The following is a 225,036-nucleotide window of genomic DNA, read 5'->3' on the forward strand; positions in this document are numbered from 1 at the left end:
GGAAGTCCAGGGTCTTCGAATAGGCCGAGAACCCGGCGATGATCATCTTCGGCTTGTGCTCGACCGCCAGGCGCTCGACTTCGTCGTAGTCGATCAGGCCCGTGGTGGTGTCGATGCCGTACTGCACGGCGTTGTAGAGCTTGCCGGAAAAGCTCACCTTGGCGCCGTGGGTCAGGTGACCGCCGTGGGCCAGGCTCATGCCCAGCACGGTGTCGCCGGCTTGCAGCAGGGCCAGATAAACCGCAGCGTTGGCCTGGCTGCCGGAGTGTGGCTGGACGTTGGCGTAATCGGCGCCAAACAGCTGTTTGGCGCGATCGATAGCCAGTTGCTCGACCACGTCGACGTGCTCGCAACCGCCGTAGTAACGCTTGCCCGGATACCCTTCGGCGTACTTGTTGGTCAGGCCGCTGCCTTGTGCCTCCATCACCCGCTGGCTGGTGTAGTTTTCCGAGGCGATCAGTTCGATATGGTGTTCCTGCCGCGCATCTTCGGCGTTCATCGCCGCCAGCAGTTCGTCGTCATAGCCGTTGATCTGGTCGTGCTTGCTGAACATGGTGTGGTCCTTTTTCGGATTCGGGAAATGCCCAGGGGGCTTCAAGCGTCGGCGTGTTCTGCGGTCAGGCGTTCATAGGCGTCTTGATCCAGTAGATCGCTCAACGCCTGGACATCGACCGGTTTGAAGCGAAAGAACCAGCCTTCGCCCAAGGGGTCTTCGTTGACCAGTTCCGGGGTGCTCTCCAGTGTCGCGTTGATCTCGACCACTTCACCGTCCAGCGGCATGCCGATACTGCTGGCGGCCTTCACCGACTCCAGCACCGATACTTCCGTGCCTGCATCGAAGGCGCCCAGTTCAGGCACTTGAACGAACACCACATCCCCCAGCGCCTGCTGGGCAAACGCCGTGATGCCGACGGTGACCAGGCCATTGCTCTCAAGGCGCAACCATTCGTGATCGACGGTAAAACGCAACTGGCTCATATCAACTCCTTATTGTTTTAAGGCTCGAGGCGGGGCGACGAGCGGGTTGCAGGAGTGAAAGCAAGGTCGGTGCCAATGTTGATTAGTTGTTTTAAATCAATGGCTTGTCGTGATTTTGTGAAGTGCGAGAGATTTCATCCGTATTGAAATCAGTACGGACAAGCAGGGCTGTGGGCGCAGACGCCGTAAATGCAGGTGGGAAAGGTTTTGTCTTGATTTCGCTACGCTGTATCGATTTGCAGACGAAGAGTTCAACTACAACACTGATCCCCTGTAGGAGTGAGCCTGCTCGCGATGAGGGCGTGTCAGTCGAAATCTATGTTGACTGTGAGGCCGCTATCGCGAGCAGGCTCGCTCCTACAGGGGGGGGCAGTGTTGTCAGTGGGATTGGGTGGCGGCAGGGAGTTCAGGGCTTGCCGGGAATCCCGTACTTGCGCAAGCGAATCGCAATGGCGCTATGGGAAGTCTGCAACCGCGCCGCCAGCAACCGGCTGGACGGATAGCTGCGATACAGCTGTTCCAGCAGGTTCTTCTCAAAGTCGCCAACCGCCTCTTCCAGGCTGCCGACTTCGCCGTCGTTCTGCCGCTCCACCGCCGTGCGGGCGATGTCGAGGTCGTCGATGTCCACCAGCGGGTTTTCGCAAATCGCCGCCGCGCGAAAGATCACGTTTTGCAGTTGCCGCACGTTGCCCGGCCAGCGGTTGCCGAGCAGGGCGCTGAAGGTGCTCGGTGCCAGACGACACGGCGGTCGCTGGATCTGCGCGCAGGCCTGTTGCATGAAGTGATTGGCCATCAGCAGGATGTCGTGACCGCGTTCGCGCAGCGGCGGCACTTGCAGGTTGAGCACGTTCAGGCGGTAGAACAGGTCTTCGCGAAAACGCCCTTCGGCGACCATTTTTTCCAGGTCGCGGTGGGTGGCGCTGAGCACCCGCACATTGACCCGGACTTCCTTGTCGCCACCGACCCGGCGGAAGCACCCATCGCTCAAAAAACGCAGCAACTTGGCTTGCAGGTACGGCGACATTTCCCCCACTTCATCGAGGAACACCGTGCCCTGATCGGCCAGTTCCAGCAGGCCGAGCTTGCCGCCCCGTTGCGCGCCGGTGAAGGCGCCGGGGGCGTAGCCGAACAACTCGCTTTCGGCGAGGCTCTCCGGCAGTGCCGCGCAGTTCAGGGCCAGGAACGGCGCATCGTGCCGTGGGCTGATGGCATGACAGGCACGGGCCACCAGCTCCTTGCCGGTGCCGGTTTCACCCTGGATCAGCAACGGCGCATCGAGGGCCGCCACCCGTTGCGCACGGGCCTTGAGCGCACGGATCGGCGGCGATTCACCGAGCAGCGCATCGAAGCCTTCGGCATGATCATGGTGCAGCGCCGACAGGCGTTCGCCGATGCGGTTGGGTTGGTACAGGGTGAGCAGGGCGCCGGCGTCGGTGATCGGCATCGCATCGAGCAGCAAGGTCTGGCCACCGAGGCTGACCTCGTGCATCGGCAGGCGGAAATGCTGAGCGATCAGGGTGCGTTGCAAATCGGCATCGTCGAACAACGCGGTCAGCGATTCACCGGCCGGTTCGCGCCCGCACAGGGCGATCAGCGCCGGGTTAGCCAGCAGCACATGGCCGCGATCATCCACCGCCAGCACCGGGTCGGAACTGGCGGCCAGCAGTGCGTCCAGTTGCAGGCGCCGGCGTTGTCCCGGAAGGATGTCGACCATGGTCACCGCTTGCACGCCGCGCACGTCGAAAAGCGCCTCGCGCAACTCCTCCAGCACCTCGGCGCCGAGGGTCGGCGCATCGATGTAGACGTTCGGCGGCACCATCTCCACGGCGTCCAGGTTGAAACTGCGTCCACCGAGCAGGGCCAGCACTTCCTGGGTGATGCCGACGCGGTCGATGAAGGTGACGTGGATGCGCATGACGGGCCTGCAAGGTTGGCGAACTAAAATCAGTATGCCCGGCAAAATTTGAATTTGGCGAGTGTCACTTCACGGCTTGCCGGTTTTACGGGTGCTGGCGGCCAGGTCCTCGAGGAATGCCTGGAGGATCGGTGGCGGTGCCGTGCCGCGTCGGGTGATCACGTCGAACGGCGATTTCAAACGCAGACTTGCGGGTGCCAGTTGGTGCATCTCGCCGCTCTTGACCCACTGGGCGGCGAAGTGCTCAGGCAGAAAACCCAGATAGGCGCCGGAAATGATCAGGATCGCCGTGGCTTCGATGTTGTCCACGGTGGCGGCCGCCTTGCTCACGCCCAAGTGTTCGAGGTCGTATTGCTGCATGTAGCCGCGCACGACGATGCGCCCGGCAGCGACTTCTTCGAGCAGCTCCTCACCTTCGGCGTGGCTGCCGTACAACGGGTGACGCCGCCCGCAATACAAGCCCAGGGCTTCCTGGTACAGCGGTGATTGCAGCAACCCAGGCACATGGATCGGAAAGTGCCCGATGGCCAGGTGCAGGCGACCGTCGAGCACCCGCTCTTCGAGTTCCGCCGGGGTGCCGACGTACACGTTCAGGTGCACGTCATGGCCCCGGGAAACGAAGCGCTGGGTGGTGCGCGGGATCGGCGAATCCGGGTCGGTGATCGTGGTGTCGATGATCCCCAGGTTGAGCTTGCCGCTGATGTGCTGCTTGAGCACGTCGGCGTCCATGCAGAAGTTTTCCACCGCCGACAGCAGGCGCTGGGTGGCTTCATGAATCGCCACGCCTTGTTCGGTCAGGCGAAAGCCGCTGCGCCCGCGCTGGCAGAGTTTGACCCCGAGGCGGGTTTCCAGGTGGGTCATCTGTTCGCTGATGGTCGACTGCCCGGCATTGAGCGCTGCCTGCGCGGCCGAGAAACCACCGCAGCGCACAATCGTGGCAAACACCCTGAGCAGTTTCAGGTCGACATCGTGCAGCTGGATCATCTTGGGCCTCCGGCATGGGGATGCATCGGGAATACCGATATGAGTATCTGATGTTTAGCATTTTTTCCACGAAAACCTGCGCCCATAGTCTTTCCAACGGCGGTCGCCTTGCAGTCCGTCAAGCCGATAACAAGAAGTGGAGAGGCTAGAAATGTCGAACAACGGTTATGAATCCGGTCGCCTGAACCTGCCATTCGTGGGTCATTGCACCTTTGGCAAATCCCCGGTGTGCACCGATTGGGATGCACTGGATGCCGACGTCGCGGTGCTCGGCGTGCCCAACGACATGGGCACCCAGTGGCGCTCCGGCGCACGCTTCGGACCACGCGGGATTCGCGAAGCATCGACGCTGTTTTCCTTCGGCCACGCTGGCGCCTACGACCACGAAGATGACGTGATGTACCTCACTGCATCGGACGTGCGCATGGTCGACGTCGGTGATGCCGACATCGTCCACACCGACATGGCCACCAGCAACAAGAACACCGAATACGCCGTACGCAAGATCCTCGACGCCGGCGTGATGCCGGTGGTACTCGGTGGCGACCACTCGGTGCACGCACCAGTGATCAAGGCCTTCGAAGGCCGCGGCCCGATCCACATCATTCACTTCGATGCGCACCTGGATTTCGTCGACGAACGCCACGGTGTTCGCTACGGCCACGGCAACCCGCTGCGCCGCGCTTCGGAGATGAACCACATTGTCGGCATGACCCAGATGGGCATCCGCAACGTCTCGTCGTCCAACCGCGATGACTACGAAGCGGCCCATGAAGCCGGTTCAAAAATCCTCTCGGTGCGTGACGTGCGTCGCCTTGGCGTCGAAGGTGTTTTGGCGCTGATCCCGCAGAACATCAACTACTACATCACCATCGACATCGACGGTTTCGACCCGTCCATCGCTCCTGGCACCGGCACCCCGAGCCACGGCGGCTTCCTCTACTACGAAGTGCTGGAAATCATCCAGGCCCTGGCCAAGCGCAGCAAAGGCAACATCGTCGGCATGGACCTGGTGGAAGTGGCGCCGGTCTACGACCCGACCGGCATGACCTCGATCCTGGCCGCGCAACTGCTGCTCAACAGCATCGGTTTCATCTTCCACGAGCGTGGCAAGGTGCGGGCGGCCGCCGAGAGCGAAACCGCATCAGCCTGATCATCGAAACCAGTGACCCGGCAGGCTCTGACTGCCGGGCAGAGAGAATAAAAATGGACACGATCGTCAAAAGTTACCTGCAAAAATTCGGCGTCAGCGAAGCCACCCAGACCTTCTTCGGCAAGGTCCAGAAAATGTTCATCGGCGGCGCCTGGGTCGAAGCCAGCGATGGCCAGACCTCCGATGTGATCGAACCTTCGACCGAAGGCCTGATCACCCGCATTCCCATGGGCACCACCGATGACCTGGACCGCGCCGTGCAAGCCGCCCGCGCGCAGTTCGACGGCGGCGCCTGGCGTCAGGCCAAACCGGCGGAACGCGAGCGCATGATGCAGCGCCTGGCCGACCTGATCGAGCAGAACGCCGCGGAGCTGGCGGAAATCGAATCCATCGACATGGGCAAATCGGTTGCCTTCGCCAAGGACGTGGACATCCAGGGCACCGTCGATACCCTGCGTTACTTCGCCGGCTGGGCCACCAAGCTGCACGGCCGTACCGTCGAACCTTCGCTGCCGGGCAATTACCTGGCCTATACCCGCAAGGAAGCGGTGGGCGTAGTCGGCGCCATCGTGCCGTGGAACTTCCCGCTGCAAACCATGGCCTGGAAGCTCGGCGCGGCGCTGGCGACCGGTTGCACCGTGGTGGTCAAGCCCGCCGAGCTGACCTCGTTGTCGGCCCTGCGTTTCGCTGAACTGGTGCAGGAAGCGGGCATTCCCGATGGCGTGATCAACATCGTCACCGGGCGCGGCAGCGTGGTCGGTGCGGCCATGGCCACCCACCCGGGCATCGACAAACTGACCTTCACCGGCTCGACCCCGGTCGGCCAGACTGTCGGCCGCGCAGCGCTGGATGACATGAAGCGCCTGACCCTCGAACTCGGTGGTAAATCACCGGTCATCGTCTGCGCCGACGCCGACATCCCGGCCGCCGCCCAAGCGGTCGCCAACGGCGTGTTTTTCAACTCCGGGCAGGTATGCGACGCCGGTACACGGGCCTATATTCATAGCAGTGTCTACGACGAATTCCTGCGTGAACTGATCGCCTATACGCGCACCCTGAAAATCGCCCCGGGCCTGGATCCTGACTGCTTCATCGGTCCGCTGGTTTCGGCCCTGCAAAAGCAGCGTGTGACCGAGTACATCGAAACCGGCAAGGCCGAAGGCGCCGAACTGGTCTACGGCGGTCAACCGATCGATGGCCCTGGCTTCTTCGTCGAGCCGACCATCTTCGCCAATTGCCGCAATGACATGCGCATTGTCCAGGAAGAGATCTTCGGCCCGGTGCTGGTCACCGCACCGTTCGACGACGAGGAAGAAGCGCTGGCCCTGGCCAACGACTCGCCTTACGGCCTGGCGGCGGCACTGTATTCCAACGACCTGGGCAAGGTGCACAGCCTGATTCCACGCTTGAAAGCAGGTTCGGTCTACGTCAACGCCCACGGCACCCTCGACCCGTCGATGCCGTTCGGTGGCTACAAACAGTCCGGATTCGGCAAGGACCTGGGCGCCGAGCAGCTCGACTACCTGCTCGAAACCAAGGCGGTGTGGATCACGCTGCCAAGCTGACACGCCCCTTGTAGGAGCGAGCCTGCTCGCGATAGCGGTTTTTCAGCTGAAAGTGATGTGTCTGACACACCGCTATCGCGAGCAGGCTCGCTCCTACAGGTTTTGGTTTTTCCAATAAGGCATCTGCAACAACGCCAGGTAGGCACGGGTAACACTGGACCTGTGGCCCTTGCCACAGGGGAGTCGTTCACCCGAAAGAACGCGGTTATCTCGTCATGATCTTCCAACAATAAGAGTCCATCATGAACACTAACGCCAAGTCCGCCACGAGCGTGTCCAGCCTCGACGAAAAATCCGTCGTCGAGGGGCATTCGATTGATTTCATCCCCGAGAACGAGCGCACCGACAAGCTGTCGAGCCAAGGCCCGTTCTGGTTCCTCGGCAATTTCACCTTCTTCACCATGACCATCGGCTTCGTCGGCCCAAGCGTCGGCCTGACCGCGCTCTGGACTACGCTCGCCGGCACGCTGGGCATCATGTTCGGCACACTGTTTATGGCGTTTCATGGCTCGCAAGGCCCGCACCTTGGCTTGCCGCAGATGATCCAGTCCCGTGCGCAGTTCGGTTATCGCGGGGTGATCCTGGTGCTGCTGGCGACGCTGTTCGTGTTCGCCGGCTTCAACATCGTCAACCTGGTGCTGATGATGCAGGGGCTGCACACGTTGTTCGGGTTCAACCCGGCGGTGATCGCGGTGGCGGTGACCATACCGGCGGCAGTGCTGGCGATTCTCGGCCATGACTGGATGCACCGCAGCTTCAAATGGGCGCTGTACCTGTCGTTGCCGCTGTATGGCCTGGTGACCCTGGGGGTGGTGATGGGCTGGGTGCCGGATGCAGTGCTGCCGGCACTCGCGGAAGGCGAAGTGGCCCGCGAGCCGCTGGGTTTCAACTGGACCGGTTTCATCGCGCAGTTCGCGGCGGCCGCCAGCTACAACATCGCCTATGCGCCGTACGTGTCGGACTACTCGCGCTACCTGCCGAAAAATACCTCCAGCGGCAAACTGATCGCCGTGGTGTTCCTCGGGGCTTCGTTGTCCGGTGCATGGATGATATCCGTGGGTGGCTGGCTGGCCGATCACCTGCACTCCACTGACGTGCTGGTGGCCCTGGGGCAAGTCGGCAACACCGTGTCGCCGCTGGTGGGCACTGCGGTGGTAGTGGTCACCATCCTGGCGTTCCTGCCGGTGATCGCGATGAACATCTACAGCGCCAAGCTGACCACGCTGACCTGCGTCGACTCGATCAAGCACATCGAACCCACGCGCAAGGCACGCATCCTGGCCATCGGCTTCGTGATCCTGCTGCAACTGGGCGTGGCCCTGAGCATTCAGAGTTCCGGCAAAGGCCTGTCGGTGCTGGGGATCTACCTGGTGGTGATGCTGTACTTCCTGGTGCCCTGGACCTCGGTCAACCTCACCGACTACTTCTTCGTGCGCAAGGGCCGCTACGCCATCCCGCACTTCTTCATGCCCCACGGCAACATCTACGGCAGCTGGGGACTGCGCGGCATCGCCGCCTATGCCATCGGCTTTATCTCGATGATCCCGTTCTTCTACATCTTCGACGGCGTTGAACAACGCGAGGTGTATGTCGGCCCGCTCGCCAAGGCGCTGGGCAGCATCGACATCGCCTGGCTGGTCGGGCTGATCGTGTCGGGCGTGGCGTACTACTGGCTGAGCCGCTCGATCGACCTCAAGCGCGAAGAGGCGGTGATCCAGCAGATCGAGAAAAACTCCCCGCAATACACCACCGGCGACACGCTGACCCACAAACAGCAGCCACTGCCGGTTTTCACTGAATCGACGGTCGGGAGATGACCATGGTTACGCAAAAATACGACTACATCATCATTGGCGCAGGCTCGGCGGGTTGTGTGTTGGCCAACCGCCTGAGCGAAGACCCGGCCACCTCGGTGCTGGTCCTGGAATTCGGCGGCAGTGACAAGAGCGTAGTGATCCAGATGCCGAGCGCATTCTCGATCCCGATGAACACCAAGAAGTACAACTGGCGCTACGAGACCGAGCCGGAGACCCACCTCAACGGCCGACGCATCCACTGCCCACGGGGCAAGGTGCTGGGCGGCTCGTCGTCGATCAACGGCCTGGTGTACATCCGTGGCCACGCGCTGGACTTTGACGAGTGGGAATCCCTGGGTGCCGAAGGCTGGGGCTATCGCAACTGCCTGCCGTACTTCAAGCGCGCCGAGAGCTACGAGTCGGGCGGCGACAGCTATCGCGGGCAGACCGGGCCGCTGCACACCACCAACGGCAACCACATGAAAAACCCGCTGTACGGTGCCTGGGTCGAAGCCGGTGCCGAAGCGGGCTACATCAAGACCGAAGACTGCAACGGCTACATGCAGGAAGGTTTCGGTGCCATGCACATGACCGTGAAAAACGGCGTGCGTTGTTCCACGGCCAACGCCTACCTGCGCCCGGCCATGGGCCGTCCGAACCTGACGGTGGTCACCCATGCAATGACCCGCCAGATCATTCTCGAAGGCAAGCGTGCGGTGGGGGTCATGTATGACCACGGTGGCCAGACCCACCAGGTGTACTGCAACCGCGAAGTGCTGATCTCGTCGGGGCCAATCGGCTCGCCGCACCTGCTGCAACGCTCGGGCATCGGTCCGGCGGACGTCCTGCGCAAGGCCGGGATCGGCGTACGTCATGACCTGCCGGGAGTAGGGGAGAACCTGCAGGATCACGCCGAGGTGTACATCCAGTTCGGCTGCAAGGAGCCAGTGACCCTCAACAGCAAGATGGACCCGCTGAGCAAACTGATGATCGGTCTGCGCTGGCTGCTGTTCAAGGATGGCCTGGGCGCCACCAACCACTTCGAAGCCGGTGGTTTCATCCGCTCCGAGAAGGGCCTGCGCTGGCCGGACATTCAGTTCCACTTTCTGCCGGCGGCGATGCGATACGACGGCAACAAGCCGATCAAGGGCCATGGCTTCATGGTGCTGACCGGGCCGAACAAACCGAAAAGCCGTGGTTATGTGCGCGTGCGCTCGGCCGACCCGTACGAGCATCCGGAAATCCGCTTCAACTATCTGGAGCGGGAAGAGGACCGCGAAGGCTTCCGCCGCTGCATTCGCCTGACCCGCGAGATCATCGGCCAGAAAGCCATGGACCGCTTCCGCGACGGCGAAATCGCCCCGGGCGCCCAGGTGACCAGTGATGAAGACCTCGACGCCTTCGTGCGCGACAACCTGGAAAGCACCTACCATCCGTGTGGTTCGTGCCGCATGGGCGAGGACGACATGGCGGTGGTCGACTCCGAATTGCGCGTGCGTGGCATCGCCGGTCTGCGGGTGATCGATTCGTCGGTGTTCCCGACCGAGCCGAACGGCAACCTCAATGCGCCGACCATCATGCTTGCCGAGCGGGCCTCCGATCTGGTGCGTGGGGTGAAGATGCTGCCGTCAGCGGACGTGCCGGTGGGGTTGGTCGAGGGCTGGGAAAGCAGCCAGCGTACTTCGCTGCCAGGTCGTAACGTCCGCGTCTGACCGCAACCCGCAATCCAATGTGGAAATCTGAATCTAATGTGGGAGCGAGCCTGCTCGCGAATGCGATCTTCCCGTCAATACCTATGTTGAATGTGAAACCGCCTTCGCGAGCAGGCTCGCTCCCACAGGGATCTCGGTGCTTTCGGGAAAATAGTGCGTCGCTATTCCGTGGCCATTGCTAGTCTGTAATTCCTTGAGACCGCAATGGAGCACCCTCATGGCTATTCAGGCCCTGCGCGCCGACGCCTCGCACATCGACCAGATCGCCCCTTTGTTTGACGCCTACCGGATGTTCTACCAGCAGCCGTCAAACCTTTCGCAATCGCGCGCCTTCATCGCCGAGCGCATCGCCCGGGATGAATCGGTGATATTTCTTGCCCAGGACACCGTTGGTGAAAACCTCGGCTTCGTCCAGCTGTTCCCGACCTTTTCCTCGATCGACGCCCATCGCACCTGGCTGCTCGGTGATCTGTTCACCACGCCCGCCGCCCGGGGCAAAGGCGTCGGCACACTGCTGATGAACACCGCCCGGGATTTTGCGAAGCTGGCCGGCGGCAAAGGCATGACCCTGGAAACCGCCACCGACAACCTCACCGCCCAGCACCTGTATGAATCCCTGGGCTGGGTGCGCGACCCCGGTTACTACACCTACTGCCTGGATCTGAAAAAAGACTGAGTCAGCGATCCTGTTCGCCAAACACCGGCCGCATGAATGAACGCTCGTAGCTGAGGATGAATTTCCTGTCTTCGGCGTACTTGAACGCGGCGATGCACTCAGGATCGTTCATCGATTGCTGCCGGTAATGCTCGTACGTGGCCAGACTGGGGAAGGTGAACAGCGCCAGGGCGATATTGTTGGCGCCCTCCGAGGGCAAAAAGTAGCCGTGGTGCTGGCCGCCGAATTTTTCCACCAGGGGAATCCACAACTTGCCGTAGTGCTCGAATGCGTCGAGCTGGTAGGGATCGAGCACGTATTTCAGGTAGCAGGTCACCATTGTTTCGTTCCTTGATCAGGTTTTGAGGGCAGTCGCCACTGTAATCAACCGTGGGCGCCCGGCACAGCCGCTTATTCGACATTGACCGGTAAGTTTGCGCCAGAGGCATGCGCTGGCGCCGCTGCACTATTGGTTCAGTCAATAGTCACCATCAAGAATCGCAAGTTCTGTTTTTTGCGCAAAGGCGGAAAATTGCCTGCATTGAACACGCTGCTCAAGGAACCTGCGCGATGAAGATCTTGACCCGACTGGCTGTGATTGCCCTGTTGCTGGGCAGTGTTGCATCCACCGCATCGGCCTTTGCCGAAGACGCACGCACCTGCCATCTGTCGCCCATCACCGCTAGCCAGGGTGGGCTGCAATACGGGCAGACGGTCGGGGTGTTGTACAGCGAAAACACCGTGGAAAACCTGCAATACCTTGAGCAATACCACTCGGTGGCCGTCAACGGTGCGAAGAACGCACTGGATGCGCGGATTCGCCAGGCGTTCGTCGACAGCTCCGATCCGGACCTGGCCATCGAATGGCTGATGGGTTCGCTGCACCACACCTTTCTATCGGTGACCGTCTACGACAACCTCGATGCCCTGGTGCAGGCCCATCCCGATGTGGTGGTGATGCTCGATACTCATAACCAGTTGCTGACCCAGCGCAACGACCGGGTCGAGGCGCGTTTCGCCGCACGGTTCTACGACGCCAACCTGCAGTACATCGGCAAGGCCGAAGGCGCGGTGGAGAAACAACTGCCGTCGGTGTGGGTGCATGACAAGGCCGCGTCCGAGATCGCCGCGCAAATCGAACAGCAACGCGACCTGCAACTGACCGCGCTGAAACAGTTCGATGCGTCGTTGAAGGCGCTGGTAACCGCCGGATTGACCGCAGCAACAAATTAATCAGCCCGACGCCCATTGAGCGGCGGGCAAGCCGATCCACCGTTGATTTCTTTTCAGGACCTGATTCATGCGCACTGTTTTTGCCCCGACCCTGGCCTTCGTCTCACTGCTGCTGGCTGGTTGTGCCACGCCGAACGATCCGACGCTGACCTTGCAGACCAGCAAGTCACCCGAGGAGTACACCCATTGCGTGGTGCCGAAGTTGCAGCACGATGCGCTCTACCCAACGGTGTCGCAGACCCAGCGCAGCTACCGGATCGTCGTCCCGAGCAAAGTGGCGGCAGACAATGTGCTGGAAACCTATAAAGCCTCGAGCGGCGGCAAGGTGTTCCTGTACGAGCGCAAGCTGCTGGCCTCGGCGTTCGTGCCATCGACGTTCGAACGTGCGGCGCAGGAGTGTTTGTAAGCGCAGTTTCAGGCAAAAAAAAGCTGCCGGGACTGGCAGCAGAAAGATAAAGCACGCATTGGATGGCCTGAGTATGGCGTCAGCTTCATGACGATACGATGACAGGTAAGCAATGTTGAGCCTTGGGGTGCCATCAGTCAGCAGCGCTCAAAAAAATCTTCGAACACCGTCTACCCTCATCGGTCACAACCATCATGATGAGGGTGCAGACGGTGATGAAAACGGACAAGGTTGAAACAAACGAAGCCTCGGCGCTGATCGACGAGCGAATCCGGGAACTGGCCGACTGGCGCGGCGAAACCCTGGCCCACGTCCGCAAGATCATCCGCCAGGCCGACCCCGAAGTGATTGAAGAGTGGAAGTGGCGGGGTGTGCCGGTGTGGGCCCATGCCGGCATCATTTGCACCGGTGAGACCTACAAGCAAGTGGTGAAACTGACCTTCGCCAAGGGTGCTTCACTGGACGATCCGTCGAAGCTGTTCAATGCAAGCCTTGAAGGCAATACCCGGCGTGCCATCGATATCCGCGAGGGTGAGCTGATCGATGAAGTGGCGCTGGCGGCGTTGATTCAGGCGGCCATAGAGCTCAATACATCCCGAACCCAATCCAAAAAGTAAGCCAGTACACAGAACCCCTGTGGGAGCGAGCTTGCTCGCGATGAGGGAGTGTCAGTCGACATCGAAGGTGTCTGACAGATCGCTTTCGCGAGCAAGCCCGCAGTGAACCGTGCTCACCTGAGCTCTTGGGATATCTTCGGCTGTCATGTTCCAATAGCCGGCAATGTAAAACTGGAAACGTAACATGAAGAAAATCGCCACCCTGACCCTCAGCCTGGCGTTCACCGCAGGCCTGTTCAGCGCGCCTGCCTTTGCGGCCGGCGATGTCCAGGCCGGGGAGAAAGTGTACAAGCGCCTCTGCAGCGGCTGCCACCAGATCGGCGAATCGGCTCGCGCCTTTTTCGGCCCGCAACTCAATGGCGTGATCGGTCGCCAATCTGCCGTGACCACGGACTACGTGTATTCCGATGCGATGAAATCCGCCAACCTGGTCTGGAACCGCGAAACCCTGATCGCTTACCTCGAAGCACCGAAGAAAGTCGTGCCCGGCACCCGCATGATTTTCTGGGGCCTCAGTGATCCGGAAAAAATCGAAGACCTGCTGGCCTTCCTGCAAACCTTCCCGGCGCAATGATCACGCTGTGGTCTGCTGCTCGGCCGCCAGGTTGTCCACCAGCCACTCGGTGAAAGCTCGCACCATCGCGATGTTTTCGCTGTCACGGTGGGTCAGCAGCGCCAAAGCCGGTTCAGCAAAGACAATCAGGACTTCGCCGCCGGCTACATCAACTACTTCGTGATCAACGGCGCAATCATCGCCCCGCAATTCGGTGACAGGAAAGCGGATGCCAAAGCCTTCGACCTGCTGTCCGAACTCTACCCGGACCGCGAAGTGGTGCAGCTCGACATCGACGCGATCTCTGCCGGTGGTGGAGGGATTCACTGCGTGACCCGTCATCAGCCGATGGTGTGATGGCTACATGTGTACGTAGAACCTGTCCCTGTACCTGTAGGAGCGAGCTCGCTCGCGATGGACTAAAGAGCGCCGCGATTATCCAGATTCCCCGCGTATTCGTTAACGACCATCGCGAGCAGGCTCGCTCCTACAAAGGGGCATGACGTCAGGCTTTCGTGGCCTTCAGATAAGCCCCGAGGCGCCGCCCCATTTCCTCACCCAACGCCTGCAAGCCACTGAGCGGTCGCACCATCACTTCAAACTCGACAATCCTGCCCTGTTCGTTGAAGCGGATCATGTCGATGCCCTTCAGCTCTTTCCCGCCGACCCTGGCGCTGAATTCGAGAATCACGTTCAAACCATCCGCCGTCGCCAGCTCGCGGTGATAGGCAAAGTCCTCGAACACGTTCATGACCGTGTTGAGGATCATCGACACCACCGGCGCCCCCGGATACGGCGTGTGCGCCATCGGCGAACGGAACACCGCCTGCGGATCGAGCAGTTCGGGCAAGGCGCTCAAGTCGCGGCTGCCGATCATCGCGTGCCACTGCTTCAGGGACGCTGCGACGTTGTGGTTCAGGTTCAGCTCGGACATCTTCAACTCCTGTTTTTTATTGTGGTGGTGCGAAAGCGTTGGTCGATGACCCTGGCGGCATCGTCGGCCCACTGGCGGTAGAGCATCGGCCCCGGATGAAAACCATCGCTGGCCATCAGGCCCGGCTCGGGCGCCAGCGGGGTAGTCAGCATCGTACATTGATCCAGGCATGCGGCCAGATCCGCCAAATGTGCATTGAAACGCCGCGCCCTGAAACCCAGGAACCAGCGCAAGGGCTGCGGCAGCGCGGGGAACAGATGCATCGGCGGAAGCGGCGACACCACGATCTGCCTCACCGCGAACTTGTCACACAGCAGCGCCATCAAGCGCCGTTGCCGAGCGAGCCACTGATCCAGGGTGAGTGAGCTGGTGACATCGTTGACGCCGATCGACAACAGCGCCACATCGAACGGCTCGGGGTCGTGCTGCTCGAGCAGCTCCAGCAACCCTTGGGAATCCAGACCCGAGCGCGCCCAGAGTTTCCACGAAACCTGGTAATCATCGGCCAGGCGCGCGACCAGTCGACCGCAGAGGGCTTCATCCTGAGTCAATGCGCCCACACCCGCAGCGGCGCTGTCGCCGACAATCAACAAGCGTAGAACCTCGCCGCTGCCGGATTCGCCGTGGCGTTCACCTTCGGCCTCCGGCAACTTCGGCGTCACGCGCCGCGTGTACAGACCCTGCGCCAGCAACAACGGGCCGAGCAGGATTTTGGCGAGGGTTTCAGTGTGGCTCATTAGAGGTTATCGCCCCACAACGCACAACTCCCCGGTCGCACGAATCATCGCCTGGCCATGCAGGTAATCCTTGATCAGCGCGGAGCGTTCGGTGGCCAGCCATTGCGGGCAGTTCGGGTCATTGCGGTAGGGCAGGAACGCGGAGTACTGCGTGAGCAGCTGGTTTTGCAGAGTGTCGAGCTTGGGCCGGATGTCGTTAACGAGGTCCGGCCGTGGCGTGTCCGGCGCCTTGTGCGCCGCTTGCCATTGTGCGATTCGGCCGTATTGCACCAATTTGCTGGCTTCGATCTGGGCGGCGATCAGGTCGGCGACATCGTCGGGGTCAAGCTGGTGCTGGGCTGCCTGCTTCCTGGCGTTGGCGATGACTTGCGCTTCCCGGGCGTTGTCCTGGACCGGTTTACCGCTGTCCCACTTGGTCAGCGCCACCAGCTCGCTGATGTTCAACCGCTCATTCATCGTTGCCAGCAAGGGTTGCAAGGCATCGGGCGCCGGGGGCGTCGTGCCGGCCTGGGCGCCGCCAGCGAACAAGCCGAGCAGGGCGCAGGCCAGCCAGTGCGGCAAGCATGGGGAACGGTGCATGGGCAGAACCTCCTTGGACGTAAAAACACTCCGGCTTGTGTATCACAAGTGCGGCCAGGGAACGACAGGTTGCGAAGGATTCAGGTTAGCAGCCGTTCAATCTGCGCCAGCTCCCAGGTGCTGAGCAGACTCACCGGGTCGGTGCCGAAGCGCTGCCCGTTGTCGAACACATATTCACGGCCATCGGGGCTTTGGCCGTGCAGGCAGTGGCGCAAGTGGCCGGCGTCGACCTCCAGTGTCAATTGCCAGCCGTCGATCTCGACCCGTACCTCGCCAGACTCGCCAGCGTCGTCGACTCGCTGGAAGGTGCAAATGCCTTGGGCGGCATCGCGCAACGGCTGGTAAACCTCGCGGGCGGTGAGGGCGGGCACAGGTGTCTCCGGGGTGAAATCGGGGAGGCACAGAATAGATCATCGGTCCGCAAAAAAAACCGATTGATGAAGCCGGGATTTGACGCGGGGAGCTGCCCCGCAACAAAGAGATAGCCCGGTATTTCGTCTAGACCACCTGCACATTCCGAGCTGTGCCCGCCACGGCATGACAACCGCAGGCCAGGAGATGGCCCTGCAATACGACGGGAATGCCGTTCATACGCCGGCGCGGATGCCCTTCGACGAAGGCAAACTTGCCCAGATGAAGTGGGCATGTAGCCTTGTCGCCCAGCACCGCCGGTGTTTTTCCATTGAGGGTGTGTGTGCCTTCGAGCTGGCAGGAGACGACGGTGCCGCCACTGCTGGTGGCATCGCCCAGGCAAATGGGATGGCTCATGGTTTATTTCCCGGCATGCGAAACCTGAACGGGTCGGCGCCGTGGGTTTGCTGGTTTTTCGTTTTGCGGGCTTCGTCCGGCGGGCGGACCATTTGTACGGTGACGCTGCCGTCTTCGCCGGTGTACACCACCGCGCTGACACCACCCTCTTGATAGCTGGCAATCGTGGCGAGGTTGATTTTGACCAGGGCGCTACTGACGCCGGTGTTGCCCAGGCGCCGACCGATGTCGTAACCCTCGTCGACATTGCCCAACGCCAAGCCGGATCCATCGTTGTTCAGGCTGTGCAGCGCGAGGGTCAGGGCGACTTCGCCAGCAGTGTTGTCGGTGCTGTCGTAAAACACCCGTGCCGGTTTTTCACCCTCGGGCAGGGTTTGCAGTGCCTGTAGCCAGCCTGCTTGCAGCGCCTTGGCCTCTAACGCAGGCTTGAGCGGTTTGCCGTTGTCGTCGTGCATCGAGACTTTGATCGGGCGGTGCAGGTAGCCCAGGACCGGGGCTTTATCGAACTCTTTGACTTGATGCTCGGCCCAGCGCACCGGTAGCCATGCAGAGGGTTCGAAATGGCCGGGGCCTCGGTTGCTCAGGGTTTGCCAGAGGGTGGGGAGTTGGGATTGCCAGTAGGTGGAGGACATGGTGCTGGGGGCATTTGGTTCTTCCACACCTCTTGCCCGCTCAGCATTTTCATACCAATCGATGAATGCAGCATCACGATTCCAGTAGTACGCCCACAATTTGCCCATGTCGGTATTTTTGTTCTGGTTGTCCTCTGAGTCCTGGGTGGCAAAGGGGCGGATGTAACGGTCTACTCGATCAGAACGGGTGACCAGCAGACCTGTCGTGCTTCCGAAAACAGTTGGAACGGCCTGGACGCTTTGCAAGCCGGGTGTACCTTGCTTTCGGTACAAATTTCGGGACACATCGCCATCTTTGCTAACGATCAGTGCCTGCGGGACCTGTGGGTTGTCGTCAAAAAAAACAAAGAGTCGTTCGATTATTGCTTGTGCGTGGGTAGTGTTTTCGCTGTCCTGCCAGAGGAACTGCGTAACACCCAGAGTCGCAGCATTGCGACCAGAGTTGATCAGATCAGCAGCTTCGTAGCCTTTTTCATATGGATTTGGTGGCCCCAACGCAAACACCGGGATTGGCCAGTAGGCCACTGAGTCGCTGGCCGAATATTGGAACGCGGCCCGGGTGCCAAGACGACTGGAGTTCCCTCTGGATGTTAATGAGGCCTTGTAATCCTTAGAGTCCTTCGAAAAAATCGAAGCAAAGTTGTCTGCTTTTTTCTCGATTTTTTGCCACACCGATGATTGATACCAGCCTTGCACAGCGAGCCCTACTCCCCGTATTTCCAACGCATAGGTGCGCTCCTGGGTAGCGATGTGCTCAGCTCTTTCGGCCATGACTTTTGATTTGTAGGTCGCGAGTTCTGCCTCTTCATAGGCTACGACCTTACCAAACCAGTGCCCGCTATAGGCCAACACTAGCGCGCCAAAAATACTCGCCACTCCCCAACGCATAATGGCTCCCATGTCCCTGAGCTCCCTGTTTTCAGCCTGTGCTGTGTAGATAATGACGAGTAAAAAACCAAGCCAAATAGCTATCAGTATCCCCGCAGCCCAGAGATAGCCCTTCAGCTTTGGCCGCATTGATTTGTCCTGCTGGCGATCCCTCATGCACCTTTTCCCTTCGAGCTGATAATTAGTGCAGGCGGTGTCAGCGAAACCAGCTCAGTTGAGGGAAACTTACCCTTGTCGTAATACTGATAGCTGGCCTGTACCAACGCCCGCGCCTTTGCACTAAGTCGAGACCAACCCAGAAAACTGCTGACTTCTTTAAAGCGCTCTTTATCGATTCTCCAATCCGCAATCGCCACCAACACTTCCCGCATCACTGGGTCATCCAGGCACCTGGCCTGCCCAATCGCAACATCCATCGCCGTGACCCAGCGATGGTTCTCCGGGCTGCGCAATACTGCCGAGTGATAGCTGTTGTCAGTCCATTCCTTCTGGTCAACCTGCATGCGCGCACGGATTTCGTTAGGGGTTTCCTCGCGGTAGATGCGGTAGTGGTCCTTACGATTGAGCATCGGGTTGCCGGACACTGGCGTCTGGCGCAGGGCCCGGGTCTGGTCGTCCGGCTCTTTGCCGTGATTCCAGCGAATAAGCCCTTCGTCCAGGTCGAGTCGCTGGTCAATGTTGGTCACATAAATCCATTTGAACGAGGCACCGGGGTTGCCCAATGCAGCGTTCTGCGACACCGCATCCGGTCGATCCTTTCCTGCCTCATGGGTAGACCCGGTCACGGCTTCGCCGCCAAACATCTGCGGCGCATGGGGTGGGTGCAGTTGTTCGGCATTGATGTTGCGCGTCTGGCCTTCACTGATCCCGGCTTGCGAGGCTATCGCGGCCACTGACCAGCCACCGGGATAGCGCGGCTCCCCCTCGGCGCGCGTGAAGTCCGGTTGCGGGGCTTTGCCCACGAGGACCGGTTCGCCGTTGCGCAAGCGCTTGGTCCACAGGCGCTGGTAGAAACGCATGGATTGCAACGCGGTCATGGCCGGCTCGCCTTGGGGCAGCTCGTCCGGCACGCCGTAGGTGCCGATGCCTTGCACATCATCCAGTGCCACGGTGGTGTCGTCCGGGCAGAAATACAGGTACACCTTGCCGCGGTTGTCGCGTTCGGGAAACACCAGGGTTTTCCCGTCGGCCCCCAAGCGCTGGCCTTGTTCGGGTGACCAGCGCGGCCCCGTGCGACCGCCATAACCCGGCAGGCCACAGCGCAGGGCACTGAGGGGTGGTTGCGCATGGGGGGATTGGGTGGTGTGTTGCACGATGTCGATCAGGGTTTGCAGGGTTCGCAAATTTTTCGGCGTCGCGTCAGGCAGTACCGAATAGGGCGAGGCCACCATGATGGCGCAGTCGGCGCAGCGTTCACCGCGATCCACCAGCATGGCCTGGGCGAGCAAGGTGATCAGCGTGCCCTGGCTGTGCCCCATGATGGTGATGGTTTCATCGGGGGACACGCGGCGAATCTCGCTGACCAGCATGGCCAGCCGGGTCGCCGCGAGCACGAAGTAACGCCGGTTCGGCGCCTTGCCCATGTACAGGGAATTGGGCATGGTGGGTTGAACCCAATGGCGCAACCATTTGGCGAAACCCTCTTCGTACATCTCCAGCAGATTGTTGGTGGCGTTAGCAAAAAATCCGCCACCCTTGGCGAAATGTCGGTCCAGACGGTTGTCGAACCGGTCCTGGAATTGATTGCGTAGCCGGGCCGGGTCGCCATTTTTGTCGCGTTTGATTTCGCCGGGTTCGGCCCGGTAGCCCCAATAAAACGGAATCATCAGGCTGCGGGTCTTGGGGGCGTTTGTATCGCGCTGGTAGAGGTAAGTGTCCGGATCATCGAGCGCAGCCTTGTGCTCATCCTCCCGCAACTCAGGTGGTAACGCTTCAGCCGCACTGTAATCAGCCCCATACCGCCCCGCCTTCAAATCCGGCCGATCCAGCCGCTCGTTAACCCCCTGGCACAACCCGGTTTCCACCGACTCATAGGACGCCCCGGGATCATTCACGCCGTGCAGGAAAATCACCACGCCGGGCAGGTCTCGCGGCACAGCGACGTTGCGATCCGTGGATCGATTCGGCAGCAAACGACTCCTGCTTGTCGCGATCACAGTGTTGTCCATGTAGTTCATGTGTTCCACATCCTTCTGAAATCTTGCTCTTCCCGCCAAGCCATAGAGGAGCACTATCCTTTTATCGAGAGACTTCAAAGTCCTCAGTTTTCGTCGCTATTGGCGTCCGTCCCTTTGCTGCTCGATCCGGGGTTCGCGGTCTGGGGCGATTCACTGCGAAATACCTCGAGACCGGCGAATTGCATATCTGTTCGCTGAAGCAACTCGGTGAGGCCATCAGTACCCGTGATGCCTTGCACCAGGCTGCCGTCTTCCAATGCGACTTTGTAAGCTTGGCCTTGAGCAATTGCGGTTGGATCACCTTCATAGTGCAGTCGATGCCGTTGGTCAGCGCCGTCCCGTCCGAAAACAGGAATGGCGGCACTGTCGGTCTTCGGCCCCACCCAGTCATGCTCGCCGGCATGCACAATGGCCTTGCCCTGCGTCCCGATCTCGACCCCGCCGCCGATCCTGATGTAGCTGCCGTCATCGGCCACCAGGCGGATGGTCGGGGCGGTGACGAGCACCTCGCCTTCGGCCGCCGACAGGTGCAGGTTCTTTTGTGCGTTGAGCACCATGTCGTCGTCCTGGGCTTGCACCCGCACCTGGCCGCGATTGGCGATGGCGCTGATGCCCTCGTCCTGGGCGAAGGCGCTGATCCCTTTGCCGGCGTGCAGACGCATGGCCGCGCCGCTGGTCAACTGCAGGTGGTCCTGGGCGGTGGTGTCGTGGTTTTCACCGGCGTAATGCACCTGCGAACGCGGTGTGGCGCTGGCAATGCCGGCTTCAGCCGCCACTGCGACCACCGGCTCGCCCGGACTGTTGCTCTCGGGCGCCGGCCATTGACTCAACGACTGGCGTAACGCCTCGATGCCCTGGGTGTCGACCTGCCGACTGCCACGGGCAGCGGCGGTCTGGCCGAGGGACTGGAACAGCTCGCCGCACTCGGCCAAGAGCGTGAGCAGTTCTTCGCGGTCCAGCTGTGAGCCCTGCGCATCGCGGCGAGCGTAGGTGGTCAACAACATCCCTTGGGCCGCCCGCAGGGCAATCGCGGCATCGCTGCGCAATTCGGCGCCCTGGCCGCGCGCCTGGGCCTGTCCATCGGTTCGCGGGGTGACGAGTTTGCCCAGATTCAGCGCCGTGGCCTGATGGGTCGTGGCCAGTCGGGCGCGCAGCGCGCCGGGGGTATCGTCGAAGAGCAGTTCGTTGAAGCCCCTGCCCTGATGTTCGCGGGTCTGGATCCCGGATAAGGTGCGATTGCCCGGCAACCCCGTGGCGTTGCTGAAGTGCGGCGGAACATGGTCGGCGTTGTAGAGCACCGACGTCACCAGGGGGCGGTCGATGTCGCCACCGAGGAACGTGACCAGCACTTCCTGACCGATGCGCGGCAAAAACTGATGGCCGAAGCCGGTGCCGCCACTGGGCATGGCGACCCTCAGCCAGGTCGTGCCTTGCGCCGCATCCTGCTCCCGCTGCCAATGAAAGCGCACTTGCACGCGGGCCATCTCGTCGGTAAACACCTCCTCGCCTTTCGGGCCCACCACAATGGCGGTGAGCGGCCCGGAAATCGTCGGCCGGGGCGTCATGATCGGTGGGCGATACGCAATCTTGTGGCGGATGCAGACGAAGGTGTTGTCGTAGCTCGCCGGTTGATCCGTCAGGTAGTTGTTGCGGCCTCGGTGCTCCACCTTGAGCAGGAGGAACTGGCGATCATCCACGGGATCACGGTCGTGATCGAAGTGCTCGGTCAGTTCGAAGGTGTAACCGGGCAGCATGGCGCGACAGTTGCTGGCGCCCTGAAATGTCTTGGCCTGTACCTCCAGGGCTTCGAGTCGATGACGCACCAGTGCTTCGCCATCGGCGGGTATCCCGTGGCTGTAGTGACCGGGAAAGTCGTAGATTTCGTAGGCGGGGACCTCACCTTGGGCGTTGAGGCTGGGCATGCTCACCGGCAGCGGGTTGCGCGGCTGGCGGTAGTCGAACGTCTGGATGGCCATCTTGCCGGATTGCAACTCCCGGTGGCTGCTCCATTGGGTGATCGAGTCGGCGGTCTCGGTGACCGAAGCGCTGTGGTAGCGGATCCGTGGTTGCCGGGCCAGCGGCTCAAGGTGGCGGGAGTGATCGGTGATGATCAGGCGGTGTTCTTCCTTCGAATGATCGAAGTAGAAAAACAGACCCTCACGTTCCAGCAGGCGCAAGACGAAATCCAGATCGCTCTCGCGGTATTGCGTGATGTAGCTGTGGGACCTGAGCGGCTGCTCCAGACGGAACTCGAACCCGGGCAGCACGCCATAGTGGGCGAACACCGTGCGCAGGATGTCTTCGACGGTTTGCTCTTGAAAGATCCGCGAGTCGAAGCGGCGCGACAGCATCCACAGCCAGGGGCTCAAGGTGGCCGAATAGTAAGCCAGGCCACCGTCACTGTTCTGCAGGCTGAAGCGACTGATGTAACCGTGAATGTAGCGCGCCTCGCCGCACGCCAGTTCAATCTCGAGCGACGCCGGTTGCCCCATCAGAGACTTGAGCTCCAGCCGGGCGTCCTGACTGATCAGTGACAACTCGAAACTGAACAAGGTCGACAGACCTTCGGAACCGTAAAACTCCTCAAGCAGAAGTTCCTGATGGTCTTTGAACGGGGAGATGAAGCTGATCAGGCGGCGGTTTTGTGGCGAGAATATTTTTGTCAGTTCCATTAACAAGCTTCCTGCGACATAAGCAACCCGTGTTCGCCCCCCAGGATTTGTTATGTCCTTGCTCCTGGGGAAACACTGAAACGGGCATTTAAGGCGCTTATGCAATAGCTCGTATGTAGGATCTGTCCTGTTTTAGGTGCGGAAATTTCGCCGCTATGTTCCCGTCTTGAAAGAAGTGATTGTCTGGTCCTGAAACCGAAATAGGCCGATTTCCGGACCAGACGAACGTGCACAGCTGTAATCAGCTCCCCGCAGGCTTGTCCAGCGCCGCCTCCGCCGCGGCAATTTCCGCCTGGCGCTTGACGATCATGTCGCCCACCGGCGGCCCCTGGAAGCGCCGCGCTTCAAATCCGAACCAGACGATGGCCGTCAGCACCAGAAAGCCGATGGTGATGTACAGCGCCCAATCGTTCGGTGGCTGGATGCCGATGACGAAAATGATGATCATCGACAGGATCGAGAGAATGGCGAACACCGAGTACCAGAAACGCCCCATGTTCCACGGCCCCATGGTCGACCACTTCGACGTCCCGAAGGTAAACAGGCCGAGCGCGATGGGAATGGCGAAGGAGAAGAACAGGAAGATCACCGTGCAGGACACCACGATCGTATAGACCGGCGTTGCCCCGACCGAGATCACCGACGATCCCCAGTCGAACAACACCGCGAGAGTGGCACCGGTCCAGATGGCCGCGACCGGGCTGCGATGGGTCGATGAGACCGAGGACAGCGCTTTTGAGCAGGGCAGGCCACCGTCCCGGGAGAACGCGAAGATCATCCGTGAAACCGAGGTAACGGTGGCCAGCCCGCAGAGCACCTGCGAAATGAAGATCGCCACGAAAAGCACCAGTTTCAGTGTCGGGTTGACCTGGGTGTTCATGGCCCAGAAAAACACGTTCCAGCCTTGCTTGGCCGCCTCGTCCATGTTCGGCAGCATCAGCACGAACGCGCTGAGCATCAGCCAGCCGAACAGCAACGACCAGACCACCGACATGACCATGCCGCGCGGCACCGACATGGCCGCGTTGCGGGTTTCCTCGGAGGTATGCGCGGAGGCGTCATAGCCGGTGATGGTGTAGATCGGCAACAGCAGGCCGAGCATGAAAACCCAGCCGTTGGAGACCTGCGGCCAGACGCTGCCGCCCGCCTCGCCGGAATAGTTGCCGAAGGTCCACAGCCGCGCGAATTCATAGCTGGGTGCCGACATCAGGCAGACGATGGTCAGGGCCAGCGCCGTGGCGAAGATCAGGTAGCCGGAGAAGTCAGTGAGTTTGGCCGTCAGGCCGATGCCCAGGTGGTTGCACAAGGCCTGCAGGCCGGTGAGGATCGCCAGGAAAATCACCCGGACCGTGGTCGTGTCCTCCATGCCCAGTGCCGGTCCGAAGGCCCCGAAAAAGAAGTAATAGGTGCCGACATTGATTGCGCCCAGCACGGTGACCAGCCCCAGCAGGTTGAACCACGCAGTCAGCCAGCCGGTGAAGCGGTTACCGAGAATCGAGCCCCAGTGGTACAGGCCGCCGGCGGTGGGGTAGGCCGAGGAAATCTGTGCCATGGCCATGGCGAATACCCCGGAGATCAGGCAACCGATCGGCCAGCCGATGCCGATGGAGATGCCACCCGCGCCGGAGGTGCCCTGGGCCAGTGAGTTGATGCCACCCGAGAGGATGCAGATGATCGAAAAGGAAATGGCGAAGTTTGAGAAAACCCCCATTCGTCGTGAGAGTTGCTGGGCATAGCCCATGCTGTGCAGCACCTTGACGTCATTGTCTTGCGCTTCGGTGCCCGGCTGGCTTGCTGGGTTCATGATGTGTGCCCCTTCAGGTTTTGGACAGGCCGAACTGAGCCGCCGTAGGCTCGACCTTGGTTTTCTGTAGGAGCGAGCCTGCTCGCGATAGACTTGAGGATGACGCGGGGTATCAGGCTCCCCGCGTCATCGTTAACGTCCATCGCGAGCGAGCTCGCTCCTACAGACGGCCGTGAAACGCCGCGTCGAAAATCTTTGCCACGCCGTCCCGGGTCAACGGCAGTGGGTTGCCGCCAGCGGAGGGGTCGACAATCGCCATGTCCGCGATCAGGTCGGCCTGCCGGTCATCCACGCCCAGTTCAACCAGGGTGTGGGGCACGCCGATGTCCTTGCGCAGCTTGAGGACGAAGGCCAGGAAGCTGTCGAACCCCGGGGAGGGCAGGCGCAGGTACGCGGCCAGGCGGGTGATGCGTTCCTCGATGGCCGAGCGATTGAACAGCAGCACATAGGGCATGAAGGTGGCATTGGTCATGCCGTGATGGGTGTCGTACAGCGCACCCACCGGATGGGACAGCGCATGCATCCCGCCCAGGCCTTTCTGGAATGCCGTGGCGCCCATGGCCGCCGCTGCGAGCATTTGCGCGCGGGCCTCAAGGTCCGACGGAGTGTGTACCGCCTTCACCAGTGAGTTGGCCACCAGGCGCATGCCTTCCACGGCAATGCCATCGGCCAAGGGATGAAAGCCGGGGGCGCAGTACGCTTCCAGGCAATGGGATAACGCATCCATGCCAGTGCCGGCGGTGATTTTCGCCGGCATGCCGACAGTAAGGGCCGGATCGCTGATCACCACGCGGGGCATCATTTTCGGGTGGAAGATGATGCGTTTGGTGTGGGTGCGCTCGTCGATGATCACCGCCGCGCGACCGACTTCGGAACCGGTGCCCGCCGTGGTCGGCACGGCAATGACCGGGGCGATGCGGCTGTCGTCCGCGCGGGTCCAGTAGTCGCCGATGTCTTCGAAGTCCCAGACCGGGCGGGTCTGGCCGCTCATGAAGGCAATGAGCTTGCCCATGTCCAGGCCACTGCCACCGCCGAAAGCGATCACGCCGTCGTGCTGGCCGGCACGCCAGGCATCGAGCCCTCCGGCCAGGTTGGCTTCCACCGGATTGGGCTTGAGGTCACAAAACAGCGCCACGCCAAGACCGGCGGCGCGCAATGCGTCCAGCGCCGCCGTGGTGATCGGCGCGCGTGCCAGGCCGCTATCGGTCACCAGCAAGGGGCGCTGGATGCCCTGGCTGCGACAGACCTCGGCCAGTTCGGCGATGCGCCCGACACCGAAACGAACGCTCGTGGGGTAGTTCCAGTTTCCTGTCAGGTTCATGGTCTACACCTCGTGACGCAGATGAAAGGATTTGGCCCGGGTCAGGTGTTCGTAGCCCAGTGACGACAGGGTGACGCCGCGCCCGCTGTTCTTCACGCCGGTCCAGGCCAGTGCCGGGTCCAGGTAATCGCAGCGGTTCATGAACACCGTGCCGGTGGCGATCTCGTTGCCCAGGCGTTCGGCCGCGGCGAGGTCCCGGGTCCAGATGGACGCGCTGAGCCCGAACTCACTGTCGTTCATCAAGGCGATGGCTTCTTCATCGCTGGCCACCGGCATGATGCCGACCACCGGGCCAAAGCTTTCGTCGCGCATGACCGACATTTGATGGGTCACGTCCACCAGCACTTGCGGTGCCAGGTAGGCGCTGCCCGGCACGTCGGCGGGAAAGGACTTCGGATCGATCAGCGCTGTCGCGCCCTGGGCCTGCGCTTCGGCGATCTGGCCGCGAACGAAGAAGGCGGCGCCCGGCGTCACCAACGGACCGAGGGTGGTGGCTTCGTCCAACGGGTTGCCCAGCACATACTGGCGGGTCAGTTCGGCGAAGCGCTCGACAAACACCGGGTAGATTTTCTGATCGACGTAGATGCGTTCCACGGCGCAGCAACTCTGCCCGGAATTGAAGAAACTGCCGTCCACCAGATTTTCCACCGCGTGTTCAAGGTTGGCGTCTGCCCGGACATAGGCCGGGTCCTTTCCGCCGAGCTCCAGGCCCATGCCGAGAAATTGTCCGCTGGCGGCGCTTTCCATGACTTTGCCAGCTTCCACGGAACCGGTGAAGTTCACCTGCTGCACGCGCCCGGCAGCAATGATCGCCCCGGTCGACACATGGTCGAGCAGCAGATTCTGGAACAACCCCTCGGGCAGCTTTGCGCGACGCATGGCCTCGGCAAAACGCTCGCCCACCAGCAGGGTTTGCGATGCATGTTTGAGGATCACACTGTTGCCGGCCATCAGCGCGGGGATGATCGTGTTCACCGCCGTCAGATAGGGGTAATTCCACGGAGCGACCACCAGCACCGTGCCCAGCGGCTCGCGTTTGATATAGCGCTGGAAACCCGCCTTGGGCTCCGGCTCTATAGCGGCCAGGGCCTGCGGTGCGATGGCGATCATGTGCCGGGCACGTTCGGCAAAACCGCGCAGTTCGCCGGTACCGTAACGCACCGGGCGACCCATCTGCCAGGCCAGCTCCGGCACGATGTCGACCTGCATCGACAGCATCGCGTCCACCGCAGCGCTGCAAAATGCCGCGCGTTCGCTCAGTGATCGGCGTTGCCATGACGCCTGTGCGCTGGCAGCCGCCGTCAGCGCTTGCTCGACTTGCGTCGCATCGGCAAGATCGCGTTCGACGTACACCCGGCCATCGACAGGGGAGATCAGTTGCACCTTCGCAGTCATGATGTTCTCAGTAGCGCTCGAAACCGCGCTGCAATTCCCAATCGGTGATTCGCCGGTCGTACTCTTTCTGCTCCCACTCGGCGGTATGCACGTAATGCTCGACCACCTCATCGCCGAACGCCTCGCGCAACATGCCGGAGGCCTTGAGGGCGGCGCTTGCCTCGCGCAGGGTCTTGGACACTTCCGGCAGATGCTCATCGAGGTAGGCGTCGCCTTCGAACGGTGGCGCCAGATCGAGCTTCTCGTCGATACCCGCCAGACCCGCCGCGATTAGTGCGGCAAAAGCCAGATAAGGGTTGAGATCGGCGCCGCCGATGCGGCATTCGATGCGGATGGACTTGCTGTCCTCGGCACACAGGCGAAAGCCGGCGGTGCGATTGTCGCGGCTCCAGACCGCCCGCGTGGGCGCAAAGGTGCCAGCCTGGAAGCGCTTGTAGGAGTTGATATAAGGCGCGAGAAAACAGGTGATGTCGTTGGCGTACTTGAGCTGCCCGGCGACCCAGGCCCGCATCAGTTTCGACATGCCGAACTCGGCTTTCGCGTCGAAGAACAGCGGCTTTTTGGCGTTCTTGTCCCACAGCGAGTTATGGATATGGCTGCTGGAACCGGCGGCGTCGTAGCGCCACTTGGCCATGAACGTGATCGCCTTGCCCTGCAGCTGCGCGATCTCCTTGCAGGCGTGCTTGATGATGACGTGGTGGTCGGCCATGGTCATGGCGTCGGCGTAGCGGATATTGATCTCTTCCTGCCCCGGGCCCCATTCCCCCTTGGAGTTTTCCACGGGAATGCCCGATGCCTGCAAATGCTTGCGAATCGCCCGCAGCACCGGCTCTTCGCGGGTGGTCTGGAGGATGTTGTAGTCCTCGATGTAATGACCGGCGGTTTTCGGTTTGTGATAGTTGCGCTGGTGGATCGCCTCGTAGCTCTCATCGAACAGATAGAACTCCAGTTCCGAGGCAAACATGCCGGTATAACCACGCTCGCGCAGACGCTCGACCTGCTTTTTCAGAATCGCCCGAGGGCTGTGAGGCAGGTCCTGGCGATGGTGATGGTCGAGCACGTCGCACAGCACCAGCGCCGTGCACTCAAGCCAGGGCACGCGCCGCAGGGTGGACATGTCTGGCTTGAGCACGAAGTCGCCATAACCCTTGCTCCAGCTGGCCGCGGCGTAACCCGGCACCGGCTCCATGTCGATGTCGTCGGCCAGCAGGTAGTTGCAACAGTGGGTTTCTTCATGACCGCTGTCGATGAAAAACTCGACCTGGAAGCGCTTGCCGACCAGGCGTCCCTGCATGTCGACCATGCAGACCAGTACGGTATCGATTTCGCCGGCAGCCGCGGCGCGCTTGAGTGCATCAAAGCTGAGGAGGGGCTCGGTCATCACGGCAATCCTGCGTGAAAGGTTTGGGCCAGTCTGGGATAGCTGTTGCAGACGCTCTCCAGAAAAACCCAAAACCTGCAGAACCGAGCATCGTGAGCAACGAGTTGATCAAAGCTTAGCCTACTGTTGCAATGTGTGAATTTTGCCCCCCTGTAGGAGCGAGCCTGCTCGCGATGGTCGCTAACGATTACGCGTGACTACTGGCTAAACGCGGCGCACTTGAGTCCTTCGCGAGCAGGCTCGCTCCCACAGGGTAAGGTGGGCCGCCTTTACTCCGGCAAGCCAGCCAGTCGCAGTCCATCGACGAAGCGGGCGAAGTCTTCAGGCCGCTGGATTGGCAGCCAATCCTTGAGGGTACCCAGGCGCAAGGAGGGATCGAGCTTTTGCAGACGCTGCATCGCCAGGTTCGCTTTATCCATTCGACCGCCGAGCGCATGACTGGCCGCCACCAGTGCCGCCGCGATAAGCAGACTGGGCAGGTTGCCCAGTGCCTTTTCCGCCCAGTGCGCAGCGGCATCGAAGTGCCCGGCGAAGAAATGTGAGAGCGCCATCCCGACCTGCATCCTGAACATTTCCGGATCCAGCGGACTCAAGCGAACGGCATGGTTCAAATGCTCGATGGCGGCGTCTGTTTCACCGTGCAACGCCCGCAGGATGCCACCCAGGAACCACGCGGGGGCGAGGTTGGGATTGAGCAGGCGCGCCCTGTCGAGCAGTGCAATGCCGGCGTCGACTTCACCGGCCAGATGAGCCAGCGCATGTCCGCCCCGGGTCAACGCGACGGCATCATCGCGGCCGAGGGTCACCGCCAGGCGCGCCAGCCGTATGCCCTCGGCGATTTCCGCGGGCCGATCGTCCATCCAGCCATTGAGCTTGCGCCAGAAGTGGCACCAGGCGGCCATGCCATAGGCCGAAGCAAATTCCGGGTCGAGTTCGATGGCCTGGTAGAACATCGGCAGCGCCTGCTCGATGGCTTCCCGGCTGCCGCTGTGCAGTTTTGCCATGGCCCGAAGGTAATAGTCGTAGGCGTCCAGGCTTTCTGTCGGCTTGCGTTTGGCGCGTTCGATTTCTGCCCGTTCCAGTTGCGGCGCGATAGCACCGACGACGCTTTCGGTGATTTGGTCCTGCAGCTCGAAGATGTCATCGAGCAGGCCTTCGAAGCGCTCCGCCCAGATGTGCGTCCCGCTCGTCGCATCGATCAGTTGCCCGGTAATGCGCAGCCTGTTGCCGCTCTTGCGCACACTGCCTTCGAGTACGTAACGCACACCCAACGCCTGGCCGACGCCCTGGGCGTCCACGGTTTGGCCCTTGTAGGTGAAGCTCGAATTGCGCGAGATCACGAACAGCCAGCGGATACGCGACAGGGCGGCGATGATGTCCTCCACCACGCCATCGGCGAAATATTCCTGCTCCGGATCGCCGCTCAGGTTCTGGAAGGGCAGGACGGTGATCGAGGGTTTGTCCGGCAGGATCAGCGTAGAGGAGGGGATTTGCTTCGGGGCAGCGCTCGGGCGTTCATCGCTATCGGGCTGTCGCGCTTCCCCGGTCATGGCGCCGTTGATCCGGCCAACGAAGCGGTAGCCCTTGCGGGCGACGGTGCGCACAAGACGCTGCTCCTCACCGGTATCACCGATGGCCTTGCGCACCGCATTGATGTGGCTGGTGATCGTCGACTCCGAAACGATCCGGTCGCCCCACACCGACTTGAGCAACTCGTCCTTGCTGACGACGCGATCGGGATTGTTGACGAACAGCAGCAACAAGTCGAAGACCTGCGGGCCGACGGCCACGACCTGCCCGCGCAAGGTCAGCTCACGGCGGTCCTGATCGAGTACGTAATCTTCAAACGCGAATGACAAGATGAGCATCCCCTGCGAAGCGCCCTCAACTCCGTGTCCCAGGCGGCTGGCGGTTGGTAACTGGGGGAAGATGATACGGCAGCTCGACACCCGCTGCACCGTCCGCGCCAGGGAATGCTGGACGAACAGCCTCTGCGTTGGACATAAATCCAAGCGTTCGCCAAGGCAAACCCAAGCCCGGAACAAGGACTTGCCTGGTGCGCGCAGGCAATCTCTCTACACCGACGCAATGGTTGCAGTCGACAAGTGGAGAAAAGTCATGAAGATCGTCGTCATCGGAGGCTCCGGCCTCATCGGATCGAAACTTGTGAACACCCTGCGCGAGCGCGGCCATGACGCGCTCGCCGCCAGCCCCAGCTCGGGCGTGAACAGCATCACCCGCGAAGGCCTGGCCGCAGCGATGGATGGCGCTGATGTCGTTGTCGACGTGGCGAACGCGCCATCGTGGGAGGACCAGGCCGTTCTCGATTTCTTTGAAACGTCGAGCCGTAACCTGCTGGCCGCCGAAGCCGCTGCCGGGGTTGGTCATCATGTTGCCTTGTCGATTGTCGGCAGCGAACGGCTACCCGATACCGGCTATTTCCGGGCCAAGGTCGCGCAGGAGGCCCTTATCAAGGCGTCCGGCATGCCTTACACCATTGTGCGTGCCACGCAGTTCTCCGAGTTTGCCGGCGGCATTGTCCAGTCGTTCGCCGTTGGCGAGGAAATCCATGCTTCGCCAGCGCTGATCCAGCCGGTTGCGTCCGACGACGTGGTGGCGGCGTTGGCCGATGTCGTGCTGGCGGCTCCGCTCAATGGCACCGTTGAAGTCGGCGGCCCGGAAACCATGCCGATCGACGAACTGGCCAGACGCTATCTGCGGGCGACCCAGGACAACCGCAAGGTCGTGCCGGACGTGCATGCGCGCTACTTCGGCGCCGTGCTCAACGATCAATCGCTGGTCACCGGCAAGAACGCACGCCTGGGGGCGATCCGCTTCGACGACTGGCTGGCCCGGTCGACGGCGCAGTAACGGATCGCACCCTCACATTTCCCTACCAATCCAGGAGAAATCCCATGGTTACCCGATTGCTAATGGCCGCTGTCTTCGTAGCGCTCTCGATCAGCGCCGCATCGGCCGCCGAGCCGCCCCCCGGCAAGGTGACGGTGGTCTTCGACCGTCCCATCCCCAACATTCCTGGCAAGAGCATGAGGGGTGTGGTCGTCGAGTATGGGCCGGGTGCCGCGTCGCCGGCCCACACCCATCCGAAAACGGCCTTCATCTATGCAACAGTGCTGGAGGGCTCGTTTCGCATCAAGGTTAAAGGCGAACCGGAAAAGATCTACAACGTCGGTGAAAACTTCGTAGAGGAGCCGGGTTCCGTGCATCTGGTCAGCGCCAACGCCAGCGACACCCAGCCGGCACGCCTGTTGGCGGTGTTCGTCCTCGACACTGAGGAAAAGGTACTCGTCACACCCATCAAACAGTGAGCCACGAAAAAGCCCGGCTGTTGAGGCCGGGCTTTTCGTTGAGTCCTGCGGTCAAGCACTGCATTCAGACAGCGCGGCTTTCGATCAGACGATCCGAACCGCCTTCAGCGACGCGGTTTTGCAGAAGCTTGTCGGAGCCGCCTTCAGCGACGCGGTTTTGCAGAAGCTTGTCGGAGCCGCCTTCGGCAACACGTTTTTCCAGCAGGCGATCCGAGCCACCTTCGGCCACACGATTCTCGATCAGGCGATCGGAACCACCCTCGGCCACACGGCTTTCAATCAGACGGTCCGAGCCGCCTTCAGCGACCGCAGGTTGAGCAGAAGTTGCAGCGAAAGCGTTAACTGCGAAAACCGAGAAAGCGATGCTGAGGAGGGTTTGGCGTTTCATGATGGTGTGCTCCGGGGTGCTTATGGGTTGGTATGGAGCAGATGTTACGCCGGGGATTTTTTAAGAGAACTTCATTGAAATGATGGTGACTATCGATGCAGTCAATGGATCGAACACCGCGCCTGCAAGCACCATGTTTTTGTGGCGAGGCAATCAGGCTTGGCTGATCTGGCTCACGCTGGTGATCTGCCCATTCCAGACCATCTCGTAATGCGCCGCCTGCACAATCGACGAAACCGGCCTCGGCGTCATCAACGCCCAGCAATGACTGCCCGGCATCCGCACCGAGTGATAACGCAAACCGGGACAACCGGCATCCCGCACCGCGCGCCCCAGCACACGGGAATGGCTGTAGTCGTCCGGGGCGTACACCGGATCACTCATCGGCAGGGCCGTAGCGTCTTTCATCCCGCCATCGCCAAAAGCACAGGCCAACCCACGAAACACAAACCGCTCATAGCTCAGGCTCGGCACCCTCGACCAATACAGCGCCTGGTGATGCCGCACCTCGGCCAGCGCCGCTTCCATCGAGTCCGCCAGGTACAACACGCCAAAACGCCCGTCGCTGAAACGCGAACCCGCCAGGTTGACGTGGGTAAAGGGCGCGATGGCGTAGGAGCAACCGGGAATGCCGAACGGAATCTCGCTGCGCGCAATCAACTCCAGCTGGCCCACCTCATTCTTCAACCGCGGATTGGTCAATGCCTGAATCTCGAACAACACCTCGAACTCGTCCGCATCCGCCACATCATCAAACAACGCAATGGGCGGAAACTTCGAATTGACCAGGCGATAAGCCTGCAACGACTGACCGGCAAACACCGCCAACTCACTCGCCATCACCATTGCGCACCCCGCAGCATGTCGATGCGGCGGAAGGTTTCATACAGCGAAATCATGTCGCCCTGGGCCATGATCTCCAGCGGCGAACGCCCGTTGAAAAACTCGTTGTCATTGGCCATCGAGGCAAAGCCATAGACGTTGTCCGGGTTGTCGAACACCAGCCGCAACGTCGCGTGAATGTTCAGCACAAAGCTGATGCGCTGCATCTGATCCGCATCCAGCGCCACCGCCCAATCCGGGTCACGCTGACGGGCGCGGGTATAGGTACTGCGGGAAATACGCAGGATGCGACAGGCCTGGTCGCTGGTGGCTTTCCACTTTTCCAGAATGCTCACGGCGGCGCGCAGGCCGGTGACGCATTGGTTTTTGCTGAAGGATTGGGGTTGGATGGGGACGGCCATGTTTGTGTCCTTTGGTTGCATCTATAGATTCAAATGTAGATTTAATGGGTCTGTAGAGCAATGTTGGTGCGACGGGTGGACCTGGCGTTCCAACGCATGGGGTCGCGATCTTGCTGAGGCTATGTGTTACTGAAACCGTCGATGTAGGTCTGGAAAAACATCCTGTGCAAACCAGGCGGGCAGGCCGGGGGTCACGATTCTGGATTTTGGCGTCCGGCTTTCTACCAGGCCGACTTTTATAAGCCTGGATAACTCGTCGATTGCCGGGCGCGGTGTCAGGCCTGTGAACGTCTTGATTTCATTGCGCGGCAAGCTGCCTTGGGTGATTAACGCAATGATCGCGGGCGCACTTTCCGGACGGATACCTTGCTGTAGAAGTCTCTCGTTGTAGCGAAACGCGCGTATTACGCGTTCACGCAATTGGGATGGGTCTACCGCGGCAATCATGTAGTCGACCTGGTCGTGACAAACCTGCAGCATGAACTCAATGAATTCGAAATAACGTCGCTGGGACAATTGTCCCCGTCCGTCCAAATCACCTTCTCGTGGGCGGTCGGCCATGGTCAGGGCGCTGTAGTAGTCCTGATGCCGTCGTGCAAGGCCGCGTGACAGTGACCAGAGGGTAGGCTCCAGCCCCAGATGTACCAACTGCAAATGAGTGATCAGCCGTGCAACCCGTCCATTGCCGTCGGTAAAGGGGTGAACCCAGGCGAGCCTATGGTGGTAGGCAAGCGAAGAAATCAGCTGGCGGCGAGGGTCCGTCTGCCGGCCAAACCCTGACTGAAGGTGTCGTAGCATCGCCTCGACAACTGAAGCGTCCGGCGCATCATGATTGCCGACGATTACGTTTTGATCCGTGACCGACCGAAGTATGCCGGGCTGCATTATTGAGCCATCTGACAGCGTACGTTCTGCGTCACTGGCTCCACGAAAAAGCCGGTTATGCATAGCGCTCACGAACTCGGGTGCGAACATGTCGCCCCAGCTAAAAGGGCCCCGCTGGCGCAACGTCCGCTCAAACAAGGCTTGCACCGCCATTTGTTCAACCGCCAGGCTTTTGAGTCGCTTGCGATCTTTGACCGGCGCCGTTTGTGCTTTCTGCATATCGGCAGGCTCGGTGTATTGCCCTTCGATCAGGTTCGAGTAGTACGTATTGGTGATTTGCAGGAGACGGCCGAGCCGTGCAGCGGTTTCAGGCGGTAGTCGCCCGGCTAGAAACCGGGTCTTTCTGGGCAACGCATCCGCAAGATCAATGATCGATGGGGGTAACGACTCAGGGAGAACCGGGTCCAGCCAGGATTTCGATGTGATTAAGGACATGGCAGTTCGTGTCGTCAGAAATTGTCTTCACAATTTATTTCACATAGGTGATCGTTTAACAAGCCTTATTTTGTTGGGTTTTATGTGAGTTTGTGAGGATTTTTAATTGAACGTACTTCACATTTTATTTCACAATTTTTTTGAAAAAACTCCAGGGTTCTGGAATGCCAATCGCCAGCGAATACAAATACGGCGCCTATTAGGTGCTCGTATTCAATTACTTCGCTGCGGCGCCCTCAAGTAGCGCCTGCAACTTGCCTGGCCTGCGGGTTACCCGCCATTTTTCCCATTGGGAATAAACACCGCGCCTACGGCTGCATCACTGATGAAACGTGCGTCCCAACGCATCCAGCCGAGTGGCAATCGGCGGCAACTGTCGACTGCTCAGCGCCAGCGTCTCCACATCATCCGCCGTGTTCTGCGCAATGCTCTGCACCGACTGCAAGCGCCCGACAATCTCGAAACTCGCCGAGGACTGTTCACGGGTTGTCGTGACAATTCGCCCATTGAGTTCATCGATCTGCGAGATGTCGCTGCCGACAGCCTGCAACATCGCCGCCGCCAACTGACTGTCCTCGACGCAGCGCTCCACACCTTCGCGACTGTCCTGCATGGCCTCCACGGCTTTGCGGCTGCCTTGCTGCAAGGCCTCGATGATGGTCCTGATTTCCTTGGTGGACACCGCCGTGCGCTGCGCCAGGCTGCGCACTTCATCGGCCACCACCGCAAAACCCCGGCCTTGCTCGCCGGCGCGGGCGGCTTCGATAGCGGCGTTGAGCGCCAGCAAGTTGGTCTGATCGGCAATGCTGCTGATCACCTCCAGCACCGTACCGATCTGCTGCGCCTGCCCGGCCAGTACCTGCACGGTCTGGTTGGTGCCTTCCAGGCGCGAGGCCAGCTGGGTAATTTCCTGCCGCGCACGGTTCACGCTTTCCTGCCCTCGGGTGACTTGCGCGCTGGCCTGGCCGGCATGTTCAACGGCATGCTCGACATGCACCACGATGTGCTCCATCGCAGCGCCCATGCGCTGCATCGACCCGGTCATCTGCGCGATTTCCGTCAACTGATGCTTGGCGCCTTTCTCCAGCGTATTGCTCGCCTTGGCCAACTCCTGGCCCAACTGACCCAGACCCTGAGAGTCACGCACCACACCGTCCACCAGCGCGGTGATCTGCCCCAGGAACTGATCGAAGCGCTGCGCCAGCGACACATGCACCTGCATCTTGTCACCCTGGCCGTCACCAGCGGTGAACTGGGACGTGGTGGCGAGCATTTTGTCCAGCATGTCCTGGCTCTCCACCGCATCGGTCTGACTGTGCAGCGCCAGATAGAGCAGCGCGACCGTCTCCATCACCACGTAAAAGGCGTGAACGAACACCATTGTCCAGCCACCGTGATGGGCCATCACAAACACCGGAAAACCCTGATGCTGCAGCACATGAAACACCACGTGATGCAGCGCAATCGTCACCGCCGCCACCAGGATCGGCAGCCAGTCCCGATAAAACGTCAACACCGCCAACAACGCAAAAATCCCGAAGTGCGACTCAATGACCCCCCCGGCCTGATTGATATGCAACGCCGCCATCACCATCAAGCCAACGCCCAGCAAACAGCGCATCAACCGTGACCCGCCGATTGCGCGATACAACAGCGTCAACAGCACACTGGTGCCGCCACCCACCAGTAACGCTTGCTTGAACGTGTCGTGCCAGAGCGCCAGGCCCACCGCGAAAGCGAACATCAGCCAGACCAGGCCCAGCATGATGCGGTCGGCTTTGCGGTAGTGGTCGAGGAAACGAGGGGGGAAGGGCATGTACGCTTACTCCATGTAAATGAGCCAGAAAAAAGCAGGGTTTATGGCAACACGGGACATCGCGAAGGCTTGGATGCGTTGTTAAAGGAGCAGACGTTTTCAGAGTCAGGGATGTGAATCTGTTGGCGACATGGTCGAGGTGTATTTGAGATGCCGTGGAGAGCGTAGCCCTTGGCCATCATTCCGGACAGGTACGACGTCGCTTGTGGAAAACAATGTCCGATATAGAGGCAAGTAATGCCGAAGTGACGGGAGTACGACAGGCTCCGTTGCAAAGCCTGTCGTATTCCCGAGGGCATTACGACTTCTTCGGCGGATAGTTACCGCGCAAGCCACCGGACTTGTTGCCGGTTTTGCTCGGCAGGTTCGGCACTAGCGGGCGGGATCTGGGCTGGGGGTTGGAACGGCTTTGGGGTTGAGGTTGCTTGCTCATGTTCGCCTCCTGAGGTTCAGGGTTTCGCGAAGTGGTTTACTCATGAAGTTTAGCTAATCGATTGTGGGCGGGGTCGATTGGCACTTGAGGTGGAGCAATCAGCTTTTCTTTTTCGCCCTCATTCTCGGATTTTGCCTACAACTTCGGCAGGAGCAACCCGCTATTCCAACAGTGAAAAACGGGAAATACTAACCGGGTAAAAAGGGAGGATCACCGGCCGTTCGGGGAGAACCTTTTGAACAGCAAGCCCGAAGGGATGAGCCATGCTACAAAACGACCGTGACAATCTGGAGCTCGATAAACTGCAAGTCGAAATCCGAAGGTCCATGGCCGAAACCCGAAAACTCACGGCAGAAGAACGCAAGCTCAGGCAAGAGACCTTCTGGTACCCGATCGCGGTGGGGGCTGGTATGGTGACCGCTATCGTCGCCGCTGTCAGCCTTTGGGCGAAGTTTTGAGCATTCGTACTTGCCACAGCAAATACGACTCGTGACCCACACAGGAAGTAGCAGCATGTCCACACAACCTACGAATCAATCCAGCATTGAACAACTGCACCGCGACGTTGCAGCTTTTGCCGAAGAGATGCGTAGTCCCGCCCCGAACGCGATCCGCTCTACTGTGGTGCCGTTCAGCATCGGTGCCGCCCTGGCGCTGGCAATCTTTGCCGTCGCCGCCATAGTCGTCCGACTGATCTAGTCTTTTGTCCCTCCGCCGATGGCTGGGGCGTCTTGTTGTTTCATGCGAATTGAATCGAGTAGACGAAAAAAAGCCCGCGATGGGGAGTGCGGGCTGGAAAACACAAAAGGAGCTGGATCCACCGTATGCCAATGGTTGTGAAAATACTGTGATGGATGGCTGATGACTGGCTCGCGCAGAAATTGGTTTTTCGGCTGGCGAATGTCGTTTTGGAAGTTGCTCGCAGTCAAATCGCCAAGCGTTGGAAGGTTCGGTGCTGTTCCTGGCCAATCTGGTGCGAGCTTGAGTTGTCGTGTCACTTGGGGCAGCAGTGAGCTGCGCCGACCCGCTTGGTGCCTTAGAAGCGATACTTCGCTGAAGCTGTGATACTGCGCGGTGCGCCGTACGTGAGGGCACCATAGGCATCGAAGATGTCGAAGTACTTCTCGTCGGTGACATTGTCAGCATTCACCTGCGCCGAGAGGTTTTCGGTGATCTCGTAGCGAGCCATCAGGTTGACCAGGGCATAGGCATCCTGCTGGATCTTCTCGGAGTTGCCTGCCGGGTTGGTGGCGTAGGTGTAGATCGAGTCCTGCCAGTTAACCCCGCCGCCAATGGTCAGCTTGTTGAAAGCACCGGGCAGACGGTAGGTGGTAAAGGTACGCAGCAATTTGGTCGGGTACAGGGTGTTCACGCCGTTGCCCTTGGCATCTTCGGCGGTGAACTGGGTGTAACCCACTGTTGCATTCCAGTCGGTCGCCAGCTCGCCGGACACTTCCAGCTCGAAGCCCTTGCTGGTTGCGCCTTCACTGGCCTCGTAGGCATAACCGCCGACCGGGTTCGAAGGATCGATCAGCACGCCGGTGCTTTGGCCCAGATTGTCCTGCTTGATCTGGAAGATCGCCGCGGAGGCGTTCAAACGGCCACCGAAGTACTCACCCTTCAAACCGATTTCACTGCTCTCGCCAACGATGGGCTCCAATTGCTGGCCACTGCTGTCGCGTACCGACTGCGGCAGGAAGATTTCCGTGTAGCTGGCATAGGCCGAGAGGTTATCGGTGAGGGCGTAGACGACGCCTGCATAAGGGGTCAGTTCATGATCGACATCGATCTTGCTCACTTCCGAGTAGATGTCATCGCTGGTCTTCTCGTACCAGCTCTCACGCGCGCCAAGAATCACTTTCAAATCGTCGGTCACGTTCAAGCGCGTGGCGGCGTAAAGCCCTTTCTGCCTGGTTTCGCTATAGCCGTAGTCTGTCCGCGGGCCCCAGATCGGTTCCGGAAAATCGCCGTTGTAGGCATCGAAGTTGGCAACACCGTCAAAGCCGGTTTGCGCATTGAGTGCGTCGGCATCGAATTTCTGCTTGCTGTCTACATAACCGAAGGCCGCTTCATGCTCACGGCCCAGCAGCGAGAACGGGCCATTGAAGCGGATGCCGTAGTCGTCCTGGGTGGTCTTGGTCTTGTAGGTCGCCGGGAACGAAGACATGCCGGAACTGCCGTTCTGGCCTGGATTGCCAGAGAGGTACAGCAGGGAAGAGTCACCGGTTCGCTCGCCACGGTTGTAGCTGAGGTTGACCTGCCAGTCGTTGGCGAAGGTGTGGTCGAGATTGATGAAGTAGGTATCGTAGGTGGTGTCCCACTTGCTCCATTTGGCGGAGGTTGTCTTCGAGCGTCTCCAGTTTGTGCGGCTACCGTCTGCGTACCAGACCGGCAGGCCACCCCACATCGGCGAGTCGGCGTTGTTTTCCTGGTGGCTCAAACTGAACCACAGCGTGGTGTCGGGCGTCAGGTCGATGTCCATCGTGCCGTAGAGGGTCTGGCGCTTGTTGGAGTTCATGTCGATCCAGGTATCGCCCTCGTTGGCTTCCCCGACCAGCCGCGCACGAATGGTGCCTTCCTCGTTCAACGCAGTGGACACATCGGCCTCGACGCCATAGGTGTCCCATGTGCCGGCGCTCAGTTCTACCGAACCCTTCAGGTCAGTGCTGTAGGCGCGCTTGCGTACCATGTTGAGGGACGCGGAAGGGTCGCCCGCACCGGTCATCAAGCCGTTGGCGCCACGGACCACTTCAACGCGGTCGTACATGGCCAGGCTGCTGAAAATCTCTCCCGAACTCCAGGGTTGCTCGAAGATGGTCGGTACACCGTCGATCATCAGCGAGTTGAGCTCAAATCCGCGGGCATTGAACTGTGCCCGGCTGGTCTCGTAGCGGTTGACCGACACACCCGTGGCATTGTTGACCACGTCGAGGATCGTACGCAGATCCTGGTCTTGAATGCGTTGCTGGGTGACGACACTGACCGACTGCGGAGTTTCGCGCAGCGACATGCTCAACGGTGTCGCCGTGCGCGCAGCGTCAGTGGTGTAAGAGTGGGTGTCTTCAGTGACGCCGATTCGCTCTTGAGTGGCTGTCTCCGTGATAGCGATAGGCGCCAGGGTCAAAGAACTTCCAGTGTCGGCCTGATCAGTCTGTTCCGCCGCTTGTAGAGATGGAGCAGCGACAGTGATACCGACTGCAAGCATGTGCACTGCGAGGGCCAGAGGCCGGAGCGGCAGGGGCGAGCGCGGGGTAACAGTATTTTGTGCACACAGGAGAGCTAGGGCGGACATGCGGACTCACATATGATCTGGTTTTATTGATAGTGATTATCATACGCAAGTGTCTCTAAATCTGTAATGAGTATTATACGCATTTGATATTGACTATCAAATGTGGTGGCGTCCGGCACATCCCTGACAAGATCGTTCCCCGCTGATGGCCTCCTGTAAATCCCTGATACTGAACCGGGCAAGGCTGCCGGTATTTGTCAGGAGCTGGAAATACTGTCCAATGCGCTAGACGACCTGCCGGAGAAATACCGCGCAGTGTTTCTGCTCTCCCGTTGCGAGGGATTCACCATGCGAGAGATCGCTGTGCAGCTGGATATCAAGGAAGGAACCATCGAAAAGCAGATCGCCAAAGGCATGCGGCACTGTCGTAGGCGGCTGGAGCAGTCAATTCATAGCGCCGGCGGATAGATTCAACACAATCGGTCGAGGGGCTTGCGCAGCGATCAGGTCGCTGTCCGTGAAGATCTCGGGAATGACCAGAAAACGGGTAACTCAGGCAAGCGTTACATTGCGAGCCCAGAAGATCTTTTAGTGGAAAACAGCGAGGCGTCCCTCAACGCCCCTCAAGCCCAATGATAGAATCCTGTTTTGAAAAAGGAGTTTCATCTGTGGAGGCTGGAAACAAGAGTTGCCCATATTGCGCGGAAGTCATCATGGCTGAAGCCATCTTATGCAAACACTGCCAATCTGACCTCAGGCAAAAAATACGAATCCCACCCAGGTGGCCACTACCGTCAGAAAAGAGAATGGGCCTGGATAGCAAGATCGTCGTGGGAATCATTATCGCCATCACCTTGTACCTGGCTTTCGGCTTTTATGTCAGCAACACATCGGAAGGCAAGGAAAGAACGCAGGCCCGAGAGGCCGCCGAACGATGCCGCGAGGAAGTAAACAGCTACTCCGGCCCGGCAGTCGGGAAAAACGTTATCGCAGAAGTTTGTCGAAAGCTGGAGATCGAATTCCGCAAGAGTTTGGGCCCCGCGCCATAGGAAAAGCCGATTACGAAGCCCGCCATTGAGCGGGCTTTTTTGCCCTTGGCATCAGGCAGCAATCGGCCGTTCTCTGCCGGTCATGACTGGCCCTCACCACAACCGTGCCTCTGCCTCGTCATATTTACTGGCGACTTTCAAAAAGGTTTCCGCCCACCCACTACTGAGACTGAGCTCTTGCAGCGGACCTGTTGGCGCAAAAAGTACAGCAAAGTGGGTTCTTGCGGGCAGCACCCCAGCTCTAAGCGACTTGATCAACCCCTCCAGTTCTGCTTTTGCTTCATCGCTGTCAGCCCAAAAACACCAGCAGAAGTCATTCTCAGGAAGCGAAATCAATTCGAGGGATGCCTTCAGCACATGGATGAGGAGCTCAAGAGGATTGTTGTGTTGAGTTGATCCACGGACTAACTGCTTTGTACGGTTCATCTCCATAAGGCATCCAAACGTCAAACCGACGGAAAAAAGATAAAGCCTGGCGCGCTTCGCCAGGATCGAGCCTCAGAACAAGTAAATCACTTTTCTCGTCAGACAAAAAACGGGCACCTTTGATGCCCGTTTTACTTTACTCAGAAGCCTGCGCCCGTAACCGCCGCCCAATCACATCTATCAAGTCACAACACATCGTGTAACGGAATGGCCAACTGTGAGGATTTTGCTGGAAGCCGCAGAGGTTGTTTGGGTCTAATGCTATTTTTCGCGCGATGCATGCAGTAAATATTGAAGTATTGAAATTGCTACGTTGTTGCGGCATAACTTTTGTTCTGTCTATTTTATGGAATTAATATTGTTGCATGGAGTGCTATATGCAAAATCCAATTACACATTATTCACCTTCAATAACGTCTGGGTCTCTGCCGGTTCAAGCTGCGCAAGCCTCAGTTTTTCCTTCAAGCTTCGATAGTATTTTGTTTTGGGATGGGAATGTTCCGGCGGTTACTACGCCGCATAGTATTGAGGGCGTCAAAAAAACCAGAAACGAATACCAACAATTAGTGGCGATATTTCTTTCGGCGCACGATCAGATAACGAATGTTTTTTCGGGTGGTGCACCGAATATTCGAGATTATCTAGAGAAACGCATAGCCGCAGGCATTGACTCCCAAGAGTTAAATGCGCTGGAAGCTGCCTTAAAAAAGAAAGTGATCATCGTTGAGCTTTTGCAAAGGGTCACAATGCACGGAAGTTGGCACGATGCAATATTGCATATTGGCGTGGACGCATTGTCGCTAGACAGAGAAACAATTGCCGAGTTTTTTGCAAGTGATGTGGAGTCAGAAAGAGATGATGAAGTACGACTAAGTTTTTATGAAGAATTCCTGTTGTCGCTAACTGCCGCCTACGTTAAACGAATCCTTATCGAGGCCGTTCGCATTTTGGAGGACGCTTCCGCAACTGCAGACGCTGAAATCCATCGCGCCTTGGCGAGGGGCGAAGTCGCCTACACCTACAGGTTGCCCATTGGTCATGGCGAAGAGGCAGGAACCGTGGCGGGTGCCATTGCCATCCATTTCGCCGACGGTTGGACCTTCGGGGCGCGAATCCAGGGAGGCATTAGGTTATTGGCAGGGTTGGGGGAAGCACTAATCAGTCGGGCCACTGCTGTTGGGATCGGAGCCTTGTTCTATTCACCTGCTCTTGCTAACGGCGAACGCTTTCCTCAAACAGCTCTCAAACTACCCGGTACCACTTTTTTACCAAAGCTGCCGTCAAACCTGAATGAAATCGCCGCTGCCGAAGGAACCATTGACCTTCCTTATCGGATTTATGGCGACCTTAACCAATACACACTCGTTGCAACCCCGGCTGGAGGGAGCGTCTCGGAAAAAGTGCCAGTACGAGCATTGGCATTCGATCCAACGACCAGCAGCTACAGTTTCACGTCAAACGATACACCGCCCATTATCCTCAGTTTTCCAATTATTCACTTGGGAAACGGTTCGACAACTTCGCCTGCCCGACCTGCGCAAGTACCGACTTACACTGGAGTTACGCTGTCGCCATTGCTTGTGCAGCCTGAAACCTTGCCCGCGGTCGAATTGCCTGATTTCAGGGATTGCATTTACTGCTTTCCGATTGAAAGCGGTCTACCGCCAATCTACGTTGTGTTTAATAGTCCTTATGAAGGAGCAACCACAAGGGGAAAATACAGCGGTCGACTTTTCAATCCCGCCAAAGCCGGGGGGCCAATACTCGATCTCGATTGGACAAGTGCTTCCGTGATCCAGGCGGGTATTGACCTGGTAAAATTACATACTGGACGCTTTGGTCCTTCGGACGCCAATGCCATTATGATTTTTCGCTTGAAAAAAATTCTGCTGGGTGAATTGGTAATCACAGATGCTGACAAACGCTTCTATACTCATGAACTCAGAGAGCTGGAACGTTTCAGAGCATTAGGTGTGGTTGACGGTGTAAACCCGAATGACGACGGTGTTATTTGGAACAATACTCACGCCGCGACGCTGGAAGACTACAAGCTAAAAGATGATTTTGAATTACTCTACACGCCCGAGGCTATAGAGGCAGACAACAAACAAACGGACAGAGAGTCCAAGCAAATTGGAGGAATAAAACGATGAACGTCATAAAAAACATCGTACTAAACGAGAAGCCTGAAGAGGTAATTCTATTTCTTACCAAAAATGAATTGGGCATCTCCTTTCCTCGGCTTGATGGCCTTTATAATCGGGCTAACTGGGCGCATGTGGAGAACAACATAGGGCTATTGAACCTTGTCAAGAAAATGTGTGATGCCGGTTTTATAAAAAATAATGGGTGCATAGTAGTGAGAGGGCCCAACTGGAGAGAGCCGGCATTCATGCTCGAAGGCAAATATACCTTTGATTGACAGCACCAAGTGCCTGAACGCAGGTGCCAGAGAACGGTGGCAGTAGCCATCATTTCGTGGTCATCCGGTTCCCTTGTCCAGTTGTTTAAATCATCGAAGGTTTCCCAGGTTGAGCCGCTGTCGCAGCGGCTCTTCTCTTTGTTACGTGCATATTGCTACTCCGCAGCCTGCGCCCGCAACCGCCGCCCAATCACATCCATCAAATCACACCCATCGCGCAACGGAATGACCAGCAACTTGGAAAAGTCCTCCAACACCACCGTGTCGCAACCGAGTTCGGATCGGTAGGCGATGTTTTCCAGCACCTGTGTGACTGTCCGAATACGGTAGTCGGCCATGGCTTGCAGAACGTCGAGTGGGGCTTGGGTGTCGATGAGCAGGGAAGCCGGAACCAGGTCAATTCCGGTGAGAGGCATATATCGATTCATTTTGAATGATCTCTGTTTGTTAGGCTCAAGGCCGTCAGTTGGTCATTCTCTGTTGTCAGGTCGCCAAACCCGAATCGCCATTTGGGCGACGGCGCCGACTATAAGCCGCATAAGATCAGCGCGGGAAGGTGAGACATTCCGAGCTTCATGTAGGACCCGCGACGATGAAACTTCAGACCTTTCACATAACGTCACTGGAAATATAAATGCAGACCTGAGATGTTCACGGCCCCTTGGATTCAGCCGCCCACGCTATCCTTACTCATCGCTCACGCCGTCGAGATGGACCTTCACGAATGCAAACCCCAAACATCCAACGCCCCCTCTGGAAAACCTACCTGTTTTTCCTCGCCCCGATGGTTCTGTCGAACTTCCTGCAATCCATGTCCGGCACGGTCAACAGCATCTACATCGGCCAGATGCTCGGCACCCAGGCGCTGGCGGCGGTGTCGGGGATGTTCCCCATTGTGTTTTTCTTCATCGCCCTGGTGATCGGCCTTGGTGCCGGCGCGGGTGTGTTGATCGGGCAGGCGTGGGGTGCGCGTGAGATGCATCTGGTGAAGGCCATCGCCGGGGCGACCTTGTTGTTGGGGGTGTTGATCGGCTTGGTGGCGGCGGTGGTGGGGAGTGTGTTTGCGCGGTCGGCGTTGGTGGGGTTGGGGACGCCGGCGGATGTGCTGGACGATGCGGTGGCGTATGCCCATGTGATGTTGTGGATCATGCCGTCGTTGCTGGTGTTTGTGTTGTTCACGCAGTTGTTGCGTGGAGTGAGCGATACCTTGTCGCCGTTGTTGGCGCTGGTGGTGTCGACCATTGTGGGGCTGGCGCTGACGCCGGCGTTGATTCGCGGGTGGTTGGGTTTTGCGCCGATGGGGATTCAGAGTGCGGCGATTGCCGGGCTGGTGGGTAACCTGGTGGCGATGGGGTTGCTGGCGTGGCGCTTGCTTGGCAAGGGCCATCCGTTGGCGCCGGACCGTGAGTTCTTTGCGGCGATGAAGCTGGACATGGCGATCCTCGGCAAGGTGCTGCGCATCGGGTTGCCCACCGGGTTGCAGATGGTGGTGTTGTCGTTGTCGGAACTGGTGATTCTGGCGCTGGTGAACCAGCACGGTTCCCAGGCGACGGCGGCGTATGGGGCGGTGACGCAGATCGTCAATTACGTGCAGTTTCCGGCGCTGTCGATTGCGATTACCGCGTCGATTCTTGGGGCGCAGGCGATCGGGGCGGGGCGCATCGAGCGCATCGGGCCGATCCTGAAGACCGGGCTGATGATCAATGTGTGTCTGACCGGTGGCCTGGTGGTGCTCGGGTATTTGTTGTCGAGCTGGTTGCTGGCGTCGTTCCTCACCGAAGAGGCGACGCTCAACATGGCTGAGCACCTGTTGCACATCATGCTCTGGAGCCTGTTGGTGTTTGGTTTCCAGGCGATTATCGGCGGGATCATGCGCGCCAGCGGCGCGGTGATGGTGCCGGTGGCGATTTCCATTGTGTGCGTGGTCGGTGTGCAGTTGCCGGCGGCGTATCTGCTGGATGCGAAGTTCGGGCTGCAAGGGGTGTGGATGGCGTTTCCGGTGGCGTATCTGGGGATGCTGGTGTTGCAGACGTTGTATTACAAAGTGGTGTGGCAGCATCAGAAGATTGAGCGGTTGGTGTAGGCGGTTTTTTTGATTGCCTGTTCGCGATAGCGGTGGTTCAGTGGTGTAGATGTTGACTGTGCTGACGCTTTCGCGAGCAGGCTCGCTCCCACAGGGGGAGTGGTGTTAGTAGTACTTGTGCATGACAGGCATGCCTGCCTGGGGAGGTTTTAAATGAACCCCTTGTCCCATTCCATCCTGCAAGACCGGCCCGCGGCCGGGCGGCGTTTGGTAGAGCCGCTGCTGCCTTACGCTAACCGTCCCGACGTGATCGTTCTTGCCTTGCCCCGTGGCGGAGTGCCGGTGGCGTATGAGGTGGCCACGGCGCTGAAGGTTCGCCTGGACCTGATGCTGGTGCGCAAACTCGGCGTGCCGTCCCACCCGGAGTACGCCATGGGCGCGATTGCCAGCGGCGGCATCCAGATTCGTAATGAAGAGGCACTGCGGGTGCATCCGATTGCCAAGGCTGCATTCGACGCCGTGGTCGAACGGGAAAGCCGCGAGCTGTTGCGCCGCGAGCAGGTCTATCGGGGCAAGCGGCCGGCGGTGCAGATCAAGGATCAGATGGTGATCCTGATTGACGACGGCCTGGCCACCGGCGCTTCGATGAGGGCGGCGATCCAGGCGCTGCGGGTACAGGCGCCATCGCGGATCGTGGTGGCGGTGCCAGTGGCGCCAATCGAAACGGTGCAGGCGCTGCGCAGAGAGGTGGATGAGTTGATCTGCCCGCTGATGCCCGAGTGGTTCATGTCGATTGGCCATTGGTACATGGATTTTTCCCAGACCTCGGATGCCGAGGTGATCGACCTGTTGCGGCGGGCGTGGCTGCGCGAGGGGGGCGGGTAGCGCGGGCAGGTGGTCGCAAATCAACGGTCGAGGTGGAATAAACGCCGGTTGTTTGCTTTAGTCCAACTGATGCCATCCGATCTGTGCGGCACGCCAACTCAAGACGGGAACCCTCCCGGAGAGTGCCATGAACCTTCGATCCGCGCGTTGCGTCGCTCTGGCCGGCACGTTGGTGTTCGGCCTGGTGCCGTTTGCTGGAGCCGTGGAATACAAGGATGTGAACGCCAGGGCCAGCACCTTGAGTTTCACCTATGAGCAGATGGGTTCGAAAGCTTACGGCACCTTTGGCAAGTTCAAGGCCAAACTCGACTTCGACACCGATAACCCCGGCGCCGCCCATGCCGTGCTGACCATCGACCTGAAAAGCATCGATGCCGGCAGCAGCGACGCCAACACCGAGCTGCAAAAAACGGCGTGGTTCGACACCGCGACTTATCCGGTGGCGACCTTCGAGTCGACGTCCATCAAGGCCCAGGGCGACAACCGCTACACCATCACCGGCAAGCTTTCCCTGCGCGGGCTCACTCGGGAAGTGAGTGTGCCGGTGTTGCTGAAATCGGAGAGCGCCATCGGCATCTTTGAGGGCCAACTGGTGCTCAAGCGTGACGACTTCAAGATAGGCGAGGGCGAGTGGGCGGACAGTGTGGTGTCCAACGATATCAATATCCGCTTTCGGATGGTGGCACCGCAGCGGTGAGTCGGGCTGAACGTTAACTTCCGGTCAACGACATTCCTGTTGTGGGAGCGAGCCTGCTCGCGAAGGCGGCGAACCTGTTGTAGAGATGTCGCCTGACACTCCGCTTTCGCGAGCAGGCTCGCTCCCACATTGGAAGTTTGGTGAATGTAAAATCCGAGTACGCTGCACAAAAGAAAAACGCCCGATCCACGTTGCATGGACCGGGCGTCGATCAACCCGCTCTAGTTCGCCTTTATCGGCACCGTCACGGTTTTGCCGAAGGCCGATTTGATGGTCGCTGTCGGGCTAGGCGACGGGCCACTGCCGGCGGTCGTCACCGCTATGTTCCAGCGCGCGCCTGTCGGTGTCTGCGTCAGGACGGCGGCGCCAAGGTTCACCGTACCGGTCGTGGTCGTGGCGGTCGCCGTGATCTTATTGCCCGTGAAACGCGACGTGGTGCCGGACAGGACCCAATACCAGCGGCTGTTGCTGCGGGCGGTGACGGTAGCGGTGGTGACGATCAGGCTCTCGTTGATCGCTGCCGAGACCGCCACGGACACCGTCGCCGGTTCCGACTCCGCACCCTTGGCATCGGCGGCCCTATAGGTAAAGGTCGCGGTAAACGGCGCGGGGACTGTGGTCGGTGGTGTGTAGGTCACACGCGTACCATCGGTACTGACCACGCCCTTGCCGGAGTCCGGTTGCTCCAGCCCCACCACTTTGAGTGGCACGTTAGCGTCAGGGTCGGTGTCGTTGGCCAGCACGTTGATGATCACCGGTTGGCCGGTATTACTGATGGCGCTGTCGGGGTTGGCGATCGGTTTTTGGTTATCGCCATCGTCATTATCACGTGTATCTCCAGTGCGGAAGGTCGGCAGCGCGGCGGAGTTGACGTAGGTGACGCCGTCCCAGCCGGGCAGGGGGGTTGGCATCAACTGGAACTGGCCAGGGTTCTCGACATCCCAGCGCAGCAGCATGGAGGTGTCCTCGTGCTGGGTGTTGTGGCAGTGCTCCATGTAGGTCCCGGCGAATTCACGGAAGCGGATCGCCATTTCCACATCCACCGAGCTGTCGATGCCCGCGCCGATGCGATAGACGTCCTTGCGTGCCCATTTTTCCCATTCCGGCGGCGCCTTGCCGTCGCGGTGGAGGATGATGCCTTCTTCGAAGTGCACGTGCACCGGATGGTTCCAGCCGTTGCCACCGTTCCTGATTTTCCACACTTCCAGGGTGCCGTCGCCGGAGAACCCGGCAGGGGTCGGGCCGTTGGCCAGTTGCGGAGCGGCGCTGATGATCCGAGGGTCCATCTGGAAGCCTAGACCACCGTCGGTCTTGATCGTCCAGGGGGCTTCGTCGGTGCCGTCGGAGCGACCGAAGATGAACTCGCGGTGCCGCGCCACCTTGAGCTTGGCCTGCATCGCGGGGTCGTCGCGGTTGATGGTCAGCGGGATCATGCTCTTGCCGGCCGGTTTGCCCGGTTTGGCGGGCTCGTAGTCGGCGGGGTTCATGCTCACGTCCTGGCCCGCATAAGGCTGAACCACCATCTGCATGAATTTGCCCACCACCGGGTCGCCGGCGTCCCATTGCAGCCCGTTACTACCGAGCTTGAGCACCGCCTTGTACCTGCCGGACAGGACATCGGCCAGACTCAGCAGTGTAGCCTCCGGACCCTTGCCGTCGTGGTGCTCCATCAGGTTGACGAAGTACAGCTTGTCGCCGGTGCTGATCCCGTTTTTCGCGAAGTTGACGATGATGTCGTAACGCTCGGCGATACCCATGGTGGGCAGGATGGCGTTGTGGTTCTGCGGATCGCCGTCGGCGTCCAGGTCCATGCTGCCGTCGAACGGCACGGCGTGTTCCATGAGGTTGCCGTCGTTGGCGATCAAGTGGAACGGCACGCGGGTATAGGACAGGCCGGAACCTGCCGGGCCGGGGTATTCACCACCGGTGCCGACGACTTCACGCACCAGCGCGATCCTGAAGTAGCGCGACACCGAGCCATTGAGGATGCGGAAGCGATAGCTGCGCGCACGCACGTTCAGGCGCGGCTGGTACTGCCAGTTGACCAGGAGCTGATCGCCGAGGAAACCGTCGGTGTTGAACGGGTTGAACCACAGTTGGCCATTGGCGTCCCAGGCCTTGTCGGCCAGCATCAGGTTGACGTCATAGTCGCGGTTGCCCCAGGGCAATGCCGAACCGCTGGGCAGGCGCAGGTTGACGCCGTCTTGCAGCGCTTCGTTGCCACGATCCATGGCGCTGTAGTAGTTCATCATCACCGCGTTGCCCTTGTAGACGTTCTGCGCGGTGAAATCGAGCATGTGGTCGTGGAACCAGTGGGTGCTCATGGTTTCGCGCCAGTCGCCACGGATCTTGATGCTGCCGTTGTTGCAGGTCTTGAGGCCCGGCGTGGCATCGTTGACGAACAGGGTTTCGCCCGGGGCGCAGGGGAACGCCGCGCGCGGATCCTGAGCGCTGGTGTTGATGGTGTCGTAACCGGCCAACTGGATCGGCCAGCGATAGTCGTAGTACTGCCCCGGAAAGAAAAACGCATTGGAAAAGCCGTCGCTTTCGGCCGGGGAGTGGCCGTTGTGTTCGTGGGTGCTGAGGGTGTGCAGGCCGAAACCCATGTTGGCCGACGGATCGATCGGCAGGGCGTTGTAGTGGCGCATCAGCACGGGTTGGCCGTACCGCACCATCAGCAGTTTTGGCGGAAAGGTGCCGTCGAAGGTCCAGAGCGCCTTGTGGTTCTGAATCGGCATGTTGGGGTGAAAACGGGTGTCGATGCCTTTGGTGGTGCCCGTTATGACCGGGGTGTCCGAAGTCTGGTTGTAGAGCCCGCCAGGCCCGAACTCGCCGGCGGCATAGTTGTGCAACTGGCGGCGGTCGCGCATGCCGCCATTGAGCTTGGCGCCCGCTTGAGCGGTCTTGAAGGCGACCTGTGGGTAGAACTCGTTCCAGCGCTGGTGCGACCAGCCTTTTCCTGGCGGACGACCTTCGGCCGGCGAGCCGACCGGATGGCGGTTGAGGAAGGCTTCGATCTGCGCTTTCCATGGGTTGCGGTCCAGTACATTGGAATACTGCGACGGAAACGGGTACAGCCCCGGTTGACGCATGAAAGCTTCCAGCGCCGTGGCCGAAGGGCCGCTGCGGGCGATGTTGTTCGGGTCCTGGGTGGGTGCCGGGCCGACGATCGGAACCGGGAAGGTCAGGGTGGGCGGCGGCAGTGTCGGGTCGAGTTTTTCCGTGCCGAATTCTTCGAACAGCAGCAACTGCTGAGTGTACGGTTGGGCCCCGAACAATGGGCTGGGCTTGCCATTGGTGGGGATCTTGAAGGATGTCTGCAGGGCTGGCGGCAGCACGTTGTCGGTCGTTGGCGTGGTGCGGGTGCCAAACACGCCATTGGGCAAGGCGATGGCGCCCTGATTGGCGGGCGGCATGGCCTTTATGACATCCAGCGCGGCCTTGAAGTCGGTCGGCGGGTTGCTATACGCCGAAGGATCTGTTGGCGGCGGCGGGCTGACATCGTCAAGCGGCGCAGCGTTGACGGTACCGAGGCTGAAGTTGATCAGCATCACAGCGGCGATGCCCGGTTTGCTGAGAAAGCCGAACGGTTTGAGGTCAGGCATTTTTTTCATGTTGTTCCCCTCGGGGCGCGCCGGTGTTGGCTGACGTTGGCCATTGGCCTGCTGCAAGAGGTGCGCCAATCGCGGGGGAATCCGGGGGGAGAAAAAAACCTGATTGATATCAAAAGGCTGGCGGTTTGGGTTTTAGTTCTGGTGGCGCAGTGGGTGGGAATCCTCAAAGTTGGGGCCTTGACCCACCCATTCTTCCCCACTCACACCCCTATCCGGTGTGGTGGACGCTTTCGCGAGCAGACGAGCTCCCACAGAAGATCGAGGAGTGGGCAAAACCGCAGTCCCCTGAGGGAGCGGGCCTGATCGCGAAGTGGCCAGTTTATCCAGCACAATGTGTGCCGGACTCACTGGCGTCAGGCTCGAAAGCGCAGCCAGGCGTTCGCCGGTGATGCGCATGACCCATCAATGGGGGGATGTCTGTCCATCACCCTTCGGACCACCAGTGTCAGGCGCGCTATGATAGGCGGCCCTCGACCCCCGGAGCCTGTCACCGCAATGCCCCTGATCAGCCACTTCAAGACCCCGTGCCCCGAGCACATCAATAGCCAGATCCTGCAGATGGTGGTCGACAACCTGACTGACATCAGCATGGTCGCGATCCCGCCCAGCAACCTGCTGTACAACCTCTATCAATACGCGATCGGCTATGAGGTGCACCTGTACCTGGAGGCGCTGAACGGTGAAAAAGGCATTGCCGTGGAGTTGATCGTCGCCACGGACGAAGACGACCCGCAAAAGGTGACTGGCTTTGTGCTGTACCTGCCGGTGCAGGACGACCCCGAGGCCTGCGGCGTGGCGTACATGGCGGTGCAGGCCGAGTATCGGCGCCAGGGCGTGGCCCGGCGGATGCTGCGGGAAATGGTCGGCCGCTATCCCCATGCCGAGTTGACCTGCGCGGTGGCCAAGGTGCCGTATTTCGAGGCGATGGGCTTTGAGGTGGTGGGCGTACGTGCGACCCAGGTGTTGATGAATACCCGCGACCACGGCACCGATGGCTTGATGGCGCTGCTGGATGTGGCGTCGATCTACAGCTCGCTCGAAGTGCGGCAGATTCATACCTACCTGCTGCAAAAGCATGGCAAGCGAGCCATGACCGACGCGGAAAAACAGCGCGACCGGCATCTGGACCAGTTGACGCACAAGGCCCAGGCGTTTGTGCGGGGGCGGTTGGGTGACGATGCGGTGCCGGCTGCCGGCCCTCGATTGCGCCTGGTCTGACCACAAATCACCCTGTGGGAGCGAGCCTGCTCGCGAAGGCGTAGTGTCAGTCGCCATAAATGTTGGCTGAAACACCGCTATCGCGAGCAGGCTCGCTCCCACCTTTAACTGCGGTCAGTCTTCAAGCCAGCTTCACATTCATGGTGATCCGCGCCGTGAACACCTTCTTGCCCTCGACATCGTGAATGTCCACCGGCACGATCTTGTCGCCTTCGGTGGTCCAGTCCACCGCATCCCCCTCGGCCACCGCCGTCACATCGCTCTTGGCCTTGGCCAGGTATTCCACGGTCATGCCTTTGGGGATCCAGCGTGCGCCGGCAGGAATGGAAACGTCGGTCATCATCCCGGCGGCCAGCTCGGCGGCGTTGCACATCGCAATCGCATGCACCGTACCCAAATGATTGGTGATCTCCCGGGCAAACGGCACGTGCACGGTGGCGCTGCCTTTGCGCAAATCCTTGACCAACGGGTTGATGGTGGAGAAGTAGGGCGCCACCTGGCAGGCCATTTTGCTGAACGCTTGCGGGCCTGCGCTGCTGAACATGCTGAGGAACTGACTCATTTTGATGCCTCTTGTGGATGACATTTCACGGAATATTATTCCGCAACAGAATATTGTTCTGTAGCGGAACAGTATTCTGTCGAAGGGAAATCTGTCAACCTAGCGCCACTTGTTCGCTGGCAACCGCCAGCCTCCACCGATGACTTTTCTGGACTGTCTTTGCGCATGGAAACCGCCGATCTGCTCGAACGCTGCTACCCAGGACGACGCGCCGAACTCAAGCGCGACATCTTCAGAAAGGCCCTCGCCCTGTTCAACGAACAGGGGATCGAGGCCACCACCATCGAAATGATCCGCGCCGAATGCGATACCAGTGTCGGTGCGATCTATCACCATTTCGGCAACAAGGAAGGCCTGGTGGCGGCGCTGTTTTTTACCGCCCTCGATGATCAGGCCCGCTTGCGTGACAGTTACCTGGCCGGGGCCAAAACCACTCAGGCAGGGGTGCATGCGCTGGTGCACAGCTATGTGGACTGGGTCGATAGCCAGCCGGAATGGGCGCGGTTCCAGTACCACGCGCGGTTTGCCGTCACCAAGGGGCCGTTCAAGGACGAACTCGCTACCCGCAACAAGACGCGCAACAGGCAGTTGCTGGAATGGCTGGGGGCGCAGGGTAATGAACTGGGGAGTCTTCCGGCGGAGTTGATCCCGTCGCTGATCGTCGGCCAGGCAGACAGTTACTGCCGCGCCTGGTTGTCGGGCCGGGTCAAGGGCAGCCCGAAGGCCTATCGGGACGTGCTGGCGGAGGCGGCATGGCGGTCGTTGTGCACCACCGAAACACAATGACTTTCCCCTGTGGGAGTGAGCGTGCTCGCGAAGACGGTGTCACATCCAACATCAATGCTGCCTGACACACCGCTTTCGCGAGCAGGCTCGCTCCTGCAATGAGATGTGTTGGTTTTCGGAGGTTAAAAAAGAGCCTCAAAGCTCTTGATGGGGAGGAAGTGGAGCCGAGAGGCTCAAGATGCGCGTGAAGCAGGCGGTGAGCTTGGTAGGGGTTCAGTGCACTCACCACCTACGCAGCGGCTTGCGCTAGCAAGCGACTGCGTAAGTTCATCCTAAAAAGACCGAGTGTTTCACTCAAGTACCGCTAGTCGCGTCCCCCGGCCAGCCGGCGCGGCGCAACGCCTTGAGCAGGGTCTCGGCATCCAGCCCCTGCACCCCGTGCCCGTTGCCTTCGGCCGTTTCGGCGGCGAGCAGGGCATTGATGATGGCTTCTTCCACGGCTTCGGTGGCGGCCAGGAACAGCTCGCTGATGTGGTCGTTGTTGACCATGCTCAGGTTGTGGGTGGTCGGTGCTTTCTTGCTCTCGTAGGCGGCCGGCGGCACGTGATCGTTACCGGTGGCGAAGGCGATGAAGATGTCGCCGCTGTGGTCTTCATTGCCACCGCCGGTGCGGGCCAGGCCGAGGCTGGCGCGCTGGGCCAGGCGGGTGCACTGGTGTGGCAGCAGCGGCGCATCGGTGGCCAGGCAGACCACGATCGAACCCATGCCCGGATGGGGCAGCGAGGCCTTGAGGAACGGCGAATCGACCTGTTCCATGTAGCGTCCGACCGGGTAGCCATCGACGCGCAATTCATTGCGAATGCCGTGGTTGGCCTGGACGATCGCCCCCACCGTCCAGCCGCCCTGGGCGCTGTTCAAACGGCGCGACGCAGTGCCGATGCCGCCCTTGAACTCGTGGCAGATCATGCCGCTGCCACCGCCGACATTGCCTTCGGCCACCGGGCCGCCCGCCGCCGAATGCAGGGCTTGAGCCACGTGTTCAGGTTTCACGTGAAAGCCGTTGATGTCGTTGAGCAGGCCGTCGAAGGTTTCCAGCACCACCGGCATGTTCCAGTACAGGCGCCCGTCATCCGGCTGCTGCTCACGGTCGAGCACGATCAGCGCATCGCGTACCACGCCCAGGCTGTGGGTGTTGGTGAAGGCAATGGGGCTGGTCAGCAAGCCTGCTTCGCGAATCCACTCCAGCCCCGTGGCATCGCCGTTGCCGTTGAGCACATGCACACCGGCAAAGCACGGTTGCTGGCTGGTGGAACCGGCACGGGGTTCGATGACGGTGACGCCGGTGAGGATGTCGCGGCCATTGGCAGTGCGGCCTCGTACATTGCTGTGGCCGACCCGTACGCCGGGGACGTCAGTGATCGCATTGAGCGGGCCGGGTTGCAGTTGGCCGATTGGAATGTTCAGGTCACGGGCGCGTGGTTTCATGGTTTTCTCATCTTCGAATCGTGGCAGAAAAAAGAATATTTGTTGGGCACCACAGGGGCATGTGGTGTTCTTATTGACCGTTTTTGACCTTGCTCCAGATCCGCGTGCGCACGCGCTCGGTAGCCGGCGGCAAAGGCTGAAGGGTGAACAAGGTGGCCATGGCTTCGGCGGGCGGATAAACGGCCGGGTTGCTGCGGGTCGCTTCGGCCACCAGCGTGGTGGCGCTGCGGTTGCCGTTGGGGTAGTTGAGATGGTCACTGACCGGGGCGATGACCTCGGCGCGCATCAGGTAGTCGATGAAGGCCATGCCTTGTTCCGGGTGCGGGGCGTCCTTGAGCAGTACCAGGGTGTCGAACCACACTGGCGCGCCTTCCTTGGGCAGGCTGTAGGCGATCTTCACGCCGTTGCCGGCCTGCTCGGCGGTGTTCCTGGCTTCGAGCATCGCGCCGGACCAGCCGACCGCCACGCAGATGTTGCCGTTGGACAGGTCGCTGATGAACTTCGACGAATTGAAGTAGGCGATATGCGGGCGCAGCTTGAGCAGCAGCGCTTCGGCCTTCTTGTAGTCCTCGGGGTTGGTGCTGTTGGGCGGCAGGCCGAGGTAGTGCAGGGCCACCGGCAGCATCTCCGCCGGCGAGTCGAGCATGGCCACGCCGCATTCGCCGAGTTTGGCCAGGTTCTCTTCCTTGAACACCAGGTCCCAGGAATCCACCGGCGCCTTGTCACCCAGCGCAGCGCGCACTTTGTCGACGTTGTAGCCGATGCCGTTGGTGCCCCACAGGTAGGGCACGGCGTACTGGTTGCCCGGATCGTTGTTGGCCAGTTTCGCCAACAGTTCGGTGTCCATGTTCTTGAAGTCCGGCATCTGCGCGCGGGGCAGGGGGGCGAGGGCGCCGGCCTTGATCAGCGTGGGCAGACTGAAGTTGCTGGCCACCACCACGTCGTAGCCGCTGCGGCTGGTGAGCAACTTGCCTTCCAGCACTTCGGCGCTGTCGAAGGTGTCGTAGACCGGCACAATCCCGGTGTCACGCTTGAAGTCCTGCAAGGTGGTGGGGCCGATGTAGTCGTACCAGTTGTACACGTGCACCGTCGGGGCTTCGACTGCAAAAGCCGACAGCGAAACCGCCAGACAGGCGCCAAACCCCAGATTGAAATACAAGCGGTGACGACTCATGATGCGGCACTCCTGGCCTGTGGCGGCCGGTGGTAATCAGGAGTTTGCAGCGTATCGACCGGGGTGGCCTTCACCCATTCCCATCATGGGTTACTCAAAAGGGGTAGTGCGTGGACGCGTTGTTGAAAGAGTTACCGGTGCACCAGGGGCTGGCTCGGGTCTTCACGGCGGTGGGGCAGGACGGTTTCTGGCGTGCGCTGGTCGATACCCTGCGCTTGCTGGTGCCGCTGGATAACGCGCTGGTGGCGCTGATGCGCCCGGGCCACGTGCCGCGACTGCTGATCGATTTCGACGCCAAGGGCAGTACCGAAGAGCATGAAGAACTGGCGGACTACCGCGCCGGCATGTACCTGCTCGATCCGTTCTATCAAGCCGCCTGCGCGGGCATCGCCGACGGTTTGCACAGCCTCGAATCGGTGGCCCCCGACCAGTTTCAGCACAGCGAGTACTACCTGAGTTACTTCAGAAGGGTGGTCGGTGGCGACGAATTACAGTTCATGGTCAACGTCGACGGCGCCGTGCTTGGCCTGTCCCTGGGGCGTTCGACACGCTTCAGCCTCGAGGAACAGGGCCGCTTGCTGTGCGTGCGTGACTGGGTGCTGGCGGCGATGTGTCGACACCTGGATTTACTGCCGCCGGAAGGGCCGGTCGCCGAACCACCGGCCGGGGACCTGGCGACCTTGCTCGATCGCTTCGACGCACGCCTGACCCTGCGGGAAATCGAAACCGCACGCCTGATTCTCCAGGGCTTCTCAAGCAAGGCCATCGCCCAGCAAATGGGCATCTCCCCGGAAACGGTGAAAGTGCACCGGCGCAATCTCTATCACAAGCTCAACGTGAACGGGCATGGCGAGTTGTTTGCGTTGGTGTTGCGGCCGCGATAAGTCCGTTGACTCTGGTGACCATACCGACGTCTTCGCGAGCAGGCTCGCTCCCACAGGTGTTGTGAATGCCGCCAATCCAATGTGGGAGCAGGCTTGCTCGCGAAGGGCGCGACTCGGTGTTACTGCCGAAACACCAAGGCCTTCAACCCACACTCGACATCGGCATCCGGAAACTCCGGCGGGTTCTCCAGCCGCTGTTCGAACCGCAGGCTCGGGGCTTCGCGGGTCACGCCATCGATCAGGAAATCGGCGCCAAAGGCCGGGTCGTTCATGCACGCCAGTACGGTACCTTGAGGGCTGAGCAATTCCGGTAGACGGCGCAGTACGCGCTGGTAGTCCTTGGTCAGCAGGAAGCTGCCTTTCTGGAACGACGGCGGGTCGATGATCACCAGGTCGTACGGCCCCTTGCCGATCACCTTGCCCCAGGATTTGAACAGGTCGTGGCCGAGGAAACTGACCTTGCTCATGTCGTGGCCGTTGAGCCGGTGGTTGTCACGGCCACGGTTCAAGGCCGGGCTCGACATGTCGAGGTTGACCACGTGGTTCGCGCCGCCTTCGATGGCCGCCACCGAGAAACCGCAGGTGTAGGCGAACAGATTCAGCACCCGCTTGCCCTCGGCATTGGCGCGGACCCAATCGCGGCCGTAGCGCATGTCGAGGAACAGCCCGGTGTTCTGTTTGCGGCCCAGATCGACCCGATACTTCAGGCCACCCTCGGTGATGGTCATTTCCTCGATGACGTCCCCCAGCAGCCACTCGGTGGTGCTTTGCAGCAGGTAGCGATGTTGCAAAAGCAGCGTGTGGGCACCGGACTGGGCCCATTGCGCGGACTCGGTGATCGCCATCAGCACCTGCTTCAGGTCTTCCAGTTGCGCAACCTCCGGCTCCTTGAACAGCGCCACCAGCACCACGCCCTGCAACCAGTCCACGGTCACCTGCTCCAGCCCCGGCCAGCAGCGCCCACGCCCGTGGAACAGGCGGCGGGTTTCGGCGGGGGCGGTTGCCAGGGCGGTCAGCAGGTGCTGGTTGAGGATGGCGAGGGCTTCAGGGTTCATTGGATCGGGTCGATGGCGTGGAAAGGGGCGGCATTTAACCATAAATGCCCATCTTGCGGTCTACACAAAACCTTGTAGGAGCGAGCCTGCTCGCGATGGTGTAACAGGCACCGTTGTGTCGTCTGACACACCATCGCGAGCAGGCTCGCTCCTACAGGTTTTGCGGTGGCCTTGAGGGCCAGTTATCACGTTTAATTTAACTTTACGTGAGGATTTGGCGATCTTCCGGCTCCCATACTCGGCTCCAACGAACAACAACGAACGGGAGCCGGACATGTCGCAGAGCACTGCTTCACCCAAGTCCAGTCATCCACGCTGGCTACGCTTGACCCATTGGCTCAACGCCCTGGCGGTGCTGGTGATGGTCACCAGTGGCTGGCGCATCTACAACGCCTCGCCGATCTACGAATTCAGTTTTCCCAAGTCGATCACCCTCGGCGGCTGGCTGGGTGGCGCGCTGCAATGGCATTTCGCAGCGATGTGGTTCCTGGCGATCAACGGCCTGATCTACCTGGCCTTCAACCTGTTCAGCGGGCGCCTGAAGCGACGTTTCTTCCCGGTTTCGCCCAAAGGCGTGCTGCACGATCTGTGGGCCGCCTTGCGCGGAAAACTCGGGCACACCGATCTCAGTCATTACAACCAGGTGCAACGTTTTGCATACCTGTTCGTGATGGTCGACATCCTCCTGCTGGTGCTCTCCGGGCTGGTGCTGTGGAAGTCGGTGCAGTTCCCGCTGTTGCGTGAATTGCTGTTCGGCTACGAGGGCGCACGCCGCGTGCACTTCTTCACCATGGCGCTGTTGGTGGCCTTTGTGGCGGTGCATCTGGTGATGGTTGCGCTGGTTCCGAAAACGCTGTTGGCCATGATTGTCGGCCGCAAGGAGCAGGTATGAAAAAGCGCATCCAGATCCCCGGGCTGGACGAGACTTCGATCCTCACCGATGCCCGCAAGATCCTCGCCCCGCAGATCGAAGACCGCTCGCGCCGCTCGTTCCTGCTGCGTGGTCTGACCCTCGGCGGCGTGGCGATGTTGTCCGGCTGCAACATCACCGACAACGAAAGCGTCGAGACCGCGCTGTCGTCCATGTCGCGCTTCAACGATCGGGTGCAGGGCTGGTTGTTCAACCCCAACGCGATGGCGCCGACCTATCCCGAATCGATGATCACCCGGCCGTTTCCCTTCAATGCCTTTTACGGCATCGACGAAGCGCCGACGGTGGAGGAGGAGGGCTATCGCCTGGAAGTCACCGGCCTGGTCGCCGACAAACGCAGCTGGCGCCTCGAAGAACTGCGGGCCATGGCCCAGACCGAGCAGATCACCCGGCACATTTGCGTCGAAGGCTGGAGTGCGATCGGGCGTTGGGGCGGTGTGCGCTTCAGCGACTTCCTCAAGCGCATCGGCGCCGACACCGACGCCAAATACGTCGGCTTCAAATGCGCCGACGACTACTACACCAGCATCGACATGGCCACCGCACTGCATGCGCAAACCCTGTTGACGCTGACTTATGACGGCGCGGTGCTGCCGCGCGAATACGGCTTCCCGATGAAGCTGCGCATGCCCACCAAGCTTGGCTACAAGAACCCCAAACACATTCAGGCGATTTTCGTCAGCAACACCTACAGCGGCGGCTACTGGGAAGACCAGGGCTACAACTGGTTCGGTGGCAGCTGATGAACGTCCCAAACATTCACCGTCCGTAAACCCACGCTCCAAGGAGTTTCATCATGAAAAAACTGACCACTGTTGTTCTGTCCATGTGCCTGGCCGTTGGTGCTGCCTCTGTGTTCGCTGCTGACACGATGAGTAATGACAGCATGAGCAAGGATTCAATGTCCAAGGACGCCATGTCCAAGGATGCGATGAAGAAGACCGATTCGATGTCAAAGGACGCGATGTCCAAAGACAGCATGTCCAAGGATGCAATGTCCAAGGACGCGATGAAAAAAGACGCCATGTCCAAGGATGCGATGAAAAAAAGCGAAATGTCGCAGTAAGCCCGGCCACCGCGGTCCATGTGGGAGCGAGCCTGCTCGCGAAGACGTAGTGTCAGTCGCTATCGATGTTGGCTGAACTACCGCATTCGCGAGCAGGCTCGCTCCCACAGGTTTTTTCCGCAGGGCTCAGGGATAGCGTGCCGCCTGATGGGCAAAATTGATCAGTACGCTTGTTACCGGTCACCTGGCTGCAACAAAAATGAATTTCCGCCGAGTCCGCTGCTCATACCTTTTAAGTGGCGGGTCAGAATCCGCGAAATCATTGTGGCAATCAGAGAGCGGCACGGTCATGAGTCGAGTACCGACGGCGGGCGGGGATCTTCCCGGCGGATTGATTCTGGTGGTTGAGGACGACCCGCTGATCCTGGAGTTTCTCTGTGAGATTCTTCAGGAGGAAGGCTTTGTCGTCGAGCCGAAAATCAGTGCGGACGCGGCAGCGATCTATCTGGAACAGCATGCTCCGGATGTCGGTATGCTGCTGACAGATATCACCATGCCCGGCACGCTCAACGGCGCGGACCTGGCCAACCAGTTCGGCGATCGCTGGCCGGACAAGCCGATCATGATCATGTCCGGTTTCGAAACCCCTGAAAGCGCAGGCGTGCGGCACGCGGTCTCGTTCATCAAGAAACCCTGGATGATTGGCGGGCTGCTCGATTGCGTGGGCCAGACCTTCAAGTCCAAACGACTCAACTGACCTGCGCGCAGATGCTACATTGCCGGGCAAATCCGTCCGGCACCCGCGAGGTTCTTTTCCTTGTCCGATCACTCTGTTTTCAACTCGACCTACCGTGCTTTCCTGTTCGACATGGACGGCACCGTCCTGACCTCCATTGCCGCCGCCGAGCGGGTCTGGACCACCTGGGCGGTGCGCCATGGTGTCGATGTCGATAGCTTCCTGCCGACCATTCACGGCGCCCGCGCCATCGACACCATCAGGCGCCTGGGCTTGCCCGGGGTGGATGCCGAGGCCGAAGCCGCGTGGATTACCGAAGCGGAAATCGTCGACGTCGACGGGGTATTGGAAGTGGCTGGCGCGGGGAAATTCCTGCGGTCCTTGCCTGCCAGCCAGTGGGCCATCGTCACTTCCGCCCCGCGGGAACTGGCGTTGCGGCGGTTGGCGGCGGCGGGGATTCCCGAGCCTGCTGTCATGATCACCGCCGAGGATGTGACTGCTGGCAAACCGGATCCCGCCGGTTACCGCCTCGCGGCCCGTCGCCTGGGTGTCGAGGCCGGGCAGTGCCTGGTTTTTGAAGATGCCACGGTGGGGATTCTGGCGGCCGAGGCGGCGGGGGCGAACTTGATGATTGTCACGGCGACCCATGAGCAGCCGATCGAGACGTTGCATGGGACGTTGGCCAGTTATGATTCGGTTCGGGTTCTGGTGGATGCCGCAGGTCTGCGTCTGCAAGCGGTCTAATGTGTGCGAGCCTGCTCGCTCCCACAGGGGATCATTGTTCCAGTCAGTAAACCCCGGGGATCAGCCGCCAGCTGCGTGCGCAATAGGCCTCGTATTCACTGCCGAACTGCGCCCTGAGCAAGGCCTCTTCCGAGTGAATGCGCGCGATCAGCGGGACCAGCGTCAGCGCCACCAATATCAGCCCGACACCAGAGCGAAAGGCCAGTGCCCAACCGGTGCCGATGACCATCATCCCCAGGTAACTGGGGTTGCGCAGGTTGCGGTAAATCCCCTCGGTGACCAGTCGATGCCCCGGTTGAATGGCCACCAGCCCGCTGAAGCGCTTGCCCAGCACAAACACCGGCCACAACCGCAGCGCGCCACCCAGGATAAACAACAGCGCGCCGAGCCAGCGCACGCCTTCACCGCCAAAAGTCCAGAAATCGATGCGGTCGGTATAGGCCGGCAGAAAGCCGCTCAGCAAACCGATCACGCCGAAGGCCGGAATGACCCAGCGGTTGGCCCGGTCTTCGCGTTCCCCCGAACTCAGGTTGACCTCGGTGAACAAAGAAGCGACAGCCATGATCAGGGTGACCAGGGCAACGACGACCAGTGAACCGTGGCTGAAGTAAGTCGCGAAACCACCCAGCCCCCAGATCGCCAGGGTGAGGTAGGCGAGGGTGCTGACGACGGCGAAAAACGCCAATTTGGCGGAGATTTTCATGGTGCCTCCACGAACAGGCTTAATTTTAAGTGTAGATACCGTCTTGTCCCCTCGCATTGCGCAGCCCGGCGCCGGACCGCTGAGACGGTCACCCCGAGGCCGGGTGAACTAAACTTGCATCAGAGGACCGTTCACCGCTGGCTCGTTGACCTGTTCGGCGAGCCGGTGGCGTGTAACAGGAACCGACATGCTGCACATCCGCACGCCTTTGATCCTGCACCCTGGCCTGTCGACCCCGACCCGCCGTATCTGGCTGAAACTGGAAAACCTGCAACCTGGCGGCTCGTTCAAAATACGCGGCATTGGCTTGCTGTGCAGCCGGGCGGCGCAGCAGGGCAAGCGCAAGGTGGTCTGTCCCTCCGGCGGTAACGCGGGACTCGCCACGGCCATGGCCGCTGCATGCCTGGGGCTCAAGGCATGCATCGTGGTGCCGCACACCACCCCGCAAAGCACCCGGGCGCGGATCAGCAATACCGGCGCCGAGGTGATCGTGCACGGCAAGGTCTGGGACGACGCCAATCAACGGGCACGGGAACTCGCCCAGGATCCACGCTGTGAATTTGTGCCGGCCTTTGACCATCCGGTGTTGTGGGAAGGGCACAGCACCATGGTCGATGAAATCCTTGAAGACTGCCCGCCAGTGGATGTGCTGGTGACATCGGTGGGCGGCGGAGGTTTACTGGCGGGGCTGCTCACCGGACTGATTCGTCATCGGCACACCGATTGCCGCATCGTAGCCTGCGAAACCGAAGGCGCGGCGTCGTTCGCCGCGGCGGTGGCGGCCGGGCACCCGGTCAAATTGCCGAAAATCGACACGGTCGCCACCTCCCTGGGCGCCGCGCAAGTGGCCGCCTGGCCGGTCAAGCACATCGGCGATTTCTCCCATGAGTGCGTGGTGCTCAGTGATGATGAGGCGATCATGGGCGTGGTGCGTTACGCCAATGATTTGCGTCAGCTGGTCGAACCGGCGTGCGGGGTTTCATTGGCGATTGCCTACCTGGATCACCCGGCGATTGCCGACGCCAATGACGTGGTAATCGTGGTGTGCGGCGGGGTGAGTATCAACGCGCAGCTCGTGGCCGGGTGGGCACGCTTGTCCACTGGCACGCACGCCAGGTAGGGCCGGAAACGCTATCCCGGTGTCACAAGCCCCACCGCTGGCGATGACGATCTTCAGTGATCGGTGGCAACGCCTTCCTGGACGAGAATGGCGCGGGCCAGGTCCTCGTCGCTTGCGTTGTTGAGGGCGGGATTGTCCTGGCGGACCTTTTTCAACAGCGCCTCCAGGTAAGCACCACGAATTGCACCGCCGCTGGCGACGAAGCTGGAAGCGTCATCCCGGGCGGGAATCATGAGTTTGTCGTCTTTGAACGTCGAGTACAGCGACGCGGAAACCCCGGCGGAAGTGGCGACGTCACCCGCATCCACTTTGGCCAGAGCCGAGCCGAAGGGTAAACAAAGTACCAGCGAAGAAAGGATAAACATGCGGCGCATGACGGTGTCCTCCGACAGCATAAGGGAAGTACCACATAGTTTAGGATGCGTGGCGGTCGCCGAGAGTTCCCTGGCATTGGCGAGGAACGGGGTGAGAGGGAGGCTGGGTCGTTGAACATCGATATTCAAAGCGTGGTGATCGGGGCCGGCGTGGTCGGGCTGGCGGTGGCCAGGGCCCTGGCCATGAGCGGGCGCGACGTGCTGGTGGTCGAGGCGGGTGAGGGCATCGGCACGGGCATCAGCTCGCGTAACTCTGAAGTGATTCATGCCGGCATCTATTACCCTGGTGCCAGTCTCAAGGCGCGGTTGTGCGTGGAGGGCAAGCAGCGCCTCTACGCCTATTGCGACGAACACGGTGTCGATTACCAGCGCGTGGGCAAGTTGATCGTGGCCACCGATGAGCAGCAGCGCGCAGCTTTGCAGCGTCTGTTGCAGCAGGGGGGTGCCAATGGTGTCGATGACCTGCAATGGCTGGATGGCCCGCAGGCCCGGGTGCTTGAACCGGCGTTGTCCTGCGTCGCGGCGTTGTGGTCGCCGTCAACCGGCATTGTCGACTCCCACGGGCTGATGTTGGCGCTTCAGGGCGATGCCCAGAGGTTTGGCGCGACGCTGGCCTTGCACACGCCGTTGCTGTCAGCCCATTGCATCGATCAGGGTTTTGAGTTGCACATGGGCGGCAGTCAACCCATGACGCTGTGCAGCCGCGAATTGATCAACTGCGCGGGGCTGTCCGCGCCCGAGGTGGCGAGCAGCATCGTCGGTCTGCCTGGACCATTCATTCCCCGGGCGCATCTGTGCAAGGGCAGTTATTTCAGTCTCAATGGCCGGGTGCCGTTTCGCCACTTGGTGTATCCGGCCCCGGAGAGCGCGGGACTGGGTGTGCACATGACGCTGGACCTGGGCGGGCAGGCACGCTTCGGGCCGGATGTCGAATGGGTCGAGCACATTGATTACCGCGTCGAGTCCCGCCGGGCCGAGGGGTTCTATCAGGCGATCCGGCGCTATTGGCCGGGTTTGCCGGACAACAGCCTGCAACCGGCCTACAGCGGCATTCGCCCGAAAATCAGCGGGCCGACCGAGCCGGCCGCCGACTTTCTCATCAGTGGTCGGGCCGAACATGGGGTGGCGGGGCTGGTCAATCTGTTCGGCATCGAATCACCGGGGTTGACCAGTTGCCTGGCACTCGCCGAACTCGTGGTGAAACGCCTGGACGACCGATGATCAGGGCTGGCACTGCTTGGCGCCCATCGGGTCTATGCTGGAAGGTGCGCTTACCGCCATCGGAGAACTCTGATGATCACCGTACGCACGGCCTGCCTGCTGGCCGATTACAAACGCTGGGCCAATCAGCGCCTTTTTGACAGCCTCGCGGCGCTCCCACCGGGCGAAGTCAAGAAAGAACGGGTGTCGGTGTTCAAAAACATGATCGGCACCCTCAATCACGTGTATGTGGTCGATTGCATCTGGCAGGCGCACCTCGAAGGCCGGGGGCATGGCTTCAAGACCTCGCACGACCTGTTGCATGCCGATCTGTCCGAACTGCGCATGGCGCAAAAAACCATCGATCGCTGGTACTGCGACTGGAGCGCCCGGCAAACCGATGCCTCCCTGGACAAACTCCTGGAATTCACCTTTGTCTCGGGCGAAAGCGGCACCATGAGCGCCGGCGCGATGCTGATGCACGTGGTCAACCACGCCAGCTATCACCGTGGCTGGGTGGTGCAGATGTATTTCGAGATTCCGGCCATGCCACCAGTGACCGACATGCCGGTGTACCTGCGCGAGTCTGAACCGATGTTTCTGCAGTCGATCAATGCCCCGATAGTGGCGCTGCCATGTGCTGTGCAATTTTCGAGCGCAACCAGCGTTCTGCCGGATCGTTATCGTTGACCCCGTTCCAGACCATCGACAGTTCGGACAGGTTGATATCAAAGGGCGCATCGTCCGCCCGTAACTGGCTGCTGCCTTCGATCAACGCACTGGCCGCGTAATCCGGCACGGTGGCGAGCAGGTCAGTACCCGCCAGCAAGGCCCGCAACCCCGCGAACTGAGGCACCGCCAGCACCACCCGGCGCGAACGGCCGATCCGGGCCAGATCGTTGTCGATGGCACCGCTCAGGTCCCCGGAAAACGACACCAGTGCGTGAGGGCGTTCGCAGAACTCGTCCAGGGTCAACGGGCCGGGGCGGTCATCGCCGCGCAGGATTTTCACGCTCAAGTCGCGCAATTTCTTGCGCTTGGCGTTGGCCGGCAATTCTGTGGTGTAGCTGATGCCGACGGAAATCTCGCCACTGGCCAGCATCGATGGCATCAGCAGGAAATTCACCCGGCGCACCACCACCACAACGTTCTGCGCCTCTTCACGAATCTGCTTGAGTAGCGGCGGAAACAGCCCGAACTCGGCGTCGTCCGACAGACCGATACGAAACACGTCGCGGCTGGTGGAGGGATCGAAATCCTTGGCCCGGCTGACCGCACCGGAAATGGTGTCCATCGCCGGCTGCAATTCCTTGAGTATCTGCAACGCCCGCAGGGTCGGCTCCAGGGTGCGTCCGTTGCGCACCAGCAACGGGTCGTCGAACAGATCGCGCAATTTGGCCAGCGACGCGCTGACGGCAGGCTGGCCGAGGAACAGCTTTTCCCCGGCCCGGGTCAGGTTCTTCTCGAACATCAGGGTTTCGAAAATCACCAGCAGGTTCATGTCCACGCGGCGCAGATCGTTGCGGTTCATGCCGGGGTTCTCGGTGGGTTTATGAGGGTTTTTTCAGTAAAGCACCAAACCCTGCGGAATCTAGCGTTCGCTGAATACCTGTGGGAGCGAGTCTTGCTCGCGATAGCGGTCTATCGGGCAAAAAGGATGTCGTCTGACACTCCGTCATCGCGAGCAGGCTCGCTCCCACACTGGATTTTCAGCGAGCACAAATGCTGCCGCTACACTCTTCTCGACCATGATCGTGCCTTGCAGCGTCTGATGGACGCTGCCCTGGCGCAGAACGTCGAAATCGTGGTCGGTGGCCCATACAGCTCGGGCATCCTCGCCGGTGGTGCGCACTTCGAATACCAGAAGGCCAGCCCGGCGATCATCAACAAGGTCGAGCAGATCAAACGCATTGCGGCGGCCTATGGTGTCGACATCAAAGCGGCGGCGTTGCGGTTCTCGTTGGCCAACCCGGCAGTGGCCGCTGCATTCTGGCAGGCAATGCGTGAGGCGAAGCTGGTTTCCGAGCGCGCACCCTTGCCCTTCATTGGAGATTTGGCATGAAAATCGATTTGAGCGGAAAGCTCGCAATCGTCAGCGGCAGCACCGCCGGCATTGGCCTGGGCATCAGCCAGGCACTGGCCGAGGCGGGCGCCATGGTGGTGGTGATCGGCCGCGACGCGGCCAAGGTCGAGCAGGCAATGGCGAACATTCGCCAGCGTGTTCCTGCTGCGCAATTGCGCGGCGTGACCGCCGACCTCGGCACCGCCGAAGGCGCCGCAACATTGTTCGCCGCCGAACCTCGGGCGGACATCCTGGTGAACAATCTCGGGATCTTCAACACCGTGGATTTCTTCGACGCCCCGGACAGTGAGTGGACACGCTTCTACGAGGTCAACGTGATCTCCGGCGTGCGCCTGTCCCGGCATTACACGCCGGACATGGTCAAGCAGGGCTGGGGGCGGGTGATCTTCCTGTCTTCGGAGTCCGGCGTGGCGACCCCGGCGGACATGATCAACTATGGCGTGACCAAAAGCGCCAACCTGGCCGTGTCCCATGGCCTGGCCAAACGCCTGGCCGGCACCGGCGTGACGGTCAATGCGATCCTGCCCGGCCCGACCTTTACCGATGGCCTGGAAGACATGCTCAAGGACGCCACCGCAGAATCCGGGCGCAGCGCCCGGGACGAAGCCGATGCGTTCGTGCGCAAGGCCCGGCCGACGTCGATCATCCAGCGCGTGGCGGACGTCGAGGAGGTCGCCAATCTGGTGGCCTACGTCGCTTCGCCGCTATCTTCGGCCACTACCGGGGCTGCCTTGCGGGTCGACGGCGGTGTCGTCGACAGCCTGGCCATTTGAACCTTTTAGATTAGAGAGAACATTTCATGGCAACTGCATCGGCCTTCATCGATATCCCGGCTTCGGCCGATCAGGTCTGGCAATTGATTGGCGGTTTCAACTCGCTGCCGGACTGGCTGCCGTTCATTCCCAAGAGCGAGCTGAGCGAAGGCGGGCGCGTGCGTAGCCTGCAAACGGCTGACGGCGCCGTGGTGATCGAACGCCTGCAAGCGTTCGACAACGCGAGCCAAACCTACAGCTACTCGATTTTGCAGGCACCTTTTCCGGCGACTGATTATCTGGCGACGATCAAGGTTCAAGCGCAAGGCGAGGGCGCGCGGGTGACCTGGTCCGGGCGGTTCGAGCCGGTGGGTGTGAGCAACGAGGAGGTGGAGGCGTTGTTTACAGGCATCTATCAGGGCGGGCTTGAAGCGCTACGGGCCAATTACCCGGCTTGATAAACGCCAGCAATCCCTTGTAGGAGCGAGCCTGCTCGCGATGGACGCAAGGTCGACGCGTCGAATCAGACTGCACGCGTTATCGTTGACGTCCATCGCGAGCAGGCTCGCTCCTACAGGGGATCAATTTCAGGCCGGCGGTATCAAACTCTCCCGACAATCAAGCACCAGTCGCGCGCCACCCAGTTCGCTGTTGCCCACTTCCAGGGTAAATCCGTGCAGGCTGACAATCGCCGCGACGATGGACAGCCCCAGCCCGAAGCCGCTTTTATGATTGCCCGCCTCGGCGCGATAGAAGCGCTGGAACACCGCTTCACGCTCCGCCTCGGGAATGCCCGGACCGGAGTCGAGCACTTCGATTCGCGTGTGCCCGCCATCATTGACCCCGCGCAGGATCACCGCGCCGCCGGGCGGAGTGAATTTGATCGAGTTGCTGAGCAGGTTCGCCACCGCTTCGAACATCAGCGCCCGGTCGCCATTGAGAGGCGGCAATGACGCGGGCAGGTGCAACTGGAACACCAGGCCGTCGTCTTCCGCCAGGGGCAGGTAGAACTCATGCAGTTCTTGCAACAACGCCACCGGGTCCAGTTGCACGAAACCGGAGCGACGCTGGCGGTCTTCCAGTTCGGAGATCCGCAACAAGCCACGGAAACGCGCCATCAGCGTATCGGCCTCGGCCAGCACCAGGTCCAGTTGCATGGCCTGCGGCGAGCCTTCGCCGGCTTGCTGTTGCATGCGGTAGAGCTGCGCACGCAGACGGGTCAGGGGCGTGCGCAGGTCATGGGCGATGTTGTCGCACACGCCCTTGACCTCGTTCATCAAGCGCTCGATGCGTTCGAGCATGGCGTTGACGATGGCAGCGAGCATGTCCAGTTCGTCACGCCGATTGGACAGTGGCAAGCGCCGGCTCAGGTCGCCGGCAACGATCGCTTCGGCACTGGCCTGAATCCCGCGAATGCGCCGCAATGGGCGTCGGCGCAGCAAATACCAGCCGACAATGCCCGGCACGATGGTCAGGGTCATACCCCAGAACAAGGCGTGAAGAATGATCCGGGTCACGGCGAACAGCGAGCCATTGTCGCGCACCAGCACCAGCCAGCGGCCGTCCAGGGTGCGGGTCGCCACGGCGTCGCAGCTGTCGGCGGGCAGCATCTGCTCGTCGCTGTCGTCGGAGGCATCGCAATCGCGCAGCATGTGGATCTTGCCATCGAGCGGCAAGCCGTTCGGGATGTAGCGCAGGGCGCCGCTGAGGTAACGGTGTTGGGCATCGAACAGGCCGTAGGCGTCGATGCCGCGGATGTCGAAGGTCATGCTGACGGCGAGGGCGTCCACCAGTTGCTCGTCGGAGAAACGCGAAAACAGATGCTGGCGTTGCATCAGCGAATGCTTGGCCAGGTTGTCCAGGTAAGCGGAAACCTCGTAGTACATGACCCCCATGAGGATCCCGCTCCAGATCACGAACAGCGAACTGTAGAGCGCCAGCAGACGGCTGCTGGAAGAGCGCCAGCCTTTAGACGGGTTCGGCAATGACATAACCCGAGCCTCGCACGGTCCGAATCAGTGGGGCATTGCCAGGCGGGTCGATCTTCTTGCGCAGTCGGCCGATGTGTACGTCGATCAGGTTGGTGCCGGGGTCGAAGTGGTAACCCCAGACTTCCTCGAAAATCATCATTCGCGAGAGTATTTGTCCGGTATTGCGCATCAGGAATTCCAGCAGTTTGTATTCGGTGGGCAATAGCGTCAGCAGTTGACCGTCGCGGCTGGCTTCGTGGCTGATCAGGTTCAGCTCCAGATCCGCCACCCGTAGCGTCGTGGCCTCGGCGGTCACGGTATTCTGCCGACGCAGCAGGACTTCGACCCGGGCGGCCATTTCATCGGTGGCGAAGGGTTTGGTCAGGTAGTCGTCGCCACCGGCGCGCAGGCCGCGCACGCGCTCATCGACGTCGGACAGGGCGCTGATCATCAGGATCGGCGTGGCCACGCCCATGGTCCGCAGAGTGGTGACGATCGCCAGGCCATCGAGTTCGGGCAGCATGCGGTCGAGGGTGATCAGGTCGTAGTTGCCGCTGACTGCACGCTCCAGCCCTTCGCGGCCATTGTCGACCCAGTCGACCTCGAGGCCGTGGCTACTCAGTTCGGCGACAATCTCCCGGGCGGTCACGGCGTCGTCTTCGATGGTCAAGATGCGGGTCATAGGGCTGGCCTGATAAGCAGTTCATTACGAAGTTACGAGCATTTTGCCAAGAATTGCCCGCGACTTAATAAATTAACTTTCATCTAGCTCCCACAATGGATTGATGGCGAACACAAACTCCGCGTACGACGCAGATTACTGTGGGAGCGAGCCTGCTCGCGATGACGGCTGTTCAGGCGAAATGAATCTGTCAGTCAATCGGCGTACTGACAAACACTTCAAGCCCTTCGGCATACTTCGTGAACGCTGCGATCCGCGGAAACTGCGCCGCACTCACCTGGTCCGGAACCACCAGGTTGGTGAAGCTCCAGGCCACGGCCAGCGTGATGCCATCCTGCGCAATCGAACCGTCAGTCTCAAGCGGCTGCTTTTCCAGCTCTCGCTCCAGCGCCGAATAGGCTGCCTTCAATTGTCCTTCGACCCGCTGCACCCAGGGCTCGAATTGAATCTCCTCGGGCCGCAGGTTGCGCTCGTAGTAAAGCTGCACGGATTTTTCGCTGGCGGCCAGGGCCAGGCCGATCAGGCGCAACGCGCGCAGGCGCTGACCCGGCTCGACGGGCATCAGGCTGTTGCCGGCCAGGGTTTCCAGATAGTCGATGATCAGTGTCGAGTCCATCAGCACCTCACCGTCATCCAGCACCAGGGTGGGCGCCTTGACCACCGGGTTGATCTGCTGGAATTGTTCGAAGTGGCGGAATACCGAGACCGATCGATGTTCCAGGGCGATTCCCAGGCGTTTGGCAGAAATGGCGGCGCGCCTGACATAGGGCGAATCCAGCATACCGATCAGCTTCATGGTCCTTTCCTTTATATGGCCATTTCGGGAGGGACAACCTTAGCTGAGGTTCACGGCCCTGCAAATGACCGTGAATAATGTCCGGTGCCAGCCGTTTGTCTTCTATATACAGCCGCTCGATTGAATTTCTTGCTATAAACGCACTCCGATTACCGCCTCAAAGCCTGCCTTAGAGCATTTTCAGGGCTTTGTCGGACAAATTCGCAGTCTTTTCAGTTGCTGAGGCCTCAAGTCGGCCGTAGACTGCCGCCCCTCGTAAATTGAGTGCCGGGTGGCGCTTGGAACAAACGGCGCAGTTCCGATAACCTGCCCAGGTCTGCCGGAACGCTCCCTTATTCGCCTTAATGCACGTTTTTTTATAGAGATATCAATGACAAAGGACAAGTTGCTGGCCATGCCGGCGGATGACTACATGAATGCCGAGCAACATGCTTTTTTCTCCGAGCTGTTGCAGAACATGAAAGTCGAAACCCATGAGCGCATCGAACAGAACCGCATCGCCATCGAAAGCCTGGACACCCCGGCCGATCCGGCAGACGCGGCTTCGGTCGAAGAAGAGCGCACCTGGCTGGTGAACGCGATCGATCGCGACCAGCGCATGCTGCCTCAGTTGGAACAAGCCCTTGAGCGCATCAAGGAAGACAGCTTCGGCTGGTGCGACGACAGCGGCGAGGCGATTGGCCTCAAGCGCCTGCTGATCAGCCCGACCACCAAGTACTGCATCGAAGCTCAGGAACGTCACGAGCAAATCGACAAGCACCAGCGTCAGGCATGATTCCGTGAGGCAGTCCATCAAAATGGACTGCCTTTGAAAAGATCGCAGCCTGCGGTAGCGCCTACGCAACTGAAGTAGGGTGCTGCCGCAGGCTGCGATCTTTGTTTTCTGCCGTCTTCGATTTCCCGGTTCTTCTATTGATCTGCTGCAACGTTCGCGACTAAAGGCTCATGGATAATGGCTTTATGGTGGCGTTTAATGCGAAGACAACAATTAGAAGCTTTACGGGGTGACGATGATGACGAGAGACGGATCTCGGGTTGCGGCAGTGCCCGCACCCGTGCTGTTGCCGAAAAACCGCGGGCTGACGCCAACGCTGCAAAGCATCGCCCTGATGCTGTTGTTAAGCGGGATGACGCTGGGCGGATGGTCGCTCTACCTTGGCCTGCCCCTGGCCATATTGATTGTCTGGCTGCCTCGCCTGCGTTCGCGCGCGACCCCGCAGGCGGCTTGCCCCGCCAGCCCCGATGCCATCGGCGAATTGACTCGCGATCTTTCCCACACCACCAGCCATAACGCACTGTCGGCCGCCGGTGTGGCGTTTTCGGTTCGGCAACTGGCGGACAAGCTGCAATCGCAGCTTACGGCGGCGGCACAGATCGTCAGCAATGCCGAGGTCATGATCACCACCGAACAGGCCACCTCGACGCTCAGTCGCCAGGCGCTCAGTGCCGCCAGCGAAGCTCATCAAAGCGGAGTGGTCGGGCGTACGGAATTGATCGAGTCCATTACACGCATGCATCAGCTCAGCCAGCGCGCCAGCAACAGCCGTGAACTGATCGAAGCCTTGAGCCTGCGCAGCGATGATATCCAGCGGGTGACCCTGGTGATTCAGTCCATCGCCAGCCAGACCAACCTGCTGGCGTTGAACGCCGCGATAGAAGCGGCGCGGGCGGGGGAGCACGGTCGCGGGTTTGCAGTGGTGGCCGACGAAGTTCGCGGGCTTGCCGCACGTACGGCGACCGCCACGGGGGAAGTGGGCGAAATGGTGGCCGACATCCAGCAACGCACGGCACAAGTGGTGGAGCAGATCCGGCAATTGTCCAGCGACCTTGACTCCGGCGTCGAGCAGGTAGAGCGGACAGGGCAGCACCTGGAAAGCATTGCCCGTCTGGCGGCCAGTGTCGAGTCCCAGGTCGGGGAGATCGCCCAAGGGGCAGACACCAACCGCGTACAACTCGACAGCCTGTTTCACGCCATCGAACAGATGCGCAGCGATCTGGTGGTCAGCGACCAGCAGACTCAGCGTTTGGCCCAGGCGGCGGTGCAAATGGAAGGGCAGGCCGAAACCATCAGCGAGCGTCTTGCCGAAGTGGGGCTGGATGACTATCACCAGCGAATCTATGACCTGGCACGGGACGCCGCGAGCCAGATTGCCGCGCGTTTCGAAGCGGATATCGATGCCGGTCGAATCAGTCTCGACGATCTGTTCGACCGCAATTACCAGGTCATCCCCGATACCAGCCCGGCCAAGTACCAGACGCGTTTCGACCGTTACACCGATCAGGTTTTGCCAGCGATTCAAGAACCGTTGTTACCGCGTCACGAAGGATTGGTGTTCGCCATCGCCTGCACCCAACAGGGTTATGTGCCGACCCATAACAAGGTGTTCAGCCAGCCGTTGACGGGAGATGCGCAGGTCGATGCCTTGCAGAACCGGACCAAACGCAAGTTCGCTGACCGTACCGGGATCCGCTGCGGCAGCCATCAGAAGGCCGTGCTGCTGCAAACCTATACCCGTGATACCGGCGAGCTGATGCACGATCTTTCGGTGCCGATCATGCTTAAGGGGCGGCATTGGGGTGGCTTACGCCTGGGCTACAAACCGGAAAAACCGCGCTAGAAACTCCGTGCTTTCGGATGGGCGTTCTCCAGCCGCGACGAAGCGCAGGAGTGCAAGGCTGCCTGGCTGGCGCAATTGAGCGCTTAAAGTCCTGGCAGCCTGCATTGAGGTAGTCAGTGGGTCTGGTGCATGCGCAGATTCAGGTCGTCGACCACCCGCGCCCAGTCAGCGTCTTCGCGCAGTTGTTCCTTGAGGAAGCCGGCCTGTTGCGGTGACCAGAACTCGGCGTCGATAAGCTTCTTGTCGTCAGGCAGGAAGTGGCCGGCAATGAAGTCGTCGATCGCTTTCTGGCTGGAGTCCAGGCCGAGCTGGTCGAACAGGCCTTTCAAGTCGTGGGTCGGTGATTCCATCTTCATCTCCTTGCAGGTCATCGGTCGGGTCGGGAAGCAAAGCGCGGTGTCCTGATTTCGAGGGCGCCGCACGGGCAGGGTTCGATCGCGATGTTCAAACGCAACAATGAGCATAGACCGCCAACCCGGTAATCAGGCGTTCAATGCACCCGCATCGACCGCGGCCTTCAGTTCCCTGGCCGATTCCTGTGCCGCGATGGCGGCGACATCCGGGGTTTTGAACCAGCGATCCTTTTCGACCTGATGATAGGTCACGGTCTTGAGCGGTGGTTTGGCGCGCATGACAATCACGGCCTGGAATTCACCCTCGACTTCTCTGGCTTCACCCCGGATAAAAAACTCGCCGATATCAAATTCCGTCACGTTGCAGACTTCCCTTGGAAATACATTGTTGTTGTCAACGCAACCCGATTTTTGCGGATCCGTTTTATTGGGCGGGCAGTATGGCAGTAGTTGCCCGTCGACGGATGAGATAAGTCGGCGGGCAGACGAAACGTCGATAGAAGCGAGCGCGGTGGGATGTCAACCGTGTGATTCAAGAAACCGGGCGAGGGCACAGGCTTCGTTATGATTGGCTCGGAAACCTCTTACACTGCCTGTAGAAATATCCTTGATGTGAAAGAAGGCAATGCCTGCCATTACCACCCGAAATCGCGGGCGGGTCGGGGCATCGGGAGCTGGTTCATGGAGGCCGGGCCGTGTCGGGTGCGGGGTCGGCGCTGTTTCCGAGTCAGGTACGAGGGGATAGGCAAAGTGTGTCAGCGTGCACATATGAAGTCCTTTTCATTGTTTTACCGACGTATGTACGTCGTTTTGGCTAGTCGCCAAGAGCATCGCTGCTCTAGAATCACCCTCACTGGTGGGTGAATGATGTTTATCTAAAGCAATTTTTTGCGGACGATATGTAGGAAAAGTTTTTTTCTTGATGAGATTTTTCCCCGAAGTTGATAGTCCATAATTTTCTGGCAGCACGAAGGGTGTTTTCCTTCAACCTGTGACGAACACCAGTCAGGACGACGCGAGTGACGTTCCAGTAGTCTTCTCAAGCTTCGTGATGAGTGAGTGCACTGCTCATTCAGGACTTCAACCCGGGTTCTTTGGCTACACCTTCGGCATTGCCGCTTTTTTGGCTGTGCGTTCATTTTTCGCGCACGGCACCATTATTCAGATGTGGGGATGTTTCCTTGGCAGTAAGTAATCTCGATATGCATGCTTTGTTCGTGCTGGGTGATTTGCGCGCAAAGCTGGTCAAGCAGTTTCAGTCACGTTTCGTTTACATCACCGAACAGAACGCTGAAGGCATTTACATTGCCGAAATCGACACCGAATCAGCCCTGGTGGTGGACGACAAGCCCGGACTCAAGCTCAAGGTCGGCGACCATTTCAGCGCGTCAGTGCTGCCCAGTCGCGAAGGCGGCAAGCTGGACATCAGGTTCCGCGACATCAAGCTGACGGTTTACGGAATTGGCGACTACGCCTTCGTGACCACGGCCGACGGTCAGGGGATCGTGTTCAAGGAAGGACACAGCGTGGTGATGGTGTTCGCCGCCCATCAACAGTTGCAGGAGGGCCTGACCAAGACCCTCAAGGCCGTGACCGCCAAGGCGGCCAAGTGGCGCAAGGGCGAGCTGGTGACCTTCAAGGCCAGCGAGTGATGAACCAGACCCGCGCCGACTTCCACGAACAGAACCTGGCCAGCGCTCAAGACGAAGCGCGGCGGTTGTTCGGGCAGAAGACCATTCTGCAAGGAGCCTGGCTGAACTGGGTGGCGTCACAGCTTTACCAACTGCAACCGGCGGAGTACGCCAGCATGGTCAGGCGAGCACTGATGCGTTTGCAGGAAACTGGCGAAAACTGACCCACGCACCTCGAAAGCAGGAACCTCTACTACAGTCATTGGACTGAGTATTCAGAGGCTTCGCGGTCTACCGCCAGGCCACCCTGCTATTGCTGTGAACAGCACGAGGTGCAAAAGCATGAACGGATTTCGACGGTTGCTGGCTGCGGTCGTGGCCACTTTCGGTTTGTTGGCGACACCCGTCCCGGTGTCTGCCGCCCAGGCGCCGATCCACTTCGCCGACCTGAACTGGGAAAGCGGCAGCCTGATTACCGATGTCCTGCGCATCATTGTCGAGAAGGGCTACGGCCTGCCGACCGACACCTTGCCGGGCACCACCATCACCCTGGAAACCGCGCTGGCCAATAATGACATCCAGGTCATCGGCGAAGAGTGGGCCGGTCGCAGCCCGGTGTGGGTCAAGGCGGAGGCCGAAGGCAAGGTCGTCAGCCTCGGCGACACGGTCAAGGGCGCTACCGAAGGCTGGTGGGTGCCGGAATATGTGATCAAGGGCGACCCGGCCAAGGGCATCAAGCCGCTGGCGCCGGACCTGCGCAGTGTCAGCGACCTGCCGCGTTACAAAGACGTGTTCAGGGACCCGGAGGCCCCGACCAAGGGACGTTTTCTCAACAGCCCCATCGGCTGGACCTCGGAAGTGGTCAACAAACAGAAGCTCAAGGCGTATGGGCTGGATGACAGCTACGTGAACTTCCGCAGCGGTTCGGGCGCGGCCCTGGATGCCGAGATCAGTTCGTCAATTCATCGTGGCAAGCCGGTGCTGTTTTACTACTGGTCGCCCACGCCGTTACTTGGCCGTTTCAAGCTGATTCAACTCGAAGAGCCACCGTTCGACGCGCAAGCCTGGAAGACCCTGACCGACGCCGACAACCCCAATCCACAGCCGACCCGTTCCCTGGCCTCCAAGCTGTCGATCGGTGTGTCCACCCCCTTCCAGAAGCAATATCCGCACATTGCCGAGTTCTTTACCAAAGTCGATTTTCCGATCGAACCGCTGAACAAAGCGCTGGCCGAGATGAGCGAGAAACATACTCCGCCGCGCCAGGCGGCAGAGGCATTCATGAAGGCCCATCCGGACGTCTGGCGGGCCTGGCTGCCCAAGGACGTGGCGGATAAAGTCTCCGCCGCCCTATAGGCGCTGCCGCAGGTCGGGATCTTTTGATCTTTGTCATAAAAAAGCAAAATCAAAACATCGCAGCCTGCGGTAGCTCCTACAATGTTCGGTTCATATCCCTTTCAAGGATTTCTGAACCATGACCCTGTTGTTGGCTCAGTCGCTGGTGACGATCTTCGCCGCGATCAGTCTGGTGCATGTGTATTGGGCGTTGGGTGGCGAGTGGGCGGCGGTGGCGGTGGTCCCGCAAGTACCGCAGGAGGGCAGTGCGCAGCTGAGGCCGGCGTTCAAGCCGCGAGGCTGGATCACGCTGGTAGTGGCCGGGCTGTTGCTGTCGATTGCCGTGCTGGTGTGCTTGCGGGTGGGTTGGTGGCTGCCACCCTTGCATCACTGGTCGTTGCAGTGGGTGATCAGCACGATCGCGATTTTGCTGTTTGCCCGGGCCATTGGCGATTCAGAACTGGTGGGCTTTTTCAAAGAGGTCAAAGGCTCGAAATTTGCCCGGCTCGACACCTGGGTTTACTCGCCGTTGTGTGTGGTGCTGGGGGCGGGGTTGTTGGCGGTGGCCTGGGTTTGATTTGCCTGCCCAATGGTTTTCGCGAGCAGGCTCGCTCCCACAGGGGATTTTCGGCGAGTAAAGGATTTGTGTACGACAGCGATCAAATGTGGGAGAGAGCCTGCTCGCGAAGAGGCCGGTCCAGGCACTAAAAATCTTTGGTCTAACTACCACTCTCCGTCCGCCGGCTGCTCACCTCGGCCGGCACATCATCTCCGGCCATGCGTTTGCGAAACAGCGCCGCCCGGGCCAGCAGCAGGGTCGTCACCGGCACGGTAATCGCCAGCAGGATCGGGATCAGCCAGGCGTGCAATACCGGCGCGGACTTGAGCGCCGAAAAATAGATGATCGACGCCAATGCCACGCACCAGGTCCCGAGCGTCGAGGCCAGGGCGGGTGGGTGCATGCGCTGGAAGTAGTCCTTCATGCGCAGCAGGCCGGTGGCACCGATCAAGGCAAACAGACTGCCGAGCACCAGCAGGATCGCCACCGGGATCTCCACCCACAACGACAATGGCGTGTTCATTCGATCACCTCGCCACGCAGCAGGAACTTCGCCAGGGCGAACGAGCCGACGAAACCGAACAGTGCGATCAGCAGCGCCGCCTCGAAGTAGGTGTCACTGGCATAGCGAATGCCCAGCGCCAGCATCATCAGCATCGCGACGATGTACAGATAGTCCAGCGCCAGAACCCGGTCCTGGGCCGACGGCCCCTTGAACAGACGGACCAGGGTCAGGATCATCGCCAGGGAAAAGAAGAACAGGCTCAGCAGGATCGCGTTCGACAGCAAGGGGCTCATTCGAAGATCTCCATCAACGGACGCTCGTAGGTCGCCTTGAAGTGCTGGATGAACAGCGCCTCGTCGTCCAGGTCGAAGACGTGCAACAGCAAAATGCTGCGGTCCAGCGCCAGCTCCGACCAGACCGTACCGGGCACCACCGTGGTGATCATCGACAGCGCGGCCAGGCCGTTGGCGTCACGCAGGTCCAGCGGCACCTTGATGAATTGCGAGCGGGGCGGGCGGCGACCGGCATTGAGCACGCTCCAGGCCACGGCGAGGTTGGACACCAACACATCGCGCCCGACCAGCAGGACCAGGCGCAGGATCACCCAGGGGCGACGGATGCGCACCGGCAGCGGACGCAGCCTGCGCATCATCAATGGCGCACAGAACCCCAGCGCGGCACCCAGCAGCAGGTTGCCGGGGCTGATCGACAGGTTCAGCAGCAACCACAGCAGCCACAGGGCCAGCGACAGCAAAGGTGCCGGAAACAGGCGCTTCATGGCTGCACCTCCTGCGGGGCCGCTGCGGCCGACGGGTTCGGTACGACGCGCGTGTCGAGCACTGCCATCACATATTGCTGCGGGTTGTATAAGGCATCGGCGGCGGCCTGGGTGTAGCGCAGCAGCGGATCGGCCTTGACGGTCAGCGCAATGCTCAAGCCCAGCAGGGCGAAGATCGGTATGCATTCAAGGCGTCGCAACAGGGGCGATGGCCGTTCCGCTGGCGTCCAGAAACGCTGGATGCCCAGGCGCGAGAACGCGATCAGAGACGCCAGCCCGGACACAATCAACAACACCAGCAAGCCCCACGCGGCGTTGGAAACCGGTGTGTCGCCGCTGTTGCCCAGGCCGAGCGGATTGAGCAGGGCGCCGATCAACCCGAGTTTGCCGATAAACCCGGAGAGCGGCGGCATGCCGATGATCAGCAAGGCGCAGGCGATGAAACTCAAGCCGAGAAAGGCCATGGTCCAGGGAATCACCTGGCCGACCACGGCTTTCTGGTCGTCGTCGAGGTTGGTGCCTTTGGGCGGATGCAGGGACTCCAGAGGACGGGGCAGCAGTTCGGTTTCATCTTCGAGCAGGATTTCGTTGGCCGAGCGCGAGCGCTCGATCAGTTCGGCCAGCAGGAACAGTGCGCTCAACGCCAGGGTCGAGCTGAACAGATAGAACAGCGCCGCGCCGATCAGGTTCGGCTGGGCGAAACCGATGGTCGACAACAGGATGCCCGCCGACACCAGGATGCTCAGGCTGGCCATGCGCTCCAGGCGTTGTGCGGCGAGGATCGCCATGGCGGCGCAGACGATGGTCGCCATGCCGCCATAGACCAGCCAGTCACCGCCAAAGAACGCCGAAGCCCCGGCCTGGGCGGAGAACAGCAGCGTCCACAGGCGCAGCAAGGTGTAGACGCCGACCTTGGTCATGATCGCGAACATCGCCGCCACCGGCGCACTGGCCGAGGAATAGGCCGGCACCAGCCAGAAGTTCAGCGGCCACATGCCGGCCTTGGCCAGAAACGCGACGGCCAGAATCCCCGCGCCAGCGTGTAGCAAGCCGCGATCGGCTTCGGACACCAGTGGGATTTTTACCGCCAGGTCGGCCATGTTCAGCGTGCCGGTGACCCCATAGATCAGCGCTGCGCCAATCAGGAACAGCGACGAGGCCAGCAGATTGATCGAGATGTAATGCAGCCCCGACGACACCCGCGCCCGGCCCGAGCCGTGGAGCATCAACCCGTAGGACGCCGCCAGCAACACTTCGAAGAACACGAACAGATTGAACAGGTCGGCGGTGAGGAACGCGCCGTAAAGGCCCATCAACTGGATCTGGAACAGCGCGTGAAAACTCGAACCTGCGCTGTCCCAGCGTGCCATGGCGAACAGCAGGGCACTGACGCCGATGATGCCGGTCAGCACCAGCATCAGCGCCGACAGGCGATCGACCACCAGCACCAGGCCGAACGGCACTTGCCAGTTGCTCGGCAGATAGACACCGATGGAACCGGGCACGCCGGTGGTTTGTGTCCATTGCAGCAATGCCACGGCAATGCCCAGCCCGAGCAGGCTGGAGAACAGATTGATCTTCGCCTTGAGCGGGCGGTGCTTCTCGCCGAGCATCAGCATGATCGCGGCAGTCAGCAGCGGCAGCAGAATGGGCGCGACGATCAGGTGAGACATTGCCATCATTCCCTGGGCTCCCGGCCATCCACATGGTCAGTGCCGGTCAGGCCCCGGGAGGCCAGCAGCACCACCAGGAACAACGCGGTCATGGCAAAGCTGATGACGATCGCTGTCAGCACCAGTGCTTGCGGCAGCGGGTCGGTGTAGTGCAACAGGTCCTGCGGCACGCCGTCCTTGATGATCGGTTCCTTGCCGATGAACAGGCTGCCCATGCTGAAGATGAACAGATTGACGCCGTAGGACAGCAGGCACAGGCCCATGACCACCTGGAACGTCCGCGGGCGCAGGATCAGCCAGACGCCGGACGCGGCCAGTACGCCGATGGCGATTGCGATGACTTCTTCCATCAGACGGCTCCTTTGGCGGCAACGGATCTGGGCTGGGCGGCGGTTTTGTGGCCGCGCACCGATTGGTGGGCGAGGGCTGTAAGAATCAACAGGGTCGAGCCGACCACCACGCCGTACACCCCGATGTCGAAGAACAGCGCGCTGGCCAGGTGAATGTCACCCAGCAGCGGCAACGAGAAATGCCAGGTATGGGTGGTCAGGAACGGATAGCCGACCAGCATCGCACCCAGCCCCGTGGCGGTGGCAATCATCAGTCCGGTGCCCATCCAGCGCAGTGGCCGCAGGCTCATTTGCGCCTCGACCCACTGCGTGCCGGCGACCATGTATTGCAGGATGAACGCCACCGACATCACCAGCCCGGCGACAAAGCCGCCGCCCGGTTGATTGTGCCCGCGCATGAACAGGTAGAACGACACCACCAGCGCCACCGGCAACAGCAGGCGCACCAGCACCGCCGGCACCATCATGAAACCGAGCGCGGTGTCGCTGGCGTGACGCGGGTTGACCAGGTCGGTGACCACATCCGGTGCGAGCAAGCGTTGCTGGGCCGGCAGTTGCAGGCTTTCTTTCGGCGGACGGAAGCGGCGTAGCAGGGCGTACACGGTCAGGGCCACGGCCACCAGCACGGTGATTTCCCCGAGGGTGTCGAAACCACGGAAGTCCACCAGCATCACGTTGACCACGTTGCTGCCGCCGCCTTCGGGCAAGGCACGGCTGAGGTAGAAGGAGGAAATATCGTTGGGTGTCTGGCGCGTCAGCATGGCGTAGGCCAGCAGTGCCATGCCGACACCGACCGAGGTCGACAGCAACAAGTCGCGGATACGCCGAACTCGCGCCCGGCGCAGGCTGCCCGGCAACGGCGAGACCTCCTCGATCCGACGTGGCAGCCAGCGCAGGCCCAGCAGGATCAGGACCGTGGTCACCACTTCGACCGCCAGTTGGGTCAGGGCCAGGTCCGGCGCGGAAAACCAGACGAAGGTGACGCAGGTCATCAGGCCGCAGACGCTGACCATGGTCAGGGCCGCGAGCCGGTGGTACTTCGCCTGATAGGCCGCGCCAAGGGCGCAGGCGATGGCCAGCAACCACAAGGTGACGAAGACGATCGACCCCGGGATTTTCGGCCGGTCACCCCAGTGAAGACTGCTGTGCAGCATAGGAATCAGCCCGGCCAGCACGGCGGCGAGCACCACCAGGAATAACTGCATTTGCAGGCGTTTGGTGCCAATCCGCGGTTCCAGGCGGCGGGCCAGGCGCATGAAGGCGACCAGCGCGTATTCGAACAAGTGCTTGCCGTCCAGGCGCCCGATGACGGGCGGACGGTCGAAGCGCCCGCGCTTGAGCTGATTGCGCAGCAGCAGATAAAGCACGGAGCCGCAGGACAAGGCGATCAGGCTCATGATCATCGGCGCGTTCAGGCCGTGCCAGATGGCCAGGCTGTACTCGGGCAGCGTGCCGCCGACCACCGGTTGCGCCGCCGCTGCGAGCAGCGGGCCGACTATCTGGGCCGGGAAGATCCCCACCAGCAGGCAGGCGAACACCAGCAACTCGACCGGTGCGCGCATCCAGCGCGGCGGTTCGTGGGGCGTGTGGGGCAGGTCGGTCGCGGGCGGACCGAAGAACACATCCACGGTGAAACGCAGGGAGTAGGCGACGCTGAAGGTACCGGCAATGGTTGCCACGATCGGCAAGCTCAGTTCGACCCAGCGGGTGGCATTGATGAACACGGTTTCAGCGAAGAACATTTCCTTGGACAGGAAGCCGTTGAGCAACGGCACGCCGGCCATCGAGGCGCTGGCGACCATGGCCAGGGTGGCGGTAAACGGCATCAGCTTGTACAGGCCGCTGAGTTTGCGGATGTCGCGGGTGCCGCTTTCGTGGTCGATGATGCCGGCGGCCATGAACAACGAGGCCTTGAACGTTGCGTGGTTGAGAATGTGGAACACCGCGGCGACGGCGGCCAGCGGGCTGTTCAAGCCGAGCAACAGGGTGATCAGGCCCAGGTGGCTGATGGTCGAGTAGGCCAGCAATCCCTTGAGGTCGTTCTGGAACATCGCGCAGTACGCCCCGAGCAACAGGGTGCAGGCACCGGCGCCGCTGACGATGTAGAACCATTCTTCACTGCCCGACAGCGAGGGCCATAGCCGCGCAAGCAGGAAGACCCCGGCCTTGACCATGGTCGCCGAATGCAAATACGCCGACACGGGCGTCGGCGCGGCCATGGCGTGGGGCAGCCAGAAGTGAAAGGGGAATTGCGCACTTTTGCTCAAAGCGCCGATCAGGATCAGGGGTAATAGAATCGGGTAGAGGGCATGGGCGCGAATCAGGTCGCCGGCGGCCAGGACCTTGTCCAGGTCATAGCTGCCGACCACATGGCCGAGCAGCATGACCCCCGCCAGCAGGCACAAGCCGCCCGCGCCGGTCACCATCAGCGCCATGTAGGCGCCGCGCCGGGCGTCGGCGCGATGGTGCCAGTAGCCAATCAACAGGAACGAGAAGAGGCTGGTCAGCTCCCAGAAAAACACGATCTGGATCAGGTTGCCGGAGATCACCAGGCCCAGCATGGCGCCCATGAAGGCCAGGAAAAACGCGAAGAATCGCGGTACCGGATCGTTCGGCGACATGTAGTAGCGGGCGTACAGCGAAACCAGGGTGCCGATGCCCAGCACCAGCATGGAGAACAGCCAGGCGAAACCGTCCATGCGCAGGACGAAGTTCAGGCCCAGGCTCGGTAGCCATGAAATCTCTTCACGAATGACGCCGCCATCGGCGATCTGTGGGAACAGGAAGGCGACCTGAACGGTGCCGATCAGGGCGATCAGGCCAGCCAGCAGGGATTCGGCGTTACGGGCATTGTGCGGCAACACGGCCGCCAAACAGCTGCCTATGAAAGGCAGAAGCAGTAGAACTATCAGGGACATAGGCTTCTAATCTGCGGAAGTTTGTGAAGCATCATACGTGCCAGCTCCCGGATCACCAAACGCCAAGCTGTCGCAGAATCCTACACGGTAGACGGAAAAGCCCTGATTCACATTGTTTCCGGAAGAGGGGTTTTGCCTGTGCCGGCGCCTTCGCGAGCAGGCTGTCTAACCGGCGGCACAGAATCCGCAGTTTATCGCTGAGTTTCCTGCTCCTGCTCCAGCTCTTCTTCAGCCGCCGCCTTACCCTTGGTCTTCAACTCACTGACGATCACCGCCGCTACAATCAACCCGGCCCCGACCAGGGCAATGGCCGGCAAGCGTTCCCCGGCGATGCGCCCGACAATCCCGGCCCATACCGGCTCGCCGGCATAGATCAGCGTGGCGCGGGTCGGTGACACGCTTTTCTGCGCCCAGTTCATCGCCACCTGAATCGCCGCGCTCGCCGCCCCAAGCCCCAGCGCGCTGCACAGCAACAACCAGGAGAAGTCCGGAATCGCCTCGTTGGTCGGCACTACCATCAGGAACGACAGCGCCGAAGTGACCGCCAGTTGTACCACCGTCACCCGGCGCACATCGACCTGGCCGGCATAGGTGCTGATCAGGATGATCTCCGCCGCAATGGCCACGGCGCTGATCAAGGTGGCGATTTCACCGGGGCTGAAGTTGAACGACGCACCGGACGGCCCGGACAGCAGCATCAACCCGGTAAAGGCCAGCATGATGCCGATGCTCGGCATCAACCCCGGACGCCGCCCCAGCACCAGCCATTGCAACAACGGCACAAACGGGACGTACAGCGCGGTAATGAATGCCGATTGGCTGCTGGGAATGCTCTGCAACCCGACCGTCTGCAAGCCGTAGCCGAGCATGATCGCCACGCCGATAAACGACCCGGCCTTGAGTTCGAACAAGGTCAGGTCACGCAGGTGACGCCAGGAAAACAGGGCAACGATGCTTGCGGCGGCGGCAAAGCGCAGGCCGACGAAAAACATTGGGCCACTGACGGTCATCGCATGCTGTACCAGCAGGAAGGTACCGCCCCAGACCATCGTGATCAGCACCAGCACGCATTCGGCCTTGCTGAACCTTGTAAAACGGGAGGAAGCCTTTGGGGAGTTCACCGACGTCATGACCTTGCACGCTACTGGAGGGGGACGCACAATGCGTCGAATGTTGCGCAGTATACTGCCCAACCCCACTCAGTGAGCAATATAGTGCACAAAGATTCTACCCAACGGGCATCGGTCCTCCAGCACGTCAGTCAAAATGTCCGCCGTTTGCGTCATGCCGCCGACTTGAGCCAGACGGCACTGGCGGAAAAGTCCGGTGTCAGCCGTCGCATGCTGGTGGCGATCGAGGCAGGGGAAAAGAACGTCAGCCTGACCACCCTCGACCGCGTCGCCGAAGCCCTCGACGTCGCCTTCAGTGATTTGATCCAGGCGCCCGACGCCCGGGATCCCAGCCGTATCAACGAGCTGACCTGGACCGGCACGATTCCCGGCAGCCGGGCGGTGTTGCTCTCAAAGGCCCAGGCCAGCCGCGAAGTCGAGCAGTGGGAATGGTGCCTGCAACCGGGTGAGGTGTATCCGTCGGAGCCGGACGCCGATGGCTGGAGCGAACAGATTTATGTCTTCGAAGGTTGCCTGACCGTTATGCTGGGCGACCAGCCGCAGAGTATCGCGGCGGGTGAATTCTTCATGTTCGCCAGCAACCAGCCGCACTGTTATCGCAACGACGGGGCTGTGGCGGCAAAGTTTGTGCGTAATGTGGTGATCTGAACAGGGAGTACACGATGGGCCATAGCTTGACCAATGATGCCGACATCCTGATTGTCGGTGGTGGCCTCAGTGGCGCCATGCTGGCGGCGCAGTTGATGCGCCGGCCGGGCCGGTGCCGGGTGCTGGTGATCGAGCCTCGGGCCGAGTTGGGGCGGGGCGTTGCCTACAGCGCGGTGGAACTGGGCCATACGCTCAACGGCAACGCGGCGCGGGTGAGTGTCGACCCGGACAACGCCGACGACTTTACCCAATGGCTGACCGAGTACATCGAAGCGGGCGGCTGGCCGGAATCGGATCAGCAGCAGGTGCCGGTCGGCGAGCTGTTTCCGCCACGGGGAATTTTCGGCCTGTACGCCCGCCAGCGCCTGGCAGACGCGCAGGCGCTGGGCGCATTGAACGGTTCGACGGTCGAGCATGTGCAGGCCGAAGTGGTCGATTTGCAAGCCGATGCAGACGCCGTGCGGTTGACCTTGAGTGATGGCCGAAGCTTGCAGGGCGCTTTTGCGGTCTTGGCCACCGGGATGTTTCCCGCCGCGTGCACGCCACAAACCCGATCCTGCGGCTTGAACGCTGCAGCCCTTGATCCGTGGGACGTGGCGGCCATGCAGCGACTCGACCCGCAATCGACGGTCATGATCATCGGCTCGGGCCTGACCATGATCGACGCCGTGGTGTCCCTGGATCAGGCCGGGCATCGTGGGCCCATCGAAGTGTTTTCCCGCCATGGCCTGCGACCCCATGTGCGTCGCCAGCCACCGGCCTGGGTGGATTTTCTCGCGCAGGATCAGCACATCCGCACACCTCGCCAGTTGATGCGCGAACTGCGTCGTCACTGTCGGGACGCCATTGCCCAAGGCATCGACTGGCAGGCGCCACTGAACACGGTGCGGCCACATATCGGTCGCTTGTGGCACCAGGCGACGGACGAGCAGCGTCGGCAGTTCGTGCGACATGTGCGGCCGTGGTGGGAAAGCCATCACCACCGCTCGTCACCCCTGAGTGCCGAACTGGTGGAGCGTTTGTATGAAGAAGGGCGGTTACGAATTCACGCCGCTTCGTTCGAGGGGCTTGAGCGCTCGACGGGCGACGGCGTCAGTATCCGCCTTCGGCGGCGCGGCGAGGCACACACCTGTGTCGTCAGCGCTGGCGCCCTGATCAACTCCAGCGGCATCGAATATGACTGGCGCCGGGTCGCGCGGCCGTTGCCCCGGCAACTGCTCGCCCGTGGCCTGGTCCGACCGGGGCCGTTGGCCCTGGGGATTGCCGCGGAGGTCGATGGCGCGGTCCTGAGCGCCGAGGGTCAGCCCGCCAGTCGGCTGTTTGCCATGGGCCCGCCGTTGCGCGGCATGTGGTGGGAAAGTACGGCCGTTTCTGACGTGGTGAGCCAGGCCAAGGCGCTGGCCGGACGACTGGTGCGCTAGTCGTCCATTGCCAACGGGCCCCACCGGCTGTATTGGCCGATGGGGCGAGCGTTTACCGCACGATGACGGTGACGCTGCGCACCGAGCCTCGGGCTGACCGGATGGTTGCCGTCGGGCTTACCGATGGGCGGATCGCGCTGTTGTTGACCGTCAACGTCCACCGCCCGTTATTCGCCACATTGGTGGTGCCCAGGGTGACCAGGCCGGCCGGCGTGGTCACCTGAACAGTGACCGAGTTGCCCAGGATCGCCGAAGAGGTTCCGGCGAAGTTCCAGGTAAAGCGGTTGCCGGAACGGGCAGTGACCGTGGCTGTCGTGACGTTGAAGGTCTCAAGCACCAGTGGCGGCGAGACCTGCACCGTGACCGTGGCCGGTGCCGACAGGGCGCCGAAGCTGTCCCGGGCGACGTAGGTGAAGGTCGTGGTGAATGGCGTCAGGATCACGGCCGGTGGGGTGTAGGTCACTGCCGTGCCGTTGATTGCCACCGTGCCCTGGCCTGTTGCCGGTGGAGTGATGCTGTCGACGGCCAGCGGCACGTTACCTTCCGGATCTGTGTCGTTGGCCAGCACGTTGATCGTGACCGGCACGCCCTGGGTGGCAATGCTGTCGGCGACCGCCACCGGAGGCCGGTTAGGCGCCACCGTGATGGTCACGGTGGCCGGATTGGCCGAGGCCAGGCCTTTGGCGTCTTGAGCCTTGTAGGTGAAGGTCGTGGTCAACGGTGCAGTGACGACCGGCGGCGGGGTATAGACCACGTTGTTGGCGGCCAATGCCACGGTGCCCTGGCCTGCAGCGGGTGGGGTCAACGCCGTGATGCTCAGTGGCGTATTGCCGTCCGGGTCGCTGTCGTTGGCCAGCACATTGAGGGTGAGCGGCACACCGAAGCTGGTGCTGCCAGCGTCGGCAACCGCCAGCGGCCGCTGATTCTGGCCGCTGTCCGGCGCCGTGCCGACCACGACAACGGGCTCGGTGTCACTGCCGCCGGCGGCGGATTTGACCGTCACGGTTGCAGGCGGCTGGGTCAGGTCAGCCACCGTGAGGTGTTGCAGGGTTCCGGTTTTCGACAGCCGTCCGTAACCCTGGGCGACCATGTCCGGTACCACCACTTCGTCCGTGGAGGTGGCCTCGATCAGCAGGCTGTGGTTGCTCCAGCTGTAACGGGCGGTCTGGATTTTCACCACGTCCGAGAGCTTGCTCGACACCGCAGTCGGGCGGGTGGTCCCGGCGGGGTTGGTGGCGGTGACCACCACGACCGGCGGCACCGTCCCGTTGGCCAGCAGATGCTGGGCGAAGAACACGCCATTATTGTCGCCCACCATGTTGGTCTGGCAAGGCGACACAGGCGGGCCGGGGACCAGGGCGATGCTTTCGCGAAAGCACAGGGTCGAGCCGATGGCGGCTTTGGCAAACACTTCGACCCGGGTGTTGTTGCCGCCGGTGCCGGCAATGCGGCGGTAGGTGGCACGGGTCATGTCCACCGCGGTTTGCGCGCGGTTGTCGAGCACCTTGCCGGACAGGGTGAAGAGGTTGGTCTGGAGGGTCCCGGCCGGACCCTGGATGCGCACGAAGTTGGTGTTGTTGGGGCTGCCGGTGACGGCTTCGGTGAGGTTGGGGTCGCCGACGAAGGTTTCGACGGCGCCGGTGTCCGGGTTCACCTCGGTGTAGGGGCCATTGACGCTGAGCAGGAACGGCCCGATCGCACCGTTGACCGCACCGCTGAAAACCCCCGACGCACCGATGCCGACGTCCCGGGTGATGTTGATCGCACGACGGCCTGGGGTGGTGACGTTGACCGTTTCCACGCCATAGGGGTGGGTAATGGTGTAGGTCCCGGCAACGGGAATGTTCACCCGCATACGAATCCGCGCGAAGCTGATCTGGTCGCCATCGAGCGGGTTGCCACCGGCAAATGCGGCCTCGATCCCGGCGACATAGGCGTCCATGCCATACCCGGCGGTGTTGTTGGGGATGCTGGTCTCGGCCAGGAACCAGAAGGCTTCGTCCGGCCAGTTATCCGGGAACACCATCGGCAGGGTGTCGTCGAAAATGCCCTGTGTCGGCAGCAGGGTGCACATGTAGGCCGGTGGCACGCTGGCTGCTACCCGCGAGCTGGCGGCGCGTGACTGGCACAGCTCCATCGACAGCAAATTGTTGTCCTGATACCAGATCGGGAATTTCCCGGTGGCAAAGGTGTAAGGGCCGGGATCGACGGCGGCGAGTTGCGCCAAAGCACCGCCGGTCAGCGATAGAGTCAGTCCCAGGGCGTTGAGCGCCAGGCGTGGCCATTTGTTCATGATGCCTCCTGATGAGGATCCGGGCATGTGGGCGTTCATTGCACGATGACCACTTCTTCGGTATCGCTGCCGCCGTTGGAGGACGACACACGAACCTGGGCTGGCGGAATCGGCGAGATGCCGGTGGCCAGGCTTTTCACGGCGCCGTCACCACTCAGGGCGCCGATGGCGATGCCGGTGCCGGAGGTAGCGGTGAGCACCGGTGGCGATGTTTCATCGCTGGTCGAGGCCACGATGGTGATTTGCCCGGTGCTCAGGCTGTACTCGGCGCGCGAGATCGTCACCAAATCGGTCAGCGGCATGGGCAAGGTGGTCGGCGTGCTGCTGGCGATGGCCAGGTGGTTGTCGGCGGTCACCTGCAAGGTGCTCGGCAGCGTCGGATTGTTCGGCGACTGCGCATACCAGTGGCCGGTGGTGTTCGCCTCGGTGAAGTTCAGCACCGGGTTGTTGCTGTCCAGGGTCACGGTGGCCGGTGGCGGCGGGGCCAGCACGAACACGTCCTGCTGGGCCACCGGGGCGCTGGTGCCGGCCTGTCGCGAGTAGGTGCTGCGCTCGGCGATCACGGGGGTCGGCCGGGCCACATTCGACAACTTGCCGGATACGGCGAAGAGGTTGGTGCGCAAGTCCAGGCCATTGGGGCCTTCGATGCGCACATAGTTGGTGTTGAACGGGCTGCCGGTGACGGCTTCGGTGAGGTTCGGATCACCGACGAATTGTTCGGCCTGGCCAGTGCCCGGGTTGGTCTCGGTGTAGGGGCCATTGACGCTGCGCAGGAACGGCCCGACGTCGCCCTTGAGCGCGCCGTCGTAGGTTTTCGGCGCACCGATGCCGATGTCCCGGGTCATGTTGATCGCCCGCCGGCCGGGAGTGTCGACGTTGAACACTTCGACGCCGTAAGGGTGAGTGATGACATAGGTTCCGGCGGTGGGCACGTCGATGCGAACACGGATGCGGGCGAAGCTGATCTGGTCGCCCTCCAGCGGATCACCGCCACTGAAGGCGGCTTCGAGCGCCGAGACATAGGTCAAATCGATGCCTCGGGCGGCATCGACGATGGAGGTTTCGCCTGTGGCCCAGAACGCTTCGTCGGGGAAATTGGTCGGGAAGACCAACGGTTGGGTGTCATCGAAAATGCCGGGATTAGGGATCAGCGAGCACATGTAAGTCGGGGCGCCCGGCGCGCTGGCAACCCTGGAACTGACAGCCTTCGATAAACACAGGTCAAGGGTTCGGCCGTGGCTGTCTTGATACCAGGCGGCGAAATTGCCATTGGCTGGCAGGTAGGGGCCGGGGTCTACGGCAAACAGCGCTGCCTGGGCAATGCCTTGGGCTAGAGCGGTCACTGCCAGGGCGGTCGCGGTTTTGCACAGTAACGGGTGCATGGGTATTCCCTCTGTCGAAGTACTGCCCCTTGAGGATGGGCAGTTGGCAGGGAGTTCGGCAACTTCCATACCAATCGGCGAAAACGCCCGTGAGAAGCCCGCAGTAAAGGCGTTGGCGCAGTTGCTGGCGGCAGATCGGGAAGTTATGACGGGGGCGGCTGTACCCTACTTTGGGGGGGGCGGGGCCGCGGGGCGGGTGGGGTATCGCAGTCCCCAGGTTCGGGCAAACGGCCCTGAGTGGGCTATAAACCTAGAGGGGGTTTCCGGGAACCGTGTCCATGAACACAATCGCCAAAGTACTTGCGACCGACAGCGAAGTTCGCTTGAACACGCGCAAGGAGCCGTTCAATCTGCTGCGCTGGTTTTCGCTGATCAGCATGGTGGTAATCGGCACGGTGGCGGTGGCGCTGGGGGCGGTGTCCTCGCGGTTCGTGATTACCGAAAGCGTGCAGCGCGATGCGCTACTGACCTCACAATTCATACAGGCGATTGCCTCGACCGAGGTGCGCCAAGTGTCGATTCCCAACGTCCGGACCATGGGCGAGTTGCTCGACCCACGCAAAGACAAGGACTTTCCTGACGTCGACCCGCTGTCCCGTGCCAGTGCCCGTGATGATTTCCTCGACCATATCGCAAATTTGCCGGACGTGATCCTGGCCAACATCTATGCCCCCGACCGCATGGTGATCTGGTCGACCAACCCGGCCTTGATGGGCACTACGATCCATGGCGATGAAGACCTCGATCGGGCATTCAACTCGAAAATTTCCGTGTCGACCAGTTATCACGATGTGGACAAAACCCGCATGGAGCAGAAGTTCCTGGAACCACCCAGATACACCTTCATCGAAAACTACATTCCCCTGTTCGACGCCGATGGCAGCACCGTCACGGCAATGGTCGAGATCTACAAGGAACCGCAGGACCTGATCAACCGCATGGAGCGCGGCCTGGTGCTGATCTGGCTGGCAACCGCCCTGGGCGGCGGTCTGGTTTACCTGGGGCTGTACTGGATCGTGCGGCGGGCGGCGATCCTGCTGGCGACGCAGCAGAAGCAACTGATCACCAACGAAACCTTTGTGGCGCTGGGGGAGGTGTCCTCGGCGGTCGCCCACAGTCTGCGCAATCCGTTGGCGAACATCCGTTCAAGCGCCGAGCTGGCGATAGAGTTCGACAGCGGTCCGGCGCACGGGAACATCAACGACATCATTGGTCAGGTCGATCGCATGTCGACATGGGTACGGGAATTGCTCCAGTCCCTGCGACCGCTCAATGACGAGGCGGAACCGGTGAACCTGGTGGCGGCCCTGCATGACAGCCTGATGGCTTACGAGCATCAGATCAGCAGGGCCAAGGTCAAGGTAGTGTTCGAGCCGGACCAGACGCCCATGGTGCTGAGCCAGCATGTGCAACTGACCCAGATCCTCAACAGCCTGCTGTCCAATGCGGTGGAAGCCATGGACGGCGGCGGCACCCTGACCATCCGGATCGAACCGCGCGATGCCCAGCGCATCAGCGTGAGGGTGAGCGATACCGGCAAAGGCATGAGCGAAGAACAGCGCACCATGGCCTTCCGGCCGTTCTTCACCACCAAGCAGGGCGGGCTGGGAGTCGGGCTGGTGCTGGTCAAGCGGATCATGGAGCGATTTGGCGGTGCGGTGACCCTCGAAAGCCTTGAAGGCGAGGGCACCACGGTGCGTCTGTCGTTTGTTCTGGCTCCCTGAAAACGGGGATGGGCTACCCCCAATAACGGGGGTCAATCCCCGGTCACTTCCCCGGTCATCGCCCATTGATTTTGATAAGTCATTGTTTTGTCGAGTGTTAGTACGTTTTTATAAAAAAACACATGATTGGCGAGGTCCTTGCAAAACCACAATCACCCTCCCTTCACCACATCGAGGCGGCTGGTGATGGAAAAAAAAGAGATGCATTCACCACGCTCACGAGCCTTGGGCATGCACCTGGTGCTGATGCTGGTGACCGGTTTGCTGGCCAGCCAACTGTTGGTCGCCAGCCAGCCGACGTCGACGCCCGCACCTGCTCCGGCATCCGCTGTCGTTGAAGCCGACACCCCGTGGGGTGGCAACTATTTCCCCAACACCCTGCTGACCGACCAGGACGGACAGCAGCTGCGTTTTTTCGATGACTTGATCAAAGACAAGGTGGTGGTGATCAACTTCATCTTCACCTCGTGCAGCGACTCCTGCCCTCTGGAAACCGCGCGCCTGCGCCAAGTTCAGAAACTGCTGGGGGATCGGGTCGGCAAGGACATTTTCTTCTACTCCATCAGCATCGACCCCTTGAGTGACACCCCCGAGGTGCTCAAGGCCTATGCGCAACGCTTCCAGGTCGGGCCCGGGTGGAAATTCCTCACCGGGGAATTCGCCGACGTCACCGACCTGCGCAAAAAACTGGGGCTGTTCATCGACGGCGTCGATAACGGGCGCAACAAAGACCACAACCTGAGCCTGATCGTCGGCAACCAGGCAACGGGCCGCTGGATGAAAGCCTCGCCCTTCGAAAATCCGTGGATTCTGGCCGACCAACTGGCCAATACCCTGCATAACTGGAAACAGCCCAGTGTGGAAGAAAGCTATGCCGATGCACCGGAGATCCGCCCGCCGAGCAATGGCGAAGAGCTGTTTCGCACCCGCTGCGCGTCCTGCCACAGTCTCGGTCCTCTGGACGGGCAGGGCATCGGCCTGCGCAGCATCGGCCCGGACCTCATCGGCGTGACCTATCAGCGCGATCCGGCCTGGCTCAGCCGCTGGATCCGCGAACCTGACCGCATGCTTGCGGAAAAGGACCCGATCGCGATGGAACTGTTCGAGCGCTACAACAGGATCTCGATGCCCAACTTGCGGCTGGATCCGCATTCCGCCCAGTCCATCATCGATTTCCTGAAAGAAGAAACCGACCGTCAGCATCCGCCAGCGGCGCCATTGGTCAGTGGTAACGAGGAGCCTGAATAACGTCATTCGATCGCGCAGCCCGAGACACCCCGGGTGCAATAGTGTCAAAAAAATTACGCGGGCCAGCCAATGGCTATCAATGCCACCTACACTGATTCTGAAAACGGCTGAACAGGCTCGATTTCAAGCACCCAGGACACAGCCATGCAGATACTCGAACAGCAAAAAGTAGCTGCGCCGCAGGCTCCGGTAGCTCAACGCAGGGGGTGGCGGCCGCAGTTCAACTTGCTGCGCTGGTTTTCCCTGGCAAGCTTTTTCATCATTGCCGCGGTGGCGCTGGGGCTGGGTTACATCTCCACGCGCTTTGTGGTCGATGAAAGTATCGAGCGTGATTCGATGTTGACCGCGCAGTTCATCCAGTCCATCGGCGAGGCCGAAATCCGGCATGCCGGAATTGCCCCGGGCCGAACCATGGGTGAAATGCTCGACCCACGCATGGACCATGCCGACTCCGACGTCAACCCAGAATCCCGGGCCGCCGCGCGGGTTGAGTTTCTCGACCATGTGAGGCATCTGCCGGACATCCTGCTGGCGACGGTGTACGCCCTGGACCGCACCGTGGTCTGGTCGACCAACACCGATTTGATTGGCGTGCGCATCGAAGATGACTTTGAGCTGGACGAGTCCTTCGAAATGAAATCGCCGGTGTCCACCAGCTACCACGAAATCGATGAGGAGCGTCCCGAGCAGCGCCTGCTGCGCGAACCGGAATATTTGTTCGTCGAGAACTACATTCCGATGTTCAACGCCGACAGGAGCAAAGTGGTTGCCATGGTGGAAATCTATAAGGAGCCGCTGGATCTTGTGGAACGCATCCAGCGCGGCTTCAAGGCGATCTGGCTGGCCACGCTGATCGGCGGGGCGGCCATTTACCTGGGGTTGTTCTGGATCGTGCGCCGGGCGGCGACGCTGTTGCAGAGCCAGCAGAAACAACTGATCGCCAACGAGACCTTTGTCGCCCTTGGCGAGATGTCCTCGGCGGTGGCCCACAGCTTGCGCAACCCGCTGGCCAATATCCGTTCCAGCGCCGAACTGGCCCAGGACATCGCCAGCCAGACCGCACAGAAAAACATCGGCGACATCATCAATCAGGTCGACCGCATGTCGCGTTGGGTCCGTGAATTGCTGGTGTCGTTGCGACCGATGAATGACGATTGTGAAACGGTCGACCTGGTGCTGGCCCTCGAAGACACCCTGAGTGCCTTTGAGTCCCTGATCAAGCGATCGGACGTCGAAGTGCGATTTTCCTCTGTCAGCGTGCCACCGGTTGTCAGCCAACAAGTGCTGCTTACGCAAATACTCAACAGCCTGTTCGCCAATGCACTGGAAGCAATGCCCAAGGGCGGCGTGCTGACGATCGAGATCGATTCCTCGGTGTCCGGCGACGTGAGCATGACATTGACCGACACCGGCAAGGGCATGTCCAAACAACAGCAGCAAATGGTCTTCAAGCCGTTTTTCACCACCAAACAAGGTGGATTGGGTGTAGGCCTGGCCTTGGTCAAAAGAATAATGGAGCGTTTTGACGGTTCGGTCGAACTGACCAGCCGGGAGCAGGAAGGAACCCGTGTTTGTCTCAATTTCAAAGTGGCAACGGGAGGGGCATATGGAGCACAGCATTCTGCTGGTCGAGGATGACGAAATTCTCGCTGAGAATATTCAGACTTACCTGGAGCGCAAGGACTTCGAGGTCACCGTCTGCCACTCGGCTGAAGATGCACTGGAGCAATTGGGTTCTTTCGCGCCTGACGTGGTACTGACCGACAACTCGTTGCCGGGCATGAGTGGTCACGACCTGATCCAGAAGCTGCGCATCAGCGCGCCGGATCTGAAAGTGATCATGATGACCGGCTACGGCAACGTTGAAGATGCCGTGGTGGCGATGAAAGAGGGCGCCTTTCACTACGTCACCAAACCGGTGGCCCTGCCAGAGCTCAAGCTGCTGCTGGACAAGGCCCTGGCCACCGACCGCATGGAGCGCACGCTGTCGTTTTACCAGGAGCGCGAAGCCCAGAAGTCGGGGGTGCAGGCACTGATTGGCGAGTCGGCACCGATGGCGTACCTCAAGGGCACCATCACCCAGTTGCTCGACGCCGAACGGCGGATGGCCAACAGCGATCTGCCGCCGGTCCTGGTGGAAGGCGAGACAGGCACCGGCAAAGAGCTGGTTGCCCGGGCCTTGCATTTCGATGGCCCGCGCGCCAAAGGCCCGTTCATTGAATTCAACTGTGCTTCGATCCCGTCCAATCTGGTGGAATCGGAACTGTTCGGCCACGAGAAGGGCGCCTTCACCGACGCCAAGGATCGTCGCATGGGGCTGGTGGAAGCGGCCGACGGTGGCACGCTGTTCCTCGATGAAATCGGTGAAATGGACCTGCTGCTGCAAGCCAAGTTGCTGAAGTTGCTGGAAGACCGGACCATTCGCCGGGTTGGTTCGGTGAAGGAGCGCAAGGTCAATCTGCGGGTGATCAGCGCTACCAACTGCAACCTCGAACAGATGGTCCAGCAAGGCAAGTTCCGTCGCGACCTGTTTTTCCGCCTGCGCATCATTTCCATAAAGGTGCCGCGCCTGTATGCCCGTGGCGCCGATATCCTGCTGCTGGCCCGGCACTTCCTGGCGCTACACGGCAAGCGTTACGGCAAACCGAACCTGCATTTCAGCGACCAGGCCGAAGAATTGCTGCTCAGCTACAGCTGGCCGGGCAACGTGCGCGAGTTGCGCAACATGCTGGAGCAAACCGTGTTGCTGGCACAAAGCGACACCATCGCCGTCCATCAGTTGAACGTCTGTCTGAGCCTCATGGATGAGCCAGCGGTGTTTCATCACGAGCCGCCAAATCTCAGCGAACCGCGTCCGTCCTACAACGGCAGTGAATCCATGAACCTGCCGGAAGTGGAGCGCGACATGGTGCGCAAGATGCTCGACAAGACCGACTGGAACGTCACCAAATCGGCACGCCTGCTGGGCCTGAGCCGTGACATGTTGCGCTACCGGATCGAAAAACTCGGCCTCTCCCGTCCGGACAAGCGCCAGTGGTAGGGGGCGTTCTCAATGGGTTTCCCTACCGGTGGGGAAACCAATGAGAATGCCCCCTGGTTCACTGCAATACCGGGCCCTGCCTCAGGCAGGACATCACGCAGCCGGGGTTCTCGACTTCCTGGTTCACGTATACGCCACGCTCCGGATCGTAGGAGCGGATAAACACCCGAACCGTGGCGTCGGCCACTGTCGGCAGGCGCGAGTCCGAGAACACGTGCTCACTGGAAACCGGGATGAATTCCCCGGGTGCGGTCGGGATGTACGAGCCTGGCGGTATGATGTTCATGGACGGTGGTACGGGGTGCGCGAAGGGTTGGTCGGCGCCGTAATAGTTGAATTCGCTGCTGTAGTTGGTGGTGTTTGGCATGTCGTCGGCGTGGACGACAGCGGTTGCACCCAGGCAGACGGCGAGCAACAGCGTCAGGTCGGACTTTTTCATGGCAACACCTGCTAGATCGGTTTAACCACATTCTCCCCAAGGTCTTTAACTATAGCTGGCGCCGTGGACAGCCGTCGGTGCTGCGCGGATTACAAGTTCGCAACACCTGCCAGGATGAGGTTGATCTAGACTCCGGCCGGTCAAATCGACGACCCGGACCCTGGAGCGTGCAATGGAAATGCCGACAAAAGAACAAGCCATCGCCAGTAACCGCGAGGCCTGGAATGACTCCGCCCGTCACCACAAGGACTCCAGCGAATGGCAAGCCTTGTTGAAGGGCGTGGCGCGCGCGGATTTTTCCTGCCTGGACGACACCCTGACCGCTTTGCTGACCCAGACAGGCGTCGATGGCAAGGACGTGGTGCAACTGGGCTGCAACAACGGCCGTGAAAGCCTGTCGTTGTTCGCCCTGGGCGCGCGTAGCGTGGTGGGCGTCGACCAGTCTGAAGCCTTTCTCGGGCAGGCACGGGAACTGGCGTCCCGCTCGCCCCACGCGCCGCAATTCATCGAGGCGGACATCCACCACTTGCCTGCCCGATTGCAGGAGCGCTTTGACCTGGCGCTGATCACCATCGGGGTCTTGAACTGGATGCCGGACATCGGCGAATTCTTCCGCCATGCGGCGCGCACGCTGAAGCCGGGTGGCGCGCTGGTGGTGTACGAAACCCACCCGTTCCTGGAAATGTTCGACCCCGAGGCCGCCGATCCTTATCGCCCGGCCAGCTCATACTTCCGCCGCGAACCGTTCGTGCAACACGAACCGATCGTCTACGAAGGCAAGATCGAACAGCCGGCCGCGCCGTCTTACTGGTTCGTCCATACCCTGGGCGACCTCTTCAGCGCGGCCATTGCGGCAGGGCTGCAGATCCGTCACTTCAGGGAATACCCGCACTCCAACCGCGAAGAACTCTATGACCGCTATCAACAGCAGGTGGCGCAGTTGCCGTTGTGTTTTACGTGGGTGGTGGTGAAGGGCTGATGTACTGAACTCGATAGAGTGTGGGTTCTGCTGGCCCCATCGCGAGCAGGCTCGCTCCCACAGGTGTTCGGTGTCGTACTACGTTCTTGCACACGACAAAATGGGGGGGACGCAAAAACCAAAGGCACCCGTGGCGCACGAGCGTGGTTTTTCATTGACCTTGCCGCGTTCGCCAGGCACCCGGCGCGCACCCCAGCCACCGCAGGCAGGCACGGTTGAAACTTTGCACGTCGCTGTAGCCGAGGCGGTCGGAAATCTCCACCAGCTCCAGGTCTGTCCCCTGCAAAAAGTCTTCGGCCCGGTAGCGGCGGTACTCGTCGAGCAACTCTGAAAAACTCCAGCCCAAGGCCTTCAAGCGTCGGGCGGCGGTGCGCTCGAGCAAGTGCTGGGTGGTACAGAATTGCTGCCAGTTGGCCTCGGCGAGGTCAGCGATCAAATGGTCGCAGACTTGCTCCAGCAAGGTCGGTTCGCTGTTGCGTCGGGTTTGCTCCAGCAGCTCGATCAGCGTGTGTTCCAGTGCATGATTGCCCGGCGTCAGCGGGATGAGGAACAGCTGTGGATCGAGGCGGATCGAGTGCTGCGCCCGCCCCCATTGCACCGGCGCGCGAAAGGCGTGTTGATGTTCCTGCGCATTGGCCGCGCAAGCACCGGCCAGCCCGACGCCCAGAATCGGATCACGCCCCAGGCCACTGGCGAGGAATTTGCGCCGCAACATGCTGCACAGGCTGATGAGGATGTAATCGGTGGTTGCTGCGTGGGTTTTCACACTGCCGCAGTCGAGCAGGTGCAATTCGACGCTGTCGTCGCCGCGCACGATCCGGGCCTGGAAATGTCCGTTGAAAAACGGAAAGAAGCGCACGAAATACTGGCAGGCGCTGTCCAGTGAATCGGCCACGTCGAACAGATACGTCAGGCCATTGGTGGCGGTGGAAACGAAACGCCGGCCGGCCGCCAGGCCGATCAGCGGGTCGCCGGTCTGCTCCAGGGCAAACGCCCAGAAGCGCCGCGACATGAACAGCGGAATGCGCATGAATGGCGTGCGCAACTCGAACAGGCTGCGACGAAACAGGTCTTCGATGCTGTCCCGGTCCACGCCACGGGCCAGCAACTCTTCGATGGCCGGCAGCAGGGTCGGCGCGTAGAACGCATTGGGTATCGATTGATCGCGCAGTGGCTGATCGCTTTTTGTCATGTAGGGCTCACAGCTTGTTCCGCAACACGGGTTAGGCTGCCCGACGTTAAGCGATTTGCCGGAGCAAGACCATGCTTGATTTACGCCACGGAACAGCCGCAGATCCAGGTGTCGAGCCGCCGCGACGGGCTCAGCCCGGTGGACTTGCAGCTTGGCTTGAAAAGACTGAGCCGGAATGTGGCGATGAGCACCCAAAGCACCCTGGCCGCGAAACTCATCGTCGATCGCCAGCCGTTCGGCATCAGCCTGCCAAGCCGGGTCGCCAACGTGCTGGGCCTGCAATACGTGCCGCTGCCCATGGACGAGCCGGTGGAATTGAAATTGGCGCTGTACATCGAGTCGCGCTATCGCTTCGAACGCAGCCGCGAGGAGGCGATGCAGTGCCTGCTGCGCGCCCTCGGTGAACCCCGGGCATTGCAGGCACTGGCGCGGCGTGCGTGATCTGGATGCAACGCCGTCCCCTTGTGGGAGCGAGCCTGCTCGCGAAAGCGGTGTGTCATTCAACATTGATTGTGACTGACACGGCCCCTTCGCGAGCAGGCTCGCTCCCACAAGGATTGCAGCGTTGCAGGCAGACCTTAGTTCGACGCCAGCAAGCGTCGGTCAACCGACAGCACCGCATCGACCATCGCCAGCGCGGCCGGTGTCAGGGAATGCCCGGCACGGCTGACGATGCCGTAGTGCAATTGCAGGCCGGGATCCTCCTTGGGCACATCGGCAAACTCCAGCAGGCGGATCAGACCCTGGTCGACCAGTTCGGCCAAGGCTTCCACGGTGGCGATGCCAACCGCGTCGGAACGCATCACCACGCGGCGGATCGCATCGAATTGCGCGCATTCCACGCTCGGGTTGAAGTCCGCTTGGCCCTGCACGTCGGCGAGGATCTTGCGGATCATCGGCGGTATTCGCGTGCCGACCACCGCGTAGTCGAGCAGGGCACGCAGGCACAGGTTCTGCTGTTGCACCAAGGGATGACCGACACGGCAAAAGAACCGCCCGCGACGAGGGCGCAACAGCTGTACCTGATATTGCGGGTCGTCGGTGAAGTACCGTGCGTCGGCCACGAGGAATTCAATCTGCTGCTCACGAAGCCAGACCGCCAGTTGCTCCCAGTCGCCCTGGTGGAAACTGATGCGGATCGCCGGATGGGCCAGGATGAATTCCGCCAGCGCCTCGGGCACCAGCACCTGTGCCGGGTAAGGGCCGCAGCCGAAGTGCAACTCGCCACCGGTCAGACCGTTGTATTGCGTCAGTTCGTTGTGCAAGGCCTGGCTGCCGGCGAGCAGGCGCCGGGCATGTTGCAGCACCAGTTCACCTTGGCCGGTCAGGCGGAATTCGCGACTGCTGCGTTCTACCAGCGCGCAGTCGAGGTCGCGCTCCAGGGTCTGGATGCTGCGACTGAAGGCGGGCTGGCTGAGGTTGATCGCCTCGGCGGCCCTTCCGAAGTTGCGGTAATCGGCCAGGGCGACAAGGTGGCGGAGTTGTCGTAGGTCCATCATGCGTCTCCTGCATTTTGTGGATGCTTTTAATGCATTGGATCGATAGCATAGAGGCTGGCATAAGTACACGCCTGTCTTCTCGCCGTAACTTGCCATGACCAGCCAACCGTTCATTTCCAGCGCGTTCACCCGCACCATTCTCAGCCATGCCCGGCAGTCCGGACTGTGCCAGGACCAACTGCTGGAACGGGCCGGGATCTGCCTGTCGTTGCTCGACGGGCAGGACCTGCATGTGCCCGCGCACCTGGTCGAACGCCTGTGGAGTGAATGCGAGCGTGCGGGCGCCGGGGTGTCGTTTGGCTGTGATCTGGTCAACGGCATGGCGACCACTACGTTGCGGGGTTTGAACATTCTGCTGGACTCCGCCGCGACCCTGCGTGCGAGCCTGACGTGTTTCACCGATTTCCTGCCACAGGTGACGAATTACGTCATGGCGGAACTGGAGGAGGGTGACGGGCAGGCCCGCTTGCACCTGCGCAGCGTTGACCGGCAGCCGCATTTTTTCGGCCTTGATGCCGCGACCCTGACGTTGGTGCGCAACATCGCCCGACGTTTGGGGCGAGCGCCGGCCGAGGTGTTCGTCGCGGTCCAACTGACGCCGCAACAGGCTGCCGGGCAGTGGTTGCGTAGCGCAGGTGTCGAGGTGCTTTCGGGTTCGCATCCGTGTCTGAGCCTGCCGGCGGCCAGTCTTGATGAGCCTCTGCTGGGGGCCAATGGGTTTTTGCATCAGAGCATGTTGCGGCATTGGCAGACTGCGGCGGTGCAGAATACCCGCAGTGACAGCCTGGAGATGGCGCGGCATTGGTTGACGGCGGGGGATCAGCCGATCGAGCGGATTGCCGAGCGGTTGGGGTATCGGCAGCCGAGTAATTTCATTCGGGCGTTTCGTAAGCAGTTCGGGATTACGCCCAAGCAGTTTCGCCTTGGTTTGTAATTTTGATTGAGTACATATCCGTTTCTGCGGTAACGGATATGTACACTCACAAAACAATCATCGCCTGACACAAAGCCATCGCGAGCAGGCTCGCTCCCACAGGGGAACCGGGTTGTTCACAGCATTTGTGAATGACACCGATCCAGTGTGGGAGCGAGCCTGCTCGCGATGAAGGCGACGCGGTTTCCCGCGTCATCCGGTCAAGGCGTCACGATATTGAACTGCGGCGCAAACGTATCGAGGCTGCTCATCAACTCCCCAAGCTTCTTGCCATTGCCCTGCAGCGTGATCAGGCCTTTCTGCATCGCCGTCGGGATATCCAGTTGCTTGAGGCTGATCTGTTCCAGGGTGGTCTTGGTCATGGTCACGCTGGCGTCCGCCTGGGCATTGAGCCCGGCGCGGTGGCTCAGCACGCCATTGCGCAGGGTCAGGTTGAAGTCCTTGTTCAGGTCATCGAAGGTCCAGTTCAGGGTCAGGTCATGGCCTACGGCCTTTTCACTGTCCAGGCGCACCGCCAGGAAGTCGAAGAACATCTGCGGGCTCATCGCCCGCACCATGTCCACCGATACCGAAGTGCCGGCATTGGGTGGCACGCCGTTGCGCAGTTCCATGGCACCAGTCAGGTACATGTTGCGCCAGGTGGCGTTCTCACTTTGATAGCCCATTTGCTCCAGTGCCTGGGCCTGGGCTTTGCGGGCGTCGCCGTTGTCCGGGTTGGCGAACAGCACCTGATTGCCCAGTTGCGCGGCCCAGCGGTATTCGCCCTTGGCCATCGCCGCTTGCATTTTCCCCAGCACCGCCGCTTCGCCGCCCATGGCTTCGACCGAACGCTTGGCCGCTTCCACCGGCGGTAGCGGATTGAGGTTGGCCGGGTTACCGTCATAGAAACCCATGTAGCGCTGATACACCGCCCGGGTGTTGAAGCTCAGCGAGCCGTAGTAGCCGCGGGTGTACCACTTCTGGTCCAGGCTGCCGGGCAGTTTCTTGATCGAGTCGGCGATTTCCAGCGACGTCAGGCCCTGATTCAGCAAGTGCAGGGTGCGGTCGTTGAGGAAGGCGTACATGTCGCGCTGGTCGGCGAGGAAGGTGCGGATGCGTTCACCGCCCCAGGTCGGCCAGTTGTGCTGGGCGAACAACACGTCGCTCTTGTCGCCGTAACGCGCCAGGCTGCCGTCCAGGTACTCGGCCCAGGCCTTGGCGTCACGCACTTGCGCGCCGCGGGGAGTGAGGATGTTATGCATCATTTGAGTGGCGTTTTCCGCCATGCACAAGGCGCGCAACTGCGGCAGGTACAGGTTCATCTCCGCCGGCGCCTCGGTGCCCGGGGTCAACTGGAACTCCACGTCGAGGCCGGCGATGGTGCGTGTTTCCAGTTCCTTGTCGATCAGGTCGGTGGGCGGGATCAGGGTGACGGTGCCGCCGCTCGGCGTGCTCTTGCCCAGGCCGGCATCGACCTGGCCTTTTTCGCCGCGAGGCAAAAGGCTGCCGAACTGGAACTGCGCGCGGCGGCTCATGGCGTTGCCGGCGTAGACGTTCTCGCTCATCACGTGTTCCATGAACCCGGCGGGGGCGAACACCTTGACCTTGCCGGCCTTGACGTCGGCTTCGTCGATGACCCCGCGCACGCCACCGAAGTGGTCGACGTGGGTGTGGCTGTAGATCACCGCCACCACCGGTTTGTGCGGACGGTTCTGGTAGTACAGGTCCAGCGCCGCTCTGGCGGTTTCGGCCATGGTCAGCGGGTCGATGATGATCAGTCCGTCGTCGCCTTCGATGATGGTCATGTTGGCGAGATCAAGGCCGCGCACTTGATACAGCCGTGGGCTGACTTCGAACAATCCGGCATGGGCGCTGAGCTGGGCCAGGCGCCAAAGGCTCGGGTTGACCGACTCCGGGGCTTTATCCTTGGCGAGGAAGTCATAGGCCTGGATATCCCAGATGACCTTGCCCGAGGCGTCCTTGACCTGGCCCTTGAATGGCGCGATCAGACCCTTGGTGACCGACTCGTAGTCGGTGCGGTCGGTGAAGGGCAGTTGTTGCAGCACGGCGGCGTTACTGGCCGTGGTTTGCGGGCTGGCCGCGACCGGTGCGTCGGCGGCGACCACCGATTGCGTAAGGCAGGCAGCGATCAGGCAAGCGAGCAGCCCACGAGGGCTCAAGGTGAAACGAGGCATGGTGTCTCCGTTTTTTATCGTTATGGTCAGACCAGCTTCGAGAGTAGGGCGATGGTCGGGCAGGACGATGAGCGTCAGCGGACAAAAACCATTCAGGGCCGCTATCCTTGGGCCATGCCAATCCAGCAGGTTGACCCATGCTTGAAGTCCATGGCGTTTTCAAAAGCTACGCCACCCCGCAGGGACCGCTGCCGGTGCTGCAAGGCGTCGACCTGACGCTCAGGCCCGGCAGCAGCCTTGCGCTGATGGGCGAGTCGGGCAGTGGCAAAAGCACCTTGCTGCACCTGATCGCCGGACTGGACAAGGTCGATCGCGGCAGCATCCGCAGTGGCGAACATCGCCTGGAACAGATGAATGAAGGGCAACTGGCGAACTGGCGCCGTACGGAAATCGGCCTGGTGTTCCAGCAATTCAACCTGATCGGCAGCCTGCGGGTCGAAGACAACCTGGCGATTCAGGCGCGGCTGGCGGGGCGTCATGACCCACGCTGGCAGGCGCATCTGGTGCAACGCCTGGGCCTGGGCGAGCTGTTGCGGCGCTACCCGGAGCAACTGTCCGGCGGTCAGCAGCAACGGGTCGCGCTGGGCCGGGCGCTGGCGTCGCGCCCGCCATTGCTGCTGGCCGACGAGCCCACCGGCAGCCTCGATGAAACCACCGGCGCCGAGGTGTTGCAGTTGCTGCTGGAATTGCTCGACGACAGCCCCACCAGCCTGTTGATGGTCACCCACAGTCCCGGCGTGGCGGCGCGGCTGGCGGAAAAAGCATTGCTGAGCGGCGGTCGTCTGGCCGGTGTGGGCGAGCGCTGACATGCGCATCTTTGGCGAAACCCTGCGGGCGCTGCTCAGCCACTGGCGGCAGCACCCGGTGCAGTTTTTCAGTGTGCTGACCGGGTTGTGGCTGGCCACCGGTCTGTTGACCGGCGTCCAGGCACTCAACAGCCAGGCCCGCGACAGCTATGCCCGTGCCAGTCAGTTGATCGGCGGCGAACCCCAGGCCAGCCTCGGTGCGCCCGGTGGCGGCACGTTCTCCCAGCAGTGGTTTATCGACCTGCGGCGCGCAGGGTGGCCGGTGTCACCGGTGCTGCAAGGCCGGGTCACGCTCAAGGGGCACGAAGAGCAGCGCTTGCAGTTGATGGGCATCGAGCCGGTGTCGCTGCCGGCGGGCGCGGCGGTGGCCGGGCAGGCCCTGGCGATTGAACAGGTGGTCGGCTTCTTCAGTCTGCCGGGCAGCACCTGGATATCGCCGCAGACCTTGCAGGCACTGGGTTTGCGCGAAGGTGAGCGGCCACTGAACCTGGCGGGCGTGGCACTGCCGCCGCTGCATGTACAGGCCGACATGGCGCCCGGTGTGCTGCTGGTGGACATCGGTTTTGCCCAGCAGATTCTGGGGTTGCCGGATCAAGTGTCGCGGCTGCTGTTGCCGAAGGATTTCACCGCGCCGTTGCCGGAGCCGCTCAAGGGCCAGTTGCAACTCAAACGCGCCGGTGAAGAAAATAACCTGACGCGCCTGACCGAAAGCTTTCACCTGAACCTCGACGCCTTGGGGGTGCTGTCGTTCGTGGTCGGCCTGTTTATCGTGCACGCCGCCATCGGGCTGGCGCTGGAGCAACGGCGAAGCCTGCTGCGGACCCTGCGTGCCTGCGGTGTGAGTGCGCGGACGCTGATCGCTTGTCTTGCCGTGGAATTGGCTGGATTGGCCCTGATCGGCGGTGTGGCCGGTGTGGTCAGCGGCTACCTGCTGGCCGGCGTGCTGTTGCCGGATGTCGCCGCCAGCCTGCGTGGCTTGTATGGCGCCGAAGTGGCGGGGCAGTTGAGTCTCAGCCTGTCGTGGTGGTTCAGTGGTCTCGGCTTGAGTCTGATCGGCGCATTGCTGGCCGGGGCCAACAGCCTGTTGCGGGCGGCGCGCTTGCCATTGCTGGCGCTGGCCGACCCGCAGGCCTGGCATCAGGCCCACGCACGCTGGTTGCGACGCCAGGGTTGGGTGGCGGCAACGGCCGGGGTGATCGTGCCGCTGGCGTTGATCTTCGGCGACAGCCTGATCAGTGGTTTCGTGTTGATGGCTGCGCTGTTGATCGGTGCCGCGCTGGCCTTGCCGGTGGTGCTCAGTTCTCTGCTCAGTCTCGTTTCGCAGCGCACTCGCTCGGTGCTAGGCCAGTGGTTTGTCGCCGATTGCCGCCAGCAACTGCCAGCGTTGAGCCTGGCCTTGATGGCGCTGCTGTTGGCCATGGCGGCGAACATCGGTGCCGGCAGCATGACCGCGGGGTTTCGCCAGACCTTCAGCGACTGGCTCGAACAACGGCTGACGGCTGAGCTCTACCTCAACCCACAGACCCCGGCCCAGGCCAGGGAACTTCACGGCTGGCTCAACCAGCAGCCGCAACTGGCGGCGGTGCTGCCCAACTGGCAGGTTTCGATCCAGTTGCAGGGCTGGCCGACGGACCTGTCGGGGATCATCGACCACCCGACCTATCGCCGGCATTGGCCACTGCTCGAAGCCTTGGGTGAAAACCCCTGGGAGCGCCTGGCCAAGGATGATGCGGTGATGCTCAGCGAACAACTGGCCCGTCGCCTGCGCGTGCAACCGGGCGATCACCTGACGCTGCCGACCCCCACCGGCCCGTGGTCGCCGCGGATCGTCGGGATCTACGCGGACTACGGCAATCCCAAGGGCCACATTCTGGTGAACATCCACCATCTGATGCGCGGCTGGCCGCAGCTGACACCGAACCGCTTCAACCTGCGCATCGAACCGGCGTCGATCCCGGCGTTCGTCACGGCACTGCAGGCGCGTTTTACCCTGGACGACAGCCGCATCGTCGATCAGGCGCGACTCAAGGGCTGGTCCACTCAAGTCTTCGAACGCACCTTCGCCGCCACCGCCGCGCTCAACAGCCTGACGTTGTGCGTGGCCGGGGTAGCGTTGTTCATCAGCCTGTTGACCCAAAGCCAGAGCCGTCTCGGGCAATTGGCGCCGCTGTGGGCCCTGGGCGTGACGCGTCGGCATCTGATGTTGCTCAACCTCGGGCAAACCTGGCTGCTGGCGATACTGACCCTGGTGCTGGCGTTGCCGCTGGGCATCGCCCTGGCATGGTGCCTGGACACGGTGATCAATGTGCAGGCCTTTGGCTGGCGCCTGCCGTTGCGGGTGTTTCCATGGCAACTGTTGCAATTGATGGGGCTGGCGCTGGTGGCGACGTTACTGGCTTCGGCCTGGCCTTTGTACCGTTTGTACCGCACGCAACCGGCGGACCTGCTGCGGACGTTTGCCCATGAAGATTAAGACCTGTGTGTTGCTCCTGGCGCTGCTGGCGAGCGGTTGCGATCAACCGGCTCCGGTCGAAAAGGGCTTTGCCGGGCTGGGCAACCAGGCCGCTGCGTTCACCCCGGTGGTGCCCGGTCGGGTGTTCAGCTTCCCGGCGGATCACGGCCCGCACGACGGCTTTCGCATCGAATGGTGGTATATCACGGCCAACCTGAAGGACGATCAGGGCAATGAGTTCGGCGCGCAATGGACCTTGTTCCGCAGCGCGTTGAAAGCCAGCCCCGAGGTAGTGGGCTGGCAGAACCAGACGATCTGGCTCGGCCACGCGGCGGTGACGTCGGCGACGGCGCATCACGCGGCCGAACGTTATGCTCGTGGTGGCGTTGGTCAGGCTGGTGTCAGCGCTGCGCCGTTCAATGCGTGGATCGACGACTGGCAATTGCGCAGCCAGACGACTGCCGACGACCCGTTGGCTGACGTGCTACTCAGTGCTCGCGACCGGCGTTTCAACTACCGGCTGCGGTTGACCTCGACAGGGCCGCTGGTGCTTCAGGGAGACCGGGGCTTCAGCCGGAAATCCGCACAGGGTCAGGCTTCTTACTACTACAGTCAGCCGTTTTTTCAGGCCAGCGGCACCCTGGAAATCGACGGCAAGACCTTTCAGGTCAGTGGCCCGGCCTGGCTCGACCGGGAATGGAGCAGCCAGCCCCTGACGAGCAACCAGACCGGTTGGGACTGGTTTTCCCTGCACCTGGACAGTGGCGAGCAGGTGATGCTGTATCGCATGCGGCAAAAGGACGGCGAGCCTTACCTCACCGGCACCTGGATCGACGCCCGGGGGCAGACACAATTGCTGCATGCCGGCGACATCATCCTCACGCCGCAAGACACCGCCCGGGTTGCCGGGCGCGCGATGCCCATTCGCTGGTCGATCAAAATCCCCGCCAGACACCTCGATATCGCCATTACCGCGCTCAATCCCCAGGCCTGGATGGATTTGCGCATTCCTTATTGGGAAGGTCCGGTGCGCCTCATCGGCAGTCATGCAGGGAGTGGCTATCTGGAAATGACCGGGTATTAGGCGCGCCCGTTGCGAAAATCACTTTTCGGTGCGACCACTGGCTCAACAGCGTCTATGCTCACTCGCACACATGGCGTTGAGCCCGGTTTCAACGCCGTCTGTTGCCATCTATCACAGGGAATGTACTGCCTATGAAACGCCATGCACTGACCAAAGCCATCACCCTCGCTACCCTGCTGTCTGCCGCCAGTTTTGGCGCGGTGGCCGCCGATATCCCGTTGTCCGAAGTCGTTGTGGCCGATCAGATCTCCACCAAAGTGGTTTCGGTTGATGCCGCGAATCATTCCGTGGTTCTTAAAGGCCCGCAGGGTAATGAGTTCCCGGTGCAATTGACCGACAAGGCGAAGAACCTCGATAACCTCAAGGCTGGCGATACGGTCGACATCACGGTCACCAGCGCCGTTGCAGCCTACCTCGACACCGATATCGACAAAGGCCTGCCCGGCACCGCCGAAGCCATTGGCGAAATTCGCGCAGCGCCAGGCAGCGCCAACCCGGGCGGCGAAGCTTATCGCCAGGTGAAAGTGCAGCTGAAAATCACCCACATCGACCTGAAGAAAAACCAGGTGACTTTCGAAAACCCGGAAGGCAAGTCCAAGACGGTTGACGTCAAACGACCTGAAGTTCAGGCCAAACTCAAGGACTTGAAAGTCGGGCAAAGCGTTAACGTGGTTTACACCGATGTATTGACGGTGACCAGCCAGCACTGATATCGAATAATGGTTCTATACGGGCTGATTATTTTTGTACAAGTTTTGTATAGGAGTAATCCGCTCGTAATGGTCGAACTGGTGAGTTTGAGATGCCGTGTTGCATAGTATTTAAATCGACATCTTTGTTAAACATTGTGTCGATAAATTTCATCTTTGCAGTACGGACATATTAATTCGCTTCTACTAAAATACTTTCCGTTCGCCCAGTGTCAGGGCTCTTTACCAGTGCATGGATTGCCGAGGCCATTGCACTGGGCGAACACTTTATTTGTTGTATTGAAAGTTTTGGACATAAAAACGGGCGGCCTGCAGGTCGCCCGTTTTTATTGAGTGGTGACAAATCATTCAGTCATGTTTTTTATTGACTTGAGCAACATCGGCCAGCGCGGCGAAACACTGTTCGATCGAACGCCGCTGGCTCTCGGCATACAGTTCCAACTCATCGATCGTCGAACGCCCCAAGGCCTGTTCGAACGCCTGCTGATTGGCATGGGCGCCGTAACGGGTTTGCGCCGCGTCCCCCAGGTTTGACTGAAAGATCCCCGCCGCGCTGACCGGCAGGAAGTCTTCGTACACCAGTGGTTCAACCCGCAGGTAGCCGTCGCTGAGCAGGTCTTCCAGTGCGGCGTTTTTCAGGTCGCCCGCCGCCAGGCCGTTTTCTGTCACGAAGTAGCGAAAGTAAGCCAGGCCCTGTTGGCGCATGCCTTCCCAGGTGTCAGGGAACTCGCTGAAATGCTGCGCCATCAGGGCGTTGTAGCGCGCGGCGTTGGTTTCGTTGGGGAAGTCCTTGAGTTCGTCCCGCGCGGCATTGAGCAAGCGGTCGTAGAGTGCACGGCCTTTGGGCGTGAGGGCGGCACCGCGCTGTTCGATCTCGCCAAACCGGGCGCTGTGGCTGCCGCGCGCCTCGCTTTGATCGGTGAAGGCTATCGGCTCGTCCAGGGCCTTGAAGCTGGTCTGGCGCAGCAGGATCGGGCACTGGCGGCGAGGCGGGCCTTCGATCACCGCTTTGGGGGTGATGCCATGGGCCGGCATCTGCGCCTGCACGATGTCGATGTCCAGGGTCCGCGGTGTCAGGTGGTTGATGTGCGGGCCCTTGAACGCCACTACGTCGGCGATCAGGCGATGCTGGGCGCTGAGCTGTCGATACTGTTCGGCGGTGACGGTGGCGCTGTGGTGCCAGCGAAACGTTTCCAGTGCCTGTTCGACGAATTCCTGGGCTTCCTGCTCGGTCAGGCCACCCCGGGATTCGGCGCGTTCGATAAGCGTGAGGGCCGTGGGGGTGAAGATCGAGCGCTGGTCGAGCATCGACTGGGCGAACGCTCGTAGCTCCAGATCTTCGATCAGTTCCAGGCGCAACAGCGAGGTGAACACCCGGAACGGGCTGACCTGCAGCGACGCTTCATGCACTGCGCGAAATGCCGTGGAATGCACCGGCACGCCGGCCGGTGTCAGGTCGTAGTAACCCACCGGTTGCATGCCCATCACCGCGAACAGGCGGGCGAGGGTCGCCAGTTCACCAGCTGTGCCGACGCGGATCGCCCCATGACGTTCCAGGTCCAGGCGTTCGATTTCGCCGGTGCTGGTGAGTTGCCGCAGGATTTGCCCATCGCTGTCCAGCACGTGACGGTTGGTCTGTTCCACCAGTTCCATCAATGCGCCGTACAACGGCACTTCCTCGCGGTACATGTCGGACATCGCTTTGGAAAAGCGTTGGCGGATCAGGTCAGGGCTGACGAAGTTCGGGTGGTTCATGAACAGGATTCCTGGCGCGGTGACGTAAAGGATGGACGAAAGATCGCAGCCTTGCGCAACGCCGGCAAACGAAGTTTCTGACGAACTTCATTCTTTAAACGACTACATGCCTAGTGCAGTCGTTGATCCTGTGGGCTCTCCGAACGCAGCGATGCCAAAAACTCGCGATACAGGCGCGCCGAACCGTAGGGCGCTTCCACCATGGGCATGTGCCCGATGGCGTCCCAGATATGCACGCGCAGGTCGGCGATGCCCTTGCTCCAGACCGCCACGCTACTGACGTCGATCAACCGGTCCTTGCGCCCCCACAGCAACAGCGCCGGGGCGGCAATGTCGGGCAGGTGCGGTTCCATCGGCGGGCTGGCGCGAAATTCGCGGAAGATTTCTTCCAGTTCCTCGCGGGACTGTTCATAGCGCTGGGCGACGGCATCGAGCACCAGTTTCGGTACCCAGGGCGGCGAAGCCATGGTCATGGCGTAGAAGCGCTGGAATTCTTCCCGCGAATGAATCAGAAACGGGTTATGGCCCTTGGCCAAATGCCGCTCAAGGTCACTGGGCTCGGGCGCGGTGACCCCGGCCGGGTCGATCAGGGCCACGGACACAATGCGTTCCGGATACGTGGCCGCGAGCCAGGCCGCGATGTAGCCGCCCATGGAGTTGCCGATGACATGGACCTTCTCCACGCCGCACACGTCCAGCAGCTGGATCATGCGCTTGGCCTGTAGCGGGATGTCGTAGCCTCCGCCCGCCTTGAAGCCGGTTTCGCCATGGCCGGCGATGTCCGGAATGATCACTCGATGGCTGCCGACAAAGTGCCGGGCGAAACGCAGCCAGAGGTTCTTGTCGGCGCTGAAGCCATGGAGCATCAGCACACTGCTGGTGGCTTCGTACGGCCCGCCTTGCCAGGTCGAGACGGTCATCTCGGGGATGGGCACGACGATCTTGTGCAGCCGGTACAGCTTGGCCTCGGCCGCCATGCTCAAGTCATAGAGCCAGTAGCCGATGGCCGGGTAGGTCAGCCAGCTCCAGGCGACGAACACTGCGAGAACGACGAACAACAAAAGCATCACGCGTCTCCCTTCTATCTGCTCAGGACAAAATGTGATCGGCGGGTTTCAGCGCTCGGGTCAAGCGATGAAAGCTGAAGCTGAATCCCGGAAACATGGCAATCACATGACCGCTCTTGCTTTGATACCAACTGTGGCAACCACCGGATTTCCACACGGTGCGTTCCATTTCCCGGTGGATCTTTTCAGTGTAGGTACGTTCCGCCTCATGGCGAACCTCGATACTGCGTAAACCTTGAGACTTCAAGGTGCGAATGCAGTCGAGGATGTAATTCATCTGGGATTCGATGATGAACAGCGCCGAGGTGTGGCCGATGCCGGTGTTCGGCCCGGTGACGATGAACAGGTTGGGAAAGTCGGGCAGGGCGGTGCCGAGGTAGGCCCGCGGATACTGCGCCCAGACCTCCTTGAGACGGGTGCCGTTTTTGCCTGTTACCGGGTAGGAAATCACCCCGTCGGTGGCATCGTAGCCGGTGGACCAGACGATCAGGTCCAGCTCTATGTGCTGACCGTCCAGGGTCACGATGCCGGTTTCGTCGATGGATGCGATGCCTTGCTCGCGGCTGTACAGTGTCACGTTGTCGCGCGCCAGTGCCGGGTACAAGGTGCTGGACAGGATTACCCGTTTGCAGCCGATGGTGTAGTCCGGCGTCAGCTTGCGCCGTAGCTCGGCGTCCGGCACCTGGCGTTTCAGAAAGCGCAGGGCCTGGCGCTGGACCATGTGTACCGCCGGCTTCGAATACTTGAAGGCAATCACCCGGGTTTCGAATTGCCAGTAGATCCCCCAGCGCAACAGCTTGTAGGCCGGCTTGAACCCCAGCAGCCAGCGCTGGAAACGGCCAAAGCGGCGGTCAGCCCGGGGCAAGACCCAGTGGGGCGTGCGCTGGAACACATGCAAGTGCTCGACGTCCGGGGCGATGGCCGGAATGACCTGGGCCGCACTGGCGCCGCTGCCGACGATGGCCACGCGTTTTTGCCGATAGTCGTAGCTGTGGTCCCAGTTGTTGGTGTGGAACGTCCTGCCCTGGAAGCGTTCCTGTCCATCGAAGCGAGGGACCACCGGTTGGCTCAGGGGCCCGGTCGCGTTGATCAGGAACTGCGCGCAAAACGTGCCTTTGCCGGCGGTGTATACCGTCCAGCGTTTGTGGGTGTCGTCCCATTCGACGCGTTCGACATTGGCGTCCAGTTCCACCTTGTTCCGCAGGCCGAAGCGCTCTACCACGTGGCGGGTGTAGCGGTGCAGTTCGGCCTGTTCGGCGAACATTTGTGTCCAGCGATACGGGGCGAAAGACAGGGAGTACAGCGGCGAGGGCACGTCGACTGCCGCGCCGGGGTAGGTGTTCTGGCACCAGGTGCCGCCGAAGAAATCCCGCCGCTCCAGCAGGCGGAAATCGGCGATGCCGGCCTTGAGCAAATTGATTGCTGCACATTGGCCGCCAAACCCGCTGCCGATGATCAATACTTGAAAGGTCTGCATGGGCCTCCTCTTATGGTCATCGATCAACCCCTTCTTTCATGTATAGCTGTTTCCGGGGTGAGGCCTTTGCTTTTATGTGAGCGTGATGCCGCGATATTCAGCCTGTCAGTCGGTGATGGCTATTTGATCTCGCCCTGATAGACTCCAGCGCACAGGCACAGGCTGTAATCACATTCCGTCGAGTGGCACAGAGGCCCTATGGCAAAAACGGGAGGAAAGGGACTTTCATTGGCCAGGAGGCTCTATACATCACGGATCCTGGGGTTGGCCCTGGGGCTGGTGTGTGTGAGCGCGGCAATGTATCCACTCGATCCGGCGCCCTGGGTCTGGGGATTCATGTGGTTCAATGGCCTGGTCTGGCCGCATCTGGCTTACCAATGGGCGCGCAGGGCCAGGACGCCCTATCATGCCGAACACCGCAATCTGCTGATCGATGCTTTTCTCGGCGGCTTCTGGATTGCCGCGATGCAATTCAATCCACTGCCCAGCGCGACCACCATTTCCATGATGGCCATGAACAACGTGGCCATAGGCGGCTTGCGCTTCCTGCTGGCCGGAACAGCCGTGCAAATCCTGGGCGTGGGCGTTGGCCTGCTGATTTTCGCCCCGGCGTTCATTCCTGCCACCAGCGCGGTGCAGCTCTATGCCTGTTTGCCGTTGCTGTGCCTGTATCCATTGGCGCTGGGCTGGATCTGCTTCCGCCAGGCCCATACCCTCGGCTGTCAGAAGCGTGAACTGCTGGCACTGAGCCGCACCGACAGCCTGACGGGCCTGCTGAACCATGGCACCTGGAAGGACCAGCTGGAGATCGAGTTCCTGCGTTGCAAACGCCAGCAAAAAGGTGGGGCGATCGCCCTGATCGACATCGACCATTTCAAAACCATCAACGATACCTACGGCCATGTTGCCGGCGACATCGTCCTGCGTCAGTTGAGCAAGATGCTCAAGCAGAACCTGCGAGCGACCGATGTGGCAGGGCGCTACGGCGGTGACGAATTCTGCGTGATCCTTCCAGACCTGCCCCTGAACCGCGCCATCGCCGTCATGGATGCCTTGCGCGATCGTTTCGCCACCTTGGGGTACGAGCAGAGTCCGGCGCTGAAAGTCAGCCTGAGCATTGGCCTGGCATCATTCAACCCGGCCCACGCCGACGCGACGCTTTGGCTCAATGACGCCGATCACGCGCTATACGAAGCCAAGACCACCGGGCGTAATCGGGTGATCTGCTGCGGTAACGGGAAACCCTATCGCGAACTGCTCGACTCGGTGTGATTGTCCGCCGCAACACCTGTGGGAGCGAGCCTGCTCGCGATGGCTGAGTGTCTGGCGATCTGGATGTTGGCTGTGGAGGCCTCATCGCGAGCAGGCTCGCTCCCACAGAGGATTTTCGGTGAACACATGATTTGCGTACACCCGCGATCACCTGTGGGAGCGAGCCTGCTCGCGATGGCGATGTGTCGGTTTAAACCGTCATTCCTTCACGCTCATGAACTCTTGCGCGAAGCGGATGTATTCCTCGGGTTGCGTGTAGGTGTGCGTCAGCTCGGTGGCGCTCAGGTCCGATGTCTGGGTCAGGATCTGGCGTTGCTCGCGCAGGCTGTCGTAGGTCGCTTTGATCGCGGCGAAGTACGCGCCATGACCGTCGATGGTCACGCGCACACCCAGTTCGGCCAGGCGCTTGTCATCGCGCAGCAGCGGATTGCCGTAGGTCACCAGCATCAGCGGCACGCTCAGGTGCTCGGCGATCTGCTCCAGATGGTCAAAATCCTTGATACCGACCATGCAGATCCCGTCGGCCCCGGCGTTCTGGTATTGCCGGGTGCGGCTGATGATTTCCTGCACCGGCAGAATCCCGGCGTGGGTGCGGGCGATGATTGCCATTTCCGAATCGCAGCGGGCTTCGAGCGCCGCGCGGATCTTGCCGACGCCTTCGGCGACCGTGATCAGGTCGGTGGATTTGCGGCCAAACTGCGCGGGCAGCAGGGTGTCTTCGATGGTCAGCGCGGCGACCCCGGCCCGTTCGAGTTCGACGATGGTGCGCATGACGTTGAGTGCGTTGCCGTAGCCGTGGTCGGCGTCGGCGATCACCGGCAACTGGGCGACACGGCCGATGCGGGTGGCCTGCTCAGCGAATTCGCTGAGGGTGATCAGGGCAAAGTCGGGGGCGCCCAGCACTTGCAGCGAAGCGACCGACCCCCCGAGAATCCCGACTTCGAAGCCCAGGTCGGCGGCGATGCGGGCCGACATCGGGTCGAACACCGAGGCCGTGTGGTAGCAGGTGTCGGAGGCGAACAGTTGGCGAAAATTGCGGCGCAAATCTTGATGGGAAAGCCTGGACATATGAGTTCCACCAATGGAATGGAAGGGCTTGAGCAAAAGTGTCAACGCCGAAGAAATAAAAGGCTATCACGCGCGCCGGGGGAGAATGATGACGAATTTTCTGGGTTAGGCCGATTGACGTCGCAGCGATCGAACTGATAGTCACGCCGCCACGGCCTGTTGCCGTTGGTCAAGCAGCGGTACGGCTCGCACCGAGTCACCGGGTTGCAGCTGCAAGCGCTTGGCGGTCAGGCGATCGAGCACCAGGCTGTTGCCCACCTGGCGGGCCGGGGCGCAGGTGATGCGGCAGTTTTCCAGGCGGCGATTGTGGATCAGCCAGAGGGGCGCTTTATCGTCCGGCGCGCCGATGGCCAGAAGCAGCGGTTGGCTGTCGCGTACGGTACGGATCCCGGAAACCGGGGCTTCGATGACCGGTCCGCCATCGAAGATATCGATGTAGCCCTTGTGGGCAAAACCTTCGGCGGTGAGGATTTTCAGGGCCGGCTCGGTATTGGGGTGGGCCTTGCCGATCACCGCCCGGGCCTGTTCGGTGAGCAGGCAGGTGTACAGCGGCTGGCGCGGCATCAGTTCGGCGATGAAGGATTTATTGCCCAACCCGGACAAGTGATCGGCGTGACTGAAATCCATTTTGAAAAAGTGCCGGCCAAGGCTGTCCCAGAACGGCGAGCCACCTCGTTCGTCAGCGCTGCCGCGTAATTCGGCGATGAGCCGGTTGCCGAACAACTGGGCAAACTCGGCCACAAACACCAGGCGTGCGAGGGAAAGCAAACGGCCGTTGCTGCCCTGGCGCTGGTCGGGGCGCAGGTACAACGAGCAGACTTCCGATTGCCCGGTCAATTCATTGCTCAGAAACAGGGTCGGGATCTGGCGCTGGATACCCAGGTCCGCCGAAGCGCTGACCGTCAGTCCGACCCGGTAGTTGTACCAGGGCTCACGCAGACCGATGCCACCTGTCAGGGCGCTGACGCCCACGACTTGCTGCTCGTCGTCTTCAAGCACGAACAGGTAATCGGCATCGGCCCGATCGACCTGCCCGGCAAAGGTGCGTTGGGCCCAGCGAATCCGGTGGGCCAGGCGCTCTTCGTCGGCCGGCAGGCTGGTAAGCCCCGGAACGGCCTGACGCACCAGCGTGAGCAGGGCGGGCAGGTCGGTGATCTGGACCGGACGGACAATCATGCGGCGGTTCCTTGTGCGCGTGTACTCGGGCGTTGAATCTGCTGGATATTCACAGGGCCACCAGCCTGATGGGGCTGCCCTCGGTCACCTTCAGCGCCTCGTACATGGCGGCGTCCAGCCTCACGGGTTGCCCGGGGATGTAGTCAAGATCGACGACGATGGCCCGATAATCCTTCAAGGAATCGTTGCTCACCAGAAAACAGCCACGGGCATCGATCACCGGGCCAGGCTGCGTTACGCCGCACTGGCTGTAGGCGATGGAGCGAATGCCCGAGGTGCGCGCGTAAAGTGTCGGGCCGCCATCGAACAGATCGATGTAGCTGTTGGTTTCGAAGCCTTCCCGTTCGAGGATATCGAAGGCCTCCTGGCCATCGGGATGGATGCTGCCGATGCAGTCCTGCGCCGCCTGGCTCAGCATGGGCACGTAGATCGGATACTGCGGCATCAGCTCGGCGAGAAAGGTGCGGCTCTGCAGGCCGCAAAGCCGTTCGGCCTCGACGTAGGGCAAGTCGAAGAAATGCTTGCCCACGGCGTCCCAAAAGGGTGAGTGGCCTTCATCGCTGCTGTAGCCGACGATCTCGGTGATGACCGTGTCGGAAAAACGCCGGGCGTGGGCGGCGATGAACAGCAGGCGCGCCCGCGACAGCAATTCGGAATGCGCACTGCGCACCCGCGCGGCATCGATATGGAAGCCCCGCAGCAAGGTATGGCCACTGAGGTCGTGACACAACGACAAGGCCGGTACGCCGTGCTCGATGTTCAGTTCCCGCGAGGCACTGGTGAAGTGCCGGTTGCGCAGGCTGTAAAACGGCTCGTTGTACCCCGCCGTGGCGAGGATTTCCGAGCAGCCGGCCAGGTGCCCTGTCGTCAGGTCCTCGAGTACAAAAAAATAGTTTTCCGGGCCATGAGTCTCGACGTTCTTTTCGAACGAGGCACAGGAATCGAGGATTTTTCCACGTAACCGTTCGCTATCGTCGGGCAGGGACGTGACGCCCACGAGGCTTTCACGGGCGAGCCTCTGCAACTGGGGCAGGTCGGCCAACTCGACTGGACGCAAGACCAGCATGGAGACACTCCTGTATCAAACGATTCGGCGATTGGAGCCGAACCTGACTATCACTGTCGGTTTTTCCACACATTAAATCGGTGGTCGTCTGAACGTTGTCAGGCGCCACGCTTTTTCTTATCGGGTGTTTCCCGGGATGGACCGCATTAAACGAGGAACGGGTGGTTCGGCCGCAGGCGATGCCTGGCCAGACGCGTTGATCGGGTGTTCGAAAAAAGGCATCCGGGCTCCTGCTGGATAAGCGTGGCAAGTGTTTTAACAGTCCGTTGAAAGGAGTATTTGATCATCGCGTACTGCCTGTCTAGTGAATTTTCGCGTGGTCTGCTCGTGCCCGAAAAAGGGGCGAAATGCCTGTGCTAAAGGGCTACGGCGATGTCGTAAAGTCTTGTAGGTGATTGCCTGCGTTGCGGTCAGCCATGACAGAAAGTCTGGCAGGAAATGACTGTAGGAATCTGTTTCGAGCAGGAAAATTAAACACCACCCGGGCCTGCTTTCTTGCGGCACAATTGCGTGATGGCGCTTACCTGACGCCGCTGTTCCTTTCCATCCCTGGAGTGATTACTGGTGCAGGCAACCCGTTTAACCCTGATTTGCCATGCGCGAACTGTCGCACAGAAATTGGCGCGTTTTCCTCTGGACGAACCTCTGGAGATGGATTGGCAAGCGCTCAGGCTTTCCCGTTGCAACCCGTTCAAGGGCGCTCCACGTCTTGTCTGCGGCCCGGAGTTGCGCACCCGGCAAACCGCGGAACTGTTCGGCAGCGAGTCGGAGATTGTCGACGCGCTGAGGGACTGCGACTTCGGGCGCTGGAGCGGTGTGCGCATCGGTGAGCTGCAAAAAACTGAAGCCCAGGCGCTCCAGGATTGGCTGGAAGACCCGGCTTCGGCGCCCCACGGTGGTGAGTCGCTGGTGCAACTGGAGGAGCGGGTGGGCGCCTGGTTGACAGCGCTGCAGTCGACGCCGGGGCACATCGTTGCCATTACCCATCCCTTTGTCATCCGCGCCGCGCTGACGCAGGTCTTGCAGGGGACTTCGTCCAGCCTGATCGACGTCGAACCTCTCTCGGCTGTCGAGTTACGCTTCCATGGCCGCTGGCGACTGCGCTTGCCGGGCACCGACCCCGAGGACCTGCTGTGATGAAAAAACTCCTGGTCATCGGGATCGGTGCCGGCAACCCCGACTACATCACGATGCAAGCGGTGAAGGCGTTGAATCAGGTCGATGTTTTTTTTCTCATGGACAAGGGCCGGAGCAAAGACACGCTCATCGATCTGCGCCGTGAAATCTGCGAACGCTACATCACCGGCCACGATTACCGTTTTGTCGAAGCCCACAGTCCTGAGCGCGAGCGCGAGCGCGGTGAGGTGGACTACAAGACCAGTGTCGACGACTTGAACCTGGCCAAACAACGGACCTTCGAACGGCTGATCAACGAAGAACTGTCCGACAGCCAGTGTGGTGGTTTTCTGGTGTGGGGCGACCCTGCGCTGTACGACAGCACCATCCGCATCCTTCAGACGATCCAGGCCTCGGGCACCTGTGAGTTCGAGTTCGAGGTGATTCCCGGCATTACCAGCGTCCAGGCGTTGGCGGCCCGACACAAGGTGCCGCTCAACCAGATTGGCCGCTCCGTTGAAATCACCACCGGCCGGCGTCTGGCGGCAGGGCAGGTGAGTGATGCCGACAGCCTGGTGGTGATGCTCGATGCCCAGGATGCTTACCGGCAGGTGGTGGAACAGGACACCGAGATTTACTGGGGGGCCTATCTGGGGACGCCGGATGAAATCCTGATCAGCGGCAGGCTCAAGGATGTCGCGGATGAAATCGAACGGGTGCGCAAGGCTGCAAGGCTGGCCAATGGCTGGATCATGGATACCTATTTATTGCGCAAGCCTTGAGAATTGAGGTGACCGGGCTGACGTCTTCGCGAGCAGGCTCGCACATTTGAAATGCAGTTCCCTGTGGGAGCGGGCTTGCCCGCGAAGAGGCCTTTGAAAACACCTCAAAAACCAGCATTGCCCCCACGCCCAAACCGTTCCCGATACACCGAAGGCGGCACGCCCACCACCGTGCGGAACGCCACCCGAAAGCTTTCCACCGATCGATAACCACAACGCTCGGCAATCTGCTCGGTGTTCTGGTCGCTGCTTTCCAGCAGTTCGCGGGCACGGCCCAGGCGTTCGTGCTGCAACCAGGTTTTTGGTGACTGGCCGCTGGCTTCGGTGAAGCGGCGCAGGAAGGTGCGTTCGCTCATGGCGGCTTCGCTGGCCAGGTCGCGCACCTCCAGCGGCTCGTGCAATCGCTCACGTGCCCACTGCATGACGCGGGAAAGATCGCTGCGCGGTGTGGGACTGACCGGTGTCGGAATGAATTGCGCCTGGCCACCGCTGCGTTGCGGCGACATGACCAGCCTCCGGGCCACGGAATTGGCCACCTGCGTACCGAAATCCCGCGCCACCAGGTGCAGGCAGGCATCAATGCCTGCCGCGCTGCCGGCGGAGGTGATCAATTGGCCGGAATCGACATACAGCACGTCCGGGTCCACCAGGATGCCGGGAAAGCGCTCGGCCAGTTCCGAAGTATAGCGCCAGTGCGTGGTCGCACCGTGGCCGTCGAGCAACCCGGTGGCGGCGAGGACGAAAACACCAGAGCAGATCGACAGCAACCGCGCCCCCCGCGCATGGGCCTGGCGCAGGGCGGCGATCAGTTCTGCGGGCACCGCGGCGCTGCGGTCGCGCCAGCCGGGAATGATGATGGTGCGGGCATCGGCGAGCAATTCCATGCCGCCATCGGCCAGGACCTGGATGCCGCCCATGGCACGCATCGGACCTTGATCGACCGCGACGATACGATGCTCGTACCACGGAAAATCGAATTCAGGTCGTGGCAGGCCGAAGATCTCCACGGCGATGCCGAACTCGAACGTGCACAGGCCGTCGTAGGCCAGAATCGCGACCGTTCCTGGGGTTGGGTGCATTTGGCGGAAAGTTCCCGGTGAGTGTCTTGTGCGCCACTGTAGCCGCAAGCGGCTGGCGGATAAAGTCCTCCCACACCCACCGCTTATTTGGAGTACAGCCCATGACCAGCCTGGTTCGCGAAATTCCCGCCGCCCCCTCGGCCATCGCCCTGATGCATTTCAGCAACCGTCTGACCTTCGAAACCGATTGTTCCGACGTCCACGGCAGCCAGCAGGCTGGCGAAGTCGATTTCATTCTGGTGGATGTTCGTGGTCCGCTGGCGTTCGAACGCGGGCATGTACCGGGAGCGATCAACATTCCCGGGCGCTTGCTGAGCGCCGAAAGCCTGGCGGGTTATCCGAAGAACAGCCTGTTTGTGGTGTACTGCGCCGGGCCGCATTGCAACGGCGCCAACAAGGCGGCAGTGAAACTGGCGGCCCTGGGTTATCCGGTCAAGGAGATGATCGGCGGCGTGACCGGGTGGCTGGATGAAGGGTTTGAGTTGAGTGCCGGGATACAGCGGCAAGCCAGCAGCGTGATCGGTTGCGAATGCTGATACCCAAACCCCCTCGCCAAAGGTCTGTATTTCAGCGACAGGCAGAGGCTGCCCACCACTCATCCAGCGTCGCCTCTAACCACTTGGCGACTGCTGTGTAAGCTTCAGTCTTCTGCGGGCCCCGGGGCAACGGCGACTCATCGCCAAAGTGCGCATTGAGCATGGCCACCGACTCGGCGTTCCACTCCGGATGAAACTGCAACCCCAGCAGCAAAGGCCCGGCGCGGTACATCTGCTGCGCACATTGTTCGCTGCTGGCCAACAGCTGCGCGGCAGGTGGCAGGTCGATGGCGTCTTCGTGCCACTCCAGCACCTTCAGCGCTTGCCCATCGATGAAGGTCACGGTGGTCCATCCGGTTTCGGTCCGGTCCATCCGTCGCACATTCCCGCCCAGGCTCAACGCCAGCAACTGCGCACCCAGGCAAATGGCGAACACGGCCGCGTCCTGATCCAGCGTGCCTCTGAGCCATTGCCGTTCGGCTTCCAGCCAGGCAGGGCCGGCGTTGGATTCATAAGGCCCGCCCAACAGGATCACGGGATCGGCGCTGACGGGCGGCAATTGACCGAGGTCGGCGCGAAACGCCTTCAGCGTCAGCCCTCGGGATTCGGCCCAGGTCGCGATGGCGCCCGGACCTTCGGCGGGGTGGTGCTGGATCAGGTTCAACGTGGGCATCACGCTACTCTCGATGGGACGCAAGGGCGCTCAATGTGCCGCAAATCACCGGGCATCGCCAGTCGTCCCGTTTTGTCGGATTGAGCCGAAAAACCTGTAGGCCTTGTCTGAAATCGCGATATGTCTGACAGACATTGCACCTTCATGGCGCGTTCACCTTGGCGCCTCTATTCAGGTGCCACTTTTCTGTAAATATTTGTCGCCTCGGCGTAATTTGCCCTCCTGTAGCCGCTCTAGACTGCCGGCCACTTCGGTTCCCGCTCATAAAGCAATGACCGAACGCTGCCAATAAAAGCCTCCGCACACAGGAGTTATAAATGAAGAAGCTAGTGATGTTCGGTGCCCTGGCACTGTCGCTGTTGTCCCTGACCGCCGTGGCCGCAGACGCCAAGCCGATCCGCATCGGTATCGAAGCCGGCTACCCGCCATTCTCGATGAAAACCCCTGACGGCAAACTCACCGGTTTCGACGTGGATATCGGCGATGCGCTGTGCGAGCAGATGAAAGTCAAGTGCACCTGGGTCGAGCAAGAGTTCGACGGCCTGATCCCGGCGCTGAAGGTCAAGAAAATCGACGCCATCCTGTCGTCCATGACCATCACTGACGACCGCAAGAAGAACGTCGATTTCACCATCAAGTACTACCACACCCCGGCGCGCTTCGTGATGAAGGAAGGCAGCGACGTCAAGGACCCGCTGACCGAACTCAAGGGCAAGAAAGTCGGTGTTCTGCGCGCCAGTACCCACGACCGCTTCGCCACTGAAGTGCTGCAACCGGCGGGCATTGTCCTGGTGCGCTACGGCTCCCAGCAGGAAGCCAACCTGGACATGGTGTCCGGTCGCATTGACGCGCTGCTGGCCGACTCGGTCAACCTGGACGACGGTTTCCTGAAAACCGACGCCGGTAAAGGTTTCGCTTTCGTCGGCCCTGAATACAACGATCCGAAATACTTCGGTGGCGGCGCAGGCATTGCCGTGCGCAAGGGTGATAAGGAACTGGCGGACAAGTTCAACACTGCCATCACTGAAATCCGCGCCAACGGCAAGTACAAGCAAGTGCAGGACAAGTACTTCAAGTTTGACGTTTACGGCGAGTAATCCAGCCGTTTGGAAAAATGGCAACCGTTGGCGCGGTTGCCATTTTTTTTGTGCTTTCTTTCTATTGAAACGAGATACCTGTGGGAGCGAGCCTGCTCGCGAAGGCGGCGGTACATTCAACATCCATGTTGCCTGACATGACACTTTCGCGAGCAGGCTCGCTCCCACAGGTGATCTCGCCGTTCTGACATCAGGAGTCCCCCCATGCAACGCATCGACCACAAACTGCCCTGGAGCCACCTGGGCAGCGAGCGCACCCTCAGCGTGTTTCGTTATGGCGCGGGCACGCGCAAGGTGTACATCCAGGCCAGCCTGCACGCCGACGAATTGCCGGGCATGCGCACGGCCTGGGAGTTGAAGAAACGCCTGGCCGAACTTGAACAGCAGGGACAATTGAAGGGTGTGATCGAACTGGTGCCGGTGGCCAATCCCATAGGCCTCGACCAGCACGTGCAAGGCAGCCACATGGGGCGTTTCGAGCTCGGCAGCGGCAAGAACTTCAACCGCTCGTTCGTCGAACTCAGTGCACCGGTGGCCGCGTTGATCGGTGATCGTCTCGGCAACGATGCCCAAGCCAACATCGCGCTGATTCGTCAGACCATGGGCCAGGTCCTCGACGGCTTGCCGGCAGCGCCATCGCAGCTGGAAGCCATGCACCGCCTGTTGCTGCGCCATGCCTGCGACGCCGACATCACCCTCGACCTGCATTGCGATTTCGATGCGGCCATTCACATCTACGCATTGCCGCAGCACTGGCCGCAGTGGCAATCCCTGGCGGCGCGCCTGAAGGCCGGCGTGGCGCTATTGTGTGAAGACTCCGGCGGCAGTTCGTTCGATGAATCCTGTTCTTCGCCATGGTTGCGCCTGGCCAGGGCGTTCCCGGCGGCGGCGATTCCACCGGCCAACCTGGCGACCACCCTGGAACTGGGCAGCATGGGCGACACCCGGGTCGACCAGGCCCAGGCCAATTGCGAGGCCATCCTCGGGTTCCTCGCCGAGCAGGGTTTCATCTCCGGCACCTGGCCGGCGGCACCGGCCGAATGCTGTGAGGGCATGCCGTTCGAAGGCACCGAGTACCTGTTCGCCCCGCATCACGGCGTGGTCAGCTTCCTGCGCGAGGCCGGGGAGTGGGTGGAGAAGGGCGATGCACTGTTCGAGGTGGTCGACCCATTGAACGACAAGGTCACCACCGTGCAGGCCGGCACCAGTGGCGTGCTGTTTGCCATCGACCGTGGGCGCTACACCCAGCCGGGCAGCTGGCAGGCGAAAGTCGCCGGGCGCGAGCCGATTCGGGTGGGCAAGTTGATCAACGACTGATCCAGGTACTTCGCTGTCTGTCCTGGCCTCATCGCGAGCAGGCTCGCTCCTACGGTGGAATGCATTTCATATGTAGGAGCGAGCCTGCTCGCGATGACGGCACCCGCCACGCTAGAGATGCCTCTGCCTACTGACCAGTGTTAGGCTCTTCCCCGAATCCTGCATTCAGTGAAGGAAGCCCCATGTTGAAGATGCTCGCGCTGCTCACGCTCTTGCTATCCACCGCCGTCCACGCCCAAACCCCGCTGCAAACCGACCTGCCGCTCAAGTACCTGGCGCAGGCCAGCGCCGATTCGACCCATCAACCCCTGGTGATTTTTCTCCACGGTTACGGCAGTAACGAGCAGGACCTGTTCGATATCAAGGATGGCTTGCCCAAGTCCTACACCTACCTGTCGGTGCGGGCGCCGATGGTGATGCAAGAGGGTAGCTACCAGTGGTTTCGCAAGAAGGGCGAAGGGGCCTACAACGGCGAGACCGATGATCTGAAGTCCAGCGGCCAATTGCTGCTGGATTTCGTCGCACAGGCCACGAAGAAATATCAGACCGAACCCGAGAAGGTGTTCCTGGTCGGTTTCAGCCAGGGCGCGATCATGTCCTACGAAACAGGCTTGCGGCATCCCGAGGCGCTCGGCGGGATCGCTGCGTTGAGCGGGCGGATTCTGCCGGTGCTCAAGTCCGAGCTCCAACCGGATGAAAAACGCCAGTCGCTGGCTATTTTCATCGGTCATGGCGAACAGGACAAACGCTTGCCATTGAGCGACGGCACCGAAGCCAACAGCCTGTTGCAGAGCGTGTCACTCGAGCCCGAGTTTCACGCTTACCCCGGTGTCGGTCACAGCATCAGTGCCGACGAGGTACAGGATCTGAGCGCCTGGTTGCAGCGTCTCAACCCTTGAGCCTCATTTTCCGCTGACGATCTGTTTGACCAGGGTTTCGTGGGCCGCCATGTCGCCTGGGCGGGAAATCACCTGGATCACCGCCATGCGGGTGCCGGATGCCGCCATCAACGTGGTGGTGAGGGTCATGCCACCGCCCTGGGTGGCAGTGCCGTCGATCTGGCGCAGGCCCAGCCCGTTTGTCCGGGTCAGGGCTTTCTCGCTGAGCTTGTTGTAGTCGGGCAGGGATTTGTGTTGCGCCGCATCGAAGTCGGCCACGGTGCCGTCGAGGAACCCGCCGTCGTTGTCCTTGACGCTGATACCGTTGGGCAGGGTGTTTTCAGCGGCAATCACCACGGTCTTGGTGGTCTCGTTGCTGTACAGGGTGCCGCTGGCACCGTCCGGGCTGGCCGGCAGCGGGTTGGCGATGAAACCCTTGGGCAGGTTGAAGGTGAACTTGCTGCCGAGCATCGAGACTTTATGGGCGGGCGTATTGCTGGAAGCGGCCTTGGCGGCCTGCGCATTCAAAGCCCCAAGGCCGGTAGCGACGGCCAACAGAAGGACAAGGGCTTTTTTACTCAACAATGACATCGGGATCTCCAGGGATGGGCGCGCGGTGGGGCGCGATCATCCCATGGAGGTTGCGATGCATTCCAGTGTGCTCTACCCAGCGGTCGCCTTGGCCAAGTATCCACCTATGCTGAGGACAGCCCGATGAGCTGATGCAGCTTAGCGTTTGATGGCTGCTCCTTCAGTGTCAGTCGCCGGGCCCGCCGGCCGCGCCAGCAAACGCTTGGTCACGCCCAGCATGGCCACCGACACCGCGACGCCCAGTACAAAAGCGTTCATTCCCATCGTCGGCAGGGCCAGGGCCAACACCAGGCAGAAGGCGGCGAACGAGTACATGCCGGTGGCGGTGGCGCACAACAGCGCGGCGGTGAAGGCCGGGCCACGGGTTTGCTGGGAGAATACCGCCATCACGCTGCCCAATACCGGGAACACCGCCAGCAGGCCGCTCCAGCGGTCGCCGACGGTGCTGGCCAGCAGAGTCACGATCAGGGTGAGCAACGCACCGGCCACCATGCGCAACAGGAGTTTGTCGGACTTCGGTGCCGGACCACTGAGCACCGGTTGCACGGTGGGGAACAAGTACGGTGCAGCGAGCAGCGCGGTGGCGGCGGAGCACACCGAAAACATCAGGGAGGCCGGGATCAGCGACAGGGCAACCGCCACCAGTGCCCAGACCGACAGTGAGATCAGCAGCGCCAGCGGCCATCCGGCCCGTTGTGCGACTTGGGCGTAAGTCACGCAGAACGCAATCATCGCGAACATGGCCGACAGCGCGGCGGTGGCCGATTGCGCGGCGAACGCCTGGCCTTGTTCGAGGGCGAGGAACAACAGGATCGGTCCGACCACTACCGGCAACCCCGATAACCAACCGGCCACGCTCGGCCCCCAGCGTTTGCCCGCCAGGGAAATCAGTAGCAGGAAGCCTGGGATCACCAGCAATTTGAGGATCAACACGCGCACGTCTCCGACCTGTGTGAAGTGGCAACGGTAACATTGCATCGGGTAGATTGCTTTATTTGTATGTGGATTTTGTATACAAAATCCAAGCCCTTTGAAAATTGTGCGAAAGGTCTTTGCGCATACGTTTTTTGGACATCCCGCGATGGGGTCAATCCGCTATGGTTGAATCTGCAGTTTTTGAGGTGACAGTTCGGGCCTCATCGCGAGCAGGCTCGCTCCCACAGTTAACTTTCTGTGACCACAAATCCCCTGTGTGAGCGAGCCTGCTCGCGAAGAACGATGACTCGGTCCACCTGAAAAAACGCAGGCAAAAAAGAACCCGGTACGACTTGCATCGTACCGGGTGTTTTTCCAGGCGGTCACGGATCTTCGTGGGTCCCCGCGCCGTCTGTTGAACGCTGTTGGCTTACGCCCGTTCGAGCGCCAGTGCCACGCCCTGACCACCACCGATACACAGGGTGGCGAGGCCTTTTTTGGCGTCGCGCTTGAGCATTTCATGCAGCAGGGTCACCAGCACGCGGCAACCCGAGGCACCGATCGGGTGACCCAGGGCGATGGCGCCGCCGTTGACGTTGACCTTGTTCAAGTCCCATTCCAGGTCCTTGGCCACCGCCAGCGATTGCGCGGCGAAGGCTTCGTTGGCTTCAACCAGCTCAAGCTGGTCGATGCTCCAGCCGGCCTTGTCCAGGCAGCGGCGAGTGGCCGACACCGGGCCGATGCCCATGATCGCCGGATCGACGCCTGCGTTGGCGTAGGCAGCGATTTTCGCCAGTACCGGCAGGCCGAGGGCCTTGGCTTTTTCCGCGCTCATCAGGATCACGGCCGCGGCGCCGTCGTTCAGCGACGAAGCGTTGCCGGCGGTCACCGAACCGTCCTTCTTGAAGGCGGCTTTGAGTTTGCCCAAGGATTCGGCGGTGGTGCCGGCCCGTGGTTGCTCGTCGGTGGCGAAGGACAGCGGATCGCCCTTGCGCTGCGGGATCAGGATCGGGGTGATTTCATCGACGAAGCGCCCGGCTTCGATGGCGGCTACGGCTTTCTGCTGCGAGGCGGCGGCGAACGCGTCCTGCTGCTCGCGAGTCAGGCTGTATTTCTCGGCCAGGTTCTCGGCGGTGATGCCCATGTGGTAATCGTTGAACGCATCCCACAGGCCATCGCTGATCATGGTGTCGACGATTTGCCCGTTGCCCATGCGCAGGCCGGTGCGGGCGCCGGGCATGACGTAGTTGGCCAGGCTCATGTTTTCCTGGCCGCCGGCGATGATCACCTCGGCGTCGCCGCAGCGGATCGCCTGGGCGCCCAGGTGCAGGGCTTTAAGACCCGAGCCGCAGACCTTGTTCAGGGTCATGGCCGGTACGGCGAAGGGCAGGCCGGCCTTGATCGCGGCCTGGCGCGCAGGGTTTTGCCCGGCGCCGGCAGTCAGTACCTGGCCCATGATCACTTCATCGACTTGTGCAGGGTCCAGGCCGGTTTGCGCCAGCAGCTGGCGGATCACCGCAGCGCCCAGGTCAACCGCGGACACATTGGCCAGGGATCCCTGGAAGCTGCCGATCGCGGTGCGCGTGGCGGCAACAATGACGACTTCTTGCATGGAATGATTCCTCACTGGGCAGCGAACTGCATTTCCGGTACGTGGTCCGGCACGATCAGTTTACCGGCTGTTTTGGCGACGATCTCTTCGACGCTGACGCCCGGCGCACGTTCTTTGAGAATGAACGCGCCGTTTTCGATTTCCAGATAGGCCAGGTCGGTCAGTACACGCTTGATGCACCCGGCGCCGGTCAGCGGCAGGCTGCATTGGGACAACAGCTTGGACTCACCGTCCTTGGAAGCGTGGGTCATGATGACGATGATGTTGTCGGCGCCGGCCACCAGGTCCATCGCGCCGCCCATGCCCTTGACCAGTTTGCCGGGGATCATCCACGAGGCGATATTGCCTTGCACGTCCACTTCGAACGCGCCCAGCACGGTCAGGTCGACATGACCGCCGCGGATCATCGCGAAGGACTCGGCGGAGGAGAAAATCGACGCGCCGGTGCGTGCGGTCACGGTTTGCTTGCCGGCGTTGATCATGTCGGCATCGATGGTTTCTTCGGTAGGAAACGGACCCATGCCCAGCAGGCCGTTTTCCGACTGCAGCATGACTTCCATGCCTTCGGGGATGTAGTTGGCGACCAGGGTCGGAATGCCGATGCCCAGGTTCACGTAGAAGCCGTCCTGCATTTCGCGGGCGACGCGTTGAGCCATTTGTTCGCGGGAAAGTGCCATTGTCGTTATTCCTTCATTCGGTCCGGGGGCAGGGGATCACTTACGCACGGTGCGCTGTTCGATGCGCTTCTCGAACGTGCCGCAGATGATCCGGTCGACGTAGATGCCAGGGGTGTGGATCTGCGCCGGGTCCAGCTCGCCGGGTTCGACGATTTCTTCGACTTCGACCACGGTGATCTTGCCGGCGGTGGCCGCCAGCGGGTTGAAGTTCTGGGCGGTGTGGCGATAGATCACGTTACCGAAATGGTCGGCTTTCCAGCCTTTGACGATGGCGAAGTCGCCGGTGATGGATTCTTCCATCAGGTACTTGCGGCCATGGAATTCGCGGACTTCCTTGCCTTCGGCGACTGGAGTGCCAACGCCGGTGGCGGTGAAAAAGGCCGGGATGCCGGCGCCGCCTGCGCGCATTTTTTCGGCGAGGGTGCCTTGCGGGGTCAGGGTGACTTCGATTTCGCCCTTGAGCAGTTGCTCTTCGAACAGCTTGTTTTCGCCGACATAGGAGGCCACCACTTTGCTGATCTGGCGGTCGGTCAGCAGTACGCCCAGGCCGAAACCGTCGACGCCGCAGTTATTGGAAACCACGGTGAGATCGCGGGTGCCCTTGCGCTTGATCTCGTTGATCAGGTTCTCCGGGATCCCGCACAGGCCGAAGCCGCCGGCGATCACGGTCATGCCGTCTTCAAGACCTGCCAGTGCTTCCTCGTAGGAACTCACGCGCTTGTCGAAACCTGCCATATGCACCTCTTTTATTCTTTGTGGGCGGCTGGCTAGCCGAATGGGATGGAGTGTCTCGCTGTGAGATTCATTTGTTAAGTTGTTTTTTAGAGCGGATTGATTGATAAAGCTCAATAATGTTTTGTCTCTTCTATTGCAGCTTAGAACCTGAAGCTTACAACCGGAGCATCGCCCCATGACCGTCAAGCAGATCCGCGCCTTTCTGGCCGTGGCCCAGAGCCTGAGCTTTGCCGTGGCCTGCGAGCGCCTGCACCTGTCGCAATCGGCCCTGAGCCTGACCATCAAGGCGCTGGAGGAGGGCTTGGGCGGGCGCTTGTTCACCCGTAACACACGTAACGTGTCGCTCACCGCCGAAGGCGAATCTCTGGTGCCGCTGGCGCGCCGCTTGATCGCCGACTGGGACAATGTCGAGGATGAACTGCGTCAGCGCTTCACCCTGCAGCGCGGTCGCGTGACCCTGGCGGCGATGCCGTCGTTTGCCGGCAACCTGCTGCCGCCGATCCTCAAGACCTTCCGCGCGCGCTATCCGAATGTCAACGTGACGGTCAATGACGTGATCAACGAACAAGTGCTGGAAATGGTCCGTGACCGCCAGGTGGAACTGGGGGTGGCGTTCGAGCCGACCCAGAGCTCGTCGCTGCAATTCACACCGTTGTACATCGACCGATTCGTCGCGGTGGTGCCCCTGGATTCGGCGCTGGCCGAACTCGACGACATCGACTGGCAGACCCTGCTCAAGGAACCCTTCATTACCTTGCAGCGACCGTCGACGGTGCGGGTGATGCTGGAAGAACACTTGCAGGCCCGGGGCATGAAGCTGCCGGTGGAGTTTGAAAGCCATCAACTGGCGACGGTCGGGCGCATGGTCGCCAGCGGCCTGGGCGTGAGCGCGGTGCCGGCCTTGTGCGCCGGGCAGATGCGCGAACTGGGGGCGCGTTGCATTACCTTGCGCAACCCTGTGGTGGAGCGGGCGCTGGGGGTGCTCACGTTGCCGGGGGGAGAGCTGTCGGCGGCGGCGCAGGCGTTGTTTGATGTGCTCAAAGAGGAAAATCTTGGGCAGCGAGTTGCCATGAGCTGATCACAATCCTCTGTAGGAGCGAGCCTGCTCGCGATGGCGGTGTGTCAGTTGACAAAGATGTTGTATGTGCCGGCCCCATCGCGAGCAGGCTCACTCCTACAGGGATCGGGTTTCGTCAGTTGCCAAGTAGCTTCGCCAATACTGGCAACAACCGCTCGCACGACTCCTCGATCTTCAAATCCAGCATCTCATCGGCCCGGGTCTTGCCCAGGTTGATCGCAATCAACGGCTTGCCCTGATCCACCACCGCCCGGCACAAGCGAAACGCCGAATAGGCCATCAACGACGAGCCAATCACCAACAGCCCCGCAGCCTGTTCGACGGCGGCCATCGCCTTGGCCGCCGTGGCCTGTGCGACGTTCTCGCCAAAAAACACCACATCCGGCTTCATCCGTTCCCCGGCGCAATGCGGACAGTGGGGGACCTTGAAACGTTCCTCGAAGGCCGGGTCGAGCAAGGTGTCGCCGTCCGGCGCCTGCATCGCGTCGACGCCGGCCAGGTAGGGGTTCTGTGTTTCCATCAGGTACTGGATCGAATCGCGTTCACTGCGCTGGCCGCAATCCAGGCACAACACCCGGTGCAGACTGCCGTGGAGTTCGATCACGTCACGGCTGCCGGCCTGGTCGTGCAGGGTGTCGACGTTCTGAGTGATCAGCCCGCTGATCTGCCGCGTGCCTTGCAAGCGGGCCAGGGTGTCGTGGGCCACGTTCGGTTGTGCCAGTCGCACCCTTGGCCAGCCGAGCATCGCCCGCGCCCAATAGCGTCGCCGGGACTCCGGGGCCGAGAGAAATTCCTGGTACATCATTGGTTGTCGGCCACGCCGCAGGCCTTGGCTGTCGCGATAATCCGGGATACCCGAGGGCGTGCTGATACCGGCACCGGTCAGCACGGCAAACGGCTGATCCGCCATCAGCTGATGGAGGCGATCGAGTTGGTCACGGGTCTGGCGGTCGAGCATGCCGGGAAACCTGTAGGAGCGAGCTTGCTCGCGATGGAGTGTCAGTCGTCATCAATATAGCTGACACACCATCGTCGGAATGCCGCCCGGACCAAGCTCGCTCCTACAGAGATGGCGGCGGGGACTATTTACGTGCCTCCAGGATCAGGTTGAACGGCGTTTCAGTCGCCCGGCGGAATTGAGTGAAACCCGCTTCGGTGAACACCTTGCGCAACCGCGCTTCACCGGCCTGGGCACCGAGGCCGAGGCCTACTTCCTGGGACAGCGAGTTGGGCGTGCAAATAAAGGTCGACGCCGCGTAAAACAGGCGTCCGACCGGGTTGACGTTGTCGTCGAGCAAGTCGTTGGCGTAGGGCTCGACCAGCAGCACGGTGCCGTCGTCTTTCAATGATTCATAAGCATGCTTGGCCGCGCCCACCGGGTCGCCCATGTCGTGCAGACAGTCGAAGTAGCAGATCAGATCGTAGTCGCTGCCGGGGTAACTTTTGGCCGTGCCCTGGAAGAACCGGGCCCGATCGGACACACCCCCTTCTTCGGCCCGTTGCGTGGCAACGGTAACGGACGGCGCGTGGTAGTCGAAACCGACGAAGCGCGAATCCGGAAACGCCTGGGCCATGATCACCGTCGAGGCGCCATGGCCGCAGCCGATGTCCGCCACTTTGGCCCCTGCCTCCAGTTTGGCCACCACGCCGTCGAGGGCCGGCAACCATTCGGCAACCAAATGGGCTTTGTAGCCGGGGCGGAAGAAGCGTTCGGTCCCGCTGAACATGCACGGATGGTGATCGCCCCAGGGCAGGGCGCCGTCGCCGCGCATCGCTTTGACCAGTTTGTCCTTGTCATGGAAAAACGACGCGACCACGCCGATCCCGCCCGCCACATAAACCGGTGAGTCTTCGTTTGCCAGAGCCATGGCTTGCTCTTCGGGGAGGCGGAACTGGCCGTTGCGATGTTCCATGTAGCCCGAGGCGGCGTGGGCACTGAGCCATTCGCGCAACAGACGGGTGTTGCAGCCGGTTTTCTCGGCAAGGGTTTCGGGGGTGATGGGCTGACTGTCGGCCATCGCCCGGTACAGGCCGAGCTCTTCGCCGAGGATGACGTTGGCGAGCATCGCCGCGCCGCCCATGTCATTCACCAGTTTGCCCATGAAATCGTTAAGTCTGGCCTCGTCCATCATGTGTGCTCCTTCAGCAGGATCACGGTCCAGAGGCATTGTCTGGCGAAGTGCTCGCCGCTGGGCGGTGGTCGTTGGAATGTGCAGGGCGCTGAGCGGGCCCTGTGTGCGTTAAGTTTAGTTCGGGCCTTGTATTGCGTGGTCTGGCGCGACGAAAGCGGCGAGCCTGGCACAACCCTCTGTCGGAGCGAGCTTGCTCGCGAAGGTCGTCAACGATAACGCGCGCTGTCTGGATATACACGGTGTGCTCGGGTTTTTCGCGAGCAAGCTCGCTCCTACAGGGGGTGGCGTTGTGTATTGCAGTGTGTCCAGCCCCGGTTTCGATACATAGCCATCCATTGTCGTGCCCTGTCGAACACAGTCCCGATACACCCCTTCGATTAACTGTGTCTCAAGGCGGGCACCTGCCCGCAATCCTGGACACATGCGAGATCGACACCATGCAGACATCCATCCCCCCCGTAGCCAAGGCCAGCGCAGGGCTTGGCCTGCGTCGCGGTTTACTCAAAGACCTCCAGGCCGCACCGGCAGGCGATTTCGACTTTCTGGAAGTCGCGCCGGAAAACTGGATCGGCATCGGCGGCGCCCACGGCGCGGCATTGGGCGCCCTGGCGGAACGCTATCCGTTGTCCTGTCATGGCCTGTCCCTGTCCCTCGGTGGGCCGTCGCCGCTGGACATCGTTTTTTTGCAGGAAGTCCGGGTTTTTCTCGATCACTACAACGTGCCGCTGTATAGCGAGCATTTGAGCTATTGCAGCGATGACGGCCACCTGTACGACCTGTTGCCGCTGCCGTTTACCGAAGAGGCGGTGCACCACGTCGCCGCGCGTATCCGCCAGGCCCAGGACATTCTCGGGCGACGTCTGGCGGTGGAAAACGTTTCCTATTACGCCGCGCCCCAACAGGACATGGAGGAGGTGACGTTCACCAATGCCGTGCTGTGTGAGGCCGATTGCGACCTGCTGCTGGACGTCAACAACGTCTACGTCAATTCGATCAACCACGGCTTCGATCCGCAGGCGTTTCTGGCGGGCATCGATTCAGGCAGGGTGGTGGCGATGCACATTGCCGGGCATTTCGACGAGTCCGATACTTTGAAGATCGACACCCATGGCGCTTCGGTCAAACCGGCGGTGTGGTCGTTGCTGGCCCAGGCTTATGCCCGGTTTGGCGCGCAACCGACCTTGCTGGAGCGGGATTTCAACTTTCCCGTATTCGCCGAACTGGTGGCGGAACTGCAGACCATTCGCCGCCTGCAACGGGAGGGCGTGAACCGTGGATAAGTCGAGTCTTTTGCATCAACAAACCACCCTGGGCCTGTACCTGCGCGACCCTGAACACAACGCGCCACCCACTGAAATGGACCCGGTGCGGGCACAGGTTTATCGCGATCTGGTGTTCGCCAACCTGTCTTCGCTGCTCAGTGGCACCTTTCCGGTGTTAGTGAAGATTCTGGGGGATGAACGCTGGCGTTCGCTGGTGCGGATCTTTCTGCGGGACTACCGCGCTCGCACGCCGAAATTTGGTGAGATCGCCCAGGAGTTTGTCGAGTTTCTCGCGGCCGGGCCTCAGGCGTTGAGCGATGGGTCGTGGCCGCCGTTCATGGTGGAACTGGCGCATTACGAGTGGGTGGAAATGGCGCTGCAGCAGTCTGACGCCGAGCCTCTGGTTGCCGGTCATGCCGCGTTGCTGCTGGATCGACCCTTGCAGGTGTCGCCGCTGGCCTGGCCGTTGGCGTATGCCTGGCCGGTGCAACGGGTGGGGCCGGATTGTCAGCCTGATGTGGTGCCTGCTCAGCCGACCTTGTTGCTGGTGCGTCGTGCCGAGGACTGGGGAGTGAAGTTTTCTGAACTGAGTCCGTTGGCGTGGCGGTTGTTGCAGCGAATTGGCGAGTTTCCCGAGTTGACCGGGCGTGAGCAGTTGCAGGGATTGGCGGTCGAGGCGGGGATGGTAGGGGCTTCTGAGTTTTTGGAGGGAGGGTTGGCTTTGTTGCGGCAGATGCATGGGGAGGGGGTTGTTGGTGTTGGTTGATCTTCTTTGACCTTGGCGGCCTCTGGGCCGACCAGGCTCTTGGTTGATTGAGTACATATCCGTTTCTGCGGTAACGGCGACTTATGGTTTCGCCCTTACGGCGAGTCCCTTTGGCAAACGCCCCAAAGGAACCAAAGGTCTCGCCCCTTACGTACGGCCCCTCGCTAAGGCTCGGCGTTCCTTCGCTCCAGTATTCATCCGGGGGCATTGCCCTCCGGTCGGCTTCGCTTCGACCTACATGCAATGAGTTCGACTGCGTCGAACGGCGCTGCGCACCAGTCCCCGGATGAACACCTCCACTCAGCCTGCCGATGGGGGCGGGTGGATCAAGATCAAGAGCTGCAGGCGAGCTAACGCTCGGCCTGATGAGTGGTGAAAAGCGGCGCGGTGTACGCCGCTCTGCCTTTGCCTTTCTGTGGGAGATTCTATGGTTGAGGGAAAGTCCTCAACTGGCTTTTGGCTGATATTCGCTTTGCCCTTTCAGCAAGGCGAATACCACCCGAGCAAGCTTGCGAGCCAGCATCACTAGCGCCTGAGTGGTGCTGAACCCCCGAGTTCTTTGTTCTTCGTAATACCCTTTCCAGGCTTTCGTACGGCTAGCCGACATCGCTGCATTGTGCAGAAGTCGGCGGGCCTCGGGGTCACCGTGCTTGCTCAAACTGCGGCGAGCGTCCTTCTGTCCTGATTTCGCCACCCGTAAATCCATGCCCAAGAAGGCGATAAATGCATCCGCGTTTCTAAAATCTCCTCGCTGAAATGCGGTTATCAAGCGGGCCCCAGTCAAAAATCCAATACCCTCAACTTTCAGGCAGCGCTTCAATTGACCGAGCAAACCGGCCTCTTTGAGCTGATCGTTGATCGTCTTTTCGATCAGCGTCTCAAGCTGCTGCATGGACTTCACTTGCTCGGCAAAAGCCGCCTTGAGCAGCGGCTCATTCGACCAGCTCTGCACCAGGCCGACCCTGGCCTGGACCAAGGCTGCGCGACGGCGGAAAAGGCTCAGGAGCTGGCGGTACAGCGGTGAGGGCGGGGTCCAGGGACGCAACTCCTCGGCCTCGTTCTTCAGGTAACGAGCCAGCAGCTTGGCATCCAGTGCGTCGGTTTTGGCGCGGATCTTCACGCCTTCGCGATAATGTTTGAGTTCATAGCCTCCCACCATGTAAATCGTACAACCGGCCTCATAGGCCAGATCAGCGAAGTCCAGGTGGTAGATGTTGGTCGCCTCAATGGCAATGGCCACCGTTCCCGACAACGCCTTCAGCCACTGTTTGATGGATGTCTTGGTGTTGGGAATCTCTTGAAGCGAATCACCATCATACTGATAAATCACCAGCTCATTCTTGGCGACATCCACACCCACGATCGGTTTTGATAGAGAGACCGGCATTGCCACAGGATTTCCTCCGGGATAAGGTTTGAGCACTTGAAGGGCTCACCCAGAGGCGCAGGCTTGTTCCTATCGTCGGTCTAGCCAGATGCATTCTTTATCGGCGCTTGGGTGAAAGGAGGAGGGGTGAAATCTCCCACGGTCTGTACTGCGCTAACAGTCAGAATCGAGCCTTGTCCCTCCTCCTCCCTTCAAGTCCTACCATACAAGCGAGCTTGCTCGCGATGGTGGCCTGCCAGCCGATCGAAATCTTTCGGATGTACTGAGTACCTGTGGGAGCGGCGGTGCGGCGATCCGACTTGCCCGCGAAGGCGTCCTGCCAGCCGAGCAATATCTCGCGGATGTACTGAGTACCTGTGGGAGCGAGCCTGCTCGCGATGACGGCCTGCCAGCCAACCATTCTTTACGGCAAGGCCGATATCCTCACCCTTAAGCCAAACCCTTCTACACCGGCAATCGCAACTCCGCACACAACCCGCCACCCTCGCGATTGCTCAAGGTCAACGACCCTCCAATCGCGACCGCCAGCTGCTGGGCGATCGCCAGCCCCAACCCGGTGCCGCCGGTGCTGCGGTTGCGGGAACTCTCAACGCGATAGAACGGTTCCATCACTTGCTTGAGCTCCTCCTCGGCGATCCCCGGGCCTCGGTCAAGGATCCTGATCGACAGATTGCCATCGGCCCGTTTTTCCACCTGCAATTGAGCAGCACCGGCAAACTTCAATGCGTTGTCCGTCAGGTTGACCAGCACCCGGCGCAAGGCGTGGGGACGGGTGTCGATGACGGCTGCGCTTTTGCCGGTGAGCTGCACGTCCTTGCCCACGTCCTGATAATCGAACACCAGGCTATCGAGGAACGAGTCGAGGTCGGTGCGGCGGCTTTCTTCGGTGGCGCCGTGGATGCTGCGGGCGTAGGCCACGCCTTCGCGGACCAGGTGTTCCATTTCGCCCAGGTCGTTCCACAGTTTGTCTTTTTCACTGGAGTCGTCCATGAACTCGGCACGCAGTTTCATGCGGGTGATCGGGGTTTGCAGGTCGTGGGAAATTGCCGCGAGCAACTGCATGCGTTCCTTCAGGTAGGCCGCGATGCGTGCTTGCATCGAGTTGAAGGCCCTGGCGGCGTGGGCGACTTCGGTCGGGCCTTTTTCGTCCAGGAGTACTGGGTGCGCGTTGGGGTCCAGGGTTTCTACCGCACCGGCGAGGCGGGTGAGGGGGCGGATGGCAATTCTGACCGCCAGCCAGGAGCAGGCCAGCGTCAGCGCCAGTTGCCCGAGCAACACGATGGGCAGCCAGGGCGACAACGGCACCATCGCCGGGCGGACGTCGATGGTCAGCGGGCTGCCATCCGCCAGTTTCAAATGCACTTGAAAATGTTTTTTCGGCCCGGGGATGTCGGTAAAGGTCATCGGGTAATCGTGACCGATGGCGTCCTTGATCGAGGCAATGGCAATGGGCGCATCGGGCATGTCGGTGCGGATGGGCGTGCCCGGCGAACCCTCATTGAGCAGGTAACTGTAATTGCGCCGCTCCAATTGTTTGAGCCACGCGGCTCGCTCATCGACGGGCAAGCGGTCGAGGATGGCAACGGAGGTGGAAACGTCGGTTTCCAGGTTGCCGAGCATGGTGTTTTTCGAGGACTCGTAGCGTTCGTAGTACTGCGCGCCGAAGGACAGCGCCTGGGCAAGGATCAGGCCGATCAGGAAAATCAGCGACAGCCGCGAGGCCAGGGTACGCGGCCAATGCAGCGCCAGGGTCATGATTGATCGCCCAGGATTTCCACCGGCAGGGAAAACACATAGCCTTCGCTGCGCACGGTCTTGATGTAGGCCGGTTCCCGGGCGTCGTCGAGCAAGCGCTGGCGCAGGCGACTGACCAGCAGATCGATGGAACGGTCGAACAGGTCGGCATCGCGGCCTTGGGTCAGGTTGAGCAATTGATCGCGGTTGAGCACCCGTTGCGGATGGTCGAGAAACACCCGCAGCAATCGATATTCGGCGCCACTCAGGGCCACCATGGTGCCGTCTTCATCGAGCAGGTGTCGGGCCGAGGTGTCCAGGCGCCAGCGGCCGAAAGCCAACAGCCGGCTGGCTTCGGTCACCACCAGGTTTGGCGGCAGCATGCGCGTGCGTCGTAGCACCGCGTTGATCCGCGCCAGCAGTTCACGGGCGGCGAACGGCTTGACCAGGTAGTCGTCGGCGCCCATTTCCAGGCCGAGGATGCGATCGGTTTCATCGTTGCGGGCGGTGAGCATCAGCACCGGGGTGGCCTTGTGCTTGCCGGCGCGCAATTCACGGCAGAGCACCAGGCCATCGTCCCCCGGCATCATGATGTCCAGCACGATCAGGTCCACCGGGGTGGTTTCCAGAAAGGCGCGCATCTGCCGTCCATCCGCCACGACCGTGGTGCGCAGGCCGTTCTTCTTCAGGTAGTTGCCAACCAGTTCGCGGATTTCGCGGTCATCGTCAACGATGAGGATGTGATCAACGTGATCCATTGGGCCAAACCTCTGGTAAATGGGGAATGCCACACAGTCTATCGAGCCTGGGCGGGCTCGCCTGCCGCCCTTTGTATTGCAGTGTATCTGGCTTGCCTGCGGATACACACGAAGGCAAAAAAGCCGATTTCCAGCGGTTTTGTATTGCTCTGTATCTGCGCCCGGTTCTGATACGCAGCGATTGATTCACGCTGATTCCCGACACAGACGAGATACCTCGCAGGCTTTTAATGGGTTCCATCGAGGCAAACCAGACCGCCTCGGATCAGCCAACGATCAACCTGTTGAAACCCTGAGGAACTCGCCATGAACACCAAGGCCATCTACGCCGCCTGCCTGTTTGCCGCCCTGAACATCTGCACCCTGTCGGCCCGTGCCGAAGCCGATGTCACTCCCGAAACCTACACCTACGGCACCCAGCTGGATATCCGCAAAGTGGTGTCGCTGAACGAGGACACAACACCTTCCTGCGGCGTGGTGAATGCGCGGCTGACGTACCTCGACTCCCAGTCCCGGACCCAGGTGCTGAATTACAGCAAGTTCGCTGACAACTGCAACTCGGAAAACTGAGTGTCGCGATCAATCACCGCTCAATCCATTTGAAACAGGAAGGACATCATGAACAACATTTCCCGCCACCTGACCGCCATCGTCTTTGCCGTCGCCGGTGCGGCGGCCCATGCCAACGCCGCTGTCGAGCAGAGCGCCTGCGCCGGCAACACCTGCTTCCAGCTCACGCCGGTGGCGCAGAAGGATACCCAGGGCTTCCTGGCGCAGGACGGTTCCAGCCGTACTCCACAGGGGCAGTTGCAGGATGAGCAGACCGCTTGAGAACACCCCCGATCCACTGTAGGAGCGAGCCTGCTCGCGATAGCGATGGTTCAGTCAACGGTGTGTCGCCTGACCGGACGCCATCGCGAGCAGGCTCGCTCCTACAGTGGTGATGTGTTGCCCATTAATTTGCATCAGGTGATCCCATGTTACTCATCGCTTTCCTGGGCGGCCTATTGACCGTTCTCAGCCCGTGCATCCTGCCGGTCGTGCCCTTCCTGTTTGCCGGGGCCGACCGTACACGCTCCTCGATACTGCTGACCCTCGGCGGCATGGTCCTGACCTTTGCCCTGGTCTCCAGCCTGGCCGTGGTCAGCAGCGAGTGGGTGATCCAGGCCAGCAATACCGGCCGCCATGTCGCGCTGGCGGTGATGGTGCTGTTTGCCCTGTCGCTGATCTCCGCCCGGGTCGGTGACTGGCTGGCGCGGCCCTTCGTGCTGCTGGGCAATCGCATCGACCCGAACTCGCGCAAGATGTCCGGGCCGCTGGCGTCGATCATGATCGGTGTCGCCACCGGGCTGCTCTGGGCACCCTGCGCCGGACCGATCCTGGGGGTGATACTCACCAGCGCCATGCTGCAAGGGGCAAATGCCGGCACCAGTCTGCTGCTGGTGGCTTATGGCGCCGGCAGTGCGCTGTCCCTGGGCATCCTGATCTTCGCCGGTCGCGGCCTGGTCAATCGCTTGAAACCGTCGATTCCGGTCACCGGCTGGTTGCGTCGTGGCGCCGGGGTTGCGGTGCTGTCCGGGGCGGCGGTGATTGCAACGGGGGCCAATGACCTGTTGCTGGCCAACACCTCCTCGGAAGGTGTCAGCAGTGTGGAGAAAGGCGTGCTGGAAGCCGTGCCGAAAGTCGTCGATTACCTGGTCAGCAAGGTCAAGGCCGACAGCACCATGGACAACGTCCAGAGCGCCATGCCGTCGCTGTCCGGCGCGGTGGAGTGGCTCAACTCGCCGGCCCTGAGCAACGAGGCCCTGAAAGGCAAAGTGGTGCTGGTGGATTTCTGGACTTTCGACTGCATCAACTGCAAGCACACCCTGCCGTACGTGAAAGACTGGGCGAAGAAGTATGAAAAGGACGGGCTGGTGGTGATCGGCGTGCACACGCCCGAATACGGCTTTGAACGAATCATCGACAACGTCAAGGCCAAGGTGAAGGAGTACGGCATCACCTACCCGGTGGCGATCGACAACAACTACGCAATCTGGCGCAACTTCGATAACCGGTACTGGCCGGCGCACTACCTGATCGATGCCAAGGGGCAGGTGCGGTACACCCACTTCGGCGAAGGCAGCTACGACACTCAAGAACAAATGATTCAGCAGTTACTGAAGGAAGCCAGGGCCGGCGCGCCAGCGGCGTGATCCGCTCGATCGGTGCGCTACGTGGAATCTCCGGACGATCGGGCAGGCCTGGCCGACGATCGGACAGGACGCCAACGCCTATCAGGACGATAGTTTGATCACAGGGTGAGTGCTGCCCTGCCATCCAGAACAATAAAGAGAGGTTGCCATGCCTAAGTTCGTCATTGAACGTGAGATCCAGGGCGCCGGAGGTCTGTCGGAAAGGGACTTGAAAGCTGCTTCGCTCAAGTCCTGCCAGGCGTTGCGTGAGTTGCCGCAGGTGCAGTGGCTGCAGAGCTATGTCACCGCTGACAAGCTCTACTGCGTGTACATTTCGCCGAACGAGGAGCAGATCAGGGAGCACGCCCGGGTGAGCGGGTTTCCCGCCAATCGCATTTCCCAGGTCATGAACATCATCGATCCGACAACGGCGGAGTGAATACCTGGAAATGGTGATCACGCGGCAGTGAGCGACCACAAGTCCAATCTGGGAGCAAGCTCGCTCCCACAGGGGGAGTGGTGATGCCGGCTAAATGACCTTCGCGCCACGCGCTTCCAGCAACTCGCGTAACACCGAACGGTGACAATACGCTTCATCTTCGCAATAACAACCCACCGCCAGGGACGTCTGGTGGGACAACGCGGCCAACAGATCCAGCATCTGACTGGCGGCGGGTTGGCTCATCTCGGCCTTGAATTTGCGCCGGAACATCTCCCAGGCCTTGGCATCTTGCGCAGCCTTGGCTTCGGCCACCAACTCGGCGCTGGGCGACAGCAGTGGCTGCCAGACATCATAAAAGTCCCGACGGGCGAATTCGGTTTTCGGTACACCACGGGGAGGTCGGCGTACCGTGCCCAGGCGCAATCCTTCGTCGGGCCGACGGGGTGATCCGAGTTGAACGATATGGATCGCCATGGCTACTTGAGCCCCGATTCGTCGAACCACTCCAGCGCCGTGCGCCACAGGCAGATGCCCAGGAAGTACGCCGACATCAGCAGCCACAGCCCCATCACCAACGGGTTGATCCGTGGATGGTTGAGCACCAGCGACAGGCTGCACAGCAACCAGATGGCCGTCACCGCAATGTTGATCGGCATGAACCGGCGCACGCGAAACGGGTGCAGGAATTTCATCCGGGTCACGGTCAGCAGGGCCAGGCCGATGACCGTAACGAAGGTGATCCACGGCGACGGGGCGATGATGTACAGGCACAGGGCGACCACGTTCCAGGCGGCGGGGAAGCCCTGGAAGTAGTTGTCGGTGCTCTTCATGTTGACGTTGCAGAAGCAGAACAGCGACGACACCAGAATCAGCGACACGCTCAGCAGCAAGGTGTAGTCCGGCAACGGAATGTAGCGGTAGATGAACAGTGCCGGGATAAACACGTACGTCAGGTAGTCGATCACCAGGTCGAGGATCGAGCCATCGAAGCTCGGCAACACCGACTGGACGTTGACCTTGCGTGCCAGCGCGCCGTCCAGTCCGTCGACGATCAGGGCGACACCCAGCCACAGCAGGCAATGGGTCGGCTGGTTATCCAGCAGGGACAGGGTGGCGAGGAAAGCGGTGACCACGCCAGTGGCGGTAAAACCATGGGCGCCCCATGCTTTGAGCCTGGCGATGTACAGGGTTGAAATCACGGGGGCGTTCTCCAGTGAATGAAGCAAGCCAGTTGTCACTCCGCGTACGGGGCGGTGGCAAACCGGGTCGGGTTGCAGGTATCGACCGGGCATCCGGGAATAAGGTTCACCACTCATGAATCTTAGCTGCGCCGCAAGAAAATACCCCGGACGAATCCGGGATAGCGCAGGCGGGTCAGCCCAACGGCGCTGGCACATTCGTCTGCGGGGGCTATCGTTGCCTGACTGGATAAACGCCCTTCAAGAGGACAAACATCATGAACACCAGCGATCTGCTCGAACAATTACTGCGCGCCGGCCAGGGCTCGATGGCGCAACAGGGTGGCGCTGGCGCGTCGGCCCAGGGCGGGTTCGGCGACCTGGGTGGATTGCTCGGCGGCTTATTGGGCGGTGGCACCGGTGCGGGTGCTGGTGGCGGTGGTGCAGGGTTGGGCGGTTTGCTCGGTGGTTTGCTTGGCGGCGGTCCGCCGATGGGCGGTGCGCCACAAAGCCGTTCCAGTGGTGGCACCAATTATGCCGCCCTGGCGTCCCTGGGCATGATGGCGTTCCAGGCGTATCAGGCCTGGCAGCGCAGTCAGGCGTCGGCTCCGCAAGAAGCGCCACGGACCGTGGACTTGCTGGCCGGCCCTGAGGCCGAAGAGCACAGCCATGCGATTCTGCGGGCAATGATTGCCGCGGCCAAGGCCGATGGCCGCATCGATGAAGCCGAGAAGAAGATGATCAGCACTGAAATCGGCCGTCACACCGACGATCCGCAATTGCAGCAATGGCTGGACGAGGAGGTTGCCAAGCCACTGGACGCCAGTGATGTCGCGCAATCGGCCGCCGACCCCGGCATGGCCTCGGAGATGTACCTGGCCAGCGTGATGCTGGTGGACGACCAGCAGGACGCCGAGCGCAACTATCTGGATGAACTGGCCGCGGCATTGCGGATCGACCCGGCTCTGCAATTGCACCTGGAGCGGCAGGCCAAGGGCACTGCCTGACCCACTGCCATCGCGAGCAAGCTCACTCCCACATTTTTTGATCTCCGCCGAACGCAGATCCTGCGGGCGCTGAAAGTCCCTGGTGGGAGAGAGCCTGCTCGCGATGAGGCCGCTACAGCCAACATCCCTGGCGCCTGACACTCCGCCATCGCGAGCAGGCTCGCTCCCACATTTTTTGATCTCCGCCGAACGCAGATTCTGTGGGCGCTGAAAATACTTGTGGGAGCGAGCTTGCTCGCGATGAGGCCGCTACAGCCAACATCCCTGGCGCCTGACACTCCGCCATCGCGAGCAGGCTCACTCCCACATTTTGATCTCCGCCGAACGCAGATCCTGCGTGCGCTGAAAGTCCCTGTGGGAGCGAGCCTGCTCGCGATGAGGCCGCCACAGCCAACATCCCTGGCGCCTGACCCACCGCCATCGCGAGCAGGCTCACTCCCACATTTTTTGATCCCCGCCGAACGCAGATCCTGTGGGCGCTGAAAATACTTGTGGGAGCGAGCTTGCTCGCGATGAGGCCGCCACAGCCAACATCCCTGGCGCCTGACCCACCGCCATCGCGAGCAAGCTCACTCCCACATTTTTTGATCTCCGCCGAACGCAGATCCTGTGGGCGCTGAAAATCCTTGTGGGAGCGAGCCTGCTCGCGATGAGGCCGCCACAGCCAACATCCCTGGCGCCTGACCCACCGCCATCGCGAGCAGGCTCACTCCCACATTTTTTGATTTCCGCCGAACGCAGATCCTGCGGGCGCTGAAAGTCCCTGGTGGGAGCGAGCCTGCTCGCGATGAGGCCGCTACAGCCAACATCCCTGGCGCCTGACACTCCGCCATCGCGAGCAAGTCGCTCCCACATTTTTTGATTCCCGCCGAACGCAGATCCTGCGTGCGCTGAAAGTCCCTGTGGGAGCGAGTCTGCTCGCGATGAGGCCGCCACAGCCAACATCCCTGGCGCCTGACCCACCGCCATCGCGAGCAGGCTCACTCCCACATTTTTTGATCTCCGCCGAACGCAGATCCTGCGTGCGCTGAAAGTCCCTGTGGGAGCGAGCCTGCTCGCGATGAGGCCGCTACAGCCAACATCCCTGGCGCCTGACACTCCGCCATCGCGAGCAGGCTCGCTCCCACATTTTTTGATCTCCGCCGAACGCAGATCCTGTGGGCGCTGAAAATACTTGTGGGAGCAAGCTTGCTCGCGATGAGGCCGCCACAGCCAACATCCCTGGCGCCTGACCCACCGCCATCGCGAGCAGGCTCACTCCCACATTTTGATCCCCGCCGAACGCAGATCCTGTGGGCGCTGAAAATCCCTGTGAGATCGAGCTTGCTCGCGAAGAACGATGATTCGGTCAACCTGCTGAAACTCCCCCTCCGCTCCAGGCCCGTCCGTCCGGGCAATTTCAACACCGATTGAATTATTACGCCGCAGGCCTGCTCTGCTTGATTAGAAGACATTTGCATTCAACGTCCTGGCGCGAAGCAGGTGAGCCATGCCCCGCAACCTTGTTGACTACAACCGCATGCGTGATTTTTCGGCGACTTCCGAGCCTGCCGCCGACAAGCGTCCACGCAGGAAAACCGCCAGGGATCATGCCTTGCAGTTCTGCATTCAAAAGCATGACGCCTCTCACCTGCATTATGATTTTCGCCTGGAGCTCGAAGGTGCGCTCAAGAGCTGGGCCGTGCCCAAAGGCCCGTCGCTGGATCCGTCGGTCAAGCGTCTGGCGGTGCATGTCGAAGACCATCCGCTGGCGTACGCCACGTTCGAGGGCCGCATTCCCGAGGGACATTACGGCGCCGGCGAGGTGATCGTCTGGGACCGGGGCATCTGGATTCCCCTGGACGATCCGGTGACGGCCTACGCCAAGGGGCGGCTCAAGTTCGAGTTGCAGGGGGAGAAGCTCGGCGGCCTGTGGAACCTGGTGCGTACGCACATGCCGGGCAAGCAGGAACAATGGTTTCTGATCAAGCACCGGGACGGCGCCGCCAGATCGCAAAGTGACTACGACGTGCTCAGCGCCGAGCCGGACAGCGTGCTCAGCAACCGCAGCATCGTCGACAAACCATCAAAAACGGCGGTCAGGTCCAGGCCCACCCGCAAACCATCAGCCAGCTCACACCAGAAAAAATCATCGCCCCTGATCGGTGCGCGCAAAGCCAGATTGCCAGCCCTGCTCAAGCCGGAGCTGGCAACGCTGGTGGAAAAAGTTCCGGATGGCCCGTGGAGCTACGAAATCAAGTTCGACGGCTACCGGATCATGGCCCGCATCGACCACGGCGCAGTGAAGCTGATCACCCGCAATGGCCACGACTGGACCCACAAACTGTCAGGGCAAGCCCGGGCCCTGGCCGCGCTGGGCCTGGAGTCGGCGTGGCTCGACGGTGAGATGGTGGTAACGGACGAACAGGGTGTACCGGACTTTCAGGCGCTGCAAAACGCCTTCGAAGAGGGGCACGGTGACGACATTCTCTACTACCTGTTCGATTTGCCATACCTCAATGGCGTGGACCTGCGCGAGGTGCCGGTCGAAGAACGTCGGGCCGCGCTGGCGACCGTGCTCAAGGCCAGTGCTGAGCCGTTGCTGCGCTTCTCCGAGTCGTTTGACGAGGAGCCCCGCGCCTTGCTCGACTCCGCCTGCCAGATGCACATGGAGGGGTTGATCGGCAAGCGCCTGGGGTCGCCCTATGTCTCTCGGCGCAGCAGCGACTGGATCAAGCTCAAATGCCAGAACCGGCAGGAATTCGTCATTGTTGGTTTCACCGAGCCGAAGGGCTCGCGCCAAGCCTTCGGGGCGTTGCTGCTGGGGCTGCATGACCGCGATGGCGGCCAGTTGCGCTACGCCGGCAAGGTCGGCACCGGGTTCAACGAGGCAACGCTGCGCAGCCTCCATGAACAGCTCAAGCCGTTGCAAGTGAAAACGCCGCCGGTGGTCAATCCACCTGGCGGATCGCTGGCCAGGGATGTGCACTGGCTCCAACCCAAGCTGTTGGCGGAAGTGGCCTTCGCTGAAATGACCAGGGACGGCTCGGTGCGCCATGCCGTGTTCCATGGCCTGCGCAATGACAAACCGGCCCGAGCCATCACCCAGGAGCGCGCGAAAACCGTGAAAACCTCCACTGCGAAAAAAACCGGCACGGCAAGGCCCGCTGCCACGCAAAAGCAAACCGCGCCCGCCCCCTCACAAATCGGGCTGGAGCAGGGCAAGGTACGCATCACTCACCCGGACCGGGTGATCGACCCCGGCGGCGGCACCACCAAACTGCAACTGGCGCAGTACTACGCCAGTGTCGCCGAGTGGATCCTGCCCGAACTCAAGGATCGTCCGGTGGCGCTGGTACGTGCCCCGGACGGCATCGCCGGCGAGTTGTTCTTCCAGAAGAATGCCGAGCACCTGGCGATCCCCGGCATCACCACCCTGGACAAACAACTCACCGGCCAGCCGATGATGCTCATCAACAACGTCGAGGCGCTGGTTGGCGCGGTACAGATGAGTACCGTGGAACTGCATGCCTGGAATGCGACGTCTGACAAACTCGACAAGCCGGACCGTTTTGTCCTCGACCTTGACCCGGACCCGGCGCTGCCATGGAAACGCATGGTCGAGGCCACGCAGCTGACGCTGTCGGTGCTGGATGAACTGGGGCTCAAGGCGTTTCTGAAAACCAGCGGCGGCAAGGGCATTCATGTGGTGGTGCCGTTGACCCGCAAGCTCGGTTGGGATGAGGTCAAGGACTTCAGCCACGCCATTGTCAGCCATATGGCCAAGTTGTTGCCCGAACGATTTTCGGCGGTGTCGGGTCCGAAGAACCGGGTCGGACGGATTTTCATCGATTACCTGCGCAATGGTCTGGGGGCGACCACCATTTGTGCCTACGCCGTACGTACCCGCGAGGGGTTACCGGTGTCGATGCCGATCTGGCGCGAAGAGGTGGCCGAACTCAAGGGCGCCAATCAATGGAACCTGCACAACGTGCATGAACGTCTGGCGCAAGTCGGGGATGGACCCTGGGCGGACATGCCCAAAATCCGGCAAACGATTACTGCCCGGATGCGGCGGCGGGTGGGGATGAAGAAGTGACTGGAAGGGGCGTGTGGCGAGAGAGCAAGCTCCCTCGCCACAAGAGTGTGTTACTTGAGGAACGCCTGGAAGTCGGTACCCAGTTTGTCGATCGCCGCCTTGAAGTCCTTGGCGGTAATCTGCTGGCTTTCGTTTTTCAGTTCGGTGCCGAACACCTTGCGCACCACTTTGGCTACGGTCTGGTTGCTCTTGGCGTCAACGAACTCGGCTTCGATGAACAGGGTGGTGTTCTGGTCACGGTGACCGGTGGCAGCCTGGGTTGCCCCGACTACGGCCGCGATGGGAACCACTTCATACCACTTCATGCCTTCGTTCTCGGCGTTCACCCCGGTGATCGCCGCACGCATGATCAGAGGGCGCGAACCCGCCGGAGCGGATGAGGAAGTGGGTACTACGCGATACTTCTGACCCAGGGAGGCCTTGGCCTTGCTGGTCATATAGTTCTGAATGTCGGCCAGGGTCTGCTGGTTGACCCGTTCATCGGGTTTTGGCGCCGGGTAGAGCTCCAGTTTGTTGAACACCACGGTGTCATAGGCATTCGGGTTCCACGAAGGGCTGACCCAACGCATCGCGGTACCGCCGCTCGGCGTTTCGACTTCCTGCAGGTTGTTGTAGTTGGACAGGAAGCCTGAGTATTGCTCCTTCTCCGTCACTTTCGAGGTGCAACCGCCAAGCAGCAGACTGGCCAGCGTGGCGCCGACGAGCAGTTTTCGGGACAGATTCATAGTGGTGTTTACTCCTTGGAAGAAATCGTCGTTCTTTTGTTTACAAGTCATCAAAATCGCCAGGTCATGTTCCCGCTCAAGGCTTGAATCCAGGCATTGTCGAATTGACCGGAAACTCGATTGCCTGACACGGATTTGGCCTGGTCCACCGGCATGTCGCCGAGCCAGACCATGGCCCAGCTGACGTTGACATCGGTGTCCTGGTTCAGAGCATAGGTGGCGCCTGTGGCAATGCGCCAGGATTCGTTCATCGGCAGGATCACGCTACGGTTGCTGTCCGAGACGGCACTGCTGTCGTAGGCCACGCCGAAGTTCCACAACCACTGCTCGGTGGCCTGGTATTGCGCGCCAAGGGAGAGGTGCCAGGTGTCCTTGAAACCGGCGTCGATCGTTTTCGATTGCGCTCCAAACGCGGTGGTGTCGACTTCTACGCCGATGTCGCCGAACTCCGACCAGTCCTGCCAGTTGGCCGAGGCCAGCAGCGCCCATTGCCGGTCCAGTTGCTGGAACAGGCTCAGGGTGACGGTTTGCGGCACCTTGGTGTCGAGTTCGGTGTTGGTGTTGTTGACGCGCTCGAGCAGTCGACCATCGCCCTTGACGTCGAGCTTGTCTTCGAAGTCCAGGTCGACCTGGCTGGTGTAGGTCAGACCGATACGCGTGCCGGGTTGCGGGGCGTAGATCACGCCGACGTTGGCGCCAAAGCCCCAGTCGTTGTCCCGGTACTTGAATTGGCCGTCAGAGCGATCAGTGAAGCCGAAAGGGGAGCGGTCGATGGCGGTGTCGGCCTTCAACATTCCGTACATGGCCTTGATGCCAAGCCCGACCGACCACTGCTCGTTGAAGCGATACGCCACACTGGGCACCAGCGACAAGCCGAGCAGGCTGTCGTTCTGCACGAAGTAGCGGCCAGACCAGTCGTTGTCGTAATTGAGCGCCAGGCCGAAGTCACCGTACTGGCCGAACCCGACGCTCCAGTGCTCGTCCAGTTCATGGCTGATGAAGAAGCTGCCACCGGGAATCGGATCGAGGGCGTTGCCACTGCCGCTGCCCGGGGTGTTGGTGCCGGAGTCGCGGTCGAAGCTCAGGTCGCCATACAGAACCTGCAAACCGGCGGTGATTTGCGTCCCCGGTAGATAGCTCATGCCTGCGGGGTTGCTGGCGATAGTCGAGGGGCCTTGGGCACGGGCGGCGGCACCGGCGTTGGCCAGGCCGGCGTTATCGGTGCCGATTTCATAGAGCATGATGCCACCGGCCCAGGCTTGCTGGCAGCACAGGGCAAGTAGCGCAGAGGCGGGCAGGGTAGTTGTTTTTATTGGCATTGAAATCCCTCGGCAATTGTCCATTTCGAATACGGGTGGACTTAACTAGCCACCCGTGGATTCGGCTGTTACTTGGCCATCTCTGCTCGAGCCTTGGCGATCTTGGCTTTAACCGAGTCGAGGTTGAAGCTCGCGCCTTTTTGCATCGGTGGGAACTCGATTGCCGTTTCCGCCAGTTTGGCCACCTGCTGCTGGACGAACACGAAACGCCAGAACTGGAACTTGAACCAGTCGAAGTACTGTTGCGAACCCTGCGCGGCCTGGTTTTCCGGCCAGCCCATGCGCTCGAACGGGTCGAGTCGAAGATTGGTCAGGATCGGTACATCCACATCAACTTTAGCCCCCAACCAGCCACCCGGTTGGTCAATGAAGCGATATTTGTAGTCGTCTATGCGCACTGCACCCAAGGCGCTCTCTCCAAAGTAGAAGATTTCATGCCGGCTCGACGGACCTTTTCCGGTGATCATTGGAGTTTGATCATAGCCGTCCAGGTGAACTTTGTAGGTGGTGTCGCCCAATTGTTTGCCTTTGAGCAGTTCGGCGGTGATGTTCGGGTTGCCCGCCGCCGCGACCAGAGTCGGGAACCAGTCCATGCCGGACATGATGCCGTTGGCGACCTGATTGGCCGGCACTTTGCCCGGCCAGCGGATGATTGCTGGCACCCGGAAGCCACCTTCCATGACCGTGCCCTTGCCCATGGCGAACGGCGTTGTGCCGCCATCGGGCCAGGTGAAGTTTTCCGCTCCATTGTCGGTGGTGAAAATGACGATGGTGTTGTCGTCCATGCCGTCTTTCTTCAGCTTCGCCAGGACATCGCCGACGATGTCATCGAGCTGCGCCATGCCGGCTTCCTGTTCCGACCAGCCATTTTGCGAGTTGCGCATGGCCTGGTACTTGTCGGACAGGTGCGTGACGATGTGCATGCGGGTCGGGTTGAGCCAGACGAAGAACGGTTTGTTGTCCTGCTTGGCCTTGTCGATGAAAGAGAACGCCTTGTCGCGAATCTCCTCGTCGACGGTTTTCATTCGCTCCGGATAGAGCGTGCCGACGTCTTCGATTTTCTGCTTGCCGACCTTGCCCCAGCGCGGCATCACGGTCGTATCATCAGTGGTGGAGGCCCAGCTGTGGACCATGTTGCGTGGGCCCACGGTCGCGAGCAGTTCCTGCGGATAATTGGGGTGTGCCGGATCTTCCATGGCGTCGAGGTGATAGAGGTAGCCGAAGAATTCATCGAAACCATGGACGGTGGGCAGGAACTGGTTGAGGTCGCCCAAGTGGTTCTTGCCGAACTGGCCGGTGGCATATCCCATGGCCTTGAGTGCGGTTGCGATGGTGACGGCTTCGGCGGGAATCCCCACGGGCGAGCCGGCCTGGCCGACGGTGGTCATGCCCGTACGAATCGGCAGTTCGCCGGTGATGAAATTGGCGCGTCCGGCGGTGCAGCTGGCTTCGGCGTAGTAATCGGTGAAACGCATGCCTTCATTTGCCAGCTGGTCGAGGTTGGGGGTTCTGCCGGCCATCATGCCCTGGTTGTAGACGCCGATATTCGACCAGCCGATATCGTCGCCCATGATCACCAGGATGTTGGGGGCTTTGTCGGCCGCCAGGGTCTGGCCGGGAAGCGCCATTGCAGACAGCAAAAGGGGTATCGCAAACATCGTGGATAAGGTTTTCCGGTTCATGTCGAGCTCCTGCGTACTAGCGTGAGTACATCGAGACGAGCCCCCAACCATCGTTGAAATTCGTGACCCCCGCGAAGAGCGTAGGTTTGAATTGTGAAATATCCAGTAATGAATAGTCAGAAAGTGAGTGTTTCAGGCACTTTGTTGCGAAATGGCGTTGCGACAATGGCGCCATCGGTGGGGAAGGCAGACGCTTGTGTTACCAGCGAAACATGGGCAGCGGCCGTAGCGGAGAGCGGATGAGCTGCCGGGCTGAAAGCTTCATCAGCATCGAGTGAAAACCGTGATCGGGAAAGGTCGCCTGCACGGTTTTGATGAAGCTGCGGGGCAAGCCGAAACTCACCAGACCCAGGGACACATCCACCAGATCGGCCTGGCGGAAGGGTTCGACATTGTCGGCGTAGGCGCCGCGATACCGGCGCAGTTTGTGATGTTCAAGTATCAATGCGCTGACTTCATCCTTCAGTTCCGGACGTTGCTGGTTGTCCAGGTACTCGGTGGCCAGGGCAATGGACGGCGGCAGGTAGTCGAGGGTGTCATCGGTCCAGATACCCAGGTCATGAAACGCCACCGCGATCTGTACGGCGTCCGGGGGCAAGCCTTCGGCACCGCGCAGGGCGCAATGGAAATTCAGCACCCGGTAAATGTGATTGCGGTAGCCCTGGAGGTCGGCACCGATGGCCAGGGCGAACGAGGTGAGAATCTCGTCGGTGAGGGGGAATTCGAGTAGAGGTTTCATCAGGCGTCACGCAACAGGTCGTTGGCATTGAGCAGTTCGTAGGCGATTTCCGGGCGCTTCTCCATGGCTCGGCGGATGGCGGCCGGGATGCTGGCGCGGGTCTTGCGGCACAGCCCGGGCAGTTCGCTGATCTGGATGCCGATGCCGCGCATGGTGCGCACTTCGTTGAAACCGGGAGCGATGTTCACGCGGATACCCAACTGTTCGAGCATGCGCCGTTGCAGGTGCTCCAGATCGCTCAGGCTCTGCAGGTTCTCCAGCCGTTCGATCAGGCGTTTTTCTTCGTTGCGGGTCAGAAACAGAATGCGCAGGTCCGCCCCTGGAGTTTCCAGCAACGGGTCACGCCCGCAGTCGCAGGCGCCGGGCGGGCAGGGTGAGCGGATCGCAGCGGTGGTGGTCATGGGGATCAATCATAGAGCGCTGTGATCGAGTTTGCCCATAGGGATTTGGGGGAGCGTGCGATTCATTGTAGGAGCGAGCCTGCTCGCGATGGCGGAGTGTCAGACAACAGAGATGTTGGCTGCAAAAACGCTATCGCGAGCAGGCTCGCTCCCACAGGTGTTGCGGTGAACCAGCGTGACTTATTTCAGTACCAGCATCCGATAAACGCCATCTTCGACTTCGATCCCGTGGGTGTCATGGGTGAAGCCGGGGAAGGATTTGTCGAAGGCTTCCAGTGCCTTGAGATACGCCAGCAACGGACCGTCCGCCGGACCTGCGTTCTCACCCGGCATGAGCAGCGGGATGCCGGGTGGATACGGCACGATACCGGTCGCGGCAAGACGCCCGGCGGCTTCGTTGAGCGTCACCAGCTCGATGTCGTTGCGCACCAGTTTTTCGTAGGCCTCCACCGGGCTGAACTCGGCTTTTGGCAGGGTGCCGAAGGCCTGGGACATGTTGGCGGTGGTCTTGTGTTTCTTCATGGCGGCGAAGATTTCGTCGGCCAGATCCTTAAGGCCCATGCCGGCATAGCGATGCTGGTTGGCGTTGTACAGATCGGGCAGGCACAGCTCGAGCTCGGCGTTGTCGTCGTAGTCACGCTTGAAGTCGAGCAGGGCGTTGAGCAGCGTGCCCCACTTGCCTTTGGTGATGCCGATGGAGAACAGGAACAGGATGGTGAAGTCGGTGGTTTTCTCGACCACGATACCCTGACGACCCAGGTACGCCGTGACCACGCAAGCGGGAATACCGGAGGCGAGCAGGCTGCCGTCGTCGCCCATGCCCGGGGCAAGTACCGAAACCTTGATCGGGTCGAGCATGCAGTAACCGTCTTCGATGTCGCCGAAGCCGTGCCAGACCGCGTTCGGGTGCAGGACCCAGCAGTTCGGGTCGGTTTTCAGCGTGGCCGGGTCGACCTCATGGAACGGCACGGTCGCTGCGCCAACCTGTACGGTCGGCGGCTGCCAGCAGGTGAAGAACCAGTCATCCTTGCTCAGCATCTCGTTGTGCATGCGCGAGAGAACCTGGCGGAAGCTGATCGCTTCTTCAATCGACTCGTTGGTGAGGATCTGCCCGCTCGGTGCTTCCATCATCGCCGAACTGACGTCGCAGGACGCCATGATCGCGTAGTTCGGCGAGGTCGAGGCGTGCATCATGTACGACTCGTTGAAGCGCGCATGTTCGATCGGGTTACGCCCGTTACGCACATGGATCATCGAAGCCTGGGACAGGGCGGCCAGCAACTTGTGGGTCGACTGGGTGGCGAACACGGTCGGCTTGGACTTGTCGTGATCGGCCGGGTCGCCGTGCATGGCATGGCGTCCGCTGTACAGCGGGTTGAAACGCGCATAACCGTACCAGGCTTCGTCGAAGTGCAGACGGTCCACGCTTTCGCCCAGCAGCTCTTCGACGCGGGTGACGTTGTAGGTCAGGCCGTCGTAGGTGGAGTTGGTGACAATGGCGTGCACCGGCGTCGGGTCGATGCCTGGCTTGACCAGCGGGTTGTCGGCGATGGCGGCTTTCACGCCTTCGGCGCTCAGGGTCTGCGGCAGGATCGGGCCGATGATGCCGTAGCGGTTGCGGGTCGGCACCAGGTAGGTCGGAATCGCCCCGGACAGGGTCATCGCGTGCTCGGCGGACTTGTGGCAATTGCGGTCGCAGAGGGCGATCTGGTTGCGCGTGACGCTGGCCATGAGGATGACACGGTTGGACATCGACGAGCCGTTGGTCACGTAGTACGTGCGATGGGCGCCGAAGACCTTGGCGGCGTAGCGCTCGCCCTGGCCGATGGGACCACTGTGATCGAGCAGGGAGCCCAGTTCGCCAACCGAGATCGACAGGTCGGAACGCAGCAGGTTCTCGCCGAAGAACTCGTAGAAGGCCCGGCCTGCGGTGCTCTTGAGGAATGCGGTGCCGCCGGCATGGCCGGGGGTGTGCCACGAGTATTCATAGTTGCGGGCAAACTTCACCAGCGCGCCGAACATCGGCGGCAGGGCGGCCTGGCGATAGCGCTCGATGGCCGCCAGGATGCGCCCGCTGAGGAAACGGGAGGTGTCCTCGGGCAGCCAGATGAAGTCGTCGGCGTGTTGCATGACCAGCAATGGAATGCTCGACGCGGTGGTGCGGTCGCTGATCAGGAACACCGGCACCCGGGTGTTGCGCTCGCGCAGCTTGACCAGCAATTTGGTGCAGTCGGCGTGGCCTTCGCTGGTGTCCATTTCCCAGCGGATGAGTACGCATTGAATGGCCGGGTCCGAGCGCAGGATCGAGGCGGCATCGATGAGACTTTCCGAAGCCAGAACACTGACGCCACGTCCCTCTACGTCGTGGACCAGTTGATCCAGGGCGCGGCCAAACACCGTTCGCTTGTCCGGAGGGCTGCTGACCAGTAGCGCCAGCATGCCCAGCGAGTGTTTATATTCCGTCATGCTCGAACCTCCATAGTGGCTTTATTCAGATTGTTCACCGGCACTGGCTCGGCAGTGAGGTGCTGCGCGCTGACGGTTTGCGTCGGTACGCTGTTGTTGAGCGCTTCGAGGCGGATCAGGCGGTTGTTGACGAAGCCGAACAGGGTGTAACCAACGATGGTGGCTACGCCGCCCAGCATCAGTGCCTGTTCACCGGAACTGTACAGCGCCAGGTAGCTGTAGGCCGCTGCGATCAGGGCAATGACGTTGGTGGCCAGTGCCTTGCCTTCCGGCACGTTGGAGACTTTCTGCATGGTCATCAGCGCGGCCATGGACAGGATGTACGGCACAAGGTTGGTGACCACCGCGAGGTTGACCAGGGTGTCGAACTGCTTGCTCAAGTCGGGGCTGATGGTGAGCAGGGCCAGCGCGGTCTGCGCCGCCAGCAGCACCAGCATGCCGACAATCGGCGTTCCCGCTTTGTTGCCCTTGGCAAAGATCGGCAGAAAGTAACCGGTGTCCGCCGAGCTTTTGTACACCTGGGCGATGGTGAACTGCCAACCCAGCAGCGAGCCGATGCAGGCGAGCACCATGGCCGCCATCACGATGTCGCCGACCATTGGGGTGAACATCTTGGCGAACACCAGGCCGAACGGCGCGGTGGACGCAACCAGTTCTTCGTTGCCGACGATGCCGAAGATGACGTTGGTGGAGACGATGTAGATCACCGCCGCGCCCAGAGTGCCACCCAGCACCGCAATCGGTACGTTGCGCTCAGGGTTTTCCACCGCGTCGGTGTTGGCGCAAGCCGACTCCAGGCCGAGGAAGGCCCACAGGGTAATGGCCACCGAGGCGCCTGCCGCTTCGAACCAACCCTTGTCGTGGGGGTTCCAGCCAGCGGCGTATACGCTGCTGTCGAACCAGAACCAGCCCACCGTGGATACCAGTACCACCGGTGCAATCACACCCCAGACCGTGACCGCGCCGATCCGGCCGGTAATGCGCGCGCCGCCAAAGTTGGCGAAGGTGGTGATCCACAGCAGCGCAATGGTCGCCAGGCCTACTTGCAGCGAATCAAGTTTTATCCCGAACAACACCTGGATATAGCCGACCGCGGTAATACTGATCGCCACGTTGGCAATCAACAGCGACAGACCGTAGGTGTAGTTGGTGATGTAGTTACCGGCTTTACCGAAGGTGTATTCGGCATAACCGCCCATGCCGCCGGTCTTGCGGCTGAGCATCCCGCATCGCGCAAAGGCATAGGCCAGAGCGAGGGAGCCGGTGGCCGTTATCAGCCAGGAGAGGATCGAAATCGCACCGACTTCCGCGAGTTTCGTCGGTAGCAGGATAATTCCTGAGCCCAACATGTTGACCGCCGTCAACATTGTCAGTTGCCCCACACTCATTTTCTTTGCGACTGACATTCCGTTGCCTCACTTAGTTGGCGATAGAGAACCTTAGCTATAGCAAAGGTTTGAAATCTCGCAAGAAATTGACGACCCCCATCGCGCTTTTTTCATTTATTTGCAGAAAAGGCAGGATGCTGGCCCCCAAGTTTCAAAGTTCTCTGCAAAATTACTTTGTTTTCAGTCGGTTAGATAGGTCGAAATGCGCAAGATATGGATCGCGTTAATTCCGCTAATAGTTTCGGGAATAGCCAACTCGGCTCAAGCAAAAGAACTGGCAGCCAAAGAACAGTACATGTGCAGTTGGGGCGCGGGTACCGCTGCAAGGGCACAGGAACTCAAGCTTTCAGGCGTTTCCTTGTATGCCGCCCGCCAAAAAATCCAGGTTTATAAGTTCGCCAAGTCCTGGATGCGCATGATGGCTCTTGGCATTACAGAGCAAACTTATGACAGTCCGTCGCGATTCAAACCGGCTGCAGTACGCCAGAGCTTTTATGAGGACTGCGTCAAGTACAAGCTGGCGCGTAAATAAACAAGAAGCGGGCACCGGTCGGATCGACTGCGGCGCGGGGCTGTGACGTCTATATTGATTGACCACCCCCGGCCACCTGACGGGGTGTCGACACCGGTTTCTTACAACTCAATCAGGAGGTCACCATGAGCCAGATCGATAAAGTGTTGTACACCGCCAAAACCCACACCACCGGCGGGCGCGACGGCGCCTCCCGCAGCTCTGACGGAATCCTTGATGTGAAGCTTTCGTCGCCAGGTGCGGGCGGTGGCGGTACTAACCCCGAGCAACTGTTCTCTGCCGGGTGGTCAGCCTGTTTCATCGGCGCCATGCAGGTAGCGGCCAGGGAAATGAAAGTGGCGCTGCCCAAGGATGTAGCTGTCGATGCCGAGGTTGATTTGGGCACCAATGACGGCGGCTACCTGCTGCAGGCGCGGCTCAATGTCAGCCTGCCGGGGCTGGACCGTGAAACCGCACAAAAAATCGTCGACACCGGGCACCAGTACTGCCCGTACTCGAAAGCCACGCGCAACAACATCAACGTCGTGCTCAAGCTCGTTTGAGTTGATGTGAAAAGGTCTTGGCGAACGACACTGGTTGTCGCCAAGACCTGAAAGGATCGCTCCCACAAATATTGTGGCCGGCCGCGGGACTCGCATTCATGAAGATCAAACTGTGGGAGCGAGCTTGCTCGCGATGGCGGTGGGTCAAGCAATATCTCTGTTGGATGTGCCGGCCTCTTCGCGAGCAGGCTCGCTCCCACAGGTTCTGTGTTTTAACTGATGGAGCAATCAGTTCATCTTGCTGTGATCATGCTTCATCGCGCTGTGATCCATGGTGCCGATCGCCTTGGCAACGGCTTCAACCTGAACCGACTCTTTCGTACCCTTGGCGTCTTCCACGGTCAGGGTCAGCGGCACCTTGTCGCCTTCCTTGATCTGGCCGGTGAGGTTCATCAGCATAATGTGATAGCCGTTGGGATCGAAGCTAACCGGCTTGCCGGCCGGCAGTACAACGGACTGCACCTGCTGCATTTTCATCACGTCGTCTTTCATGCTCATTTCATGAATCTGCACCAGCCCGGCAACCGGCGTTTGCACGCTCAGCAGCTTGCTGTCGGCGCTGGCGGTGACGGTCATGAAGGCGCCGCTCGACGGCTGGCCGGCCACGGTGGCGCGGACCCAGGCGTCGTCGACCCGGGTTTGTGCCGACACCTGAAGGGCCAGACCGATCAGGGACAAGCCCAGCGCCAGTTGCTTGCAGCGTTGCGCGAAACGGTTTTTAGCCTGCGGGGCATTCATTTCAGCAAACCTCCATCACGGTGAGCAGGTCTTCTGCGCACTCTTGGGCCGTCAGGGACGTGGACAGTCCCAGGCGCAGAGTGCCCCGGGAGTCGAAGACATAGCTGGTCGCGGTATGGGAGAGGGTATAGGTATCGCCGCTTGGCACCTTCTCAAAGAACACGCCGAATTCCTTGGCGGTGGCGGCGGTTTCTTCCAGGGTGCCATACAGCGCTTCAAAACTCGGGTCGAAGGCTTTTACGTATTTATCGATCATCTCGGGAGTGTCGCGCTCAGGGTCCAGGGTGATGAAGATCACCTGCAGCCTTTCACCATCGCGCCCCATCAACTTTTTGGCCTGGGCCGCACGGGCCAGGGTGGTGGGGCACACGGCCGGGCACTGGGTGAAACCGAAGAACACCATCGGCATCAGGCCGCGATAGCTGCCCAGCATCCGGGTTTCGCCTTGGGCGTTCTTGAGCTTGAAGTTACGCCCCATGATTTTGTCGCTGAGGTCTTTGCCGTACTTGAACGACAGCTTGCTGCTGTCGTCGCAACCGGCGAGCAGGCCCAGGCTCAACAGGCCCATGCCTTGCAGGACAGTCCGGCGGGTATACAAAGTACTCATGAAAAAAGCATCCTGTTGAACAGGCTGAAATGACAGCGTGATGACTATACAGACGAAAAAATCGGGGGGATGTTAACAAACAGTGCCGGTGCCGGAGGGGTGGATACGACCATTGGACCGGAGCACAGGCGTGACATAGTGTCGCGCCACAGGTTCAGCGACGTAGCTCCGCACAATGATCCTGTTGCGGTTGCGCAGCCGTGTACCAGACATAATCCGCACTCTCGGCGGTCACGGACTTGCCCGCTTCGGCCAGGATCAGCACCGCATTCCCTTCACCGGCACCCAAGTCCTTCAGGTGCAGCGGGACCCCGAGATCCTTGCGCACGTGGAAGGTACCGGCCAGCAGCAACGCAGGCGTCGGCGCAGCCATCAGGCGTTCGGCCATGCGCCGGTCACGCTGTTGCTGCACGGCGAGCATGGCGGGCATCTGCGCTTCGGGCAGCAGGCCGCAATGGGATTCGCGGATGTCGTCCAGCAAGGTCGCCTGCACCTGTGGGGTGGTGGACGCTTGCCCCGTGAGTTCCGGGCGCTGTTTGTAAATCTGCATGATCTGCGCGCGGTCCAGGTTCGCCGCCAGCAGCGGATACGGTTGCCGCAGCGCGTAGGTGACAAGTGCGCCATAGACGCTCCAGTCCCAATTGGCCTGCCAGACCAGTGCCTTGAACGCATCGGCCGGTGGCTGGTCTGCGCGGGTTGCGGCCTGCGCGGCATCGACCCTGGCCTGTTGATCGGGATTGAGCATCTCCAGCAACAGGCTGCCCTGGGCCCGTTGGGCCGCCAGTTCGCGCAGCAGCCACAATTGCAGGGCGTGGTGGTCCGGGTTGTCGTGTTGTTCACCGACCAGAACACGTGGGGCAGCGGCCAGGCGTTCGACCAGTGCTTGCGGCGTCAGCGTACGGCCCGTGGCGAGTTCACGGATGACTCCGAGGTCGGTGTGATCACGGCCTTGCGGGGCGATCGACGCCGGCGGTGGTGTGACTTGATGGGTTTGGCAGGCCGCCAACAGGCTGAATGCACAGAGCAACAGAAAGCGCATCGGTTTTCCTTATTGGATAGTTGCCCCCCCTCGATGACAGAGGAGGGGGCGGTATCAGCGCGCGATGATCAATGGGTGGCCGCGTTCCGGATGCTGGTGAATCAGTACCTCCAACCCATAGACCGCTGCCAGCGCTTCGGCGGTCAGCACCTCGGCCGGTGGACCGTAGGCGTGGGGCAGGCCCTGTTGCAACAACAGCAGTTGATCGCAGTAACGTGCGGCCAGGTTGAGGTCGTGCAGGATCACCAGCACCGCGGCGCCGCGCTCGGCGAAGTCACGCACGGCTTGCAAAATGGTGTGCTGGTGCAGCGGATCGAGCATTGACGTCGGTTCATCGAGCAGCAGGGTTTGCCCTTCGGCACCGGGCCAGAGTTGGGCAAGCACCCGCGCCAGATGCACGCGCTGGCGTTCACCGCCGGAGAGGGCCAGGTAGCTGCGTCCGGCCAGATGAAGGGCGTCGGCGCCTTTAAGCGCTTCGGCGACGATTTCGGCATCGCGCACCCGACCGCTGGCGTGAGGCAAGCGCCCCATGCCGACGACTTCATTGACCGAAAACGCAAAGTTCAGGCTCGAACTCTGCGGCAGCACCGCCAGGCGTTTGGCCCGCTCCTGACCCGGCCAGTCGGCGAGTGGACGCTCGTCGAGGCTGACCCTGCCTTCGCTGGTTGCCAGTTCGCCGCATAAAGCGCAGAGCAGGGTGCTTTTGCCGGCGCCATTGGGCCCCAGCACACCCAGCACTTCACCGGGGCGTAACTCGATATCGATGTTCGCCAGGACCGTGCGGTTGCCACGACGTACCAGCAGGTTGGTTGCCCGCAGCATCAGGAACGCCCTCGTACCAACAGATATAGAAAGAACGGAGCGCCGATCAGTGCAGTCACGATGCCGATTGGCAATTCGGCCGGCGCCAACAACAAACGCGCCGCCAGATCGGCCAGCAACAGCAGGCTGGCACCGGCCAGCAACGACGCGGGCAGCAACACCCGGTGATCCGGGCCGACGAGCAGGCGCATCAGATGCGGCACCACCAGACCGATAAAGCCGATCAGGCCGGCCGCCGCGACGGCCGCGCCGACGCCGAGCGCCGTGCACAACACCAGCTCAAGCTTGATCCGCTCGATGTCGAAGCCCAGGTGACGCGCTTCCGATTCACCCAGCAGCATTGCATTGAGCGCCGCCGCCCGACGGGGCAACCACAATGCCACGCCCAGGGTGACGATCAGCAACGGCCACAAGCGCGGGTAACTGGCACCGTTGAGGCTGCCCAGGTTCCAGAACGTCAGGGTGCGCAAGGTCGCATCATCGGCCAGGTAGGTGAACAGACCGACCCCGGCACCGGCCATGGCCGTCATCGCCACACCCGCCAAGAGCATGGTGGCCACGTCGGTTTGCCCGTTGCGACGACCAAATCGATACACCACTGCCGTGACGATCAAGCCACCGGCGAAGGCGCTGACCGACAGCAGATAAGGTTCGATCGCCGGCGGCAAGCCACCGAGCAGGCTGCCGCTGACGATGGCCAGGGCGGCACCGAGCGCGGCACCACCCGAGACGCCGACCAGACCCGGATCAGCCAAGGGATTTCGGAACAACCCCTGCATCGCCACGCCGGACAACGCCAGTACCGAACCGACGGCGATACCGAGCAGACTGCGCGGCAGGCGAATCTGCCCGAGGATCAGTTCCGCCTGCTGCGTATCGCCACCGTCCAGCGGCAACCCCAACAGACGCATCCCGGCCAGCAAGGTATCGCTCAGGGGCAGGCTGACCGGCCCGAGGGCCAGGGACAGCCAGAACACCAGGACCAACAACAGCGTTAGAAAGATCAACGTCGGACGCGGCCGAAAAATGGCCGTCATTGGCTGATCCCGGCGGTCTGCGCTGTGGCGTTCGGGTAGAACGCCGTGGCACGGGCCGGCAGTGTCTTGATACGCATCGGGACTATTCCTTAGCCGATCAGAGGGGGGGTGGGCATCGAAACCTTCGTAGCGGGTGATGATGCCATCGACGCCCGGCTAACGCACACGCCACGGTTCGATCACACCGGATCAGGTGTTCATGTGCGGCGTCATTGAACATGAGAATAACTTGTGATCATCGCGATTAAAATGAGTTTGTCTCACTCGCCTGCACTGTCGACAATGGCCCCATTGAACGCATTGGAGTTATTTGACATGGCATTGGCCCATTCCCTTGGATTTCCGCGCATTGGTCGCGACCGCGAACTGAAAAAGGCGCAAGAGGCGTTCTGGAAGGGCGAGCTCGACGAAGCCGGTCTGCGCACCGTGGGCCGCGACCTGCGCAAGACCCACTGGGACTTGCAGAAAAAGGCCGGCATCGAACTGCTGCCGGTCGGTGACTTCGCCTGGTACGACCAGGTACTGACCCATTCGTTGATGTTCGGTGTGATCCCTGAGCGTTTTCGCCCGCACGATGGCAAGGCCAGCCTGCAAACCCTGTTCGGCATGGCGCGCGGCGTGAGCGACAGTTGCTGCGGCGGCGCGCATGCCCAGGAAATGACCAAGTGGTTCGACACCAACTATCACTACCTTGTCCCTGAATTCAGCGCCGATCAGCAGTTCCAGCTCGGCTGGGACCAGTTGTTCGAAGAAGTCGAAGAAGCCCGCGCACTGGGCCATAACGTCAAGCCGGTGATCATCGGCCCGTTGACTTACCTGTGGCTGGGCAAGGCCAAGGGCGCCGAATTCGACAAGCTTGAGCTGCTGGATCGTCTGTTACCGCTGTACGGCCAGATCTTCCAGCGCCTGGCGGCACAGGGCGTCGAGTGGGTGCAAATCGATGAGCCGATCCTGGTGCTCGACCTGCCACAGGAATGGAAAAATGCCTTTGAACGGGCCTACAACCTGATTCAGCGAGACCCGCTGAAGAAACTGGTCGCCACTTACTTCGGTGGGCTGGAAGAGAATCTGGGCCTGGCCGCCAATCTGCCGGTGGACGGCCTGCACATCGATCTGGTGCGCGCCCCGGAGCAATTCCCGACCATCCTCGATCGTCTGCCGGCCTACAAAGTTTTGTCGCTGGGGGTGGTCAACGGCCGTAACGTCTGGCGCTGCGACCTGGAAAACGCGTTGGCCATCTTGCAGCACGCTCAAGAGCGTCTGGGGGATCGCCTGTGGGTCGCGCCATCCTGCTCGCTGCTGCACAGCCCGGTTGACCTGGGTCGTGAAGACAAGCTCGATGCCGAACTGAAAAGCTGGCTGGCGTTTGCCGTGCAGAAGTGTGAAGAAGTCGCGGTGCTGGCTCAGGCGGTCAACGCGCCGGAAGCGCCAAAGGTGCTTGAAGCGCTGACTCACAGCCGCGCCGTGCAGGCCAGCCGTGCTGCGTCGCCACGCATTCACAAGCCAGCCGTGCAGGCGCGGGTTGCTGCCATCACCGCCCAGGACAGCCAGCGTCACTCGCCGTTTGCCCAGCGTATCGAGAAACAGCGCGCCGGCCTGAACCTGCCGCTGTTCCCGACCACCATCATCGGTTCGTTCCCGCAAACCGCGTCGATCCGACTGGCTCGCCAGTCGTTCAAGCAAGGCAAGCTGACCGAAGCCGAATACACCGAAGCCGTGCACAGCGAGATTCGTCACGCCGTGCACGTGCAGGAGCAACTGGGCCTGGACGTGCTGGTGCACGGTGAAGCCGAGCGCAACGACATGGTCGAATACTTCGCCGAGCAACTCGATGGCTACGTGTTCACCCGTTTCGGCTGGGTCCAGAGCTACGGCTCGCGCTGCGTGAAACCGGCGGTGATCTTCGGCGACCTGAGCCGTCCGAAAGCCATGACCGTGGAGTGGATCCGCTACGCCCAGGGCCTCACCGACAAGGTGATGAAGGGCATGCTGACCGGGCCCGTGACCATGTTGATGTGGTCGTTCCCGCGCGAAGACGTGACCCGTGAAGTGCAGGCCCGTCAACTGGCGCTGGCGATTCGTGATGAAGTGGTGGACCTGGAAGCCGCCGGGATCAAGATCGTGCAGATCGACGAAGCCGCGTTCCGCGAAGGGCTGCCGTTGCGCCAGGCGCAGTGGCAGCACTACCTGGACTGGGCGACCGAAGTGTTCCGCCTGTGCGCCTGCGGTGTGCGTGACGAAACCCAGATCCACACCCACATGTGCTACAGCGAGTTCAACGATGTGATCGAGTCCATCGCCGCCATGGATGCCGACGTGATCACCATCGAAACCTCGCGCTCGGACATGGAACTGCTGGACGCGTTCGAAGCCTTCGCCTACCCGAACGAAATCGGCCCTGGCGTGTATGACATCCACTCGCCAAGGGTGCCGGACTCCTCGGAAATGGCCAACCTGCTACGCAAGGCCGCCAAGCGCATTCCCGCCGACCGCCTGTGGGTCAACCCGGACTGCGGCCTGAAAACCCGCGGCTGGCCGGAAACCGAAGCGGCGCTGGTGCACATGGTCAACGCTGCGCGCCATCTGCGTAAAGAATGGGCCTGACGCTTTAGTGTGTACGCCACTGAACCTGTAGGAGCGGGCTTGCTCGCGATGACTGAGTGTCAAACGACATTGATGTCGAATGTGCCGACCTCATCGCGAGCAGGCTCGCTCCCACAATGATTTGGGTGGTTCGCAGATGTTGCGTACAGCCACTGAAACCTGTGGGAGCGAGCCTGCTCGCGATGACTGAGTGTCAAACGACATTGATGTCGAATGTGCCGACCTCATCGCGAGCAGGCTCGCTCCCACAATGATTTGGGTGGTTCGCAGATGTTGCGTACAGCCACTGAAACCTGTGGGAGCGAGCCTGCTCGCGATGACTGAGTGTCAAACGACATCGATGTCGAATGTGCCGACCTCATCGCGAGCAAGCTCGCTCCCACAATGATTTGGGTGGTTCGCAGATTTTGCGTACAGCCGCTGAACCTGTGTGCGAGCCTGCTCGCGAAGGCGGAGTGTCAGGCGACATCGATGTCGAATGTGCCGACCTCATCGCGAGCAGGCTCGCTCCCACAATGATTTGGGTGGTTCGCAGATGTTGCGTACAGCCACTGAAACCTGTGGGAGCGAGCCTGCTCGCGATGACTGAGTGTCAAACGACATTGATGTCGAATGTGCCGACCTCATCGCGAGCAGGCTCGCTCCTACAGACGTGGTTCGGCCACCAATAGCAATGACTGTGGCACGGGGCTTTGCGGGTGCTGTGGCTCCTGCAAACCGGCCAATGCAAAGCCGGCCATGTCCAGCGCAATCAGCCAACTGGACAGGGTACGGAAATACCAGGGCATGGGCTGCCACTGCCCCTTGAACGCTGTGAAAGTTTCTTCCCGCCAACCATCCTGATAGTCGCCCGCCGCAGCCACCCACGGGTGCAGCGTCTGGATCACCAGCGCGCCACCCGGGGCGAGCAGGGTGTTCATGGCGGCGAGCAGGGGGATGATGTCCTGGTGCAGCAGGGCGAAGTTGGCGCAGATCAGGTTGTAGTCGCGGCCGATGTCGACTTTCGCTTCAGTCAGTTGTTCATAGCTCGCCAAATGAACCGGCGCAGCGCCCGCCGCTCGCGCCGCCTCCACCAGCGTCGCATCGCCATCCACGCCGACCGCCTCGATACCCCGGTCTGCCAGCGCGCGCAACAACCAGCCTTCGCCGCAACCCAGGTCAAGCACACGTTCGGGCTGACGACCCAGCACCGCCAGCAGGATGGTTTGGTCGGTGACCGTTTGACGGCTTTCGATGCTGCCGCTGCGGATGGCGTCGATCCAGCTTTGGGCGTTGTGGTGCCAACTGTTGAGGAGGGCGGATTCGGGGGCTGACATGGTCGATGTCCGGCGTGATGGGTTGGATGAAAGGATAGGGCAACAGCAGGTTGATGGTGGTGCCGGTTTTACCCGGTACCACCGACAGCGCATGGCTAGGCGCTTTTGGTGGCAGCCAGATGATAGGCAACCAGCGCATTGGCGTGACCATGCCCCATGCCGTGTTCGGCTTTGAGCCAGGCCACCATCTCCATGTGTTTCTTGTCGCTGACGGTCTTGAGCAGGTCCAGCCAATGGCTGATCGGCTGCCCATACTTTTTTTCGATGGACGGGAAATACGAAGCCGGTCCTTTGGTTTTTGTCTCTTCGGTCACGATGCAAACTCCCTTTTCGATTTTCCAGGTTCGAAAACAGCACCGGTTACGTTACTTATTTGCCGTCAATGCGTCCATCGGCACGGCGTTCTCAGTCATTCATCCCGTCATCGATCGCGATGCCCTGGGCACGCATGGCCTTGATCAACTCGCTACGGGTGCCGGGCAGGTTGAGCATGGTCTTGGCGCGCAATGCCGTGACTTCTTCGGCAGTGTAAGGCTGATAGTCGGCCGGCACGCTTTTGCCCGCCATGCCGTCTTCCCGCATCAGCCAATTGAGCAAGTCCGCCAGTTGCGCGTTGTTCAACGCCGACTGCGACATGCCCGGCACCCGCACGAGGAATTCGCGGCCACCGGGGACTTTGAGGAAGTTGCCGACAAAGCCTTTCATCCGTGGCGTGTCGTTGGCGGCGGAACCGCTGCCGTCGCCCAGGTGGCAACCGGCGCATTGCAGTTGGTAGTTCACGCCGACGCCATAACCGGCCTGGGCGATCGGGGTTTGCAGTGATTCATTGCCCGGCGCGTGATGCTGGTTCGGGTCGGGAATGGCCCGGGCATGGGCGAGCGGGGCGCCAAGGGCGCAGACGAGACCGAGCAATATCAAACTACGCATGTAACCCAACTCCGCTGATGACCGGTTTGGCTCTGCATCCCTGTAGGAGCGAGCCTGCTCGCGAAGGGCGTCAACGATAACGCGTGCTGTCTGATTTAACGCGTCGCCTTTGAGTTTTTCGCGAGCAGGCTCGCTCCCACAGAGGTATAGAGGTACAGAGAACAGCTAAAAAAACAAAAGCCGCCACAGAAAAAAAGCGCCGATTGCGCGAACAACCGGCGCAAAGCGCGTTTTTTAAACGGCGACGCCGCGGATGACCGAAACGGTGCAGTGGTAGATGTGGGATTTGGCGGCCAGGCACCAGTTCACATCGTTGTTGTTGAACGGGCGGTAGGCCGGTTCTTCACTGTCGTTACGGGTGCAGGCGCACTGGGCGCAGCTTTGCTTACCGCAGCAGTCGTTGTACGAGATGATGTAGTCCTTGCCGTCGGCCGGGTTGCGGCAGGTGCCGATCCAGGTCACTTGCGAGGCTTCGGTGCCCGGTGGGCAGGACGTCACCGACCCGCCGCAGCAGCTGCACAGAAAGCCGTCGATGGAGCAGTAGCGCCAGTAGTCGCAGCTGTTCGGATCACCGGGGTCACCGGCCTGTGCAGGCTCCGCGGCCAGGGCCTTGCTGGTGCGGTCCAGCGGCAGCAGCAGGGGCAGGGCGGCACCGGCCACCATCAGTGAACCCATGCGTGCCAGCAGCTTGCGGCGCGAAGTGGTGTCGGCGACACGGCGGGACGAACGCTCAAACAACAGATCCAGCAGTTTCATAAAGGTCTCCCTGCCTTATCAGTGGCTATGGCCGTGGCTGTGGTCGTGATCTTGGGTGTGCGGTTGGGCATTGAGGTACTGCTGCAGCGTGGCGTGCTTGAGGTGCTCGACTTCGAACAGGCTGTCCAGGTGCTCGCGGGAGTTGACCAGGCCTTTGGCGCGCAGGGTGCCGGCCTTGTCGATCAGCGCGGCGTACGGCAGCTTGCCAATCTGGTAGGTCATGCCCACTTCCGGGCCGACCACATAAGTCGCGTCTTCCAGTTTGTGCTCACGGATCAGCGCTTGCTGGGCGTCCATGTCGCCGTCGCTGACGAACACTACGTCGAGGTTGCCTGCCTGCTCCCTGGCGATGGATTTGATCGCCGGCAGCAGCGATTTGCAGATCGGGCAGGTCGGCGAGAGGAAGAACAGCAGTTGCGATTTCTCGCCGGCATAACCGAAGTTCACCGGGCGACCGTGACGGTCGCTGGCGGTGACTTGCGGCGCGGGTTCATTGACCGCCACGCCTTTGTCCACCATCAACGCGCCGGCCGGCGCCAGGCGCCCGTGCAGCACGCCAATCTGCCGCACCAGGCCCATGACGACAAACGCCACGGCCACCAGCAGCACCCAGAGCAGAACGTTGGAAACAATCAAGCCTTCCATTTCGATTACCTACCAATCAATTTGAGCAGAAGAGGGGAGTTCGCCAGCAGGCCATCGGCCGCGGCGTAGATGAGCAGCGCGACCGCGGCGGCGGCCAGGGTCACGAAGCCATCGAACAGGTTCAGGTCGCGGGCAACCGGCGCCACGCTGGCCACCAGCGCAAGTAGCACCAGTGCGCTGTTACGTGCCAGCAGCACCGGACGCAGTGGCTGTGCCTGGTCGGGACCGGCGCAACCGCAGTCGATGTCCGCGCGACCGCGCCACAGGTTGATGCCGATGGCGGCGGCGTACAGGGCCAACAGGCTGGCGGCGCTCAGCGCGGCATAACCGCGGCTGACCGGCACCAGCAGGGCAAAGGCGATGGCCAGTTCCAGCAGCGGCACCAGCCGTGCCGTGGGGCGCACCAGCGCCTCGGGCAGCAGTTGATAGTCCGCCAGTTGCCGGGCGAAGCGGGCCGGCGCGCGCACCTTGTGGGTCGCGGCGCTGGCCAGCAACACCGCGATGGCGATGGCGCTGGCAATGATGAAGATCGGATCTGTGTGCATGGCGAACCTCTCAGTAGCTCAGGACCTGAGTCGCGGTTTTGGCGACTTTCGGCATGCTGCCGGTGAGCTTGTTGGTCTTCAGATCGAAAATCTGCAAACCGCCTTCCACGTCGGTGCCGAGCAACAGCGGTTTGTCGTCGCCAGTGGCCTGCATGCTCCACACCGGAACCGGTGCTTCCAGGGTCGCGACTTTCTTGTGGGACTTGAGGTCAAAGGCCCAGATCAGCGGACTCGGGTCTTCCCACTTCATGGCTTCGTGGGCGTCGTGCATCAGCACGTACAGGCGGTCCAGCTTCGGTGCCACGGCCATCAACTGCCAGCCCCCCGGCGCCCAACCGGCTTTCTTTTCCTCGTCGGAAACCAGCGACCAGGAAGGCAGGACTTTCGGCGCATCACCGGCGAAATCCACCGGGCGTACGGTGCCGGTCGTGGTGGTGAAGTAGTAGGTGTCGCCGACGTTGACGGCGCGCTCTACCAGTTTTTCCGCGTTCGGATCAAAGAACGGCGTGCGACTGCGCGCGGTTTCCTGGCCCTGATCGTTGAGGGTCACCACCTGCAGGCTGCCGTCGCCGCACAGCGAGGCGAAGCGGCGGTTGCCGACCGGGTAGTTGAGCACGCAACCGGGGATGGCGATTTCCGTGGCAACGGCCTTGGCCTGGGTATCGACCACGGTCACCGACGTCGACGGGGTGAAGTTGTAGACGTAGACGAACTTGTCGTCGCCACTCGGCTTGAGCGAGTAACGCTGGGTCAGCGATTCGGCGCGTTTGTTTGGAATCAGCACTTCCCAGGCGGGCGACAGGGTCGAGCTGTCCCAGGCTGTCAGCACGTCGGTGCGGGTACCGCGGGTGCCGCGGGAATACCAGATGTCCGCACTGTAGAGGGTTTTCTTGTCGTGACTCAGGGTCGACGGCGCAGCGAAACCGGTCGGCACCATGCCGAGGATGCGCTTCTGGTCCGGGTCGACCACGGTCACGCGGCCAGCCACGAAGCTTTCGAACTCGACGTCGATGACGAACGCGCGGTGAGCTTCGGGTGGAAACGCCAGAACGGTCTGGCCAATCGTACCGGCGGGCAAATCCGCGCGGGCACTGTTCAAACCGAGTACAAGCAGGCTCAGGCCTAGCGCTGACTGTACGGAGATCCTGTTTGTTCGCATAAGGGGAACTTCCTGAATTGTTGGTAACGCGGATCGCGGGTGCTTTGGCAGATTTTTACCCTTTGATTCTGCCGTGCCCCGCGATCGGGAGAATTGCCCTGCCTGCCAAGTGTTTGTGTGTCTGTGCCAGTGTCATAAAGCATTTTGTAGGAGCGAGCTTGCTCGCGAAAAATGTCCGGTAACCGTAGTCATTCAGACAGGACGCATTTTCGTTCACGTCCATCGCGAGCGAGCTCGCTCCTACAGGGGGTAGGGAGACGATAAGAGGGGAAGGGAGAAGCTGAACACCGCGCCGCACGGCTCCAGGTTTTGCGCCCAGATATCGCCACGGTGGCGGCCGATGATGTTCTTGCACAGCGCCAGGCCAATGCCGTTGCCGCTGACCTTGGATGAGAAAAAACCGTCGAACAGCTTCTCTTGCGCCTGGGCCTGGATGCCGCGCCCGCTGTCTTCAATGCGCACCAGGGCTACGTCGTTCTCGCGGCTGGCATGGATACGCAACAGGCGTCGTTCAGTGGGCAAGTCGGCCATTTCTTCAATGGCGTTGAACGCCAGGTTGAGGATCACCTGGCCGATCAGCACCTTCTCGCAACTCACCCGCAGCGGTTCGGACGCGGTGACGATTTCCACGCGCACCAGGCTCGGATCGGCCCGCAGGCTGATGAAGTAGCGGGTTTCGCGCAGCAGTTCATTGAGGTCGACCAGCTCTTCGCTTTGCTCCAGCTTGACCACGTAATCGCGCACGCTCTTGATGATCAACGAGGCGTGCTCGATTTGCCGTACCGCACTCTGCAAACCCCAGGCGACGCCTTGATCGGTTTCGCCGGTGTTGCCCAGGCGAATCACCGCGCCTTCAATAAAGTTGCGGGTCGCGGCCAATGGCTGACTCAATTCGTGGGCAATCGCCACGGCCATTTCCCCCATGGCGTTGTAGCGCGCCAGGTATTCGAGTTTCTGCTCGCTGACCCGCCGCGCCTCTTCGGCCAGCACCTGTTCGGTCACATCGCGGAACAGCAGCAGATGGCCGACCAGATCGTCCTCGATCTCGATGTAGCGGCACGTTGCGTGATGCCAGCGCCACTCGCCATCGCGGCGCTGCACCTTGTAGTGCACGTTGAACGGCGCGTGCTCCGGCGTCTCATGGGCCAGCTGTTGCAACAGGCGCTGACCGGATGCGTCGTCGCACCAGGCCAGGAAGTTCTTGCCCATCAGCTTGTGCACTTCGCTGTTGAGCAGGTGCGCGCCGGAGTCGCTGATAAAACGAATGTCGCCCTCGGGACCGAGCACCGCCACGCCTTCGGCCAGGTCCTGCATGAAAGCCTTGAGCCGGCTCTCGAAACGCTTGAGGTCGCGCTTGACCTTGTCCTCCCTGGAAATGTCGCGGAACTGCACCATCAACACATCACGACCGTCCAGGTGCACCAGGGTCGCCACCGCCTCGGAAAGAATCTCCACCCCTTGCTTGGAGCGATAGCACCACTCGATGGCCCGTTGTCCGGTGCGCGCGGCACCTTCCAGCCAGCGCAAGCCCACCGAGCGCCGGTACTTCGGTGCGTCGCGGGTCATGTCCGGGGCCTTGAGCGGCGTCAGTTCTTCCAGGGTAAAGCCGAGCGCCGCCAGGGCAGCGGCGTTGGCCCAGAGAATTTCCTTGGTGTGCGCGTCATGAAGAATGATGCACAGCGGCATGGCTTCGATCAGCGCATAAAAGTCGTTCGGTTTTGGCTGGTACATCGCACGGCCCCTGGCGGCAGAGATTTGCAGTATGGCGTTTTATACCTGCTCGCACAGCGGGATGCGCTCAGAGGTAAGGGGTGTCGGCCTAGGGGTTTTCTTTAGTCGGGGGGCTGCACGCACCAATAGTGGCGGCCGGATGCGGTTTTTACACTGGACCGCAATGCAAGGGCGACCACACAGATCCTGTAGGAGCGAGCCTGCTCGCGATGGACGTCAACGAAAACGCGTCCTGTCTGAATGACCGTGTTGTCCAGACGTTTTTCGCGAGCAGGCTCGCTCCTACAGGGAGCAGCGGAGCCCACTAACAATAATCAAAACGGAGAACTAGCCCATGCTGCGTTCAGCTGTCGCGCAACAAGACCCTGTGACCGCCCCGGTCGTGCCAATGGTCGAGAGTCAGCTATTTCAGCAAGTGCTGGATGAGGTTCGCCAGCGTCGCGAGGAATTCGACGCCGGCTCCCACGTGCCTCGGGACATGATCGAGCGCTTCAAGCAGGTGGGCATCTACCGCGCTGCCACGCCGAAATGCTTCGGCGGCGATGCCCTGGCACCGTCGCTGTTCCTGCAAATGGTCGAACGCATCTCCGAAGCCGACGGCTCGGCGGGCTGGGTGGCCAGCTTCGGCAGCGCCGGTGTCTATCTGGCAGCCTTGCCACGGGAAACCCTGGCGGAGCTCTACGCCGAAAGCCCTGACCTGGTATTCGCCGGCGGCCTGTTCCCCTTGCAACCGGCCGAGGCCGTGGAAGGCGGCTATCAGGTCAACGGCACCTGGAAATTCGCCAGCGGCTGCAAAGGCGCAGACCTGTTGGGCGTTGGTATCGGCGCTGCCGGCGGCAAGCCGCGCACCGCTGTGTTCCGCCCGAAGCAGGTAGACATCGTCGAAAACTGGGAAGTGGTCGGCCTCAAGGGCACCGGCAGCCATGACCTGCGGGTGACCGACAAACACGTTGACGAGCGCTGGACGTTCATCCGTGGCGGTGCCGCGACCATCGACGAGCCGCTGTTCCGCTACCCGTCGATTGCCTACGCCGCGCAAGTGCTGGCAGTGGTCAACCTCGGCCTGGCCCGTGCGGCCCTCGACGAAATCAGCCGCATGGCTGGCGGCAGCGGCATCACCGGCGCGCCGAAACTGTCCGATCGCGCCTACGTGCGCATCGAGATCGCCAAGGCTGAAGCCAAGCTCAGCGCCGCCCGCGGTTTCTTCTACAACGCCACCGAACAGGTGTGGAACTCGATCCTGGCCGGTAACCCGGTCACACCGGAGCAGACCAGCCTGTTGCGCCTGTCGGCGATTCACGTGTCCCAGGCCGGTGCCGAGGTGGTGCAGAGCGCCTACGGCCTGGCCGGCACCACCGCCATTTACCTGCGCCATCCGCTGCAACGCTACCTGCGCGACTCGATGGTGGTGACCCAGCACGCCTTCCTCAGCGAAGGCCTGTACGACGGCGCCGGCTCGGTGTTCCTCGGCGTCCCGCCGTTCCCGGGCTACATCTGAATCCCCCTTACTTTTTCAAGGAATCGCACCCATGTCGCAAACCACCCAAGAGCCATTGCGCGTCGTCTTCTGCATCGGCATCACCCAGAACTTTTTCGACCTGCCCACCGGCGAAGGCCTGAGCGTGTGGAAAGGCTTCAGCCAGATGATGGGTGACCTCGGCGCCATGCCCGGTATCACCGTGCTCGGCGCGATGGACGACGACCGTTTGATGGTCGGCCCGTCCACCACCTCGCCATGGACCGTGTACATCATGGCCGACGTCGACTGTCACCAGTCGGTGATCGACGCCTGCAACCTGTTCCGCACCACGCCGGTCGGCCAGTACAGCCTTTGGCGCTACGCGAAGATCGAAGCGCGCATCGGTCGTCCGCTGACCATTCCTGACGCGGCCAAGGTGTAAGCCATGAACGAGGCCTTGCTGCAGCGTCTGGCGACGCTCGAAGGAGATCTGGCGAAGCTCGAAGGGGAAAGTGCAGTGCGGCGCTTGTTGGCGCGCTACATGGATCTGTGCGATGTGCCGAGAGCGGTCACGCATGTCAGCGATCTGGCCCGGTTGTTCACCGAAGATGCGATCTGGGAAGGCCTCGGCACCCAGACCGCGCAAACCTTCGGTCAGCACCAGGGGCGTGCGGCGGTGGCGGCGTTTGTCGGCGGTTATCTGCCGCCGTCCGACCACTTCAAGCTGAACCTGCATTACCTCACCAGCGAGTCGATCGTGGTTGACGGCAGCGAGGCACAAGGTCAGTGGATCATGCAGCAGATTTCCACCTACGCCGATGGCCGCCACGAGCTGTTTGGCACGCGACTGAACATCGATTTCCGTTGTGTCGACGGCACCTGGTTGATCGCGCATTTCCGCACGCAACGCTTGTTCAACACGGAACTCAATGCATGAGTACTTTCATCAGCGAATTCCTCCTCGGTGGCAATGGCAAACGCGTCGCCATCAAGGACTCCATCGACATCGCCGGCCATCCGACCCGCTCGGGCAGCCGCGCCTTTGCCGATGCACCGGCGGCGACGAAAAACGCCGAAGTGGTCGATGCGATCCTCGACGCCGGCTGGCAGATCGTCGGCAAGACCAACCTGCATGAACTGGCGTTCGGCGTGACCGGCATCAACGACTGGACCGGCACACCGATCAATCCGCAAGCGCCGGATCGTGTGCCTGGCGGCTCGTCCAGCGGTTCGGCTTCGGCGGTCGCGGCAGGCCTGGCGGACATCGCCATCGGCACCGACACCGGTGGTTCGGTGCGGGTGCCGGCAGCGTGCTGCGGCATTGCCGGGCTCAAGCCGACATATGGTCGCGTCAGCCGTGTCGGTGCCCATCCGTTGGAATCGAGCCTCGATTGCGTCGGGCCGTTCGCCAAAAGCATGGACGACCTGATCGCCGCGATGCAGGTGATCTGCCCGGGCTTTACCGCTCAAGGCCTGCCAGGTGACGGCGCCAGGGTCGGCTTTCTCGAGGTGGCCTGCGATTCGCACCTGCAAGCCAGCCTGGGTGCCGCCGCGGACCGCGCCGGATGGCGTCGAAGCAACCTGCACCTGAGCGAATTCGAAGCGGCGTTCGCGGCCGGCCTGACCGTGATCAATTTCGAAAACTGGGCAGCGTTCGGCCATCTGACCGGCAAGGGCCTGATCGGCGCCGATGTGGAAACACGTCTGCTGGCGGCCAGCCGCACCACGCGTCAAGACCTGGCCCAGGCCGAAGCCGTGCGCACGGCGTTCACCCAGCAAGTGGACGCAGCGCTGGAAGACTTCGCCGTATTGCTGCTGCCGACCTTGCCAATCCTGCCGCCGACCCTCAGCGAAGCCCGCGCCGGCAGCAAAGCCGTGGCCGGCATGACCCCGCTGGTACGGCCTTTCAACCTCAGCGGCCACCCGGCCCTGACAGTGCCGGTGGAACTCGATTGCGGCGGATTGAAAGTCGGCCTGCAAATCGTCGGTCGTAAAGGTCAGGACGAGCTGGTCTGCGCCTTCGGTGCGCAGCTGCAACAGAGCATGGCCGGTACACGCGGCTAACAACAAATCATAAAAAGAAGCCATGAGGAGAACCGCATGAGCACTCATGAATATCAGCTGATCGCAACGTCGAAAAGCCCCGAAGACCTGGTCCGGCATGACCGCGTCGACGTCTCGCTGTACAACGACCCGGCGCTGTTCGAAGCCGAGCTGGACAAGATTTTCTACCGCACCTGGGTGTGGGTTGCCCACGAAAGCGAAGTGCGCAACAGCGGCGACTTCAAGACCGCCACCATCGGCCGTCGCCCGGTGATCGTCGTGCGCGACAAGAAGAACAACATCAACGTGCTGGAAAACCGTTGCCGCCACCGTGGCGCCACCGTGTGCGAGAAGCACAAGGGCAACGCCACCGGTTTCACCTGCCCGTACCACAGCTGGTCCTATGGCCTGGACGGCAAGCTGCGTGCGCTGCCGTATCCGGATGGCTACGAAGGCATCCTGGAGAAATCCGAACTGCCGCTGACCAGCCTGCGTGTCGAGAGCTACGCCGGCATGGTGTTCGCCAGCTACAACGACGAGATCGAACCGCTGGAAGACTTCCTCGGCGGGGCCAAGCACTGGATGGACCTGTTCATGAAGCAGGGCGCCGGCTATCCGATCAAGACCCAGGGCGAACACAAGTTCAGCTTCAAGGGCAACTGGAAGATCCAGCTGGAAAACACCACCGACGGTTATCACTTCCCGATCGTGCACAAGTCGTTCATGTCGTCGGTGGATGAAGAAACCTCGGAAATGCTCTCGTTCATGACCGACGAACAAGCCGTCACCCACTCCCTGGGCAACGGCCACAGCGTGATGGTCATGGTGCCGGAGCACGTCGACCTCGATCACGACGACGGCACCGAACAGTTGCAGGAGCGTTTCGCCCATGTGACCGAAGAACTGTCGAAAACCCTGCCGGCCGATCAGGTTCGTCGCATCGTACGCTCGCTGCATGGCGCCGGTTTCAACCTGAACCTGTTCCCCAACGTGGCGATGTCGATGTCGTTCTTGCGCGTGCTGCGCCCGGTGTCGGTCACCGAAACCGAGATCCGCCACGTGGCCCTCGGCATGGACGGCGGCCCGGAAATCGCCAACCGCGAACGCATGCGCATCCACGAACACTTCCAGGGCCCGTTCGGTTTCGGCAGCCCTGACGATGCCGAGGCCTGGGACCGCGTGCAGCGCGGCTCGTATGCCGGCGTCGATGCGCCAATCCTGGTCAACCGCGGCCTGAACCGCGAAATCACCGCTGAAAACGGCGACAAGGTCAGCCACGCCACCGACGAAGGCGGCATGCGCGGTGCCTACGACATGTGGAAAAGGATGATGAGCCAATGAGCAATCACGACACCCTGAACGGTTTTACCGGTCCTCTGGCCCAGGCCATCGAACTCATCTGGCGCGAAGCCGAACTGCTCGACCACAAGCACTACGCCGAATGGGCGACCCTGTGGAGCGAAAGCGGCAAGTACATCGTGCCGATCGACCCGGACACCGAAGATTTCGAAGCGACCCTCAACTACGCCTACGACGATGCGCGCATGCGTGACCTGCGCATCGAACGCCTGACCGCCGGCTACTCACCGTCGGCGGTGGACGCGGCGAAAACCATCCGCACGATCTCGCGTTTCCGCCTGGTGGAAGCGGCCGGTGACATCGTCGAAGTCAATTCGGCGCAGTTGCTGTACGCCTACAAGCGCGGCGTACACACGCCGTTCGTGGCTGACCTGAACCACCGCATTCGTTTCACCGATGGCGTGCCTACGTTGGAGCGCAAAGTGGTGCGGCTGATCAACTCCACCGACAGCCTGAGCGCGCTCGGCTTCCTTTTGTGAGGACAACATCATGAATCGAGTAGCCCTCGTAACGGGTGCCTCGCGCGGGCTGGGCGAGTGCATCGCCCGGCGTCTGCATGCGGCGGGTTATCGCGTCGGTTTGGCGGATGTGCGCCTCGATGGCGTGCAACAGTTGGCTTTGGAACTCGATGGCAGTGGTGCCAGCGCCATGGCGATCGAGCTGGATGTGCGCAGCAAGGTCGACTTCCAGCGTGCTCGCGACTTGCTCACTGAGCACTGGGGCGGCACCGACATTCTGGTGAACAACGCCGGCGTGTCGAAAGTCGCCGCGCTGATGGACATCACGCCGGAAGAGTTCGACGAGTCGATGGCGATCAACCTGCGCGGCACCTTTGTCGCCTGCCAGGTGTTCGGCGCGCACTTCGCCGAACGCGGCTTCGGGCGCATCGTCAACATCGCTTCGCTTGCCGGGCAGAACGGCGGCACCGCCACCGGCGCGCATTACGCGGCGGCCAAGGGCGGCGTGGCGACCCTGACCAAGGTTTTTGCCCGTGAACTGGCACCGCAAGGCGTGACGGTCAACAGCATCTCGCCGGGCCCGCTGGACTTGCCGGTGGTGCGTGAAACCGTGGCGCCGGAGCGACTGGAACAGATCCTCAAGATGATCCCGGCCGGCACCCTGGGTGATCCGGCGTTCATCGCCGATAGCGTGTTGCTGCTGATCGCCGACAACGCGACCTCCGTGACGGGCGCGTGCCTGGACGTCAACGGCGGCTTGTTCATGCGCTGAACGCATCAACCAATGTTATGGCCGGGGAATGATCCTTGTAGGAGCGAGCCTGCTCGCGATGGTGTATCAGCTGAATCGATGTCGACTGACACTCCATCGCGAGCAGGCTCGCTCCTACAAGGTCTCACCAAGCCGTAGTACTAAATCAAAACAAGTGTATTCAGGTGATGCAATGATGAAGGTGAAGATCGAAAGGATCGTCGACGAAGCGCTGGATATCCGTTCCTTTCGCCTCGTGCGCAGTGACGGCCAGCCGCTCGACACCTATGAACCGGGTGCCCACATCGACCTGACCGGGCCGACCGGGGTGACCCGCCAGTATTCGCTGTGCAGCCCGCCGCAGGATCGACGTGCGTATCTGGTGGCGGTGAAGAAAGAAGCGCAGTCGCGCGGTGGCTCGCTCGCGCTGCACGAGCAAGTGGAAGAGGGCATGGAGCTGGAAATGGGTGCGCCGCGCAACCTGTTCCGTCTCGATGAAAGCGCCAGCGAACATGTGTTGTTCGCCGCCGGTATCGGTGTCACGCCGCTGTTGAGCATGGCCTACAAACTGGCGGAAAGCGGCCAGCCATACCGGCTGCATTACTTCGCTCGTTCGGCGCAGTACGCGGCGTTTACCGAGCTGTTGGCGACCCAGTTTGCCGAGCGTGTGGAGTTTCACTACGGCGTGGAGCCAGTTGATCTCGACGGTGCATTGAGCGAATGCCTGGAGCGTGCCGGCAGCACGGCCCACGTCTACACCTGCGGCCCGGCACCGTTCATGAACAAGGTCGTGGAAGTGGCTTCGCGCAGTCGCGCGGATGATGCCATCCACCTCGAACACTTCGCGGCGGACCCGGCGGCCAACAGCGCCCCGGCCGGCGGTTTCGAAGTGGAGCTGGCCAGTTCCGGCGTGGTGCTGCACGTGCCGGCCGACGCCAGTCTGGTCGATGTGCTGCAGGCCCATGGTTGCGATATCGACACCGAGTGCCGTGAAGGCATCTGCGGCACTTGCATCGTCGAGGTCCTGGACGGTTTGCCGGAGCACCGCGACAACTGTCTGTCGAACAAGGAAAAGGCCTCCAACAAGCAGATTTGTGCCTGTGTATCACGGGCGCTTTCCGCTCGTCTGGTATTGGACCTGTAACCGAAAGTCGACTGGAAAGCTTGGGCCGGAGCCTGTTGAATGGGCGCCCGGCAGCCGTCGAAGGAGGAGATGGCTACAGAAATAACCGTGTTGACGAACCGCTCGATGAAGTGGTCGAAAAATAACAACAAAAACCTGAGGCTTTGCGGACATGATTACAGCATCGACGGTGCGCAACGAAGCGTTCGAAAGTTGGTTGAGCCAGGTGAACCAGGCTTGTGGGCGTTTCGATGCCCGGGCACTGGACACCGATTTCTACGGCGAACTGACGGAATTTCGCAGCGGAGCGATCAACCTGAGTGTGGTCGACATGGCGCACGTGCATTTGTATCGCACCAGCAAGGACGTCAGCACCAGTAGCGACGGCCACTACTACGCGGTGTTCCAGATGCGTGGCAGCTCGCAGCTGGAGCAGGGCGGCAACCGAGCGCAACTGGGCTGTGGCGACATCGCCCTGATCGACGCCAGCCGTCCGAGCGACATGATCTACCACGACGATTGCCGACAACTGTCGTTGATTCTTCCGCGCCAGGTGGTCGAGCGGGGTTCGCACTTCAATGCCGTCAACTGCGCCACGCGCATCGCGGCCGGCAGCCCCCTGGCGGCGATGGCCAACAAGCTGGTGCTGGACACCCGCCAGCAGGAAGGGCTGGACATGCAGGAAAGCGAGGCCGTGCTCGATGCCCTGGCCAGCCTGTTGCTGCCGGGCATCAGCGCCCGCGACTGCGGTGCGGACGCCCATGAGCGGCAATTTCGCAAGATCATCGCGTTCATCGACGCGCACCTGAGCGACGAAGAGCTGTGCCCCGAACTGATTGCTCGTGAAGTGGGGATTTCCGTGCGCGGTCTGTACCGGATGTTCTCCAAGCGCGGCCTGGTGGTGGCGCAATACATCAAGCACCGGCGTCTGGACTTCTGCGCCGAAAACCTGCGCCGCGCCGATGTCGAGCAGAAGCTCTCGGCGTTGTGTTATGCGTGGGGGTTCTCGGATTCGAGCTACTTCTCGTCGGCCTTCAAATCGCGCTTTGGCGTGTCGCCAGGGGCGTATCGCAAGCGGTATAGCCAGATCTGATGCCGCCGGCATTGATGTTGAACTTGCCGGCCTCATCGCTAGCAGGCTAGCTCCCACAGGGATTTTCGTCGTACACAGATTTTGTGTTCACTGGAGATCCACTGTGGGAGCTAGCCTGCTAGCGATGGCGGTCTCATGACCGCCACAAATCTCTCAGTGCCGCACCGGCTCATCCACCGGCAAATGCAGCACTTCGCGCACCAGCATGGCGATGCTGCTCACGCCCATCTTTTCCTTGATCTTGGTGCGGTGCACATCAACGGTCTTCACGCTGATGTTGAGCTCCCGCGCGATCACCTTGCTGGCCTTGCCATCGATCACCAGCATCAACACTTCCCGCTCACGGCTGGTCAGCAAAGCCAGTTTGCCTTGCAGGTTCTGACGCTGCTGCTGATCGGCCTGGGCGTGCACGGCGGTCTTCAGCGCGGCCTGGATGCGGTCGATCATCTGCTGCGGGTTGTAGGGCTTCTCGACGAAATCCAGCGCGCCGTTCTTCATCGCCGTGACCGACATCGGAATGTCGCCATGGGCCGAGACGAAAATGGTCGGCAAGGTGCTGCCGCGCTGGTTGAGGATTTCCTGCAACTGGAAACCGCTGGTCTCCGGCATGCGCACGTCGAGCACCAGGCAGGCGGGCTGCTTGGGGTCGTACTGGCTGAGGAACTCTTCGGCGCCGGCAAAGCACTGCGCCTGCACGCTCACCGACTCCAGCAACCAGGCCAGTGAGGTTCGCAGGTCCTTGTCGTCGTCAACGATATAAACAATCGGTTTACGGATTTCCATCGGGGCTGCCACGAAAGTTTTCTAATTATTGTTTTCGCACGAGAACGTGCGGCACGCATTGGCTCATCTTTCTGGAACCAGTATGCAGAATACCCACTGTGGCCGGCCCTTGCGATAAAGAAACCACCTAGTCGACTAGCGGAAACCCAACCCCGCCATGGGGATCGCGAGAATGGTTGTGCCGCGCCCGCAGCCTTAGTCTTGTTCCATCACCTACGGGCCGCCAGATAGCGGTCCTCCTGAAGGAAGGGGCATCGACATGGCCGACCTGAGCCAGCAGCAAATCGACTTTCGCAACGCCATGGCGCAGCTGCCTGCCGCGGTGAACATCATCACCACCAACGGCCCCGGCGGTCGTTGCGGCATCACCGCCAGTGCCGTGTGCTCGGTGACCGACTCGCCGCCCACCGTGCTGGTGTGCGTCAACCGCAACAGCGCCACCCACGACGTGTTCCGCACCAACGGCCACCTGTGTGTCAACGTGCTGTGTGGTGAGCAGGAAGAACTGGCCCGGCATTTCGCCGGCATGACCCAGGTGCCGATGGCCGAGCGTTTTGCCTGGGACCTGTGGGACGACGGCGCGGCCGATGTGCCGGTGTTGCGCGATGCTCTGGTGCAGCTTGAGGGGCGGATCAGCGAGTGCAAGGAAGTGGGATCGCACTCGGTGATGTTCGTGGAGCTGACGAAGGTGGGCGTGCGTGAGCCGCGTGACAGCCTGGTGTATTTCAACCGCTTGTTTCATCGCGTTGAGCATGCCAGCGCGGCTTGACTGAGACCGCGTTATCGTTCTTCGCGAGCAGGCTCGCTCCTACAGGATCGCCGTCGAACACAAATTCTGTGTTCACTGCGGGACCTTGTAGGAGTGAGCCTGCTCGCGATAGCGGTACCCGCCTGGAATGCATGTTTAACGGCTGTAGGAGTAACTTCCTGCAAGCCACAGCACCTTGCGTCATTGCCTACAGGTACGCCAGAATCCGCCGGCTTGTGCGCCCTGGAGGCAGTCGGTAACTTGGTCCGCGTCACTGATTTCCAGTGATCGGGTTTAGCAGCCCGTGGTGATATGAGGCGCATTGGCAGTCCAGACAGTCAGGTATTCCCCATCCCTGCACTTGATGGCAGCTGTGCGCAGGGCGCCCTCGGGCGCGCCGGTTTCGTGTCTCCCCGGTCTGCTAACCTGCGTACAGCCGCCACCCTCGTTTAGCAGCGAATCGGGCTTTGGATCAGGTCGATCGGCCCGGCTAACCACTAAACACTGTGGGAGCGAGCTTGCTCCGGGCGGCGTTCCGACGATAGCGGAGTATCTGTCAGCAACGATGCTGGATGTGATGACCCCATCGCGAGCAGGCTCGCTCCCACAGGGGATCTGCGGTGTACACGGATTTTGTGTGCGGCAGAAATCTAATTGTGGGAGCGAGCCTGCTCGCGATGGCGGTGTATCAGGCACTGCAAATCTCAGATACGAAAGCTCCCCACGGCCGAAATCAGAAACCGGTGGCGAACACCACCTGGGCGTAGACGTTCTTGTCGTTGTTACCCAGTTGGGTACCGCCGTCTTCGGCGCTCTTGTCCGGTTGGTAGATGCCCACCAGTGGCATCACGGTCAGGTGGTCGTTGACGTGCCATTCGGCGTACAGGTCGACTTCGTGGCCATCGGTGTTGCCCAGGTTGCGGTCGATGGTGTCGAAGTTGAAGTACATCGCGCCGACAGTGAGGTTCTCCAGCGGCGAGACTTTCAGCGTGACGTTCTGGATGCGCGAGTTGCTGTTGAACGGCCCGGCGTAGTTGCCCGCCACTTCACCCTGGAACCATGTGCCGTAGCCACGGCTGAAACCGTAGAACAGGGTGTCGTAGCCTTCCGAGAAACGGCTGTAGCGGTAGCTGGCGCTAGGTGTCCAGACCGCGTCGGAGAAGGTCCAGCCGGCTTCCAGGTACCAGGCGTCTTCGGTCGAGGTGTGAGGCTTGTCCTGCTTGGCGTATTCACCGGACAGGAACAGGTCTTTCACCCCGGCGTTGCCCGCCGCACGCAGGCTGTAGGTCTTCATGCCGTCGCGTTCAAGCTGGATCGGCGAGGCGTACTGTTCATCGATATCGGTGGTCTTGATGTAGGTAAGGCCGACCGTGCCGGCCTCGGCCACGTGCTCCAGGGTGCCGACGTACATTTCGGTCTTGGCCTGGGCGCGGTTGTCGGATTTGAGCCACATCAGGTCGCTGCGCCAGCCTTCCTTGCCGCCCAGACGCAATACGGCGGTTTCATCGAAGGCCTTGCGCGCCGCCAGGTAGTAGGCGCCGCCACGGTTGAACTCGCCGTCGGCCAGGCCTTTACCCATGTTCAGCGCGTCGCCGTCGATCAGGAAACCGTCGCCGACCACAATGTTCTGTCGGCCGAAGGACAGGTCGACACCGTCACTGCCCAGCGCGCCGAACAGATCGGCCGAGCGCCAGCCGAGGTAGGCGTCTTCGAACTTGGTGGTGCGTTCCGTGCCATCGGAGAAGCCGGCGGCATCGCCATCGCCCCAGGTGCCGGAGCTGAGCAGGTTCCCCGCGCCGTACGCGGTACCCACACCGCCCAGGCCTTGATCGAAGCTCAAGCCGTATTTGATGTAGCCCTCGCGCCACGACGAGCTGCCTTCATTCAGGCGACCGGACAGGGCGTAGTTTTCCTGGCTGTGGAAAATGCCGAATACGGCTTCGAGGGTAGCGTTCAGGTGGCTGTCGTCATCGGCGTAGAGTTCATAGGCACCGGCATTGCCGGCACTGATCATCAGCGCGAGCGTCGAGAGACGAAGCAAGGGGGACTTGAGCATGGTGTGGCATCCGTTCTTGTTCTTGAGCGCAGGTTTGCGGTCTGTCCGGATACTAAGGCGCGGCCATTGTTTGCCCTTTTCCCTGTTTGCCAATTAGTTGGTTGTGCATGCCAGATTGCATGGTTTGGCAGCCCGGCCAACACAACTGGCACGCAGGGCAAAACCTGCGTGCCGACGACCACCGACAATCCCCATCAACCTGTCGAAGCACCGTTGCCTCGGCATTTTTAGTGTTGGCGTTCGCCTGCTGGCGGACGCGTGGATTTTCAAGGTCGTTTTCCTATGTTCACTTCGCTGCGTTGGTCCCTGATCGGTTTGTTGTCCTTCACCCTGGTCCAGGCGGTGTCCGCCGCCGAGTGCGCCCCGGACACGCGCCGTGGGGCCGAAGTGTTTGCCACCGAGTGCAGTGTCTGCCATGCGGTGACCAAGGGCACGGCCGGCATGATGGGGCCGAACCTGTTTGGTGTGTATGGGCGCAAGTCCGGCTCGCTGGCGGACTTCAGCTACTCCCAGGCCATGCGCGACAAAGACGTCAGTTGGCAAGCCGAGACCATCACGCAATTGATCACCCAGCCCCAGGCCTTCGTGCCGGGCACCTACATGCCCTACATGGGCCTGGCGTCCGCCGACGACCGCCAGGCGGTCGCGTGCTTCCTCAAAGAACAACACTGATCAGCCGGATTACCGACTGACAACCAACCACCCCCTGTAGGAGCTGGCTTGCCAGCGAAGACGGCCTTGAGTCTTGCAACGCCCGTCAAGACGCTTTCGCCGGCAAGCGGGCTCCTACATCTGAATGAAAGGTGAATTATGAGCAACGTTGAAATCCTGCCCCAGGTTGCTGCATTCCTTGAGCGTCGCCACGGCTGCTTCATTGATGGCCAGTGGGTGCTTGCCGAGGGCGACAGCATCGCGGTGGTCAACCCGGCCACTGGGCAAACCCTGTGCGAAACCCTGGATGCGCCGCTGGAACTCGTCGAGCGCGCCGTGCAGTCGTCCCACAAGGCGTTCAAATCCGGTGTGTGGTCGAGCCTGCGTCCGGCCGACCGTGAACGCATCCTGCTGAATTTCACCCGCCTGGTCGAAGAACACGCCGAAGAACTGGCCCAGTTGGAAACCCTGAGCCAGGGCAAGTCGATCAACATGGCCCGCGCGCTGGACCTCAACGCCACCGTGGAATTCATGCGCTACATGTCCGGCTGGGCGACCAAGATCGAAGGCCAGACCTTCGACGTGTCGATCCCGCTGCCACCGGGCGCCAAGTTCACCGCGTTCACCAAGCGTGAGCCGGTGGGTGTCGTGGTCGGCATCGTGCCGTGGAACTTCCCGTTGCTGATCGCCGCCTGGAAGCTGATGCCGGCCCTGGCCACCGGTTGCACGGTGATCATCAAGCCGGCGATGGAAACCCCGCTGACCGCCATGCGCCTTGCTGAACTGGCGCTGGAAGCCGGCATCCCGGCCGGCGTGTTCAACGTGGTCACTGGTGGCGGCGCTTCCGTTGGCGGCGTGCTGACCGCGCATCCTCTGGTGAGCAAAGTGTCGTTCACCGGTTCCACCGCCGTGGGCAAGAGCGTCGGCGTGGCGTGCATGGAAAACATGACGCGCTTCTCCCTGGAACTGGGCGGCAAGAACCCGATGATCGTGCTCGCCGATGCCGACATCGAAAAAGCCGTGCAGGGCGCGATCCTCGGCGGCTTGCTGAACAACGGCCAGGTCTGCGCCGCTGCCTCGCGCTTCTACGTGCACCGCTCGATCCACGATCAGTTCGTCGAAGCCCTGGCTGCCGCCGTCTCCTCGATGCCAATTGGCGCCGGCATGAACTGCGACGCGGCCATCAACCCGTTGGTGTCGCGCAAGCAACAACAAAGCGTGCTCAAGCACATCGAACTGGCCCGCCAGCAAGGTGCGCGGGTGGTGACGGGCGGCGAGTTGCTGGAAGGCGACGGCTTCTTCGTGCAGCCGACCATTCTGGCGGACATCGACCACAGCATGGCCGTGGCCCGTGAAGAGGTGTTCGGCCCGGTGCTGGGCGTGATGCCGTTCGACGACGAAGACGCCGTGATCGAACTGGCCAACGACAACCGCTACGGTCTGGCCGCCAGCCTGTGGACTAACGATCTGGGCAAGGCGATGAACCTGGTGCCACGCATCGAAGCCGGTACGGTCTGGGTCAACGCCCACGTGCTGCTCGACCCGGCGATGCCGTTCGGTGGCCTCAAGCAATCGGGCATGGGCCGCGAGTTTGGCCGTGCGGTGATCGAGGCTTACACCGAGCTCAAGTCGGTGTGTATCGCCCATTGATCAACCTGTAGGAGCGAGCTTGCTCGCGAAAAACGTCAAGATAATGCGGTCTGTCAGTCAGTTCGCGTTATCGTTGGCGACCATCGCGAGCAGGCTCGCTCCCACAGTGGATTTGCGGTGAGCACGTCATGTGCGTACACCCGCGATAAATTGTGGGAGCAAACTCCCACATCATGCTGCGGGTGGCGGTTTCGCCAGTTCAATCCCCGCGGCACCCAGCCGCTTGAGAATTTCAAACAGCAGCTCGCTTTTGATCGCGCTGACCGTGCGTGGGCTGCCGACATAGCCGGTGATGGTCAAGGTGATGCCTTCAGGCTTCAGCTGACTGAAGCGCAAATAAGGCACCGGTTTATCCAGGATCGATTCGTGTTCGGTGAAGGTGTCGTACAGCAGGTTCTGTACTTGCTCCGGATCGATGTCCAGCGGGAACACCAGTTCGAGCATCACCACGCCTTGGGCGCTACCGCCGAGGGTGACGTTGCGCAGGTTCTGCGAAATCAGGTGGGAGTTGGGCACGATCATGATCGAGCGGTCGGCCAGTTGAATTTCCGTGGCCCGTACGTTGATCCGTCGTATGTCGCCTTCGACCCCGCTGATGCTGATCAGGTCGCCGACTTTCACCGGACGCTCGGTCAGCAGGATCAGACCGGAGATGAAGTTCTTCACGATCTCCTGAAGACCAAAGCCGATACCCACTGACAGCGCACTGACAATCCACGCCAGGTTGGTCCACTTGACCCCCAGCGATGACAGCGTGAGCAGCACCACGGATGCGTAACCGATGTTGGCAAACAGGGTGCTGAGCGAGGCGCACATGCCTGGGTCCATCTCGGTTTTGGGCAGGAACTCGTTATCCAGCCAGCGCCGGAAGGAGCGAATCAGGTAGATGCCGATCACCAGGGCGAGGATGGCATGGAGCAGGTTGTCCGGGACGATGTTGAGTTTGCGCAGCCCTTCGCCGCCGAGTACGGCCACGGTGCCGGTGACCAGTTGCCCGAGGGTCGTCCCCACGCCGCCGACGAACAGGGCAATGACGCCGATCAGCATCAGGATGGCGCGGCCAGCCCCGGACATGACGGTGCAGATCTGCTCCAGGCGTGGATTGCCGATGCCCAGTAGTTGCTTGATCGCCTTGCCGGTGGGTTTTCGGGGCGAAAACACATAGTCGCAGGTGTCCTGGTAGACCTGTGAGAGCAGGTAGAAACCGGCGCAGATGATGAATATCCAGACCACTTCATAGGTGATGAACCGGGCCATCGTCACGTAGCCGATCAACAGGGCGAACAGGGACACCACCACGGCAACGCCGGTGAAGGTGTAAATCAGACCGGCGAAGGTGGTGACGCCTTCGGGGGCCTCTCCGGCAACGATCAGGTCTCTGCGCGTCTTGCTGACGCGCAACAGCAGCGCAGCGATCACCAGTGCCACGATCAAGGCTACGATGCCCCGACCGAACAACACCACTTCGGCGCTCATGCCAGTGACGTTGCTCATCTGCACCAGGGTTACCAGCACCAGTAGCAGGCTGGCCAGCAACCTCGGATAGGGCTCCATCACCAGCGCCACCGGATCGGCAATATCGGGCAGGCGCCATGAAGGATGTTTGGTGGACAACAACGCGCGGCTCAGCCCGGTGATCAGCACGCAGGTATAGGCCAGTTTTTCCAGATTCTGCGCCAGGTCGGCCAACAGGGGGGTGTAGGGCAATTGCCGGGTCCCGGCAAAATGCAGCAGTTGCAAGGCGATGCCGGCGGTCAGCACCGTCGCCACCACCGACGCCAGTGCAAGGGAGCTGCGCCGCAGCCGACCTTCAGGCATTCGATGGATGCACAGCCAGGCCAGGGCCCGTCCGGCGAGCTTTCGCCCCACGGTCCAGATGGCCAGGGCCAGGATCAGCAGAGTGGCGGTGATCCCGCGTTGTCCGGGTTGCCAGGCGGCCCGGTGCGTGGTCTCGAGCTGTTCGATGAGGGCGCTGAAACGTTGGCGGTCATCGATCGGAAGATTGAACAATGGCGACCAGAAGCTCGGGTTCAGGATGCTGCTGGTCTGCTGGGTCACTTCCGCTTCCAGCAGACTGCGCCGGATGCTGGCAATCTGCGTGATCAACTCGCCGGCACTTATTTTAAGCGCGGCCAGGGTTTTGAGTTGGCTGTCGATCTTGTCTTTTTGCTCGCCGAGGGCGTCTCGTTGGGAGGTAATGGCAGTCGTCACCTGTGCGTTCTCGTCAAGCGGCACTGGCCCCAGCACGTTGAGTTGCGCCTGCAATTGCGCCTGTCCAGGCAGCAGCGATGTGGACAGGCGTTCAATCTCCTGAATCAGTACCTGCACCAGGTCCTGCGAGCTTTCCAGCTGAGTGTAATTGGTGGCCTGGGAAACCTGCTGCTTGAGGCTGTTGAGCTGGTTTTGCACCCCCAGCAATTCGCTGTCGGAAATGCTGATGATCGGGGCTGCGGGGGGAGGGGCCGGGGCAAGAGCAGGAGCAGGAGCAGGAGCAGGAGCAGGAGCAGGAGCAGGAGCAGGAGCAGGAGCAGGAGCGTCGGCCATGTCCCCCGCCAACAGCCATCCCGGGCTTGCCGCCAGAACCGCGAAGGCGACGTAGATCATGGACTTCAAGACGTTGCACATCGGCGAGCTCGACGGGTTGTTAGTCACTTAGCCAATGAGGTTAGGTCAAGACACGCACCCTGAGCGATGTTTTGTCGCAAGTGCCCTGGCTGTTTTTCGCCCGGGCGTTTCCTGTAGGAGCGAGCCTGCTCGCGATGGACGTCAAGGCACCGCGTTTATTCAGGTAACACGCGTAATCGTTAGCGACCATCGCGAGCAGGCTCGCTCCTACAGGGTGGTGCAGCGCTTTAAAACAGATCAACCCGAGGATCCATGGCCTAAGCTTGTTTGCAGGCCCCTGTTCATCGCGCACGTCGATGAGCAAGCGGCACCTATAAAAACAATGCAATCAGGAGATGCCCATGTCTGCTTTGATCCGTCGTTTCAGTCGCTGCATGGCCGCCGGTTTGACCGCTGCCGTGCTTGTCGCACCGGCCTTCGCGCTGGATACCGTGAAATTCATGGCCCCGGGTTCCGTGGGCGGTGGTTACGACCAGACCGCCCGTGTGCTGGGCAAGGCCATGGTCGAGGCCGGTACGGCCAAGTCCGCGACCTTCGAGAACAAGGGCGGGGCGGGCGGGACCCTGGGGCTGGCGCAATTTGCCAACAGCACCAAGGGCGATCCGAACGCATTGCTGGTGGTCGGCGCGATCATGGTCGCGGGCATCGAACAGAACAAACCGCAGATCAGCCTGAAGGATGTGACGCCCATTGCCCGGCTGTTCACCGAGTACAACGTGATCGCCGTGCGCAAGGAATCTGAATTCAAGACCCTCGATGACCTGATCAAGGCCTTCAAGGCCAATCCAACCAGCATCACCTGGGGCGGCGGCTCCAAGGGCTCGGTGGATCACATTGGCATCGCCGAGTTGGCGGGCAAGCTGGACGTGCCGGTCAACAAGGTCAACTACGTGGCCTTTGGTGGCGGTGGCGAGGTGGTTGCCCAGGCGTTGGGCGGCCAGCTCAAGGTGATCACCGGCGGTTACGCCGAGCTGGGGCAATACATCAAGACCGGTCAGTTCCGTGTCCTGGGCATCGGCGCGCCGGAGCGGGTTCCCGGCATTGATGCACCGACCCTCAAGGAGAGCGGCTATGACGTGACGATCGGCAACTGGCGCGGCGTTTACGGTGCGGCGGGCCTCACCCCGCAACAGCGTAAAGAGGTGATCGACGCGGTCGTGGCCGCCACCAACAGCAAGGTCTGGCAAGACAATATCCAGACCAATGCCTGGACGCCCAGCGTGCTGACCGGCGATGAGTTCGGCAAATTCGTCGAGGAAGAACACGTACGGTTGCACGCCATGCTGGTCAAGGTCGGGCTGCTTTGAGATGGCCACACAGCGCGCAGTAGTACCGACGCAATTGGCGGTCGGCATCGGCCTGATCGCCATCAGCGTCGTATTGGCGATTGGCGCCTACCGGTTTCCGCCCGAAATGGGCTTCGTGATCCTCCCGGCGTACGTCTACCCCTATGTCGTGGCAGCGTTTCTGGGTGCAGTGGGGCTGCTGCTGGGGTATCAGGCCGTCAGTGGCGGTTTTCGCGAACTGGATAACGACACCGCCACGGTGCCCGGTGGAAAAACCGGTGCGGCCTGGGTGACGGCGGGGCTTGTCGGGGTGGCGGTGCTGATCAACCTGATCGGGTTTGTGCTGGCCGCCGGGTTGCTGTTTACCTGTTCGGCGCGGGGGTTCGGCAGCCGTCATCCCCTGCGGGACCTGGCCATCGGCATTGCCTTGACCCTGCCGATCTACTGGCTGTTCAACGCCGGGCTGGGGGTTTCCCTGCCGTCGCTGATCAACATCTGGCTTTGAAAGGAGCTCGACACCGTGGACATTCTTTCAAGCCTGGCGATGGGTTTTTCCTCGGCGCTGACGCCGATCAATCTGATGTGGGGGTTCATCGGCTGCCTGCTTGGCACCGCCATCGGCGTGCTGCCGGGGATCGGTCCGGCACTGACGGTGGCCCTGCTGTTGCCGATCACCGCCAAGGTCGACCCCACTGGCGCGCTGATCATGTTCGCCGGTATCTATTACGGTGCGCAGTTCGGTGGCTCCACCACCTCGATCCTGCTCAACACGCCCGGTGAATCATCCTCCATGGTCACGGCCCTGGAGGGCAACCTGATGGCGCGCAACGGCCGAGCGGGACCTGCGCTGGCGACGGCGGCGATCGGCTCGTTCGTCGCCGGCACCATTGCCACGATTTTGCTCACGCTGTTTGCGCCCATCGTGGCCAGGCTGGCCCTGAATTTCGGCCCGACCGAATACTTCGCAATCCTGGTGCTGTCGTTCACCACCGTGTCGGCGGTGCTTGGCGCTTCGATGCTGCGCGGGTTTGCCTCGCTGGGCGTCGGGTTGACCATCGGTTTGATCGGCCTGGACTCGACCTCGGGCATTGCCCGCTACACCCTCGGCGTGCCGGAACTGGTGGATGGTATCGAGGTGGTGCTGGTGGCGGTTGGTTTGTTCGCGGTGGGCGAGGCCTTGTACAGCCTGCTCTATCAAAAGGAATCAAACGAAGGACGGCACCGCCTGACCTCGTTGTGGATGACCCGCGCCGACTGGAAACGCTCGGTCCCCGCCTGGTTGCGCGGCACGCTGATCGGCTTTCCGTTTGGTTCGATTCCGGCCGGTGGCGCCGAGATTCCGACCTTCCTGTCCTATTCCACCGAACGCAAACTCAGCAAGTACCCCAAGGAGTTTTCCGCCAACAAGGGCGAGGGCGCCATCGAAGGCGTCGCCGGCCCGGAAGCGGCCAACAACGCCAGCGCGACCGGGTCCCTGGTGCCGTTGCTGACCCTGGGCATCCCGACGTCCGCCACCGCGGCGATCTTGTTGGCGGCGTTCCAGAACTACAACCTGCAACCCGGGCCGATGCTGTTCGAAACCTCCTCGGAGCTTGTCTGGACGCTGGTGGCCTCGCTGTACATCGGCAACGCGATTCTGCTGGTGTTGAACCTGCCGCTGGTGGGTTTGTGGGTCAAACTGCTGCAAATCCCCCGGCCGTACCTGAATGCCGGCATCCTCGTGTTCGCCACCATCGGCGTGTATGGCATGCGCCACTCATCTTTCGACCTGATCCTGATGTTGGCCATTGGCTGGGGCGGGGTGCTGATGCGCCGTTTCGACTTCCCCGTCGCCCCGGTGATCGTCGGCATGCTGCTGGGGCCGATGGCCGAGAAACAACTGCGCAATGCCTTGTCCATCAGCCAGGGCGACTGGACGGTGTTCCTCACGCAACCGATCTCGGCGTTCTTCCTCGCTCTGACGCTGCTGGTGCTGGTGGTGCCTCATGTGCTGCATAAACGCGGCATCAAGTTGCATGAGGATGATTGAGGCCTGCGAATACATGGCAGCGGAGTGAATATCTGTAGGAGCGAGCCTGCTCGCGATGGCGGAGTGTCAGACGACATCATAGGTGTCTGACTCAACGCTATCGCGAGCAGGCTCGCTCCTACAGGTTTTTTCAGACTGGATTTACGCTAGATGGCCGGGAAGTCGATGTCGGTCAGCGCTGTGTTGTTCAGGTAGTTGGTCAATGTCTGCGAGGCCACGTGGGCGATCACTTCGATGATCTTGCCGTCATCGATGCCGGCGGCACGGGCAGCGGCGAGCTGCTCGACGGTCAGGTGACCACGGCTTTCGGTAACTTGGCGGGCGAGGGCGGCAATGGCGTTGAGCTCGCCGTGTCGTGCGCTGAGGATGTCCTGCTTCGACAATCCGGCCTTGCCGGCGAACAACGTATGAGCCGCCAGGCAGTAGTCGCAGCCGTTGACCTGCGAGGTGGCGAGGGACACCGCTTCTTTTTCCGTGGCGCTCAGGGACGTTTTGCCCAACGCTGCCGAGTTTTGCAGGTACGCGGCCAGCACCGCTGGGGCGTGAGCCAGGACTTTGAAGGTATTGGGCACAAAACCGACTTTTTTCTGCACGGCTTCCAGCAGCGGGCGGGTGGCGTCGGTGGCGTGTTCCAGGCTGATCGGGGCAATGCGGGTCATGGTGATACTCCGTGGTGTGAAGCGCGGTATGCGCTGGGTACGGAGCTGATGTTAGGGAGAGTGGCTGGCTTGTTGGGTGCAAATCGTCGAGGATATGCGACACATCGTCCAGAACTGCCTTCGGGAGCCTTGTCATGGATCGCTTGTCCACCTTGCTCACACACTTTGGCGTCAATGCCGGCACTTTCCATAGCGGTACGTTTTGCGGCACCTCCGCCTTCGATGGCCAACAGGCCAGCGGTCATCTGCACTTGCTTCAGGCGGGCGAGTTGCTGCTCAAGATGGGCGATCAGCCGGACCTGCAACTGACCGAGCCGACCCTGATCTTTTTCCCCCGGCCCTATCGACATCGTCTGTTCGCATCTGAAGCGTCCGGCACGCAACTGGTCTGCGCGACCCTGGATTTCGACGGCGGTGCAGGCAATGCCCTGGCGGCGGCGCTGCCGGATTACCTGGTGCTCAAACTCGATGAAATCCCGACCCTGGCCGGGACCCTGGAATGGCTGTTCAACGAGGCGTTCGACGGTACGTGCGGGCGCGAAGCGGTGATGGATCGCCTGTTCGAGTTGCTGGTGATTCTGTTGTTGCGGCACATCTTGAGCACCACAGGCCAGCAGCCGGGCATGATGGCCGGCCTCGCCGATGCGCGCCTGGCGCGCCCCCTGAGCCTGATGCATCAAACCCCGGCCAAGGCCTGGAGCGTGGCCGAACTCTCGGTCGCCGCCAACATGTCGCGAGCCAGTTTCGCCGAGCACTTTCGCCGGGTAGTCGGGCAGACGCCGGTGGATTACCTGGTGAGCTGGCGCATCAGCCTGGCACAGAAACGCTTGCGCGAGGGCCGACCGATTGCGCTGATTGCCGAGGAGGTCGGCTACGAAAGCCCCTCGGCGCTGGCCCGGGCGTTTCGGCGCAAGACCGGGCTCAGTCCCAGGGAGTGGAAAGGTAGTTGATTCACCCGAAAACCCCTGTAGGAGCGAGCCTGCTCGCGATGGTTGCTAACGATTACGCGTGTTACCTGAATAAATGCGGTGCATTTACGTCCATCGCGAGCAGGCTCGCTCCTACAGGTTATGTTGGTGGCTTACGAACTCATCAGAACTTGAACGCCTGCCGTCCTACCAACAGCCATTTACCGTCCTGCTTTTGCCAGATCTGGAAGTTTTCGATTTCCGTCGGCACCACTTCAGTGCCTTTGAGCGCTTGCGCCGAGAAGTGGTGACGGACCAGCGCGACATCGCCGGAGACGGTAATGGTCTGGTTTTGCATCTCAAGGGTCTTGAACGCGCTTTTGCCGGTTTCGATGTCGGCGATGAAGGCCTGCTTGTCCTGGATCTTGCCGCTGGAATGCCCGTAGGTCAGGTTCTCGGCGGTCAAGGCGTTCAGTTCCGGGATGTCTTTGTGCAGCATGGCCTGGGTCAGGTGTTCGACCGCCAGGGCCACGTCTTTGTCCGCGACAGCCGGGGTGGCGGCGACGTAACCGCTGAACAGGCACAGAAAACCGATCAGCACGTTTGCTTTTTTCATGGGTGTTTCCTTGTTGTTGTAGGGATAGAGCGATGACTGGATAAACATTCGTCAGTCATCGTACAACATATCATGAGCTGAAGGAAAAAAGCGAACTTGCCTGGCACCCTTGCCTCGAAGTTAAAAGGGCGATGCCCTGACTTCGAGGTATTGCACCATGCAGCCTGACCCGCGTTTACGGCACGACCTGATGCTGCTCCTGGTGTTTGTGCTGATTGTCGTGGCGTCGGGTTTTTCTCCCCGCAGTCGGGTGGACTGGGCGCTGGAAAACCTGCTGGTGTTGTTGCTGGTGGGGACTTTGGTGGCGGTATCACGTCGTTTCCGCTTGTCGGCGATGTCCATCACGTTGGTGTTTGCGTTTCTGTGCGTGCACGAACTGGGCGCCCATTACACCTATTCCCTGGTGCCATACGATCACTGGTCTTCGGCGTGGTTGGGCTTCAGTTTTGACCGGGCGGCAGGTACTCACCGCAATCACTACGACCGGTTGGTGCACCTGAGCTACGGGCTGCTGCTGGCTTATCCGGTGCGCGAAGTCCTGTGGCGCCTGACGCCGCTGCGCGGGTTCTGGCTGTTTTTCGTGACCCTGAACATCATGCTGTCGACATCCGCGGTGTACGAACTGGTGGAATGGATCGGTGGAGCCTTCCTGGGCAAAGACACGGCGAACGCCTTCGTCGGCGCGCAAAATGACCCGTGGGATTCGCAAAAGGACATGGGCATCGCGGTTGCCGGTGCGTTTGTCAGTCTGTTGCTGGTGTCTTTGCGCGGTATGGCGCAAAAGCAATCGGTGACGACTGCAAGGTGATCGGTTCAGGCTTTGAGGTAGAGGTTGCCTGACAGGCCGCCTTCGCGAGCAGGCTCGCTCCCAGGGGATCTTCGGCATATGGAGATCAACTGTGTGCGAGCCTGCTCGCGATGGCATTAGACCAAACAGCGCCAGACTCAAACCTTACAGGTACTTATCCGTCACAGCCCCCTCCGAAGCACTGGAAACTGTCTTCGCATACTTGGCCAGCACCCCGCGCTTGTATTTCGATTCCGGCCGCACCCAGCGCGACTTGCGCTCGGCCAGCACGGCATCGGGAACATCCACCGTGATCTGCCGGGTTTGCGCATCGATGATAATCCTGTCGCCATCCTCCACCAGCGCAATCGGCCCGCCCTCAAAGGCCTCCGGCGTGATGTGGCCGACCACGAAACCGTGGGAACCGCCGGAAAAACGCCCGTCGGTGATCAGCGCCACCTCCTTGCCGAGGCCCTTGCCCATGACCGCCGACGTCGGCGACAGCATTTCGCGCATGCCCGGGCCGCCCTTGGGCCCTTCGTAGCGGATCACGATCACTTCGCCGGGCTGCACTTCGCCATTGAGGATGCCGGCCAGCGCACCTTCCTCGCCGTGATAGACCCGGGCCGTGCCTTCGAAGCGCAGGCCTTCCTTGCCGGTGATCTTGGCCACGGCGCCGGTGGGCGAGAGGTTGCCGCGCAGAATGACCAGGTGGGAGTCCTTTTTGATCGGCTGGTCGAAAGGCCGGATCACGTCCTGGCCGGCCGGGTAGTCGGGCACGCTGGCCAGGTTGTCCGCCAGGGTCTGGCCGGTGACGGTCAGCACATCGCCGTGCAGCATGCCGGCATCGAGCATGCGCTTCATCAGCGGTTGAATGCCGCCGATGGCCACCAGCTCGCTCATCATGTATTGACCGCTGGGGCGCAGGTCGGCGACCACCGGGGAAACCTTGCCCAGCTCGACGAAGTCATCCAGGGTTAGTTCGACATCCACCGCATTGGCCATGGCCAGCAGATGCAGCACGGCATTGGTCGAGCCGGCGAGGGCGATTACCACGCGGATGGCGTTCTCGAAGGCTTTGCGGGTCATGATGTCGCGAGGCTTGAGGTCGAGCTTGAGCAGCTCCATCACCTGCTGGCCGGCGCGGAAGCTGTCCGAAGCCTTGTCGCCGCCAATGGCGTCCTGGGAGCTGGAACCGGGCAGGCTCATGCCCAATGCTTCAATGGCTGAGGCCATGGTGTTGGCGGTGTACATGCCGCCACAGGAACCGGGGCCGGGAATCGCCACTTCCTCGATCTGCTTGACCTGAATCTCGCTGATATCGCCCCGCGCGTGCTGGCCCACGGCCTCGAACACGGAAATGATGTCGGTGTGGCCGGCGCCCGGCTGGATGGTGCCGCCATAGACAAAAATCGACGGGCGATTGAGCCGTGCCATGCCGATCAGGCACCCCGGCATGTTCTTGTCACAGCCGCCGATGGTCACCAGGCCGTCGAAACCCTCGCAACCGGTGACCACTTCGATGGAGTCGGCGATCACCTCGCGGGACACCAGGGAATACTTCATGCCTTCGGTGCCGTTGGCGATGCCGTCGGAAATGGTGATGGTGTTGAAGATCACGCCCTTGGCCCCGGCGGCGTTCGCGCCTTTTTCGGCTTCGAGCGCCAGTTTGTCGATGTGCATGTTGCATGGGGTGACCATGGCCCAGGTCGAGGCGATGCCGATCTGCGGCTTGGTGAAGTCTGCATCGGTGAAGCCCACGGCCCGCAACATGGCGCGTGCCGGTGCGGCCTCCACGCCGTCGATCACTTGAGAGGAGTACTTGCGCAGATCGTCTTTGTCGCTCATGGCTGTTCCTCACACACTCATGGAGAAAAACAGGATGAGTATAGAAGGCCGATCGCCCGCGCCCGGACTAACCGGTCGGGAACAGACGCGCGGGTAAGCCTTGTCGTGATATTCTTCGCGCCAACTTGGTTTGACCTATTCAGTTTGCATGTCTTTGAGACGTGCCGACCGAATCACTGTCGCTCAAGTAGCTGAAGCCAATAAAGATAAAAAGTCAGTTCAGAAGGGACATTAAACTGGGGTCGATGCGGTTCATCGGCCTTGTGTGCCCACCCTGTAATCCTTGAGTGCCGCACCCGTGACTGCCGTGAAACACGGGGCTGTGCGCGTGAGGATGGAAGGGCGGATGGCGTTTTATCATAGGTGCTACAGATGTTTAAGAAAGTGAACACGGCCCTGCTGGGGCTGGCTTTGTCCATGGGGATGTCTGCCGTCCACGCGCAAGAGGCCAAGAAAGTCGATGTGCTGCTGATCGGCGGCGGCATCATGAGCGCGACCCTGGGTGTATGGCTCAATGAGCTGGAACCCGGTACCTCGATGCAAATGATCGAGCGCCTCGACGGCGTCGCCCAGGAAAGCTCCAACGGCTGGAACAACGCCGGTACTGGTCACTCCGCCCTGGCCGAGCTGAACTACACCCCGGAAGACGAGAGCGGCAAGGTGTCGATCCCGAAGGCCGTTGAAATCAACGAAGCGTTCCAGATCTCCCGTCAGTTCTGGGCCTGGCAGGTTCAGCAAGGCGTGCTGAAGAACCCGCGTTCGTTCATCAACTCCACCCCGCACATGAGCTTCGTGTGGGGCGATGACAACATCAAGTTCCTGAAAAAGCGCTACGAAGCCCTGCAAGCAAGCCCGCTGTTCGCCGGCATGCAGTACTCCGAAGACCCGGCTGTGATCAAGCAGTGGGTGCCGCTGATGATGGAAGGGCGTGACCCGAGCCAGAAAATCGCGGCCACCTGGAGCCCGCTCGGCACCGATGTGAACTTCGGCGAAATCACCCGCCAGTTCGTTGCGCACCTGCAAACCACGCCGAAGTTCGACTTGAAGCTGTCCAGCGAAGTGCAGGACATCACCAGGAACGAAGACGGCAGCTGGCGCGTCAGCTACAAGAACCTCAAAGACGGCAGCAAGACCGAAACCGACGCGAAATTCGTGTTCATCGGCGCCGGCGGCGGTGCCCTGCACCTGTTGCAGAAGTCCGGCATTCCTGAAGCCAAGGAATACGCAGGCTTCCCGGTAGGCGGCTCGTTCCTGGTGACCGAGAACCCGACCATCGCCGAGCAACACCTGGCCAAGGCCTACGGCAAAGCCTCCGTTGGCGCGCCGCCGATGTCGGTTCCGCACCTGGACACCCGCGTGCTGGACGGCAAGCGCGTGATCCTGTTTGGCCCGTTCGCGACCTTCAGCACCAAGTTCCTGAAAGAAGGTTCGTACCTGGACCTGCTGACCACCACGACCACCCACAACGTGTGGCCAATGACCAAGGTCGGCATCAAGGAATACCCGCTGGTCGAGTACCTGGCAGGCCAGCTGATGCTGTCTGACGAAGACCGCCTCAACGCCCTGAAGGAATACTTCCCGAACGCCAAGGCTGAAGACTGGCGCCTGTGGCAAGCCGGCCAGCGCGTGCAGATCATCAAGCGTGACGAAGCCGCCGGTGGCGTGCTGAAACTGGGCACCGAAATCGTCGCTTCCCAAGACGGCAGCATCGCCGGCCTGCTGGGCGCCTCCCCGGGCGCATCGACCGCCGCGCCGATCATGCTGACCGTGCTGCAGAAAGTGTTCAAGGACAAGGTCGCGACCCCTGACTGGCAGGCAAAGCTGCACCAGATCGTACCGAGCTACGGCACCCAGTTGAACGCCAGCCCTGAGAAGGTTGCGCAAGAGTGGGCCTACACCGCCAAGGTGCTGGAACTGACTCCGCCACCCGCGGTGATCGCGCCGGCTGTGACGCCTGTGACTGTTGATACTGCAGTAAAAGCGCCGAAGGCGAATGCTGCGAGTGATATGGCTCTGTAATTAGAGACCGGATCAAAAAAAGCCCACTGAACCGGCGACGGTCAGTGGTTTTTTTTGTGGGCTGGAAAATGATTCTGGAGGCATGATCGTAAGCGTCCGGCTAACACACCTTCCTGATCCCTGCGTTGAAGAATACGGGCCTATCACGCTGATTGAACGTCGGCTTTCGACATATCCATGGACGCTCTGAAGGCATCAATTACGTCTTGAGTGAGCGCCATTACTGTCGTTGTACTGACTTCAATGAGACTGATAATGTCTGCTCGCGGGCCCTGTTTCCAGGCAGCGCTTGCGTAAAAAATATCTTGAGATGCCAAGCGATGGCTCTCGCTTTCATAGGCGCGAATCAGGTGATAGCTGTCACAATCATGCAATGAGCCGCCATAAGAAACGACATCGATGCCAGCTTCCAGGTGAAGCGGAATACTTACATTCTGCATTATTCGATGAAAATCCAATCCCGATCCTGGCTTTAAGGTGTACATCAGGATTTCAATAATTCGAGTCATTCCAAGTCTTCCATGTGGAGTTTCAACGTGAGTATCCGTACATCCCGGTTTACGTTGTTAGGTGGGTGGCCAGTTATGCGGCAGCAGCTCGGTAATCTTACTCGCCCACTGCGTCGGCAGGCGCGCTAAAACATACTTCAGGTAAGCATACGGATCATGCCCGTTGAGCCGGACCGACTGGATCAATCCCATCATCGCCGCCGCCCGATTACCATGGCGTAACGAGCCTTTTTGTGGGTGATGGCACAGGCAGGGCTTCGAATCCGAAGTGTCTACGCCGGCCTTGACGGGAGTTCCTGTCATCAATTGTCAAGTCGCTGACGCTCAATGAAAAGCGGACAGTTTGGCCCTGACGATACTGGCTTGTTCATCGACCGTAAGCCTGATATCTCACCGCCTGGCGCGCAACATTCTGTAGGAGCTAGCCTGCTCGCGATGGTCGTTAACGATAACGAGTGTTTATTGGTTAAACGTGGCGCTCTTTAGTCCATCGCGAGCAGGCTCGCTCCTACATAAAAGCATTGCGTCCTGGTGGGGAACGATCAGTTGCATCTCAATAAAACAATCATAGAGAGCGCAGAATGAAGTTCAGTTTTGTAGACAACAGCCAGCCGACCCGTCGGCGGGTTTTACGCAATGCTTTCACTTTGGCTTTGGCGGCCTCGCCGTTGGCAAATCTCGCCAGGGCTGCCGAGGAAAACGTCGAAGAAGTGACCTTTGCCGCCGGCCCACGACCGCTCGTGCAATACCCGCAAAAACGTCCATTGACCTTGGTGACCACGCGTCCGCCGCATCTGGAAACGCCATTCCCCGTCTTCAACGAAGGGCCGATCACGCCCAATGACGCCTTTTTCGTGCGTTACCACCTGGCCAATTTTCCGACCAGCATCGATCCGGACAGCTACCGCCTGACGATCAAGGGCACGGTTGACACGCCGCTGTCACTGTCCCTTGCCGAGCTCAAGGCCCTCGCCGAACCGGTGGAAGTGGTGGCCGTCAATCAGTGTTCGGGTAATAGCCGTGGCTTCTCGATGCCTCGGGTGTTCGGTGCTCAGTTGGGCAATGGCTCGATGGGCAATGCGCGGTGGGTGGGGGTGCCCCTCAAAGCGATACTGGAGAAGGCCGGTGTGAAAGCCGAGGCCCGGCAAGTGACCTTCCGTGGGCTGGATAAACCCGTGCTGCCGAGCACGCCGGAGTACATCAAGGCGCTGGACATCAGCCATGCCATGGACGGTGAGCCGATGATCGCCTGGTCGATGAATGGCACCGACCTGCCATTTCTCAACGGCTACCCGATTCGTCTGGTGGTGCCTGGCTATTTCGGTACCTACTGGGTCAAGCACCTGAGTGAGATCGAAGTCGTCGATCACACCTACGACGGTTTCTTCATGGCCAAGGGATACCGGGTTCCGGATAACGATTGCTTGTGCATTGCCCCCGGCACCACGGCGGCGAAAACCCGGCCGATTTCCAAATTGCCGGTGCGCTGTTTCATCACCAGCGTTAAACACGGCGATGTATTGCCGTTGAACAAAAGCCTGGTGCTCAAGGGCATCGCGTTCGACGGTGGCGTTGGGGTCAACAAGGTGGAGGTGTCGATCGACGGCGGGAAAACCTGGCGTGAAACCATGCTCGGGCAGGACCTTGGCCGTTTCTCCTTTCGTGAGTGGACACTGCCGATCACCTTTACCGGCAAGGGCGCCACCCAGCTGATGGTGCGGGCCAGCAACAGTGCTGGCGAGACGCAGCCGCTGCAAGCCGACTGGAACCCCGCTGGCTATCGCCGCCATGTCGTCGAAACCACCCACGTGACCGTCGCCTGAGGAGGGCCGCATGAGACTTGTGAAATGCATGACCGCCTTGCTCTGCGCGGTTCAGGTTTGTCTGGCGACCCTGGCTGGCGCCGCGCCGCTGTCCATCACGCTGCCGCCTGAAACGGCTGCGTTCAAGCCCAGCACGATGCCTGGCTACGCATTGGCGCAGCAGAAGTGTTCCGTCTGCCATTCGGCCGATTACATCAACTTCCAGCCGCCGGGCATGAGCCTGGCGCAGTGGACCGCCGAAGCGGGCAAGATGCAGCACGTGTACGGTGCTCCGATCAGCGACCGGGAGGTGAGTGTTATCGGCGCTTACCTGGCAGTGACCTACGGCAGTGCTAAGGCCAATGATGCCGATGTTCAGGCGGCCTCGAACGCCCCGGCGGTGGCTGTTGCAAAAGTCGACGCCAAGGCCTTGCTGCAGAACAACGCCTGCCTGTCCTGCCACGCGATCGACCACAAAGTGGTAGGCCCGGCCTACCGCGATGTGGCGGCCAAATATGCCAAGGACCCGCAGGCAATGGACCGGCTTATGTCCAGCATCCAGCACGGCGGCAGCGGGAAGTGGGGGGATGTGCCCATGCCGCCTTTCGCGCAGTTGAGTCCGGACGACCTGAAAAGCCTGGCGACTTTTATCCTGCAACAGTGAGCCGGTATCAGCCTGATGCGAAAAGCCCACTGCACCGGCAACGGTCAGTGGGCTTAATTTTTGTGGGTGCGGGTTTGTTCAAGACATCGAGGAGTTGGTTGCACTGAAGCGCTTGAGAATGTCCTGGTACATTTTGGTCCGCCGATGATCCTGGCCATATCCGCCCGCAGCGGCGACGGTGCCGGACTGTACGTGGTCCAGGTACTTGAAGATTTTGCCGGGCGAAAGAAACACGACTTTGTAGCCAAGGTCGATCACGCGGTCTTGCAGCTCATAACCGGGCACACGGTCATCGATCTGAAAATGCAGACCCTGCTGCTTGATCAGCCTGCCATTCCATAGCGTGCAAAAGCTTTTCAGGTAGGTTTTCCGGTAGGGTTTCGGCTCCTTTGATTGCAGGCCCAGCGATTGCTTCAAGCGTCGGTAGTGGTGCTTGATCAGGCGTGAAGTGAAGCGCCACGCGGTCCTTGGCAGTCCGCGGTTGAGTTGCTCCGTGCAACCGACCGCGATGACATTTTGATCCTTGGTGCAGCGCTCCATCATCATCGCAAATACGTTTGCATCGAAGACGAACGTGTCGGTGTGCATCAGGAACAGGTAGTCGGTGTTGACCCTGGCCAGCGCCATGTCCAGTGCCTTGCCATGGGCGATGTGCCCCGGTTCTTTGGTGGGTGCATCGCGTTCGATCAGGTTTATCCAGTCGAGCGAGCGCAAATACTCGACGCTGGCATCCGCCGAACCGTTATCGACCACCCAGACCGGGATTCCGGCTTTTCGTACCGGTTCGCGCAAAAGGTCCAGGCAGATCCTGGTCAAATCATGGGTTTTGTAATTAACCAGAACGATGCTGAACGGTGGTTTGGCGCTTGTATCGACACTACCCATCTTCGAAATGCTCGACTACTCGAAAGTGTCGAAGACTAAAGAGCCAACCTTAGCCCAAGCTTAATTTCACCTGGGCGGGTTGGCCGCTGGCATTCAGGCCGCATTGGCGTAGAGAGGCGCTTAGGGTTTGGCCTGGCCTTTCATCTTCTCTTCGATTTTCGCGTCGACGGCAGCGCGGATCTGATCAACGCTGAAGCTGGCAGGTTTCTGGCTCGGTGGGTACTCGATGAAGGTCTGCAGGAAGCGCGCAGCCTTGGCCACACCTGCGGCCAGCAGGTAGGAGTTCTTCACGAGCCAGTCGTTGTACTGGTCCGAGACCAGGTCAGCCCGCTCATACGGGTCCATGCGCAGGTTGAACAACTTGGGTACGCGCAGCGGCACGAACGGGCTGCTCCACACCGCAAAACCACCGGGTTCGCGTTGTTCGGCGAAGACCACTTTCCAGTTGTCGAAGCGCATGGAAACCAGCACACCGTCGTCATTGAAATAATAGAACTCGCGGCGTTCACCTTTAGGTTGCTCGCCAGTCAGGTAGGGCAACTGGTTGTAGCCGTCCAGGTGCACCTTGAAACTGCTGCCACCCGAGGTCGGCGCCCAGCCTTTCAACAGCTTGTCCTTCACCTTGGTATCTCCAGCCGCCGCGAGCAGGGTAGGGAACCAGTCCAGGCCCGAGAACATCTCGTTGGACACTTCACCGGCCTTGATCTTGCCCGGCCAACGCACAATCGCCGGTACGCGATAGGCACCTTCCCAGTTGGAGTTCTTCTCGTTACGGAATGGCGTGGTTGCCGCGTCCGGCCAGGAGAACTGGTTCGGGCCGTTGTCGGTGGTGTAGACGACGATGGTGTTGTCGGTGATCTTCAGGTCGTCGAGAGTTTTCAGCAGTTTGCCGACGTCGCCGTCGTGCTCGATCATGCCATCGGCGTAATCGTTGCCGGGCATGCCGCTCTGGCCCTTCATCGATTCGCGCACGTGGGTGAACACGTGCATGCGGGTGGTGTTCATCCAGACGAAGAACGGCTTGTCCGCCTTGGCCTGCTTCTCGATGAACGCTTGCGCGGCGGCGGTGGTTTCGTCGTCGATGGTTTCCATGCGCTTGGTGGTCAGCGCGCCGGTGTCCTCGATCTTGCCGTCGGCGTAGCTATGAATCACGCCCCGTGGCGTGCGGGTTTTGACGAAGTCCGGGTCGTCCTTGGGCCAGTACGGACGCTCAGGCTCTTCTTCGGCGTTGAGGTGATACAGGTTGCCGAAGAACTCATCGAAACCGTGGTTGGTCGGCAGGTACTCGTCGCGGTCACCGAGGTGGTTCTTGCCGAACTGGCCGGTGGCATAGCCCTGGGACTTGAGGGCCTGGGCGAGGGTGATGTCGCGTTTCTGGATACCGATCGGCGCCCCCGGCACGCCGACCTTGGTCAGGCCGGTGCGCAGCGGTGACTGGCCGGTGATGAACGACGAGCGCCCGGCGGTGCAGCTGTTCTCCGCGTAGTAGTCGGTGAACAGCATGCCTTCGTGAGCGATGCGATCAATGTTCGGTGTCTTGTAGCCAACCACACCCATGGAGTAGGCGCTGATGTTGGTCTGGCCGATGTCATCGCCGAAGATCACCAGGATGTTGGGTTTGTCAGCAGCATTCGCCGCCATTGCCATGACCGTTGTCGCCACCATGGCGAGTTTCGGCAGCCACTTTTTTATGCGAGTCATCTGACTGGCTCCTTGTTGACGGGCGTCGCGCAGGGCGACCGGTCCCGATGTTCAAGGGTCGTCAGAAACTAAACGCCACCCGTATCAGGTGGCGTGGTTGTCGATGTGCAACACCGCCCCGGTGACGCTGGCACCCGCGCCACTGGCCAGCAACAGCAAGGGACCGTTGAGCTCCTGCAGGCCCGCGTCCTTGCCGCGTCCGGCGGCAATCACATTGACCCGGATCCGGTGCGGCGTCAGCGACTGGGCCATGGCCCTGCTCATGCGGATCAGGCTGCTGTTGGAGCGCAAACAAGGGTTGGGCTCGCTGATCGGGCGGGGCGGTGGTTCGATGTTGACGATGCTGCCGCCACGTTCGGCCTTGATCATGTACAGGCTGGTGCAATGGACCAGGTGATTGTTCAGCGCCATGTGCTCGCGCTCGGCGCTGTTGTTGATCAGTACATCGACGCTGCCGAAGCGCTCCTCGATGGCCTCGAGCGCCGCTTCGACGCTGGGACGGCGGGCGCTGTCGAGGCTGACGATCAGTACTTCACCACCCTCCCAGCGCAGGTCGGCTTCCAGCTGCTCAAGCTGTGCGGGGCGTTGCGCGCCGAGGGCTACCCGGGCGCCGGCGAGGCTGATCAGTCGGGCGAAATGGGCGCCGAGCCGAGTGGTGGCATCGGCTACCAGCACAGTTTTGCCGGCCATGGAAAAGGGTTGCATGAGATCGCTCATGAAACTGCCTCCATCGGCATGGTGCGGCGTGTAATGGTCGTACGGCGCGTGGGTGGGCGAGGTGATGCGATGGGCACGGCACCGAGCATTTTCAGCACCAGTTCCGAGTAATGGCGGATGACGTCGTCGACGCTCCAGCGGCCATCGGCCTGATACCAGACGCAGGCGTGGGTGAGCATGTTGAACAGGGTTCTGGCCATCAATTTTGGTTCGGCGCAGCTGAGCGAACCTTCACGCACGCCTTGCTCCAGCAGATCCTGCAGGCCCTTGAGGTAACCCCGTCGCGCTTGGCGGACCTGGGTCAGGGATTGTTCATCCAGGCTGCGTAATTCCAGGTTGCCGAGAATGGCCTGGTTCTTATGCTCCAGGTGATAACGCACATGGCAGGCGATGAACGTGCGCAGTTTCGTATCGGCCCACGCAACGGCGGGGCGGCTGCGTGCCCATGCCAGGGACATCTCCTGGAAATATTCCAGAACCAGCTCCAGCAGCAACTCGCCTTTGCCTTGGTAATAGAGGTACAGCGTCGAGGGGTTGATCCCCGATTCAGCCGCCAGTTGCCGAAGGCTCATCGAGCCGTAGCCATTACGCGAGATCAGTTTGATGGCAGCCTGGCGGATATTGGTTTCAGTCATGTTCATGGTGTGATCCTGCGGTCTTGTAGGAGCGAGCCTGCTCGCGAAAAACGTCAGGACGCCGCGATCAATCAGACAGCCCGCGTCATCGTTGACGTCCATCGCGAGCAGGCTCGCTCCTACAAGTTGAGTTATTGCAGATTGCCGGCGACGGCGATGGTCTGGGCCGTGATGTAGTTCGACTCCGGCGAGCAGAACAGGTACACGGCGTCCGCCGCTTCCTTCGTGGTGCCCGGGCGGCCGAGCGGGTTGCGCTGGGCGAACGATTTGGCCGCTTCCGGGCTGATGCCGACGCGGATGTCACGGCCCTCGATGTTCACGGTGGCACCGGCATGGGCGTCGGCGCTGGTCATGCGGGTTTCGATGAAACCGAAGGCCACGGCGTTGACGTTGACCTTGAAGCGGCCCCATTCCCGGGCCAGCGCGCGAGTCATGCCCAGTACACCGGCCTTGGCCGAGGAGTAGTTCATCTGCCCGGCATTACCGTTGAGGGCCGATACCGACGAGATGTTCACCACTTTGCGGAACACTTCGCGCTCTGCTGCGGCGTCCGCCTGGGCCTGCGCCTTGATGATCGGGTAAGCGGCACGCAGGATGCGGAACGGTGCGGTCATGTGACAGTCGAGAATCGCGTACCACTGCTCGTCGCTCATCTTCTGGATCACGTCGTCCCAGGTGTAACCGGCGTTGTTGACGATGATGTCGATGCCGTTGAAGTTGTCCATTGCGGTCTTGATGTAGCGCTCGGCGAAATCCGGGGCGCTGACGTTGCCGTGACACACGGCGGCTTCGCCACCCATCTTGCGAATCAGCTCAGCGGTTTCATGGGCCGGATCGGCATCCAGGTCGTTGATAACGATGCGCGCGCCTTCACTTGCCAGTTTCAGGGCGATTTGCTGGCCGATGCCACGACCGGAACCGGTGACCAGTGCGACTTTGCCGTCGAGTTTTGCCATGGGGTGTTGCTCCTCAATTATTCGGTTTGTTTACAGAGCGATCACAGCGTCACCAACAATTTTGGTGTCGCCGTATTGATTGGTGGTGCGCACTTCAACCTTGATGCGTTGCTCGCCGTCGACTTCAAAGCGCTCGACGACTGTGCCGGTGCAGGTAATCTGGTGGCCCAGGTGGGTGATACCGAGAAAGCGCACGCCGAATTCGCGTAACTGGCGCTGGTCGACCCACTGGGTCAGCAGGCGACCGAGGTAGGCCATCGACAACATGCCGTGGGCGAACACGTCGGCCATGCCGGCCTTGCGCGCGTAGTCGGTGTCGAGGTGAATGGCGTTGTGGTCACCGGACGCGCCGGCAAACAGCGCCAGGGTTGTGCGGTTGATCGGCGGCAACGCCAGTGGCGGCAGGGTGTCGCCGATGTTGATTTTTTCCAGGCTTATGGCGTTCATCAGTGTTCTCCGCTTCAGCTGTTGCGCTGTACGAGCACGCTGCGCAGGTCCGCGACGTGCTCACCGTGCTGGTTGGTGACCCGGGTCTCGCGCACCACGAACTCCAGCGCGCCGCCTTTTTTGTCGTAGATGTCGGCGATGCGCACATCGAAGCGCAGGGTGTCGCCGGCATAGGCCATGCGGTGATAACGGAACGACTCCTCACCGTGCAGGATGCGTGCAGTGACGATGCCCAGCTCAAAGCGCCAGTCGTTGGACGGGATCTGGAATTCCAGCGAGAACAGAAAGGTCGGTGGCAATGGCAGGTTCGGATGCCCTGCATCGCGAGCGGCCTGCTCGTCGAAGTAGATCGGGTTGGTTTCCCCGGTGGCCTTGGCGAAGAAGCGCAGTTGTCCGGCTTCGGCGGTGGCGAGGAAGGTGGGCAGTTGTCTGCCGATGTGTTTCTTGTCGATCATCTGAGTGACTCCTTCATTAACCGGTCGCTTCAGTTTTTCTGGTACACGGTGACGACGCAGGCGCCGCCCAGACCGAGGTTGTGCTGCACGGCGATGCGCGCGTTCGGCACCTGGCGCTGTTCGGCGGTGCCGCGCAGTTGGTGGGTCAGCTCGTAGCACTGGGCCAGGCCGGTGGCGCCCAGCGGGTGACCCTTGGAGAGCAGGCCACCGGAGGGGTTGGTTACCCACTTGCCGCCGTAGGTGTTGTCGCCGTCGTTGACCAGTTGCTCGGCGCCGCCTTCAGCGCACAAGCCGAGGCCTTCGTAGGTCAGCAACTCGTTCTGCGCGAAGCAGTCGTGCAGCTCGATCACGTCGATGTCTTGTGGACCGATGCCCGCCTGGTTGTAGGCGATGTCGGCAGCCATGCGGGTCATGTCGAAACCGACCACGCGGATCATGTCCTTGGCATCGTAGGTGCTCGGCAGGTCGGTGGTCAGGGCCTGGCCGGCCATCAGCACGTCGGTGCGCAGGCCATGCTTTTTCGCGAAGTCTTCGGAGACCACGATGCTCGCGGCGGCGCCGCAGGTCGGCGGGCAGGCCATCAGGCGAGTCAGCACGCCTTCCCACAACATCGGTGCGGCCAGCACTTCTTCGGTGCTGACCACGTTGCGGAACACTGCCAGCGGGTTGTTGGCGGCATGGCGGCTGGCCTTGGCGCGGATTTTGGCGAAGGTTTCCAGCCGGGTGCCGTACTTCTGCATGTGCGCGTAGCCGGCACCGGCGAACTGGCGGATGGCAGTCGGCAGGTCGGGCATGCCCACCAGTTCGTTGGTCAGCTTGAGGGCGCGCTCGGTGGCCGGGGCGCGGTCGGTCCAGGCGGATTTCAACGCGCCGGGATTCATCTGCTCGAAGCCAAATGCCAGGGCGCAGTCCACCGCACCGCTGGCCACGGCTTGACGGGCCAGGAACAGCGCGCTGGAACCGGTGGCGCAGTTGTTGTTGACGTTGATCAGCGGGATACCGGTCATGCCCACGCGGTACAGGGCTTTCTGGCCGCAGGTGGAGTCGCCGTAGACGTAACCGGCATAGGCTTGCTGGATGTCACTGAAGTCCAGCCCGCAATCGGCCAGGGCCAGGCGAATCGCCTGTTCACCCATGATGTCGTAGGGCTCGTTGGTCCCCGGTTTCTTGAACTGGATCATGCCGACGCCAGCAACGAACACTTTATTGCTCATCGTTGTTTTCCTTGTTGTTTTGAAGGGTCAGAGCTTGCGCGCGATCATTTCGCGCATGACTTCACTGGTACCGCCGTAGATGCGGTTGACGCGCATGTCGACGAACGCGCGGGCAATCGGGTACTCCATCATGTAGCCGTAGCCGCCGTGCAGCTGGACCATGTCGTCGATGCATTTCCACAGGGTTTCGGTGGTGTAGAGCTTGGCGATGGCGGCTTCTTCCAGGGTCAGCCGGCGGCGCATGTGTTCGCCCAGGTAGTAGTCGACCATCACCCGCAGGGCGGTGGCCTGGGCCTTGATGTCGGCGAGCTTGAACTTGGTGTTCTGGAAGTCCCAGACGGTCTGGTTGAAGGCCTTGCGGTCCTTCACGTATTCAAGTGTCTGTTCCAGCAGGCGCTCGAGCTTGGCGGCGGCGGACACCGCGATCGAGAAGCGTTCCTGGGGCAGTTCGCCCATCAGGTAGGTGAAACCCAGGCCTTCTTCGCCAAGGCGGTTGCCGACCGGCACCCGGACGTTGTCGAAGAACAGCTCTGCCGTGTCCTGCGCATGCTGGCCAACCTTGTCCAGCTTGCGACCATGTTTGAAACCGGCGCGACTGGCTTCCACTGTGATCAGGCTGATGCCCTTGGCGCCGGCTGCCGGGTCGGTCTTGCACACGACGATGACCAGGTCGGCGGTCAGGCCGTTGCTGATGAAGGTCTTGCTGCCGTTAATCACGTATTCGTCGCCATCGCGTACGGCGGTGGTGCGCACGGCCTTGAGGTCGCTGCCGGTGCCGGGTTCGGTCATGGCGATGGCCAGAATGATCTCGCCAGAGCAGATGCCCGGCAGCCATTTCTGTTTCTGTTCTTCGTTGCCGCAGCGATTGATGTACGGCGCAATGACGTCGGAGTGCATGCCGAAGTAGGCGCCACTCACGCCGGCACGGGCGAACTCCTCGTTGAACACCGCGCTGTGACCGAAGTCGCCACCGCCACCACCGTATTCGGTGGGCAGTGTGATGCCGAGCAAGCCTTCACGGCCGGCCTTGAGCCAGGTCTCGCGGTCGACCTGGCCGGCTTTGTCCCAGGCTGCCTGGCGCGGCAGGCATTCACGCTCGAAAAAACGGCGCACGGTAGTGCGAAACATTTCATGGTCGTCGCGGAAAACGGTTCGGGCGATATGCACGCAAGACTCCTCAAAAATGCCAGGCCGGCCACAGGCCGAGCGCTTACGCAAGGCGCGGACTGCACCTGTGATCTGAGGGTTACGATAGGCTTGAGAGGCTTGGATGAACGCCACCCGAGGTGGGTGGCGGGAGAGAAATGCCAGCAGGAAGAAGAGCACCACGGCCCCTGTGGGAGCGGGCTTGCCCGCGAAGAGGCCGGTACATTCAACATTGATGTTGACTGATACACCGCCTTCGCGGGCAAGCCCGCTCCCCCAGGTTTCTCTGTTTGTCAGTTAGTGCGTATTGAGACCCGCATCACCCTGCGATTCCAGATCCCGGACCCGCGCCACCGCTTCATCGCGGCTGCTGACGCCGAGCTTGCTGTAGATATGGCTCAGGTGCCATTTCACGGTTTCCGGGGACAGCCCCAGCGCGCGGGCGATTTTCTTGTTGGGCAGGGCCTGGGCCAGCAGTCGAACCACTTCGATCTCCCGTTCGCTCAAGGGCTCGATCCCGGCCGCCAGCGGTTTGCTGGTTGCCGCCGTCGCGGGCTTGGTTTTCGAGACTGCAGGCGCTGTAGCCCCGGCGGCCTGCAAGCGCTCGACATAAAACGCCAGCACCGGGTCAAGGACTTCCCGGCTGGTGATATCGCAGATCAGTTTCAACCCCTCCGGATGGGCGTCGATGAGGCTGCGTACCAGGCCGAAGCGTTGCCCTCGGCGCAGCGCCTCCATGACCTTGTCCCGCGCCTGCTCATGGTGACCCCGTTCGGACTCGATCACGGCACTGAGCACCATCAGGCGTACCGCTCCGAGTTGGCGGCGGTGCCTTTCACAGGTTTCGATCAGCTGTTCTATGCGTGCGAAGGCGCCGTCCAGGTCGCCCTGCGCCAGTTGCCAGCGAGCGCGGGCGTTCTCGGCCAGGATGTGGATTTCCTTGAGTGCCGTGTGCCCGGCGTCCGGGTGGCGCGCATCGATGGCTTCCAGGCGCGCCAGCTTGGCCTGGGCTTGTGCGGTCTCCCCGAGTATCAGCAACCAGCGCACCTGCCAGGTCAGGCAGTAGGCTTGCAGGCGCTCCAGGCCGAGTTTGATTGCGTACTCATCAAGCCGCTCGACGAACGCCAGGGCCTCCTGATGGTTACCCGCCAGCCATTGCACATTCCACAGCACTTGCAGCACACGCAGCACGGAATCGGGAATCGAGATCCGTTCGAGAATGTCGATCCAGCCCGAGAGCATCTTGAATGCGGCGTCGAGGTCGTTGGTTTCGTACAGCACTTCGCCGAGCAGCGCAGCGGAGAGGTAAGTAGCGTCGGCACCGCTTTTGCCGCATTGGCCGGCTTCATGCAATACATCGCGGTAAACCCGTTCCGCCTGGGTCATCTGGCCTTCAAGGGCCAGGCTCAAGCCGATCAGGCAGCGCCCCTGAAGGCTGCCCGCCGTGGTTCCCAGCAGCGGCTGGCCATTGATCAGCAGGTTCGGCCGGTCGAGTTGCACCTGCCGGGCTTTTTCGTATTCACCGCGATGCATGTACAGCCAGGACAGGATGTTGGCACAGGAGCCGATGGCCACGCTGTTGCTGCCCGCCGGCGGGTTGAGCAATTGCGGCAGGACCGTCATGGCCGCATCGGTGTCATCCCGCTGCAGGGCCAAAGAGGCGCGCAGCAGCGAGATCATGAAGCGGTCATGGACTTCGCTCTCGGGAACGTCGCGAAACAGTTGTTCGAGGCTGGCGGTGCAGGCCACGAAGTCCCTGGCATATAGCTGCATCCGCGTTTTGAGAATGCGCAGCTTGACCCGGGCCTGTACCTGTTCGACCGGCAACAGCCGCACCAGCTCGATCAGCATGCGCAGGTCGCCATGGGCGTACAGCGCTTCGCAGTGTTGTTCCACCAGATCGGCGGCGGCCGACGGGTCACCGCCCATGACCGCATGGTGCACCGCTTCATCCAGGTGATTGTGCTCGCGGAACCAGTTCCATGCGCGAACGTGCACCGCTTGCTGCTCGGCGTTGTTGCGCGAGTCGAAATACTTGAGCAGGGTTTCGCGCAGCAATGGGTGCAGGCGATACCAGGTTTCGCGCTCGGCGCTGTCCACCGGGATCAGGAACAGGTTGTCCCGCTCCAGCCGCGTCAGCAGCGCGTTCGCCTCGGCAACCGCCTGCGGGTGACCACTCAAGGCCGCGCACAACGAGGCGCAGAAACGGTTGCACACGGCCATGAGCAGCAACAGGTCCAGGTCTGTCGGTGACAGGTGGGACAACACTTCGACTTCGAAAAACCTGGCGAAGGCTTGATCGTCCCGTAGCTGCGCTTGCACCGATGCCGCCTCTGTGGCGGCAGGCGGGCGATTCTTTTTGCGGCTGACGGCGAGCAGTTGCAGGCCGGCGACCCAGCCATCGGTCAGCTCATGCATCATCCTGGCGTCCCGGGCGCTGATCTCGCCCAACTGCGCCTTGAGGAACTGTTCGGATTCGGCGGCGGTGAAACGCAAGTCCCGCAGGTTCAGTTCCAGCACCAGTTCCTGGCTGCGCAACCGCGCCAGGGACAGCGGTACGATACTGCGCGAGATCAGCGCCAGGTGCAGGTTGGCCGGGGCGTAGTCGATCAGCCATTGCAGGGCCTGGTGAATGCCCACGTCAGTCAGGTGGTGCAGGTCGTCGAGTACCAGCACCAGCTCACGGCCACGGCTGGCAATGCTGCGCACCAGAGTGATGACAGTGCGTTCCACGGCTTCGCTGTCGATGCCGCGACCTTCCAGTTGAGTCGCTTCGCGCACGAGCGTCGGGTCGATCTGGCCGAGGCTTGCCAGCAGATAGTCAAGAAAGCGTGCCAGTTCGTTGTCATCGGCCGACAGCGTCAGCCACGCCACATCGAACCCCAGCGGCAACAGCGCCTGGCGCCAGGCGATCAGGGTCGAGGTCTTGCCACACCCGGCCGGCCCCTTGAGCACGATGCAACGCAGGCGGCGGGCCTTGAGCATTTGCTCCTGCAGGCGCTCGCGGGAAATCAGGCGCCCGGCGCTGCGCGGTGGAGTCAGCTTGGTACTGACGATCGGGGACTGAACCGGATTGAAGACCTGGCTGGCATGGGTGTCCGATGCATTGGACTTGCGGTGTTTATCCATGGGGCTGTCCGATTCTTTTTTGTTTTATGAGTGCGCCGAATCTCATCGAGTGTAACCCAGACCATGGGCGGGATGACCCTGTCTTTGGCGGCCACCACCCGATGCGGGTGGTGGTCGGTGGGGCCGGGATTGATCTACTGGATGGCACAACAATAGGAGTGCTGCTGGCGCTCCAGAAGAATCACGGAGCGTTGGCGATGGGCGTACTGAGCGGCATTCGGGTGGTGGAGTTTGAGGCAATCGGGCCGGCGCCGTTTGGCACCATGCTGTTGGCCGACATGGGCGCCGACGTGGTGCGCATCGACCGGCCGCAGAAGGCCAGTGACCTGGGGCCGAAACTTGAAGGCAAGCGGGTCGACATCACCGGGCGCAACCGGCGTTCGGTCACCCTCGACCTGAAGCACCCCGACAGTGTCGCTGTCGCGCTGGAGTTGATTGAGCGCGCCGATGTGGTGATCGAAGGGTTTCGCCCCGGCACGATGGAGCGCCTGGGTCTCGGCCCGGAAGTCGCGCTACAGCGCAATCCGCGCTTGGTCTACGGCCGTATGACTGGCTGGGGCCAGACCGGCCCGATGGCCGACCGCGCCGGCCATGACCTGAACTACATCGCCTTGTCGGGTGTGCTGTCGAGTATTGGCCCGGCCGGTGGTCGACCGGTGCCGCCACTGAACCTTGTGGGTGACTACGGCGGTGGCGGCATGTTGCTGGCGATGGGCGTGCTCGCGGCGCTGGTCAATGTGCAGCGTGGCGGCGCCGGGCAGGTGGTTGATGCGGCGATGACCGAAGGTGCGGCGCAGTTGGGCTCGGTGATCTGGGGTCTGCTGGCCGGTGGTCACTGGAAAGAACAGCGCGGCAGCAACCTGCTTGATGGCGGTGCGCCCTGGTACGACACCTACGAAACCGGCGACGGCCAGTACATGGCGATCGGACCGATTGAATCGCGCTTCTACGGGCAGATGCTGGACATTCTAGGGCTTTCCAACGCAGACCTGCCCAGCCAGCACGACCGGACTGGCTGGCCGCGCCTGCGGGAGGCATTCACCGCTGCGTTCCTTGGCCGTACCCGCAAGCAATGGGAGGAGGCCTTCGAAGGCAGCGACGCCTGCGTTGCGCCGGTGCTCGGGCTCGCCGAAGCGGCCAGGCACCCCCACGGCGTTGCCCGTGGCAGCTTCATCGAAGTCGACGGGGTGGTGCAACCGGCCCCTGCTCCGCGTTTCCTCGGCACGCCATCGGCGCAACCGCAACCGGCGCCCGAGCGTGGAGAACATGGCGGCGCAGCACTGCGCGACTGGGGCTTCGACACCGCGGCCATCGAGCGCTTGCGTGAACTGGGCCTGGGTTTTGGCGCCTGAAAAACAACATGAAGAATCGCGCAGCGCAGGAGTTACATCATGGCCATTCAGTTCAAGATCATCGATCACGTGGCACTCATCACGCTCGATGCGCAACAGTCGAACAACGCGCTGACCGTCAGCGACCTGATGCACCTGCGCAAGACCCTGGGTGCCTGCCAGGATGACGAGCAGGTGCGGGTGATCGTCCTGACCGGTGCCGGCGAGCGCGCGTTTTGCAGCGGTGCAAGCCACAAGGAGTCGTTGCTGGCGGCATCCGGTTTTGTCGCCGGCACCCTCAAGAGCCGCGAGACCGAAGCCGAGGAGGGCGGCTACAGCCGGCTGTTCGACCTCAGCGACCTGGACATCTGGAAACCGGTGATTGCCGCCATCAATGGTGCCTGCCTGGGTGGCGGTCTCGAGCTGGCGCTGCAATGCGATCTGCGCATTGCCTCGGCCGGCGCCACGTTCGGCTTGCCTGAGGTGTGCGACGCGACCATTCCGGCGGCTGGTGGCGTGCAGTACTTGCTGCGTGCAATTCCAGCGGCCCATGCCATGAAAATGGCGCTGACCGGGGAGTCGATCAGCGCCGGGCAGGCGTTGGACATCGGTTTGATCATCGAGCTACTGCCCAGGGAACGTCTGCTGCCAGCGGCGCTGGATCTGGCCGAGCGAATTGCCGCCAACGGCCCGCTCGCAGTGCAGTCGATCAAGCGCCTGGCCTTGCAGAGCGCCCATCTCGCGCCCCGGGACTTCGTCACCCAGGCCCATCTGCACTGGGGCTTGCTGCGCGACAGCGAGGATCACGCCGAAGGGCGCATGGCCCAGGTCGAGCAGCGTTCGCCGAAATACACCGGTACCTGATCCGTAGCGTCGCGTTCGTTACCTGACAACAATAATTCACAGGAGAACCTCATGTATCTGACCCAAGGCCTGCACCGCGTGCTGCAACAACGTCCACATGCCGTGGCGACGGTCTTTCGCGGCCGCCGCCGCACCTATGCCGAACTGGCCGACCGGGTGGCTCGCCTGGCCGGGGCCTTGCAGCAACTGGGGATGCGGACCGGCGATCGGGTCGGTCTGCTGGGCCTGAACTCCGACCGGTTCCTTGAGTATTTCCTGGCGACCTGGTGGGGTGGTGGCGTAGTCAACCCGGTGAACATTCGCTGGAGCGTGCCGGAAATCGTCTATTCGCTGGACGACTGCGACACCCGCATCCTGCTGATCGACGACACCTTCCTGCCCATGGCTGAAGGCATTGCCAGCAGCGCCGGGGTGCGGCCGTTGCTGATCCACATCGGCGACGGGCCGTTGCCAGAAGGCATGCTGTCCTACGAGCAACTGATTCGTGAAGCTACGCCCGTGGACGACGCGTTTCGCGGCGGCGATGACCTGGCGAGCATCATGTACACCGGCGGCACCACCGGCCGACCGAAAGGCGTGATGCAGTCGCACATGAACCTGTGGACCGCCGCCGTGGCCCGTGCCGCCGACGTGCCAGTGCCGGCTGACGCCTTGACCCTGCACATCGCGCCGATGTTCCACCTGGCGGCGCTGTCGCGGGTGATCCTGATTTCGTTGCTGGGGCTGCCGAGCATTTTCGTTCCGGCCTTCGATGCCCTGGACGTGATGCGCACCATCGAGCGCGAGCGCATCACCGATATCCTGATCGTACCGACCATGCTTCAGGCGCTGATCATGCACCCCGATTTCGCCGGGCATGACCTGAGTTGCCTGCGCAGCCTCACTTACGGCGCCTCGCCGATTGCCGTGCCCTTGCTGGAAATGGCACTCAAGGCCTTGCCGAATGTCGAGTTCACCCAAGGCTACGGCATGACCGAAGCGGCACCGCCAATCTCTGCCAACGGCCCGGAAAACCACAGTGCAGAAGGCATCGCCAATGGTCGCCTGCGCTCGGCCGGGCGGCCGGGACTGGGCGTCACGGTGCGTATCGTCGACGAAAATGACAACGAAGTGCCCTGCGGCACCGTCGGCGAAGTGGTGGTGCGCGGCCCGAACATCATGCTCGGCTACTGGAACAACCCCGAGGAAACCGCCAAGGCCTTGCGCGGCGGCTGGATGCACACCGGCGACGGTGCCTACATGGACGCTGATGGCTTTATCTACATCGTCGACCGCTTCAAGGACATGATCGTCAGCGGTGGCGAGAACGTGTATTCCGGTGAAGTGGAAAGCGCCATCGCCAGTCACCCGGCCGTCGCCGCCTGCGCGGTGATCGGCATTCCCTGCGCGCAGTGGGGCGAAGCGGTGCACGCGGTGGTGGTGCTCAAGCCGGACAACGAGGTTGCAAGCGCCCAGATCATCGAACACTGCCGTCGGCAGATTGCCGGCTACAAGACCCCGAAATCCGTGGAGTTCCGTGCTGCGTTGCCGTTGTCCGGTGCGGGCAAGGTGCTCAAGCGCGATCTGCGCGAACCGTTCTGGCGCGGCACGGATCGGGGCGTGAGCTGACAGCATGTACATGACTCAATGCCTGCAACGCACGCTGCAACAGAACCCGGACCACATCGCGACTATCTGTGGCGAGCGTCGCCACACCTACCGTGAATTTGGCGAACGGGTCGCTCGCCTGGCGGGCGCCTTGCAGAATCTCGGCATGGCGGCCGGTGACCGGGTTGGCATGCTGGCGCTGAACTCCGACCGCTACCTGGAATACATCATGGGCGTGTGGTGGGGCGGCGGGGTGCTCAATCCGGTGAACATCCGCTGGAGCGTGCCGGAAATCGTCTATTCGCTGGACGATTGCAGTACTGGCATCCTCATCGTCGATGAGCACTTCACTGCGCTGGCCGAAGGCATTTGTGCCAGGGCCCGTCGTGCGCCGCTGTTGATTTATGCGGGTGACGGTGACGTGCCGGCCGGCATGTCGGGTTTCGAGCAATTGATTGCCCAGACTGCGCCAGTGCAAGACGCCGGGCGGGGCGGTGAAGACCTTGCCTGCATCATGTACACCGGCGGCACCACCGGGTTTCCCAAGGGTGTCATGCAGTCGCACCTGAACCTGTGGTCGGCGTGCATGCCACGCATGGTGGACATGCCGCCGATCCACGGCGGCCTGCTGATGCATGTTGCACCGCTGTTCCATGTCGCCGGCATGGCCCGTGCACTGATTCAGTTTCTGGCCGGTGAAAGCCATGCGCTGGTGTCGAGCTTCGACCCGTTGCAGGCCTTGCAGATGATTGAGCGCGAACGGGTCACCGAGACATTGCTGGTGCCGACCATGATCCTTGCGCTGTTGGCTCATCCAGACTTTGACAAGTATGACCTGGGCAGCCTGAAACGCCTGACCTACGGCGCTTCACCCAGCGCCGGGGATATGGTCGAGCAAGTGCTGGCCAGACTGCCGGACATCGAATTGTCCCACTCCTACGGACTGACCGAGGCCTGCCCGGTGGTGTCCAGCAATCTGCCGTGCAATCACACGCCAGAGGCGCGCATCAGCGGTTTGTCGCGCTCGGTGGGGCGTGGCGGCCTGGGCGTCAACGTGAAGATTGTCGACCCCCAGGGCCAGGAGGTTCCCCGTGGCACGGTGGGCGAGATCATCGTGCGCGGGCCGAACATCATGCAGGGCTACTGGAACAAGCCCGAGGAAACCGCCAGGGCGTTGCGCGACGGTTGGTTGTACACCGGCGACGCGGCGTGGATGGATGAGCAGGGCTACCTGTTCATCGTCGACCGCTTGAAGGACATGATCGTCAGCGGTGGGGAAAACGTTTACTCGGCGGAAGTCGAAAACATACTGGCACGACACCCGGCCGTGGCGATGTGCGCGGTGATCGGCATTCTCCATGAACAGTGGGGCGAGGCGGTGCACGCGGTGGTGGTGTGCAAGCCCGGTGTCCAGGTCGATGAGGTGCAATTGCGGCTGTTCTGCCGCGAGTTCATCGCCGGCTACAAGTGCCCCAAGACCGTGGAGTTCCGCGACGAGCTGCCGCTGTCGGCGGCGGGCAAAGTCCTTAAGCGCGAACTGCGCAAGTAACCACACCACAAAAACCTGTGGGAGCGAGCTTGCTCGCGATAGCGGAGTGTCAGGCACCGTCAATATTGAATGTGCCGTCACCATCGCGAGCAAGCTCGCTCCCACAGGGGGCGGCATTCCGCTACCCGATCCGGGTGGCTTCATCACCCACCTCCCGCCAATACAGTGGACCCACGAACCAGGCGCATGCCTGCCTGGCAACCCACTGGAGATCCCGATGCACATCAACCGTACCGTCTACCGTGAAGACCACGAAATGCTGCGTGAAACCGCGCGGCGTTTCTTCGAGCGTGAATGCCTGCCCAAGCAGGCGCAGTGGGACGAGGCCGGGCAGGTCGACCGGGAAACCTGGCTCAAGGCCGGGCGCCACAACCTGTTGTGCCTCACCGTCCCCACCGAGTACGGCGGTGGCGGCGGCGACTTCGGCCACTCGGCGGTGCTGATCGAAGAGCTGTACCGCGCCGGCGTTTCGGGCTGGAGCCTGGGCGTGCATTCGGACATCGTCGCCCCCTATATCGTGCGCCTGGGCACCGAAGAGCAGAAGCAGAAATGGCTGCCGAAAATCTGCTCCGGCGAAACCGTGCTGGCGGTGGCCATGACCGAACCGGGCACCGGCTCCGACCTCAAGGCCATTCGCACCACCGCCGTGCGTGACGGTGACGAGTGGGTGATCAACGGCAGCAAGACCTTCATCAGCAACGGCCTGACTTGCGACATGGTCGTGGTGGTGTGCAAGACCGACCCGAGTGCGGGCGCCAAAGGTTGCAGCCTGATCATGGTCGAGTGCAATCGCGAGGGTTTCCGTCGTGGCCGCAAGCTGGAGAAGGTCGGCCAGCACGCTGCCGACACCGCCGAGTTGTTCTTCGACGACGTCCGTGTGCCGGTGGGCAACCTGCTCGGTGAAGAAAACAAAGGCTTCATGCACTTGATGGAGGAGTTGCCGCAAGAGCGCCTGGTGATCGCCCTGTACTGCGCCGCCAAACTCGAACGCCTGCTGGAGCAGACCGTCGAGTACGTCAAGGACCGCAAGGCCTTCAACCAGACCGTGTGGGACTTCCAGAACAGCAAATTCAAGCTGGCCGACATCAAGGCCAAGGCCACCGCCGTGCGCCTGACCATCGACCACTACATCGCCGAACACATGCGCCGTCGCCTGACCGTGCAGGAGTCGGCCATCGCCAAACTGTACGCCACCGAGACGCTTTGGCAGTGCATCGACGACATGGTCCAGCTGCACGGCGGCTACGGCTACATGCTCGAGTACCCGATTGCCCGTGCCTTCGTCGACATGCGCGTGACGCGCATCTTTGGTGGCACCAGTGAAGTGCTGCGTGAGCTGATCGCTCGCCAGTTGTGATCCTTCCCCCTCATTTTCAGGTGACACCATGAGCGAAAAAGTCCTGGTTGCCGGCGTCGGCATGATCCCGTTCCGCAAGCCCAGCGAAAGCCCGACCTATGTGCAGATGGGCTCCGAAGCGATACGCCTGGCCCTGGCTGATGCGGGCATCGACTACAAACTGGTGCAAGAAGCCTATGCCGGTTATGTCTACGGCGACTCCACCTGCGGCCAGACCGTGCTGTACGAAGTGGGCATGACCGGGATTCCTGTGGTCAACGTCAACAACAACTGCTCCACCGGTTCCACCGCGCTGTTCCTGGCGCGCAAGGCCATCGAGTCCGGTTCGGCCGATTGCGTATTGGCGGTGGGGTTCGAGCAGATGCAGGCCGGCGCATTGAAATCCCACTGGGACGACCGCCCACCAACCCGCGAGCGCTTCCTGCCGATCCTGTGCGGTCTCACCGCCGATATGGATGGCATGCCCCAGGCCATCCGGACCTTCGGTGGTGCCGGGCGCGAGTACATGCACAAATACGGCACCAAAATGGAAACCTTCGCCGCCGTGCGCGCCAAGGCCAGCCGTCATGCCGCCAACAACCCACTCGCATTGTTTCGCAAGGTGCTCAGCGTCGAAGACGTGATGAACGACCCGGTGATTCTGCCAGGCGTCATGACCCGCCTGATGGCCTGCCCGCCAACCTGCGGTGGTGCCGCGGCGATCCTGGTGTCCGAGCGCTTTGCGAAAAAGCATGGCCTGCGCCGCGACGTGGAAATCGTCGCCCAGGCGATGACCACCGACACCCCGGAATCCTTCAATTTCGAAAAACCATCGATGCTCGATTGGGTCGGTACCCACATGACCCACGCTGCGGTGGGCCAGGTCTACGAGAAGGCCGGTGTCGGCCCGCAGGACATCGACGTGTGCGAACTGCATGACTGCTTCGCCCAGAACGAAGTGATCTGCTACGAGTCGCTGGGTTTCTGCCCTGAGGGCGGGGCCGAGAAGTTCGTCATGGACGGCGACAACACCTACGGCGGGCAGATCGTCATCAACCCGTCGGGTGGCCTGCTTTCCAAGGGTCACCCGTTGGGCGCGACCGGTCTGGCGCAGTGTTACGAGCTGACCCGACAATTGCGCGGCAACGCCGATCAGCGTCAGGTCGACGGCGCGCGTCTGGCCATGGCCCATAACCTCGGTCTGGGTGGTGCATGCGTGGTGACGCTGTACGGCAAAGTCAGTGGGGGTGCCCAGTGAGCAGCTTGCTCGACGCCTTTCGCCTGACCGCGCTGCCGCCACACGCCGAGGCCTTTCGTACCGAGGTCAAAGAATTTCTGGCCGAGCATCTGCCGAGCGTCCCGGCGGATGTACGGGCCCGTAGCTGGACCGGTTTTGACGCCGGTTTCAGTCGCCAGCTCGCGCACCGTGGCTGGGTCGGCCTGACCTTGCCGGCCGCTTATGGCGGTGCCGGGCTGGATGCATTCAGTCGCTTCGTACTGGTCGAGGAACTGCTGTCGGCCGGTGCTCCGGTGGCGGCGCACTGGATCGCCGACCGCCAGAGCGGGCCGTTGATCCTGAAGTTCGGCAACGATGCGCAGAAGGATTTTTTCCTGCCGCGCATCTGCGCCGGCAAGGCGTTTTTCTGTATCGGCATGAGCGAACCGAACTCGGGGTCTGATCTGGCCAGCGTGCGCAGCCGCGCCACCCGTTGCCCTGAAGGTTGGCGTCTGAGCGGGCGCAAGATCTGGACCACCAATGCTCATCATGCCGACTACATGATCGCCCTGGTGCGCACCAGCGGTTCGCCCGAGGACCGTCACAACGGGCTGTCGCAATTCATCATCGACCTCAGGCAGCCAGGCATCAGCGTGCGTCCCATTGTCGACCTGGCCGGCGACGCGCATTTCTCCGAAGTGGCCTTTGACGACGTCTTGCTCGGCGAAGACGCGTTGGTGGGCGAGGAGGGCAGCGGCTGGAAGCAGGTCAATGCCGAACTCGCGTTCGAGCGCAGCGGGCCGGAACGCTTCTACTCCAGCGTGGTGTTGCTCGATCTGTGGGCCGACACCTTGCGCCGTCACGGTGCCACTGCACAGGAATCCGCGTTGCTCGGCAGTTTCCTCACGCAGTTGACCTGTCTGCGCAATCTCTCGCTGGCGCTGACTGCATTGCTCGCCCGGGGCGAAAGCCCGGTGGTGGAAGCCGCGCTGGTCAAGGACATCGGCACTGAATTCGAACAGGCGATCCCGTCAGCGATCGCCTTGGCGATCAGCGCCCATCCGGATGTACCCGTCGATGAGGAGCTGTACCGCACGGTCGCCTACCTGAACCAGGTCGCGCCGACTTTCTCGTTGCGCGGCGGCACCCGGGAAATCCTGCGCGGCATGATCGCCCGCGGCCTTGGCCTGCGCTGATGCACCTCGAATAGGAAAAACTTCATGTTCACTGAAGCCATTGAAAAGATCCTCAGCGACTTTTGCACGCCGGCACTGGTCCGTGCTGTGGAGGGCGGAGACAGCGCCGCAACGCTGTGGAGTGCCCTGGAAGACAGCGGCTTTCTCGAATTGCTGACGCCAGAAGTCGCCGGTGGCGCGGGACTTGCGCTGAATGCACTGCTGCCGGTTTTTGTCGCCTTCGGTCGCTGCGCGCTGCCGGTCCCGGCGGCGCAAAGCATTGCCGCCCGCGCGCTGCTGCGTGACTGCCCGATCACACCACCGACCGGCATGGTGACCCTGGTCGGCACAGCCTGTCGCCAGCCCGATGGCCTGTTATGCGTGCCGCGCGTGGCGTTTGGTTTGTTGGCTGATTTCGCCCTGGTCAACCTGGACGGCGAGTTGCTGCTGCTCGATTGCAGGCTCGCCCGGCGCGAGTCCACGGGCGTTCACGGCAGTCAATGCGCCACCTTGTACTGGCCGCAGTATTCACTCGGCAGCGCAATCGGCCATAACGGCGAAGAAGTACGAGTGTTTAACGCCGCCATTCACGCCGCCACCATCGCCGGGGCCATGGAGCAGGTTCTCGCCATGACGCTGGAGTACTGCAACGACCGGATGCAGTTCGGCAAGGCCATCGGAAAATTCCAGGCCGTGCAGCATCAACTCAGCGTGATGGCCGAGCAAGTGGCCGCCGCGCGCATCGCCGCTGAACTGGCGTTTGCCGGCGATTTGCAGGTGCCGGACCTGATGGCGACGGCCATTGCCAAAGCGCGGACCAGCATGGCCGTGCCTCAAGTCACTGCCATCGCCCACGCACTGTTCGGCGCCATCGGCGTGACCGAAGAACTGGACTTGCAATTGTTCACCCGGCGCCTGCACGAGTGGCGCATCAGCGACGGCTCGGAAACCTGGTGGAACGGCATCGTCGGCCAGGCCTTTCTCGAACAACCGGATACCTGCGCCAGCCATTTCGTGCGTCACGTCACCCTGTCCCCATCGGCCTGAGGATCATTCATGAGCGCGTTTTTGAAATACGAACAGGAAGGTCATGTCGTCACCCTGACGATGAATGACCCCGAGCGACGCAACCCGCTGACCGGCAACAGCGCGGTGCCGGAATTCCTCGAAGCCATTGAGCGAATCGAACGCGACAGCAGTGTGCGTGCAGTGATCATCACCGGCGCCGGCACGGCGTTCTGCTCCGGTGGCAACGTGCGCGACATGGATCGCTACGCGCAGATGTCGGGCATGCAATTGCGTCAGGAATATCGCACCGGCATTCAGCGCTTGCCCTTGGCATTGTTCAATCTGGAAGTACCGGTGATTGCCGCGGTCAATGGCGCGGCCATCGGCGCGGGGCTGGATCTGGCGTGCATGTGCGACATCCGCGTGGCGTCGGAGCACGCGAAGTTTGCCGAGAGCTTCGTCAAGCTGGGGATCATCCCTGGCGACGGCGGTGCCTGGTTGTTGCCACGCATCATCGGTTTGTCCCGCGCTACCGAACTGACCCTGACCGGGCAAATGATCGACGCTCGCCAGGCCGAGCAATGGAACCTGGTGTCCCGGGTTGTTCCCGCCGAACAGTTGCTGGATACGGCGCGGGACATCGCCGCGTCGATTGCCTCCAACCCGCCTCACGCCGTGCGCCTGGCCAAGCGTTTGTTGCGCGAGGCCTTGCACACCCGACTCGACACGCTGCTGGAAATGTCGGCGACGTTCCAGGTGCTGTCGCACCAGACCGCCGATCACCGCGAAGCCGTGGCGGCGTTTATCGACAAGCGAACACCGACTTTTACCGGGTGAGTGTCACCGAGCGTAACGCACGGTGAGCGTTGTTCAAACCGGGTTGTTACGCGGCACAAAACCCCATCAATAACGCTGTTTCAAATCACCCGTTCGGGTGTGAGACCCCCAACGGAGCGCCGCTAGCATGGGCGCTCCAACACTTAATCCTTAACCGGAGAAACCGCATGACAACAAAAACAATGCGCGGAGTCTTCCAGCCGAGTCTGCTGGCCGTCGCTGTGATGGTTGCCACTTGCGCGAGCAATGAGGCTCACGCTGTCGCTTTCAATATCGGGGAAATTCAGGGCAATTTCGATTCGTCGCTGTCGATTGGCGCGAGCTGGTCGGCAGCTGATCCGGACAAGCAATTCATTTCCAACTTCAACTCCCAGGGTGTCACCGGTGGCAAGTCCGCGTCCCGGACCACCGACGACAACCGCCTGAACTTCAAGAAAGGTGAAACCTTCTCGAAGATCTTCAAGGGCGTGCATGACCTGGAGCTCAAGTACGGCGACAGCGGCGCCTT

The 225,036-nt window shown here is 61.2% G+C and carries 213 protein-coding genes and 3 pseudogenes (2 of these 216 only partly in view); 103 read left to right on the forward strand and 113 right to left on the reverse strand.

Annotated elements, in window-relative coordinates:
• From glyA to AC3ITA_RS10270, 4 genes are all read right to left on the reverse strand, one after another.
• A protein-coding gene (gene glyA, locus AC3ITA_RS10255; RefSeq protein WP_095943756.1) for a serine hydroxymethyltransferase crosses the window boundary here: on the reverse strand, positions 1-553 show its 5' end (the start). 704 nt of this gene lie to the left of the window's left edge; 553 of the gene's 1,257 nt are visible here — the first part of the coding sequence; the start codon lies at positions 551-553; the stop codon falls past the left edge of the window.
• Positions 554-594: 41 nt separating this feature from the next.
• On the reverse strand, positions 595-978 hold the full coding sequence (gcvH, locus tag AC3ITA_RS10260) for a glycine cleavage system protein GcvH (RefSeq protein WP_095943757.1): 384 nt from the start codon (positions 976-978) through the stop codon (positions 595-597).
• Between the two features lie 406 nt (positions 979-1,384).
• Positions 1,385-2,893, reverse strand: a complete 1,509-nt coding sequence (locus AC3ITA_RS10265; protein ID WP_489280172.1) for a sigma-54-dependent transcriptional regulator — start codon at positions 2,891-2,893, stop codon at positions 1,385-1,387.
• Between the two features lie 69 nt (positions 2,894-2,962).
• Positions 2,963-3,877, reverse strand: a complete 915-nt coding sequence (locus AC3ITA_RS10270) for a LysR family transcriptional regulator (RefSeq protein ID WP_150725973.1) — start codon at positions 3,875-3,877, stop codon at positions 2,963-2,965.
• A 151-nt stretch (positions 3,878-4,028) separates the two neighbouring features.
• Here AC3ITA_RS10270 and speB point away from each other — a divergent pair, with 151 nt between their 5' ends.
• From speB to AC3ITA_RS10295, 5 genes are all read left to right on the forward strand, one after another.
• Positions 4,029-5,030, forward strand: a complete 1,002-nt coding sequence (speB, locus tag AC3ITA_RS10275) for an agmatinase (RefSeq protein WP_057714206.1) — start codon at positions 4,029-4,031, stop codon at positions 5,028-5,030.
• A gap of 53 nt (positions 5,031-5,083) precedes the next feature.
• Positions 5,084-6,595 carry an aldehyde dehydrogenase family protein gene (locus AC3ITA_RS10280; RefSeq protein ID WP_489280173.1) on the forward strand — a complete coding sequence of 504 codons (1,512 nt, stop codon included), beginning with the start codon at positions 5,084-5,086 and terminating at the stop codon, positions 6,593-6,595.
• Positions 6,596-6,837: 242 nt separating this feature from the next.
• Positions 6,838-8,412, forward strand: a complete 1,575-nt coding sequence (locus AC3ITA_RS10285; protein WP_489280174.1) for a purine-cytosine permease family protein — start codon at positions 6,838-6,840, stop codon at positions 8,410-8,412.
• A gap of 2 nt (positions 8,413-8,414) precedes the next feature.
• Entirely contained in the window at positions 8,415-10,103 is a 1,689-nt protein-coding gene (gene betA, locus AC3ITA_RS10290) for a choline dehydrogenase (protein ID WP_095943763.1), read from the forward strand.
• A gap of 217 nt (positions 10,104-10,320) precedes the next feature.
• Positions 10,321-10,779: a GNAT family N-acetyltransferase gene (locus tag AC3ITA_RS10295; RefSeq protein WP_414928105.1), complete on the forward strand. Its 459-nt coding sequence runs from the start codon at positions 10,321-10,323 to the stop codon at positions 10,777-10,779.
• A gap of 1 nt (position 10,780) precedes the next feature.
• Here AC3ITA_RS10295 and AC3ITA_RS10300 read toward each other — a convergent pair whose 3' ends face one another.
• Positions 10,781-11,098 carry an NIPSNAP family protein gene (locus AC3ITA_RS10300; protein ID WP_150671671.1) on the reverse strand — a complete coding sequence of 106 codons (318 nt, stop codon included), beginning with the start codon at positions 11,096-11,098 and terminating at the stop codon, positions 10,781-10,783.
• A 230-nt stretch (positions 11,099-11,328) separates the two neighbouring features.
• Here AC3ITA_RS10300 and AC3ITA_RS10305 point away from each other — a divergent pair, with 230 nt between their 5' ends.
• The 5 genes and pseudogenes from AC3ITA_RS10305 to AC3ITA_RS10325 all read left to right on the forward strand — a co-directional run.
• Positions 11,329-11,991, forward strand: coding sequence for an ATPase (locus AC3ITA_RS10305; protein ID WP_095943766.1), 663 nt, complete (start codon positions 11,329-11,331; stop codon positions 11,989-11,991).
• Positions 11,992-12,058: 67 nt separating this feature from the next.
• Positions 12,059-12,397 (forward strand): hypothetical protein, encoded by a 339-nt coding sequence (locus AC3ITA_RS10310; RefSeq protein WP_095943767.1) that lies wholly within the window; start codon positions 12,059-12,061, stop codon positions 12,395-12,397.
• Between the two features lie 215 nt (positions 12,398-12,612).
• Positions 12,613-13,014, forward strand: a complete 402-nt coding sequence (locus tag AC3ITA_RS10315) for a DUF1801 domain-containing protein (RefSeq protein WP_095943768.1) — start codon at positions 12,613-12,615, stop codon at positions 13,012-13,014.
• Between the two features lie 184 nt (positions 13,015-13,198).
• Complete coding sequence (locus tag AC3ITA_RS10320; protein WP_095943769.1) at positions 13,199-13,588, forward strand: c-type cytochrome; 390 nt, start codon at positions 13,199-13,201, stop codon at positions 13,586-13,588.
• A 99-nt stretch (positions 13,589-13,687) separates the two neighbouring features.
• Positions 13,688-13,924: pseudogene (locus tag AC3ITA_RS10325) on the forward strand (agmatine deiminase family protein); the annotation flags it as partial.
• Between the two features lie 148 nt (positions 13,925-14,072).
• On the opposite strand, the gene AC3ITA_RS10330 reads toward AC3ITA_RS10325, so the two are convergent.
• From AC3ITA_RS10330 to AC3ITA_RS10390, 13 genes are all read right to left on the reverse strand, one after another.
• The gene (locus tag AC3ITA_RS10330; protein ID WP_489280177.1) at positions 14,073-14,501 is read right to left on the reverse strand and encodes a nuclear transport factor 2 family protein; all 429 of its coding nucleotides are present in this window, start codon (positions 14,499-14,501) and stop codon (positions 14,073-14,075) included.
• Positions 14,502-14,503: 2 nt separating this feature from the next.
• Positions 14,504-15,238, reverse strand: a complete 735-nt coding sequence (locus tag AC3ITA_RS10335) for an SGNH/GDSL hydrolase family protein (protein ID WP_414928107.1) — start codon at positions 15,236-15,238, stop codon at positions 14,504-14,506.
• 6 nt (positions 15,239-15,244) lie between these two features.
• A complete protein-coding gene (locus AC3ITA_RS10340) occupies positions 15,245-15,817 on the reverse strand; it encodes a chorismate mutase (RefSeq protein ID WP_095943772.1) in 573 nt (190 codons plus the stop codon).
• An 80-nt stretch (positions 15,818-15,897) separates the two neighbouring features.
• Positions 15,898-16,188: a DUF7693 family protein gene (locus AC3ITA_RS10345; protein ID WP_489280179.1), complete on the reverse strand. Its 291-nt coding sequence runs from the start codon at positions 16,186-16,188 to the stop codon at positions 15,898-15,900.
• A 127-nt stretch (positions 16,189-16,315) separates the two neighbouring features.
• Entirely contained in the window at positions 16,316-16,585 is a 270-nt protein-coding gene (locus AC3ITA_RS10350) for a PAAR domain-containing protein (protein WP_095943774.1), read from the reverse strand.
• Positions 16,582-18,261, reverse strand: coding sequence for a type VI lipase adapter Tla3 domain-containing protein (locus tag AC3ITA_RS10355; protein WP_095943775.1), 1,680 nt, complete (start codon positions 18,259-18,261; stop codon positions 16,582-16,584). Before AC3ITA_RS10355 ends, AC3ITA_RS10350 begins: the two co-directional genes overlap by 4 nt.
• Complete coding sequence (locus AC3ITA_RS10360; RefSeq protein ID WP_095943776.1) at positions 18,258-20,282, reverse strand: T6SS effector phospholipase Tle3 domain-containing protein; 2,025 nt, start codon at positions 20,280-20,282, stop codon at positions 18,258-18,260. The genes AC3ITA_RS10355 and AC3ITA_RS10360 overlap by 4 nt, the downstream gene beginning before the upstream one ends.
• An 83-nt stretch (positions 20,283-20,365) precedes the next feature.
• Entirely contained in the window at positions 20,366-22,954 is a 2,589-nt protein-coding gene (locus tag AC3ITA_RS10365) for a type VI secretion system Vgr family protein (protein WP_489280182.1), read from the reverse strand.
• A 241-nt stretch (positions 22,955-23,195) separates the two neighbouring features.
• On the reverse strand, positions 23,196-24,758 hold the full coding sequence (locus AC3ITA_RS10370) for an amino acid permease (RefSeq protein WP_489280184.1): 1,563 nt from the start codon (positions 24,756-24,758) through the stop codon (positions 23,196-23,198).
• Positions 24,759-24,918: 160 nt separating this feature from the next.
• A complete protein-coding gene (locus AC3ITA_RS10375; RefSeq protein ID WP_489280186.1) occupies positions 24,919-26,079 on the reverse strand; it encodes an iron-containing alcohol dehydrogenase in 1,161 nt (386 codons plus the stop codon).
• A gap of 3 nt (positions 26,080-26,082) precedes the next feature.
• Positions 26,083-27,474 (reverse strand): aldehyde dehydrogenase family protein, encoded by a 1,392-nt coding sequence (locus AC3ITA_RS10380; protein WP_489280187.1) that lies wholly within the window; start codon positions 27,472-27,474, stop codon positions 26,083-26,085.
• Positions 27,475-27,481: 7 nt separating this feature from the next.
• A complete protein-coding gene (locus tag AC3ITA_RS10385; protein ID WP_489280188.1) occupies positions 27,482-28,855 on the reverse strand; it encodes a glutamine synthetase family protein in 1,374 nt (457 codons plus the stop codon).
• A gap of 269 nt (positions 28,856-29,124) precedes the next feature.
• Entirely contained in the window at positions 29,125-30,714 is a 1,590-nt protein-coding gene (locus tag AC3ITA_RS10390; protein WP_489280189.1) for a winged helix-turn-helix domain-containing tetratricopeptide repeat protein, read from the reverse strand.
• 259 nt (positions 30,715-30,973) lie between these two features.
• On the opposite strand from AC3ITA_RS10390, the gene AC3ITA_RS10395 reads away from it, so the two are divergent.
• On the forward strand, positions 30,974-31,726 hold the full coding sequence (locus AC3ITA_RS10395; RefSeq protein ID WP_095943781.1) for an SDR family oxidoreductase: 753 nt from the start codon (positions 30,974-30,976) through the stop codon (positions 31,724-31,726).
• 44 nt (positions 31,727-31,770) lie between these two features.
• Positions 31,771-32,184 carry a cupin domain-containing protein gene (locus AC3ITA_RS10400; protein WP_489280191.1) on the forward strand — a complete coding sequence of 138 codons (414 nt, stop codon included), beginning with the start codon at positions 31,771-31,773 and terminating at the stop codon, positions 32,182-32,184.
• Between the two features lie 64 nt (positions 32,185-32,248).
• On the opposite strand, the gene AC3ITA_RS10405 is transcribed toward AC3ITA_RS10400, so the two are convergent.
• From AC3ITA_RS10405 to AC3ITA_RS10430, 6 genes are all read right to left on the reverse strand, one after another.
• On the reverse strand, positions 32,249-32,572 hold the full coding sequence (locus AC3ITA_RS10405; protein WP_489280193.1) for a hypothetical protein: 324 nt from the start codon (positions 32,570-32,572) through the stop codon (positions 32,249-32,251).
• Between the two features lie 153 nt (positions 32,573-32,725).
• Positions 32,726-33,418, reverse strand: coding sequence for an RES family NAD+ phosphorylase (locus tag AC3ITA_RS10410; RefSeq protein WP_489280194.1), 693 nt, complete (start codon positions 33,416-33,418; stop codon positions 32,726-32,728).
• Entirely contained in the window at positions 33,412-33,816 is a 405-nt protein-coding gene (locus tag AC3ITA_RS10415; protein ID WP_150674056.1) for an antitoxin Xre-like helix-turn-helix domain-containing protein, read from the reverse strand. Before AC3ITA_RS10415 ends, AC3ITA_RS10410 begins: the two co-directional genes overlap by 7 nt.
• A gap of 126 nt (positions 33,817-33,942) precedes the next feature.
• Positions 33,943-35,136, reverse strand: coding sequence for a Fic family protein (locus AC3ITA_RS10420; RefSeq protein ID WP_489280196.1), 1,194 nt, complete (start codon positions 35,134-35,136; stop codon positions 33,943-33,945).
• 319 nt (positions 35,137-35,455) lie between these two features.
• Positions 35,456-36,952, reverse strand: a complete 1,497-nt coding sequence (locus AC3ITA_RS10425) for a methyl-accepting chemotaxis protein (RefSeq protein WP_489280197.1) — start codon at positions 36,950-36,952, stop codon at positions 35,456-35,458.
• A 298-nt stretch (positions 36,953-37,250) separates the two neighbouring features.
• Entirely contained in the window at positions 37,251-37,385 is a 135-nt protein-coding gene (locus AC3ITA_RS10430) for a hypothetical protein (protein ID WP_256355847.1), read from the reverse strand.
• A gap of 263 nt (positions 37,386-37,648) precedes the next feature.
• On the opposite strand from AC3ITA_RS10430, the gene AC3ITA_RS10435 reads away from it, so the two are divergent.
• Together AC3ITA_RS10435 and AC3ITA_RS10440 are read left to right on the forward strand one after the other, a co-directional pair.
• Entirely contained in the window at positions 37,649-37,843 is a 195-nt protein-coding gene (locus tag AC3ITA_RS10435; RefSeq protein WP_008000757.1) for a hypothetical protein, read from the forward strand.
• A 55-nt stretch (positions 37,844-37,898) separates the two neighbouring features.
• Complete coding sequence (locus AC3ITA_RS10440) at positions 37,899-38,084, forward strand: hypothetical protein (RefSeq protein ID WP_489280200.1); 186 nt, start codon at positions 37,899-37,901, stop codon at positions 38,082-38,084.
• 337 nt (positions 38,085-38,421) lie between these two features.
• On the opposite strand, the gene AC3ITA_RS10445 is transcribed toward AC3ITA_RS10440, so the two are convergent.
• Complete coding sequence (locus tag AC3ITA_RS10445) at positions 38,422-40,509, reverse strand: TonB-dependent siderophore receptor (RefSeq protein WP_489280201.1); 2,088 nt, start codon at positions 40,507-40,509, stop codon at positions 38,422-38,424.
• A 381-nt stretch (positions 40,510-40,890) separates the two neighbouring features.
• On the opposite strand from AC3ITA_RS10445, the gene AC3ITA_RS10450 reads away from it, so the two are divergent.
• Entirely contained in the window at positions 40,891-41,085 is a 195-nt protein-coding gene (locus AC3ITA_RS10450; RefSeq protein ID WP_489280768.1) for an RNA polymerase sigma factor, read from the forward strand.
• Between the two features lie 338 nt (positions 41,086-41,423).
• The gene (locus AC3ITA_RS10455) at positions 41,424-41,666 is read left to right on the forward strand and encodes a hypothetical protein (RefSeq protein WP_489280202.1); all 243 of its coding nucleotides are present in this window, start codon (positions 41,424-41,426) and stop codon (positions 41,664-41,666) included.
• Positions 41,667-41,759: 93 nt separating this feature from the next.
• On the opposite strand, the gene AC3ITA_RS10460 is transcribed toward AC3ITA_RS10455, so the two are convergent.
• Positions 41,760-42,098, reverse strand: coding sequence for a hypothetical protein (locus AC3ITA_RS10460; protein ID WP_489280204.1), 339 nt, complete (start codon positions 42,096-42,098; stop codon positions 41,760-41,762).
• 371 nt (positions 42,099-42,469) lie between these two features.
• On the opposite strand from AC3ITA_RS10460, the gene AC3ITA_RS10465 reads away from it, so the two are divergent.
• Both AC3ITA_RS10465 and AC3ITA_RS10470 read left to right on the forward strand, forming a co-directional pair.
• Positions 42,470-44,245, forward strand: a complete 1,776-nt coding sequence (locus AC3ITA_RS10465; RefSeq protein ID WP_489280205.1) for an S-type pyocin domain-containing protein — start codon at positions 42,470-42,472, stop codon at positions 44,243-44,245.
• Entirely contained in the window at positions 44,242-44,514 is a 273-nt protein-coding gene (locus AC3ITA_RS10470; RefSeq protein WP_056725156.1) for a hypothetical protein, read from the forward strand. Before AC3ITA_RS10465 ends, AC3ITA_RS10470 begins: the two co-directional genes overlap by 4 nt.
• Positions 44,515-44,669: 155 nt before the next feature.
• Here the strand turns inward: AC3ITA_RS10470 and AC3ITA_RS10475 are convergent, their stop codons facing one another.
• Positions 44,670-44,942, reverse strand: a complete 273-nt coding sequence (locus AC3ITA_RS10475) for a hypothetical protein (RefSeq protein ID WP_095946406.1) — start codon at positions 44,940-44,942, stop codon at positions 44,670-44,672.
• 296 nt (positions 44,943-45,238) lie between these two features.
• Here AC3ITA_RS10475 and AC3ITA_RS10480 point away from each other — a divergent pair, with 296 nt between their 5' ends.
• The 3 genes from AC3ITA_RS10480 (at position 45,239) to AC3ITA_RS10490 (ending at position 48,119) form a co-directional block, all read left to right on the forward strand.
• Positions 45,239-46,597: an MATE family efflux transporter gene (locus AC3ITA_RS10480; protein ID WP_489280206.1), complete on the forward strand. Its 1,359-nt coding sequence runs from the start codon at positions 45,239-45,241 to the stop codon at positions 46,595-46,597.
• Between the two features lie 153 nt (positions 46,598-46,750).
• Complete coding sequence (locus tag AC3ITA_RS10485; RefSeq protein WP_489280207.1) at positions 46,751-47,422, forward strand: phosphoribosyltransferase; 672 nt, start codon at positions 46,751-46,753, stop codon at positions 47,420-47,422.
• A 127-nt stretch (positions 47,423-47,549) separates the two neighbouring features.
• Complete coding sequence (locus AC3ITA_RS10490; protein WP_150674059.1) at positions 47,550-48,119, forward strand: YceI family protein; 570 nt, start codon at positions 47,550-47,552, stop codon at positions 48,117-48,119.
• Positions 48,120-48,340: 221 nt separating this feature from the next.
• On the opposite strand, the gene AC3ITA_RS10495 is transcribed toward AC3ITA_RS10490, so the two are convergent.
• On the reverse strand, positions 48,341-51,733 hold the full coding sequence (locus tag AC3ITA_RS10495; RefSeq protein WP_489280209.1) for an Ig-like domain-containing protein: 3,393 nt from the start codon (positions 51,731-51,733) through the stop codon (positions 48,341-48,343).
• Positions 51,734-52,228: 495 nt separating this feature from the next.
• Between AC3ITA_RS10495 and AC3ITA_RS10500 the strand changes: the two genes are divergently transcribed.
• Entirely contained in the window at positions 52,229-52,951 is a 723-nt protein-coding gene (locus AC3ITA_RS10500) for a GNAT family N-acetyltransferase (RefSeq protein WP_489280210.1), read from the forward strand.
• Positions 52,952-53,072: 121 nt separating this feature from the next.
• Here the strand turns inward: AC3ITA_RS10500 and AC3ITA_RS10505 are convergent, their stop codons facing one another.
• Positions 53,073-53,513: a hotdog fold domain-containing protein gene (locus tag AC3ITA_RS10505; RefSeq protein WP_095945873.1), complete on the reverse strand. Its 441-nt coding sequence runs from the start codon at positions 53,511-53,513 to the stop codon at positions 53,073-53,075.
• Positions 53,514-53,678: 165 nt separating this feature from the next.
• Between AC3ITA_RS10505 and AC3ITA_RS10510 the strand changes: the two genes are divergently transcribed.
• Positions 53,679-54,299, forward strand: a complete 621-nt coding sequence (locus AC3ITA_RS10510) for a TetR/AcrR family transcriptional regulator (protein ID WP_095945872.1) — start codon at positions 53,679-53,681, stop codon at positions 54,297-54,299.
• Positions 54,300-54,593: 294 nt separating this feature from the next.
• On the opposite strand, the gene AC3ITA_RS10515 is transcribed toward AC3ITA_RS10510, so the two are convergent.
• Together AC3ITA_RS10515 and AC3ITA_RS10520 are read right to left on the reverse strand one after the other, a co-directional pair.
• Positions 54,594-55,724, reverse strand: a complete 1,131-nt coding sequence (locus AC3ITA_RS10515) for a DmpA family aminopeptidase (RefSeq protein ID WP_095945871.1) — start codon at positions 55,722-55,724, stop codon at positions 54,594-54,596.
• A 70-nt stretch (positions 55,725-55,794) separates the two neighbouring features.
• Entirely contained in the window at positions 55,795-56,898 is a 1,104-nt protein-coding gene (locus AC3ITA_RS10520) for an extracellular solute-binding protein (RefSeq protein ID WP_489280211.1), read from the reverse strand.
• Positions 56,899-57,008: 110 nt separating this feature from the next.
• Between AC3ITA_RS10520 and AC3ITA_RS10525 the strand changes: the two genes are divergently transcribed.
• A complete protein-coding gene (locus AC3ITA_RS10525; RefSeq protein ID WP_489280212.1) occupies positions 57,009-57,782 on the forward strand; it encodes a helix-turn-helix transcriptional regulator in 774 nt (257 codons plus the stop codon).
• Between the two features lie 119 nt (positions 57,783-57,901).
• Here the strand turns inward: AC3ITA_RS10525 and AC3ITA_RS10530 are convergent, their stop codons facing one another.
• A complete protein-coding gene (locus tag AC3ITA_RS10530; RefSeq protein ID WP_489280213.1) occupies positions 57,902-58,837 on the reverse strand; it encodes a class I SAM-dependent methyltransferase in 936 nt (311 codons plus the stop codon).
• A 274-nt stretch (positions 58,838-59,111) separates the two neighbouring features.
• Between AC3ITA_RS10530 and AC3ITA_RS10535 the strand changes: the two genes are divergently transcribed.
• The 5 genes from AC3ITA_RS10535 (at position 59,112) to AC3ITA_RS10555 (ending at position 62,254) form a co-directional block, all read left to right on the forward strand.
• Positions 59,112-59,729 carry a cytochrome b/b6 domain-containing protein gene (locus tag AC3ITA_RS10535; protein ID WP_095945867.1) on the forward strand — a complete coding sequence of 206 codons (618 nt, stop codon included), beginning with the start codon at positions 59,112-59,114 and terminating at the stop codon, positions 59,727-59,729.
• On the forward strand, positions 59,726-60,511 hold the full coding sequence (locus AC3ITA_RS10540; RefSeq protein ID WP_489280214.1) for a molybdopterin-dependent oxidoreductase: 786 nt from the start codon (positions 59,726-59,728) through the stop codon (positions 60,509-60,511). The genes AC3ITA_RS10535 and AC3ITA_RS10540 overlap by 4 nt, the downstream gene beginning before the upstream one ends.
• Positions 60,512-60,564: 53 nt before the next feature.
• A complete protein-coding gene (locus AC3ITA_RS10545) occupies positions 60,565-60,834 on the forward strand; it encodes a pentapeptide MXKDX repeat protein (protein WP_085729164.1) in 270 nt (89 codons plus the stop codon).
• Between the two features lie 289 nt (positions 60,835-61,123).
• Positions 61,124-61,531, forward strand: a complete 408-nt coding sequence (locus AC3ITA_RS10550) for a response regulator (RefSeq protein ID WP_095945865.1) — start codon at positions 61,124-61,126, stop codon at positions 61,529-61,531.
• Positions 61,532-61,591: 60 nt separating this feature from the next.
• Entirely contained in the window at positions 61,592-62,254 is a 663-nt protein-coding gene (locus tag AC3ITA_RS10555; protein WP_095945864.1) for an HAD-IA family hydrolase, read from the forward strand.
• A gap of 43 nt (positions 62,255-62,297) precedes the next feature.
• Here the strand turns inward: AC3ITA_RS10555 and AC3ITA_RS10560 are convergent, their stop codons facing one another.
• A complete protein-coding gene (locus tag AC3ITA_RS10560) occupies positions 62,298-62,957 on the reverse strand; it encodes a methyltransferase family protein (RefSeq protein ID WP_489280216.1) in 660 nt (219 codons plus the stop codon).
• 187 nt (positions 62,958-63,144) lie between these two features.
• On the opposite strand from AC3ITA_RS10560, the gene AC3ITA_RS10565 reads away from it, so the two are divergent.
• Positions 63,145-64,077 (forward strand): pyridoxal-phosphate dependent enzyme, encoded by a 933-nt coding sequence (locus AC3ITA_RS10565; RefSeq protein ID WP_489280217.1) that lies wholly within the window; start codon positions 63,145-63,147, stop codon positions 64,075-64,077.
• A 53-nt stretch (positions 64,078-64,130) separates the two neighbouring features.
• Here AC3ITA_RS10565 and AC3ITA_RS10570 read toward each other — a convergent pair whose 3' ends face one another.
• Entirely contained in the window at positions 64,131-64,451 is a 321-nt protein-coding gene (locus AC3ITA_RS10570; RefSeq protein ID WP_095945876.1) for a DUF2388 domain-containing protein, read from the reverse strand.
• 111 nt (positions 64,452-64,562) lie between these two features.
• Between AC3ITA_RS10570 and AC3ITA_RS10575 the strand changes: the two genes are divergently transcribed.
• Both AC3ITA_RS10575 and AC3ITA_RS10580 read left to right on the forward strand, forming a co-directional pair.
• Positions 64,563-65,672, forward strand: coding sequence for an NAD(P)/FAD-dependent oxidoreductase (locus AC3ITA_RS10575; protein ID WP_150674066.1), 1,110 nt, complete (start codon positions 64,563-64,565; stop codon positions 65,670-65,672).
• A 72-nt stretch (positions 65,673-65,744) separates the two neighbouring features.
• Positions 65,745-66,341: a DinB family protein gene (locus AC3ITA_RS10580; protein WP_095945860.1), complete on the forward strand. Its 597-nt coding sequence runs from the start codon at positions 65,745-65,747 to the stop codon at positions 66,339-66,341.
• On the opposite strand, the gene AC3ITA_RS10585 is transcribed toward AC3ITA_RS10580, so the two are convergent.
• Positions 66,262-67,182 (reverse strand): LysR substrate-binding domain-containing protein, encoded by a 921-nt coding sequence (locus AC3ITA_RS10585; protein WP_095945859.1) that lies wholly within the window; start codon positions 67,180-67,182, stop codon positions 66,262-66,264. The two genes, AC3ITA_RS10580 and AC3ITA_RS10585, sit on opposite strands and share 80 nt — an antisense overlap.
• A 198-nt stretch (positions 67,183-67,380) precedes the next feature.
• Here AC3ITA_RS10585 and AC3ITA_RS10590 point away from each other — a divergent pair.
• The 3 genes and pseudogenes from AC3ITA_RS10590 to AC3ITA_RS10600 all read left to right on the forward strand — a co-directional run.
• Positions 67,381-67,713, forward strand: a pseudogene (locus AC3ITA_RS10590) (aldo/keto reductase); the annotation flags it as partial.
• Positions 67,710-68,507, forward strand: a complete 798-nt coding sequence (locus AC3ITA_RS10595) for an SDR family NAD(P)-dependent oxidoreductase (protein ID WP_095945858.1) — start codon at positions 67,710-67,712, stop codon at positions 68,505-68,507. The pseudogene AC3ITA_RS10590 and the gene AC3ITA_RS10595, both read left to right, overlap by 4 nt.
• Before the next feature lie 26 nt (positions 68,508-68,533).
• Entirely contained in the window at positions 68,534-68,944 is a 411-nt protein-coding gene (locus AC3ITA_RS10600) for an SRPBCC family protein (RefSeq protein WP_353741146.1), read from the forward strand.
• A gap of 129 nt (positions 68,945-69,073) precedes the next feature.
• Here the strand turns inward: AC3ITA_RS10600 and AC3ITA_RS10605 are convergent, their stop codons facing one another.
• The 3 genes from AC3ITA_RS10605 to AC3ITA_RS10615 all read right to left on the reverse strand — a co-directional run bounded on the left by AC3ITA_RS10605 (position 69,074) and on the right by AC3ITA_RS10615 (position 71,934).
• Positions 69,074-70,477 (reverse strand): sensor histidine kinase, encoded by a 1,404-nt coding sequence (locus tag AC3ITA_RS10605; RefSeq protein ID WP_095945856.1) that lies wholly within the window; start codon positions 70,475-70,477, stop codon positions 69,074-69,076.
• A complete protein-coding gene (locus AC3ITA_RS10610) occupies positions 70,455-71,138 on the reverse strand; it encodes a response regulator transcription factor (protein WP_008052577.1) in 684 nt (227 codons plus the stop codon). The genes AC3ITA_RS10605 and AC3ITA_RS10610 overlap by 23 nt, the downstream gene beginning before the upstream one ends.
• A gap of 190 nt (positions 71,139-71,328) precedes the next feature.
• On the reverse strand, positions 71,329-71,934 hold the full coding sequence (locus AC3ITA_RS10615) for a glutathione S-transferase (RefSeq protein ID WP_489280219.1): 606 nt from the start codon (positions 71,932-71,934) through the stop codon (positions 71,329-71,331).
• 370 nt (positions 71,935-72,304) lie between these two features.
• On the opposite strand from AC3ITA_RS10615, the gene AC3ITA_RS10620 reads away from it, so the two are divergent.
• Positions 72,305-72,709: a TraR/DksA family transcriptional regulator gene (locus AC3ITA_RS10620; RefSeq protein WP_007907888.1), complete on the forward strand. Its 405-nt coding sequence runs from the start codon at positions 72,305-72,307 to the stop codon at positions 72,707-72,709.
• A gap of 619 nt (positions 72,710-73,328) precedes the next feature.
• Entirely contained in the window at positions 73,329-74,552 is a 1,224-nt protein-coding gene (locus AC3ITA_RS10625; protein ID WP_412072632.1) for a methyl-accepting chemotaxis protein, read from the forward strand.
• A 113-nt stretch (positions 74,553-74,665) separates the two neighbouring features.
• Here the strand turns inward: AC3ITA_RS10625 and AC3ITA_RS10630 are convergent, their stop codons facing one another.
• The 4 genes from AC3ITA_RS10630 to AC3ITA_RS10645 form a co-directional block, all read right to left on the reverse strand.
• Positions 74,666-74,902: a DUF2789 domain-containing protein gene (locus AC3ITA_RS10630; RefSeq protein ID WP_015094504.1), complete on the reverse strand. Its 237-nt coding sequence runs from the start codon at positions 74,900-74,902 to the stop codon at positions 74,666-74,668.
• A gap of 132 nt (positions 74,903-75,034) precedes the next feature.
• Positions 75,035-75,265, reverse strand: a complete 231-nt coding sequence (locus tag AC3ITA_RS10635) for a hypothetical protein (protein ID WP_008052572.1) — start codon at positions 75,263-75,265, stop codon at positions 75,035-75,037.
• A gap of 159 nt (positions 75,266-75,424) precedes the next feature.
• Entirely contained in the window at positions 75,425-75,673 is a 249-nt protein-coding gene (locus AC3ITA_RS10640; RefSeq protein ID WP_095945854.1) for a hypothetical protein, read from the reverse strand.
• A gap of 12 nt (positions 75,674-75,685) precedes the next feature.
• Positions 75,686-75,874 (reverse strand): hypothetical protein, encoded by a 189-nt coding sequence (locus tag AC3ITA_RS10645; protein ID WP_141250094.1) that lies wholly within the window; start codon positions 75,872-75,874, stop codon positions 75,686-75,688.
• 233 nt (positions 75,875-76,107) lie between these two features.
• On the opposite strand from AC3ITA_RS10645, the gene AC3ITA_RS10650 reads away from it, so the two are divergent.
• From AC3ITA_RS10650 to AC3ITA_RS10665, 4 genes are all read left to right on the forward strand, one after another.
• Complete coding sequence (locus AC3ITA_RS10650; protein ID WP_172435400.1) at positions 76,108-76,557, forward strand: hypothetical protein; 450 nt, start codon at positions 76,108-76,110, stop codon at positions 76,555-76,557.
• Positions 76,557-76,760: a hypothetical protein gene (locus tag AC3ITA_RS10655; protein ID WP_095945853.1), complete on the forward strand. Its 204-nt coding sequence runs from the start codon at positions 76,557-76,559 to the stop codon at positions 76,758-76,760. The genes AC3ITA_RS10650 and AC3ITA_RS10655 overlap by 1 nt, the downstream gene beginning before the upstream one ends.
• Before the next feature lie 118 nt (positions 76,761-76,878).
• Positions 76,879-77,892, forward strand: coding sequence for an ABC transporter substrate-binding protein (locus AC3ITA_RS10660; RefSeq protein WP_095945852.1), 1,014 nt, complete (start codon positions 76,879-76,881; stop codon positions 77,890-77,892).
• Between the two features lie 118 nt (positions 77,893-78,010).
• Positions 78,011-78,448, forward strand: a complete 438-nt coding sequence (locus AC3ITA_RS10665; RefSeq protein ID WP_489280222.1) for a DUF3995 domain-containing protein — start codon at positions 78,011-78,013, stop codon at positions 78,446-78,448.
• Positions 78,449-78,590: 142 nt separating this feature from the next.
• On the opposite strand, the gene AC3ITA_RS10670 is transcribed toward AC3ITA_RS10665, so the two are convergent.
• The 7 genes from AC3ITA_RS10670 to AC3ITA_RS10700 all read right to left on the reverse strand — a co-directional run bounded on the left by AC3ITA_RS10670 (position 78,591) and on the right by AC3ITA_RS10700 (position 85,853).
• The gene (locus AC3ITA_RS10670) at positions 78,591-78,953 is read right to left on the reverse strand and encodes a Na+/H+ antiporter subunit G (protein ID WP_090456437.1); all 363 of its coding nucleotides are present in this window, start codon (positions 78,951-78,953) and stop codon (positions 78,591-78,593) included.
• The gene (locus AC3ITA_RS10675; RefSeq protein WP_489280223.1) at positions 78,950-79,228 is read right to left on the reverse strand and encodes a K+/H+ antiporter subunit F; all 279 of its coding nucleotides are present in this window, start codon (positions 79,226-79,228) and stop codon (positions 78,950-78,952) included. Before AC3ITA_RS10675 ends, AC3ITA_RS10670 begins: the two co-directional genes overlap by 4 nt.
• A complete protein-coding gene (locus tag AC3ITA_RS10680; protein WP_095945850.1) occupies positions 79,225-79,713 on the reverse strand; it encodes a Na+/H+ antiporter subunit E in 489 nt (162 codons plus the stop codon). The genes AC3ITA_RS10675 and AC3ITA_RS10680 overlap by 4 nt, the downstream gene beginning before the upstream one ends.
• Positions 79,710-81,395: a monovalent cation/H+ antiporter subunit D gene (locus AC3ITA_RS10685; protein ID WP_489280225.1), complete on the reverse strand. Its 1,686-nt coding sequence runs from the start codon at positions 81,393-81,395 to the stop codon at positions 79,710-79,712. The genes AC3ITA_RS10680 and AC3ITA_RS10685 overlap by 4 nt, the downstream gene beginning before the upstream one ends.
• Positions 81,392-81,736 carry a Na+/H+ antiporter subunit C gene (locus AC3ITA_RS10690; protein ID WP_007973781.1) on the reverse strand — a complete coding sequence of 115 codons (345 nt, stop codon included), beginning with the start codon at positions 81,734-81,736 and terminating at the stop codon, positions 81,392-81,394. Before AC3ITA_RS10690 ends, AC3ITA_RS10685 begins: the two co-directional genes overlap by 4 nt.
• Positions 81,736-84,654, reverse strand: coding sequence for a monovalent cation/H+ antiporter subunit A (locus AC3ITA_RS10695; RefSeq protein WP_489280226.1), 2,919 nt, complete (start codon positions 84,652-84,654; stop codon positions 81,736-81,738). Before AC3ITA_RS10695 ends, AC3ITA_RS10690 begins: the two co-directional genes overlap by 1 nt.
• A 191-nt stretch (positions 84,655-84,845) precedes the next feature.
• On the reverse strand, positions 84,846-85,853 hold the full coding sequence (locus tag AC3ITA_RS10700; protein ID WP_095945847.1) for a DMT family transporter: 1,008 nt from the start codon (positions 85,851-85,853) through the stop codon (positions 84,846-84,848).
• Between the two features lie 15 nt (positions 85,854-85,868).
• Here AC3ITA_RS10700 and AC3ITA_RS10705 point away from each other — a divergent pair, with 15 nt between their 5' ends.
• Positions 85,869-86,432 (forward strand): helix-turn-helix domain-containing protein, encoded by a 564-nt coding sequence (locus tag AC3ITA_RS10705; RefSeq protein WP_489280227.1) that lies wholly within the window; start codon positions 85,869-85,871, stop codon positions 86,430-86,432.
• 14 nt (positions 86,433-86,446) lie between these two features.
• On the forward strand, positions 86,447-87,853 hold the full coding sequence (locus tag AC3ITA_RS10710; protein ID WP_489280228.1) for an FAD/NAD(P)-binding protein: 1,407 nt from the start codon (positions 86,447-86,449) through the stop codon (positions 87,851-87,853).
• Positions 87,854-87,905: 52 nt separating this feature from the next.
• Here the strand turns inward: AC3ITA_RS10710 and AC3ITA_RS10715 are convergent, their stop codons facing one another.
• Both AC3ITA_RS10715 and AC3ITA_RS10720 read right to left on the reverse strand, forming a co-directional pair.
• On the reverse strand, positions 87,906-90,146 hold the full coding sequence (locus AC3ITA_RS10715; RefSeq protein WP_489280230.1) for an Ig-like domain-containing protein: 2,241 nt from the start codon (positions 90,144-90,146) through the stop codon (positions 87,906-87,908).
• 35 nt (positions 90,147-90,181) lie between these two features.
• Complete coding sequence (locus AC3ITA_RS10720) at positions 90,182-91,528, reverse strand: hypothetical protein (RefSeq protein ID WP_489280232.1); 1,347 nt, start codon at positions 91,526-91,528, stop codon at positions 90,182-90,184.
• A 278-nt stretch (positions 91,529-91,806) separates the two neighbouring features.
• Between AC3ITA_RS10720 and AC3ITA_RS10725 the strand changes: the two genes are divergently transcribed.
• From AC3ITA_RS10725 to AC3ITA_RS10740, 4 genes are all read left to right on the forward strand, one after another.
• Positions 91,807-93,252, forward strand: coding sequence for a sensor histidine kinase (locus AC3ITA_RS10725; protein WP_095945649.1), 1,446 nt, complete (start codon positions 91,807-91,809; stop codon positions 93,250-93,252).
• A 201-nt stretch (positions 93,253-93,453) separates the two neighbouring features.
• The gene (locus AC3ITA_RS10730; RefSeq protein WP_489280234.1) at positions 93,454-94,500 is read left to right on the forward strand and encodes an SCO family protein; all 1,047 of its coding nucleotides are present in this window, start codon (positions 93,454-93,456) and stop codon (positions 94,498-94,500) included.
• 144 nt (positions 94,501-94,644) lie between these two features.
• Positions 94,645-96,138, forward strand: a complete 1,494-nt coding sequence (locus AC3ITA_RS10735; protein WP_489280236.1) for a sensor histidine kinase — start codon at positions 94,645-94,647, stop codon at positions 96,136-96,138.
• Positions 96,107-97,540, forward strand: coding sequence for a sigma-54-dependent transcriptional regulator (locus AC3ITA_RS10740; RefSeq protein ID WP_150674085.1), 1,434 nt, complete (start codon positions 96,107-96,109; stop codon positions 97,538-97,540). Before AC3ITA_RS10735 ends, AC3ITA_RS10740 begins: the two co-directional genes overlap by 32 nt.
• Positions 97,541-97,598: 58 nt before the next feature.
• On the opposite strand, the gene AC3ITA_RS10745 is transcribed toward AC3ITA_RS10740, so the two are convergent.
• On the reverse strand, positions 97,599-97,979 hold the full coding sequence (locus tag AC3ITA_RS10745) for a hypothetical protein (RefSeq protein WP_095945653.1): 381 nt from the start codon (positions 97,977-97,979) through the stop codon (positions 97,599-97,601).
• A gap of 172 nt (positions 97,980-98,151) precedes the next feature.
• Here AC3ITA_RS10745 and AC3ITA_RS10750 point away from each other — a divergent pair, with 172 nt between their 5' ends.
• Positions 98,152-98,958, forward strand: a complete 807-nt coding sequence (locus AC3ITA_RS10750) for a class I SAM-dependent methyltransferase (protein WP_095945654.1) — start codon at positions 98,152-98,154, stop codon at positions 98,956-98,958.
• A 151-nt stretch (positions 98,959-99,109) separates the two neighbouring features.
• Here AC3ITA_RS10750 and AC3ITA_RS10755 read toward each other — a convergent pair whose 3' ends face one another.
• Positions 99,110-100,150: a helix-turn-helix domain-containing protein gene (locus AC3ITA_RS10755; protein WP_489280238.1), complete on the reverse strand. Its 1,041-nt coding sequence runs from the start codon at positions 100,148-100,150 to the stop codon at positions 99,110-99,112.
• A 75-nt stretch (positions 100,151-100,225) separates the two neighbouring features.
• Here AC3ITA_RS10755 and AC3ITA_RS10760 point away from each other — a divergent pair, with 75 nt between their 5' ends.
• Positions 100,226-100,591: a type 2 periplasmic-binding domain-containing protein gene (locus AC3ITA_RS10760; protein ID WP_489280239.1), complete on the forward strand. Its 366-nt coding sequence runs from the start codon at positions 100,226-100,228 to the stop codon at positions 100,589-100,591.
• Positions 100,592-100,728: 137 nt separating this feature from the next.
• Here AC3ITA_RS10760 and AC3ITA_RS10765 read toward each other — a convergent pair whose 3' ends face one another.
• Positions 100,729-101,649, reverse strand: a complete 921-nt coding sequence (locus AC3ITA_RS10765; RefSeq protein WP_256589150.1) for a LysR family transcriptional regulator — start codon at positions 101,647-101,649, stop codon at positions 100,729-100,731.
• A 94-nt stretch (positions 101,650-101,743) separates the two neighbouring features.
• On the opposite strand from AC3ITA_RS10765, the gene AC3ITA_RS10770 reads away from it, so the two are divergent.
• Positions 101,744-102,583 (forward strand): AraC family transcriptional regulator, encoded by an 840-nt coding sequence (locus AC3ITA_RS10770; RefSeq protein WP_150674087.1) that lies wholly within the window; start codon positions 101,744-101,746, stop codon positions 102,581-102,583.
• Between the two features lie 200 nt (positions 102,584-102,783).
• Here AC3ITA_RS10770 and AC3ITA_RS10775 read toward each other — a convergent pair whose 3' ends face one another.
• Positions 102,784-104,757 carry an alkyl/aryl-sulfatase gene (locus tag AC3ITA_RS10775; protein ID WP_489280241.1) on the reverse strand — a complete coding sequence of 658 codons (1,974 nt, stop codon included), beginning with the start codon at positions 104,755-104,757 and terminating at the stop codon, positions 102,784-102,786.
• A 137-nt stretch (positions 104,758-104,894) separates the two neighbouring features.
• Between AC3ITA_RS10775 and AC3ITA_RS10780 the strand changes: the two genes are divergently transcribed.
• The 4 genes from AC3ITA_RS10780 (at position 104,895) to AC3ITA_RS10795 (ending at position 109,809) form a co-directional block, all read left to right on the forward strand.
• Positions 104,895-105,563: an ABC transporter ATP-binding protein gene (locus tag AC3ITA_RS10780; RefSeq protein WP_414927722.1), complete on the forward strand. Its 669-nt coding sequence runs from the start codon at positions 104,895-104,897 to the stop codon at positions 105,561-105,563.
• Position 105,564: 1 nt separating this feature from the next.
• On the forward strand, positions 105,565-108,036 hold the full coding sequence (locus AC3ITA_RS10785; protein ID WP_489280243.1) for an ABC transporter permease: 2,472 nt from the start codon (positions 105,565-105,567) through the stop codon (positions 108,034-108,036).
• The gene (locus AC3ITA_RS10790) at positions 108,026-109,099 is read left to right on the forward strand and encodes a lipocalin-like domain-containing protein (protein WP_489280245.1); all 1,074 of its coding nucleotides are present in this window, start codon (positions 108,026-108,028) and stop codon (positions 109,097-109,099) included. Before AC3ITA_RS10785 ends, AC3ITA_RS10790 begins: the two co-directional genes overlap by 11 nt.
• 131 nt (positions 109,100-109,230) lie before the next feature.
• Entirely contained in the window at positions 109,231-109,809 is a 579-nt protein-coding gene (locus AC3ITA_RS10795; RefSeq protein ID WP_095945662.1) for a hypothetical protein, read from the forward strand.
• A 348-nt stretch (positions 109,810-110,157) separates the two neighbouring features.
• On the opposite strand, the gene hglS is transcribed toward AC3ITA_RS10795, so the two are convergent.
• The 3 genes from hglS to AC3ITA_RS10810 form a co-directional block, all read right to left on the reverse strand.
• Positions 110,158-111,564 (reverse strand): 2-oxoadipate dioxygenase/decarboxylase HglS, encoded by a 1,407-nt coding sequence (gene hglS, locus AC3ITA_RS10800; protein WP_489280247.1) that lies wholly within the window; start codon positions 111,562-111,564, stop codon positions 110,158-110,160.
• 110 nt (positions 111,565-111,674) lie between these two features.
• Positions 111,675-112,631 (reverse strand): alpha/beta fold hydrolase, encoded by a 957-nt coding sequence (locus AC3ITA_RS10805; protein ID WP_095945664.1) that lies wholly within the window; start codon positions 112,629-112,631, stop codon positions 111,675-111,677.
• 22 nt (positions 112,632-112,653) lie between these two features.
• Positions 112,654-114,108: a flavin-containing monooxygenase gene (locus AC3ITA_RS10810; RefSeq protein WP_414927719.1), complete on the reverse strand. Its 1,455-nt coding sequence runs from the start codon at positions 114,106-114,108 to the stop codon at positions 112,654-112,656.
• A gap of 198 nt (positions 114,109-114,306) precedes the next feature.
• Between AC3ITA_RS10810 and AC3ITA_RS10815 the strand changes: the two genes are divergently transcribed.
• Entirely contained in the window at positions 114,307-115,380 is a 1,074-nt protein-coding gene (locus AC3ITA_RS10815; RefSeq protein WP_150674093.1) for a diguanylate cyclase, read from the forward strand.
• Between the two features lie 198 nt (positions 115,381-115,578).
• Here the strand turns inward: AC3ITA_RS10815 and AC3ITA_RS10820 are convergent, their stop codons facing one another.
• From AC3ITA_RS10820 to AC3ITA_RS10830, 3 genes are all read right to left on the reverse strand, one after another.
• Positions 115,579-116,448, reverse strand: coding sequence for an isocitrate lyase/PEP mutase family protein (locus AC3ITA_RS10820; protein ID WP_095945667.1), 870 nt, complete (start codon positions 116,446-116,448; stop codon positions 115,579-115,581).
• A 141-nt stretch (positions 116,449-116,589) separates the two neighbouring features.
• On the reverse strand, positions 116,590-117,624 hold the full coding sequence (gene astA / locus AC3ITA_RS10825) for an arginine N-succinyltransferase (RefSeq protein ID WP_095945668.1): 1,035 nt from the start codon (positions 117,622-117,624) through the stop codon (positions 116,590-116,592).
• A 49-nt stretch (positions 117,625-117,673) separates the two neighbouring features.
• A complete protein-coding gene (locus AC3ITA_RS10830) occupies positions 117,674-118,690 on the reverse strand; it encodes an arginine N-succinyltransferase (RefSeq protein ID WP_489280250.1) in 1,017 nt (338 codons plus the stop codon).
• Positions 118,691-119,254: 564 nt separating this feature from the next.
• Between AC3ITA_RS10830 and AC3ITA_RS10835 the strand changes: the two genes are divergently transcribed.
• Both AC3ITA_RS10835 and cobF read left to right on the forward strand, forming a co-directional pair.
• Positions 119,255-119,827, forward strand: a complete 573-nt coding sequence (locus tag AC3ITA_RS10835; protein WP_095945670.1) for a histidine phosphatase family protein — start codon at positions 119,255-119,257, stop codon at positions 119,825-119,827.
• Entirely contained in the window at positions 119,827-120,588 is a 762-nt protein-coding gene (cobF, locus tag AC3ITA_RS10840) for a precorrin-6A synthase (deacetylating) (RefSeq protein WP_489280253.1), read from the forward strand. Before AC3ITA_RS10835 ends, cobF begins: the two co-directional genes overlap by 1 nt.
• 104 nt (positions 120,589-120,692) lie before the next feature.
• Here the strand turns inward: cobF and ftrA are convergent, their stop codons facing one another.
• Complete coding sequence (gene ftrA / locus AC3ITA_RS10845; protein WP_489280255.1) at positions 120,693-121,667, reverse strand: transcriptional regulator FtrA; 975 nt, start codon at positions 121,665-121,667, stop codon at positions 120,693-120,695.
• Between the two features lie 101 nt (positions 121,668-121,768).
• Between ftrA and AC3ITA_RS10850 the strand changes: the two genes are divergently transcribed.
• Positions 121,769-122,203: a rhodanese-like domain-containing protein gene (locus AC3ITA_RS10850; RefSeq protein ID WP_095945673.1), complete on the forward strand. Its 435-nt coding sequence runs from the start codon at positions 121,769-121,771 to the stop codon at positions 122,201-122,203.
• A gap of 31 nt (positions 122,204-122,234) precedes the next feature.
• Here the strand turns inward: AC3ITA_RS10850 and AC3ITA_RS10855 are convergent, their stop codons facing one another.
• Positions 122,235-122,876 carry a type 1 glutamine amidotransferase gene (locus tag AC3ITA_RS10855; RefSeq protein ID WP_095945674.1) on the reverse strand — a complete coding sequence of 214 codons (642 nt, stop codon included), beginning with the start codon at positions 122,874-122,876 and terminating at the stop codon, positions 122,235-122,237.
• Positions 122,877-123,193: 317 nt separating this feature from the next.
• Between AC3ITA_RS10855 and AC3ITA_RS10860 the strand changes: the two genes are divergently transcribed.
• The 3 genes from AC3ITA_RS10860 to AC3ITA_RS10870 all read left to right on the forward strand — a co-directional run bounded on the left by AC3ITA_RS10860 (position 123,194) and on the right by AC3ITA_RS10870 (position 126,189).
• The gene (locus AC3ITA_RS10860) at positions 123,194-123,973 is read left to right on the forward strand and encodes an ABC transporter substrate-binding protein (RefSeq protein WP_095945675.1); all 780 of its coding nucleotides are present in this window, start codon (positions 123,194-123,196) and stop codon (positions 123,971-123,973) included.
• Positions 123,974-124,177: 204 nt separating this feature from the next.
• A complete protein-coding gene (locus tag AC3ITA_RS10865; protein ID WP_095945676.1) occupies positions 124,178-125,290 on the forward strand; it encodes a succinylglutamate desuccinylase/aspartoacylase family protein in 1,113 nt (370 codons plus the stop codon).
• Positions 125,291-125,472: 182 nt separating this feature from the next.
• Complete coding sequence (locus AC3ITA_RS10870; protein ID WP_095945677.1) at positions 125,473-126,189, forward strand: alpha/beta hydrolase; 717 nt, start codon at positions 125,473-125,475, stop codon at positions 126,187-126,189.
• A 3-nt stretch (positions 126,190-126,192) separates the two neighbouring features.
• On the opposite strand, the gene AC3ITA_RS10875 is transcribed toward AC3ITA_RS10870, so the two are convergent.
• The 5 genes from AC3ITA_RS10875 to AC3ITA_RS10895 form a co-directional block, all read right to left on the reverse strand.
• Entirely contained in the window at positions 126,193-126,759 is a 567-nt protein-coding gene (locus AC3ITA_RS10875) for a DcrB/PsbP domain-containing protein (RefSeq protein WP_095945678.1), read from the reverse strand.
• A 138-nt stretch (positions 126,760-126,897) separates the two neighbouring features.
• Positions 126,898-127,692 carry a hypothetical protein gene (locus tag AC3ITA_RS10880; protein ID WP_095945679.1) on the reverse strand — a complete coding sequence of 265 codons (795 nt, stop codon included), beginning with the start codon at positions 127,690-127,692 and terminating at the stop codon, positions 126,898-126,900.
• A 412-nt stretch (positions 127,693-128,104) separates the two neighbouring features.
• Positions 128,105-129,286 carry an acetyl-CoA C-acetyltransferase gene (locus AC3ITA_RS10885; RefSeq protein WP_095945680.1) on the reverse strand — a complete coding sequence of 394 codons (1,182 nt, stop codon included), beginning with the start codon at positions 129,284-129,286 and terminating at the stop codon, positions 128,105-128,107.
• Between the two features lie 11 nt (positions 129,287-129,297).
• Positions 129,298-129,963: a CoA transferase subunit B gene (locus AC3ITA_RS10890; RefSeq protein ID WP_008026717.1), complete on the reverse strand. Its 666-nt coding sequence runs from the start codon at positions 129,961-129,963 to the stop codon at positions 129,298-129,300.
• 36 nt (positions 129,964-129,999) lie between these two features.
• Positions 130,000-130,698: a CoA transferase subunit A gene (locus AC3ITA_RS10895; protein ID WP_046043267.1), complete on the reverse strand. Its 699-nt coding sequence runs from the start codon at positions 130,696-130,698 to the stop codon at positions 130,000-130,002.
• A gap of 175 nt (positions 130,699-130,873) precedes the next feature.
• On the opposite strand from AC3ITA_RS10895, the gene AC3ITA_RS10900 reads away from it, so the two are divergent.
• The gene (locus AC3ITA_RS10900; protein ID WP_095945681.1) at positions 130,874-131,776 is read left to right on the forward strand and encodes a LysR family transcriptional regulator; all 903 of its coding nucleotides are present in this window, start codon (positions 130,874-130,876) and stop codon (positions 131,774-131,776) included.
• Positions 131,777-131,891: 115 nt separating this feature from the next.
• Here the strand turns inward: AC3ITA_RS10900 and AC3ITA_RS10905 are convergent, their stop codons facing one another.
• Together AC3ITA_RS10905 and AC3ITA_RS10910 are read right to left on the reverse strand one after the other, a co-directional pair.
• The gene (locus AC3ITA_RS10905; RefSeq protein WP_489280258.1) at positions 131,892-132,734 is read right to left on the reverse strand and encodes an NAD-dependent protein deacetylase; all 843 of its coding nucleotides are present in this window, start codon (positions 132,732-132,734) and stop codon (positions 131,892-131,894) included.
• A gap of 124 nt (positions 132,735-132,858) precedes the next feature.
• Positions 132,859-133,905 carry a class I SAM-dependent methyltransferase gene (locus AC3ITA_RS10910; RefSeq protein ID WP_414927754.1) on the reverse strand — a complete coding sequence of 349 codons (1,047 nt, stop codon included), beginning with the start codon at positions 133,903-133,905 and terminating at the stop codon, positions 132,859-132,861.
• Between the two features lie 440 nt (positions 133,906-134,345).
• Here AC3ITA_RS10910 and AC3ITA_RS10915 point away from each other — a divergent pair, with 440 nt between their 5' ends.
• Together AC3ITA_RS10915 and AC3ITA_RS10920 are read left to right on the forward strand one after the other, a co-directional pair.
• Complete coding sequence (locus AC3ITA_RS10915; RefSeq protein WP_095945684.1) at positions 134,346-135,188, forward strand: HvfB family MNIO-type RiPP peptide maturase; 843 nt, start codon at positions 134,346-134,348, stop codon at positions 135,186-135,188.
• Positions 135,181-135,936 carry an HvfC family RiPP maturation protein gene (locus AC3ITA_RS10920; RefSeq protein ID WP_489280260.1) on the forward strand — a complete coding sequence of 252 codons (756 nt, stop codon included), beginning with the start codon at positions 135,181-135,183 and terminating at the stop codon, positions 135,934-135,936. The genes AC3ITA_RS10915 and AC3ITA_RS10920 overlap by 8 nt, the downstream gene beginning before the upstream one ends.
• A gap of 445 nt (positions 135,937-136,381) precedes the next feature.
• Here the strand turns inward: AC3ITA_RS10920 and AC3ITA_RS10925 are convergent, their stop codons facing one another.
• The 3 genes from AC3ITA_RS10925 to AC3ITA_RS10935 all read right to left on the reverse strand — a co-directional run bounded on the left by AC3ITA_RS10925 (position 136,382) and on the right by AC3ITA_RS10935 (position 139,815).
• Positions 136,382-137,323 carry an IS110 family transposase gene (locus tag AC3ITA_RS10925; protein ID WP_489280770.1) on the reverse strand — a complete coding sequence of 314 codons (942 nt, stop codon included), beginning with the start codon at positions 137,321-137,323 and terminating at the stop codon, positions 136,382-136,384.
• A 444-nt stretch (positions 137,324-137,767) separates the two neighbouring features.
• Positions 137,768-139,078 carry an ATP-binding protein gene (locus tag AC3ITA_RS10930; RefSeq protein ID WP_095946381.1) on the reverse strand — a complete coding sequence of 437 codons (1,311 nt, stop codon included), beginning with the start codon at positions 139,076-139,078 and terminating at the stop codon, positions 137,768-137,770.
• Positions 139,075-139,815: a response regulator gene (locus AC3ITA_RS10935; RefSeq protein ID WP_095946382.1), complete on the reverse strand. Its 741-nt coding sequence runs from the start codon at positions 139,813-139,815 to the stop codon at positions 139,075-139,077. The genes AC3ITA_RS10930 and AC3ITA_RS10935 overlap by 4 nt, the downstream gene beginning before the upstream one ends.
• A 306-nt stretch (positions 139,816-140,121) precedes the next feature.
• Between AC3ITA_RS10935 and AC3ITA_RS10940 the strand changes: the two genes are divergently transcribed.
• The 4 genes from AC3ITA_RS10940 to AC3ITA_RS10955 all read left to right on the forward strand — a co-directional run bounded on the left by AC3ITA_RS10940 (position 140,122) and on the right by AC3ITA_RS10955 (position 142,428).
• The gene (locus AC3ITA_RS10940; RefSeq protein ID WP_095946383.1) at positions 140,122-140,385 is read left to right on the forward strand and encodes a DUF2790 domain-containing protein; all 264 of its coding nucleotides are present in this window, start codon (positions 140,122-140,124) and stop codon (positions 140,383-140,385) included.
• A gap of 48 nt (positions 140,386-140,433) precedes the next feature.
• Complete coding sequence (locus AC3ITA_RS10945; RefSeq protein WP_095946384.1) at positions 140,434-140,646, forward strand: hypothetical protein; 213 nt, start codon at positions 140,434-140,436, stop codon at positions 140,644-140,646.
• Between the two features lie 146 nt (positions 140,647-140,792).
• Entirely contained in the window at positions 140,793-142,010 is a 1,218-nt protein-coding gene (locus AC3ITA_RS10950) for a cytochrome c biogenesis protein DipZ (RefSeq protein WP_489280261.1), read from the forward strand.
• A 148-nt stretch (positions 142,011-142,158) separates the two neighbouring features.
• Positions 142,159-142,428, forward strand: a complete 270-nt coding sequence (locus AC3ITA_RS10955; protein ID WP_095946386.1) for a DUF4242 domain-containing protein — start codon at positions 142,159-142,161, stop codon at positions 142,426-142,428.
• A gap of 90 nt (positions 142,429-142,518) precedes the next feature.
• Here AC3ITA_RS10955 and AC3ITA_RS10960 read toward each other — a convergent pair whose 3' ends face one another.
• Together AC3ITA_RS10960 and pcsA are read right to left on the reverse strand one after the other, a co-directional pair.
• A complete protein-coding gene (locus AC3ITA_RS10960; protein ID WP_414927709.1) occupies positions 142,519-142,905 on the reverse strand; it encodes a DUF488 domain-containing protein in 387 nt (128 codons plus the stop codon).
• A gap of 2 nt (positions 142,906-142,907) precedes the next feature.
• On the reverse strand, positions 142,908-143,630 hold the full coding sequence (gene pcsA, locus AC3ITA_RS10965; RefSeq protein ID WP_095946388.1) for a phosphatidylcholine synthase: 723 nt from the start codon (positions 143,628-143,630) through the stop codon (positions 142,908-142,910).
• Positions 143,631-143,887: 257 nt separating this feature from the next.
• On the opposite strand from pcsA, the gene AC3ITA_RS10970 reads away from it, so the two are divergent.
• Positions 143,888-144,616, forward strand: a complete 729-nt coding sequence (locus AC3ITA_RS10970; RefSeq protein WP_095946389.1) for a tellurite resistance TerB family protein — start codon at positions 143,888-143,890, stop codon at positions 144,614-144,616.
• Between the two features lie 1,489 nt (positions 144,617-146,105).
• Positions 146,106-148,694, forward strand: a complete 2,589-nt coding sequence (gene ligD / locus AC3ITA_RS10975) for a DNA ligase D (RefSeq protein ID WP_489280264.1) — start codon at positions 146,106-146,108, stop codon at positions 148,692-148,694.
• A gap of 50 nt (positions 148,695-148,744) precedes the next feature.
• On the opposite strand, the gene AC3ITA_RS10980 is transcribed toward ligD, so the two are convergent.
• The 7 genes from AC3ITA_RS10980 to potE all read right to left on the reverse strand — a co-directional run bounded on the left by AC3ITA_RS10980 (position 148,745) and on the right by potE (position 157,432).
• Positions 148,745-149,419, reverse strand: coding sequence for a DUF3313 domain-containing protein (locus AC3ITA_RS10980; protein WP_095945878.1), 675 nt, complete (start codon positions 149,417-149,419; stop codon positions 148,745-148,747).
• Positions 149,420-149,469: 50 nt separating this feature from the next.
• The gene (locus AC3ITA_RS10985; RefSeq protein WP_095945879.1) at positions 149,470-150,738 is read right to left on the reverse strand and encodes an OmpP1/FadL family transporter; all 1,269 of its coding nucleotides are present in this window, start codon (positions 150,736-150,738) and stop codon (positions 149,470-149,472) included.
• A gap of 68 nt (positions 150,739-150,806) precedes the next feature.
• Complete coding sequence (locus AC3ITA_RS10990) at positions 150,807-152,420, reverse strand: arylsulfatase (RefSeq protein ID WP_150673881.1); 1,614 nt, start codon at positions 152,418-152,420, stop codon at positions 150,807-150,809.
• Positions 152,421-152,619: 199 nt separating this feature from the next.
• Positions 152,620-153,159, reverse strand: a complete 540-nt coding sequence (locus tag AC3ITA_RS10995; RefSeq protein WP_095945881.1) for an HD domain-containing protein — start codon at positions 153,157-153,159, stop codon at positions 152,620-152,622.
• Entirely contained in the window at positions 153,159-153,560 is a 402-nt protein-coding gene (locus AC3ITA_RS11000; protein ID WP_095945882.1) for a hypothetical protein, read from the reverse strand. Before AC3ITA_RS11000 ends, AC3ITA_RS10995 begins: the two co-directional genes overlap by 1 nt.
• A 180-nt stretch (positions 153,561-153,740) precedes the next feature.
• Positions 153,741-156,026, reverse strand: coding sequence for an Orn/Lys/Arg family decarboxylase (locus AC3ITA_RS11005; protein ID WP_095945883.1), 2,286 nt, complete (start codon positions 156,024-156,026; stop codon positions 153,741-153,743).
• Positions 156,023-157,432, reverse strand: coding sequence for a putrescine-ornithine antiporter (potE, locus tag AC3ITA_RS11010; protein ID WP_150673880.1), 1,410 nt, complete (start codon positions 157,430-157,432; stop codon positions 156,023-156,025). Before potE ends, AC3ITA_RS11005 begins: the two co-directional genes overlap by 4 nt.
• 184 nt (positions 157,433-157,616) lie before the next feature.
• Between potE and AC3ITA_RS11015 the strand changes: the two genes are divergently transcribed.
• The gene (locus AC3ITA_RS11015) at positions 157,617-157,946 is read left to right on the forward strand and encodes a hypothetical protein (protein WP_095945885.1); all 330 of its coding nucleotides are present in this window, start codon (positions 157,617-157,619) and stop codon (positions 157,944-157,946) included.
• 125 nt (positions 157,947-158,071) lie between these two features.
• Positions 158,072-158,488, forward strand: a complete 417-nt coding sequence (locus AC3ITA_RS11020; RefSeq protein WP_095945886.1) for an organic hydroperoxide resistance protein — start codon at positions 158,072-158,074, stop codon at positions 158,486-158,488.
• A 228-nt stretch (positions 158,489-158,716) separates the two neighbouring features.
• Here the strand turns inward: AC3ITA_RS11020 and AC3ITA_RS11025 are convergent, their stop codons facing one another.
• The 5 genes from AC3ITA_RS11025 to AC3ITA_RS11045 form a co-directional block, all read right to left on the reverse strand.
• Positions 158,717-159,226: a copper chaperone PCu(A)C gene (locus AC3ITA_RS11025; protein ID WP_095945887.1), complete on the reverse strand. Its 510-nt coding sequence runs from the start codon at positions 159,224-159,226 to the stop codon at positions 158,717-158,719.
• Between the two features lies 1 nt (position 159,227).
• Positions 159,228-159,833 (reverse strand): SCO family protein, encoded by a 606-nt coding sequence (locus tag AC3ITA_RS11030; RefSeq protein ID WP_095945888.1) that lies wholly within the window; start codon positions 159,831-159,833, stop codon positions 159,228-159,230.
• Positions 159,834-159,987: 154 nt separating this feature from the next.
• On the reverse strand, positions 159,988-160,872 hold the full coding sequence (locus AC3ITA_RS11035) for a ChaN family lipoprotein (RefSeq protein ID WP_489280268.1): 885 nt from the start codon (positions 160,870-160,872) through the stop codon (positions 159,988-159,990).
• Between the two features lie 54 nt (positions 160,873-160,926).
• Positions 160,927-161,694 carry a heme ABC transporter ATP-binding protein gene (locus AC3ITA_RS11040; protein ID WP_489280270.1) on the reverse strand — a complete coding sequence of 256 codons (768 nt, stop codon included), beginning with the start codon at positions 161,692-161,694 and terminating at the stop codon, positions 160,927-160,929.
• Entirely contained in the window at positions 161,694-162,731 is a 1,038-nt protein-coding gene (locus AC3ITA_RS11045; protein WP_489280271.1) for a FecCD family ABC transporter permease, read from the reverse strand. Before AC3ITA_RS11045 ends, AC3ITA_RS11040 begins: the two co-directional genes overlap by 1 nt.
• A 315-nt stretch (positions 162,732-163,046) precedes the next feature.
• Here AC3ITA_RS11045 and metE point away from each other — a divergent pair, with 315 nt between their 5' ends.
• The gene (gene metE / locus AC3ITA_RS11050; protein WP_489280272.1) at positions 163,047-165,335 is read left to right on the forward strand and encodes a 5-methyltetrahydropteroyltriglutamate--homocysteine S-methyltransferase; all 2,289 of its coding nucleotides are present in this window, start codon (positions 163,047-163,049) and stop codon (positions 165,333-165,335) included.
• 644 nt (positions 165,336-165,979) lie between these two features.
• Here the strand turns inward: metE and AC3ITA_RS11055 are convergent.
• From AC3ITA_RS11055 to AC3ITA_RS11090, 8 genes are all read right to left on the reverse strand, one after another.
• Positions 165,980-166,651, reverse strand: coding sequence for a class I SAM-dependent methyltransferase (locus tag AC3ITA_RS11055; RefSeq protein WP_489280274.1), 672 nt, complete (start codon positions 166,649-166,651; stop codon positions 165,980-165,982).
• Between the two features lie 95 nt (positions 166,652-166,746).
• Complete coding sequence (locus tag AC3ITA_RS11060; RefSeq protein ID WP_095945894.1) at positions 166,747-166,965, reverse strand: DUF4287 domain-containing protein; 219 nt, start codon at positions 166,963-166,965, stop codon at positions 166,747-166,749.
• Positions 166,966-167,056: 91 nt separating this feature from the next.
• Complete coding sequence (locus AC3ITA_RS11065; RefSeq protein ID WP_095945895.1) at positions 167,057-167,578, reverse strand: cytochrome C; 522 nt, start codon at positions 167,576-167,578, stop codon at positions 167,057-167,059.
• Positions 167,579-167,812: 234 nt separating this feature from the next.
• Positions 167,813-168,334: a methylamine dehydrogenase light chain gene (locus tag AC3ITA_RS11070; protein WP_008050506.1), complete on the reverse strand. Its 522-nt coding sequence runs from the start codon at positions 168,332-168,334 to the stop codon at positions 167,813-167,815.
• A gap of 18 nt (positions 168,335-168,352) precedes the next feature.
• Entirely contained in the window at positions 168,353-168,979 is a 627-nt protein-coding gene (mauD, locus tag AC3ITA_RS11075; RefSeq protein WP_095945896.1) for a methylamine dehydrogenase accessory protein MauD, read from the reverse strand.
• Between the two features lie 5 nt (positions 168,980-168,984).
• Positions 168,985-169,524: a MauE/DoxX family redox-associated membrane protein gene (locus AC3ITA_RS11080; RefSeq protein ID WP_095945897.1), complete on the reverse strand. Its 540-nt coding sequence runs from the start codon at positions 169,522-169,524 to the stop codon at positions 168,985-168,987.
• A 10-nt stretch (positions 169,525-169,534) separates the two neighbouring features.
• Positions 169,535-170,683, reverse strand: a complete 1,149-nt coding sequence (locus AC3ITA_RS11085) for an amine dehydrogenase large subunit (protein ID WP_095945898.1) — start codon at positions 170,681-170,683, stop codon at positions 169,535-169,537.
• Between the two features lie 240 nt (positions 170,684-170,923).
• A complete protein-coding gene (locus tag AC3ITA_RS11090) occupies positions 170,924-172,414 on the reverse strand; it encodes a PAS domain-containing sensor histidine kinase (protein ID WP_150673870.1) in 1,491 nt (496 codons plus the stop codon).
• A 334-nt stretch (positions 172,415-172,748) separates the two neighbouring features.
• Between AC3ITA_RS11090 and AC3ITA_RS11095 the strand changes: the two genes are divergently transcribed.
• The 9 genes from AC3ITA_RS11095 to feaR all read left to right on the forward strand — a co-directional run bounded on the left by AC3ITA_RS11095 (position 172,749) and on the right by feaR (position 180,700).
• The gene (locus AC3ITA_RS11095; RefSeq protein ID WP_095945901.1) at positions 172,749-173,912 is read left to right on the forward strand and encodes an acyl-CoA dehydrogenase family protein; all 1,164 of its coding nucleotides are present in this window, start codon (positions 172,749-172,751) and stop codon (positions 173,910-173,912) included.
• A gap of 31 nt (positions 173,913-173,943) precedes the next feature.
• A complete protein-coding gene (locus tag AC3ITA_RS11100) occupies positions 173,944-174,315 on the forward strand; it encodes a hypothetical protein (protein ID WP_057715413.1) in 372 nt (123 codons plus the stop codon).
• 3 nt (positions 174,316-174,318) lie between these two features.
• A complete protein-coding gene (locus AC3ITA_RS11105; protein WP_489280277.1) occupies positions 174,319-174,810 on the forward strand; it encodes a nuclear transport factor 2 family protein in 492 nt (163 codons plus the stop codon).
• The gene (locus tag AC3ITA_RS11110) at positions 174,807-175,937 is read left to right on the forward strand and encodes an amidase (RefSeq protein ID WP_489280279.1); all 1,131 of its coding nucleotides are present in this window, start codon (positions 174,807-174,809) and stop codon (positions 175,935-175,937) included. The genes AC3ITA_RS11105 and AC3ITA_RS11110 overlap by 4 nt, the downstream gene beginning before the upstream one ends.
• Positions 175,938-175,973: 36 nt before the next feature.
• Complete coding sequence (locus AC3ITA_RS11115; RefSeq protein WP_414927698.1) at positions 175,974-177,257, forward strand: aromatic ring-hydroxylating oxygenase subunit alpha; 1,284 nt, start codon at positions 175,974-175,976, stop codon at positions 177,255-177,257.
• Positions 177,254-177,754 (forward strand): aromatic-ring-hydroxylating dioxygenase subunit beta, encoded by a 501-nt coding sequence (locus tag AC3ITA_RS11120; protein ID WP_414927697.1) that lies wholly within the window; start codon positions 177,254-177,256, stop codon positions 177,752-177,754. The genes AC3ITA_RS11115 and AC3ITA_RS11120 overlap by 4 nt, the downstream gene beginning before the upstream one ends.
• A gap of 10 nt (positions 177,755-177,764) precedes the next feature.
• Positions 177,765-178,505, forward strand: a complete 741-nt coding sequence (locus tag AC3ITA_RS11125) for an SDR family NAD(P)-dependent oxidoreductase (protein WP_414927696.1) — start codon at positions 177,765-177,767, stop codon at positions 178,503-178,505.
• Between the two features lie 172 nt (positions 178,506-178,677).
• Positions 178,678-179,628 (forward strand): PDR/VanB family oxidoreductase, encoded by a 951-nt coding sequence (locus AC3ITA_RS11130; RefSeq protein ID WP_489280281.1) that lies wholly within the window; start codon positions 178,678-178,680, stop codon positions 179,626-179,628.
• A gap of 151 nt (positions 179,629-179,779) precedes the next feature.
• The gene (gene feaR / locus AC3ITA_RS11135; RefSeq protein WP_489280283.1) at positions 179,780-180,700 is read left to right on the forward strand and encodes a transcriptional regulator FeaR; all 921 of its coding nucleotides are present in this window, start codon (positions 179,780-179,782) and stop codon (positions 180,698-180,700) included.
• Positions 180,701-180,853: 153 nt separating this feature from the next.
• Here feaR and AC3ITA_RS11140 read toward each other — a convergent pair whose 3' ends face one another.
• A complete protein-coding gene (locus AC3ITA_RS11140; RefSeq protein WP_053161157.1) occupies positions 180,854-181,483 on the reverse strand; it encodes a response regulator transcription factor in 630 nt (209 codons plus the stop codon).
• A 259-nt stretch (positions 181,484-181,742) separates the two neighbouring features.
• Between AC3ITA_RS11140 and hpaC the strand changes: the two genes are divergently transcribed.
• Positions 181,743-182,252, forward strand: a complete 510-nt coding sequence (gene hpaC / locus AC3ITA_RS11145; protein WP_057715405.1) for a 4-hydroxyphenylacetate 3-monooxygenase, reductase component — start codon at positions 181,743-181,745, stop codon at positions 182,250-182,252.
• A gap of 712 nt (positions 182,253-182,964) precedes the next feature.
• Here the strand turns inward: hpaC and AC3ITA_RS11150 are convergent.
• A complete protein-coding gene (locus tag AC3ITA_RS11150) occupies positions 182,965-184,287 on the reverse strand; it encodes an alginate export family protein (protein ID WP_150673860.1) in 1,323 nt (440 codons plus the stop codon).
• Positions 184,288-184,569: 282 nt separating this feature from the next.
• Between AC3ITA_RS11150 and AC3ITA_RS11155 the strand changes: the two genes are divergently transcribed.
• Positions 184,570-184,959, forward strand: a complete 390-nt coding sequence (locus tag AC3ITA_RS11155; protein ID WP_489280286.1) for a c-type cytochrome — start codon at positions 184,570-184,572, stop codon at positions 184,957-184,959.
• A 138-nt stretch (positions 184,960-185,097) separates the two neighbouring features.
• The gene (locus AC3ITA_RS11160) at positions 185,098-186,588 is read left to right on the forward strand and encodes an aldehyde dehydrogenase family protein (protein WP_095946275.1); all 1,491 of its coding nucleotides are present in this window, start codon (positions 185,098-185,100) and stop codon (positions 186,586-186,588) included.
• Positions 186,589-186,759: 171 nt separating this feature from the next.
• Here the strand turns inward: AC3ITA_RS11160 and AC3ITA_RS11165 are convergent, their stop codons facing one another.
• Positions 186,760-189,213 (reverse strand): DUF3772 domain-containing protein, encoded by a 2,454-nt coding sequence (locus AC3ITA_RS11165; RefSeq protein WP_489280288.1) that lies wholly within the window; start codon positions 189,211-189,213, stop codon positions 186,760-186,762.
• Between the two features lie 341 nt (positions 189,214-189,554).
• On the opposite strand from AC3ITA_RS11165, the gene AC3ITA_RS11170 reads away from it, so the two are divergent.
• Genes AC3ITA_RS11170 through AC3ITA_RS11180 form a run of 3 tightly spaced genes read left to right on the forward strand, consistent with a single transcriptional unit; the run spans position 189,555 to position 192,528 of the window.
• Positions 189,555-190,520, forward strand: a complete 966-nt coding sequence (locus AC3ITA_RS11170; RefSeq protein WP_489280290.1) for a Bug family tripartite tricarboxylate transporter substrate binding protein — start codon at positions 189,555-189,557, stop codon at positions 190,518-190,520.
• A gap of 1 nt (position 190,521) precedes the next feature.
• Positions 190,522-191,004 (forward strand): tripartite tricarboxylate transporter TctB family protein, encoded by a 483-nt coding sequence (locus AC3ITA_RS11175; RefSeq protein ID WP_489280292.1) that lies wholly within the window; start codon positions 190,522-190,524, stop codon positions 191,002-191,004.
• A 15-nt stretch (positions 191,005-191,019) separates the two neighbouring features.
• A complete protein-coding gene (locus tag AC3ITA_RS11180) occupies positions 191,020-192,528 on the forward strand; it encodes a tripartite tricarboxylate transporter permease (RefSeq protein WP_095941699.1) in 1,509 nt (502 codons plus the stop codon).
• 146 nt (positions 192,529-192,674) lie between these two features.
• On the opposite strand, the gene AC3ITA_RS11185 is transcribed toward AC3ITA_RS11180, so the two are convergent.
• Positions 192,675-193,187 carry a carboxymuconolactone decarboxylase family protein gene (locus tag AC3ITA_RS11185; protein WP_095941700.1) on the reverse strand — a complete coding sequence of 171 codons (513 nt, stop codon included), beginning with the start codon at positions 193,185-193,187 and terminating at the stop codon, positions 192,675-192,677.
• Between the two features lie 134 nt (positions 193,188-193,321).
• Here AC3ITA_RS11185 and AC3ITA_RS11190 point away from each other — a divergent pair, with 134 nt between their 5' ends.
• The gene (locus tag AC3ITA_RS11190; protein ID WP_150673854.1) at positions 193,322-194,137 is read left to right on the forward strand and encodes an AraC family transcriptional regulator; all 816 of its coding nucleotides are present in this window, start codon (positions 193,322-193,324) and stop codon (positions 194,135-194,137) included.
• Between the two features lie 142 nt (positions 194,138-194,279).
• Here AC3ITA_RS11190 and AC3ITA_RS11195 read toward each other — a convergent pair whose 3' ends face one another.
• On the reverse strand, positions 194,280-194,711 hold the full coding sequence (locus AC3ITA_RS11195; protein WP_095941702.1) for a nuclear transport factor 2 family protein: 432 nt from the start codon (positions 194,709-194,711) through the stop codon (positions 194,280-194,282).
• Positions 194,712-194,868: 157 nt separating this feature from the next.
• Here AC3ITA_RS11195 and AC3ITA_RS11200 point away from each other — a divergent pair, with 157 nt between their 5' ends.
• Positions 194,869-195,519: a DUF2238 domain-containing protein gene (locus tag AC3ITA_RS11200; protein ID WP_095941703.1), complete on the forward strand. Its 651-nt coding sequence runs from the start codon at positions 194,869-194,871 to the stop codon at positions 195,517-195,519.
• Positions 195,520-195,663: 144 nt separating this feature from the next.
• Here AC3ITA_RS11200 and ilvD read toward each other — a convergent pair whose 3' ends face one another.
• Positions 195,664-197,346, reverse strand: a complete 1,683-nt coding sequence (gene ilvD, locus AC3ITA_RS11205; RefSeq protein ID WP_489280294.1) for a dihydroxy-acid dehydratase — start codon at positions 197,344-197,346, stop codon at positions 195,664-195,666.
• Between the two features lie 372 nt (positions 197,347-197,718).
• Here ilvD and mqo point away from each other — a divergent pair, with 372 nt between their 5' ends.
• Complete coding sequence (gene mqo / locus AC3ITA_RS11210) at positions 197,719-199,365, forward strand: malate dehydrogenase (quinone) (RefSeq protein WP_150673851.1); 1,647 nt, start codon at positions 197,719-197,721, stop codon at positions 199,363-199,365.
• 143 nt (positions 199,366-199,508) lie between these two features.
• Here mqo and AC3ITA_RS11215 read toward each other — a convergent pair whose 3' ends face one another.
• Both AC3ITA_RS11215 and AC3ITA_RS11220 read right to left on the reverse strand, forming a co-directional pair.
• A complete protein-coding gene (locus AC3ITA_RS11215; RefSeq protein ID WP_095941706.1) occupies positions 199,509-199,874 on the reverse strand; it encodes an NIPSNAP family protein in 366 nt (121 codons plus the stop codon).
• Positions 199,875-199,931: 57 nt separating this feature from the next.
• Positions 199,932-200,102 (reverse strand): annotated as a pseudogene (locus AC3ITA_RS11220) (transposase domain-containing protein); the annotation flags it as partial.
• Between the two features lie 353 nt (positions 200,103-200,455).
• Here AC3ITA_RS11220 and sorA point away from each other — a divergent pair.
• Complete coding sequence (sorA, locus tag AC3ITA_RS11225; protein WP_489280296.1) at positions 200,456-201,697, forward strand: SorA family sulfite dehydrogenase catalytic subunit; 1,242 nt, start codon at positions 200,456-200,458, stop codon at positions 201,695-201,697.
• 10 nt (positions 201,698-201,707) lie between these two features.
• The gene (sorB, locus tag AC3ITA_RS11230) at positions 201,708-202,340 is read left to right on the forward strand and encodes a SorB family sulfite dehydrogenase c-type cytochrome subunit (protein ID WP_489280297.1); all 633 of its coding nucleotides are present in this window, start codon (positions 201,708-201,710) and stop codon (positions 202,338-202,340) included.
• Positions 202,341-202,418: 78 nt separating this feature from the next.
• Here sorB and AC3ITA_RS11235 read toward each other — a convergent pair whose 3' ends face one another.
• From AC3ITA_RS11235 to AC3ITA_RS11280, 10 genes are all read right to left on the reverse strand, one after another.
• A complete protein-coding gene (locus tag AC3ITA_RS11235) occupies positions 202,419-203,225 on the reverse strand; it encodes a glycosyltransferase family 2 protein (RefSeq protein ID WP_489280298.1) in 807 nt (268 codons plus the stop codon).
• A gap of 120 nt (positions 203,226-203,345) precedes the next feature.
• A complete protein-coding gene (locus AC3ITA_RS11240; protein ID WP_095941710.1) occupies positions 203,346-204,926 on the reverse strand; it encodes an arylsulfatase in 1,581 nt (526 codons plus the stop codon).
• An 84-nt stretch (positions 204,927-205,010) separates the two neighbouring features.
• Entirely contained in the window at positions 205,011-205,643 is a 633-nt protein-coding gene (locus AC3ITA_RS11245; protein WP_095941711.1) for an SDR family NAD(P)-dependent oxidoreductase, read from the reverse strand.
• Complete coding sequence (locus AC3ITA_RS11250; protein WP_095941712.1) at positions 205,640-206,284, reverse strand: TetR/AcrR family transcriptional regulator; 645 nt, start codon at positions 206,282-206,284, stop codon at positions 205,640-205,642. Before AC3ITA_RS11250 ends, AC3ITA_RS11245 begins: the two co-directional genes overlap by 4 nt.
• 125 nt (positions 206,285-206,409) lie before the next feature.
• Positions 206,410-207,234: an SDR family NAD(P)-dependent oxidoreductase gene (locus tag AC3ITA_RS11255; RefSeq protein ID WP_095941713.1), complete on the reverse strand. Its 825-nt coding sequence runs from the start codon at positions 207,232-207,234 to the stop codon at positions 206,410-206,412.
• A gap of 30 nt (positions 207,235-207,264) precedes the next feature.
• On the reverse strand, positions 207,265-207,681 hold the full coding sequence (locus AC3ITA_RS11260; RefSeq protein ID WP_095941714.1) for a MaoC family dehydratase: 417 nt from the start codon (positions 207,679-207,681) through the stop codon (positions 207,265-207,267).
• A gap of 14 nt (positions 207,682-207,695) precedes the next feature.
• Complete coding sequence (locus AC3ITA_RS11265) at positions 207,696-208,136, reverse strand: MaoC family dehydratase N-terminal domain-containing protein (protein ID WP_489280301.1); 441 nt, start codon at positions 208,134-208,136, stop codon at positions 207,696-207,698.
• Between the two features lie 29 nt (positions 208,137-208,165).
• Positions 208,166-209,350, reverse strand: a complete 1,185-nt coding sequence (locus tag AC3ITA_RS11270; protein WP_489280302.1) for a lipid-transfer protein — start codon at positions 209,348-209,350, stop codon at positions 208,166-208,168.
• Between the two features lie 27 nt (positions 209,351-209,377).
• On the reverse strand, positions 209,378-210,478 hold the full coding sequence (locus AC3ITA_RS11275; RefSeq protein WP_224790046.1) for an acyl-CoA dehydrogenase family protein: 1,101 nt from the start codon (positions 210,476-210,478) through the stop codon (positions 209,378-209,380).
• Between the two features lie 315 nt (positions 210,479-210,793).
• Complete coding sequence (locus tag AC3ITA_RS11280; RefSeq protein ID WP_150673845.1) at positions 210,794-213,625, reverse strand: winged helix-turn-helix domain-containing protein; 2,832 nt, start codon at positions 213,623-213,625, stop codon at positions 210,794-210,796.
• Between the two features lie 197 nt (positions 213,626-213,822).
• Here AC3ITA_RS11280 and AC3ITA_RS11285 point away from each other — a divergent pair, with 197 nt between their 5' ends.
• From AC3ITA_RS11285 to AC3ITA_RS11330, 10 genes are all read left to right on the forward strand, one after another.
• Positions 213,823-214,977: a CaiB/BaiF CoA transferase family protein gene (locus tag AC3ITA_RS11285; RefSeq protein ID WP_489280303.1), complete on the forward strand. Its 1,155-nt coding sequence runs from the start codon at positions 213,823-213,825 to the stop codon at positions 214,975-214,977.
• Between the two features lie 39 nt (positions 214,978-215,016).
• Positions 215,017-215,820 carry an enoyl-CoA hydratase/isomerase family protein gene (locus tag AC3ITA_RS11290; protein WP_489280305.1) on the forward strand — a complete coding sequence of 268 codons (804 nt, stop codon included), beginning with the start codon at positions 215,017-215,019 and terminating at the stop codon, positions 215,818-215,820.
• Positions 215,821-215,871: 51 nt separating this feature from the next.
• Entirely contained in the window at positions 215,872-217,428 is a 1,557-nt protein-coding gene (locus AC3ITA_RS11295) for an acyl-CoA synthetase (RefSeq protein ID WP_489280306.1), read from the forward strand.
• Positions 217,429-217,432: 4 nt separating this feature from the next.
• Positions 217,433-218,956: an acyl-CoA synthetase gene (locus tag AC3ITA_RS11300; RefSeq protein ID WP_150673841.1), complete on the forward strand. Its 1,524-nt coding sequence runs from the start codon at positions 217,433-217,435 to the stop codon at positions 218,954-218,956.
• A gap of 217 nt (positions 218,957-219,173) precedes the next feature.
• Positions 219,174-220,313, forward strand: a complete 1,140-nt coding sequence (locus tag AC3ITA_RS11305; RefSeq protein ID WP_095941723.1) for an acyl-CoA dehydrogenase family protein — start codon at positions 219,174-219,176, stop codon at positions 220,311-220,313.
• 28 nt (positions 220,314-220,341) lie between these two features.
• Positions 220,342-221,550 (forward strand): lipid-transfer protein, encoded by a 1,209-nt coding sequence (locus tag AC3ITA_RS11310; protein ID WP_150673840.1) that lies wholly within the window; start codon positions 220,342-220,344, stop codon positions 221,548-221,550.
• The gene (locus tag AC3ITA_RS11315; protein ID WP_150673839.1) at positions 221,547-222,704 is read left to right on the forward strand and encodes an acyl-CoA dehydrogenase family protein; all 1,158 of its coding nucleotides are present in this window, start codon (positions 221,547-221,549) and stop codon (positions 222,702-222,704) included. Before AC3ITA_RS11310 ends, AC3ITA_RS11315 begins: the two co-directional genes overlap by 4 nt.
• 24 nt (positions 222,705-222,728) lie before the next feature.
• Positions 222,729-223,730, forward strand: coding sequence for an acyl-CoA dehydrogenase family protein (locus AC3ITA_RS11320; RefSeq protein WP_489280309.1), 1,002 nt, complete (start codon positions 222,729-222,731; stop codon positions 223,728-223,730).
• A 9-nt stretch (positions 223,731-223,739) separates the two neighbouring features.
• Positions 223,740-224,528, forward strand: coding sequence for a crotonase/enoyl-CoA hydratase family protein (locus tag AC3ITA_RS11325; protein ID WP_095941727.1), 789 nt, complete (start codon positions 223,740-223,742; stop codon positions 224,526-224,528).
• Positions 224,529-224,695: 167 nt separating this feature from the next.
• Positions 224,696-225,036 carry the 5' portion of a DUF1302 domain-containing protein gene (locus tag AC3ITA_RS11330; RefSeq protein ID WP_489280311.1) on the forward strand. Its footprint extends 1,492 nt past the window's final position, so the window shows 341 of its 1,833 coding nt (coding positions 1-341); its start codon is at positions 224,696-224,698; the stop codon falls past the right edge of the window.

The organism is Pseudomonas sp. GL_090 (genome assembly GCF_057837765.1).

What these genes read in the sequence shown, in the direction of transcription:
- gcvH (WP_095943757.1), bottom strand. Translation starts at nt 978, where the DNA reads ATGAGCCAGTTGCGTTTTACCGTCGATCACGAATGGTTGCGCCTTGAG.
- AC3ITA_RS10265 (WP_489280172.1), bottom strand. Translation starts at nt 2,893, where the DNA reads ATGCGCATCCACGTCACCTTCATCGACCGCGTCGGCATCACCCAGGAA.
- AC3ITA_RS10270 (WP_150725973.1), bottom strand. Translation starts at nt 3,877, where the DNA reads ATGATCCAGCTGCACGATGTCGACCTGAAACTGCTCAGGGTGTTTGCC.
- speB (WP_057714206.1), top strand. Translation starts at nt 4,029, where the DNA reads ATGTCGAACAACGGTTATGAATCCGGTCGCCTGAACCTGCCATTCGTG.
- AC3ITA_RS10280 (WP_489280173.1), top strand. Translation starts at nt 5,084, where the DNA reads ATGGACACGATCGTCAAAAGTTACCTGCAAAAATTCGGCGTCAGCGAA.
- AC3ITA_RS10285 (WP_489280174.1), top strand. Translation starts at nt 6,838, where the DNA reads ATGAACACTAACGCCAAGTCCGCCACGAGCGTGTCCAGCCTCGACGAA.
- betA (WP_095943763.1), top strand. Translation starts at nt 8,415, where the DNA reads ATGGTTACGCAAAAATACGACTACATCATCATTGGCGCAGGCTCGGCG.
- AC3ITA_RS10295 (WP_414928105.1), top strand. Translation starts at nt 10,321, where the DNA reads ATGGCTATTCAGGCCCTGCGCGCCGACGCCTCGCACATCGACCAGATC.
- AC3ITA_RS10300 (WP_150671671.1), bottom strand. Translation starts at nt 11,098, where the DNA reads ATGGTGACCTGCTACCTGAAATACGTGCTCGATCCCTACCAGCTCGAC.
- AC3ITA_RS10305 (WP_095943766.1), top strand. Translation starts at nt 11,329, where the DNA reads ATGAAGATCTTGACCCGACTGGCTGTGATTGCCCTGTTGCTGGGCAGT.
- AC3ITA_RS10310 (WP_095943767.1), top strand. Translation starts at nt 12,059, where the DNA reads ATGCGCACTGTTTTTGCCCCGACCCTGGCCTTCGTCTCACTGCTGCTG.
- AC3ITA_RS10315 (WP_095943768.1), top strand. Translation starts at nt 12,613, where the DNA reads ATGAAAACGGACAAGGTTGAAACAAACGAAGCCTCGGCGCTGATCGAC.
- AC3ITA_RS10320 (WP_095943769.1), top strand. Translation starts at nt 13,199, where the DNA reads ATGAAGAAAATCGCCACCCTGACCCTCAGCCTGGCGTTCACCGCAGGC.
- AC3ITA_RS10330 (WP_489280177.1), bottom strand. Translation starts at nt 14,501, where the DNA reads ATGTCCGAGCTGAACCTGAACCACAACGTCGCAGCGTCCCTGAAGCAG.
- AC3ITA_RS10335 (WP_414928107.1), bottom strand. Translation starts at nt 15,238, where the DNA reads ATGAGCCACACTGAAACCCTCGCCAAAATCCTGCTCGGCCCGTTGTTG.
- AC3ITA_RS10340 (WP_095943772.1), bottom strand. Translation starts at nt 15,817, where the DNA reads ATGCACCGTTCCCCATGCTTGCCGCACTGGCTGGCCTGCGCCCTGCTC.
- AC3ITA_RS10350 (WP_095943774.1), bottom strand. Translation starts at nt 16,585, where the DNA reads ATGAGCCATCCCATTTGCCTGGGCGATGCCACCAGCAGTGGCGGCACC.
- AC3ITA_RS10355 (WP_095943775.1), bottom strand. Translation starts at nt 18,261, where the DNA reads ATGAGGGATCGCCAGCAGGACAAATCAATGCGGCCAAAGCTGAAGGGC.
- AC3ITA_RS10360 (WP_095943776.1), bottom strand. Translation starts at nt 20,282, where the DNA reads ATGAACTACATGGACAACACTGTGATCGCGACAAGCAGGAGTCGTTTG.
- AC3ITA_RS10365 (WP_489280182.1), bottom strand. Translation starts at nt 22,954, where the DNA reads ATGGAACTGACAAAAATATTCTCGCCACAAAACCGCCGCCTGATCAGC.
- AC3ITA_RS10370 (WP_489280184.1), bottom strand. Translation starts at nt 24,758, where the DNA reads ATGAACCCAGCAAGCCAGCCGGGCACCGAAGCGCAAGACAATGACGTC.
- AC3ITA_RS10375 (WP_489280186.1), bottom strand. Translation starts at nt 26,079, where the DNA reads ATGAACCTGACAGGAAACTGGAACTACCCCACGAGCGTTCGTTTCGGT.
- AC3ITA_RS10380 (WP_489280187.1), bottom strand. Translation starts at nt 27,474, where the DNA reads ATGACTGCGAAGGTGCAACTGATCTCCCCTGTCGATGGCCGGGTGTAC.
- AC3ITA_RS10385 (WP_489280188.1), bottom strand. Translation starts at nt 28,855, where the DNA reads ATGACCGAGCCCCTCCTCAGCTTTGATGCACTCAAGCGCGCCGCGGCT.
- AC3ITA_RS10395 (WP_095943781.1), top strand. Translation starts at nt 30,974, where the DNA reads ATGAAGATCGTCGTCATCGGAGGCTCCGGCCTCATCGGATCGAAACTT.
- AC3ITA_RS10400 (WP_489280191.1), top strand. Translation starts at nt 31,771, where the DNA reads ATGGTTACCCGATTGCTAATGGCCGCTGTCTTCGTAGCGCTCTCGATC.
- AC3ITA_RS10405 (WP_489280193.1), bottom strand. Translation starts at nt 32,572, where the DNA reads ATGAAACGCCAAACCCTCCTCAGCATCGCTTTCTCGGTTTTCGCAGTT.
- AC3ITA_RS10410 (WP_489280194.1), bottom strand. Translation starts at nt 33,418, where the DNA reads ATGGTGATGGCGAGTGAGTTGGCGGTGTTTGCCGGTCAGTCGTTGCAG.
- AC3ITA_RS10415 (WP_150674056.1), bottom strand. Translation starts at nt 33,816, where the DNA reads ATGGCCGTCCCCATCCAACCCCAATCCTTCAGCAAAAACCAATGCGTC.
- AC3ITA_RS10420 (WP_489280196.1), bottom strand. Translation starts at nt 35,136, where the DNA reads ATGTCCTTAATCACATCGAAATCCTGGCTGGACCCGGTTCTCCCTGAG.
- AC3ITA_RS10425 (WP_489280197.1), bottom strand. Translation starts at nt 36,952, where the DNA reads ATGCCCTTCCCCCCTCGTTTCCTCGACCACTACCGCAAAGCCGACCGC.
- AC3ITA_RS10430 (WP_256355847.1), bottom strand. Translation starts at nt 37,385, where the DNA reads ATGAGCAAGCAACCTCAACCCCAAAGCCGTTCCAACCCCCAGCCCAGA.
- AC3ITA_RS10435 (WP_008000757.1), top strand. Translation starts at nt 37,649, where the DNA reads ATGCTACAAAACGACCGTGACAATCTGGAGCTCGATAAACTGCAAGTC.
- AC3ITA_RS10440 (WP_489280200.1), top strand. Translation starts at nt 37,899, where the DNA reads ATGTCCACACAACCTACGAATCAATCCAGCATTGAACAACTGCACCGC.
- AC3ITA_RS10455 (WP_489280202.1), top strand. Translation starts at nt 41,424, where the DNA reads ATGGGCCTGGATAGCAAGATCGTCGTGGGAATCATTATCGCCATCACC.
- AC3ITA_RS10460 (WP_489280204.1), bottom strand. Translation starts at nt 42,098, where the DNA reads ATGGAGATGAACCGTACAAAGCAGTTAGTCCGTGGATCAACTCAACAC.
- AC3ITA_RS10465 (WP_489280205.1), top strand. Translation starts at nt 42,470, where the DNA reads ATGCAAAATCCAATTACACATTATTCACCTTCAATAACGTCTGGGTCT.
- AC3ITA_RS10470 (WP_056725156.1), top strand. Translation starts at nt 44,242, where the DNA reads ATGAACGTCATAAAAAACATCGTACTAAACGAGAAGCCTGAAGAGGTA.
- AC3ITA_RS10475 (WP_095946406.1), bottom strand. Translation starts at nt 44,942, where the DNA reads ATGAATCGATATATGCCTCTCACCGGAATTGACCTGGTTCCGGCTTCC.
- AC3ITA_RS10480 (WP_489280206.1), top strand. Translation starts at nt 45,239, where the DNA reads ATGCAAACCCCAAACATCCAACGCCCCCTCTGGAAAACCTACCTGTTT.
- AC3ITA_RS10485 (WP_489280207.1), top strand. Translation starts at nt 46,751, where the DNA reads ATGAACCCCTTGTCCCATTCCATCCTGCAAGACCGGCCCGCGGCCGGG.
- AC3ITA_RS10490 (WP_150674059.1), top strand. Translation starts at nt 47,550, where the DNA reads ATGAACCTTCGATCCGCGCGTTGCGTCGCTCTGGCCGGCACGTTGGTG.
- AC3ITA_RS10495 (WP_489280209.1), bottom strand. Translation starts at nt 51,733, where the DNA reads ATGAAAAAAATGCCTGACCTCAAACCGTTCGGCTTTCTCAGCAAACCG.
- AC3ITA_RS10500 (WP_489280210.1), top strand. Translation starts at nt 52,229, where the DNA reads ATGCCCCTGATCAGCCACTTCAAGACCCCGTGCCCCGAGCACATCAAT.
- AC3ITA_RS10505 (WP_095945873.1), bottom strand. Translation starts at nt 53,513, where the DNA reads ATGAGTCAGTTCCTCAGCATGTTCAGCAGCGCAGGCCCGCAAGCGTTC.
- AC3ITA_RS10510 (WP_095945872.1), top strand. Translation starts at nt 53,679, where the DNA reads ATGGAAACCGCCGATCTGCTCGAACGCTGCTACCCAGGACGACGCGCC.
- AC3ITA_RS10515 (WP_095945871.1), bottom strand. Translation starts at nt 55,724, where the DNA reads ATGAAACCACGCGCCCGTGACCTGAACATTCCAATCGGCCAACTGCAA.
- AC3ITA_RS10520 (WP_489280211.1), bottom strand. Translation starts at nt 56,898, where the DNA reads ATGAGTCGTCACCGCTTGTATTTCAATCTGGGGTTTGGCGCCTGTCTG.
- AC3ITA_RS10530 (WP_489280213.1), bottom strand. Translation starts at nt 58,837, where the DNA reads ATGAACCCTGAAGCCCTCGCCATCCTCAACCAGCACCTGCTGACCGCC.
- AC3ITA_RS10535 (WP_095945867.1), top strand. Translation starts at nt 59,112, where the DNA reads ATGTCGCAGAGCACTGCTTCACCCAAGTCCAGTCATCCACGCTGGCTA.
- AC3ITA_RS10540 (WP_489280214.1), top strand. Translation starts at nt 59,726, where the DNA reads ATGAAAAAGCGCATCCAGATCCCCGGGCTGGACGAGACTTCGATCCTC.
- AC3ITA_RS10545 (WP_085729164.1), top strand. Translation starts at nt 60,565, where the DNA reads ATGAAAAAACTGACCACTGTTGTTCTGTCCATGTGCCTGGCCGTTGGT.
- AC3ITA_RS10550 (WP_095945865.1), top strand. Translation starts at nt 61,124, where the DNA reads ATGAGTCGAGTACCGACGGCGGGCGGGGATCTTCCCGGCGGATTGATT.
- AC3ITA_RS10560 (WP_489280216.1), bottom strand. Translation starts at nt 62,957, where the DNA reads ATGAAAATCTCCGCCAAATTGGCGTTTTTCGCCGTCGTCAGCACCCTC.
- AC3ITA_RS10565 (WP_489280217.1), top strand. Translation starts at nt 63,145, where the DNA reads ATGCTGCACATCCGCACGCCTTTGATCCTGCACCCTGGCCTGTCGACC.
- AC3ITA_RS10570 (WP_095945876.1), bottom strand. Translation starts at nt 64,451, where the DNA reads ATGCGCCGCATGTTTATCCTTTCTTCGCTGGTACTTTGTTTACCCTTC.
- AC3ITA_RS10580 (WP_095945860.1), top strand. Translation starts at nt 65,745, where the DNA reads ATGATCACCGTACGCACGGCCTGCCTGCTGGCCGATTACAAACGCTGG.
- AC3ITA_RS10585 (WP_095945859.1), bottom strand. Translation starts at nt 67,182, where the DNA reads ATGAACCGCAACGATCTGCGCCGCGTGGACATGAACCTGCTGGTGATT.
- AC3ITA_RS10595 (WP_095945858.1), top strand. Translation starts at nt 67,710, where the DNA reads ATGAAAATCGATTTGAGCGGAAAGCTCGCAATCGTCAGCGGCAGCACC.
- AC3ITA_RS10600 (WP_353741146.1), top strand. Translation starts at nt 68,534, where the DNA reads ATGGCAACTGCATCGGCCTTCATCGATATCCCGGCTTCGGCCGATCAG.
- AC3ITA_RS10605 (WP_095945856.1), bottom strand. Translation starts at nt 70,477, where the DNA reads ATGTCATTGCCGAACCCGTCTAAAGGCTGGCGCTCTTCCAGCAGCCGT.
- AC3ITA_RS10610 (WP_008052577.1), bottom strand. Translation starts at nt 71,138, where the DNA reads ATGACCCGCATCTTGACCATCGAAGACGACGCCGTGACCGCCCGGGAG.
- AC3ITA_RS10615 (WP_489280219.1), bottom strand. Translation starts at nt 71,934, where the DNA reads ATGAAGCTGATCGGTATGCTGGATTCGCCCTATGTCAGGCGCGCCGCC.
- AC3ITA_RS10620 (WP_007907888.1), top strand. Translation starts at nt 72,305, where the DNA reads ATGACAAAGGACAAGTTGCTGGCCATGCCGGCGGATGACTACATGAAT.
- AC3ITA_RS10625 (WP_412072632.1), top strand. Translation starts at nt 73,329, where the DNA reads ATGATCACCACCGAACAGGCCACCTCGACGCTCAGTCGCCAGGCGCTC.
- AC3ITA_RS10630 (WP_015094504.1), bottom strand. Translation starts at nt 74,902, where the DNA reads ATGGAATCACCGACCCACGACTTGAAAGGCCTGTTCGACCAGCTCGGC.
- AC3ITA_RS10640 (WP_095945854.1), bottom strand. Translation starts at nt 75,673, where the DNA reads ATGTGCACGCTGACACACTTTGCCTATCCCCTCGTACCTGACTCGGAA.
- AC3ITA_RS10650 (WP_172435400.1), top strand. Translation starts at nt 76,108, where the DNA reads ATGCATGCTTTGTTCGTGCTGGGTGATTTGCGCGCAAAGCTGGTCAAG.
- AC3ITA_RS10655 (WP_095945853.1), top strand. Translation starts at nt 76,557, where the DNA reads ATGAACCAGACCCGCGCCGACTTCCACGAACAGAACCTGGCCAGCGCT.
- AC3ITA_RS10660 (WP_095945852.1), top strand. Translation starts at nt 76,879, where the DNA reads ATGAACGGATTTCGACGGTTGCTGGCTGCGGTCGTGGCCACTTTCGGT.
- AC3ITA_RS10665 (WP_489280222.1), top strand. Translation starts at nt 78,011, where the DNA reads ATGACCCTGTTGTTGGCTCAGTCGCTGGTGACGATCTTCGCCGCGATC.
- AC3ITA_RS10670 (WP_090456437.1), bottom strand. Translation starts at nt 78,953, where the DNA reads ATGAACACGCCATTGTCGTTGTGGGTGGAGATCCCGGTGGCGATCCTG.
- AC3ITA_RS10675 (WP_489280223.1), bottom strand. Translation starts at nt 79,228, where the DNA reads ATGAGCCCCTTGCTGTCGAACGCGATCCTGCTGAGCCTGTTCTTCTTT.
- AC3ITA_RS10680 (WP_095945850.1), bottom strand. Translation starts at nt 79,713, where the DNA reads ATGAAGCGCCTGTTTCCGGCACCTTTGCTGTCGCTGGCCCTGTGGCTG.
- AC3ITA_RS10685 (WP_489280225.1), bottom strand. Translation starts at nt 81,395, where the DNA reads ATGATGGCAATGTCTCACCTGATCGTCGCGCCCATTCTGCTGCCGCTG.
- AC3ITA_RS10690 (WP_007973781.1), bottom strand. Translation starts at nt 81,736, where the DNA reads ATGGAAGAAGTCATCGCAATCGCCATCGGCGTACTGGCCGCGTCCGGC.
- AC3ITA_RS10695 (WP_489280226.1), bottom strand. Translation starts at nt 84,654, where the DNA reads ATGTCCCTGATAGTTCTACTGCTTCTGCCTTTCATAGGCAGCTGTTTG.
- AC3ITA_RS10710 (WP_489280228.1), top strand. Translation starts at nt 86,447, where the DNA reads ATGGGCCATAGCTTGACCAATGATGCCGACATCCTGATTGTCGGTGGT.
- AC3ITA_RS10715 (WP_489280230.1), bottom strand. Translation starts at nt 90,146, where the DNA reads ATGAACAAATGGCCACGCCTGGCGCTCAACGCCCTGGGACTGACTCTA.
- AC3ITA_RS10720 (WP_489280232.1), bottom strand. Translation starts at nt 91,528, where the DNA reads ATGCACCCGTTACTGTGCAAAACCGCGACCGCCCTGGCAGTGACCGCT.
- AC3ITA_RS10725 (WP_095945649.1), top strand. Translation starts at nt 91,807, where the DNA reads ATGAACACAATCGCCAAAGTACTTGCGACCGACAGCGAAGTTCGCTTG.
- AC3ITA_RS10730 (WP_489280234.1), top strand. Translation starts at nt 93,454, where the DNA reads ATGCATTCACCACGCTCACGAGCCTTGGGCATGCACCTGGTGCTGATG.
- AC3ITA_RS10735 (WP_489280236.1), top strand. Translation starts at nt 94,645, where the DNA reads ATGCAGATACTCGAACAGCAAAAAGTAGCTGCGCCGCAGGCTCCGGTA.
- AC3ITA_RS10740 (WP_150674085.1), top strand. Translation starts at nt 96,107, where the DNA reads ATGGAGCACAGCATTCTGCTGGTCGAGGATGACGAAATTCTCGCTGAG.
- AC3ITA_RS10745 (WP_095945653.1), bottom strand. Translation starts at nt 97,979, where the DNA reads ATGAAAAAGTCCGACCTGACGCTGTTGCTCGCCGTCTGCCTGGGTGCA.
- AC3ITA_RS10750 (WP_095945654.1), top strand. Translation starts at nt 98,152, where the DNA reads ATGGAAATGCCGACAAAAGAACAAGCCATCGCCAGTAACCGCGAGGCC.
- AC3ITA_RS10755 (WP_489280238.1), bottom strand. Translation starts at nt 100,150, where the DNA reads ATGACAAAAAGCGATCAGCCACTGCGCGATCAATCGATACCCAATGCG.
- AC3ITA_RS10765 (WP_256589150.1), bottom strand. Translation starts at nt 101,649, where the DNA reads ATGATGGACCTACGACAACTCCGCCACCTTGTCGCCCTGGCCGATTAC.
- AC3ITA_RS10770 (WP_150674087.1), top strand. Translation starts at nt 101,744, where the DNA reads ATGACCAGCCAACCGTTCATTTCCAGCGCGTTCACCCGCACCATTCTC.
- AC3ITA_RS10775 (WP_489280241.1), bottom strand. Translation starts at nt 104,757, where the DNA reads ATGCCTCGTTTCACCTTGAGCCCTCGTGGGCTGCTCGCTTGCCTGATC.
- AC3ITA_RS10780 (WP_414927722.1), top strand. Translation starts at nt 104,895, where the DNA reads ATGCTTGAAGTCCATGGCGTTTTCAAAAGCTACGCCACCCCGCAGGGA.
- AC3ITA_RS10785 (WP_489280243.1), top strand. Translation starts at nt 105,565, where the DNA reads ATGCGCATCTTTGGCGAAACCCTGCGGGCGCTGCTCAGCCACTGGCGG.
- AC3ITA_RS10790 (WP_489280245.1), top strand. Translation starts at nt 108,026, where the DNA reads ATGAAGATTAAGACCTGTGTGTTGCTCCTGGCGCTGCTGGCGAGCGGT.
- AC3ITA_RS10795 (WP_095945662.1), top strand. Translation starts at nt 109,231, where the DNA reads ATGAAACGCCATGCACTGACCAAAGCCATCACCCTCGCTACCCTGCTG.
- hglS (WP_489280247.1), bottom strand. Translation starts at nt 111,564, where the DNA reads ATGAACCACCCGAACTTCGTCAGCCCTGACCTGATCCGCCAACGCTTT.
- AC3ITA_RS10805 (WP_095945664.1), bottom strand. Translation starts at nt 112,631, where the DNA reads ATGCTTTTGTTGTTCGTCGTTCTCGCAGTGTTCGTCGCCTGGAGCTGG.
- AC3ITA_RS10810 (WP_414927719.1), bottom strand. Translation starts at nt 114,108, where the DNA reads ATGCAGACCTTTCAAGTATTGATCATCGGCAGCGGGTTTGGCGGCCAA.
- AC3ITA_RS10815 (WP_150674093.1), top strand. Translation starts at nt 114,307, where the DNA reads ATGGCAAAAACGGGAGGAAAGGGACTTTCATTGGCCAGGAGGCTCTAT.
- AC3ITA_RS10820 (WP_095945667.1), bottom strand. Translation starts at nt 116,448, where the DNA reads ATGTCCAGGCTTTCCCATCAAGATTTGCGCCGCAATTTTCGCCAACTG.
- astA (WP_095945668.1), bottom strand. Translation starts at nt 117,624, where the DNA reads ATGATTGTCCGTCCGGTCCAGATCACCGACCTGCCCGCCCTGCTCACG.
- AC3ITA_RS10830 (WP_489280250.1), bottom strand. Translation starts at nt 118,690, where the DNA reads ATGCTGGTCTTGCGTCCAGTCGAGTTGGCCGACCTGCCCCAGTTGCAG.
- cobF (WP_489280253.1), top strand. Translation starts at nt 119,827, where the DNA reads ATGAAAAAACTCCTGGTCATCGGGATCGGTGCCGGCAACCCCGACTAC.
- ftrA (WP_489280255.1), bottom strand. Translation starts at nt 121,667, where the DNA reads ATGCACCCAACCCCAGGAACGGTCGCGATTCTGGCCTACGACGGCCTG.
- AC3ITA_RS10850 (WP_095945673.1), top strand. Translation starts at nt 121,769, where the DNA reads ATGACCAGCCTGGTTCGCGAAATTCCCGCCGCCCCCTCGGCCATCGCC.
- AC3ITA_RS10855 (WP_095945674.1), bottom strand. Translation starts at nt 122,876, where the DNA reads ATGCCCACGTTGAACCTGATCCAGCACCACCCCGCCGAAGGTCCGGGC.
- AC3ITA_RS10860 (WP_095945675.1), top strand. Translation starts at nt 123,194, where the DNA reads ATGAAGAAGCTAGTGATGTTCGGTGCCCTGGCACTGTCGCTGTTGTCC.
- AC3ITA_RS10865 (WP_095945676.1), top strand. Translation starts at nt 124,178, where the DNA reads ATGCAACGCATCGACCACAAACTGCCCTGGAGCCACCTGGGCAGCGAG.
- AC3ITA_RS10870 (WP_095945677.1), top strand. Translation starts at nt 125,473, where the DNA reads ATGTTGAAGATGCTCGCGCTGCTCACGCTCTTGCTATCCACCGCCGTC.
- AC3ITA_RS10875 (WP_095945678.1), bottom strand. Translation starts at nt 126,759, where the DNA reads ATGTCATTGTTGAGTAAAAAAGCCCTTGTCCTTCTGTTGGCCGTCGCT.
- AC3ITA_RS10885 (WP_095945680.1), bottom strand. Translation starts at nt 129,286, where the DNA reads ATGCAAGAAGTCGTCATTGTTGCCGCCACGCGCACCGCGATCGGCAGC.
- AC3ITA_RS10890 (WP_008026717.1), bottom strand. Translation starts at nt 129,963, where the DNA reads ATGGCACTTTCCCGCGAACAAATGGCTCAACGCGTCGCCCGCGAAATG.
- AC3ITA_RS10895 (WP_046043267.1), bottom strand. Translation starts at nt 130,698, where the DNA reads ATGGCAGGTTTCGACAAGCGCGTGAGTTCCTACGAGGAAGCACTGGCA.
- AC3ITA_RS10900 (WP_095945681.1), top strand. Translation starts at nt 130,874, where the DNA reads ATGACCGTCAAGCAGATCCGCGCCTTTCTGGCCGTGGCCCAGAGCCTG.
- AC3ITA_RS10905 (WP_489280258.1), bottom strand. Translation starts at nt 132,734, where the DNA reads ATGCTCGACCGCCAGACCCGTGACCAACTCGATCGCCTCCATCAGCTG.
- AC3ITA_RS10910 (WP_414927754.1), bottom strand. Translation starts at nt 133,905, where the DNA reads ATGGACGAGGCCAGACTTAACGATTTCATGGGCAAACTGGTGAATGAC.
- AC3ITA_RS10915 (WP_095945684.1), top strand. Translation starts at nt 134,346, where the DNA reads ATGCAGACATCCATCCCCCCCGTAGCCAAGGCCAGCGCAGGGCTTGGC.
- AC3ITA_RS10925 (WP_489280770.1), bottom strand. Translation starts at nt 137,323, where the DNA reads ATGCCGGTCTCTCTATCAAAACCGATCGTGGGTGTGGATGTCGCCAAG.
- AC3ITA_RS10930 (WP_095946381.1), bottom strand. Translation starts at nt 139,078, where the DNA reads ATGACCCTGGCGCTGCATTGGCCGCGTACCCTGGCCTCGCGGCTGTCG.
- AC3ITA_RS10935 (WP_095946382.1), bottom strand. Translation starts at nt 139,815, where the DNA reads ATGGATCACGTTGATCACATCCTCATCGTTGACGATGACCGCGAAATC.
- AC3ITA_RS10940 (WP_095946383.1), top strand. Translation starts at nt 140,122, where the DNA reads ATGAACACCAAGGCCATCTACGCCGCCTGCCTGTTTGCCGCCCTGAAC.
- AC3ITA_RS10945 (WP_095946384.1), top strand. Translation starts at nt 140,434, where the DNA reads ATGAACAACATTTCCCGCCACCTGACCGCCATCGTCTTTGCCGTCGCC.
- AC3ITA_RS10950 (WP_489280261.1), top strand. Translation starts at nt 140,793, where the DNA reads ATGTTACTCATCGCTTTCCTGGGCGGCCTATTGACCGTTCTCAGCCCG.
- AC3ITA_RS10955 (WP_095946386.1), top strand. Translation starts at nt 142,159, where the DNA reads ATGCCTAAGTTCGTCATTGAACGTGAGATCCAGGGCGCCGGAGGTCTG.
- AC3ITA_RS10960 (WP_414927709.1), bottom strand. Translation starts at nt 142,905, where the DNA reads ATGGCGATCCATATCGTTCAACTCGGATCACCCCGTCGGCCCGACGAA.
- AC3ITA_RS10970 (WP_095946389.1), top strand. Translation starts at nt 143,888, where the DNA reads ATGAACACCAGCGATCTGCTCGAACAATTACTGCGCGCCGGCCAGGGC.
- ligD (WP_489280264.1), top strand. Translation starts at nt 146,106, where the DNA reads ATGCCCCGCAACCTTGTTGACTACAACCGCATGCGTGATTTTTCGGCG.
- AC3ITA_RS10980 (WP_095945878.1), bottom strand. Translation starts at nt 149,419, where the DNA reads ATGAATCTGTCCCGAAAACTGCTCGTCGGCGCCACGCTGGCCAGTCTG.
- AC3ITA_RS10985 (WP_095945879.1), bottom strand. Translation starts at nt 150,738, where the DNA reads ATGCCAATAAAAACAACTACCCTGCCCGCCTCTGCGCTACTTGCCCTG.
- AC3ITA_RS10990 (WP_150673881.1), bottom strand. Translation starts at nt 152,420, where the DNA reads ATGAACCGGAAAACCTTATCCACGATGTTTGCGATACCCCTTTTGCTG.
- AC3ITA_RS10995 (WP_095945881.1), bottom strand. Translation starts at nt 153,159, where the DNA reads ATGAAACCTCTACTCGAATTCCCCCTCACCGACGAGATTCTCACCTCG.
- AC3ITA_RS11000 (WP_095945882.1), bottom strand. Translation starts at nt 153,560, where the DNA reads ATGACCACCACCGCTGCGATCCGCTCACCCTGCCCGCCCGGCGCCTGC.
- AC3ITA_RS11005 (WP_095945883.1), bottom strand. Translation starts at nt 156,026, where the DNA reads ATGACGGAATATAAACACTCGCTGGGCATGCTGGCGCTACTGGTCAGC.
- potE (WP_150673880.1), bottom strand. Translation starts at nt 157,432, where the DNA reads ATGTCAGTCGCAAAGAAAATGAGTGTGGGGCAACTGACAATGTTGACG.
- AC3ITA_RS11015 (WP_095945885.1), top strand. Translation starts at nt 157,617, where the DNA reads ATGCGCAAGATATGGATCGCGTTAATTCCGCTAATAGTTTCGGGAATA.
- AC3ITA_RS11020 (WP_095945886.1), top strand. Translation starts at nt 158,072, where the DNA reads ATGAGCCAGATCGATAAAGTGTTGTACACCGCCAAAACCCACACCACC.
- AC3ITA_RS11025 (WP_095945887.1), bottom strand. Translation starts at nt 159,226, where the DNA reads ATGAATGCCCCGCAGGCTAAAAACCGTTTCGCGCAACGCTGCAAGCAA.
- AC3ITA_RS11030 (WP_095945888.1), bottom strand. Translation starts at nt 159,833, where the DNA reads ATGAGTACTTTGTATACCCGCCGGACTGTCCTGCAAGGCATGGGCCTG.
- AC3ITA_RS11035 (WP_489280268.1), bottom strand. Translation starts at nt 160,872, where the DNA reads ATGCGCTTTCTGTTGCTCTGTGCATTCAGCCTGTTGGCGGCCTGCCAA.
- AC3ITA_RS11040 (WP_489280270.1), bottom strand. Translation starts at nt 161,694, where the DNA reads ATGCTGCGGGCAACCAACCTGCTGGTACGTCGTGGCAACCGCACGGTC.
- AC3ITA_RS11045 (WP_489280271.1), bottom strand. Translation starts at nt 162,731, where the DNA reads ATGACGGCCATTTTTCGGCCGCGTCCGACGTTGATCTTTCTAACGCTG.
- metE (WP_489280272.1), top strand. Translation starts at nt 163,047, where the DNA reads ATGGCATTGGCCCATTCCCTTGGATTTCCGCGCATTGGTCGCGACCGC.
- AC3ITA_RS11055 (WP_489280274.1), bottom strand. Translation starts at nt 166,651, where the DNA reads ATGTCAGCCCCCGAATCCGCCCTCCTCAACAGTTGGCACCACAACGCC.
- AC3ITA_RS11065 (WP_095945895.1), bottom strand. Translation starts at nt 167,578, where the DNA reads ATGCGTAGTTTGATATTGCTCGGTCTCGTCTGCGCCCTTGGCGCCCCG.
- AC3ITA_RS11070 (WP_008050506.1), bottom strand. Translation starts at nt 168,334, where the DNA reads ATGAAACTGCTGGATCTGTTGTTTGAGCGTTCGTCCCGCCGTGTCGCC.
- mauD (WP_095945896.1), bottom strand. Translation starts at nt 168,979, where the DNA reads ATGGAAGGCTTGATTGTTTCCAACGTTCTGCTCTGGGTGCTGCTGGTG.
- AC3ITA_RS11080 (WP_095945897.1), bottom strand. Translation starts at nt 169,524, where the DNA reads ATGCACACAGATCCGATCTTCATCATTGCCAGCGCCATCGCCATCGCG.
- AC3ITA_RS11085 (WP_095945898.1), bottom strand. Translation starts at nt 170,683, where the DNA reads ATGCGAACAAACAGGATCTCCGTACAGTCAGCGCTAGGCCTGAGCCTG.
- AC3ITA_RS11090 (WP_150673870.1), bottom strand. Translation starts at nt 172,414, where the DNA reads ATGTACCAGCCAAAACCGAACGACTTTTATGCGCTGATCGAAGCCATG.
- AC3ITA_RS11095 (WP_095945901.1), top strand. Translation starts at nt 172,749, where the DNA reads ATGCTGCGTTCAGCTGTCGCGCAACAAGACCCTGTGACCGCCCCGGTC.
- AC3ITA_RS11100 (WP_057715413.1), top strand. Translation starts at nt 173,944, where the DNA reads ATGTCGCAAACCACCCAAGAGCCATTGCGCGTCGTCTTCTGCATCGGC.
- AC3ITA_RS11105 (WP_489280277.1), top strand. Translation starts at nt 174,319, where the DNA reads ATGAACGAGGCCTTGCTGCAGCGTCTGGCGACGCTCGAAGGAGATCTG.
- AC3ITA_RS11110 (WP_489280279.1), top strand. Translation starts at nt 174,807, where the DNA reads ATGAGTACTTTCATCAGCGAATTCCTCCTCGGTGGCAATGGCAAACGC.
- AC3ITA_RS11115 (WP_414927698.1), top strand. Translation starts at nt 175,974, where the DNA reads ATGAGCACTCATGAATATCAGCTGATCGCAACGTCGAAAAGCCCCGAA.
- AC3ITA_RS11120 (WP_414927697.1), top strand. Translation starts at nt 177,254, where the DNA reads ATGAGCAATCACGACACCCTGAACGGTTTTACCGGTCCTCTGGCCCAG.
- AC3ITA_RS11125 (WP_414927696.1), top strand. Translation starts at nt 177,765, where the DNA reads ATGAATCGAGTAGCCCTCGTAACGGGTGCCTCGCGCGGGCTGGGCGAG.
- AC3ITA_RS11130 (WP_489280281.1), top strand. Translation starts at nt 178,678, where the DNA reads ATGATGAAGGTGAAGATCGAAAGGATCGTCGACGAAGCGCTGGATATC.
- feaR (WP_489280283.1), top strand. Translation starts at nt 179,780, where the DNA reads ATGATTACAGCATCGACGGTGCGCAACGAAGCGTTCGAAAGTTGGTTG.
- AC3ITA_RS11140 (WP_053161157.1), bottom strand. Translation starts at nt 181,483, where the DNA reads ATGGAAATCCGTAAACCGATTGTTTATATCGTTGACGACGACAAGGAC.
- hpaC (WP_057715405.1), top strand. Translation starts at nt 181,743, where the DNA reads ATGGCCGACCTGAGCCAGCAGCAAATCGACTTTCGCAACGCCATGGCG.
- AC3ITA_RS11150 (WP_150673860.1), bottom strand. Translation starts at nt 184,287, where the DNA reads ATGCTCAAGTCCCCCTTGCTTCGTCTCTCGACGCTCGCGCTGATGATC.
- AC3ITA_RS11155 (WP_489280286.1), top strand. Translation starts at nt 184,570, where the DNA reads ATGTTCACTTCGCTGCGTTGGTCCCTGATCGGTTTGTTGTCCTTCACC.
- AC3ITA_RS11160 (WP_095946275.1), top strand. Translation starts at nt 185,098, where the DNA reads ATGAGCAACGTTGAAATCCTGCCCCAGGTTGCTGCATTCCTTGAGCGT.
- AC3ITA_RS11165 (WP_489280288.1), bottom strand. Translation starts at nt 189,213, where the DNA reads ATGTGCAACGTCTTGAAGTCCATGATCTACGTCGCCTTCGCGGTTCTG.
- AC3ITA_RS11170 (WP_489280290.1), top strand. Translation starts at nt 189,555, where the DNA reads ATGTCTGCTTTGATCCGTCGTTTCAGTCGCTGCATGGCCGCCGGTTTG.
- AC3ITA_RS11175 (WP_489280292.1), top strand. Translation starts at nt 190,522, where the DNA reads ATGGCCACACAGCGCGCAGTAGTACCGACGCAATTGGCGGTCGGCATC.
- AC3ITA_RS11185 (WP_095941700.1), bottom strand. Translation starts at nt 193,187, where the DNA reads ATGACCCGCATTGCCCCGATCAGCCTGGAACACGCCACCGACGCCACC.
- AC3ITA_RS11190 (WP_150673854.1), top strand. Translation starts at nt 193,322, where the DNA reads ATGGATCGCTTGTCCACCTTGCTCACACACTTTGGCGTCAATGCCGGC.
- AC3ITA_RS11195 (WP_095941702.1), bottom strand. Translation starts at nt 194,711, where the DNA reads ATGAAAAAAGCAAACGTGCTGATCGGTTTTCTGTGCCTGTTCAGCGGT.
- AC3ITA_RS11200 (WP_095941703.1), top strand. Translation starts at nt 194,869, where the DNA reads ATGCAGCCTGACCCGCGTTTACGGCACGACCTGATGCTGCTCCTGGTG.
- ilvD (WP_489280294.1), bottom strand. Translation starts at nt 197,346, where the DNA reads ATGAGCGACAAAGACGATCTGCGCAAGTACTCCTCTCAAGTGATCGAC.
- mqo (WP_150673851.1), top strand. Translation starts at nt 197,719, where the DNA reads ATGTTTAAGAAAGTGAACACGGCCCTGCTGGGGCTGGCTTTGTCCATG.
- AC3ITA_RS11215 (WP_095941706.1), bottom strand. Translation starts at nt 199,874, where the DNA reads ATGACTCGAATTATTGAAATCCTGATGTACACCTTAAAGCCAGGATCG.
- sorA (WP_489280296.1), top strand. Translation starts at nt 200,456, where the DNA reads ATGAAGTTCAGTTTTGTAGACAACAGCCAGCCGACCCGTCGGCGGGTT.
- sorB (WP_489280297.1), top strand. Translation starts at nt 201,708, where the DNA reads ATGAGACTTGTGAAATGCATGACCGCCTTGCTCTGCGCGGTTCAGGTT.
- AC3ITA_RS11235 (WP_489280298.1), bottom strand. Translation starts at nt 203,225, where the DNA reads ATGGGTAGTGTCGATACAAGCGCCAAACCACCGTTCAGCATCGTTCTG.
- AC3ITA_RS11240 (WP_095941710.1), bottom strand. Translation starts at nt 204,926, where the DNA reads ATGACTCGCATAAAAAAGTGGCTGCCGAAACTCGCCATGGTGGCGACA.
- AC3ITA_RS11245 (WP_095941711.1), bottom strand. Translation starts at nt 205,643, where the DNA reads ATGAGCGATCTCATGCAACCCTTTTCCATGGCCGGCAAAACTGTGCTG.
- AC3ITA_RS11250 (WP_095941712.1), bottom strand. Translation starts at nt 206,284, where the DNA reads ATGAACATGACTGAAACCAATATCCGCCAGGCTGCCATCAAACTGATC.
- AC3ITA_RS11255 (WP_095941713.1), bottom strand. Translation starts at nt 207,234, where the DNA reads ATGGCAAAACTCGACGGCAAAGTCGCACTGGTCACCGGTTCCGGTCGT.
- AC3ITA_RS11260 (WP_095941714.1), bottom strand. Translation starts at nt 207,681, where the DNA reads ATGAACGCCATAAGCCTGGAAAAAATCAACATCGGCGACACCCTGCCG.
- AC3ITA_RS11265 (WP_489280301.1), bottom strand. Translation starts at nt 208,136, where the DNA reads ATGATCGACAAGAAACACATCGGCAGACAACTGCCCACCTTCCTCGCC.
- AC3ITA_RS11270 (WP_489280302.1), bottom strand. Translation starts at nt 209,350, where the DNA reads ATGAGCAATAAAGTGTTCGTTGCTGGCGTCGGCATGATCCAGTTCAAG.
- AC3ITA_RS11275 (WP_224790046.1), bottom strand. Translation starts at nt 210,478, where the DNA reads ATGTTTCGCACTACCGTGCGCCGTTTTTTCGAGCGTGAATGCCTGCCG.
- AC3ITA_RS11280 (WP_150673845.1), bottom strand. Translation starts at nt 213,625, where the DNA reads ATGGATAAACACCGCAAGTCCAATGCATCGGACACCCATGCCAGCCAG.
- AC3ITA_RS11285 (WP_489280303.1), top strand. Translation starts at nt 213,823, where the DNA reads ATGGGCGTACTGAGCGGCATTCGGGTGGTGGAGTTTGAGGCAATCGGG.
- AC3ITA_RS11290 (WP_489280305.1), top strand. Translation starts at nt 215,017, where the DNA reads ATGGCCATTCAGTTCAAGATCATCGATCACGTGGCACTCATCACGCTC.
- AC3ITA_RS11295 (WP_489280306.1), top strand. Translation starts at nt 215,872, where the DNA reads ATGTATCTGACCCAAGGCCTGCACCGCGTGCTGCAACAACGTCCACAT.
- AC3ITA_RS11300 (WP_150673841.1), top strand. Translation starts at nt 217,433, where the DNA reads ATGTACATGACTCAATGCCTGCAACGCACGCTGCAACAGAACCCGGAC.
- AC3ITA_RS11305 (WP_095941723.1), top strand. Translation starts at nt 219,174, where the DNA reads ATGCACATCAACCGTACCGTCTACCGTGAAGACCACGAAATGCTGCGT.
- AC3ITA_RS11310 (WP_150673840.1), top strand. Translation starts at nt 220,342, where the DNA reads ATGAGCGAAAAAGTCCTGGTTGCCGGCGTCGGCATGATCCCGTTCCGC.
- AC3ITA_RS11320 (WP_489280309.1), top strand. Translation starts at nt 222,729, where the DNA reads ATGTTCACTGAAGCCATTGAAAAGATCCTCAGCGACTTTTGCACGCCG.
- AC3ITA_RS11325 (WP_095941727.1), top strand. Translation starts at nt 223,740, where the DNA reads ATGAGCGCGTTTTTGAAATACGAACAGGAAGGTCATGTCGTCACCCTG.